Annotated in this window: 197 protein-coding genes, 1 pseudogene and 1 other annotated feature (1 of these 199 cut by a window edge); of the genes and pseudogenes, 61 read left to right on the top strand and 137 right to left on the bottom strand. The window is 47.1% G+C overall.

What is annotated here, in order from left to right; translation table 11 throughout:
- Window positions 1-75, top strand: the end of a protein-coding gene (locus PAHA3_RS00970; protein ID WP_062833071.1) for an ABC-F family ATP-binding cassette domain-containing protein. Its footprint begins 1,884 nt before the window's first position; the window shows 75 of its 1,959 coding nt (coding positions 1,885-1,959); the start codon falls outside the window, past its left edge; its stop codon occupies window positions 73-75.
- 651 nt (window positions 76-726) lie between these two features.
- On the opposite strand, the gene PAHA3_RS00965 is transcribed toward PAHA3_RS00970, so the two are convergent.
- The 7 genes and pseudogenes from PAHA3_RS00965 to PAHA3_RS30710 all read right to left on the bottom strand — a co-directional run bounded on the left by PAHA3_RS00965 (window position 727) and on the right by PAHA3_RS30710 (window position 7,299).
- Window positions 727-2,286 carry a 2-isopropylmalate synthase gene (locus tag PAHA3_RS00965; protein ID WP_062833070.1) on the bottom strand — a complete coding sequence of 520 codons (1,560 nt, stop codon included), beginning with the start codon at window positions 2,284-2,286 and terminating at the stop codon, window positions 727-729.
- 325 nt (window positions 2,287-2,611) lie between these two features.
- Window positions 2,612-2,953, bottom strand: a binding site (T-box leader).
- 708 nt (window positions 2,954-3,661) lie between these two features.
- Complete coding sequence (gene tsaD, locus PAHA3_RS00960; protein ID WP_062833069.1) at window positions 3,662-4,717, bottom strand: tRNA (adenosine(37)-N6)-threonylcarbamoyltransferase complex transferase subunit TsaD; 1,056 nt, start codon at window positions 4,715-4,717, stop codon at window positions 3,662-3,664.
- Window positions 4,714-5,235: a ribosomal protein S18-alanine N-acetyltransferase gene (rimI, locus tag PAHA3_RS00955; RefSeq protein ID WP_062833068.1), complete on the bottom strand. Its 522-nt coding sequence runs from the start codon at window positions 5,233-5,235 to the stop codon at window positions 4,714-4,716. The genes tsaD and rimI overlap by 4 nt, the downstream gene beginning before the upstream one ends.
- A gap of 17 nt (window positions 5,236-5,252) precedes the next feature.
- A pseudogene (gene tsaB, locus PAHA3_RS00950) lies at window positions 5,253-6,069 on the bottom strand (tRNA (adenosine(37)-N6)-threonylcarbamoyltransferase complex dimerization subunit type 1 TsaB).
- 2 nt (window positions 6,070-6,071) lie between these two features.
- Window positions 6,072-6,554 (bottom strand): tRNA (adenosine(37)-N6)-threonylcarbamoyltransferase complex ATPase subunit type 1 TsaE, encoded by a 483-nt coding sequence (gene tsaE / locus PAHA3_RS00945; RefSeq protein WP_062833067.1) that lies wholly within the window; start codon window positions 6,552-6,554, stop codon window positions 6,072-6,074.
- Window positions 6,555-6,821: 267 nt separating this feature from the next.
- On the bottom strand, window positions 6,822-6,998 hold the full coding sequence (locus PAHA3_RS00940) for an H-type small acid-soluble spore protein (protein ID WP_026081228.1): 177 nt from the start codon (window positions 6,996-6,998) through the stop codon (window positions 6,822-6,824).
- A 4-nt stretch (window positions 6,999-7,002) separates the two neighbouring features.
- Window positions 7,003-7,299, bottom strand: a complete 297-nt coding sequence (locus PAHA3_RS30710) for a hypothetical protein (RefSeq protein ID WP_201028100.1) — start codon at window positions 7,297-7,299, stop codon at window positions 7,003-7,005.
- Between the two features lie 158 nt (window positions 7,300-7,457).
- On the opposite strand from PAHA3_RS30710, the gene ku reads away from it, so the two are divergent.
- The 5 genes from ku to ligD all read left to right on the top strand — a co-directional run bounded on the left by ku (window position 7,458) and on the right by ligD (window position 12,815).
- Window positions 7,458-8,369 (top strand): non-homologous end joining protein Ku, encoded by a 912-nt coding sequence (gene ku, locus PAHA3_RS00930; protein WP_062833066.1) that lies wholly within the window; start codon window positions 7,458-7,460, stop codon window positions 8,367-8,369.
- 329 nt (window positions 8,370-8,698) lie between these two features.
- Window positions 8,699-9,568 carry a VOC family protein gene (locus PAHA3_RS00925; RefSeq protein WP_062833065.1) on the top strand — a complete coding sequence of 290 codons (870 nt, stop codon included), beginning with the start codon at window positions 8,699-8,701 and terminating at the stop codon, window positions 9,566-9,568.
- A gap of 185 nt (window positions 9,569-9,753) precedes the next feature.
- Window positions 9,754-10,866 (top strand): GerAB/ArcD/ProY family transporter, encoded by a 1,113-nt coding sequence (locus PAHA3_RS00920; protein WP_062833064.1) that lies wholly within the window; start codon window positions 9,754-9,756, stop codon window positions 10,864-10,866.
- A gap of 37 nt (window positions 10,867-10,903) precedes the next feature.
- Window positions 10,904-11,854 (top strand): ATP-dependent DNA ligase, encoded by a 951-nt coding sequence (locus PAHA3_RS00915; RefSeq protein ID WP_062833063.1) that lies wholly within the window; start codon window positions 10,904-10,906, stop codon window positions 11,852-11,854.
- A gap of 70 nt (window positions 11,855-11,924) precedes the next feature.
- On the top strand, window positions 11,925-12,815 hold the full coding sequence (ligD, locus tag PAHA3_RS00910; RefSeq protein ID WP_062833062.1) for a non-homologous end-joining DNA ligase: 891 nt from the start codon (window positions 11,925-11,927) through the stop codon (window positions 12,813-12,815).
- A 55-nt stretch (window positions 12,816-12,870) separates the two neighbouring features.
- Here ligD and PAHA3_RS00905 read toward each other — a convergent pair whose 3' ends face one another.
- Window positions 12,871-13,779 (bottom strand): YitT family protein, encoded by a 909-nt coding sequence (locus tag PAHA3_RS00905; RefSeq protein ID WP_062833061.1) that lies wholly within the window; start codon window positions 13,777-13,779, stop codon window positions 12,871-12,873.
- A gap of 358 nt (window positions 13,780-14,137) precedes the next feature.
- A complete protein-coding gene (cls, locus tag PAHA3_RS00900) occupies window positions 14,138-15,577 on the bottom strand; it encodes a cardiolipin synthase (RefSeq protein ID WP_062833060.1) in 1,440 nt (479 codons plus the stop codon).
- A 375-nt stretch (window positions 15,578-15,952) separates the two neighbouring features.
- On the opposite strand from cls, the gene PAHA3_RS00895 reads away from it, so the two are divergent.
- On the top strand, window positions 15,953-17,314 hold the full coding sequence (locus tag PAHA3_RS00895; RefSeq protein ID WP_062833059.1) for a hemolysin family protein: 1,362 nt from the start codon (window positions 15,953-15,955) through the stop codon (window positions 17,312-17,314).
- Between the two features lie 92 nt (window positions 17,315-17,406).
- Here the strand turns inward: PAHA3_RS00895 and PAHA3_RS00890 are convergent, their stop codons facing one another.
- The 28 genes from PAHA3_RS00890 to PAHA3_RS00755 form a co-directional block, all read right to left on the bottom strand.
- The gene (locus tag PAHA3_RS00890) at window positions 17,407-18,999 is read right to left on the bottom strand and encodes an alpha/beta hydrolase family protein (protein WP_235599345.1); all 1,593 of its coding nucleotides are present in this window, start codon (window positions 18,997-18,999) and stop codon (window positions 17,407-17,409) included.
- A 48-nt stretch (window positions 19,000-19,047) separates the two neighbouring features.
- Window positions 19,048-19,830: a DUF1648 domain-containing protein gene (locus PAHA3_RS00885; RefSeq protein ID WP_167350835.1), complete on the bottom strand. Its 783-nt coding sequence runs from the start codon at window positions 19,828-19,830 to the stop codon at window positions 19,048-19,050.
- Between the two features lie 334 nt (window positions 19,831-20,164).
- Complete coding sequence (locus PAHA3_RS00880) at window positions 20,165-20,560, bottom strand: GntR family transcriptional regulator (RefSeq protein WP_062833057.1); 396 nt, start codon at window positions 20,558-20,560, stop codon at window positions 20,165-20,167.
- Between the two features lie 218 nt (window positions 20,561-20,778).
- Window positions 20,779-21,852, bottom strand: coding sequence for an AI-2E family transporter (locus PAHA3_RS00875; protein ID WP_082762678.1), 1,074 nt, complete (start codon window positions 21,850-21,852; stop codon window positions 20,779-20,781).
- 175 nt (window positions 21,853-22,027) lie between these two features.
- Window positions 22,028-22,819, bottom strand: coding sequence for an ABC transporter permease (locus tag PAHA3_RS00870; protein ID WP_082762677.1), 792 nt, complete (start codon window positions 22,817-22,819; stop codon window positions 22,028-22,030).
- Window positions 22,812-23,720 carry an ABC transporter ATP-binding protein gene (locus PAHA3_RS00865; protein WP_062833055.1) on the bottom strand — a complete coding sequence of 303 codons (909 nt, stop codon included), beginning with the start codon at window positions 23,718-23,720 and terminating at the stop codon, window positions 22,812-22,814. Before PAHA3_RS00865 ends, PAHA3_RS00870 begins: the two co-directional genes overlap by 8 nt.
- A gap of 32 nt (window positions 23,721-23,752) precedes the next feature.
- Window positions 23,753-24,004, bottom strand: coding sequence for a hypothetical protein (locus tag PAHA3_RS00860; RefSeq protein ID WP_139331896.1), 252 nt, complete (start codon window positions 24,002-24,004; stop codon window positions 23,753-23,755).
- A gap of 282 nt (window positions 24,005-24,286) precedes the next feature.
- A complete protein-coding gene (locus PAHA3_RS00855) occupies window positions 24,287-24,808 on the bottom strand; it encodes a hypothetical protein (protein WP_062833053.1) in 522 nt (173 codons plus the stop codon).
- A gap of 85 nt (window positions 24,809-24,893) precedes the next feature.
- The gene (locus PAHA3_RS00850; RefSeq protein ID WP_167350834.1) at window positions 24,894-25,457 is read right to left on the bottom strand and encodes a VanZ family protein; all 564 of its coding nucleotides are present in this window, start codon (window positions 25,455-25,457) and stop codon (window positions 24,894-24,896) included.
- Window positions 25,458-25,488: 31 nt separating this feature from the next.
- Complete coding sequence (locus PAHA3_RS00845; RefSeq protein ID WP_167350833.1) at window positions 25,489-27,657, bottom strand: WD40/YVTN/BNR-like repeat-containing protein; 2,169 nt, start codon at window positions 27,655-27,657, stop codon at window positions 25,489-25,491.
- Window positions 27,658-27,669: 12 nt separating this feature from the next.
- Window positions 27,670-28,590 carry an LCP family glycopolymer transferase gene (locus PAHA3_RS00840; protein ID WP_062833050.1) on the bottom strand — a complete coding sequence of 307 codons (921 nt, stop codon included), beginning with the start codon at window positions 28,588-28,590 and terminating at the stop codon, window positions 27,670-27,672.
- Between the two features lie 13 nt (window positions 28,591-28,603).
- A complete protein-coding gene (locus PAHA3_RS00835; RefSeq protein WP_062833049.1) occupies window positions 28,604-29,935 on the bottom strand; it encodes a UDP-glucose dehydrogenase family protein in 1,332 nt (443 codons plus the stop codon).
- Window positions 29,936-29,967: 32 nt separating this feature from the next.
- Entirely contained in the window at window positions 29,968-31,350 is a 1,383-nt protein-coding gene (locus tag PAHA3_RS00830; RefSeq protein ID WP_062833048.1) for a sugar phosphate nucleotidyltransferase, read from the bottom strand.
- A complete protein-coding gene (locus PAHA3_RS00825) occupies window positions 31,347-32,375 on the bottom strand; it encodes a polysaccharide pyruvyl transferase family protein (RefSeq protein ID WP_062833047.1) in 1,029 nt (342 codons plus the stop codon). Before PAHA3_RS00825 ends, PAHA3_RS00830 begins: the two co-directional genes overlap by 4 nt.
- A complete protein-coding gene (locus PAHA3_RS00820; RefSeq protein WP_062833046.1) occupies window positions 32,362-33,738 on the bottom strand; it encodes a lipopolysaccharide biosynthesis protein in 1,377 nt (458 codons plus the stop codon). Before PAHA3_RS00820 ends, PAHA3_RS00825 begins: the two co-directional genes overlap by 14 nt.
- Before the next feature lie 8 nt (window positions 33,739-33,746).
- The gene (locus PAHA3_RS00815) at window positions 33,747-34,649 is read right to left on the bottom strand and encodes a glycosyltransferase (RefSeq protein ID WP_062833045.1); all 903 of its coding nucleotides are present in this window, start codon (window positions 34,647-34,649) and stop codon (window positions 33,747-33,749) included.
- Window positions 34,650-34,695: 46 nt separating this feature from the next.
- Window positions 34,696-35,718: a glycosyltransferase gene (locus PAHA3_RS00810; RefSeq protein ID WP_062833044.1), complete on the bottom strand. Its 1,023-nt coding sequence runs from the start codon at window positions 35,716-35,718 to the stop codon at window positions 34,696-34,698.
- Between the two features lie 11 nt (window positions 35,719-35,729).
- Window positions 35,730-36,674 carry a glycosyltransferase family 2 protein gene (locus PAHA3_RS00805; protein ID WP_062833043.1) on the bottom strand — a complete coding sequence of 315 codons (945 nt, stop codon included), beginning with the start codon at window positions 36,672-36,674 and terminating at the stop codon, window positions 35,730-35,732.
- Window positions 36,675-36,695: 21 nt separating this feature from the next.
- A complete protein-coding gene (locus PAHA3_RS00800) occupies window positions 36,696-37,763 on the bottom strand; it encodes a glycosyltransferase family 4 protein (protein WP_062833042.1) in 1,068 nt (355 codons plus the stop codon).
- Window positions 37,764-37,800: 37 nt separating this feature from the next.
- Window positions 37,801-38,280 carry a PssE/Cps14G family polysaccharide biosynthesis glycosyltransferase gene (gene pssE, locus PAHA3_RS00795; protein ID WP_062833041.1) on the bottom strand — a complete coding sequence of 160 codons (480 nt, stop codon included), beginning with the start codon at window positions 38,278-38,280 and terminating at the stop codon, window positions 37,801-37,803.
- Window positions 38,277-38,735, bottom strand: a complete 459-nt coding sequence (pssD, locus tag PAHA3_RS00790) for a PssD/Cps14F family polysaccharide biosynthesis glycosyltransferase (RefSeq protein ID WP_036611329.1) — start codon at window positions 38,733-38,735, stop codon at window positions 38,277-38,279. The genes pssE and pssD overlap by 4 nt, the downstream gene beginning before the upstream one ends.
- Window positions 38,732-40,108 carry an O-antigen ligase family protein gene (locus PAHA3_RS00785; protein ID WP_062833040.1) on the bottom strand — a complete coding sequence of 459 codons (1,377 nt, stop codon included), beginning with the start codon at window positions 40,106-40,108 and terminating at the stop codon, window positions 38,732-38,734. The genes pssD and PAHA3_RS00785 overlap by 4 nt, the downstream gene beginning before the upstream one ends.
- A gap of 34 nt (window positions 40,109-40,142) precedes the next feature.
- The gene (locus PAHA3_RS00780) at window positions 40,143-40,841 is read right to left on the bottom strand and encodes a sugar transferase (RefSeq protein WP_062833039.1); all 699 of its coding nucleotides are present in this window, start codon (window positions 40,839-40,841) and stop codon (window positions 40,143-40,145) included.
- Window positions 40,838-41,740: a UTP--glucose-1-phosphate uridylyltransferase GalU gene (gene galU / locus PAHA3_RS00775; RefSeq protein WP_062835918.1), complete on the bottom strand. Its 903-nt coding sequence runs from the start codon at window positions 41,738-41,740 to the stop codon at window positions 40,838-40,840. The genes PAHA3_RS00780 and galU overlap by 4 nt, the downstream gene beginning before the upstream one ends.
- A 186-nt stretch (window positions 41,741-41,926) precedes the next feature.
- Window positions 41,927-42,604, bottom strand: a complete 678-nt coding sequence (locus PAHA3_RS00770) for a CpsD/CapB family tyrosine-protein kinase (RefSeq protein ID WP_062833038.1) — start codon at window positions 42,602-42,604, stop codon at window positions 41,927-41,929.
- Window positions 42,585-43,340 (bottom strand): YveK family protein, encoded by a 756-nt coding sequence (locus tag PAHA3_RS00765; protein WP_211175593.1) that lies wholly within the window; start codon window positions 43,338-43,340, stop codon window positions 42,585-42,587. The genes PAHA3_RS00770 and PAHA3_RS00765 overlap by 20 nt, the downstream gene beginning before the upstream one ends.
- A gap of 32 nt (window positions 43,341-43,372) precedes the next feature.
- Window positions 43,373-44,131 (bottom strand): tyrosine-protein phosphatase, encoded by a 759-nt coding sequence (locus PAHA3_RS00760; protein WP_062833036.1) that lies wholly within the window; start codon window positions 44,129-44,131, stop codon window positions 43,373-43,375.
- A 155-nt stretch (window positions 44,132-44,286) separates the two neighbouring features.
- The gene (locus PAHA3_RS00755; protein WP_062833035.1) at window positions 44,287-44,721 is read right to left on the bottom strand and encodes a hypothetical protein; all 435 of its coding nucleotides are present in this window, start codon (window positions 44,719-44,721) and stop codon (window positions 44,287-44,289) included.
- Between the two features lie 347 nt (window positions 44,722-45,068).
- Here PAHA3_RS00755 and PAHA3_RS00745 point away from each other — a divergent pair, with 347 nt between their 5' ends.
- Window positions 45,069-45,437, top strand: coding sequence for a helix-turn-helix domain-containing protein (locus tag PAHA3_RS00745; RefSeq protein ID WP_047841965.1), 369 nt, complete (start codon window positions 45,069-45,071; stop codon window positions 45,435-45,437).
- A 97-nt stretch (window positions 45,438-45,534) separates the two neighbouring features.
- Here PAHA3_RS00745 and PAHA3_RS30320 read toward each other — a convergent pair whose 3' ends face one another.
- From PAHA3_RS30320 to PAHA3_RS00730, 4 genes are all read right to left on the bottom strand, one after another.
- Window positions 45,535-45,690: a hypothetical protein gene (locus PAHA3_RS30320; protein WP_167350832.1), complete on the bottom strand. Its 156-nt coding sequence runs from the start codon at window positions 45,688-45,690 to the stop codon at window positions 45,535-45,537.
- Between the two features lie 227 nt (window positions 45,691-45,917).
- A complete protein-coding gene (gltB, locus tag PAHA3_RS00740; protein ID WP_062833033.1) occupies window positions 45,918-50,516 on the bottom strand; it encodes a glutamate synthase large subunit in 4,599 nt (1,532 codons plus the stop codon).
- Between the two features lie 671 nt (window positions 50,517-51,187).
- Complete coding sequence (locus tag PAHA3_RS00735; RefSeq protein ID WP_062833032.1) at window positions 51,188-53,470, bottom strand: YhgE/Pip domain-containing protein; 2,283 nt, start codon at window positions 53,468-53,470, stop codon at window positions 51,188-51,190.
- Between the two features lie 205 nt (window positions 53,471-53,675).
- On the bottom strand, window positions 53,676-54,257 hold the full coding sequence (locus tag PAHA3_RS00730) for a TetR/AcrR family transcriptional regulator (protein ID WP_062833031.1): 582 nt from the start codon (window positions 54,255-54,257) through the stop codon (window positions 53,676-53,678).
- Window positions 54,258-54,637: 380 nt separating this feature from the next.
- Here PAHA3_RS00730 and PAHA3_RS00725 point away from each other — a divergent pair, with 380 nt between their 5' ends.
- Window positions 54,638-55,852 (top strand): MGDG synthase family glycosyltransferase, encoded by a 1,215-nt coding sequence (locus tag PAHA3_RS00725; RefSeq protein ID WP_062835917.1) that lies wholly within the window; start codon window positions 54,638-54,640, stop codon window positions 55,850-55,852.
- Between the two features lie 275 nt (window positions 55,853-56,127).
- On the opposite strand, the gene PAHA3_RS00720 is transcribed toward PAHA3_RS00725, so the two are convergent.
- Window positions 56,128-56,985, bottom strand: a complete 858-nt coding sequence (locus PAHA3_RS00720; protein ID WP_062833030.1) for a cell wall hydrolase — start codon at window positions 56,983-56,985, stop codon at window positions 56,128-56,130.
- A 130-nt stretch (window positions 56,986-57,115) separates the two neighbouring features.
- Complete coding sequence (thpR, locus tag PAHA3_RS00715; RefSeq protein WP_062833029.1) at window positions 57,116-57,718, bottom strand: RNA 2',3'-cyclic phosphodiesterase; 603 nt, start codon at window positions 57,716-57,718, stop codon at window positions 57,116-57,118.
- A 207-nt stretch (window positions 57,719-57,925) separates the two neighbouring features.
- On the opposite strand from thpR, the gene PAHA3_RS00710 reads away from it, so the two are divergent.
- On the top strand, window positions 57,926-58,882 hold the full coding sequence (locus PAHA3_RS00710; protein WP_062833028.1) for a D-2-hydroxyacid dehydrogenase: 957 nt from the start codon (window positions 57,926-57,928) through the stop codon (window positions 58,880-58,882).
- A gap of 337 nt (window positions 58,883-59,219) precedes the next feature.
- Here PAHA3_RS00710 and PAHA3_RS00705 read toward each other — a convergent pair whose 3' ends face one another.
- From PAHA3_RS00705 to PAHA3_RS00665, 9 genes are all read right to left on the bottom strand, one after another.
- Window positions 59,220-60,110 carry a TRM11 family SAM-dependent methyltransferase gene (locus tag PAHA3_RS00705; protein ID WP_371327922.1) on the bottom strand — a complete coding sequence of 297 codons (891 nt, stop codon included), beginning with the start codon at window positions 60,108-60,110 and terminating at the stop codon, window positions 59,220-59,222.
- Between the two features lie 424 nt (window positions 60,111-60,534).
- Complete coding sequence (locus PAHA3_RS00700; RefSeq protein ID WP_062833026.1) at window positions 60,535-62,247, bottom strand: methyl-accepting chemotaxis protein; 1,713 nt, start codon at window positions 62,245-62,247, stop codon at window positions 60,535-60,537.
- Between the two features lie 252 nt (window positions 62,248-62,499).
- On the bottom strand, window positions 62,500-63,507 hold the full coding sequence (locus tag PAHA3_RS00695) for an MsnO8 family LLM class oxidoreductase (protein WP_371327890.1): 1,008 nt from the start codon (window positions 63,505-63,507) through the stop codon (window positions 62,500-62,502).
- Between the two features lie 21 nt (window positions 63,508-63,528).
- The gene (locus PAHA3_RS00690; protein WP_062833025.1) at window positions 63,529-64,944 is read right to left on the bottom strand and encodes a deoxyguanosinetriphosphate triphosphohydrolase family protein; all 1,416 of its coding nucleotides are present in this window, start codon (window positions 64,942-64,944) and stop codon (window positions 63,529-63,531) included.
- A gap of 644 nt (window positions 64,945-65,588) precedes the next feature.
- The gene (gene htpG / locus PAHA3_RS00685; protein WP_062833024.1) at window positions 65,589-67,469 is read right to left on the bottom strand and encodes a molecular chaperone HtpG; all 1,881 of its coding nucleotides are present in this window, start codon (window positions 67,467-67,469) and stop codon (window positions 65,589-65,591) included.
- Between the two features lie 741 nt (window positions 67,470-68,210).
- Window positions 68,211-69,110: a nickel transporter permease gene (gene nikC / locus PAHA3_RS00680; RefSeq protein ID WP_062833023.1), complete on the bottom strand. Its 900-nt coding sequence runs from the start codon at window positions 69,108-69,110 to the stop codon at window positions 68,211-68,213.
- 41 nt (window positions 69,111-69,151) lie between these two features.
- Window positions 69,152-70,156, bottom strand: a complete 1,005-nt coding sequence (locus tag PAHA3_RS00675) for an ABC transporter permease (RefSeq protein WP_017690144.1) — start codon at window positions 70,154-70,156, stop codon at window positions 69,152-69,154.
- Between the two features lie 199 nt (window positions 70,157-70,355).
- Complete coding sequence (locus tag PAHA3_RS00670; RefSeq protein ID WP_062835915.1) at window positions 70,356-72,002, bottom strand: ABC transporter substrate-binding protein; 1,647 nt, start codon at window positions 72,000-72,002, stop codon at window positions 70,356-70,358.
- 804 nt (window positions 72,003-72,806) lie between these two features.
- Window positions 72,807-73,745, bottom strand: coding sequence for a glycoside hydrolase family 25 protein (locus tag PAHA3_RS00665; protein ID WP_062833022.1), 939 nt, complete (start codon window positions 73,743-73,745; stop codon window positions 72,807-72,809).
- Between the two features lie 329 nt (window positions 73,746-74,074).
- Here PAHA3_RS00665 and PAHA3_RS00660 point away from each other — a divergent pair, with 329 nt between their 5' ends.
- Window positions 74,075-74,374, top strand: coding sequence for a hypothetical protein (locus tag PAHA3_RS00660; protein WP_062833021.1), 300 nt, complete (start codon window positions 74,075-74,077; stop codon window positions 74,372-74,374).
- 135 nt (window positions 74,375-74,509) lie between these two features.
- Here the strand turns inward: PAHA3_RS00660 and PAHA3_RS00655 are convergent, their stop codons facing one another.
- The 16 genes from PAHA3_RS00655 to PAHA3_RS00585 form a co-directional block, all read right to left on the bottom strand.
- Window positions 74,510-75,043 (bottom strand): phage holin family protein, encoded by a 534-nt coding sequence (locus PAHA3_RS00655; protein ID WP_235599344.1) that lies wholly within the window; start codon window positions 75,041-75,043, stop codon window positions 74,510-74,512.
- 9 nt (window positions 75,044-75,052) lie between these two features.
- On the bottom strand, window positions 75,053-75,187 hold the full coding sequence (locus PAHA3_RS30095; RefSeq protein WP_153028158.1) for an XkdX family protein: 135 nt from the start codon (window positions 75,185-75,187) through the stop codon (window positions 75,053-75,055).
- A gap of 60 nt (window positions 75,188-75,247) precedes the next feature.
- Window positions 75,248-75,640, bottom strand: coding sequence for a hypothetical protein (locus tag PAHA3_RS00650; protein ID WP_062833020.1), 393 nt, complete (start codon window positions 75,638-75,640; stop codon window positions 75,248-75,250).
- A complete protein-coding gene (locus PAHA3_RS31055; RefSeq protein ID WP_062833019.1) occupies window positions 75,637-78,075 on the bottom strand; it encodes a tail fiber protein in 2,439 nt (812 codons plus the stop codon). Before PAHA3_RS31055 ends, PAHA3_RS00650 begins: the two co-directional genes overlap by 4 nt.
- Complete coding sequence (locus tag PAHA3_RS00640; protein WP_062833018.1) at window positions 78,075-78,665, bottom strand: YmfQ family protein; 591 nt, start codon at window positions 78,663-78,665, stop codon at window positions 78,075-78,077. The genes PAHA3_RS31055 and PAHA3_RS00640 overlap by 1 nt, the downstream gene beginning before the upstream one ends.
- A gap of 137 nt (window positions 78,666-78,802) precedes the next feature.
- The gene (locus tag PAHA3_RS00635) at window positions 78,803-79,942 is read right to left on the bottom strand and encodes a baseplate J/gp47 family protein (RefSeq protein ID WP_062833017.1); all 1,140 of its coding nucleotides are present in this window, start codon (window positions 79,940-79,942) and stop codon (window positions 78,803-78,805) included.
- Between the two features lie 4 nt (window positions 79,943-79,946).
- Window positions 79,947-80,402: a DUF2634 domain-containing protein gene (locus PAHA3_RS00630; RefSeq protein ID WP_062833016.1), complete on the bottom strand. Its 456-nt coding sequence runs from the start codon at window positions 80,400-80,402 to the stop codon at window positions 79,947-79,949.
- Complete coding sequence (locus PAHA3_RS00625; RefSeq protein WP_062833015.1) at window positions 80,395-80,805, bottom strand: hypothetical protein; 411 nt, start codon at window positions 80,803-80,805, stop codon at window positions 80,395-80,397. Before PAHA3_RS00625 ends, PAHA3_RS00630 begins: the two co-directional genes overlap by 8 nt.
- Window positions 80,798-81,784, bottom strand: coding sequence for an XkdQ/YqbQ family protein (locus tag PAHA3_RS00620; protein WP_062833014.1), 987 nt, complete (start codon window positions 81,782-81,784; stop codon window positions 80,798-80,800). Before PAHA3_RS00620 ends, PAHA3_RS00625 begins: the two co-directional genes overlap by 8 nt.
- Window positions 81,781-82,410: a LysM peptidoglycan-binding domain-containing protein gene (locus PAHA3_RS00615; protein ID WP_062835914.1), complete on the bottom strand. Its 630-nt coding sequence runs from the start codon at window positions 82,408-82,410 to the stop codon at window positions 81,781-81,783. Before PAHA3_RS00615 ends, PAHA3_RS00620 begins: the two co-directional genes overlap by 4 nt.
- A gap of 54 nt (window positions 82,411-82,464) precedes the next feature.
- Window positions 82,465-84,312 (bottom strand): hypothetical protein, encoded by a 1,848-nt coding sequence (locus PAHA3_RS00610; protein ID WP_167350831.1) that lies wholly within the window; start codon window positions 84,310-84,312, stop codon window positions 82,465-82,467.
- 155 nt (window positions 84,313-84,467) lie between these two features.
- Window positions 84,468-84,902: a phage tail assembly chaperone gene (locus PAHA3_RS00605; protein ID WP_017690174.1), complete on the bottom strand. Its 435-nt coding sequence runs from the start codon at window positions 84,900-84,902 to the stop codon at window positions 84,468-84,470.
- A gap of 176 nt (window positions 84,903-85,078) precedes the next feature.
- On the bottom strand, window positions 85,079-85,486 hold the full coding sequence (locus tag PAHA3_RS00600; protein WP_036611426.1) for a phage tail tube protein: 408 nt from the start codon (window positions 85,484-85,486) through the stop codon (window positions 85,079-85,081).
- Between the two features lie 51 nt (window positions 85,487-85,537).
- Window positions 85,538-87,001, bottom strand: coding sequence for a phage tail sheath subtilisin-like domain-containing protein (locus PAHA3_RS00595; protein ID WP_062833012.1), 1,464 nt, complete (start codon window positions 86,999-87,001; stop codon window positions 85,538-85,540).
- Window positions 87,001-87,201 carry a hypothetical protein gene (locus PAHA3_RS00590; protein ID WP_082762675.1) on the bottom strand — a complete coding sequence of 67 codons (201 nt, stop codon included), beginning with the start codon at window positions 87,199-87,201 and terminating at the stop codon, window positions 87,001-87,003. Before PAHA3_RS00590 ends, PAHA3_RS00595 begins: the two co-directional genes overlap by 1 nt.
- A 182-nt stretch (window positions 87,202-87,383) precedes the next feature.
- Window positions 87,384-88,301: a hypothetical protein gene (locus PAHA3_RS00585; RefSeq protein ID WP_153028157.1), complete on the bottom strand. Its 918-nt coding sequence runs from the start codon at window positions 88,299-88,301 to the stop codon at window positions 87,384-87,386.
- Window positions 88,302-88,745: 444 nt separating this feature from the next.
- Between PAHA3_RS00585 and PAHA3_RS00580 the strand changes: the two genes are divergently transcribed.
- On the top strand, window positions 88,746-89,090 hold the full coding sequence (locus PAHA3_RS00580; protein ID WP_062833009.1) for a DUF3139 domain-containing protein: 345 nt from the start codon (window positions 88,746-88,748) through the stop codon (window positions 89,088-89,090).
- Window positions 89,091-89,094: 4 nt separating this feature from the next.
- Here the strand turns inward: PAHA3_RS00580 and PAHA3_RS00575 are convergent, their stop codons facing one another.
- From PAHA3_RS00575 to PAHA3_RS00540, 8 genes are all read right to left on the bottom strand, one after another.
- Window positions 89,095-90,945: a DUF4127 family protein gene (locus tag PAHA3_RS00575; RefSeq protein WP_062833008.1), complete on the bottom strand. Its 1,851-nt coding sequence runs from the start codon at window positions 90,943-90,945 to the stop codon at window positions 89,095-89,097.
- 561 nt (window positions 90,946-91,506) lie between these two features.
- Window positions 91,507-92,466: a hypothetical protein gene (locus tag PAHA3_RS00570; protein WP_082762674.1), complete on the bottom strand. Its 960-nt coding sequence runs from the start codon at window positions 92,464-92,466 to the stop codon at window positions 91,507-91,509.
- A gap of 291 nt (window positions 92,467-92,757) precedes the next feature.
- A complete protein-coding gene (locus PAHA3_RS00565) occupies window positions 92,758-93,393 on the bottom strand; it encodes a VOC family protein (protein ID WP_062833006.1) in 636 nt (211 codons plus the stop codon).
- The gene (locus tag PAHA3_RS00560; protein WP_062833005.1) at window positions 93,390-93,848 is read right to left on the bottom strand and encodes a VOC family protein; all 459 of its coding nucleotides are present in this window, start codon (window positions 93,846-93,848) and stop codon (window positions 93,390-93,392) included. The genes PAHA3_RS00565 and PAHA3_RS00560 overlap by 4 nt, the downstream gene beginning before the upstream one ends.
- 42 nt (window positions 93,849-93,890) lie before the next feature.
- Window positions 93,891-94,466, bottom strand: coding sequence for an NADPH-dependent FMN reductase (locus tag PAHA3_RS00555; protein WP_062833004.1), 576 nt, complete (start codon window positions 94,464-94,466; stop codon window positions 93,891-93,893).
- A 193-nt stretch (window positions 94,467-94,659) separates the two neighbouring features.
- Window positions 94,660-95,394: a response regulator gene (locus PAHA3_RS00550; protein ID WP_062833003.1), complete on the bottom strand. Its 735-nt coding sequence runs from the start codon at window positions 95,392-95,394 to the stop codon at window positions 94,660-94,662.
- Between the two features lie 18 nt (window positions 95,395-95,412).
- Window positions 95,413-97,080 carry a GAF domain-containing sensor histidine kinase gene (locus PAHA3_RS00545; RefSeq protein WP_062833002.1) on the bottom strand — a complete coding sequence of 556 codons (1,668 nt, stop codon included), beginning with the start codon at window positions 97,078-97,080 and terminating at the stop codon, window positions 95,413-95,415.
- A 100-nt stretch (window positions 97,081-97,180) separates the two neighbouring features.
- A complete protein-coding gene (locus PAHA3_RS00540; protein WP_017690187.1) occupies window positions 97,181-97,663 on the bottom strand; it encodes an ArpU family phage packaging/lysis transcriptional regulator in 483 nt (160 codons plus the stop codon).
- A gap of 837 nt (window positions 97,664-98,500) precedes the next feature.
- Here PAHA3_RS00540 and PAHA3_RS00535 point away from each other — a divergent pair.
- The 3 genes from PAHA3_RS00535 to PAHA3_RS00525 all read left to right on the top strand — a co-directional run bounded on the left by PAHA3_RS00535 (window position 98,501) and on the right by PAHA3_RS00525 (window position 101,383).
- A complete protein-coding gene (locus PAHA3_RS00535; RefSeq protein WP_082762673.1) occupies window positions 98,501-98,944 on the top strand; it encodes a helix-turn-helix domain-containing protein in 444 nt (147 codons plus the stop codon).
- 42 nt (window positions 98,945-98,986) lie between these two features.
- On the top strand, window positions 98,987-99,403 hold the full coding sequence (locus tag PAHA3_RS00530; RefSeq protein WP_062833000.1) for an ImmA/IrrE family metallo-endopeptidase: 417 nt from the start codon (window positions 98,987-98,989) through the stop codon (window positions 99,401-99,403).
- Between the two features lie 180 nt (window positions 99,404-99,583).
- A complete protein-coding gene (locus tag PAHA3_RS00525) occupies window positions 99,584-101,383 on the top strand; it encodes a 5'-nucleotidase C-terminal domain-containing protein (protein ID WP_062832999.1) in 1,800 nt (599 codons plus the stop codon).
- Window positions 101,384-101,984: 601 nt separating this feature from the next.
- Here PAHA3_RS00525 and PAHA3_RS00520 read toward each other — a convergent pair.
- The gene (locus PAHA3_RS00520; RefSeq protein WP_062832998.1) at window positions 101,985-103,769 is read right to left on the bottom strand and encodes a proline--tRNA ligase; all 1,785 of its coding nucleotides are present in this window, start codon (window positions 103,767-103,769) and stop codon (window positions 101,985-101,987) included.
- Window positions 103,770-104,259: 490 nt separating this feature from the next.
- Here PAHA3_RS00520 and PAHA3_RS00515 point away from each other — a divergent pair, with 490 nt between their 5' ends.
- Window positions 104,260-104,931 carry a 3'-5' exonuclease gene (locus PAHA3_RS00515; RefSeq protein WP_062832997.1) on the top strand — a complete coding sequence of 224 codons (672 nt, stop codon included), beginning with the start codon at window positions 104,260-104,262 and terminating at the stop codon, window positions 104,929-104,931.
- A gap of 67 nt (window positions 104,932-104,998) precedes the next feature.
- Here the strand turns inward: PAHA3_RS00515 and PAHA3_RS00510 are convergent, their stop codons facing one another.
- From PAHA3_RS00510 to PAHA3_RS30315, 3 genes are all read right to left on the bottom strand, one after another.
- The gene (locus PAHA3_RS00510; protein WP_062835913.1) at window positions 104,999-105,970 is read right to left on the bottom strand and encodes a helix-turn-helix transcriptional regulator; all 972 of its coding nucleotides are present in this window, start codon (window positions 105,968-105,970) and stop codon (window positions 104,999-105,001) included.
- A 158-nt stretch (window positions 105,971-106,128) separates the two neighbouring features.
- Entirely contained in the window at window positions 106,129-106,833 is a 705-nt protein-coding gene (locus PAHA3_RS00505; protein ID WP_062832996.1) for a hypothetical protein, read from the bottom strand.
- Window positions 106,834-107,040: 207 nt separating this feature from the next.
- The gene (locus PAHA3_RS30315; RefSeq protein WP_167350830.1) at window positions 107,041-107,208 is read right to left on the bottom strand and encodes a hypothetical protein; all 168 of its coding nucleotides are present in this window, start codon (window positions 107,206-107,208) and stop codon (window positions 107,041-107,043) included.
- 330 nt (window positions 107,209-107,538) lie between these two features.
- Between PAHA3_RS30315 and PAHA3_RS00500 the strand changes: the two genes are divergently transcribed.
- The 6 genes from PAHA3_RS00500 (at window position 107,539) to queF (ending at window position 111,671) form a co-directional block, all read left to right on the top strand.
- Window positions 107,539-107,994 (top strand): hypothetical protein, encoded by a 456-nt coding sequence (locus tag PAHA3_RS00500; protein ID WP_062832995.1) that lies wholly within the window; start codon window positions 107,539-107,541, stop codon window positions 107,992-107,994.
- 18 nt (window positions 107,995-108,012) lie between these two features.
- A complete protein-coding gene (locus PAHA3_RS00495; protein ID WP_036668803.1) occupies window positions 108,013-108,717 on the top strand; it encodes an AIM24 family protein in 705 nt (234 codons plus the stop codon).
- 379 nt (window positions 108,718-109,096) lie between these two features.
- On the top strand, window positions 109,097-109,777 hold the full coding sequence (gene queC / locus PAHA3_RS00490; RefSeq protein ID WP_062835912.1) for a 7-cyano-7-deazaguanine synthase QueC: 681 nt from the start codon (window positions 109,097-109,099) through the stop codon (window positions 109,775-109,777).
- On the top strand, window positions 109,774-110,265 hold the full coding sequence (queD, locus tag PAHA3_RS00485; RefSeq protein WP_062832994.1) for a 6-carboxytetrahydropterin synthase QueD: 492 nt from the start codon (window positions 109,774-109,776) through the stop codon (window positions 110,263-110,265). The genes queC and queD overlap by 4 nt, the downstream gene beginning before the upstream one ends.
- Window positions 110,258-111,031, top strand: coding sequence for a 7-carboxy-7-deazaguanine synthase QueE (gene queE / locus PAHA3_RS00480; RefSeq protein ID WP_062832993.1), 774 nt, complete (start codon window positions 110,258-110,260; stop codon window positions 111,029-111,031). Before queD ends, queE begins: the two co-directional genes overlap by 8 nt.
- Before the next feature lie 148 nt (window positions 111,032-111,179).
- Window positions 111,180-111,671, top strand: a complete 492-nt coding sequence (queF, locus tag PAHA3_RS00475) for a preQ(1) synthase (protein WP_062832992.1) — start codon at window positions 111,180-111,182, stop codon at window positions 111,669-111,671.
- Window positions 111,672-111,823: 152 nt separating this feature from the next.
- Here the strand turns inward: queF and PAHA3_RS00470 are convergent, their stop codons facing one another.
- Complete coding sequence (locus PAHA3_RS00470; RefSeq protein ID WP_062832991.1) at window positions 111,824-112,036, bottom strand: hypothetical protein; 213 nt, start codon at window positions 112,034-112,036, stop codon at window positions 111,824-111,826.
- A 253-nt stretch (window positions 112,037-112,289) separates the two neighbouring features.
- Between PAHA3_RS00470 and PAHA3_RS00465 the strand changes: the two genes are divergently transcribed.
- Window positions 112,290-113,564 (top strand): MFS transporter, encoded by a 1,275-nt coding sequence (locus PAHA3_RS00465; protein WP_036611474.1) that lies wholly within the window; start codon window positions 112,290-112,292, stop codon window positions 113,562-113,564.
- Between the two features lie 121 nt (window positions 113,565-113,685).
- Here PAHA3_RS00465 and PAHA3_RS00460 read toward each other — a convergent pair whose 3' ends face one another.
- The 8 genes from PAHA3_RS00460 to PAHA3_RS00425 all read right to left on the bottom strand — a co-directional run bounded on the left by PAHA3_RS00460 (window position 113,686) and on the right by PAHA3_RS00425 (window position 122,965).
- Complete coding sequence (locus PAHA3_RS00460; protein ID WP_062832990.1) at window positions 113,686-114,174, bottom strand: YbaK/EbsC family protein; 489 nt, start codon at window positions 114,172-114,174, stop codon at window positions 113,686-113,688.
- A 58-nt stretch (window positions 114,175-114,232) separates the two neighbouring features.
- Window positions 114,233-115,078, bottom strand: coding sequence for an EcsC family protein (locus PAHA3_RS00455; protein WP_082762672.1), 846 nt, complete (start codon window positions 115,076-115,078; stop codon window positions 114,233-114,235).
- Window positions 115,079-115,273: 195 nt separating this feature from the next.
- Window positions 115,274-116,254, bottom strand: coding sequence for a glycoside hydrolase family 43 protein (locus PAHA3_RS00450; RefSeq protein ID WP_062832988.1), 981 nt, complete (start codon window positions 116,252-116,254; stop codon window positions 115,274-115,276).
- Window positions 116,255-117,175: 921 nt separating this feature from the next.
- Window positions 117,176-118,597, bottom strand: a complete 1,422-nt coding sequence (locus PAHA3_RS00445; protein WP_062835911.1) for an arabinan endo-1,5-alpha-L-arabinosidase — start codon at window positions 118,595-118,597, stop codon at window positions 117,176-117,178.
- Between the two features lie 56 nt (window positions 118,598-118,653).
- Window positions 118,654-119,496, bottom strand: coding sequence for a carbohydrate ABC transporter permease (locus PAHA3_RS00440; protein WP_036611483.1), 843 nt, complete (start codon window positions 119,494-119,496; stop codon window positions 118,654-118,656).
- A 26-nt stretch (window positions 119,497-119,522) separates the two neighbouring features.
- Window positions 119,523-120,413: a carbohydrate ABC transporter permease gene (locus PAHA3_RS00435; protein WP_062835910.1), complete on the bottom strand. Its 891-nt coding sequence runs from the start codon at window positions 120,411-120,413 to the stop codon at window positions 119,523-119,525.
- A 164-nt stretch (window positions 120,414-120,577) separates the two neighbouring features.
- A complete protein-coding gene (locus PAHA3_RS00430) occupies window positions 120,578-121,921 on the bottom strand; it encodes an ABC transporter substrate-binding protein (RefSeq protein ID WP_062832987.1) in 1,344 nt (447 codons plus the stop codon).
- 132 nt (window positions 121,922-122,053) lie between these two features.
- The gene (locus PAHA3_RS00425; RefSeq protein ID WP_062835909.1) at window positions 122,054-122,965 is read right to left on the bottom strand and encodes a glycoside hydrolase family 43 protein; all 912 of its coding nucleotides are present in this window, start codon (window positions 122,963-122,965) and stop codon (window positions 122,054-122,056) included.
- Window positions 122,966-123,365: 400 nt separating this feature from the next.
- On the opposite strand from PAHA3_RS00425, the gene PAHA3_RS00420 reads away from it, so the two are divergent.
- The 4 genes from PAHA3_RS00420 (at window position 123,366) to PAHA3_RS00405 (ending at window position 126,650) form a co-directional block, all read left to right on the top strand.
- Window positions 123,366-124,283: an ArsR/SmtB family transcription factor gene (locus PAHA3_RS00420; protein WP_062832986.1), complete on the top strand. Its 918-nt coding sequence runs from the start codon at window positions 123,366-123,368 to the stop codon at window positions 124,281-124,283.
- Between the two features lie 275 nt (window positions 124,284-124,558).
- On the top strand, window positions 124,559-125,476 hold the full coding sequence (locus PAHA3_RS00415; protein WP_062832985.1) for a helix-turn-helix transcriptional regulator: 918 nt from the start codon (window positions 124,559-124,561) through the stop codon (window positions 125,474-125,476).
- Window positions 125,477-125,559: 83 nt separating this feature from the next.
- A complete protein-coding gene (locus PAHA3_RS00410; protein ID WP_062832984.1) occupies window positions 125,560-126,069 on the top strand; it encodes a DinB family protein in 510 nt (169 codons plus the stop codon).
- An 11-nt stretch (window positions 126,070-126,080) separates the two neighbouring features.
- Window positions 126,081-126,650, top strand: coding sequence for a YdeI/OmpD-associated family protein (locus PAHA3_RS00405; protein ID WP_062832983.1), 570 nt, complete (start codon window positions 126,081-126,083; stop codon window positions 126,648-126,650).
- 65 nt (window positions 126,651-126,715) lie between these two features.
- Here PAHA3_RS00405 and PAHA3_RS00400 read toward each other — a convergent pair whose 3' ends face one another.
- A complete protein-coding gene (locus tag PAHA3_RS00400; protein WP_371327889.1) occupies window positions 126,716-127,588 on the bottom strand; it encodes a helix-turn-helix domain-containing protein in 873 nt (290 codons plus the stop codon).
- Between the two features lie 166 nt (window positions 127,589-127,754).
- Here PAHA3_RS00400 and PAHA3_RS00395 point away from each other — a divergent pair, with 166 nt between their 5' ends.
- Both PAHA3_RS00395 and PAHA3_RS00390 read left to right on the top strand, forming a co-directional pair.
- Entirely contained in the window at window positions 127,755-129,278 is a 1,524-nt protein-coding gene (locus tag PAHA3_RS00395) for a glycoside hydrolase family 43 protein (RefSeq protein ID WP_062832981.1), read from the top strand.
- A 307-nt stretch (window positions 129,279-129,585) separates the two neighbouring features.
- Window positions 129,586-131,886 (top strand): helix-turn-helix domain-containing protein, encoded by a 2,301-nt coding sequence (locus PAHA3_RS00390; RefSeq protein WP_062832980.1) that lies wholly within the window; start codon window positions 129,586-129,588, stop codon window positions 131,884-131,886.
- Window positions 131,887-132,086: 200 nt separating this feature from the next.
- Here PAHA3_RS00390 and PAHA3_RS00385 read toward each other — a convergent pair whose 3' ends face one another.
- The 8 genes from PAHA3_RS00385 to PAHA3_RS00350 form a co-directional block, all read right to left on the bottom strand.
- The gene (locus PAHA3_RS00385) at window positions 132,087-133,139 is read right to left on the bottom strand and encodes a glycoside hydrolase family 18 protein (RefSeq protein WP_062832979.1); all 1,053 of its coding nucleotides are present in this window, start codon (window positions 133,137-133,139) and stop codon (window positions 132,087-132,089) included.
- Window positions 133,140-133,144: 5 nt separating this feature from the next.
- On the bottom strand, window positions 133,145-135,775 hold the full coding sequence (locus PAHA3_RS00380; RefSeq protein WP_062832978.1) for a transglutaminase domain-containing protein: 2,631 nt from the start codon (window positions 135,773-135,775) through the stop codon (window positions 133,145-133,147).
- A 7-nt stretch (window positions 135,776-135,782) separates the two neighbouring features.
- Window positions 135,783-136,805 carry a carbohydrate-binding family 9-like protein gene (locus PAHA3_RS00375; protein ID WP_062832977.1) on the bottom strand — a complete coding sequence of 341 codons (1,023 nt, stop codon included), beginning with the start codon at window positions 136,803-136,805 and terminating at the stop codon, window positions 135,783-135,785.
- A 63-nt stretch (window positions 136,806-136,868) separates the two neighbouring features.
- The gene (locus PAHA3_RS00370) at window positions 136,869-138,155 is read right to left on the bottom strand and encodes an alpha-L-fucosidase (RefSeq protein WP_062832976.1); all 1,287 of its coding nucleotides are present in this window, start codon (window positions 138,153-138,155) and stop codon (window positions 136,869-136,871) included.
- Between the two features lie 95 nt (window positions 138,156-138,250).
- On the bottom strand, window positions 138,251-139,846 hold the full coding sequence (locus PAHA3_RS00365; RefSeq protein WP_062832975.1) for an extracellular solute-binding protein: 1,596 nt from the start codon (window positions 139,844-139,846) through the stop codon (window positions 138,251-138,253).
- A gap of 41 nt (window positions 139,847-139,887) precedes the next feature.
- Window positions 139,888-140,796 carry a carbohydrate ABC transporter permease gene (locus tag PAHA3_RS00360; protein WP_062832974.1) on the bottom strand — a complete coding sequence of 303 codons (909 nt, stop codon included), beginning with the start codon at window positions 140,794-140,796 and terminating at the stop codon, window positions 139,888-139,890.
- Between the two features lie 16 nt (window positions 140,797-140,812).
- Entirely contained in the window at window positions 140,813-141,784 is a 972-nt protein-coding gene (locus PAHA3_RS00355; protein ID WP_062832973.1) for an ABC transporter permease, read from the bottom strand.
- Window positions 141,785-142,738: 954 nt separating this feature from the next.
- Window positions 142,739-143,662: an S-layer homology domain-containing protein gene (locus tag PAHA3_RS00350; protein ID WP_062832972.1), complete on the bottom strand. Its 924-nt coding sequence runs from the start codon at window positions 143,660-143,662 to the stop codon at window positions 142,739-142,741.
- 361 nt (window positions 143,663-144,023) lie between these two features.
- Between PAHA3_RS00350 and PAHA3_RS00345 the strand changes: the two genes are divergently transcribed.
- From PAHA3_RS00345 to PAHA3_RS00335, 3 genes are all read left to right on the top strand, one after another.
- Window positions 144,024-145,766, top strand: a complete 1,743-nt coding sequence (locus tag PAHA3_RS00345) for an ABC transporter ATP-binding protein (RefSeq protein WP_062832971.1) — start codon at window positions 144,024-144,026, stop codon at window positions 145,764-145,766.
- Window positions 145,759-147,576, top strand: a complete 1,818-nt coding sequence (locus PAHA3_RS00340; RefSeq protein ID WP_062832970.1) for an ABC transporter ATP-binding protein — start codon at window positions 145,759-145,761, stop codon at window positions 147,574-147,576. Before PAHA3_RS00345 ends, PAHA3_RS00340 begins: the two co-directional genes overlap by 8 nt.
- A 105-nt stretch (window positions 147,577-147,681) precedes the next feature.
- A complete protein-coding gene (locus PAHA3_RS00335; protein WP_062832969.1) occupies window positions 147,682-148,182 on the top strand; it encodes a hypothetical protein in 501 nt (166 codons plus the stop codon).
- A gap of 41 nt (window positions 148,183-148,223) precedes the next feature.
- Here the strand turns inward: PAHA3_RS00335 and PAHA3_RS00330 are convergent, their stop codons facing one another.
- Window positions 148,224-148,655, bottom strand: coding sequence for an Lrp/AsnC family transcriptional regulator (locus PAHA3_RS00330; RefSeq protein ID WP_062832968.1), 432 nt, complete (start codon window positions 148,653-148,655; stop codon window positions 148,224-148,226).
- Window positions 148,656-148,786: 131 nt separating this feature from the next.
- On the opposite strand from PAHA3_RS00330, the gene PAHA3_RS00325 reads away from it, so the two are divergent.
- Window positions 148,787-149,539, top strand: a complete 753-nt coding sequence (locus PAHA3_RS00325) for an MBL fold metallo-hydrolase (protein ID WP_062832967.1) — start codon at window positions 148,787-148,789, stop codon at window positions 149,537-149,539.
- 329 nt (window positions 149,540-149,868) lie between these two features.
- Here the strand turns inward: PAHA3_RS00325 and arfA are convergent, their stop codons facing one another.
- Window positions 149,869-151,374 carry an arabinosylfuranosidase ArfA gene (gene arfA / locus PAHA3_RS00320; RefSeq protein ID WP_062832966.1) on the bottom strand — a complete coding sequence of 502 codons (1,506 nt, stop codon included), beginning with the start codon at window positions 151,372-151,374 and terminating at the stop codon, window positions 149,869-149,871.
- Between the two features lie 178 nt (window positions 151,375-151,552).
- Between arfA and PAHA3_RS00315 the strand changes: the two genes are divergently transcribed.
- On the top strand, window positions 151,553-152,461 hold the full coding sequence (locus PAHA3_RS00315) for an ArsR/SmtB family transcription factor (RefSeq protein ID WP_082762671.1): 909 nt from the start codon (window positions 151,553-151,555) through the stop codon (window positions 152,459-152,461).
- A 120-nt stretch (window positions 152,462-152,581) separates the two neighbouring features.
- Here PAHA3_RS00315 and PAHA3_RS00310 read toward each other — a convergent pair whose 3' ends face one another.
- From PAHA3_RS00310 to PAHA3_RS00285, 6 genes are all read right to left on the bottom strand, one after another.
- Window positions 152,582-153,376, bottom strand: coding sequence for a C40 family peptidase (locus PAHA3_RS00310; RefSeq protein WP_062832965.1), 795 nt, complete (start codon window positions 153,374-153,376; stop codon window positions 152,582-152,584).
- 336 nt (window positions 153,377-153,712) lie between these two features.
- The gene (locus PAHA3_RS00305) at window positions 153,713-154,912 is read right to left on the bottom strand and encodes a right-handed parallel beta-helix repeat-containing protein (protein WP_062832964.1); all 1,200 of its coding nucleotides are present in this window, start codon (window positions 154,910-154,912) and stop codon (window positions 153,713-153,715) included.
- A gap of 176 nt (window positions 154,913-155,088) precedes the next feature.
- Window positions 155,089-158,364, bottom strand: coding sequence for a glycoside hydrolase family 48 protein (locus PAHA3_RS00300; protein ID WP_062832963.1), 3,276 nt, complete (start codon window positions 158,362-158,364; stop codon window positions 155,089-155,091).
- A 94-nt stretch (window positions 158,365-158,458) separates the two neighbouring features.
- Window positions 158,459-161,452, bottom strand: coding sequence for a glycoside hydrolase family 9 protein (locus PAHA3_RS00295; protein WP_062835907.1), 2,994 nt, complete (start codon window positions 161,450-161,452; stop codon window positions 158,459-158,461).
- A gap of 343 nt (window positions 161,453-161,795) precedes the next feature.
- Window positions 161,796-163,514, bottom strand: coding sequence for a methyl-accepting chemotaxis protein (locus PAHA3_RS00290; RefSeq protein WP_062832962.1), 1,719 nt, complete (start codon window positions 163,512-163,514; stop codon window positions 161,796-161,798).
- Between the two features lie 206 nt (window positions 163,515-163,720).
- On the bottom strand, window positions 163,721-164,272 hold the full coding sequence (locus PAHA3_RS00285) for an undecaprenyl-diphosphatase (RefSeq protein ID WP_062832961.1): 552 nt from the start codon (window positions 164,270-164,272) through the stop codon (window positions 163,721-163,723).
- A 184-nt stretch (window positions 164,273-164,456) separates the two neighbouring features.
- Between PAHA3_RS00285 and PAHA3_RS00280 the strand changes: the two genes are divergently transcribed.
- Both PAHA3_RS00280 and PAHA3_RS00275 read left to right on the top strand, forming a co-directional pair.
- Window positions 164,457-165,452, top strand: a complete 996-nt coding sequence (locus PAHA3_RS00280; RefSeq protein ID WP_062832960.1) for an LCP family protein — start codon at window positions 164,457-164,459, stop codon at window positions 165,450-165,452.
- A 138-nt stretch (window positions 165,453-165,590) separates the two neighbouring features.
- Window positions 165,591-166,844, top strand: a complete 1,254-nt coding sequence (locus PAHA3_RS00275) for an acyltransferase (RefSeq protein ID WP_062832959.1) — start codon at window positions 165,591-165,593, stop codon at window positions 166,842-166,844.
- Window positions 166,845-166,882: 38 nt separating this feature from the next.
- On the opposite strand, the gene PAHA3_RS00270 is transcribed toward PAHA3_RS00275, so the two are convergent.
- Window positions 166,883-167,620: a hypothetical protein gene (locus PAHA3_RS00270; protein ID WP_062832958.1), complete on the bottom strand. Its 738-nt coding sequence runs from the start codon at window positions 167,618-167,620 to the stop codon at window positions 166,883-166,885.
- Between the two features lie 409 nt (window positions 167,621-168,029).
- Here PAHA3_RS00270 and PAHA3_RS00265 point away from each other — a divergent pair, with 409 nt between their 5' ends.
- Both PAHA3_RS00265 and PAHA3_RS00260 read left to right on the top strand, forming a co-directional pair.
- Window positions 168,030-168,977: a hypothetical protein gene (locus tag PAHA3_RS00265; RefSeq protein ID WP_062832957.1), complete on the top strand. Its 948-nt coding sequence runs from the start codon at window positions 168,030-168,032 to the stop codon at window positions 168,975-168,977.
- A gap of 36 nt (window positions 168,978-169,013) precedes the next feature.
- Window positions 169,014-169,274 (top strand): NHLP leader peptide family RiPP precursor, encoded by a 261-nt coding sequence (locus PAHA3_RS00260; protein ID WP_235599343.1) that lies wholly within the window; start codon window positions 169,014-169,016, stop codon window positions 169,272-169,274.
- Window positions 169,275-169,348: 74 nt separating this feature from the next.
- On the opposite strand, the gene PAHA3_RS00255 is transcribed toward PAHA3_RS00260, so the two are convergent.
- Window positions 169,349-171,247: a sensor histidine kinase gene (locus tag PAHA3_RS00255; protein ID WP_062832956.1), complete on the bottom strand. Its 1,899-nt coding sequence runs from the start codon at window positions 171,245-171,247 to the stop codon at window positions 169,349-169,351.
- 152 nt (window positions 171,248-171,399) lie between these two features.
- Window positions 171,400-171,681: a hypothetical protein gene (locus PAHA3_RS00250; protein ID WP_062832955.1), complete on the bottom strand. Its 282-nt coding sequence runs from the start codon at window positions 171,679-171,681 to the stop codon at window positions 171,400-171,402.
- Between the two features lie 145 nt (window positions 171,682-171,826).
- On the opposite strand from PAHA3_RS00250, the gene PAHA3_RS30310 reads away from it, so the two are divergent.
- The 3 genes from PAHA3_RS30310 (at window position 171,827) to PAHA3_RS00240 (ending at window position 172,721) form a co-directional block, all read left to right on the top strand.
- Window positions 171,827-171,988 (top strand): hypothetical protein, encoded by a 162-nt coding sequence (locus PAHA3_RS30310; protein WP_017690239.1) that lies wholly within the window; start codon window positions 171,827-171,829, stop codon window positions 171,986-171,988.
- A gap of 121 nt (window positions 171,989-172,109) precedes the next feature.
- Window positions 172,110-172,481, top strand: a complete 372-nt coding sequence (locus PAHA3_RS00245; protein ID WP_062832954.1) for a hypothetical protein — start codon at window positions 172,110-172,112, stop codon at window positions 172,479-172,481.
- A 39-nt stretch (window positions 172,482-172,520) separates the two neighbouring features.
- Window positions 172,521-172,721, top strand: a complete 201-nt coding sequence (locus PAHA3_RS00240) for a hypothetical protein (RefSeq protein WP_062832953.1) — start codon at window positions 172,521-172,523, stop codon at window positions 172,719-172,721.
- A 90-nt stretch (window positions 172,722-172,811) separates the two neighbouring features.
- Here PAHA3_RS00240 and PAHA3_RS00235 read toward each other — a convergent pair whose 3' ends face one another.
- Complete coding sequence (locus PAHA3_RS00235; RefSeq protein ID WP_062832952.1) at window positions 172,812-174,026, bottom strand: MFS transporter; 1,215 nt, start codon at window positions 174,024-174,026, stop codon at window positions 172,812-172,814.
- Window positions 174,027-174,281: 255 nt separating this feature from the next.
- On the opposite strand from PAHA3_RS00235, the gene PAHA3_RS00230 reads away from it, so the two are divergent.
- The 3 genes from PAHA3_RS00230 to PAHA3_RS00220 all read left to right on the top strand — a co-directional run bounded on the left by PAHA3_RS00230 (window position 174,282) and on the right by PAHA3_RS00220 (window position 176,683).
- On the top strand, window positions 174,282-174,929 hold the full coding sequence (locus tag PAHA3_RS00230; RefSeq protein WP_062832951.1) for a peptidylprolyl isomerase: 648 nt from the start codon (window positions 174,282-174,284) through the stop codon (window positions 174,927-174,929).
- 485 nt (window positions 174,930-175,414) lie between these two features.
- The gene (locus PAHA3_RS00225) at window positions 175,415-175,678 is read left to right on the top strand and encodes a YqkE family protein (RefSeq protein WP_036612099.1); all 264 of its coding nucleotides are present in this window, start codon (window positions 175,415-175,417) and stop codon (window positions 175,676-175,678) included.
- Between the two features lie 210 nt (window positions 175,679-175,888).
- Window positions 175,889-176,683, top strand: coding sequence for an SDR family oxidoreductase (locus tag PAHA3_RS00220; RefSeq protein ID WP_036612094.1), 795 nt, complete (start codon window positions 175,889-175,891; stop codon window positions 176,681-176,683).
- A 139-nt stretch (window positions 176,684-176,822) separates the two neighbouring features.
- Here the strand turns inward: PAHA3_RS00220 and PAHA3_RS00215 are convergent, their stop codons facing one another.
- Complete coding sequence (locus tag PAHA3_RS00215) at window positions 176,823-177,584, bottom strand: YwaF family protein (RefSeq protein WP_062832950.1); 762 nt, start codon at window positions 177,582-177,584, stop codon at window positions 176,823-176,825.
- Between the two features lie 417 nt (window positions 177,585-178,001).
- Here PAHA3_RS00215 and PAHA3_RS00210 point away from each other — a divergent pair, with 417 nt between their 5' ends.
- On the top strand, window positions 178,002-178,976 hold the full coding sequence (locus PAHA3_RS00210; RefSeq protein WP_062832949.1) for a ring-cleaving dioxygenase: 975 nt from the start codon (window positions 178,002-178,004) through the stop codon (window positions 178,974-178,976).
- Between the two features lie 118 nt (window positions 178,977-179,094).
- On the opposite strand, the gene PAHA3_RS00205 is transcribed toward PAHA3_RS00210, so the two are convergent.
- From PAHA3_RS00205 to PAHA3_RS00195, 3 genes are all read right to left on the bottom strand, one after another.
- Window positions 179,095-179,802, bottom strand: coding sequence for a stalk domain-containing protein (locus PAHA3_RS00205; protein WP_062832948.1), 708 nt, complete (start codon window positions 179,800-179,802; stop codon window positions 179,095-179,097).
- Window positions 179,803-180,016: 214 nt separating this feature from the next.
- Window positions 180,017-180,862, bottom strand: coding sequence for a hypothetical protein (locus tag PAHA3_RS00200; RefSeq protein ID WP_062832947.1), 846 nt, complete (start codon window positions 180,860-180,862; stop codon window positions 180,017-180,019).
- Between the two features lie 197 nt (window positions 180,863-181,059).
- The gene (locus PAHA3_RS00195; protein ID WP_062832946.1) at window positions 181,060-182,337 is read right to left on the bottom strand and encodes a methyl-accepting chemotaxis protein; all 1,278 of its coding nucleotides are present in this window, start codon (window positions 182,335-182,337) and stop codon (window positions 181,060-181,062) included.
- A gap of 325 nt (window positions 182,338-182,662) precedes the next feature.
- Here PAHA3_RS00195 and PAHA3_RS00190 point away from each other — a divergent pair, with 325 nt between their 5' ends.
- Window positions 182,663-184,096: an aspartate ammonia-lyase gene (locus tag PAHA3_RS00190; protein ID WP_062832945.1), complete on the top strand. Its 1,434-nt coding sequence runs from the start codon at window positions 182,663-182,665 to the stop codon at window positions 184,094-184,096.
- 88 nt (window positions 184,097-184,184) lie between these two features.
- On the opposite strand, the gene rpoN is transcribed toward PAHA3_RS00190, so the two are convergent.
- Entirely contained in the window at window positions 184,185-185,489 is a 1,305-nt protein-coding gene (gene rpoN / locus PAHA3_RS00185; protein WP_062832944.1) for an RNA polymerase factor sigma-54, read from the bottom strand.
- An 87-nt stretch (window positions 185,490-185,576) separates the two neighbouring features.
- Window positions 185,577-187,124 carry an L-glutamate gamma-semialdehyde dehydrogenase gene (gene pruA, locus PAHA3_RS00180; protein WP_062832943.1) on the bottom strand — a complete coding sequence of 516 codons (1,548 nt, stop codon included), beginning with the start codon at window positions 187,122-187,124 and terminating at the stop codon, window positions 185,577-185,579.
- 245 nt (window positions 187,125-187,369) lie between these two features.
- Between pruA and PAHA3_RS00175 the strand changes: the two genes are divergently transcribed.
- Window positions 187,370-188,293, top strand: coding sequence for a proline dehydrogenase family protein (locus tag PAHA3_RS00175; protein ID WP_062832942.1), 924 nt, complete (start codon window positions 187,370-187,372; stop codon window positions 188,291-188,293).
- Between the two features lie 227 nt (window positions 188,294-188,520).
- Here the strand turns inward: PAHA3_RS00175 and PAHA3_RS30770 are convergent, their stop codons facing one another.
- On the bottom strand, window positions 188,521-189,309 hold the full coding sequence (locus tag PAHA3_RS30770; RefSeq protein ID WP_062832941.1) for a hypothetical protein: 789 nt from the start codon (window positions 189,307-189,309) through the stop codon (window positions 188,521-188,523).
- Between the two features lie 427 nt (window positions 189,310-189,736).
- Between PAHA3_RS30770 and PAHA3_RS00165 the strand changes: the two genes are divergently transcribed.
- Window positions 189,737-191,434 carry a sigma-54 interaction domain-containing protein gene (locus PAHA3_RS00165; RefSeq protein ID WP_062832940.1) on the top strand — a complete coding sequence of 566 codons (1,698 nt, stop codon included), beginning with the start codon at window positions 189,737-189,739 and terminating at the stop codon, window positions 191,432-191,434.
- A 91-nt stretch (window positions 191,435-191,525) separates the two neighbouring features.
- Entirely contained in the window at window positions 191,526-193,478 is a 1,953-nt protein-coding gene (locus PAHA3_RS00160; protein ID WP_235599342.1) for an AraC family transcriptional regulator, read from the top strand.
- A 183-nt stretch (window positions 193,479-193,661) separates the two neighbouring features.
- Here PAHA3_RS00160 and PAHA3_RS00155 read toward each other — a convergent pair whose 3' ends face one another.
- The gene (locus PAHA3_RS00155; RefSeq protein ID WP_062832938.1) at window positions 193,662-195,731 is read right to left on the bottom strand and encodes an nSTAND1 domain-containing NTPase; all 2,070 of its coding nucleotides are present in this window, start codon (window positions 195,729-195,731) and stop codon (window positions 193,662-193,664) included.
- A gap of 317 nt (window positions 195,732-196,048) precedes the next feature.
- Between PAHA3_RS00155 and PAHA3_RS30090 the strand changes: the two genes are divergently transcribed.
- On the top strand, window positions 196,049-196,339 hold the full coding sequence (locus PAHA3_RS30090) for a hypothetical protein (protein WP_153028155.1): 291 nt from the start codon (window positions 196,049-196,051) through the stop codon (window positions 196,337-196,339).
- Window positions 196,340-196,398: 59 nt separating this feature from the next.
- On the opposite strand, the gene PAHA3_RS00150 is transcribed toward PAHA3_RS30090, so the two are convergent.
- Window positions 196,399-198,069, bottom strand: a complete 1,671-nt coding sequence (locus PAHA3_RS00150; RefSeq protein ID WP_062832937.1) for a PucR family transcriptional regulator — start codon at window positions 198,067-198,069, stop codon at window positions 196,399-196,401.
- Between the two features lie 189 nt (window positions 198,070-198,258).
- On the opposite strand from PAHA3_RS00150, the gene ald reads away from it, so the two are divergent.
- On the top strand, window positions 198,259-199,392 hold the full coding sequence (ald, locus tag PAHA3_RS00145; RefSeq protein ID WP_062832936.1) for an alanine dehydrogenase: 1,134 nt from the start codon (window positions 198,259-198,261) through the stop codon (window positions 199,390-199,392).
- Window positions 199,393-199,559: 167 nt separating this feature from the next.
- Here ald and PAHA3_RS00140 read toward each other — a convergent pair whose 3' ends face one another.
- A complete protein-coding gene (locus PAHA3_RS00140) occupies window positions 199,560-200,477 on the bottom strand; it encodes a PD-(D/E)XK nuclease family protein (RefSeq protein ID WP_062835905.1) in 918 nt (305 codons plus the stop codon).
- A 368-nt stretch (window positions 200,478-200,845) separates the two neighbouring features.
- Between PAHA3_RS00140 and PAHA3_RS00135 the strand changes: the two genes are divergently transcribed.
- On the top strand, window positions 200,846-201,529 hold the full coding sequence (locus PAHA3_RS00135; protein ID WP_062832935.1) for a hypothetical protein: 684 nt from the start codon (window positions 200,846-200,848) through the stop codon (window positions 201,527-201,529).
- Between the two features lie 135 nt (window positions 201,530-201,664).
- On the opposite strand, the gene PAHA3_RS00130 is transcribed toward PAHA3_RS00135, so the two are convergent.
- Window positions 201,665-202,576, bottom strand: coding sequence for an AraC family transcriptional regulator (locus PAHA3_RS00130; RefSeq protein ID WP_062832934.1), 912 nt, complete (start codon window positions 202,574-202,576; stop codon window positions 201,665-201,667).
- 127 nt (window positions 202,577-202,703) lie between these two features.
- Between PAHA3_RS00130 and PAHA3_RS00125 the strand changes: the two genes are divergently transcribed.
- Both PAHA3_RS00125 and PAHA3_RS00120 read left to right on the top strand, forming a co-directional pair.
- Complete coding sequence (locus PAHA3_RS00125; RefSeq protein ID WP_062832933.1) at window positions 202,704-203,591, top strand: sugar phosphate isomerase/epimerase family protein; 888 nt, start codon at window positions 202,704-202,706, stop codon at window positions 203,589-203,591.
- A gap of 78 nt (window positions 203,592-203,669) precedes the next feature.
- Window positions 203,670-204,725 (top strand): Gfo/Idh/MocA family protein, encoded by a 1,056-nt coding sequence (locus tag PAHA3_RS00120; protein WP_062832932.1) that lies wholly within the window; start codon window positions 203,670-203,672, stop codon window positions 204,723-204,725.
- A 351-nt stretch (window positions 204,726-205,076) separates the two neighbouring features.
- On the opposite strand, the gene PAHA3_RS00115 is transcribed toward PAHA3_RS00120, so the two are convergent.
- Entirely contained in the window at window positions 205,077-206,396 is a 1,320-nt protein-coding gene (locus tag PAHA3_RS00115) for a glycoside hydrolase family 125 protein (protein WP_062832931.1), read from the bottom strand.
- Window positions 206,397-206,510: 114 nt separating this feature from the next.
- Here PAHA3_RS00115 and PAHA3_RS00110 point away from each other — a divergent pair, with 114 nt between their 5' ends.
- Window positions 206,511-207,572 carry a LacI family DNA-binding transcriptional regulator gene (locus tag PAHA3_RS00110; protein ID WP_062832930.1) on the top strand — a complete coding sequence of 354 codons (1,062 nt, stop codon included), beginning with the start codon at window positions 206,511-206,513 and terminating at the stop codon, window positions 207,570-207,572.
- Between the two features lie 228 nt (window positions 207,573-207,800).
- On the opposite strand, the gene PAHA3_RS00105 is transcribed toward PAHA3_RS00110, so the two are convergent.
- The 3 genes from PAHA3_RS00105 to PAHA3_RS00095 form a co-directional block, all read right to left on the bottom strand.
- Window positions 207,801-209,420 (bottom strand): hypothetical protein, encoded by a 1,620-nt coding sequence (locus PAHA3_RS00105; RefSeq protein WP_062832929.1) that lies wholly within the window; start codon window positions 209,418-209,420, stop codon window positions 207,801-207,803.
- Window positions 209,398-209,973: an RNA polymerase sigma factor gene (locus PAHA3_RS00100; protein ID WP_062832928.1), complete on the bottom strand. Its 576-nt coding sequence runs from the start codon at window positions 209,971-209,973 to the stop codon at window positions 209,398-209,400. The genes PAHA3_RS00105 and PAHA3_RS00100 overlap by 23 nt, the downstream gene beginning before the upstream one ends.
- Before the next feature lie 256 nt (window positions 209,974-210,229).
- On the bottom strand, window positions 210,230-210,748 hold the full coding sequence (locus tag PAHA3_RS00095) for a mismatch-specific DNA-glycosylase (RefSeq protein ID WP_062832927.1): 519 nt from the start codon (window positions 210,746-210,748) through the stop codon (window positions 210,230-210,232).
- A gap of 122 nt (window positions 210,749-210,870) precedes the next feature.
- Here PAHA3_RS00095 and PAHA3_RS00090 point away from each other — a divergent pair, with 122 nt between their 5' ends.
- Complete coding sequence (locus PAHA3_RS00090; RefSeq protein ID WP_062832926.1) at window positions 210,871-211,791, top strand: AEC family transporter; 921 nt, start codon at window positions 210,871-210,873, stop codon at window positions 211,789-211,791.
- A 62-nt stretch (window positions 211,792-211,853) separates the two neighbouring features.
- Here the strand turns inward: PAHA3_RS00090 and PAHA3_RS00085 are convergent, their stop codons facing one another.
- The gene (locus PAHA3_RS00085; RefSeq protein WP_062832925.1) at window positions 211,854-212,105 is read right to left on the bottom strand and encodes a hypothetical protein; all 252 of its coding nucleotides are present in this window, start codon (window positions 212,103-212,105) and stop codon (window positions 211,854-211,856) included.
- Window positions 212,106-212,386: 281 nt separating this feature from the next.
- Here PAHA3_RS00085 and PAHA3_RS00080 point away from each other — a divergent pair, with 281 nt between their 5' ends.
- Window positions 212,387-212,779: a RidA family protein gene (locus PAHA3_RS00080; RefSeq protein WP_062832924.1), complete on the top strand. Its 393-nt coding sequence runs from the start codon at window positions 212,387-212,389 to the stop codon at window positions 212,777-212,779.
- 144 nt (window positions 212,780-212,923) lie between these two features.
- Here PAHA3_RS00080 and PAHA3_RS00075 read toward each other — a convergent pair whose 3' ends face one another.
- From PAHA3_RS00075 to PAHA3_RS00060, 4 genes are read right to left on the bottom strand one after another with little or no spacing between them, the layout of a single operon-like run.
- Complete coding sequence (locus PAHA3_RS00075) at window positions 212,924-215,602, bottom strand: polynucleotide kinase-phosphatase (RefSeq protein ID WP_082762670.1); 2,679 nt, start codon at window positions 215,600-215,602, stop codon at window positions 212,924-212,926.
- Entirely contained in the window at window positions 215,599-217,077 is a 1,479-nt protein-coding gene (locus PAHA3_RS00070; RefSeq protein WP_062832923.1) for a 3' terminal RNA ribose 2'-O-methyltransferase Hen1, read from the bottom strand. Before PAHA3_RS00070 ends, PAHA3_RS00075 begins: the two co-directional genes overlap by 4 nt.
- Window positions 217,078-217,096: 19 nt before the next feature.
- Window positions 217,097-217,891, bottom strand: coding sequence for a nucleotidyltransferase domain-containing protein (locus PAHA3_RS00065; protein WP_062832922.1), 795 nt, complete (start codon window positions 217,889-217,891; stop codon window positions 217,097-217,099).
- Between the two features lie 26 nt (window positions 217,892-217,917).
- Window positions 217,918-219,411, bottom strand: a complete 1,494-nt coding sequence (locus tag PAHA3_RS00060) for a TROVE domain-containing protein (protein WP_062832921.1) — start codon at window positions 219,409-219,411, stop codon at window positions 217,918-217,920.
- A 370-nt stretch (window positions 219,412-219,781) separates the two neighbouring features.
- Here PAHA3_RS00060 and PAHA3_RS00055 point away from each other — a divergent pair, with 370 nt between their 5' ends.
- Both PAHA3_RS00055 and PAHA3_RS00050 read left to right on the top strand, forming a co-directional pair.
- The gene (locus tag PAHA3_RS00055) at window positions 219,782-221,137 is read left to right on the top strand and encodes a helix-turn-helix transcriptional regulator (protein ID WP_062832920.1); all 1,356 of its coding nucleotides are present in this window, start codon (window positions 219,782-219,784) and stop codon (window positions 221,135-221,137) included.
- Window positions 221,085-221,969, top strand: a complete 885-nt coding sequence (locus tag PAHA3_RS00050; protein WP_062832919.1) for a WYL domain-containing protein — start codon at window positions 221,085-221,087, stop codon at window positions 221,967-221,969. The genes PAHA3_RS00055 and PAHA3_RS00050 overlap by 53 nt, the downstream gene beginning before the upstream one ends.
- 113 nt (window positions 221,970-222,082) lie before the next feature.
- On the opposite strand, the gene PAHA3_RS00045 is transcribed toward PAHA3_RS00050, so the two are convergent.
- The 6 genes from PAHA3_RS00045 to PAHA3_RS00020 form a co-directional block, all read right to left on the bottom strand.
- Window positions 222,083-222,586, bottom strand: a complete 504-nt coding sequence (locus tag PAHA3_RS00045; RefSeq protein WP_062832918.1) for a hypothetical protein — start codon at window positions 222,584-222,586, stop codon at window positions 222,083-222,085.
- Window positions 222,587-222,765: 179 nt separating this feature from the next.
- A complete protein-coding gene (locus PAHA3_RS00040; protein ID WP_062832917.1) occupies window positions 222,766-223,506 on the bottom strand; it encodes a hypothetical protein in 741 nt (246 codons plus the stop codon).
- Complete coding sequence (locus PAHA3_RS00035) at window positions 223,503-224,201, bottom strand: ABC transporter ATP-binding protein (RefSeq protein ID WP_062832916.1); 699 nt, start codon at window positions 224,199-224,201, stop codon at window positions 223,503-223,505. The genes PAHA3_RS00040 and PAHA3_RS00035 overlap by 4 nt, the downstream gene beginning before the upstream one ends.
- The gene (locus PAHA3_RS00030) at window positions 224,194-224,580 is read right to left on the bottom strand and encodes a GntR family transcriptional regulator (protein ID WP_062832915.1); all 387 of its coding nucleotides are present in this window, start codon (window positions 224,578-224,580) and stop codon (window positions 224,194-224,196) included. The genes PAHA3_RS00035 and PAHA3_RS00030 overlap by 8 nt, the downstream gene beginning before the upstream one ends.
- Window positions 224,581-224,761: 181 nt before the next feature.
- A complete protein-coding gene (locus PAHA3_RS00025; protein ID WP_062835903.1) occupies window positions 224,762-225,625 on the bottom strand; it encodes an aldo/keto reductase in 864 nt (287 codons plus the stop codon).
- Between the two features lie 47 nt (window positions 225,626-225,672).
- A complete protein-coding gene (locus PAHA3_RS00020) occupies window positions 225,673-226,230 on the bottom strand; it encodes an STM3941 family protein (RefSeq protein ID WP_062832914.1) in 558 nt (185 codons plus the stop codon).
- A 524-nt stretch (window positions 226,231-226,754) separates the two neighbouring features.
- Here PAHA3_RS00020 and PAHA3_RS00015 point away from each other — a divergent pair.
- Complete coding sequence (locus PAHA3_RS00015; RefSeq protein WP_062832913.1) at window positions 226,755-228,770, top strand: S9 family peptidase; 2,016 nt, start codon at window positions 226,755-226,757, stop codon at window positions 228,768-228,770.
- A gap of 148 nt (window positions 228,771-228,918) precedes the next feature.
- Here the strand turns inward: PAHA3_RS00015 and PAHA3_RS00010 are convergent, their stop codons facing one another.
- Complete coding sequence (locus PAHA3_RS00010) at window positions 228,919-229,608, bottom strand: stalk domain-containing protein (RefSeq protein ID WP_062832912.1); 690 nt, start codon at window positions 229,606-229,608, stop codon at window positions 228,919-228,921.
- A gap of 412 nt (window positions 229,609-230,020) precedes the next feature.
- Here PAHA3_RS00010 and PAHA3_RS00005 point away from each other — a divergent pair.
- The coding region (locus PAHA3_RS00005) for a MalY/PatB family protein (protein ID WP_153028154.1) at window positions 230,021-230,686 on the top strand (666 nt) is incomplete at its 3' end.

The following is a 230,686-nucleotide window of genomic DNA, read 5'->3' as shown; positions in this document are numbered from 1 at the left end:
CAGCAACAGTCGGAGGAACACAAGGCACAACTCACCAAAGCGTACGAAGAATGGGAAGAACTAGCCATGGAATAGTACGAATAGTAGAGACTCAGACCATGACTTGATCGCGTCCATACAAATATAGTTGTACCATCGGCTGATTCCTTATTGGGATCAGCTTTTTGTGTGTTGAGGATGAGTATTGAAGCTCGGCACCTTATGTTCTTTATGTTCCTTGAGATTGAACTCTGACATACGGAAGTTAGGGGAGCTGTTTTGACTTTTGTCAAATTTACTCGAATGAAGAGAAATATTTTTATCCCCCTTTTCCTCACACTTATCCACAAGAAAGCAAGATAGCAAGCACATTAATAAGCTTAATTATACAGCGGTAGAATAGCCTTTTACACACAAAAACCATATTTATCCACTAAGTTATCCACTTTATCCACATCTTTGTGGATAGCAAGGAGTCATTCTATCCCCTAAACCCTTTTCGTTTCGAAAACTATACTGGTTTGACTTTGCGTTAGTTACCCACAAATTGCACTGGATATGTGGATAACTATAGTCACACCTTGACAAGTGCATTCTCCCGCTAATCATTGTTCCTCCATAATAAGACAAAAGCAGACCTTTGACGTTCAAGGCCTGCCCGATGTTTATTTCCTATATGCCATGCCTATTTACATCGAATTGCAATTGCTACTATAGCCGCTGTAGATGCGATCTGGCAAAGATGTTTTACGCATGCGCTTCTTGTTCATGATGTTCGGAAGACTCGGCCTTCAGCCCAGCAGCATTACACGCCGCTACATAAGCAAGACCGGCAGCCATGACGATATCATTATGTGTTGCCGTTCCCCGGAACTCACGTCCTGCACGCTCCACGGTAACTACAGCTTCGGCACTTGCACCCTCTCCCCCACTCAAGGCATGCATCTCCATATCAACAAATGCAATATCATCGGAAATGCTCTGACCAATCGCACGGATGGTTGCATCCACGGGTCCGCCGCCAACGGCAGAGTAGGACTGTTCTCCAGCGCTTGTGCGAATACGAACGGCGGCCATTCGATCCGTCATGCTGCCCGCTGTCACCTGCAATTCAACCAGCTCATAATCCTGTGCAGGAATATTCATGGTCTGGCTAACCATCTGCAATAACTGGTCATCACTGACCACTTTTTGCTGGTCTGCGGTTTCTTTGAACACCTCATACAATTGTTCCATCTGTTGCTCATCCGGCTCAAAACCGTATTTGCGAACCCGATCCTTCAGGGCATGACGACCGGAGTGTTTGCCCAGAATAATCATGCTACGCGGGATACCCAGCGCTTCCGGATCCATAATCTCATAGGTGCTCCGGTTCTTGAGCAGACCATCCTGATGGATGCCGGACTCATGCTGAAATGCATTACGTCCCACCACCGGCTTGTTGTATGCAATCGGGAAGTGCATCGCACGACTAATCTGACGAGAGGTCTCATACAGTTGGTTCAGCTTGATGTTGGATGTCGCCCCAATCACATCTCCCCGAGTCTCCAGCGCCATAATCAGCTCTTCCAGTGCACAGTTGCCCGTCCGCTCTCCGATCCCATTGATGGTCACTTCAATCTGGGTAGCACCATTGGCAATCGCAGCCAAACTATTGGCTACAGCCAGGCCCAGATCATTATGACAGTGAGCACTATAGCGAACCTGATCGCCGCCTCTTGCACCCTCACGTACCCGGCGGAACATCTCGCCATACTCATGTGGCAGAGCATAACCCACAGTATCCGGAAGGTTGATAATGCTGGCCCCTGCTTCAATCGCTACTTCGACCATCTCGATCAGATCATCCATCTTCGTCCGAGCCGCATCCATCGCGGTGAACTCTACAATGTCCGTGAACTGGCGTGCATATGATACCATCTCACGAGCGGTAGCCACCACTTCGCTACGCGGGCGGCGCAGTTGATGCTCAATATGAATATCCGAAGAAGAGATAAACAGGTGAATTCGACGTCGTGCAGCATCCGCTGTTGCTTGAACAGCTGCATCGATATCGCCTCTGACTGCACGCGCGAATCCACAGATCTCCACATTCTGCAATTGTCTCGAAATCGCCTGAACCGCCGCGAACTCACCTGGACTGGAGATCGGGAATCCAGGCTCAATGACGTCGATACCCAGAGAAGCCAGTTGGTGTGCCAGTTCAATCTTTTGCTCGGGTTGCAGACTCGCTCCCGGTGCCTGTTCTCCATCGCGCAGCGTTGTATCAAAAATTTCAATCATACGTTTGTTATTAGTCGTTGTCATATTCATCAACCTCCATCAAATTTTATAATCCTTTTTGTTACGATCCACGAGGATTAGAACACCTGTTGATCTCCGTCTCTGTGGTTATATATTTTGTTTATAAAAACATATGTCGTTTGTAGTTTGGTCCTTGTGAGCATTAAAGCCTGTTGAATGTTTAGTGCCTATACTTGATGTTACATGTTCATTGCTCGTTCGTTGCTTACCCTCATGACAGAGTGTACGTCGACTTACACCCTGACCTTCTGACTTTTCAATCTCCATATGGTTCATTCCCTTGCCCACCCTGCTGCCGGCAGCAAACACAAATAACCCGCCATCTCATATAAGAGACGGCGGGTCATTATCCCCTCCGCGGTACCACTCTCGCTTGATGTGCCAGACTTGCGCCGGACTCCATCCACCTCGTCGTCTCCGAGATCCGCTGGATTGTGCATATGCACGCACGACACCACTGGAATTCGGAGATACACCCTATAACGGAGGTTAACCGTTGCTGTGTAACACATGTCGTTGTCCGTCAGGACAACTGGGCGATTGATATCGTCCCCACGCTTCCACAGCTCCGTTCCCGGGCGAGATTCGAATGATTCCAGCCACTGCGTCGCACCACCCCGCAGCTCTCTGAGCGCCTTATCCTTCTACTGCTCCCGTTCATCACATTTATCATATGACCTAACTTCATTCATCCTTATTTTGAAAATCAAAAAAGCCTGCCACCTCATGCAATAATGCAAGAGACGACAGGCTGTTCACCTTCGCGGTACCACTCTTGTTGACTTCCATCCTGTTCATTCAAGACAACCCTTGAATGCTTTCGCATATCCGGATCACTTGAAGCAGCCTGAAAGCCCCCTCAGTTATCATCAGTTGATCCTTATAATAACGGTCCTACCGACAACGGCCCATTCACGGAGGCAACCCGTAACCATGTACTTTGGGCCATGATCGGCCTTCGGATTCTCCCAGGGAGTCACCGTGTTCCATCGTTCCGCTTCCAGGTGAGTTTCAGGTTTCCTTCGACTGCGTTGCACCATACCGCAGCTCTCTAAGACCGGGAATGACCTTACTATTCCTGTTCATCGCGTTTATCAGTTCAGGAAGATAAATTCCTGTTTAAATTTGTAACTAATATACATTCTTCACATCCAGGCTGTCAACTCTTAATCTCAAACGGCCTGTCTATATGGACTATAAGTGCGTGTTCAAAAAGATCGGTTTTCAGCACCGAGAAGATGGGATGAAGCTAGAAATGGAGTAGCGGAGCGTAGTTAAAACTACGTGAGCAACGGACATTTCGGCTGAATTCCATATTCGATGCTGATGATGCCGCTAGGCATCATTCGTAATCAAAAGCGGGCTTTTTGAACAACCTCTATAAGGACTGAACGGACCATTGCTCCAGAGAAAGTCCAGGGTCTGCTTTGGCATCAAACTCAGAGATTTCTCCCCGTTGCCATTTCAGATACGCAGCCGCTCCAATCATGGCCGCATTATCCGTACAATATTGCATCGGCGGTATTAATAGTTCAAGCCCTTCCTTCGCACAACGCTCTTGTAACGCCGAGCGCAACCCCCGGTTAGCTGCAACACCACCGCATAACAGTAATTGCCGTGAACCGTACTCACGAACTGCTCTTACGGCTTTCTCCACCAACACTTCTACGACAGCTTCCTGGAAACCACGGGCAACCGCAGATGGCTCCAACGTTTCGCCGCGCATTTTGGCCTGATTGAGCGCATTCAGTACAGCAGACTTCAGACCACTGAGACTGAAATCATACGAACCTGCTTCCAGCCACACCCGTGGCAATGGGACCACATTCTCCGCTTCAGACGCCATCCGGTCCACATGCGGACCTCCCGGATAAGGACAGCCCAATGCACGTGCTACTTTGTCATACGCCTCACCTACAGCATCATCACGCGTACGGCCAATCAGTTTGAACTTGCCCTCGGATTCCATATGCACGAGTTCTGTATGTCCACCGGATACGACCAGTGCCATTGCAGGATATTGCAGTTCATGAGTAAGTCGGTTGGCATAGATATGCCCAGCAATATGATGTGTGCCAATGAGCGGTTTGCCCAGTGCCATCGCCAGCGTTTTGGCTGCAACGATTCCTACCAGCAATGCCCCGACCAGTCCCGGACCTTGCGTCACAGCAATCGCACTCAGATCACGCGGACGAATGCCGGACTGTTCTATGGCCTGTTCCAGCATCAACGTAATCACTTCGACATGTTTGCGTGAAGCCACTTCAGGTACAACGCCGCCGAATGCCTTATGGGTCTCGATCTGACTTGAGATCAGATTGGACAGCACTTCCCGTCCATCCTTGACTACAGCTACCGATGTTTCATCACAGCTTGTCTCCACCGCCAAAATATAGGAGGGTGCATCATTTATTTTTTCATTGAGTTCGTTCATGAATCCAGTACGCTTCCTTCCTCTTCGCCGCTCCGGCCTGCAGACGGCAAGTTCGCCCACATAATCATCGCATCTTCCCCATTATCGGAGTAATACCCTTTACGAAGACCCGCCGATTCAAACCCTTTTTTCTGATATAAACGCTGGGCAATGCTGTTCGACACTCTGACCTCCAGCGTCATTCGTTCCATCCCGAGATAAGCTGCCGTACTCATTAATTCGTCCAGCAACTTTTCACCAAGCTTGCGTCCACGATACGCGCCTCTAACTGCAATATTGGTAATATGGGCTTCATCCATGATTGTCCACATACCTGCATAGCCAATGGCTTTTCCTTCTAATTCCATCACCATATATTTAGCAAAATGATTGTGTGTCAATTCATTTTGAAATGCTTCTTCCGTCCAGGGCAGGGTAAAGGCCTCATGTTCAATCTCCATCACATCGGGAATATCCGCGAGTGTCATGAACCTGAACTGAAGCGCTGCTTCCTGCTTATTATTCGCCACGTTGTCCATCTGCTTCCCCTCCCCCTTTAGCCTTTGCGCAGCAGATTGGCTTCCGCTTCAGACAGCTGGGTGTAGTTCGGCACCAGCGCATGCACGTCATCACGCTGACCTGCAAGCAGCGCGGCGGCGCCTAGGCGCCCAACCCAGCGGCCTTCCAGCTCATAAGGTACGAGCTGGAGCGCCGTTCCTGCGGGGCAGCGAAGCTCCGCCGCTGCCGCAGCATGAGGGCCCGTCTCGCCGACGAACCAGACGGCTACGGGCGGCGAGGGCTTCCAGCCATCCGTCCATCTTGCGGATGGCATCAGGCGCCAGACGCCGGGGCGCATCGCTCCCGGCGGAGGCAAACAGCGCGGTGCACGCTTGACCGCGCCGTGCATCCACAAGCGGAACGATCCAGTGGACAGGGGCAGCACCTGTGCTGCCCTGGTCCGCGGATGACGTTCCGCCAGCCCCTGCTGCGGCATCCTCTGCCGCAGCTTCTGCCTTGGCGGCAAGGCCGCTGTGCCATCCGCCCCAGGCGAGGGCCTGAAGGCTGGACACCCCGGCTACGGGGATGTCCCACGCCCAGGCCAGTGTCTTCGCCGCGGTCACCGCAATGCGGATGCCCGTGTACGAGCCTGGGCCAACGCCAACGGCAATGCCGTCCAGCTGGCCAGGCTGTGTGCTGCTGGCGGCCAGCAGCTGCTCCATCACCGGTACAACGTGTACCGAATGGTTGCGCTCGGCCCGTTCATTGCGTTCTTCCAAAAGCGCATGATCCTCCATCATCGCAGCTGCCATCACTGCGGTGGATGTATCCAACGCCAAAAACCGCTGACGCGGCTCTTTTTGTAAATCTTCCATCATCATTTGACTCCATTCTGTCTGAACTGTCGGCACATGGCTGCATAAGTCTCGCCGTACCCATCCAGTGTAATCGTTCGATCCTCCAGGCCCGTTGTTTCAATCTGCACATGCAAGTGCTCTTGCGGCAGCAATTCGGGGATGATACTTGACCACTCCACCAGACTGACTCCGGCTCCATAGAAATATTCATCAAGTCCAAGCTCATCCGCTTCTTCCAGCGAAATGCGATATACATCCATGTGATACAAGGGCAGGCGCCCTTCATATTCCTTGATTAGCGTAAATGTGGGACTGCTCACCACATCACGTACACCCAAATGCCAGGCAAATTTCTGTGAAAATGCCGTTTTTCCCGCGCCCAGATCACCATCCAGCGCAATCACCATGCCGGCGTTTGCCTGTCTGGCGAGTGCGGACGCAAGCGCTTCTGTATCTGCAATGCCATGGGATTCATACACCCACTGCTCGTGCGTTTGATTCAATATACGCCCCACCTTTGGCGGTCCAGCCGCCTGAGTTCACTTTGAACCTTATTATATCGGTCCCTTTCTTCGCCCGCAACATCGAAGGAAACAAGCGGAAATATAAACGTGCATTATTAGGCCATGTCTGCAAACTCGCTTCCTTCGGAGTTTGCAGACATCCTCTAAAAAAAACAAAAAACCGGCACCTCCCGGTACCGGCCATCTTACGTACATATTCCAGCTTTTTTTCACAACAATTCCTCAAGCACTACGCTCTATCTGTATCTACTCCTCCAACCGATCCACACGTACCGTTTGGGTATTTCCCGGCCTGCTGCCAACCTGAACGGTCGCCATGCCATTGGCTTCATCCACATTCTCAATCCACACCGGATCCCCTTCCAATGTTACAGCAATGGTATCCTTGGAATCATAGATCGCTTTGGCGCGCTTTGCATCCATCATCTTATTCATACTCCCCTTCCGGATCATCATGTGATTCACGAACCATGCTATCTGTTGTACTTTCACCAATATGACCGTTATCTTCCGTAACCTGTCCTCCACCTAACCCTTCATTCACCATCCGGTCAATGTCGAGCATGAACGACTCCCGGTCAAGGGGTAATTCTTCCGAAGTGACTGCTTCCCAATTCACAGCTGTTGCTGGTGTATAAAATTCTTCAGCGCTTTCGGCATCAGCAAGAGGATACGGACTAAAAGCATGCTTATGCGCTTCCTCTTCATCCCGTCTGTTACTCATTTCGGCACCTCCCGGCTTAATCATTGCGAAATCACTTCTGTTATCATCCCCGAGTCTCGCCGAACCATACGAATTCATTCATCCATAAGACGATTATCCATTGCACCAGATGCCCATACTATTGAATAAAAGTGTACCCTTTCGAAAGGAGCCGACCTATGCATACCGTCTGGAAAGGCGCAATCAGTTTTGGCCTTGTACATGTCCCTGTCAAAATGTTCTCGGCTACCGAAGACAAAGACATCTCCATGCGTTACATCCATAAAGTCTGCGGCAGCCCGCTCGCTTATGTTCGTCAATGTCCATCGTGTGAAGTGGACGTAAAGTGGGAAGAGATCACCAAAGGCTATGAATATGAAAAGGGAAAATTCGTACTCTTCGAGAAAGATGAATTGGAAGCGTTAAATGATTCCACCAGCAAAACCATTACGATACTGGATTTTGTTGACTTAACTGAGATTGATCCCATCTATTTTCAGAAAACATATTACCTATCGCCCGATCAGGCTGGGGGTAACGCCTACCAGCTGTTGATGAATGCGATGCGGGATACCGGCAAAATTGGCATCGCCAAAATCTCCATCCGCTCGAAAAGCAGTCTCGCTGCCATACGTGTGCTGGAAGATTGCCTGTCGATGGAGACGATTTTCTATCCGGACGAGATTCGTCCTGTCTCCCAGGTGCCCAACCTGCCAGAAGTGCAGAACGTGAATGAGAAGGAACTCACGATGGCAAAGCTGCTAATTGACCAATTGTCCACGCCTTTTGAACCCGGTAAATACAACGATGACTATCGCAGCAAACTGCTGGATCTGATCCAGCACAAAGTGGCAGGCGAAGAAATCAAGATTGCTCCAGCCAAACCTGAAGCCAATGTGATGGATTTGATGGCTGCTTTACAAGCAAGCATCGAGGCCGTGAAGCCCATTCCGGCTGACCCTGGGACAACAACGGCCAAGCCCAAGAAACGTGCACCTCGAAAAACGTCTGCTCAAGCTGTTGCCGGTGGAGAATCGGACGCACCTGCTCCAGCCAAAAGAAAAAAGGCCACGCCCAAACCAAAGGTTTGATTGTCGCCCAAGCAAGAACGATTTCGTTATAAGCTTTGCCTCATGTAATGAATCCAACTCAGGTCCGGCTTTACAGTCGGATTTTTTTATTTTTACAGAACTATCAAACAATTCATGCCAATAAAACTCCAGCTATAATCGTAAAATACGATTGACGAAAGGTGATTTATATTTTATATTAACTTATGAAAAGTAACTTATTTATGAATATACAGTTAACCTGCACTTCTGCTTCAACCGAGTGCAATCCAATAATTCGATTCAACGCATACAAACAACCAAACGCTAAGCCCTATTATCTATAATCAAATAATCAGGAGGATATAATTATGAATACAACGTATCAAATTCCTGCCACAACCCATCTGGGTGAAGTGAGCCTACGGATTAAAAATCTCGACCGTTCAATCCAGTTCTATACTAATGTGGTCGGACTGAAATTGCTGGAGCGGAGTGGCAAAGTGGCTACGTTAACAGCAGACGGAAAACAATCTCTGTTGCGATTGGAAGAACTGACGGATGGAATTACTCTGCCTGAACGCTCACATGCTGGCTTGTATCATTTTGCCATCCTGCTGCCTGACCGTAAGTCCCTGGGTCTTGCTCTGCGTAATCTGGCTGCATCCGGTATCGAGATCGGCCAAGGAGATCATCTGGTCAGTGAAGCCTTCTATATCTCCGATCCCGATCTGAACGGGATTGAAATCTATGCTGACCGTGCACGTGACACCTGGAAACGGGATAGCGACAATAATTACGTGATGGCAAGTGATCCTGTTGATGTGGAAAGCCTCTTTGCCATATCGGAGAATGAACCTTGGCAGGGTCTGCCTGCTGGCACAGTCATTGGTCACGTGCATTTCCACGTTCGTAGCCTGGAAGAAGCCCGCAATTTCTATACTGGCATACTCGGTTTTGATATCGTAGGTAACTTCGCCAATATGTCTGCTCTATTTGTTTCTGCCGGCGGCTATCATCACCATCTGGGACTTAATATCTGGGCAGGATTGAACGCGCCTGTTAATCCGGATAACGCTACAGGAATTGACTACTTCACCATTGTTTACGCCACGAAGGAAGAAGTGCAACAGGCACTCGAACAATTGCGTCAATCCGGCGCAGCCGTTACACAAGTGGAGGATACCTGGTTTACGGTAGATCCACAGAATATCCGTATCCGTCTGACCACTGCAAACTGATTTTTTATTTTGCGTAATTCGATTTCAATCGCTCATAAGTCACATAAGCAAGCCCGGGTAACTGAGTTCTCTTCATCACAGAGAGAGATCAGCTATCCGGGCTTTTTGGTTGCCTATTTATAAAACTGGAACAATTGGCGCATCCTATCCATATACACAGACAAGATACGTTAAGGAGATACCCTATGATTGAAAAGGAGCGCTTGACTGTTAGGCAGCTCGCTTCACTAATGTTCCTGTGCACGATTGGGGAGCAAATTTTGGTCTTTCCTTCCATGATTACATCCTACGCACAACAGGATGCCTGGTTATCCGCCTTATTGGGAGTCGCAGGCGGCTTCGGCATACTTTTCATTATGCTTGTTACCTACAAACTGCATCCCCGTTTGAACCTGATTCAGAACGCCCTTCGCACACTGGGACCTTGGATTGGGGCCTTGTTTAGCTCTTTTTACCTTTTTTATTTCCTGATCAGTACCTCAACGTTCATCAGAGAGATTGGCGATTTTATGGCTACTCAGATCTTACCTGAATCTCCATTATTGGTTCTGCATTTGGCTTTTATGTGTGCGCTTGTCTGGGGGCTTCTATCGGGTCTGGAGAGCATCGGTAAGAGTGCCGAGGTCTTTCTTCCTCTGGTCGTGTTGTTTCTGCTTATTCTGACGGTGTGTCTAATCCCCCATGTACATTTGGCCAATATCCAACCGGTACTTGCACAAGGATTTCTTAATCCACTCAAAGGTTTTGTCGCTGTACTCACATATCCCTACTGCGAGCTGTGCATCTTCATGATGCTCTTCCCCTACACGAAAAAGGAACCCCATCTGGAGAAGGACATCCTGTTAGCGGGCACGATTGGTGGATTGTTACTTACACTGACGCTGAGTATGTGTCTGCTCGTCATGGGACCATGGATGACACAGCATCACTGGTTCGCCTCATTCAACCTTTCACAGAAGATCAATATCGGAAACTTCATGCAACGGATTGAAGCCTTCATGGCATCAGTCTGGCTTATTGCCGTTTTTTTCAAAGCCGCCCTGTTCTTCTACAGTTTTGTCCTTGGCATCGCTCACTTGTTTCGTTTGTCCAGTTATCGTTCACTGATTCTGCCGGGTTCCATCCTGATTCTAGCCATGTCCATTCTGATCTCTCCGAACGAAAACTTTTATCTCAAGGTCATCATTCCCTATTGGATTGACTGGGATTTGACCTGCGGCATAGCGCTTCCGTTATTGCTCATTCTGGTGCATCACATGAAGTCCCATTTTCAAAAATATAACAAACTTCCGAATTAATCTGTGCCAACAAGTTGGTACGAGAAAGGAGTTCTCCATGTTCAAGCCGTTGATTCCGTTCGAACCCATATCTCGGGATACCTTGCCTACAGGCCCCCAATGGATTGCCCAGATCAAATGGGATGGAGTTCGCATGCTTGCTTATGAGGACGGGCAGGAGCTGCGTCTAGTAAATCGCAGATTACATGAACGAACCACACAATATCCTGAACTAGTAACACCACGTAATCTGTGCTCCGGTTCCTCCTATATTTTGGATGGAGAAGTGATTGCGCTGGACCCGGACACCGGAAAACCTTCGTTTTATCACGTTCTACGGCGGGATCGTATGAGTAGACCCGAAGGCATTGCCCAGGCCATACATCAGATTCCAATAACATATATGGTATTTGATATCCTGTACTATGAGGGAAAATGGGTGACAGATCAGCCATTGGCAGACCGACAGCGCCTGCTGCACGAGGTTCTTAACACCGCTCCCCATGTTCAGGAGGTCACCAATACGCTTGATGCTGCTTCCCTGCTTACGGTCATGAGAGAACACCAGATGGAAGGCATCGTCTGCAAGGATCTCACCAGCAGCTACGGCATTCAGGGCAAGGACCAGCGCTGGCAGAAGGTCAAAATCATGCATGATGTATATGCCATGATCGGGGGAGTCACGTACCGAAGTGGTATTGTGAATGCCGTGGCGATTGGTGTATATGATGGGCCTAACTTTGTCTATATTGGTCATGTCGGGACGGGCAAGCTGAACTCCAATACCTGGCGGGAGCTCACACATCAAGTGGAGTCTCTGATTAGGCAGGATAGACCGTTCCACAATGTACCCGAGCGCAGTGCAGAGACCACATGGGTGGAACCACGAATAGGAGTCAAAGTGCAGTATATGGAACTGACTCATCATCGCACCCTACGCCATCCCAGTATTCAAACCTTCGCGGATGTAACACGCGAGGATTGCCTGGCGAACCAGCTTCTTCAATGATGAAAAGATCGCTGCATGCGTTTTAACCCCTGATTTCAACGATTGATTAGACATATAGGAGGTGTTCCGTATGGCCCCCAAGATCCAAGGAACCATCATAATAGAAGGCACCGAGCTAACGGTCACGAACCCGGACAAGCTGTTATGGCCGGATGCGGGTGTTACCAAAGCCATCTATCTGCAAAAGCTGGCCGCTCTGGCTCCCTATCTGCTCACATATACAAGTAATCGATTGCTCACCACCATCAGGTACCCCCACGGTGCTGGAGGAACATTTTTCTATCAAAAAAACGCCCCTGAACCTGTCCCTGATTATGTTCGGACAGAAGTACACGACGGCATCCGCTATGTGGTCATGAATGGACTCCCCGAATTGTTATGGCTTGGCAATCTGGCTGCACTTGAATTCCACCCTTCTCTGCATACCGTGGGAAGCCATCTGCCCTGTGAATGGATGATTGATCTGGACCCCTCTCAGGAGCATGAACCCCGGATCATGCAAGCTGCACTCATCGTTGGCGAAACCCTGACTTCCCTTGGTCTGAGGTCCATCCCCAAAACTTCAGGCGCAACAGGGGTTCAGATCATCGTTCCGATTATTCAAGGGATAACCTTTGATGAATTACGAGATATCGGCTATTTTGTTGGTAAATATGTCACTCAGAAGCACCCGGATCTGTTCACACTGGAACGACTCAAAAAGGACCGTGGAGACCGCATTTATTTTGATTACCTTCAGCATTACGGCGGCAAAACCCTTGCAGCTCCTTATACACCACGTGCCAAATCAGGCGCCACCGTCTCTACTCCACTGACCTGGGATGAGGTTCGAAACAACGTCTCCATCCAGGATTACCATCTGATGAACATTGTTGAACGCCTGAATGATACCGGTGATCTGATCGCAGCCGTTGAACCCCAACCGATGGAGCTTATTCTCAAGCACTTGAAGAAAAAATAGCCGACTCCCTCATTACAAGGGTGTCGGCTATTATCATTCATGCGTATATACATCGCTAATGGATACCTTTTTTCTTGAAACGTCCGCCCTTCACATCATGGATGTTACCAATAGCCACAAAGGCTTGCGGGTCCCAATCTTCAACGATGGTCTTCAGCTTCGCTTCTTCCAGACGGGTGATTACGACAAAGATGATCTTCTTCTCATCCCCGCTGAATCCGCCCTCTCCATCCAGGAAAGTCACACCCCGACCGAGACGGTCTGTCAGAGCTGAACCAATATCACGATATTTCTCACTGATGATCCATACCGATTTGGATTGATCAAGTCCTTCATTCACAATATCAATCATCTTCATCGCAATATAATATGCAATCATGGAATACAGGGCATTCGGCCAGCCGAACACAAATCCTGCACCCGCGAAAATAAATACGTTAATGAACAATACGATCTGTCCTACAGACAACGGTGATTTCTCACTAAGCAGGATGGCCACAATCTCTGTACCGTCCAGTGAACCACCAGACCGGATAACAAGTCCAACCCCCACACCCAGGATCAATCCGCCGAATACAGCTCCGAGCAATGGCTCCCCTGGTGTCAATGCAGGAACATGGTGCAATAATGAAGTCCCGATGGACATGACCACGATCCCCAGCAGCGTGGATAACGCAAACGTTTTACCAATCTGCTTGTAACCCAGAATCAGGAAAGGCAAGTTGAGCAAGGTCAGGAATATTCCCAGTGGCAGATGTGTAAGCTCCGACACCATAATTGAAATACCTGTAATCCCACCATCAATAACACCATTTGGCACGAGAAACACTTCAAGCGATACAGCCATCAGTGCAGCACCGATCAGAATCATCACAATACGTTGCAGCAGCTTTAATGTAAACACCGAGCTTTTGACGCCCCGGTCAGGCTTGGATGTCAGTTCTTTAACCGTTACATTGGACATGGTATCCCCCCCGTTGGATCAGTATGTGAATCCATTTCATAAATCATTTAAATACTCCACGGGGGAACCTACATATAGAAGTGCGTGTTCACAAAGATCGATTCTATACGTACCCTGTCAGTACGAGCACAAGCATCTAAAGGCTATATGAAATGGATTCAAGATTGTCTTAATTCCGGTTTACACTTTCAAAAGAGAGCAAAAGGGAGCCTGTTTTCCCGCAGACTCCCCTCCTTCGCCAAGACATGATTTATATATCTATTATATCATAAAAGATCAAATTTGAGCAAAATACTTAGCAAAAAGAAGATAAATTCACAAAAAGTGAACTTATCTTCAGAAATCTGCCCTAAATCGGCTAAAGAAGCGGAGAAAGCATCCGAGAAAGCATTTCTGCGCCTTTTTGTCCTCTTGAACGCCCCTGAAAAACCTTTAGGTCGATCTTGCTGCATTCCTTGAGATCACGTTCAAAATCAGCAACCAAACGATGAATCGGGGAGGTCTCGAACAATACGGCCGTCATTTCGAAATTACAGAAAAAACTACGCATGTCCATATTGGCCGTGCCTACCGTTGCAAGCAACTCATCCACAATCATCACTTTGGCATGTACAAAACCTTTGCGATATTGGAAGAACTGCACACCTGCTCGCAACAGCTCCTCCACGTATGAAAGTGACGCCAGATGAACAAGCTTGGAATCGGATTGATAAGGAATGATAATTTTTACATCGACCCCACTGACAGCAGCTGTTTTGAGTGCCTCGTACAGTGCAGGATCAGGGATAAAATAAGGTGTAGTAATGTAAATCCGGTCACAAGCTACCGAAATGGCGCCAAAACACATTTCCTGAATGGCATCCCAGTCCTGATCCGGCCCACTGGCCAGAATCTGAATTCGTTCTTCCCCGCTACAGATATGAGGTGGAAACAACTCCGCAAGCTGGGGTTCAGTAATTCGCTCACCCGAAGCCAATTTCCAGTCGTTCAGGAACGTACTTTGCAGGAAATACACGGCATCTCCCTCGATCTGTACATGTGTATCCCGCCAGAAACCGATCTCCGGATATTTCCCAAGGTAATCATCACCTACATTAATGCCACCCACGAAGCCAACCTGTCCATCCACAACGACAATTTTGCGGTGATTTCGGTAGTTAACTCTTCGGTCAATCGTTGCAATTAGTGGGGGCAGAAAATAGTGAAACTCCACACCTGCATCCTGCAGTTTGCGGATAAAACTCCAGCTCATCTTGTGACTGCCGAGACCGTCACAGATAAACCGAACCTTCACGCCCTCCTGTGCCTTGCGAATCATGACATCCTGAAACTTCGTACTGATCACATCGTCTCGGAAGATGTAAAACTCCACATGCAGATGATGCTCCGCTTTTTCCATCTCCTTCAACATTGCAGTGAATGCCTCTTCCCCGTTCGTGAGCACCGTACTGTGATTACAACCTGTGATGGGGCTCTCCGACAGATGGGACAACAGGTTAAACAAACGATGCTGGTGGTTGTAACGATTGCCAGGCATCTGTTCAACATCTCCAATGATGCGGGCTTGTTCCCAGATCGTTTCCCTCATTTCCCGGAAGATCCGTGATCCACCTTTGCGAAGTTTTTTGCGTTTGTTATAGTCCTGGGCCACGAAATAGTACACCACAAAACCGACCAGTGGCACACAGAACAAAATAAACAGCCAAGCCACAGCTTTGGCCGGATTCCGAAATTCCAGCAACAGAATCGTGGCTGCCTGAAAAATAAATACGACTAATATAATGACCAGCCAGAACATTCGGCTTCCTCCTCAGATGGCAAGCTTCATGACCTTGCCGTTCTCTCACTTACACAGCTTTGACGATTAAGCCTACAGCTAATCATAGATACCCAATGTAGCCCCTGTTCGTAACGTTTGCTTAGATAAAACTTTACATAAGCACATGGAATACTTTATTCTGGGAATCCGAATTTCTGCGCATTGGTTGTATATTCTGACTGTGTTACCTTCTACATATCAGATTTATCATGAAGCAGAACCGCATTGTGACGCCAATCTGCTCCGTTTCCCTTCCAGACTCTTCCTCTTTTCTTCATGATAAGGTGGTCTTCTTACGTAAAATTAGATATAATACTCGTTAAAAACTTATTACCTAAAGGAGAAGAGCAGTGAATGGAAAGTGAGAGGTATGCGTTAAATTTAGTATTGGTTGCGTTGTTGATAGGACTTTCGGCGTTTTTTGTTGCAGTGGAGTTCGCGCTGGTACGGGTTCGTCCGAGCCGGATCGATCAAATGATTGCAGAAGGAAACAAGCGTGCGCTGGCTGTTAAACAGGCCGTTGCCAATCTGGACGGATATTTGTCCGCCTGCCAGCTTGGAATCACGATCACATCTCTGGGACTGGGCTGGCTGGGTGAACCAACGGTAGAGAAGATTCTCCACCCTGTGTTCGAAAGCATGCAAATTCCTGAGGCGGTTTCTTCATTCTTATCATTTGTTATCGCGTTTGCTTCCATCACGTATCTGCATGTTGTGGTTGGTGAACTCGCTCCAAAAACGATTGCAATCCGGAAAGCCGAGACTGTCGCACTGCTGACGTCTACACCTATCATCTGGTTTAACCGAATTATGTATCCTTTTATCTGGCTGTTAAACGGCTCAGCGAACCAACTGGTGAAACTGTTCGGAATCAAACCTGCTTCTGAACATGAAGATGCACACTCCGAAGAAGAGTTGCAGATCATTATTAATGAAAGCTTTGAAAGTGGTAAAATCAACCAAGCCGAGTTCGGTTATGTAAGCCGGATCTTTGCTTTTGATGAGATGTTAGCCAAAGAAATCATGGTACCCCGGACCGATATGGTCTGCCTTTATGTGAATAGAACGAACGAGGAAAACCTGGAGATCATTCGTGAAGAACAATATACCCGTTTTCCAGTAGTCAATGAGAGTAAAGACGATATCATCGGAATCATTAATACAAAGCAATTCTTCCTGGAGCTTTACGGAAACGATGAACCTGTCGATCTGTCCTCCCTAATTCAGCCTGTATCGGCTGTTCACGAAACAACTCCTGTGAAGGACTTGCTCAAGAAAATGCAGAAGGATGGCGTACATATCGCCGTACTTGTCGACGAATATGGCGGAACTTCCGGAATTGTAACCATTGAGGATGTGCTTGAGCAGATTGTTGGTGAGATCCGCGACGAGTTCGACGCAGACGAAGTGGAAGATATCCAAGTCATCAATGAGAACTATGTCATTATGGATGGTAAGGTTTCCTTATCGAAGGTGAACGACATGTTTATGTCCAGCCTGGATGCAGATGAATGGGACACCATTGGTGGATGGCTCTACAGCCATCGTCCCGAGATGAACGAACAGGAAGAATATGAGTTCGAGAATCTAATCTTTGTTTTGCTGGAAAAAGATAAGAATCGCTTCTACAAAGTGGCCGTTGTTCCCAAGGAACCACTGACCATGTCTGATTACACCGATGAAGACGAAAAAGAGTCTCCTAATTTAGCAAAATAAAGCAACTTTATATACAATAAGAAGAGCACTTGCCTATATTGGTAAGTGCTCTTCTTATTATTTCTCGCTCAATATGTCACTTCTACATGTCATCACTCAACTTTTAATACCCACTTCGCGATATCATCGATAATGACTTTGGAGACATTAGATGGCTCAGCGTACTCTTGACCAATCGAAAGTCCATCATAGCTGGATAACAGATGATTTACCTTTGGATAGCTGTTGTACGTTACATTGGAATGACCTTGAAGAGCCGATTTCCAGTTTTCGAATTGATTCATAGACACTTGCACATCATTTTCACCCTGTATAATAAGCATGGGGATATTTTGTGTTTTAGCCAGTTCCGCAGGTACATAATCTTTCTGCTCAAACCACCAATAAGCAGGTTGAAGTGGAAACGCTTCAGGAAGATGATCTTTAGAATATTTAGGATCTTTAACGATCGCAGCAGCATTTTTATAAAAATCAGCCTGCCCTTGAATGATCTCCGTGTCTAAACCAAGCTGCTTCATCCGATCGACCAATTCGTCCTGCTGCTCGGTAAGCACATCCACAAAGCTACTACTTGGTGCAGCAAGTAGAATACTTCCTGCAATATCATGTTGTTTATCCTCAGCAAGGATTAACGGTAATGCAAACCCGCCTTGACTATGTCCAGCTACAAAAATCGCTGTAGAATCAATATGTGTATTCTTTTTAAGCAATTCCACTGCATCGGTTACCTGATCTACGCTCTCTTGTTTTAATGTAAATTTGGGCTGAGAAGCGACCTTATAGGTATGCTCATATGTGACCTTATCGTATCTTAATACAGCAACTCCTTGTGAAGCTAAACCTACCGCAAGATCGCGAAATGGCTTTGCACCACCAATGGCAGCATCTTGATTGCTAGGCCCAGATCCGTGTACCAGAATGACAACCGGGAAAGGCCCCTCTCCCTTGGGCAAAGTTAATGTCCCTGGCAAAGCCAAATCACCCTGACCAACGGTAATATCTTGCTCTGTATAAGCAGATGGATCGTCATAGCTTGGTTTTTGATAAACATCTGGTGTAGCGGCAGCAATATACAAGTCATCCACAAGTTCGTTATCATTCATTCTGACTGTAATATTTAAACGAGTAAGCGCTGTCTTAAAAGTGTAAGTGACATTGCGATGCACTGTGTTATTTTCTACGTGTTTAGCTATGGCTTTACTTGTAATTTTGCCATTTTGTCCTTCTAAAGCTCCCCATAGCTGACTCAACAACGTAGGTGACAACACGCCACTCACTGAGGTATGAACATACTTGGCAGCCTCCATGCCATCACCCTCACTTATAAGTGAAATGAATATGTCCTCAGGTGCTGCCTTCAGCGTCTCCGTAAGAAATTCCCCATCCATAAAGGTAACTCCTTTCGTTAACTGAACAGGATTGTTTAAGGCTATGACTTGCCCGTTCACAATCGCCTTTTTCTCTCCTATCTTAACTACAATCGTAAGCTCATTTTTTCGTATTGTAATTTCACCTGATTTTTTCTGCCACGATACCTCTGCCCCATTCTTTTCTGCAATCTCACGAATAGGAACTAGATTTTCACTACCAGCGGGTTTCTCAGCAGCTGCCGAGATGGCTGTCACCGGCAGGATGAGACATACGAAACTAAGAGAAAGTAATAGCTTTTTCCAATGGTTCATCATAATAAATCCTCCTAATTCTTTTTATGATATGCATAGATCTATGAGCATTTATTGGCTCAGGATTATACTTATAACAACAATAGCAATGATGAATAACAACAGGACCCAAGACAGCGGACGAGCGAAGTTGATGGTCCAGCCTATTCCATAACGTTTTTCTACCGTAAAAGAAGGATCATTGGCATTGAAGTAAATGAAACCAAATTTCCAATAATCATCGTCATTCACAGGCTGCTCCTTGGAACGTTCGCGATCTTCCTGATGATTCCGAATCTTCCCACCGCCTTGTCTGCCTGTAAGAGACAGTAATACAGCGCCTAACACGATCAATATAGGAATGATAAGGCTAATAGCAGTTAACAAGACCAGATTAGGGACGAACATATTGATCTGAATGAAGGCAAATAAAATGGTAAGAAGTAACCCCGTTATGATCGTAAATAGGGACCATTTACGGCGGAATTGAATATTATCAGCAGCAAATTTGGCCGGATTAGACGTAGTAAGCTGTTGTTTGCTTGTTTTGATACTCCAGTTCACCAGCATCATAAGTGCAATGATGCCTAGCTGCACCAGATTAATAGCCAGTACCGAGAGGTAGGTTTTAGGCACACTGGAAGTGACATTGCCCTGAAAATCATATTTCATTGGAATGACGTTAGGTAATGCCTTATAATTCAGGATCGAAATGATCCCAATGGCTACAATAATAGCAATATGAATGAGAAACCAATAGTTGGAATAGGTGAGCTTATTTTGGCGGAAGGCGGTATCGATTTTAACGCGTTGAGGTGCGTCTACAGTTGTAAGTGTTCCTTTTATCTTCTTCATCTTGAAATGAAATAAGATGTGTAGTGCTGACCAGTACACAATGAATATCATTGTGCAGATACCGGTGATCATTGCGGTTGACTCTTCATTAGCAGATCGAAGTAAATACAGACAGACAAGGATAACCATCCCGTTTCCGATCAGACTTACTGTAGCAAACGTACTGCGTAGCTTACGTAAGATGGGTGTGTGGTAATTATATTCACTTACCGTAACCCCAAAGCTAATGGTTTCCCTTGTCAAATAAGGTGTAAAGGATAGAAGTAAGGCTAATGGAGCAAAGATTAAGATGATAGGTAATATACTAAATAGTTGCATACATAACACACTCCCTTTATTCTCTGTTGTGACCCATCTTTACATCATCATACATTTGGTCTAATACCGCAGTTAGCTCCTCTTTGGTCATTCCACGACATATCGCTTCGGCAATAATCGGTCTTAATTCGCTTTGCTGCTTTTTCAAAAAATCATCCGTTAATTCAGGCATTCCATCAGGGTTTACCACAACTCCCCTTTGTCTATGTACAAGAATGTATCCATCTTGCTTGAGTAGTGTATACGCCTTGTTGACCGTGTGAAGGTTAACACCAATATCTGCTGCCAAATTCCGAACCGAAGGTAGCGCCTCACCTAGCTGTAACTCACCACTAGCAATGCCTTCGATAATTTGATATACAAGTTGCGAATAGATGGGAAGTTCGGATTGCATATCCAGTTGAATAATCAAGGGTTCACCTTCTTTTTGTTATCTGTTATATATCAAGTATAACAGGTATAACATAAGTGAGCAATAAGGTTGAAAATAAAAAAAAAACGCATATCCATCGCGAGGGCAGTTACCTGACCCTTCACCATGAATATGCGGCTTATCCTGTTTAGCTTATCGATGTGATTCAAGAGCAAACATTAGTAGTGGCACATGATAGCGTTATATTTCAATTTCATTTAAGTTTCAGTCTTATCTTCAACAATCCGGTAATGGATTCTGCGAACTATAATTTTCAGGATCATATATAGCGGAATAACGATGATCATACCCAGAATATTTCCCAGATCGGCACCTACGAGCAAAAGAATAACGGTAGTCAGTGGATGAATATCAAGCTGCTTGCCGTAGACGTAAGGTGAGATCAGGTTATCCTGAATTTGCTGTGCGATCACAATAATAACCAGTGACCAGATCGCCATCGAAGGTGATTCGATAAACGCGACAATGACGACCGGGATAGCCGCCAGCAAAGCCCCCACATAAGGGATAAAATTCAGAATAATCGATACCACAGTTAGTAGCAACGCATAAGGTAAACCTAAGATGAGAAAACCGATGTACATCAGAATCCCCAATGCTACATTAACGATAACCCGACCAACAATATAATTGCTTAGTGCTTCATCGATCTCATGGACGGTTTCTTCCCCATCCTTCCGATAATGTCTCGGCAACAACAGGGTGAGATTCGTTCCAAATTTACTGCCTTCCTTAAGCATGTAATACAACATAATCGGGAACGTTGCCAGAATAATAACCAGATTGGATACCACAGAGAATAACCCGGAGACATAATCGGTTACCTGAGTGATCCCTTGGCTCAGAATATCGGAAAGTCGCGAGAATAGATTGGAATCATCAGGCAGATATCTGGAAACAAAATTACTCTTTTCAAGTGCATTCAACTGATCGCTGAGCGAAGTAACCAACGCTGGAGCATTCTCCACAAAATTCATCAGTTGCTCTCTCAATGAAGGCCAGACCAGCACACTGAAACCAGCAAGTATTAATGCAGTCACGACATAAATAATCAGAACTGACAATGCACGCTTGATCTTATGTCTTTCCATATAATCGACGAGCGGGCGCAACAGATAATAGAAAAAACCAGCAATCAGCAGCGGAATGATGATGATGTGAATCAGTGAGGTCAGGGGGCTGAAAATAAAGTTCACTTTATCCCCCAGATACACGATGAGCAGCAGCAGAATAATCGCTGTGCAGATGCGGTAGAACTTGTTGTTTATCAAGAAACGTGATCCCTCCATGCGCTGCGTTGCCAAAGTGACTGCGGCGTTGATATGTATATCTAGTCATTTACTCATGATACTAAGTACCCTTAAATGACAGTCATGCCACAGCCGATGCTGAATATACACTTTTTTTCTCCCAAAACAGCATTAGGGCAAAAAAAAGAAGCAGGCGTTAGCCTGCCACATCTCTTTTGCTGAATACAACCCAGGAAATCACCATGAAAATAACATAATACACTGCCAGGACTGCAATGGAGAAACCCAGTGTCATTCCAGCACTCGGACCACCCATAAGCGCAAACTCCGCCCCGGAAGTCATGTATTTGCTAAGATCCATGTTGTTAAATAAAACATACTTGGCCCACTCATAACGGTCCGGATTGAATATGAGTGAGAAGATACTTTGTGAGAACATAATGAACAGGGATAATCCAATCGCAAGTGCGCCTGATCTAAATACGGAGGACACCATGAAGGCAATCGCAAGCGTAATGAACAGATCGACGTACAGATATCCCCATAGCGTCAGCGCATTCGTAGCCGGACTACTGCTTCCTCCCGGAGCATCATGCGAGAAAAGGATATACGACATTAGCATGGCCATCGCGATGACCAGCAATGTACTGACAATACTGAAACCAATGACGGTCAGGTATTTGGAAGCGAGAACTTTGCTTCGTGACCATGGACGGATCAGCAATAGCTTAATGGTTCCCCAAGTAAATTCACCTGCGACCGATTCCGCTGCAATCACAACACAGAAGATCGTGTTCAAGAAAAACGTAATCTGGATGGTCGTCACAGCCGCTTCCCAGTACAAAACTTCATTGGACCCCATGCCTTCTCGCAGTAACACTGGCATTAACAGCGAGATCAGCGCCAGAATCGATAACATGATCCAGGTACGGGGACGACGGAATATTTTCATATTTTCATTCAATATCAGATTACCGAAACTACCCAATGCCTCCACCCCCAGTAACTTGCAAGAATTGTTCTTCCAGGGTATGAGTCACGTTACGAATACCATATACCTGAAACCCTTCGCTAACCAGCTTGGCATTGATATCCGGAATCTGCTCGCGAGACACCCGTGCCACCAAGACATTGCCCTGTACAGTAGCACCCTGAATCAGATCCGCAGCGCGGTCTGCATCATTCAGCTCAAAAGCAACTTCAATTAATGCATCCGAACCTGCTTCAGCCCGAAGGTTTCTTACATCAATCAACTTGCCATTCTGGATGATGGCTACGGTATCACACATCAGTTCCATCTCCGACAGCAAATGGCTGGATACGAAGACCGTGATGCCTTCCTCCTGGGTGAGCTGACGCAAATAATCTCTCAGTTCACGTATGCCCTGTGGGTCCAGACCATTGGTCGGCTCATCCAGTACAAGCAGCTTCGGTTTATGTAATATCGCTTGCGCGACACCCAGACGCTGGCGCATACCCAGTGAGTAGGTCTTGACTTTATCGTGGATACGGGCTGTAAGCCCCACACGCTCAATCGTTTCTGCAATACGTTCTTTCGTAACTCCTGGCGACATGCGGGCAAAGTGAACGAGATTCTGGTATCCAGTCAGAAACTTGTACATCTCCGGATTTTCCACAATGGCTCCGACCTGCGCTACCGCCTGCTCAAACTCATTCTTCACACTGTGTCCCGAGATGAAAATATCACCTTTACTGATGGACATCAGTCCAACCATCATTCGAATCGTCGTTGTTTTTCCCGCGCCATTAGGTCCTAAAAAACCAAAAACCTGCCCCGGAGAAATATCCAGAGTCAGGTCGCTGACCAATGATCGGGAGGATATGATCTTGCTGACGCCCTGAATCCGGACGACCGGCTCCTGCTGCATTCAATCCCCTCCTTCATGGACGAGCACATAGCTCATGCCCGTTTCTCATATGCACATAGTGTATCATAATCTTTAGTATATTGTCCCGCAAACTGGGATTTCCCCTGACGTTTCACTTCAACTACACACGCTTCACAGCATCCAAGCGGCATTTCACTCCGGTAAAATCCGGTGCGAAATACGTGATTGCCTCCATAGCCCTCTTCCTTCATTTCGACAGAGCTTCTAGCGACCGACACAATCATCCCACAACTGACACAGTAAAAGCGGCCCGTTTCGATCAATGATATTCCTTCCCCTCACAAGGAGCTTAGAAGTCCCTGTTATTTGTCGTTAGACGCTGAAAATTGATACATTTTGTATCTATCTCGTAATTTACTTGACACCGGGACTAATGTCAAGGCTTTACAGCCATAAAAACAGGTAAAATACAAAAAAAGCTCCATAAATGCGACAAAAGTCTCGCATTTATGGAGCTTCGTGTTAGGTAAATGATACAATTCGGTGCAACGTATGGGTGAATATCATTATGACTTAATTTCAGTCTTTTTGACAATGATGCTTAATTATTCACTGTTGTTATCCTGCGAGGCCCCCTCATTCTTCTCATTCGGATAATACCAGAGTAAGGTCCACTCATCTCCATCCTCTACCAGATAACAGGTCTGCACAATATCGAATTGTCCAAAGGTACCTGAGTACTTCTGAGTAACTCTGATTTTGTAGGCTTCTGAGAATGGCTTCACACCATCCACCACTGTTACATCGAACTCGCGCTCCGGCTTCTCCATCTCCAGCTCAAAGGTATCCACACCAAAATGCTGCATGAATATATGTGCTCTATTCTGTACGTAAGCACTCTTTGGAAACCGCTCTTTCATCAAGGGATGAAACAGTTCCCACGAACTGCCGAAGTCACCCGTCTGCTCATATTTGTAGAACTCTTCGGCAACAGCCGCAGCTTCATCCGGTGTATCTGCCCGAAACAAATACGGAATGGTTCTACCGATCAACCATAGCAATATCAGTATGATCGCTATGAACCCGATCTTCTTGAGCAAAGCATTCCTGTTCCTTCTTCGCAGCATGTCCAGTCCTCCTTGTCCTCCATCCATATTTATGATGGATGGTAGACAAGTAGAAGCTGAACGATGCATCTAATTTCCTGGGAAATCACTCGCTTTGAATGGGAGTATGCTTTCTCTTTCTGATCCTGCGGATCAGAAACTGAAGCCCGGCATATATAGCAATCCCACAGCAGCCACCGAGCAAGTCCACTCCAACATCACGTATCGAGCTTGTCCGGTCTGGGCTGAACTGCTGAATATACTCATCAATGGAGGCGATGATACACACTACAGCCAGAGCAGACACGATACAGGTTATGATGGATGTCCTCCTGTATCGCAGCCCGCCGTACACAAGCACGGCGAGCACAGCGTATACAAATAAGTGCGCACTCTTGCGAAAGATGAACTCTGCAAAATCGTACGGCCTCTGTTTCAGCGAATACTCATACTCCCCGTAGGTGAATTGCACATCTGGTAGCGTAAAACCGATTTGCAATTTTTGGGACCATTTATGCAGCCAAGGCTGAATGTCCTGCTGCTGAGAGGATTGCGTGGACATGGACCAGATGACCAGAATCCAGAGCACAATCAGCAGCAGAGCAATGAGAAATCCATACGTTCTTCGAACATGCTTTTGTCTCGTGCGCCCTGAACCCTCCTCCATCATATGATTCATCACCACTTTCATATCTCTTTCTTTATTCTAATGAACCAACATACATGCCTCTGCCATTCGTACCTACATATACCCGACCATAGATTTGCCGGTCTGCCGCCATAATTTGCGGTTCATTGCCCAGCCCAATTCCAGCACCTAAAGGACCTATATTGTTCCAGGTTGCCCCCATATCATCGGAACGAAAGAATCCATTCACGTTATTTACGGTGCCATATACATAGACAGCTGGAACTAATTTACCTGGCTTCGCTTTACCAAAGGCAAATAATTTGGAATTCTGCACACCCTGGATCTGGGAAAATGTATTTCCCGAGTTCGTCGATGCATATAATCCATCAGTTCCCAGACTCACCCATACATTATTCGCCACCCCAGGTGCAGCCTCAACTTTAATGAAGCTTGTATTAATATCCGTATTAATAGGAAGGCGAACCGTATTCGCTTTGGACCAGTTGGCTCCTGCATCCGTAGACCGATACAGATAACCGGCAGCATACATATAAAATTTATATCCATTGATGCGATCGGCAGCCAGTGGATGATTATAGGCGAAGACCATATTCCCCCCAATAGCCTGAAAAGGGGCACCATTCATATTTTGCCATGTTGCGCCACGGTTCGTGCTTCTGACCGGATTACCGGTCTGGGGGTAATAAACAATTACATTTGGATTGATGGCTGAATAGGCCACCCGCCCCAGTGTAGAGCCTGCCGGAACGTTTACCGGGGTTACTGTAACTCCGTTATTGGAAGAGACAAATAAGCGTGTGGTCGTACCATACCAGTCACTGCTTCCCAGAAATATCATGTAATTCGGATTTGCCTCATGATAGTCAATACTCACAATTTCTCGCATACCTGCGAGCGGGATTTTATTAAGAGGAACATCGTCTACATTGTTATGTCTAAATCCGACCTGATCCGTTAAACCACTAAAAAATGAAACACCCTGAGGTGGTGTGGATGCCGTGAGTGCGACCACTTCTTCATGACCATCGGTAATGGCTTCCCAAGTACTCGCAGTATTGCCAGTCAATCCATTGGTACCATTGATATTTTCCGTCTTGTACACGCCAAACCAGTCTGTAGCGTATACGGTACCCGGGTTATGTGGATCGAACTTGATACTGGATGTCGCTGAGAAAAACATGTTGGGTGTCCACCAGGATGGTTTGGATACCAGCGTTTTGCTTACTGTTGTCCAACTCAGTCCGCCATTGACCGAACGATACAGTGGCAGATTATCTCCGCCTGTTCGAACGGCTGCCAAGATATGATTATCGTTTTGAGGATCGATCGTGATCCCATAATAAGACGAGTAGCTGGAACTTGGCGTGATATTCGTCCACTGCACACCATTGAACTTGTAGACGCCCTGATTATCAGTGGTAACATACAACGTTCCGTTCTTTGCCACAGTCATACGCGCAGGATATTCGGGACTTCTCCCTGTAAGTTGCCAGGTGGTCTGCCCATTGCTTCTTGGTGCTTTGCTATACACACCAATGCCGCGAACCCCTGCATACACAACCTGGCCTTGTTTCGTTACGGGATTTAATCCATAGGCTACACTCCGTATACCCTCACCGGACAGCCCGCTCGGTACATCCCACACCTTGCTCCACGTTGCTGCACCGTCACTGGAGGTGTACAATCCATCATATCGCGTACCGACATGCAAGTAATTGGAGTTCGTTGGATTAACAGCGATGCTCTCACCCATGGCTCGATGGATATTTCCATTTGATTCATTCCGAAGATTCAGTCCGGTTCGAATCCAGGTTTCTCCTCGGTCTGTAGATTTCAGAATATCGCTTGGTCCCACATTGCCGTACTTCCCAGCCGCGATATACACGACATTGGGGTTTTGCTGATCCAGCGCAATGCCATCCACGCCGTACAGATTGCTATCCTCATCTCCGAAATGATCAAGTAGTGGAATCCAATCTCCTGAAGCTGCATCCAACCGGTAGGCTCCTCCAACGTCAGTTCGAGCGTAAACCAGATCAGGCTCAGTCGGATGAATGACCACTCCCGTAACGTACCCCCCACCACCAATAGGTATATTTTTCCATTGATAGCTTTGAGCTGATTGAACAACGTTTGTACTTGCAGGTATCATGAGCATATACATTAGTAGCACAATCAGGGATAATTTCAATAGCCTGGAGATACGCATCTGGTTCACCGCCCTATCTGATCATTTTAAATGTTGTTCAATCATCTGATGTATCCTGTCTCGTTCCGATTGTTCCACGATATAGTAATACACTCCGTCTATTTTCTTGCCCGTGCCTTGAATCTCAACAGATTCGATATGATCCAGCACCGGCCGGTAATTGGAGAACATCTGCTTCATTTCATCAAAGGTAACGTCGGTTCTCACATGAGCACTGACTTCGTCCAGCAACGTCTCCAGTTGCAACACGTTGGATACCTGAACTGTATTTTTCAACACCTGTTTGATAATCTCACGCTGACGGTCATTGCGTCCGAGATCTCCCTTCGGATCATCATAACGCATTCGCGAAAATCCCAATGCTGCTGCGCCATCCAAATGGATATTCCCCTGCTCGAACCGATAGCCCTCATAGTCAAAAGCAAACGGGTTATTTACATCCACACCACCCACCATGTCGATGACCTGTGCAAAACCCTCCATATTCACTTTCATGTAGTAGTGTATGGGAACATCGAGCAATTGTTCCACTGTTTGCACAGACATGTTAACGCCACCAAAGGCATAGGCATGGTTGATCTTATCTTCCGTGCCATGTCCCACAATACTTGTTCTGGTATCCCGGGGGATGTTGAACATAAGTACGGATTGTTTCGCAGGGTTAACACTCAATACAATCATGGTGTCGGAGCGCCCCCGATCATTGGAGCGTTCATCTACACCCAGGATCAAAGCATTGAAAGGTTCTTCATTCTCCATATCCACGGGGAAATCGCCCCCGCCCCTCTGGTCTACAATGGATACCTGCTTGATGGGTTCCCGGGGTTCATACATTTGATCCGCCGCTGATTTGACATGCAGATACAGATACACCGAATATCCAATCATGACAACTGCAACAAGGGAAATGGCACCTAATGTTATTTTGATCCCGCGTCTCATGTTATGGCCTCCGTCAGATGACTGCCGTTTTTCTTCCATCGATATTGGTTAGACCCGGACGACCGACGGAGTAGTATTGAAAGGATGTGTCTTTGATCTGTTCTTCTCCGTAGATGTTTCTTCCATCAATGAGAATGGGTTGATTCATATGCGCTGCCAAATCAGTTAGATTAACCTCCATGAACTCTTTCCACTCGGTCAGGACACAAAGCGCATCAGCGCCTTCCGCCGCGTTCATGGCACGATCTTCCCACGTAATGGATGGGGAATCCACCTCTTTGCGGAAGTTCTCGGTCGCGATAGGATCATACGCCCGAATCACTGCTCCTTGCTCAAGCAAACGCTGTATAATCTCAATCGCCGGAGCATCACGAACATCATCGGTATCCGGCTTGAAGGCGAGTCCCCAGATCGCAATCTCCTTCCCTTCGAGTGAACCAAGTGCGTCTTCCAGTTTGCGAATGACGTTGAAGCGTTGATCCTTGTTCACTTCCACCACGGACTTCAGCAGTTTGAAGTCATAATCCACATTACCTGCAATTTGAATTAGAGCTTGTGTATCCTTAGGGAAACAGGAACCTCCGTAACCAATGCCTGCCTTGAGAAAGGAAGCACCGATTCGTCTGTCATAGCCCATGCCTTCGGCAACGCGGCTGACATCTGCTCCTACTTTTTCACAGATGTTAGAGATTTCGTTGATAAACGAGATCTTGGTTGCCAGGAAAGCGTTGGATGCATATTTAATCATTTCGGCCGAGCGAATATCCGTAACAATAATCTGATCGGTTAATGGCTGATGCAGCTCTTTCAACGTGGCAACTGCCCGATCGCTATGTGTCCCAATGACTATCCGGTCAGGATACAGTGTGTCCTGCACAGCAGTGCCTTCCCGCAGGAACTCAGGTACCGATGCCATGTCGAACGGGTGACTCGTCAAACTACTGATCCATTCCTGAATGCGGTCATTCGTTCCGACAGGAACAGTGCTTTTAGTCATTATTATTTTATAATTATCCATATAAGAACCTATTTCTCGCGCGACAAGCTCAATAAAACTCAGATTCGCTTCGCCATTCGGCAGGGACGGCGTTCCGACCGCGATGATAATAATATCCGAACGACTGATGGCATCCTGAATGTTGGTGGTGAAGGACAGCCTTCCCGCTTTCATATTGGCATTCATGATGTCCTTGAGACCCGGTTCATAGATAGGTACGTGACCATCCGTCAACATATTCACTTTTTCAACATTGTTGTCGACACAGATCACGTTATTTCCCAGTTCCGAAAAACATACGCCCGATACCAAACCCACATAGCCTGTGCCAATCACCGTAATATTCATTCCATAATCTCCCCCATGTCCTAATGTGTTGGTTACGCGTGCTTCACATATGTCTGAACAATATCCTGCCATTCGGTAGATACTCTAACGATATCTTCCTCAATCAGTTGGCTGCCGATCTGCACTTCGATGATCTCCAGTTCCGTAACGGCTCTGACCGAATGAAGCATACTCCGATCAATGACCACCGTGTCTCCTTGCCCGATCATTCGGCTCTGCCCATCCAGAATTAATTCCCCTGTTCCCGATACAACCGTCCATACCTCATTGCGAAGCAAATGATATTGATAACTCAGGTTTTTCCCGGCACTAATGCAGATTCGTTTGGTGAGAACTTCGCCGCCAGATTCGTTTCTTGTATAATCCAGCACCCGGTAGCAGCCCCATCTGCGCTCCTCGTACATGGGACGTTGATCCTCATTCTTCAAGATTTCCTTGATGCGTGGGCTAGCCTCTTTGTCACTGACCAGAATGCCATCCGGACTCACAGCTACCACCACATCTGACAAGCCCAATATCGCAACCGGGATGTTCAATTCATTGACCAGGTGAGTATTCAGGGAATCTCCCGTGATCCATCCTTTTCCTACCACCGAGGTTCCCATCTCTTCCGTGAGTGTGTTCCACGTGCCTAGATCTTTCCAGAAGCCGTTATAAGGAATGGCGATAATCTGATTGGCTCGCTCGACCACTTGGTAATCAAAACTGATCTTGTTCAATCTTCCGTATTGCTTCAGCATTTCGTCATATTGGATCGGCAGTTCCATCTCAATTAGCAGATTGATCAAATAACCCAGCTTAAAAGCAAAAACCCCGCAATTCCATAATGCGGCCTGCTCCATCATAAGGGCCGCATCGGATTCGCAGGGTTTCTCCTGGAACTTCGCTACATTCACGTATTCATTGTTATTTTCACTGGAAGACAGGGATTGCGGAATGATGTATCCGTACTTCTCTGACGGGTACGTCGGCACAACCCCCATTAAGGCCAGATCAGCACCAGACTTATCCAGCATCTCCGGCAAGGTTGCCATAACCTCAAAGAATTCTTTTTCTACAAAAGGATCGACTGGCAAGACTGCAATGGTCTCATTCAGACTCACACTCTCTACGGAATACAGATAAGAGGCTGCGAGCGCAATCGCAGGAAACGTATCTCTGCGCTCAGGCTCCACGACCAGTCTCACATCGTCTCCCAGCTGAGAAGTCAGAATCTCGACCTGTGGCAAACTGGTTGCGATCAGTGCCTCTGATGCAAGTCCGGCATGATTCAACTGTCGCCATACTCGCTGTACCATAGATTCCGGACTTCCCTCAGGCCCGTGAAGCACTTTAAGAAATTGCTTGGATCTAGAATCGTTGGATAACGGCCAGAGACGCTTGCCAGAACCGCCGGATAACAGAATACTTCTCATAGGGCTGCACCATCCGAGAGAACAACCGTACTTGCTCCCTTGCCGGTCTCGGTTTGCTTGTTATATGTGCTGGTCTGATTGGATTCGAGTCTTCCTGCTGGATTGCTCTTCGTCCAGGCTGCATAATAATTCGAGTTCTTGCCATATGAATTATCCAGCAGAATGTTCGGTTGATCGAGGAGACAAGCCAGAATATGTCCATGCAGACGGGATGTGGTGATGGTTTGGTATTTATTGAATTCCTTAATGGCCGTATGTACCATCCGATCAGAGTATTTGTACCACAACCAGCGAGCGAAAGAGCTACCTTTCCCTGACTTCAACCGGGATGTAATCATGCGAATGATCTTCCGGTCGACCCGGTTGTACAATGTTTCCCAGTCTTTAAACGTGGCCTTGGGTCCACTGACGGATTCGTAATGCACCTGATTCTGAGTCTTCTCAATGTCTTTACGGAAGAAATACAGCATCTCTGCAGTAGGCTGGCTCTTGGACTTCAAAGGCCACAATTGATGTGCCATATCCGGTGATAGATACACATTGGTTTGTTGAAATTCTTTACTGGCTATCTCATAAGATAATGTATCTCTGACAAAAAAGTGCACATCCTTATGACGATTGAATACTTGGGCTGTCTTTTTCAATTCAATATCACTCTTGTAAAACATCGTCTGTGGCAGAATGACGATCCGGTGATTCGGATGCTGGGCAATCATTCGTTCTCTCAATTTCTGATGGGCAGGGTATAGATCACCAAAGTTACCTCCCCCGTGCAACACAATCGTAATGCCTTCCGGAACCTTGAGAGACAAAGGGCAATCCAGAATGCTGTATCTGGCACGTACTTGAATATCATTGTCCCGGAAGAAAGCCTCAGTACCTTTCATAATCAACAAGTCGCCACCATTGCTATGCACCGGGTAATCCAGATAATAGATTTCGGTACGCGGTGGGATGACCTTCAAAATCTGACGTAAATGTCCCTTCAACTCTTCCATTGGATGAATATTGTTAGTGCCCAGCATCTCCATCTCCTCCTTGGGTGACTCTTCTTCTTTTTTTGTTTAACCGTTCATAGAGAAACGGCAGATCTTCCTTGTCATAGAACATGGCGGCAAACTTCACCTTAAATACAATCTTCATCGCGGCTACAGTAACTACCATTCGTACAATGGACCCGATCAGCAAAGCAATTGCAATGCCGTTAAGCCCCCATAGCGGGGTGAACACGAAGAACAAGGCCACCGTCACCGAGAGTGCAATGAGCTGTCTGATCATCACAAGCCCTGGTCGACCCAGTGCATTGAATGCGGAAGCCAGAATCCAGGAGCCACCACCAATGATGCATTCCACAGCCAAAATATAAAATGCGACGCTCGCTTCCAGAAATTCGGAGCCAAATAGGAGACCCATCAGGTAGTTCCCCACAAACATGGTGGGTATCACAATGATCATCATGACCATGAGCGAGATACGGAAGGCTCTGCCAACCGTTCGAATAATCTGCTCTTGAGGCAATCCAGTCACTTTCGGAAAAACAACATTGCTGATCGCCGTTTGAACGGCATTGTAGATTCTCGATAACGCGAATACGACGGAATACAGTCCAAAATCACGCGGGGTGAGCAAAGCCAAAATAATGATTTTATCAAACTGGGTATACAATGTTCCTAACAATTCAACGCCATACACCTTGCTTCCATAACCGAAAAGCTTCTTGGCCGAACTCTGATCCACACGATCCTTGAACCATCTCAGTCTCAACTCATTACGGTTGGCATAGATAGCCCACGCCACCACGGAGAAGCTTGTTACAAAATAGATCGCAGCCGCGAGCTGAATGCTCAGCATGCCCAGGCCCCATAACACAAAAAGCCCGCCTACATTAAACAGGGGGATCATTAACCGAATGCCATTATATACAGCGAATTTCTCCCGACTCTGCGAGAGGGCTGATATGAGATTGATGACAATGAGTACAGGAACGGTAGCAATCGTATACCATCTGGATATCTGCACTACCTCTGGCGGAAAGCTGGAAAGCCAGAAGGGTAATCCAAACCAGGCAACTATACCGATGATGATGCATACCGGAACCTGAAAGAGAAAGCTTAACCGAACATACTGCGCACTCTTCTCAGTTGCGCTCTGTTTGATGTTATAAATGATGGATGTCGGTAGTCCGAACCCGACCAATCCGGTTAATAGTGCAGGCCAGAATAGAATGGCCGAGAATGCGCCCTTTCCCTCTACGCCGAACATGCGTGACGTCAAAATGGAAGACAGCATCGTTAGTGTCATGACTAGCAGATTGGTTCCACTTGTCTGGAATATGGCACTCATTAAGCCGTTTCCTCTGAATACTTTGCGAAGTGCAACTTGCGCCATAGCGATCCTCATCCCTTACTGTTTTGACGAAGCGACCCAACGATCATGCCGTTTCTGTAACATACTTTGGCAAGCTGACGTGTGAACCGATCTGTATTATAGATGTAGATCAGTGCCGTTGTAATCCCTTGCGCAAGCTTAATGCCATGTTTGGCCGTACGCACAACACCACGATCCTGATCCCGAATGGCATCACTCACACCCTGCCAATAGATTCGGCGCAGGAACCAGTTCTTCGTCGTTCGCTCTTTCGCTACTTTATGTTGTACAGCACCATACGGCGTGTAATATACCTTGAACTTCGTGCGTATTCTTGCAATTAACTCACTCTCTTCACTGGAGAGAAGATTGTTCCCCACTCTGCCAAGGTCCTCACGAAAGGGAGCCAGTTGATCGAAGACCGATAACCGAAAAGCTACATTCGCACCAAATGGAATATAGGGGCTTTTCATCTCAGTGACTTCATCTGCAAAATCCAGAATGGTGAACAGTGACCTGTTCTCGGGTGGAATCCACATCGGTTCTGGCACTTCCCAGATCGGATCAATCTTGCCACCGACACACCCAATGCTCTCACTCATCTCAAATACGCTGACGATCTGGCGAATCCAGTCCCTGCAAGCAAAGGCATCATCGTCAAGAAACAGGATATATTCGCCGCGAGCCTCGTGAATGGCCCGGTTACGGGCTACCGACAAGCCTTGCTTTTCTTCCAACACATACCGGATTGAATGGTTATCATGCTGCAAAATCGTTTGAAGCACGATTTCCCGCGTGTTGTCTTTCGAATTGTTATCAATAAGTATGATCTCGTAGTCGCTGCTTGCGTAATTCTGTTGTATTGCACTTCGTATGGCCTCTACCGCATCATATGCACGGTTATACGTACAGATTGCGACGGTTACCTTCATCATTTCATCCCCATATTTTTGAATTAGGTCCACTCTCTCATCTGTACTAGCTGGAGTACAGGGTGAGTGTCCTTTGGGCAATCACTGGCCAGTCCAGCCGCTCCAGCGCTTTGACAAAACCACTGCCTTCCTGGAACTCCGATTGCTTTAACCGGATCATATTCATCGCCTTGAGCAATCCATCCGGATCGGAAGGTTCGTAGAGCACTGCACAATCTTCCGGCAGATATTCTTCCAGCAGACCAATCCTTGGCGCTACAACCGGTTTGCCAAAGGTCAGTGCCAGAATCGCGCTGCCTGAAGTCGCAATCTGTTTATAGGGAAGGATGATGGAATCCACTGCTTCAAAATAGTCCGAATATTCATCATCTTCAATAAAATGAAAATGGGTATGAATATGTCCGCTCTCGAGAAATTCTTCACCGAGATCGTAGTCCTTCACCTTTTTACCGGCAATCAACAGATGGGCTTGATCGGAGTTCAGATCCTTGAATGCCTCCAGCAAATCATCCACGCCCTTGTACGGCGAGACCTGACCGAAGAACGCATATACATAACTATCCTCCGGGATGCCAAACCGGGAACGGATATTCACGCCTTTCCCCTGATACACTCCCTTGTAATGTCCATGCGGAATAACCTCGATTCGACTGGAATCAATCCCGAACGTCGAACAGATTTCGGAGATCAGGGGTTTGCCCATGACAATCAGCTTGGAGCAATTTCGGACCAGAATTTTTCTCATCCAATAATCGAACCGCGTCTTGCCGGTGTTGTGAGGCCAGATGTTATGCACCGTCCAGAACAATTTGGCCCCGCGCAAGCGTGCAAAACAGATCATCAATACATACAAAATGGATTTGATCACTGTTGCCAGCACGGATGAACCTCTGTAATAGAAGCTGGGCCAATGAAAATGCAGCACATCATTTTTTTTCAGTTTAATTAGATCTTTTTTGGTGAACTGCTTCACTTCCCATCCCTTGTTCTCGATGGAATCGGATAACAGCTCGTTGAATTTATTGTTCTCAATCATCTTCGGCAGCATATACACCGTCGGATTCTCCATCCAGGCACCTCTTACTTTAGTTTCATTCGCACAGGTTCCTCTGTATACGTTCCAACTGCGCGTCTTGCATGGAATCTCATCAAAAATCCTTGCATCATGATCTTGGTATTACGCTTGAGCAGCACCCAATCCTTCCACCAGGGATACAGCGACAGTGCTTTTCTCAAATAAACGTTATTGCGAAGCGTATTTCTCGACCATTCGAGCATTCGATAATGGTGTAACTGACGGCGCTTCTGTTCCTTGGACATATCGTTGTAGTATTTCAAAATAATCTTGCGTTGGCCCTTGTACTTGGCCGTTGTAGAGGTTGAAATTCGTGGTCCACTATGGATGTTGATATCCACCAGCGGTTCTTTCACATTCACGGCGATATAGCCTCGCTTCAATATGCGCAGATAAAAGTCGTAATCCTGAGCGGATGTCAGATTCTCATCGAATCGAACTTCACGCGCCAGTGAGGTAAGTACCATGATTTTAGACGTTTCCCCGATCCAGTTGAATGTAAGCAGATCCTCATACCGAACAACATCGCGAGGTTCCACCGACAATTTCCGTTTGACCACCTGCTGCTGCTCGTTCGTGTATGCAAGATACTTGCTGCAAAAGGTGAATGATTCCTGTGTGCGCTCCAGCACTTCCGCCTGGGTTTTAATTTTGTCAGCCATCCATTCATCATCATCATCCAGAAATGCAATGTACTTGCCATTGGCATGGGATATCCCCACATTCCGTGCATGATTGGCTCCTTTGGGAAACGGAACCCGGATGTACCGAATCCGTGAATCTTCCCGGGTCCAAGCCTGACAGATATCCGGCGTCTGATCTTCTGAACCATCATCCACAATGAAAATCTCCAGATACGGATGTGTTTGCTCAAGCACACTTCTTAACGCATTTTTCAATAACTCGGCCCGGTTATGGGTCGTAATGATGCAAGATACCAAGGGGTTCATTTCATCACCTTTTCCTGTTCACTAGGATACCTTCACTTGAAGTGCATCATATATTCCTGACAATCTGCCTACGAGAAGATTCATATCGAATTTATCCGATATAATCGCTCTGTTATGTGAACCCATTCTTGCTCTAACCTCTTCATCCGTGATGAGATATTCCAGTGCTGATGTTAGCCCGTGCACATCTCCCGGCTCGATTAACAGCCCATTATGACCCGTTGTAATCACTTCGGGGATGCCTCCGACGGTGGTCGATATAATGGGCAAGCCACAATTCATTGCTTCAAGTATGGCCATAGGTAATCCCTCATGATAAGAAGGCAGGACCAGTAGATCCGCTTCCCGCATCAGCTTTTCCTTTTGCTCTCCGTTAATCCAGCCGAGTACGTTGACACTGTCCTCTATTCCATACTGCTGTACAAGCGCTTTGACTTCTTCGACTTCGCCATCCCCCGCCAGATTGAAGGTAGCTGTAACGCCCAGCGCCTTCAATTGCTGTATGGACTGAAGCAGATCGTAGACTCCTTTTCGCTCACCCAGTCTGCCCATGAAGAGCGCATTAACGGCTGCCTGTTGTTCTCTGGCAAACGGTTCTTTGACAAAGACACCGTTATACAGAACCTCAATGGCTGTCTCCGGCACAATCGTAGCAAAGTATTCTTTCCACGTCTGGGATAAGACAATCAACTTGTCTGCCTGATTCAGAATGTAGTGACAATACTTGCGCTGCAGAGCGAACTGATTGTAGAAATCATCAAAGCTGGCCGCATGAATATGCAGAATGACTGACTTACGAAACAACTTTCTAGCCGTTAGCAGAAATAGAGACTTCCGATAAAAGCTCCCGTTGTTTGCCATATGAATATGAACAATATCCGGCTTGAACGTGTACAGCTTCATCCAGAATTGAATGAATCCCCGTATAAAAATAAGCAGCCGTGAGAACACGCTGCCCGTGATGTACGTTTCGACCCGCTGCATGGCATACATTTCAGAGATCGAAGAATCCTCAATGTTTTTGATGACACTCACAATTCCGCCCATATCCTTCAAGGATGATCCAACAACCAATACTTTTGGTTTCATGATAGACTCCTTTTTTCTTGGTTAATCTTTAGAGCACTTACAGACTATTGACGTAATTTTTAATGGATGAGATCAGATCAGACTGTTTTCTCACATATGGCTGAAACGTCTGCTGCTCTATGCAAGGAATCAGCTTTTGCAATTCAGCCTGACTCTCCGCGACGGCCACATAGCCGTTTTCCTGAAAAACCTTGGAGATCTCAAGCTGATGGTCATCCACATGCTCGCCCCATTCTTTCCGGCGTGGAATGACGATAACCGGCTTGCCACGTTCGAGTGAATTCGTGATGGAGCCGACACCTGCATGAGAAATAATGCATCTGCTTCTCTCCACATATTCATTCATCTCTTCCTGCGTGAGGAAAGGAATCACAGTGAAATTTCGCGGCTGATACTCGGTATATCCGGATTGGGCGACAACCTCTTCTACAATAATGCCCGCGTCAATCGCTTCGTCAATAAGCTCGAACATCCGATTGAAGGGAAAGCGCTGCGTTCCAACGATAGCAAATATCAAAATAAAGCCCCCCTGTACTTCGCATTGGGATAGCTATCCTGCAATGTTTCCCACTGGATGAAGAACTCATCCGAGATTTTGTACATCAATCTCCCGGTTGCGCTGGAGGAATAGATTTTGGCATAACTTTCGATGTAGATCAGCTTGGCACCGAAGATTTTACCGATGAGGCAAAAAGGATATGTGGCTCCCGCCCCTGTTGTAATGATCACCTTTGGGCGCTCACGCAGATATAGAAAGAACGACTTGATAATATTAGCCACAAAAATTAGTAAAAACATCGCATTCTTACGCTCTTGCTGCATTAAGAAGTATACTTTGCCCTGTGCCGAATCTACTTTTCTGCTTTTGTTCTTTTCCGTAATCAGAAAATAATCATGTTCTTCAACTGCAGGAATAATTTTGGTTAGTTCATCAAAATGACCGCCTGTAGAACTGATCAAACAGACCTTCATGTTCTAATCTCCTTTGAAAAGGATACGTCCTTCGCTCGCTGTACCTGTACATCGACTTTTGCTTCGATCCCTGACTTGGTAAGGACTCCATTTCCCGTAGCATATAACGCATTCAGGAAGATACAGAATGGAGCAATCAGATGAACGGTAGACAGGGTATTGTCAAAAAAGGAATACGTCAGGAAACCGATAATCATGCCGGCAAAATACAACCGGATCATGCCGCCCAATCGGAGGTATACGGCCCGGAACACCAGAAGCAGTGAAAGAAACAACAGGATGGCTCCAACTAACCCGCCATCGTAATAAAAACGAATGTATTCATTATGCGGAACGACGAAGCCAGAAAAGATACTTCCATCATTGGCTACGAGAGTCGAGCCCAGCCCACGTCCAAATATCGGATACTCATTCGCTTTGCCAATAAAATAATTCCAGGCTACATCTCTTCCCGACAAGCCCTTGCTCTCTGACCTCATCTCATAATTGTCCCACTGCGCAATGACCATATAGGCCACAGCGACAACGAACAGAATGAGAGGAATGATGGCACTAACTCTGCCTTTAATGAAGGCTTTCAGTTGATCAAAAAGATAGACCAGAATAATCGGAATCAGCGCAATAAGCGGCCCCCGTGTTCCCGTTTGGACCAGAATGACCAGATGTGTCAAGGTAAGCATGTAATACAGAACAACCTGATGGCCTTGCTTGATCTGAATCAGACAGACGCAGATCGAGATAAAACACAACATCGCCAGATGCGCTGCGATGTTCGCTCCCTGTAATCGGGTTACGCCCGACATCTCCAGGTTAGTAATGGACAATATGCCGGCCAGTTGCAGAATATAACCACCAGCAAGACTGAACAGCGGCAACCAGGCAAGTACACGTATGATTCGTTGGCTGATCTCTCGAGAAAAATGGGGCATCAGCAACAAAAATGGAACAATAACGCCCAGAAAGGCCTTGAATGGATCTATTGGACTAACCTTACTCGGCAGGTCCGATAGAAAATAACTCTCCACAAATAAAAAACCGATCGCCAGTGCAGGATAGATCATCTCTTTGCGAATACCAAAGCGTAAAAAAAGAGAGACGACGAAGCCCAGGATCGCCAGCTTGTAGAAGGACAGCGAATCCAGTCCTGCAAGGTGAATACTAAATATTTTATCAATAGACAATGAAAAACTTACGATGAGAATCATAAAGATCCAGCTGGGCTGTTTAATATAAACGCCCAGCAGAATCACAGATATGAGTGCAACAACCGAGATTAGCGGAAGATAGATTGCTGCGAAGATAACTACCAGCGAAAAAAGAATGATATTAAACGACTTCATATTCAATGCAGCAAGTATACCGGTCTTTTGCATATCTGCTATGCCACCTCAAAGCCAGAATCGTGTTTCAAAATGCATCCTTCGAACCAACCAGCACCCTGAACGTTCTGAAGATAATTTTGATATCCACCATCATATTGCGCTCACGGGCATACGTCAGATCCAGCTCTACCATTTCATCAAAACCGACACTATTTCGACCGCTAACTTGCCATAATCCCGTACATCCCGGAATCATCTGCAGGCGCTGTCTGTCATACGAAGTGTAATTCTGCACTTCTCTGGGCAGAGCCGGTCTGGGTCCAACGAGACTCATCTCTCCTCGGAACACGTTCCACAACTGTGGCAGCTCATCCAGGCTGGTTTTTCGAATAAACTTGCCAATCCGTGTAATGCGGGGATCATTTTTCATTTTGAACATGTTCCCATTCACTTCATTCTGGTCAATCAGCTGTTCCAGTAGATCTTCTGCATTCGCAACCATCGACCTGAATTTGTACATATGAAACTCTTTCCCATTCTGTCCGACCCGTACCTGACGAAAAAAAACAGACCCCTGCGGGGCCTCGATTTTGATCAGTATTCCGATGACCGCAAACAAGGGGCACAAAATGATCAAACCTATGAAAGAACCCAGCAAATCGAGCATTCTTTTCATAAATAGATACACTTTATCTGCATTTTGTCCTGCCATCGTTGATGCATTGTACCCCAGACTTGGGTCCATAACGATCTCCGCTTCCTTCGTTTGGGGAGATGGACTCATTCAAACTCCCCCCCGGCTACATGTTCTACCGACTCTTTTTCCAGAATCTGTTGCAGAGCTTGCAGCATTGGAATTCTAAGTTCCTGTTTTTGCAGAGCGAAGTCGATGGTCGTCAAAATGAATCCCAGTTTCTCGCCCACGTCATAACGTACTCCCTCGAAATCGTAAGCATACACTCCTTGTGTCTCATTTAAACGCTGAATCGCGTCCGTTAATTGAATCTCTCCCCCTTGACCAATCTCCTGTTGCTCCAGATGTTCGAAAATCTCTGGACTCAGTACGTATCTCCCCATAATCGCCAGGTTGGAAGGCGCTGTGCCTTGGGCAGGTTTCTCTACGAATCTGAGAACCTCTGTCAAACGGCCATCCGATTGTAACGGGTCCACAATGCCGTATCTGTCTGTTTGTTCAGCAAGTACGGTCTGTACGCCAACAATGGATTGTTGAACCTGATCATATTGATCAATCAGTTGTTTGGTGCATGGCACTTCCGATACGACGATATCATCTCCGAGCAACACGGCAAAAGGTTCGTCACCGATAAAGTTACGTGCACACCAGACAGCATGACCAAGTCCTTTGGCCTCTTTTTGTCTTATGTAGTGGATATCCACATTAGAAGATTTGCGGACCTCTTCAAGCAGGCCCAGTTTGCCTTTTTCCAACAAGTTGTGTTCCAGTTCAAAAGCGTTGTCGAAATGATCTTCAATCGCCCGCTTCCCTTTACCGGTTACGATGATGATGTCTTCAATTCCAGAGGCAATGGCTTCCTCAACGATATACTGTATAGTTGGTTTGTCCACAATAGGGAGCATTTCTTTGGGCATCGCTTTCGTGGCTGGCAAAAAACGAGTACCCAGTCCAGCTGCAGGAATGATTGCTTTTCTCACTTTTTTCATAAATACCACCCTATCCTCTTTTTTTTAGTTTGATAAAAGTTGAACCAGGGCATCTAACCCGTCCTCACGTCATACCTTTGACGATTAACGTCTAAGGTTCATTGAACCCACAGCATGACCGAGTGCCTACAGTGATAAAGGTGCAGTAGACATTACCTGTTTCTTCGGGAACATCAGATGGAAGTTTTACTTCTCTCCGTAGCCCACCGGAACTGCAGCGTTTTTGATATTATTCAAGATCGCGCCCAGAATTCGTGCATTCACATGTTCCAGAGCAGCCTTGGTCTTCTTGACCAATTCCTTCTTGACCTTGCCCGAGTTCACGACCAGCAGCACACCATCACACAACGAACTCACAATGAGTGCATCTGTTACTGCGAGCACCGGCGGTGTATCAAACATGATGACATCATATTGATCCTCTAACTCCTCAATCAGCTTGATCATCCGTTTGGAACCGATCATCTCGGATGGGTTCGGCGGAATTGGGCCAGACGTAAACAACTGAAGATTGTCGATATAACTTTCTCTGAGCACCTCATCCACACTGTACTGATTGGACAGCACGCTGCTGAGACCGACATGATTCGGTACGGAGAACACCTGATGCAAAGAAGGATTACGCAGATCCGCATCGATCAGTAGAACTTTCTTGCCTTCCTGAGCATAGGTCACCGCTAGGTTGCTGATGGTTGTGGTCTTTCCTTCGCCGGCTTCGGCCGAAGCCACCATAATTTTTTTGATATGACTGTCGATCGAAGAAAACTGGATGTTAGTCCGTAATTTACGGTATCCCTCCGAGATTTGAGATTTGGAGTTAAAATAGGTCACCAGACTGTTATTTTCATTGGTTAGCCGCGACATATTTGCCATCCCCCACTTTCTGTTGAGATACGTAATTTTTCGTATTTTTCAGATCATCTTTTTTCATTTTGGATATCACTGTAAGCACAGGAAGCCCCAGCTCTTTTTCCAGTTCGGTTTCGGATTTGAATGTATCGTCCAGATAGTCCAGCAGAAATACGAGCGCAATCGCAAGTACAAGACCAGCGAACAGGCTGACAATGATGCTTAATGTGGTTTTCATATTGATTGGAGGTACGTTACTATCCACTTTTGCTTCACTGAGGATAGCCACATTATCGATTTTCATGATCAGGGGGATTTGAGATTGGAACACGTTGGAGATGGCATTGACCGTTTTCGCGGCTTTTTCGTAGGTAGTCCCTTGTACAGTTATGCTCATCACTTGGGATTCGCTGGCTGTAGAGACGGAGGTGCTATTCATGAGCTGAGCAGAGGTTAAGCCCAAGTCCGGATACGTGGTAGCGACTTTATCCATAATGGCGGAAGATTTAATAATTTCTCTATACGAGTTAATGAGTTTGATGTTGGTTTGAATCATACTGAAATCCATCATCGCCTGACCTTGAACGGTGGAAGTCTGGTTCACAATCAGTTTGGAACTTGCCTCATAGATGGGCTGAGTGAAAAAAATGCTTTTGACCCCTGCACCCACACCGGCTATTAAAGCTATTGCAACAATCAACCACAGTTTCTTTTGTAAGAGTCGAAAATATCCTTTAAGTTCCACTTTCATTCCTCCTATACGTTGTGATCAAACCTATGTAACTACCAGATGGACAGCAGCCATTTGCGAGGTTTCCAGCGTTCTGTGACCAGGCTCGAATTCGATAGTATGTGAGATGCATTCTCTGCCAGCTTTTTGACGGCTTCGGCTCCGAATCGACGCTCGATGACTCGCTCTCCTTCACTTATGGCAAACGTCCTTTTGCACGTATCATGCGCATCTGATGAAATGAAATGAAACCCGTTTTCTTTGCAAAAATGAAAACACCACTGCCGAACTTTTCGACCGAAAAGCCCTGTGAAAGATTGAGCCGTGAGCTGACATAACCCACCTTGACTCAAATAATCAGCCAACAGCTTTGGCTTCTTCAAAATGACACGATTGCGTTCCGGATGAGCAATAATAGGGGTAATTCCCGCTATTCGTAATTCATGCAGTATCCTGGGGAACTGTGAGGGAATATGACCAAAGGGCAGTTCCAGCAACATGTAACGACTTCCGGCGAGTGTGCAGCACTTCCCTGCATATAAGTCTCCAATCAGGTTGTCATGCACCCTGATCTCCTGTCCGGGACGGATCTCCAGGCGAATATTACGTTTGCGAAGTTCTGCGTGAAGCAGGTTCACGGCCTGATTGACCACCATCGGTTCATTGTTGTATTGCCCGTTCAGGTGATGCGGAGTAGCAATAATGGAGGTAATTCCTGAGGCTGCCGCCTTCTCAGCCATCGCAACGGACTGCTCCATTCGAACAGGACCATCATCCAGACCGGATAATATGTGGCAGTGCATTTCAACCATATCCAAACTTCCTGAAATAGTATGATCCCCCTCGCCCTTTTATTCATTGCGCAAATGCTTTTGGTGTTAAAGAACTAATGCATAACGCTATGAAATATAGTAAAATGGCGTTAAGTGCATGTTTTATTCAGAAAATGTTAAGATTCGACCTGGAATTATATGGTGAAATCAATGTAATGATAGGGTTTTTGCAGGGCCCTTTGCTCTGTCGCCTTTTCATACTGAAAACGGGAAACCGCCTTAAACTGAACCTCAGTAAGCATTGCGTTTAACTGTCCAGTTATATATAGTTTCTGTTCGTGCTGAATATGCAAGTTTGAATGATACATTGTGAGCTCTCCGAAGGGCTGTTTCCATTGCAACCTTGCGTGAAGTCTTACACATACATGATGATCTTCAACATCCAAACCAATGAGCACTTCTGGTGATACTGGTAAGTTCAGGTCGCTCAGAAAGGTAATCGCTTGCGTGTCCATTCCAAGTAACAGAACGGGGCGTCTTTTGCGGTCTACCATTTTCCCATGAAACTCCTGAATGTACATATGGACATTTAATTTCATATCAGCCCATTCCTGAATTATTGAATTCATGGTTTCATTCCTTTAGAATGGATTAGCCTACATGGACTGCCTCTACTTCCTTCTCACAGGTATATGGTGGAGGCAACTAGGAGATACTTAAAATATTCCAAATGATACATTTTGTAACTCCATACGTCCAATTTACGATACAATACGTATCATGTCAAGCGGTATTTGGACATGGTTCTTTTGATTTACGACAATTTGAGATGTCCTTAGACAGACCTATTTACAAATGGAAATGGTTGAAGGAAACGCATGAGGAGTTACTCTTTTGCAGGAAAGCTGCCCTGATCAAAAACTTGGCTCAGGATTGTTTCAATATATATTTGATGTCGTTCAGGGGGAAATAGCTTATGAGTTACGGAAATCGCATTGCTGAATTAAGGGAACAGCGGGGACTTACTCAAGAAGAACTTGCGAGCTCCATTCATATTACAAGAGCTGCTCTCTCCCACTACGAGAAGAACCGACGTAAACCGGATTTCGAAGTGTTAACGAGACTTGCCGACATCTTCGACGTGTCCATTGATTATCTCATTGGACGTACGAAGCAAAGTGATGTCGTGATGGATGAAGACGTACGTGAATTCGTTGACACCCTGGAGTTATCGGACAAGGAAGTGCTGGAGCGCTTCGATCTGATGATTGATGGTAAGTCCTTAACGGAAGAAGAGGCACGTCGTTTTATTGCTTTTGTCCGAATGGAACGCAGCATGGACTAAACCCGAAAAGAGGACCCAGTTCCCGAGAGATGTACTCTCCGGCTGCTGGGCTTTTTTGGTGTCTTGAATTCCCTCCATTCCATGGTTGTCTATTGTGTCAAGGACGCTTGTTGTTGACGGAGGATACGAATTGGTTCCAACGCTCCGGGTCGATTCCGCATTGCAGTAAAACCTTCATGATGTCCATCTGGGTTGCTTCGACTTGTTTACCTGTCGGCTTACGATCGCCCCTGTTTGGATGCTTCATATTCATTCCGCTAACCTCTCTTATCTTTATACTTTCCCTGCACTCCAAAACTAGCCTTATTATACTTGAGAAACTTCCTCAATGTTGTCGTCTCATGGCGATAACGTTTTTTGAACGGGTTCTAATTTTGTCGAAAGCCAAATAGGAGCAATATGGTGCCATAATGGCAACCATATTGCTCCTATTATTCTTAATACAACCTGTTCATGCACTTACACTTGAAAAGGAAGTTATTAGCCTCCAGCACGTGCAAGTTCACGCATGTTCGCTTCAAATGCTGCGAGCAATGCCGCTTCTCCAGTCAAACCAGTCGCCTGAATCCGTTCAATCTGCTCTGTCATGCGTTTGAAGTCTTTCGGAATAACCCGAACGAACTGATTCACCGCATCTTGCCAGTTATCCAGAATGCGCTGACCAGCGGCACTTCCTGTGTTGGCAACATGACGTTGAATCATGCCTCGAAGATCTGCACTTTCAGCCACATCTTCGATACGCTCCAAAAGAACCATTTCCAGATTACAACGTTTCAGGAATGTGCCTTCCGGATCATATACGTAGGCAATACCTCCGGACATCCCTGCTGCAAAGTTACGACCTGTACCGCCGAGTACAACGACACGTCCACCCGTCATATACTCACAACCATGGTCGCCGACACCTTCAACGACGACTTTGGCGCCCGAGTTACGTACAGCGAATCGCTCACCCGCAATACCACGGATATATGCTTCACCACTTGTTGCTCCGTAAAGAGCCGTGTTCCCGATAATGATGTTGTCTTCCGCCTCGAACGTTGCTTTCGGAGAAGGCATCACGATCAGTTTACCTCCGGACAATCCTTTACCCACGTAGTCATTGGAGTCGCCTTCAACGGTTAAGGTCATGCCTTTAGGTACAAAGGCCCCAAAGCTTTGTCCGGCAGAGCCGACAAATTTGAATTTAACCGTGTCTTCCGGCAATCCTGCGAGTCCATATTTGCGTGTGATCTCACTACCCAAAATAGTACCTACAGCACGGTTAACGTTCGTAATTGGAAGTACCGCTTCAACCGGTTGACCGGATTCAATAGCAGACTGTGCCAGTGGCAGCAATTGCTGCATATCCAGCGTTTCTTCCAATTGGTGATTCTGATGCTGTGTACGGTAACGTGCAGAGCCTTCCGGCATTTCAGGCACGTGCAGCAATACAGACAGATCCACACCTTTTTTCTTCCAGTGATCTACGGCTTCTACCGTTTCGAGGCAATCTGTACGTCCGACCATTTCCTGAATGGTACGGAAACCAAGATCAGCCATGATCTCACGCACATCTTCAGCAACAAATCGCATGAAGTTAACCACGTGAGCCGGATCACCCATATAGTTTTTACGCAATTCCGGATTCTGTGTCGCTACACCAACTGGACAGGTATCCATCTGACAGACACGCATCATGATACAGCCAAGTGCAACGAGCGGTGCTGTAGAGAAACCATACTCTTCTGCTCCAAGCAAAGCTGCAATCGCCAGGTCACGTCCGTTCAGCATTTTGCCGTCTGTTTCGAGGACAACACGGTCACGCAGATTGTTCAGCATCAACGTTTGATGTGTCTCTGCAAGACCCAGTTCCCAAGGCATACCTGCGTGGCGAATCGAACCTTGCGGTGATGCACCTGTACCACCGTCATAACCGCTGACGAGGATAATATCGGCACGGCCTTTGGCTACACCAGCTGCGATGGTACCCACGCCTACTTCCGATACGAGCTTCACGTTGATCTCAGCACGCGGATTGGCATTTTTCAAGTCATAGATCAGCTCCGCCAGATCCTCAATCGAGTAGATATCGTGATGTGGTGGTGGTGAGATCAGACCTACGCCCGGTGTTGATCCACGAACTTCAGCAACCCAAGGATACACTTTACGTCCTGGCAGCTGTCCGCCTTCACCCGGTTTTGCTCCCTGTGCCATTTTGATCTGAATTTCGTCGGCGTTAACCAGGTAGTTGGATGTTACACCGAAACGTCCAGATGCAACCTGTTTGATCGCACTGCGACGGGAATCCCCGTTGCTATCTTTAATGAAGCGAGCCGGATCTTCTCCGCCTTCACCGGTATTGGATTTACCACCAACACGGTTCATAGCAATGGCAAGATCTTCATGCGCTTCTTTACTGATTGAACCGAAGGACATCGCACCCGTTTTGAAACGACGCATGATATCTTCAACAGATTCAACTTCTTCGAGTGGAATGGAAGCTCCAACCGGTTTCAGCTTCAGCATGGAGCGAATAGTCAACAGTTGATCATTCTCACCTTGTACAAGTTTGGAATATTTTTTATACAGCTTGTAATCCCCAGTACGTACTGCGTGTTGCAGGGTATGAATGGTTTGCGGATTGAACAGATGCTCTTCTCCGTCGTTACGCCATTGATAGTCCCCACCGGAATCCAATACTTTATCGTTACCGTCTTTTTCCGTAAAGGCACGGTTATGATGTGTCAACGCTTCGGCTGCCACTTCTTCCAACCCAATTCCGCCGATGCGGGAAGGTGTCCAGGTAAAGTAACGGTCAACGAAGTCCGATTTCAGACCCACTGCTTCGAAGATTTGAGCTCCGCGATACGATTGAATCGTAGAAATCCCCATTTTGGACAACACTTTCGTAACGCCTTTGGTAGCTGCTTTAATGTAGTTTTTCACTGCTTTCTCATGCGAGATACCCCGCAGCAACCCTTGCTGAATCATGTCATCCAACGTTTCAAAGGCCAGATAAGGGTTCACCGCACTTACACCGTAACCCAGCAGCAATGCGTAGTGGTGAATATCACGCGGCTCTGCGGATTCGAGCATAATGCTGACTTTTGTTCTGGTTCCCTGACGAATCAGATGGTGATGCAGACCTGCTACAGCAAGCAATGCAGGAATGGCCGCATTCTCTGCGTCTACACCGCGGTCAGACAGGATCAGGATGTTATGACCTTTGTCGATGACACGGTCTGCAGCTTCGAAGAGCAGTTCCATCGCTTTGCGAAGTCCTTCTGCTCCTTCTGCAGCGGTGAAGAAGATCGGAATTGTCATGGAGCGGAAGCCTGGGCGACGCACATGGCGAATCTTCGCAAAGTCTTCGTTGGACAATACCGGTGTATCCAGACGAATCTGGCGACAGCTCTCCGGTTCAGGGTTGAGCAAGTTACGCTCAGGACCAATCGTTGTTGCCGTAGACGTTACAATCTCTTCACGGATTGCATCGATTGGCGGGTTGGTTACCTGCGCAAACATCTGTTTAAAGTAGTTGTACAGACGCTGTGGACGATCCGACAGGACAGCTAGCGGTGCATCATAGCCCATCGAACCGGTAGCTTCCATACCTGTTGTTGCCATAGGCTCCAGGATTTTACGAAGCTCTTCAAATGTATAACCATATGCCAGCTGAAGCTGGGTCACGTTATCATGTTTTGGATCAGGCAGTTCCGGTGCTTCCGGCAACTCGCTCAGATCCATCAGATGCTCATCAAGCCAATCCTGATACGGATTCTCGGCTGCAATGATTGCTTTTACTTCCTCATCCGCAATGATGCGGCCTTGTTGTGTATCCACGAGCAACATCCGACCTGGACGCAGACGATCTTTGTACAGGATCTCTTCCGGCGCGATATCAAGTACCCCAACTTCAGAAGACAGGATAATGCGGTCATCCTTGGTTACATAATAACGAGCTGGACGCAAACCATTACGGTCGAGTGTTGCACCAATTTGCAAACCGTCTGTAAAGGCCATTGCTGCTGGCCCATCCCAAGGCTCCATCATCGTGCTGTGATACTCATAAAATGCCTTTTTGGCAGGGTCCATGCCCTCATCTGTGCTCCAAGGTTCAGGAACCATCATCATCGCCACGTTTGGCAAAGAACGTCCACTCAGATACAGGAACTCCAGCGTGTTATCGAACATGGCTGTATCTGAACCGTCCGGATTGATGACCGGTTTCACTTTGGCGATGTCGTTACCGAACAGCTCGCTCTCGAACAAGGACTGCCGTGCATGCATCCAGTTCACGTTACCACGCATCGTGTTGATCTCACCGTTGTGGATCATGAAGCGATACGGGTGGGCACGTTCCCAGCTTGGGAATGTGTTCGTACTGAAACGGGAATGCACGAGTGCAATAGCCGATTCAACAAGATCTTGCTGCAGATCCAGATAGAACTCTCCCACCTGTTCTGTTGTCAGCATGCCTTTATATACAATTTTGCGACAAGACAAGCTTGGCAGGTAGAACGAACCGCCTTCTGCTTCATCTGCCGAATAACGAATAGCCAGCTCAGCGCGTCTGCGAATGACATACAACTTACGCTCGAATCCAAGCTCATCCTTCACATCTGCAGATCTTCCAATGAACACCTGACGTACATAAGGTTTCGCTGCAAGTGCAGAACGGCCCAGCATTTCATCAAAAGTAGGAACATCCCGGAAACCCAGGAACGTCTGACCTTCTTCTTCAATAATCTTCTTAAGGCTCTCTTCATGTGCACTGCGAATGGCAGGGTCCTGTGAAAGGAACAACATCCCTACGCCATAGAATCCCTGTTCTGGCAATGCAAAACCAAGGCGTTCCGCTTCCTGTGCAAAATAGCGATGTGGAATCTGAATCAGGATACCTGCTCCGTCACCGGAATTCGGTTCACTTCCCTGTCCTCCACGATGCTCCATGTTACTAAGCATAGTCAGTGCCTGACTAACGATATCGTGTGAAGGTACTCCTTTGATGTTGGCAACAAAACCCATTCCGCATGCGTCTTTTTCGAACTGCGGGTCATACAGACCCTGTTTTGGAGGTAATCCGATGTGTCTCATGGAACGCAACCTTTCTATAATGAAGTATTTCGGAAAGATCAAGAACATAGGCAACAGGCAACAATGAAACGGGAGGAGCTGGCCTTTCGCTTGCGATAGAGCCTGCTAGATAGAAGAGGTGACAGCATGAGACTGTCAAAAACATATGCCTGCTATAGGGCAGAAGCCATTAAATGAGATGAGCTGATTCGGACGATCCGACAAACAGCATATATAAATCAACACGCAGCCGCTGGCACGGCTACTGATATGGAGCGACGTTTTTTGATATAGTTCTATTATTTTAACACCGACCTAACATCAGCGCAATTTAAACTTTTTAATACCTCTGATAAGAAATGTTTTGCAGTACAGCTTTACTGTAATGACGTTTAAATTCATCTCTTTTTCGAATAATTATACACTTTTTAAGCCAGAGTACAACTGAATTAAATTGCTGACAGAAGAAAATCGTTCCATATGTGGCCTGCGTTTAAGCATAATTCCACCAAATTGTCACCGCTTGATCCAGCGAATCTTTGCTTCTCTATGCATTTGTATACAAAATAGCCTGCAACCCCATTTTAGGGTCACAGGCTATTTGCACTATTTGACTACTATATTGCATAATTTCGCTACATGAAAATAAAGTTTTTTTTCGTAAATCTCTCCTGCTGAAGATCAGATTGGACTTATGCTGTCACAACTTGACTGGAATCAGCCCGTTCGACTTCCTTTTTCGGACGTCTGCCGTTCCAGAGGAAGTAGGCCAGCGTCAACACGATGGACACACCAGCATAGATGCTAAGAATTCCTGCCTGATGCCACATCACATCCAGATTGCCACTCGATACAACCGCCTTGAAGCCCATAATGCTGTGCGTCATTGGCAACCAAGGGCTAAATGCTTGAAGCCATGATGGAATCAGTTCTACAGGGAACGTACCTGCGCTAGCCGCAAGCTGGAAGACCAGCAGCAGAATGACAACATAACGTCCAGGCAGATCCAGCCAAGTTACAAGTGCCTGAACAATAAACATAAAGGTCAGGCCCGTAATAATGGTGAACAGATAGAACAGCCCTACGCTATGTGTCTCCAGTCCAAGACCGTATAACATGAAGCTTGCCACGATAACCGATTGAAAAATGCTTACGGAGCCAAATACCAGTGTCCGGCTAACAAAACGATTCCAGCCTGTTGCACCAGGTACGGACGTTTCCCGCATTTTCAATACAATCGTCGAAATCAGCGATCCCACGAACAAACCGATAGACAGGAAGAACGGTGTCAATCCTGTACCATAATTGCTCACGTTCTCAGCTGTGTTCTCCGAAGAGTTCACAGGTTCAGCGAACATGTTCACCACATCATCCGTTTTCTTAACTTCGGATGTTTTCTGTGCGGCATCATTCAACTTGGTTGCCAGTTCACTTGAGCCATCTTTCAACTCAGTAAGACCGTCAGCCAGTTTGCCTGCACCATCACCCAGTTGCTTGGAACCATCCGTTAGTGAACTAACGCCACCACTGAGTTTACCTACACCCGTTTGCAAAGCTGTCGTACCTGTACCCAGCTGCTTGGCACCATCTGCAAGCAATGTACCGCCACTTGCAGCATCGCCCAGTTTGCCACTGAACTGCTTCAGACCATCGGAGAGTTTCGCTCCTCCTTGACTAAGCTGTCCCGCACCAGCCAGCAATTGCTTTTGACCATCCACCAGCTGGTTCGCACCAGCCAGAAGTTGCTCCTGACCTCCATGAAGCTCGGCTGCACCCGCAGCCAGCTGCTGGTTACCCTGATGCAACTGATCTGCACCCTGTGCCAGCTTCTGCTCGCTCTCATGCAATTGTGCACTGCCATCAGCAACAGCTTCACTTGCTGCAAGCAGTTTCTGTACATCCGCATTTTCAGCCAGTTCTGGATTCGATGCAGCAAGCTGTTTCAATCCGGCGGCTACACCCTGTGCGCCATCAGCAACCTTGGAGCTGCCATCTACAGCCGATTGCAGGCCTGTTGCCAGTGTACCGCTGCCCTGAACAGCTGTTTGCAGACCATCAGACAGCTTCGCACTGCCCTGTTCGGACGATTGCAAGCCAGCCTGCAACTTGTTTGTGCCATCCAGTGAAGACTGGAGTCCAGTTTCCAACTTGGCGCTGCCATCCTTCAACTGATCGGCTCCGCTCTGAAGCTGACTTGATGCTGCTGCCTGAAGCTGTTGCAGACCGGAGACAAGATTCGATGTTCCAGATTCAAGCTTCGTCGCGCCCGTATGCAAAGCGTTGACGCCATCACTTAATGGAGAAAGTCCTTCCTGAAGTTCAAGCGTACCGGATGCGAGCTTAGCCAAGTTATCTTTGAGCTTCACGGCACCATCATCCAGTTTACCTGCACCCGTATTCAGTTCCCCTGCTCCGTCGCCTGCCTCCGCTAAACCATCGGATACCTCGGAGAACTTATCGAGCAATGTCTCTGCATAGGATTCCGTAACTTTGGCCGAGACCTTCGCTTTCAGATCCTTAATAGCAGTCTTACCGATCTGTGCACCGACAAAGCTGTAATTGCCATTGGGTTCATAGATCAGATCAGCCGGCTCGGGCTTGTCATCGAGCAACGTTGTTGCCTGAGATGAGAAGTTCTCCGGAATTGTAATTTGCATATAATATTTGTCATTACTCATGCCTTCTTTGGCTTGACTGGCACTGACAAAATCCCATTTGAAATCTGCATTTTTCTTCAGCTCATCTACCAGATCACTACCTACATGGAGGGATTTGCCCTCCAGCTCAGCACCTTTATCCAGATTGACAACGGCAACCGGCATCTCATCTACATGACCATACGGGTCCCAATAGGCCGCCAGATAAATGCCACTATACAGGATCGGTATAAACATAATTGCAATAACAGGGATCAACACCTTCGGGTTTCTCACGGCCGATCCCACATCCTTGAAAAACACGGATAAAGATTTCATGTCATTTTCTCCCCTTAATCTCTCTGCTCTGTGAGCAGGAATAACCATAATGAAATACAATGTCGCATTCCAGAAAATATACTGAAACACGCAATGACCACTTTCCTCAAACGGTCACTTTAGAGCAAAAAAACAACCTGTCTTCCGACAAGTCTCACTGCTTGATACGCGTAAAATCCTTATATTATAGTAGATTAAATTCGGATTACGTTACAGCAGCAATTCCTTCCATTAAGAAAAGGCGAAAGTAAGTCTTAATTTCCTCTTTGCTCAGCGGTTGATGTTGTTTGCTCCAGTCTGAGGTGAGCGCAATGTACAGGCGAATCATCATAAAAGCGACAACTTGTGGGTCACAATCCCGAATCTCTCCATTTTCTTTCGCTTTCTCAAGCTCCCGAGCCAAAAAATCGGAGATCACTTTCTCCACTTTGTCCAAACCTTCCTTGGCCTGAAGTGTACCAAAGTCCTTCAGTTCCTGAGATAACTTAACAAGCAGATCGTGATCACGACGAAACTCTAACAATGCATCCAGTACACGAAACAGATTATCGAAAAATGCACTTTCCTGATGTACTTCACGATGCGCAATGTTCTTCATTTCCTGAATCACTTCTACCAGGATCTGATCAAACAATTGTTCCTTATTCGTGAAAAACGTATAGATCGTTCCTTTGCCAACATTCGCAATCTTGGCAACCTGATCCATCGTCGTTGCTTTGTATCCAAACATGGCAAACGACTGGGCTGCTGCATGTATCACCTGCTGTCTCCTGTCAATCGGAGCCATCTAATCCCTCCTTTATTCTGATTCATTGTTCAAACGTTCCATATAAATGACCAAAAATACAATTCAGTCATTCGGTCAAAAACTACAATACCACCTTCGAAAACAGATTGCAACCCTAACATTTAAAAAATTGTGTTAATATTTTTTAACCTAAATGCAGTGGAAACTCCTTCTGTCGTCGTCTATAGTGTAAGATGACTCAAACAATACGCACATAAATGAAGTTAGGCTGTCTCAGAGTAAGATATATAGTGTAAATATTCATAGAAGAAACATGATTTTGCGTTTCAATGTATATTCATGTAGTAACGCAATCCCTAGCTAGAATAAACGATGAATATTTTAATCTTGAATTTAAACTTATGAATAAAGGTGAACTCATGCGAAAACCAAGAGTGCTCTTATTATCGGAAGGATTCGGTACCGGTCACACTCAGGCCGCTCATGCGCTGGCACATGGCATCAAAAAAGTCAGTCCACATGTTCACAGTCGTGTCATTGAACTAGGCAAATTTTTAAACCCAACGGTGGCTCCGCTAATCTTTTCTGCATATCGAAAGACATTGTCGGTTCAACCCAAACTGGTCAGCCTGTTGTACCGCACCCAGTACAACAAATCATTAAACGGCTTTACCAAACTGGCGTTACACCGAATTTTCTATACACAGACGGCGCAGGTTGTATCCCAGCTGAAACCGGATGCGGTGATCTGTACCCATCCTTTTCCAAATGCAGTGATCTCCCGGCTCAAGCGCCAGGGTCTCAATATTCCACTCTATACCGTCGTGACGGATTATGATGTGCATGGAACATGGATTAATCCGGAAGTGAACAAATATCTGGTCTCTACCCCTCAGGTCAAAGCATTGCTTGAGATCCGGGGTGTCGATCCCTCTCACATTCAAATCACAGGAATTCCTGTGCATCCGGACTTCTGGGAAGCAGGCGACAAGGTGAAGCTGCGAGAAGAGATGGGGCTTCAGAACATGCCTACCGCGCTTCTCATGGGTGGAGGCTGGGGACTTTCTTTTGATGAGGATCATATGAAAGCTCTCACGTCCTGGGCAGATCGTGTGCAAATGGTCTTCTGTCTTGGAAGCAACGAGAAAATGATCGCGAAAATGAAGGAAATGCCTTGCTTTCAACACCCTAATATTCGCATCCTGGGATACACGCGGGAAGTAAGCAAACTGATGGATGTATCCGATGTGCTGATCACGAAGCCAGGTGGCATGACATGCACTGAAGCGCTAGCCAAGGGTCTACCGATGCTGTTCATCCCTCCGCTGGCAGGTCAAGAGGAAGAGAACTGTGAATACTTTGTACAAGCCGGATACGGTCAGGTCATTCACTCTGCCGACGTAATCACCAATCGTTTTAGACAATTATGCGAGCAGGCATCCTCTCAAGCTGAAAGCCCGATGAACGTAGCCCTTAATTCAGGTAATCGTTCAGCCTATGATCCAACGTGTTGTGCACAAGCTGTCCATGACTTATTATTCCCGACAACATCCGAAGTCACAACAACGCCCGTGGAGCGCTTCACAGCCGGAATTGCTGCCACGTCCTTGTCAGGTACCAGAATGCCATTCTGATGCCTCTATGGACCTATAGAACAGCTCTCACGAGGTGTTATAGGGGACAAGACAAATACTCCTTATATACAAAGAAGGTTCCCTTCCGTCATTTTGGAAGGGAACCTTCTTTTATTTTCGCTAAATCCACCGTATGATTTGGCAGAAAAAAGGGTAATTTAGAGTATAACGATATTTAAGAATAACGAAATAAAACTACGATTCAGGCTTTTTGAAGGGCCGTGTGACGCACACACAGTTAACTACCCTGCCTGTTTGCAGAATTTACGGGTCGATTACTTGTAAAAAGTATGATGACCGATCGTTTTTACTTTTTTCTTCGAGCGGGCAACTGTCAGATCGTCAGCAAGCGTCAATGACAAGAAATAATACGTATCATCGGCAACTTCCTTCTTCCCATTCAGTGCAGCATTGACTGCTTTGATACTGTCCTCATTGGGAACCACACGTTTCAAACGTCCGTTCGCTACAGGACTGAACTGGGATTTCTGATGGATGACCTTGTAAATGGTATCGGGAAAATTGGCTGACCGCAGCCGGTTTAAGACAACATTGGCAACTGCCACCTTGCCTTCGTACGGTTCACCTTCTGCTTCTGCCATGACGATTTTTTGCAGCAGATGCAGTTCTTTATCGGACACACTGTATGACCAGGTTGCAAGTTTCGAGTCTTCCTGGTTCAAAAGTTCGGTCCGCGTAAAGTATAGTTTTTGGGGGGGAGTTGTTACAGCAGCTACCGCTTTGGCACGTTCCACTTTGGCCAATTTCAGTGCAGCTTCTTTTTTGGCTTTGGCCGCAGCTACAGCTCTAGCTTTGTTCTTGGCCTTGGCTTCTTGCAATTCCTGCTCTTCTTGAGTAGTCGTAAGCCAGTTCTTCGCTGGCAGAGTTTCAGTCCACGCTACGGTTTGGGCAGACAGATTAGAGGACAGACTTGTCCCATCTTCCATCATACGCCTCTCTTCTTGCGTAGATGATTGGTTATTTTGCACAGAAGCCGCAAGTTCGGTCATCTGTTTACTATCACTAGCTTCATTCCACTTCCCCGTCGCCTGAACGACATTTACCCCCACTATACATACAAGCAGCACTGATAACATCGGTGCTACCCAACGATTCTTGCTTATAATGTTCATTCGAAGATTCCTCCTGTCGAAACAATTCCCTAATCTAAGTAACCCAAAAAAAAGAATTTGAATAACGATGGCTAATATTACATAGGGATAAACGTAATGTCAATGTGATTTTATGGCATAAAAATGATTTTCAGGAAAAAGAGAACGTATCCACGACCTCATACATTGGCGATTGCCCAAGCCTTGTTACATAAAGTACAACGTCCTCTACCATCCATGAATTAGCACCTGTGGAATGTTCCGGAAGCACTCCGGATACCCCTTTATTCTCATTACCTGGAAGCTGCCCCAGAAACTTTCTGGCGATTGTAATGTGCGGAGCAAATGGTCTTAATTCAGCTTCATACCCAAGGGTTGAAGTAGCCTTCACGATCTCTTTTTGTAATGTAAGCAATGGATTCACCTCTCCGCTAACACCTTTCCAGAGCACTTTAGGGGCTTCTTCAAGCCCAAATGTGCCCCAGCCCGATAGCTGAAGTTCGAAAGCCTGGAATCCGGCTGCTGCTGAGCGTAATGCTTTTCGCAGATGTCCAATGTCACTAACGAAGGTGTCCCCCAGAAATTGCAAGGTTATATGAAAATCTCTATGATCTGTCCATTTACGAAAATCAAGCTTGTTCTGTACAAGCCTCGCATCCATCTGAAGAGACTGCTGAACAGCTACAGGAAGACGAATCGCTACAAACAATCTTTCCCGCCGGGATGCATGATCCTGATATGATTGGTTATTCATTGCATACACCTCTCTAAAGTTCGCTCTATTATTTCATAACTATACATATTGTTTCAAGTTGGGTAAGTATAGAGTGACACAAAGATCAGATTTTGCAAATAAGGCTAGATTCCTGCATTTTCCACCGTAATGCACATCCAACATCAAATCTGATACACTTCAATTATCAAACTCATCAAACTATATATCTCAGGAGGACCACACATTATGGGTAAAATTGTATGTTTTCCATCTCTATCCGAAGAACAGCAACAACGCATTCAGAATGCTGCGCCGGGATACACCCTGAAATTTGGAAAAGCCAAGGAATTGGACCCCGCTGAGTTGAAAGAGGCTGAGATTATTTTCGGCTGGTCACCACTCGTCACTGAACATGCTCTGAAACAGGACAGCCTGCTGAAGTGGGTCCAGGTCTGGTCCGCAGGTGTGGACAGTCTCCCCTTCGCCGATTTGCAACAAAAGAATGTTCAGGTCACCAGTGCAAATGGAGTCCATGCGATTCCAATCACCGAAATCATTCTGGGCATGATGTTATCCCACAGTCGCTGGCTGAGACAAGCCATGTTGCATCAACAACAGTCCGAATGGAAAGCTCCTGCCAAGCCTTTGCCGGAACTGCATGGCAAAACAGCGGTCATCGTTGGTGTGGGTGAGATCGGAACCGAAACAGCCCGCGTCCTCAAAGCACTCGGCATGCGCACAATCGGAGTTCGCCGCTCAGGTAAGGATGTCCCCAATGTGGATCAAATGTACGACATGACCGGTTTACATGAAGCCTTGAGCCAGGGCGATTATGTAATTAACATTTTACCGCTAACTGATGAAACCAAACATATATATGATCAAACTGCATTTGAGCAGTTCCGATCCGGTGCCTGCTTCGTCAATGTGGGCCGTGGCCCCAGTGTGAAAACAGAAGCCTTGCTGAATGCACTCCAAAACGGCAAGGTTGCCTTCGCCGCACTGGACGTGTTCGAAGAAGAACCCCTTCCGGCAGACCACCCGCTGTGGGGCATGAATAACGTGTTAATTACGCCTCATATCGCAGGAAGTACAGAGCAATACGCAGATCGGGCAGTCGATATTTTCGTCAAAAATTTGGAAGCTTATGTCGCTGGCGACACCCTGCCGGTGAACCTTGTGGATTATAGTCATAAATATTAACACAAACACCCGTTCCCATGCAATATTGTGCAAATCAGATCAACGATATACATTGAACTAAAAAGATTTAGACTTACAACTCCGATGACAGAACAACCTTCCGATCACTGTTATTCCCAGATTTTTTGATTCACTTTTATAAAAGTGAAAATCTGTGAATAAAGGCGAAGAGTATGCTTCCGATGCAGCTTCCTTACAGAAATTTTTAGCTCTGCTTCTTCAGTTTTTTCTGTCCTCTCGTTCTCGTCTAAACAGTTAGTTCAATGGATATTGTAAGCAATAAAAAAACTCTACCTCTGGAAATTTCCTCAGAGGTAGAGTTTTTGTTTTTTTGTGCTTACATACACAGCCAAATATGACGTATAAACGTGCCTTTGTTTACTGTTCGATACTCTTTTACCGTCCAACCCGCTTCCAACAAGTGCTCTTCTACCCACTCTGTGGAAACAATCACTGCCCGTTTTGCCAATCTGCGCAAGCTCTCCAACATGGCTCGTTGCTCAGCATCCGGAAGTACAGAGCAGAGATTATAGGGCATGTCCAGAATTGCTGCATCATACAAACCTTCCAGTTCATTCATGTCTCCCAGTGTGATTCGATCCGAATCATATCCATAATGCGGCAGATTGATACGTGCACCTCGGACAGCCAGAGGATTCAGATCGTTACCTTTAGCATCAATTCCCATGGATAAAGCTTCAATTACAACTGTTCCCATGCCACAGCAGGGATCAAGCAACCGGTGATTTTCCACCTTCGGAATAGCAATATTAACCAGCGCTCTGGCAAGCGTGATGCCAAATCCAGTGGAGTAGTTTTGCGGCTTCTGTCTATGAATTTGCCAAGATCGATCCGCTTCTGTCCACTGGCCCAAGATCCATTTTTCTCCTGTTCGGATTAGGCCGAAAGTCACCTTAGGTTGCTTCATCTGCGCTTTGCCTTTAATGCACATGCCGACTTCTTTTTCCAGTTGACGGGACTGTGCATAATCAGGTGCATGATCGCCTTCTTTCAGACAAACTACCTTAAATGTATCTCCTGGCAACAACTGGATATTTTTAGCAAGAGGTAGCAGATCCGTCACAGTGTTCCCTTCACCGATCACGTCCAGTCTGCCATGGATAAAGGGGCTACGTCCAGGTGGAATACATCGTTCAGACCGCACATACAAGCCCCCATCTAAGCGGATATCCGAACTCGGTTCGAGCAATGTGTTCAGCTCCAGCATGCACAATTCGCGCTCGTTCTCATGACAAGCAAAGGTATAGAGGTATTTCCCAGAAACAGGGTGAACACCATGTGATTCATCAGGCAAAGTTATCCTCTCCTTCCTTCAAAACTCATGTTTTCTTCTATATAAATACTAGCCTATTAAAGACATAGCGAATATCGGCTGTTACGTTAGCTTCAGGTAGTCATTGTATACAATGTCAGGCTCCTAGACAACTATCATTTCCTTGCACGTATCTAATAGTTAGAAAAAAATAAGGCATTCCCATTATTCGGGAACACCTTATTTTATTTGAGATTAGAACTATAGAAATGGATTCGTTTTTGTCAGCTTACGTTACAGGAAACAGGCTCAAAATCGTGCTGAATTTCCACCAATCGTCGCCTGTATGAGTCCAGTTTCTTCTATTAAAAGAAGAAGGTTATATTTTTAATTTTTCAATGGATGTAAGCAGATCTTCAGACAATTCTTTCAGACTTTGAATATTGCCGCTAATCGTTTCCATGGAACTAACCTGCTCTTCTGCCGATGCCGAAACTTCCTCCACACTGGCTGCCGATTGTTCCGAAACAGCGGAAATCTGCTGACTGAAATCATTCATGCGTCCGCTTGCTTCCTGCATGCCTGCGAGACCATCCGTCATGGTGCCGATAACACCAACCATTCCTTCCACCGATTCATTAATTGTACGGAACAGTTGACCCGAAGCAAGTACATGTTCCTGACCCAGTTCGGTCTCCTGAACGCCCGTGCGCAATTCTGCAACTACCCCTTGTGAATCCTGTTGAATATCCTCGGTAATCGCCGTAATCTCTTCCACTGAAGTCTGCACAGCCTCAGATAACTTCCGTACTTCTGATGCCACTACGGCGAATCCGCGTCCACTCTCTCCCGCACGCGCTGCCTCAATGGAGGCATTCAATGCCAGCAGGTTGGTTTGGCGTGCAATGTCGTGAATGACCTGAACCAGCTTGGAAATATCTTCATTTTTACGATTTAACCGTTCCATCTTGCTCATGGAAGCCGAGACCGAACCGGAAATCTGTTGCATCTGCTGCACCGACTGTTCCATCGCCTTGCGACCATTCAGCCCTTGCTCCAGTACACGATCGGACATGGCGCGCAGCTGGCTGCCTTGTTCCGTATGCTTCTGGATGTGATCATTCAAAGCTTCAACCGTACGTGCGGATTCCACGGCCGTCTCTGCCTGGCTTTCCGCCGCCTTGGCTGACTCTTCCATTGTCACAGCAATTTGCTGACTACCAATCTTAACCTCTTCCGAAGAGATTGCCAGTTCACCGCTCTGTCGATTGACAGCTTCCGCAATTCGTCTGACGCTCAGCACCATGGAAGTCAGGTTACCTTTCATGTCATTCACCGCTTTGGCCAGAACACCGACTTCATCCTCATGTTTGGTATGTATATCCTGAACATTCAATTGGCCTTCTGCAATCAGTTTCACCGCACTAATGACACGTAGCAGCGGTTTTACGACCTGTGAACGAATAATCGGAATACTGATCGCTGTAATAACAATCATGATGAGAACTCCAAAAATGATGAACAATCTGCCATCCTGCACAGATCTGATCGTTTGAGCGGCAGCAAGATTGGACTGTTCCTGATTGTATTCCACAAGATAATCCAGATCGACTTGCATCGCGTCAAAGGAATCAGCACCTTTTTCCGATACTTCCTTCGCCAGCTGTGTCTGCCCCTCATCACTCAGCTTGATCGATTGCGTATTAATCTTGAGATATGCTTCCCATTTATTCTTAAACGCAGTCCAGTGTTCGAGTTCATCCGGAGACTTCTCCTGCTGATCATAGATTTTAATCGCCTGCGTCGTTTCACGAATATACTTGGTACGCTCTTCTGACAAGAATGCCTTGTCCGATTCATCCGCGTCAAAGTGACGATAACTTAGTGACAGGACATGCTCTGTGGTATAGTTTAACCGGTTAATTTGCTGGATTGATGGCATCCAATTGTTCGTAATTTCGTTGGTGTTGGATTCAATAGAATTCATCCGGGTGACAATCGTGACACTCAAAACAATTAAACAGAGGATTAACAAGTAGAACGCGATGCTGATACGCAGACCGATACTCTTGATCTTGAATCTGCTGAACATATGATTTCCCCCTTGACCTCTTCGGCCATCCCGAATTCAGGTGTTTTGTCATTGTTTTTCCCTTCTTTTGACCTCTTGTCAAAAGCACTTATCTATATTATATCGATAGGAAAATAGACGTAAAGTATTATAACATTATTTTGTTAGAGAGATGCTTTATTTTGTAAAAGATTGTTGAATTTTAACAACGTCCAAAAAAAAGCTGCAGCATACGGCAATTTCCCGATCTGCAGCTCTTCAGTTTGTTCGGATTCATGCTTCAGCCAACAATCGGTAAGAATCCAATCTTCGCTCGTAATCGGGCCCAGCCGTAACCAGCAGCATACGCTCCGTATCCAGTCTACGGCTCACTTGTTGTAATTGACTCCATACCTGCTCAGGTGTACCTGCGTAGTGTCGAACCGCTTCGTTATGGTCATCAACGCCTGTATCATTCGTGTTCGAGGCCGAGACCGTATCGGAATTCTGCTCAGGTGAACGTTCTTTTCCATCCGCCCTGCGTCTCTCCGCCATGTCACGACTCCAAGCCAAAGCATCCGTCTCTGACTCGGCACACAATACACTAACAGCCACCATAACCTCCGGCTCCTTCATGGCTGCACTGGGTATGAACCCTTCACGGTACCGCTTTACAGCCTCTGTACCATCGGTATCACTCATGAATTGACCAAAGACATATCCCATGCCAAACTGTGCAGCAAACTCTGCGCTCTTCACATTTGTCCCCAGCATCCAGAGCGATAAAGGAACCTTTGGAATCGGACGAGCTGTCACGGGATGATCCTCGTACATGTAGCGGTCTTCAAGCAGTTCCGTCAGTGCTGTGAGCGATTCAGGCAGCTTGGACACATGTTGCAAGTAATTGCCACTGAGTGCCATCGTCGCATGAGGTCCACCGCCAGGAGCACGTCCGAGCCCCAGCTCAACACGCCCCGGGTAGAGCGCAGCAAGCAGACGGAACGACTCCGCCACCTTGAGCGGGCTGTAATGCGGCAACAGGACCGCACCGGAGCCAAGTTGAATCGTTGTTGTCCTTGCTCCGATGTGGGACAGAAGCACTTCGGGAGAAGCTGATGCGAGTTCAGCCATATCGTGATGCTCTGACGTCCAGTATCGGGCGTATCCCCACGCCTCAGCATGTTGCGCAAGTGTCACCGATTGTTGAAGCGCCTGTTCCGCTGTGGCATCATTTAACCTTGGAACAAGGTCAAGTACGCCCAGACTGAACGTCTCACTCATTCTCGTAGCCAAGCGTCTCATCTCCCTTTATCTTGGTTAACTCTAATCCAGATCGTAGATGGAACCCACCTTCAGACCGTAGAGTTCATTGTATATTTTCTCGGCAAATGCATCCGTCATTCCTGCAATATAATCGATCACCATGTGTTCCCAAGTCCAGATCGGCTGGGCTTTGGCTTGATCCTTCTCATACCGTTGCAGCCAGTCAGATGGAATAATGGATTTGGACGTTTCCGGATCAAGGAATGCATCCCATAACCGCTTAATCATCCATTCACTACGCTTCTGCAACCGCTGGACACGCAGATCACGAATCATGGTCACCCAGGCAAAGCTCTTGAGCACACTCACCGTACGCAGCATGTCGAGGTCTTCAGCCCCTTCACGGACAAAGGTTACCTTCTTCCAGTCACCGTCGTCAATAACGCCCAGACTGCCTACAAAAAAGCTCACCCAGTAGGCTTTCACCTCACGGCGGGTACGTGAGTAATCATGCTCGCAGAACGGCATCTTCTCATTCCAGATGCGCAGGAACGAAGCGAGGACATCTTCTACCTTTTGCCCAATGGCTTCTCGAGTCCACCCGTTCCAGAACAGATCCTCCAGCGTCGTAATCTTATCCACAATCAATCGATTCACATGCGGATCTTGCAGGAAATGCTCATGTACTTCAATTTTGCCTGCTTTGATGCCATCCTCCAGGTCATGCGAGGAGTACGCGATATCGTCGCAAAGGTCCATCAGCTGTGCTTCCAACGTCTTCTTGCCTGCCGGCACGTTCCAGCGATCACGGATCTCACGAATATATTGCCACTCATGATGATACATGCCTTTCTTGCTCTCCGTGCCAGGGTACGGATATTTGTTAATTCCCAGCAATACTGCATCAGACAGGTTCAGCCCGTCGATATCTTCACGTTTCTCCAAGTGCATAATGAGACGGAAGTTGTGCGCATTGCCTTCAAAATGCTCGTATTTTCGCTTAAGCTCTGCACGCACCTCGGACTCCACCTTGGGAACTTTGGCGCCGCGGCTTTTCTTCATAATTTTCTTAGCCTCGGTATTGATCAGGTCATCGAGAATGCCGTCCAATACTTCTTCACCTTTATGTCCAAAAGGCGGATGACCGAAGTCATGTGCGATTGCAGCGCACTCCACCACTTCTGAATCAATAATAAGGCCGGGGTTGTCCGCGCGGTCCCAGTCCACCTCGGGAAAACGGCGAATTAGACTTCGGGCAGCCTCTCGCGCAATCTGTGCCACCTCCAGGGAATGGGTCAAGCGAGTACGATAATAATCACCCGTTCCTGCGCCAAACACCTGCGATTTTCCCTGTAACCGACGGAAGGTCGGTGAATGAATGAGTCTGGAATAGTCCCGTTCGTACGCCGCACGAGATCCATCTAATTTGGTTAATTCGGGATATTGTCTATGTTCTCTCAGATCGTTCCATTGCATGGGGATCACTCCTAGCCGACTGTCTCTATTTTGAGTGATTATACACAACATCTGTGGTTTCGAAAAGTAAAACCTGTCTGTGATTGTCATCTCTTCTTACATCATCTTGTGATGAACAGTCATCTTCTCTTATTATACCCTGCCAGACTATCATCCGTGCATCTAAATGATAATGATTCATATTGAACTCACACTATCGTGACTTATGACAAAAAAAGTGCCTTATACAGCTTACGTGGCCGTTCCGGTTACGGATCGTTCTTATGATCGCTGTTATTCCCAAATTTCTTTGATTCCCTTTAAATAGGGAGAAATTCGGGAATAAAGGCGAACGCTTCGCTTCTTCAGAATCGATTCCGTCCCCTTCACTACTTTGCTGTTTGATTCACTCCCAATTTAGATGACATCATATTCCCTATAAAGGAGGAATTCTTCAAAACTTTGAAAGAATAAAAATCCCATTACAATGTTCATCCACCACTACAATGATAGTCTGCCTCCCCCGCTCCCACCCCGTTGTGGGTAAAAACAAAAAAACCGACAGGACGGAAACGCCCTGTCGGGATGGAGATGGTGAATTCAATGGAACATTCCATTACTTTTGATTAAGCGCACCGTTATTACATCACTGCGATTGCGTAAGTTTACACCATAACCTTGCAGATATCGTTGGTGAACTCTACTGGATCTTGAATTGGCAGTCCCTCGATCAGCAATGCTTGATGATACAGCAGGCTTGTGTAGAGGTTCAGTTTTTCCTGATCCTGCGCGAAAGCATCTTGCAGTGATTTGAAGACATCGTGATTCACGTTGATTTCCAGCACTTTGTCAGCCTGTACGTTTTCACTGTTCGGCATAGCTTTCAGGATTTTCTCCATTTCAATCGTCAGCTCACCTTCGGTGGACAAACATACCGGGTGGCTTCTGAGACGCTTGGAAGCTTTAACCGCTTTGACTTTACCGGCCAATTGAGCTTGCATCGCTTCAAACAACTCTTTGTTGTCATTGTCCTGAGCGTCCGTTTCTTCTTTGTCCGCGCTATCTTCGATACCCAGGTCACCACTGGAGATGGATTTGAATTCTTTCTCCTTGTAGTTCGTGATCATCTTGATTGCGAACTCGTCGATGTCATCGGTAAAGTACAATACTTCGTACCCTTTTTCAAGAACACCTTCGATCTGTGGCAGCTTCTCAATACGGCTAATGGACTCACCGGATGCATAGTAGATGTACTTCTGATCTTCCGGCATTCTGGAGACGTATTCGTCCAGGCTCACGAGTTTGCTCTCTTTGGAAGACGTGAACAACAGCAGATCCTGCAAGGTATCCTTGTTCACACCATAGTCGCTGTATACGCCATATTTCAATTGACGGCCAAACGCTTGGTAGAACTTCTCGTAGTTCTCACGCTCATCCTTCAGCAGGCTTTGCAGTTGACTCTTGATTTTGTTCTTAATGTTCTTCGCGATCAGGCTAAGCTGACGGTCATGTTGCAACATCTCACGGGAGATGTTCAGGGAAAGATCTTCGGAATCCACCATACCTTTGACAAATCCGAAGTAGTCTGGCAACAGATCTCCGCATTTATCCATGATCAATACACCGTTGGAGTAGAGTTCAAGGCCTTTTTCATACTCTTTGGTATAGTAGTCAAACGGCGTGTTCTCTGGGATGAACAGGATCGCATTGTATACTACTGCGCCATCTGCGCTGATGTGCAGGTGTTTGAGCGGTTTGTCAAAACCGTAGCGTTTTTCCATATAGAAGTTCGTATAGTCTTCTTCGGTCAGTTCGCTTTTATTTTTACGCCAGATCGGCACCATGCTGTTCACGGTTTGTTCTTCTTGGTATTCCTCAAACTCATTCTCCGTGCCCTCTTTTGGACGTTGACCCGTTACATCCATCTTGATCGGGTAGCGAATGAAGTCGGAGTATTTCTTGATGATGGATCTCAGGCGGTACTCTTCCAAAAATTCGTCATACGAATCTTCTTCGGTATTTTCTTTGATCGTCAGGACGATCTCTGTACCTACAGAATCCTTCTCAGCTGGTGTAATGGTGTAACCATCCGCGCCTTCGGACTCCCATTTCCAAGCCTCGTCGCTGCCCAGCGTTTTACTTGTTACTGTCAGCTTGTCCGCCACCATGAATGCCGAGTAGAAACCAACCCCGAATTGTCCGATGATGTTATGGCCGTCTTTAGCTTCATTTTCCTTCTTGAACGCCAGGGAACCACTCTTCGCGATAACCCCCAGATTGTTCTCCAATTCTTCCTGCGTCATCCCGATTCCGGTATCCGTCAGTGTGAGCGTGCGGTTTTCTTTGTCGATCGTGAGCTTGATGAAGTAGTCCTCTTTGTTGAAAACGAGCGCATCGTCCGTAAGTGCTCTGTAATAAATTTTATCAATGGCGTCACTGGAGTTGGAGATCAATTCTCTCAAAAAGATTTCTCTTTGGGTGTAAATGGAGTTGATCATCATATCCAGCAAACGTTTGGATTCTGCCTGGAATTCTTTTTTAGCCATGAGTGGTTGGACTCCTTTCAAATTGGATATCGAATGATTGGATTGAAAATAGAAAGTAAATCCTGAGTTTTTCATGCAAAACGCTACAATGCTAGAAAACATTCAAATCGCTTGTTCCGCTAATTATGGGATTCCCTTCTCAAACTCAGCACTTCAGTTATTGTCGTTCTCTAATGGCCGTTCCGGTTACGGATCGTTCTTTTGATCGCTGTTATTCCCAAATTTCTTTGATTCCCTAGAAAATAGGTAGAAATTCGGGAATAAGGGCGAACGCTTCGCTTCTACAGAATCGATTCCGTCCCCTTCACTACCGAGGTGTTCCGACAAATAACTTAATGATGCTGAGACATTTTTAAATGGGAAACTCCATGAGCAGAAGATACATTTCGATTTCAGAAAAACTTTTCTAGCCACTTCACGCGCATGTCATATCCCAAGGTGAACTTTATCTATTATCAAAAACAGAATCATTCCATATGTAGTCGTGTAGTAAAAACATCATCTGTTAGCACTCTAATGATCGGAGTGCTAAACCCTTCCTTTTATATAACATATGGGAAAATTGGGTGTCAATACGAAGGCGGTTATTTTAACAAAAAGATCGAATAACCTTTTCGTTTTGGAACATGTCTCCATATTTAACGTAATCACGCTAGTAAAACAAAAGCCGACTCGAACCAAAGTTCGAACCGGCATGGGAAAGACATTTACGGTTAGAGTTAGAGTTAGCGTTAGAAACTACTACTTTTTCGCCATTTTCGGATCAAGGGTATCGCGCAGGCCATCGCCCATTAGGTTGAAGCCGAGAACGGTCAACATGATGGAAACGCCGGGGAAGATTAGTGTCCACGGTGCTTTTTGTATAAACTGACGGGAGTCCGACAGCATTTTACCCCATTCCGGGTCGGGTGGTTGCGCGCCCATGCCCAGAAATCCAAGTGCAGCGGCCTCGATGATCGCCGTCCCAATTCCGAGTGTACCCTGCACAATCAGCGGAGTGAGGCTGTTGGGCAAGATATGACGAAACAAGATTCGCCCGTTACCAACTCCTAGTGTCCGTGCCGACGTAATGAATTCCTCCTGTCTCAAGCTGAGTACCCGAGAACGCACCAATCTTCCGTAGGTCGGGATGTTCACGATGGCGATGGCGAGCAGTGCATTTTGCAACGACGGGCCCAATATCGCTACAATCGCGATGGCCAGCAATATCCCCGGAAAGGCAAGCAAGATATCAAATAAACGCGAGATGAGCATGTCCGCCCATTTTCCATAAAATCCGGCAATCAGACCAAGCAACGTACCCGCAATAATGGAACCAATGACGGAGAAGAAGCCCACCCACAGTGAAATACGCGCTCCATGCAGCACTCGGGAAAATACATCACGCCCCAGATCATCGGTACCAAACCAATGCTCTGCCGAAGGGGCCTGAAGCCGATCCACCAGCACCTGTTCCTTATAATCGTAAGGTGCAATGTATGGCGCGAGGAAGGCCAACAGGATAAAAAATACGATAATGATCAAGCCTGCAAGCGCAAGCCGATTTTTCCGGAACGTTCTCCACGCTTCCCGCCACGGACCGGCTGTGCTCGCTGTTGCAGCATCAATGGATGGTCCGGTATTGGTCGATAATTTGGCCATACGGCGTCTCCTTTCCTGGATATGATTGAATGATGAATTCCCTATTTATAACTAATTCGAGGATCAAACACGGCATAGAGTAAGTCCACAATTAGATTGATCACCACGAAAAAGAACGCTACGATCAGAATGCCACTCTGGATCACCGGATAGTCCCGCGAACTAATCGCTTCATATATATAGCGTCCCACGCCCGGCCAGGCAAAGATCGTTTCGGTCAACACCGCACCCCCGAGCAACGATCCGGTCTGGATACCGATAACCGTAAGCACGGGAATAAACGCATTTTTGAGCGCATGTCCATATACGACAAAAAACGGACCCAGTCCCTTCGCCTTCGCTGTACGAATGTAATCGGAACTCATCACTTCCAGCATGCTGGAGCGGGTCATCCGGGCAATAACGGCCATCGGAATCGTACCCAGTGCAACACTTGGCAGAATCAAATGTTTCGTTACGGTCCACAACTGATTCCATTGTCCGGCAATCATCGTATCCAGCACATACAAGCCCGTAATGGCTTCCACCGGATCACGTGCGTTCATGCGCCCAATGGATGGTAGCCACTGCAACTTGTTCGCGAACAACCATTGTTCCATCAAACCGAGCCAAAAGATTGGCATGGATACCCCCACCAAAGCAATGACCATACAGCAATAATCAAACCAAGAGTTATGCTTCCATGCACTGACAATACCGGCATTCACCCCAATAATGACAGCAAACAACATACTGGCCATCGTTAATTCAAGGGTTGCTGTCAGATAAGGCACAATTTCCTGGGCAATAGGCACCTTGGTGCGGATTGATGTTCCCAGATCACCTTTGAGCAAATCACCCAAGTAGGCGAAATATTGCTGGAACCAGGGTTTATCCAGTCCGAGCTGGTCACGAAGGGCCTGCTTGGATTGTTCGGTTGCCTTTTGCCCAAGTATGGTCTCAGCCGGGTCACCCGGAATGGCGTGGATGATGGAAAAGACGATCAAAGTCATGCCCAGCAGCACGGGCAGCAACACAAGCACACGTTTGACAATATAGCTATTCAATCCTGTTCACCTGCCTTCGACATATCGTGCAAAAATAAAAAGCGCCGGCAGACGCGCATGCTTTGGATAGTTACGTCCGGATGTGGGTTCTGCCAAGCATTGCGTCTCACCAGCGCTTTGTAAGAAAGAATAATTAATGCGTTAGGTTCATATTCAGATACAGATAGGGATAGAGATAGAAATTCAGTTTACCTCTGCATTATTCAAAGTAAGCACCTGCATAAGATTCGCTGCCCAGCGGGGATGGTACGAAACCTTTCAGGTTCGATTTACCCGCCAAAATTGGCGTAGTGTGCACGAGCGGAATCCACGGTGCGTCTTCCTTAATAATCACCTGCGCTTGTTTATACAGTTCGGCACGTTTCTCCTGATCTGTTTCTTTCTGCGCATCCGTCAGCAGCACATGCAACTCTTCGTTGACATAGAAGCTACGGTTGTTGCCAGGAATGGCGTCTTTGTCCAGCAACGTATAGAGGAAATTATCCGGGTCCCCGTTGTCACCCGTCCAGCCGAGCATGTAGATATCGTCTTTTTCCCCGGCTTTGGCATCATCCAGATACGTCGCCCATTCTGGGGATTCAATGTTCGTGGTCACACCAATTTTTTCAAAATCAGCTTGGATTGCTTCCGCCACCTTCTTGCCATCAGGCATGTACGGACGGGATACCGGCATCGCATAGAAAGTTACCGGTTCAGGCAATCCATCAGGGAAGCCAGCCTCGGCCAGTAAAGCTTTTGCTTTTTCCAGATCATATGGGTAATCCTCAATGGTATCGTTGTACCCCCACAGCGTTGGCGGCATCGGGTTAACAGCAGGCTCAGCTTGTCCCGCAAAGAACGCATCGATAAGGGCCTGCTTGTTCACCGCATGATTGAGGGCTTGTCTGACTTTGACATTATCAAAAGGTTTCTTCTTGAAGTTAAAGCCGATATACGCCACATTGAACGGTGGACGCTCGATCTTCTGCAACTCGCTGTTGCCTTCAAGGATGGACAGATCGTCCGGGTTCAGGTCTTCCATGACATCAATCTCGCCGTTTTGCAGGGCATTGAAGCGAGCCGTGTTATCCGGAATCGAACGCACGATCACTTTGTTCAGCTTCGGCAGTCCTTCTTTCCAATAATCCGCGTTTTTCTCCAGGGTAATGGAGTCGTTACGCTTCCACTCTTTGAATACAAATGGGCCGGTGCCCACAGGCTCGCTCTTAAAGTTTTCTTTTTTCTCCTGAATCGCGGTTGGGCTGGCAATGCCAAATGGTGTCATCGCAATATTTTGCAGGAAAGGCGCTTGTGGCTGGTTCAATGTGAACTCCACCGTAGTCTCGTCCGTCGCTGTCACTTCCTTGATCACACGTCCGTCCTCTGGACCAAACATGGAATCGTAATAGTCGAAGGAATCTCCTTCGAATTTATATTCACTCGCCGGATCGCCCCAGCGGTTGAAGTTGAACACAACAGCCTCAGCGTTGAAGTCAGTTCCATCATGGAATTTCACTCCGGACTTCAGCTTAAATACATACTTGAGCCCATCCGCCGAAATCTCCCAGCTCTCTGCTAGTCCAGGAACGACCTCTGTTCCGCCTTCCTTATAGTCCAGCAACGAATCAAACACCTGATGCCCAATCTTGAGTGACTCCCCATCTGTTACAATCGCCGGGTCGAGTGCAACGGAATCCCCACCACGTCCCATAATCATCGTATCCTGCGCTACCGTTTCAGTTGGAGGGTCAGTTCCTTCCGCCGGAGCAGGCGTAGCCTCTCCACTCTCGTTACTGGAGCAACCGGACAACACCAATACGGTACTCAAGGCCATCGTTAGAACACCGGACATCCATTTTTTTCTCATTCGCATACGTACAACACCCTTCCCTGTCTCATAATGTGTGTGATGCTGGCATGAAAGATCTCCAATGTTGGCAATCGGTTTGGTGCTATGTATCATATAAAAGGCATTAGGTGCCTGCGATACCTGAATTAAAGTTCTGGGAAAAGTAAGGCATGTATATGAAATGTAAAAAACAGCATGGGATGCGTATGGAATACAGGTAAATATCATATCGTGCACATAGATTGAGGACGTTGTTTGATTACTTTTATAGAAAAAGGAACCGTTCAACTATGTATCTTCTGAGATGGATCTATGGAGGTGTTGCGTTTTATTTAAACTTAGGTCAATAAGCAACAGCGAGTGGGTACGGACTGGAAAGAGCAAATTTAAGTTGGTAGATGGAAATTACGGATGACAGAAACTCAACATAGGCTAGGTTGTTTGATGAATCGTGTAAGTTGTTTAATACGGTGGCTTACTCTTGCAGATTGGATGTGTAAAACGTATGAGCGAGTCATCTTGAGATGTTGGATTGTACAACGGGAGACATTACAATAACTTCGTATGTTATGGTTTTGTCATGATGAGGAGGATTATGTAAATAAACCGTAGTGAAAAACAATTTCGTGTAACTTACTTTACATCACATTAATCAATTAGACAAGAGATTTACAGACATAAGTCTTCAACTTTATTATATGCGTTAATATTACTTACACAAAACACAAAAAAGGAACACGGTTCGACAAAAAGCGTCTCGTGTCCCTTCTTCATTCCATCCACATTGAGATAAGATCATCTTGTCATTTGCTAAGAATCAGCTCACTTTTTAAACAATCCTCTGCGATGCATCACGGTAATAAAACGGTAAAAATCATAACTCGCCCCATTATCGATGCTGAACAATGGATTTTTGGTGTCATAGGCAAGTGCTGCATCCACAGCTGCTTTCGCCCATACTGGAACTTCCATTTGCTGACGCGCCTGCATTTTATCAACCTGGGATTTGAGCGCATCAAACGCTGCTTTCTCTTCGGCTGTCATCGGTTCGCCCCCTTTCGGTGGTACGGTTGGTGGATTCGGATTGGTCGGTTCCGTTGGCTCCGGTGGTTTCGGAGTGGCAGCTGCGTATCTTGCTCTGAGCTGTGCCGCTGTGCCCTCGAATTCATTCATATCCACGTTGCCGCTAATGCCATTCACCTTGCCTGAATCCGTATACTGCCAGAACGTCCAACGCTTCCATGCCGGCTGGTCATCCGGTACACGGGTGTTGCTGTAACGCGCGATCCACAGATCGTATGAACTGAGTGATGTGTCAAAATTCCCGGCAAATGAATTGCCCGTGTATATGATCGGTTTTACACCTGTGAGGCGTTGTAGTTCGGTTAAAAAAGCTTTGGCAACTGTATTCATCTGCGCTTTGCTCAGGTTGCCAGGGTTGTTTTCGTAGTCCATGACGGGTGGCAGTTGTAGCGCTTTGGCGCCTCCCACTTTGTTAAGTGTATTGGCATAATGAGCCGCTTCTGCCTTGGCACCATCGGTCGATGTCGCACGGAAGAAATGGTACGTACCCACCAGCATGCCTGCCGCCAGTGCGCCTGTTACATTTTTCTGATAATTCGGATCGGTATATGTCTGTCCCTCGGTCGCCTTGATGAATACAAATGTCATGCCACTCGCCTTCACCTTCGCCCAGTCAATATTGCCCTGGTATCGGGAGATGTCAATGCCCTGTGTGTTGCCCGAACTTCTCGTTTGCATATTTTTCACACCCTTTATGCGGCAAATTGCCGTTTGTATCAGCATTTTACATCATTTCGATTCAAGCGTTCCCGGGTACAAGTATAGACAGACTAAAGCATTCTGATCTATACATTGCTGGTTGGATGTCACTCTCTGGATTGATGCAAAATGCTCCTATAGTTAATGCGTTTGGATCAAGGGTTGCTTGTGTGCGTGTCCCTGATGTGTTGGAGATTACCAATTCATTGAATAGTAAAATAACTATGTATCTGTTAGACTACTTCTGTTAGATGATAAAGATTGTCTAATATCAGATTGTAAAAACTATTCATTGGAGGAAAGTGTCATTGAAAAAGCTATTAACTGCCGTACTTAGTATAACCGTTTTACTATCTGCGACTTCAGCTGTTGTCATTCAGCCAAGCGTTGAGGCTGCCACCACAAAGAAAGAAAGTACATACCAAGAGAAAATGGCCTATTACAAAAAACAGATCAAAAAAATCAAAGGGCAAATTGAAACGTTGCGGGATAAAAGGGAGTATCTCGAAACTTCTTCAGCAGCCTATAGAGCTAGTCTAATGAAGGAAGACTCTTATCTGGAGCAGTTGATTTATTACAATAAACTTATTGTTAAACTAAATAAATAGTTAGTAAGAAGATTATACAGACTACGAGTATCGGAAAATATTAAAGCACCCGGATCGGGTGCTTTTCTCATTCCAACTTTACTTCTATCCATCTATCTTTATCTACATTACTAGAGTGATACCTTACTAAACAGATTAATCATTTTTCTCAGCAGTTGAACTGCCATGCTCCGTTTTTTCTACTGGCTTCGTATCTCCATGAGGGCCATCAATCTCCTTCTCGCTGTCTTCTGGCGGGGGACTAAAAGGTAAATGATTTGAAATGGCACCCTCTCCCGCCTTCCCCTTGAGCACTTCAATTGCCTGTCGGATCACTGGCGGGATTGGAGCGCCCAACTTGCCCCCGTTTTCGATAATGGACAACAACTCATTAGCGATATAAAAAAAGGCGACCGCATCCCTGAACAAGTGTCCGTCTCCCAGAACACCGTCCACCAGATGAGCCACCGATACCATTGCAAATATAAATACTTTTCGCGCGATGCCGAACATGCCGATGTTGCTTTCTAACTTGCCAGTCATCCCCGCCGCCGCGATGCCGGTTAGGTAATCGAGGATGACGAATACGAGTAGTACGCCGAGCACGCCTGACCAGCCACCGAAGAAGTAGGTTGCTGAGCTGCTCATGAGCGCAATCCCCCATTTCCATAGGGTGTCCCATCGTTCCATGATTTCACCTCATTCATAGGGATATCCAGTTATATCAATAAACTCCTCTTTAGTAAGGATTCCATACTTGACAGCATCATTCATTTCAAACTCATCTATCCAACTATTCTTCCAAGCCATTTCAAACAATTGAAAATTAGACATACCACCACACCTCACCCATTGATAATTTATAGAGATTTTAATATTATTTCTAGCTTAGAATCATTCCAATCGTTTTTTCTCAGTAATCATCAAAGTAATTAGCTTTTTTACAATAGGTTCTGTTGCTTCTAAAATATGCTGTCTTAGTATAAAATCAAGTCGTTTAGTCTCCATGTTATGCAAATTGTTTTCTTCTTCCTCTTGCATTTTAGCTAATTCTAATTCTATTCTTAAAGAAGATAGTTCAACATCCTCTCCTAAAAGACGCTCGCCTTGTAAATCCTCACGTAAAAAAATTACAGCTGGTAATCCGCTAATAGGATAAATATCTTTTACCTCATCGTATTCTTCACACTGTATTAGTTCCATCGTAGAACCTAATTTTTCTTTTGTGTGTTCTATCATTTCGAGTGATCTTGGGTTATGTTTAGAGTAAATATATATCATTCTCATGATTCAAACTCCCCTCCTAATTTCTTAACAACAATGGTTCCCGCCAAGCCATTACCTCCTGCTTGAGTAACATAGTTACTTCCTGCAGTAGCAACCCCTGCACCACCAATTCCACCATTTACCAATAACGATCCAGTCAACTTATAATTTTTATTATAAAAGAAGGTAAGTACTCCTCCCCCTGCACCTCCGCCACCAGTTCCTCCAGATGATGCATATACTCCTTCTCCATTACCTGCTCCTGCAACTCCACCGTTTCCTCCACTGGCATTAATTTGTGATGTAATTGTCAGATCTCCTGCACAGACTATCCCGAAGTAGCCACCTGCATAGCCACCATCTCCACCACTATAACCTTCCCTTGTATCTGAGGCTCCGCCTCCTCCTCCACCTCCGCCTCCGTAACAGTTTCCACCTTTTCCACCACGATATGTTGAGTATTTTTCCCAGGAAGTAAAGCCTATAGATTGACCACCACCACCTGCTCCTCCCCAAGCATAACTCTCTATGTTTCCATCTGAATAACCACCCAAGCCACCACCAGCGTCAGGACTAATCATTTTAACATTCCTTTGTAAAGCACTTCTAAAAGGAGGCCAAGAGCCATTTGATCCGGCGTATCCACTTCCCCCAACGCCTCCTTCTCCAAAACCTCCACCAAACAGTCTTCCACCTGGAGAACCTACCAATAACCTCCCACCTCCGGCTCCTCCGGCTCCACCACGAAGCATGGTGTCACCGTAGTTAGTCATGAGTGGCCAAATCACTGGAACTCCAGACTCAAAACCTTTAATAATGCTCATGTTCCCTCGTATAACAACGTCACCTTTTGAGAAAATGACCAACCCTCTAATTGGTCTATATCGTATTGTTGCACCAGTTTCGAGAGTAAATGATGTACATTCAATAGCTTCAAATCCCCCAGAAGCATAGAAACTACTACCATTTTCATAGGTAATCTGAATTTCCTGAATTTCTCCTGTTACTACACTTCCATTACTTGAGCCTTGATAAACGAATGCTTTAATGTATCTTGCACCGGCTGGAAGATTAGACAAGCTCAAGGAATTTATAGTCCAATTCGTATTATTTGACGATAAGCTTGTTAACCCACTCCAGGTATAATTATCATCTGACCACAACAATTGAATAACGAAGCTGCTATTTGAGGTAGTTGCACTCACAAATCTATAAGTAAAAGAGATGTTTGTAACTCTTCTTAAAATTGGAAAACCACCACCAAGGTCGATCGTAAATGCATGTTTTTTGTTACTATCATCTTGATAAGTTGTAGAAGGAATGTTCTCAAATCTTGTAGATGTTGAAGTTAATCCATCTATCATATAGCTATGGTTATTTCCAACTTCTCCGGGTATTATAGCTGGCCCTTTATTGGGCCACGTGGAATTTAATACTAGTTCTCCATGCTTCCCATCACCAAATTTACCAGCCTCAACTGTAGGTATAGAAGAAATCCCCCGGTTCAACTCAGCATATGTCGGTACTCCAGACAGTTTCAAAACTGTACCGCCCTTGTCAGTAATGGCTGTTTCCAAAACTGCCTTACCATCACTGACAGATTGAAAAAGCACATCATAGTCTGTTTGTGTAGACATTCTAACCAAGGTTGGTGTAAATTCTGTATCCTTTACTGTAGGGATTGGTCCGGTTTCAAAGGTATACACGCCAACCTGACCTAATCTAAAAATGATACCTCTAGCACCCAAGTTAGAGTGAGTTTGTTTGTAGTAGTACTTATTGTTTGTTGGGTGGATATAACAGTTATGTCCCATCAGGAAAAAGCCTGATGTACCAGCCGAGATACTTCCCCACGAATTAACTGTAAGTGGACCTGAAATATCACCGCCCGTACGCGGAAGACTCGCATTTTTCGCATTTGTTTCAGCTGCTGTAGCTGCATCCCTAACCGCCTTCTCCGTAGCAGCCAAGTCTTCACGGGTGCCATCAACTGCGTTGGACAGTTGGACGATACCCTTATCTGTTAAGGATGCATCATTAATAATGATTTCTCCGAGTTTCTGATCGGTGTATACTTTTACCTCTTCGATATCATCCCTTGTAGGTACTTTTTTCCATGGACCCCATCCGACATAGTAGTTCCTTTGAAAAACTTGCAGGTTACTCGGTTCAAAGGTTGTTAAAGTCTGGACCACACCAGCATGTTTTTCTATCGTCAAATGAAAGGCTACTCCTACTGGGGAATTAGCTAAAGTTCCTACTGTCGCATTCGTTGGGCAATAATATTCCCCTTCTGTAATATAGCTATTAAGATCAGATTCCGCAGGTATAAGGATGGATTCACGTGTCGCCACTCCTGCATCAATCTTTTCAAAAATCCCGTTAATACTCTCCCGGGTCACATTCTCGTTCCCCAAGGGAAGAGGCAATTTCAGTCGATCTGTTTCTTTTGGCATTACGCCCACACCTCCAGTTCATTCCACGTCAAGGACGCGGCATCGAGTTCGTCCCATGTCATCTGTTTGTCGTCCAGATCATCCCAGACCAGATAACGATATCTATATTCCACGGCCATGTGGGCCGGTTTCAATTCTTCAATCGCACGTTTGAGATCATCGATATTGGGCGGGATGCCCATCGTATCCACAAAGCTCACCGTAAAACTCCACGCTTCCGGCTGAAATGTTACATCCACCTTGCCCCCGGCATACGCCTCAGCCACATTCGCAACCTGTCTCCCCGAAAACTTCCCGGCACCACGCAGCTTCGATTCCACGACCGCACGCCGCTGCTCTACGGGTTTGAGACGATCCGTCTCAATGCCAAGCTCCTGCTCCCAGAAATCCAGCCCCCACGTCGCTGTACGGACAAAAAACTGCTCCAACGTCTCATCCAACGCCTGAAACAGCAGATCCATTTCACTGCCTTTGGCCTGCATATCGGCCTGCATCACTCTTGAAGTCTCATAATACCTTGGCAAATACGAGAACAGCTCCCGCCCTTTCTCACTCGTCAGTCCAACATCTACAATAGAAGGAGCACTCATGCCCTGTCCCCTCCCTTCCTTTCACATCAACAGGGAGCGTTTCGCTCACCATATCCAACCCAGATCGGCGTATTTCTCCCAATCTTCCTTGGTCTCCGCACTCCAAAACTACTTCCTCGTCCACCATCTGCCCAATGTTACTCATGAACATCCACCGTCCCCAACACGGCCACCTGGTTCGCGGTCATCTCAATATTCTGGTCGCTTACACCATTCACGGTAAGCTCCGAATAGTCGATAATCGGCGGAATGTCCAGTAGAATCGCGGCGATGCGAGTGTAACGAACGAGTGGATCGGCAAAAGCCAACTGTTTCAGATACGCGGTCACCCCGCGTTCGATTAATGCCCGTACATCGGCCAATGTCGCATCACTAGCAAGAGTCAGCTTCACCTGAATATTCATCGACACTTCCACGGCTGGCATCACGGACACCACTGGCCCCGCCGGTGCAACGCCTTCACCCTGTCCATCCTGCGTGGGGTCAACGTACTTCTGTACCGCCGCCACCAGATCGATGCCCGCAGCGCGTTTGTCCGTGTCCAGCAGATACAATCCCACCGTGCCCGGACCCTGCCATAACGGAATGACACGCGTTGCACCAACACCTGGTACTTCACTGGCCCATTGCACATATTGCGATTTGTTGCCGCTGGTTCCTTGGTTGCGGACTTTGGCATAAAAGCGTTCCAACAATGCCGTGTCTGCCTCAATATCTGCCCCGCCTTTGATCACCTCAACGTTCGTGACAGAAGTCACGCCACTTACAGGTGTAGACAGCACAGTTACCGTGCCCACAGGCACATTGCTATCTTTTCCGGCAACAAGCGCTCGCACGCCTACCATCCCGGAACCATCCGCATCCAGTTCCAAACGTCCCACCGTCTCATATTCGAGCGAAGCTTCAGCAGACACTTCATCCGCGAGCGTAGCCACGACCGTTCCCGCAGGCACCACTTTCCCCGGCATACCCATGAACCTCACTGCACCTTGTGCCGCCACTGCAGCTCGCCGTGTGATGCCGTGCTCTCCTGCCCGTAGATCCAGCTCTTCCGAACGAAAATTCGGATCACTGCTCGCAGCCGTACTTGCAAACCCCCGCCGCAATAATTCCTGCGCCCACAAAGCTGCCTCAGACAGCATAAACGCAACCGGAGCCTCCGCATCCCACAAGAACGAACCCTCCGACTTATCCAGATCCGCGGGCAGACGATCCAGCATACGCTGCATAATCTGTTCCTCCGTCTGGTCCTCCAAATAACGCGGAATCTCAGCCATCCCGTCAGATCACCTCACTTTCCAGAATAAACATCTCTTCCTGCACACTCGCCACCCGACACGAGAACATACACTGCTCCCGATTCCAATCAAACGTGAACTGGTCTACCGAATCCGTCCGTGGATCAGCCAGCAACGTCTCCGTCACCATCCGTGTAATCTCACTTTCCATCACACCCCGGCTATCACCCTGCCCTACCAGATCCTCCAGCTCCGAACCGTAGTTTCGGGAATAGATCACATGTCTGTATCTTGGTGTTTTCACGGCCTTAATGCACCACTGTACCCAGGCTTCATGCCCACTCGCCGCAGCTACTTTGCCACTCGGAGTCAGTACAAAATCCCCTGCATCGTAATCGAATCGCCAGCTCCGTCCAAAGCGTACCTCTTCCGAAGCCGCCCCCGACAGATCCTCCTCATCTCCCCAGACCACACCCGTTTCCGGAAACAAACTAGGCATGCGCACTCACCACCTTACACAGCACCACAATGTCGTTACCGCCATTCACCCGCATCGCCAGCACACGATCTCCCGCTTTCAGACCTTTGCCAAGAGACAACACCGCTTCCTCCACTTCCTCTTCTTGCAAAAGAAACCGTCCCGTGCCCGTCGTTCCGCCGTTTGCCACGTCAGATATACCGGAAATCGCGCCAGCAGCCTCGCGCTCCGGCAGTCCAAGCGTGCCCGGCAACTCGGCCACGAGATAATCCTGCACTTCGTGCTTGAAATCATCCAGCTTTACGCCGGACGAGGTCATCGTACCTAGTACTGCTCCCAGACCGCTCACGGCCTGACGGGAATGTGTACTCATCGCACCCCGCATGACGTCGGCAAAATGCCCATACGGATCATCTTTATTCAAGGTAATACCTCCTTTTCACCAGCTCAGCCGTCCCCAGCTCCAACGTCATCGTTCCAGGTCCGGCAGACAGATCACGGCTGACCGACATGACGATTAGCTTCAGCCCTTTTAACAACACCGCGTCCCCGGCGCGAATCGTATTCACATCCGGTGCTGATATCGTAAAGGTCTCCTGAATACCCGTCAGATGACTTTTCGCCAGTTTTTTCGCCGCGGTTGTCGATTTCACCTGATCGTCTTCAATCAGCTTTTGCAATGTGCCCAGTTCTTCCACACCATCCTGCTCAATTGCGAGCACTTTGGAAGGAACTTCTTTGCCACTCGGTGACTCCGACGCTGCCATCACTTTAACTTTGGTAACCGCCCCTTCGAGCGTACGCATCTGGGTCAGATCAATTAGTCGATCAAGCTCATACACCTTTGCATTACTTCCGACCTGAAAGAGCTGTAACCCGCCGGGTGTCATCCGTGGATGATACATCTCCCCGCCGGACTTCGCCGTTTCCTTCAGATCGGCAAACATCATCGAGAAGATCGTCTGTGACCGATACACGGCTTTTCCCAGCTTTGTCTTGGTTTCCGGCAATGTAGCGTATGGAATCTTCCACTCTTTGGCGTAGGTTTTTAGTCGCTGCGTAGCGGTCTGATCCTTCGGCAGGAGGAACTCATCCTCCGACTTTTCCAGATAAATCATCCGGTCGTACACCGTGAGAGACAGCCGCTTGGTGCCGCTATTGGAACTCTCCACCTCCCAGATGACCGCAGGATGCAGCAAGTGAACCATGGATTTTTCACCAAAAGGAACCCCGCTAATCCGCACCGCCATACCCGGTGATATCGAAGGCAGACCAGAAGACGCAGACACCGCCAGCCGGATGTTGGCCTGATACGCAATCTGGTCCAGCGAGTCCTTCAGCGTAATCGTCTCCACCAGCTTGGTGATGTCATATTTGTCGTCGACAATGACCTTGTAGGTCATGGCATCACCAGCTTTTGTCCGGGCTTGATCCGGTTTGGATCACTGCCGATGATCTTTGCGTTGAGCTTGTAGATCTCGTTCCATTTGGAACTGCTACCCAGCTCAAGCTTTGCTATTTTGGACAGGGAGTCGCCAGATTTGATAGTGTAGGTCTTGCTAGACTTTTTCAAATCCGTACGAGAACCTGACTTGCTCCCAGATGCGGCAGAACCCACCTTCTCCACCTTGGAATCCCGCCATGTGCGCAGGGTCAGGTCGAAGTAAATATCTCCTGTCTCGCCGCCCCGGAATGTCGTATTGTGCGAGATCAGATATACCGGCACGTTCACCCCCGTATTGGTGATGATGAAGCGCAGCGGCTTTTTCGATATCAGAAAAGTATTCAGCATATTCATCGCTACCCGCGGATCAGGCAAATCTTCGTACATACAATAGGACGCATCATATTCTTTGGGAAAAAAAGAAGAGAAGGTGATCTCCTTCACCTTCTCCCCCTGCGCAAAATCAAACTCGCCATGCTCCAGCATATTAATCGTTTCATACCCTTTTGAACGTGAGATCGTAAGCTCTTCTGGCTTCACAGGGAACTGGAACTTCGTTTTCCCATCGATCAGCGTAAATTCCATTCGTATCCCTTCCACGTTATCTTCAAATACAGACATACACGGCCTCCTTTCTGCTTAGGCCATAATCGTTTTTCGGTTTTCCATAGCTTTTCTTAATTCTTTCACAAAATGAGCACTTATCTGTGCAACCATACCATTATAATCCACCTTGTTACTGCCATTTGAAATTTGGATTGCTCCTGTGGGTAAAGTAACATTAATGCGCTGCGAAGGAGACGTTTTATTAATAGAGCCTACCAAGTTTTGTGTTTTTCCTTTATTCAGGTTTAAATTTTTAGTTGGATTAATCTTGGAAGTTTTTTCTTTCTTATAGGGCCACCAAGTTTTAGGCCAAACCTTAGTTAGACCTTGTCCTGCCAACCCACCTATGATTTTCCCGCCCCATTCACCTCCTAAGGAACCAAGATAGGCAAAAGCTGGAACCGTTGCTGGTTGTGCTGGTAGCAACGATCCAAAAAATGTCCCCGCAGCAGCACCACCAATTGAGCCTAATTTACCTAACAAAGCCTTACTAAACGCAATAATTTTTTCATCTGGTGTTGGAGCCTGTACAACATCGTTTATAGAAGATCCAATATCAAGGAAAGGAAATGCTCGTTTTCCAAACATCCTAATTTTTTTTACAAAGGGACTTGACCACATATTTTCTATCTTGGGATGTATGCCCCATCCTTTCTTTTTACCGAACTCAATAGATTTTTCACCAAAATCTTTGATGTAATTTAAGATACTTGTGACTTTAAAAAAGTTATTAAACTTTTTTTTAAAATCGATATCTTTGTACCACTCTGTTAACTGATTCCATGCCGATTCGGACTTATCCCATAAGAAATTTGCCTTATCTCCTGTCCACCCAATAGCACCTTTTACTCCTGATACAGACTTATTCCATAAGAAATTTGCCTTATCTTTTGTCCAGCCAGTCGCACTTTTTACTCCTGATGCAGACTTATTCCATAAGAAATTTGCCTTATCTTTTGTCCAGCCAGTCGCACCTTTTACTCCTGATACAGACTTATTCCATAAGAAATTTGCCTTATCTCCTGTCCACCCAATAGCACTTTTTACTCCTGATACAGACTTATTCCATAAGAAATTTGCCTTATCTCCTGTCCAGCCAGTCGCACTTTTTACTCCTGATGCAGACTTATTCCATAAGAAATTTGCCTTATCTTTTGTCCAGCCAGTCGCACCTTTTACTCCTGATACAGACTTATTCCATAAGAAATTCGCCTTATCTCCTGTCCACCCAATAGCATTTTTTACTCCTGATACAGACTTATTCCATAAGAAATTTGCCTTATCTCCTGTCCACCCAATAGCACTTTTTACTCCTGATACGGACTTATTCCATAAGAAATTCGCCTTATCTCCTGTCCACCCAATAGCACTTTTTACTCCCGATGCAGACTTATTCCATAAGAAATTCGCCTTATCTCCTGTCCACCCAATAGCATTTTTTACTCCTGATACAGACTTATTCCATAAGAAATTTGCCTTATCTTTTGTCCAGCCAGTCGCACTTTTTACTCCCGATGCAGACTTATTCCATAAGAAATTTAGTTTGTCCCCTACAGATGCATCTTTCTTTTTTTCAACTGAATTAAAATGAGGTCCCGTATGATAACTTTTTTGATTTGCCACTGCTTTTATTAGCGATCCTGTTCCTTTAAGCAGTTTATTAAAATTTTTATTCTTCTTTAAAAACTTTGAATTTTTATTTTCACTAAAATTAATTTTAGGTTTAAACATCGCATTTCTAGAAACAATCTTATGAATTGTACTTATAGCAGGCGAATTAAAAGATTTTTTTTTGTTAGTTTTCCCCATATAATTCCTCAACCTGCTAAATGATTTAATACCATCACTAACTATATTCTCAAACATTTCTATCACCTCCATTAGCCTTTATTCTTCTAGGCCACCTTCTATTTCCTCTTCCGAGAACGCAATTAACAGCGAGCGCTCCCCGCGTGGCAAAGACCAGAACTCTCCGGGCCGGAGATGATGACGCACCCACATGTGATACAGGAACGTGGTCACCCCGCCGGAGTGAATCAGTTTTTTAGGTCTTCAATCTCCACACCGAAGCCGGACAGCTCCAGCACTTTATCACCTACGGCATCCAATTCTCCTGCAAGCAGCATGCGGCGTACCGCCTGTTCTCCACCAGACAGCTTCATGCGGCCGGTAATGCGGGTATCTCCCCAGCCGGAGAGTTCCAGGCTGCGGACTTTCAATTTCACCGTTGCTTCAGAAATGAGCAGCGCGTTAAATGTTTCGGTATCCACCTTTTCCTCGGTGCGGCCTTTGGTCGTTTTACGAATCGTACAACGTTCGCGAATGTGGTCCACTTTGGAAGACGTCAGTCCACGCAAGGTCAACAGCAGATCCAGACGCTGAATGCGTACATTCTCCTCTGGCAAACGTTCTGCTGCTTCAAACAACTGATCCAAAATCTGTTCTTCGGACATATTTTCATTCATACTCATCGGGCGTTATCTCCTTCTTATTTCACAAATGGGTTCATCGATGCCATCTTCCAAGCCTGTAGAGACAACAAAGAGACCGAGATCATCTCGGCCTGCAATGGTGCCCTAATTATTAATGAAGTAACTATACAATCACGCTTGAGCAAACCAGCTCAATAACGTGCCTATTCCAAAGCTTAGTTCGCCACAATCGGATTCAGCAATTCAAATCCTTCAAACGTAAAACCTGTTTCCTCCGGTACTTCCTCACCCGCTGTCCAGTTGGCAAGCTGAATTTTGTCCACCATGCAACCTCTCAGCAATACACTCTCATGTCCATACGATTCAGGGTCGTTTAGCTTGGAAATAATCTCGAATTTGGTGAAGCCGCGCTGGATCATATCGGAAGTGACTTTGTAGCCCGTCATCGTGCCTGTTCCTTTTTTTGCGCCGTTTTTGTGCACTTTCCAGTCGTTACCGACCAGGTTCAGCTCACGCTTTTCAATCTCCACACTCGCTTCCAGCTTGTTAATGTTTGTCTGCCACACACCATCGATATGCAACTGACCATGGGTACCGAGAATTACTCTTGATGCATCCAACATATATTTTCCTCCTAGAAATTATAAAATATTGTTCTTTCCTTCCACACAACCTTATTGCACGTAAAATGTACCAAACAACTGCTCCATCACATCCGTCAGCTTCACATTCCATTGCAGGAATACTTGATCTGCTTCCGGTTTGAGAACTGGTGCCGCACCGTAGTAAGCTGGGTCAAGAATGACATCATAACCGTCAGCTTCAATAACATTACTCTGTGCGAGCAGCGCCAAATAGGCCTTCATGGCACTAATCAGCGCCTGACGACCCTCTTCGGTATTGTTTACCTTACCGATATACGTATCTTCCGCAGAGCGCTGCAAATCCGTGTTGATGGCATCCAACACACGAATGGAACGGATTTTTTTCCACGCATTATTCTGTCCAGCGGCTGGCGTTACCAGTGTGTTTACACCGCGAAGTGCTTTCACCTGACGTCCATCATGGAAGAAAATAAATACGCCATTCTGTACCGCCTGCTCCTGTTCTGCACGCGTCCAACGACGTGTCACGTCATCGAACGGAGTAGCTGCATAGGTTGTGGATTGGTTCAGACGTTGTCCGGCGATCAGACCTGCAACATAGGCGGACGTTTCCGCGGAGCTGTAGAATGCATCTCCAAGGCGCACGCCTGTACCGACATTAATCAGACCTTCATGGTTCAGCGCAAGCGAACGTGCTGCCGCTTTTTGTGCTGCTGTAGCAGAGGTGTCGTCCGCTGCGGAACCGCCAAATACAGCCACCACCGGTTTACCTTCACTACGCACACGTTTCACCCATGCCGCAAAGCTCGCAAGCAGAGGCGCATCAGCCGCCTGATCCAAAGCCAAGACGTCGAATTGCTCCCCTTCCAGGGCACCCTGTACAGCAATGTATTCCGCATTGGTCAGGTCATCGTTTCCACTTACGCCGCCTTTGAATGCCGCACCCGCAACAGTTGCAACCACGCCAGTACCATCGCCAATCGCCTGCGCCGTTACCCAGACATTTTGTTCATCCGCGTTAATCTCTTTTGCCAGAGACGCTGCTGTAATATCCGCTGTCAGGAGCGCATACAACATCCGGTTGCCTTCAAAAAGACGCACTTCATGCTTCGTATTATCAATCACACCCGGCTGGATGGTGACGTAGAATCCGTTCGCACGATCCCCCGGATACTTCGCATCCAATTGCAGCACATTGGCATCACTGCTGTCCTTCAAAGTAAGCGTAGCTGCTTTGGCCGCAGCACTTGCTACCCGATAAGCGAGCAGCTTCTTCGGTCCACCCAACAGGGCGAGTTTCAAGGATGTATAGGCCGTACCGTTATCCAGCACATTCGCCGCATAAATACGTTCAATCGCCGCTTCGCTCCCTACTTCAACAAAAGTCCCCACCGGACCCCAGTTGGCCTTGATTGGCACAACGACCGTTCCCCGCGTACCCACTTGAATGGCCGAGGATGCTGCCGCCTGAAAATTCATATATAAGCCCGGAAGGACCGGACGATTCGTTTGCTCCCAAGTTCCACCTGCCATTATCCCTTCACCTTCGCTTTCATAAATTGGTTAATTCGTTCTTGCGTTTCTTCAATGGAAAACGTCTCTTGCACTGCTTCGTACAGTGCACCATACAGCACCTCTGCCTTAACGGCAAAGAGGGCTTCTGCATGATTCATTAGTTCTGCCCGTGTATACTGCGGGGCTGTCTGTTTGCTTTTTTTCACTGAACTTGCCATTGCCATCTCACCTCATTGTTGGACTACTGATTTCGTGAATCGTTGATCTTTAAGGTTGACCTATGAATTTTCGATCCTATGAATTTTCGATCCTATGAACCTATGAATTTGAAGCTAAACCAATCTACTCAAAGCTATAATCTGGAACCACCCTTATATAGAAGGTTCCTCTCGACTAACGTTTACTTCATGCCTTTGCTATGGTGAATCTCACGAATGAACGGTACATTCGTACCCGGACGACGAATCCGCTGTTGCAACGTCAGGCGAATCTGACCATTCAGATATGCATCCGTCTGCAGATCTGCCGTGACCTCATCCACCGTCACATACCTTGTGTTACCTTCGTGCTCTTCGCCACCCGTTTCAGTGATGGCAAGACGAGATTGCACTGCAAGTTGCTGGACCAACCGAGTAACGGTCTGGCGTGTTAGCACTGGATGATCGGTGAGCACATGCCCAATCCACTGTTGTCGAACCTCCAATGCCGATGTGCCTGCCACAGACGTGCTGCATCCGGCCAATCGCCATAGCACAGACGGCTTCTCGTACCCACCAGGCCAGACATCCCCATACACCGACCAGTTCGAGCCAAGTTCCAGCTGTGTCCAGCCTTGAAGCGCGGCTAACCACGCATCCTCTGATTCAACGAGAGCAGCTCCCGAGTCTTCGGGAACATACACCCCAAACCGTAGACTGCGCGTAACCATGCCGGACCCTGCATCCACCCGGTCACTATCTGAAGAACCCAGATAGATACAGGTGAAGGCCTCGCCTGCTTCATCCACCAGTCTTACCTGGTGCAACCCATCAATTAGAAGGGCTGACCAAGCTTCCACTTGTTCAGTGCCACCATCTTCTGGACGAGCGTATGGTGAGATTTTAATAATCCTTCGATATCCCGCCCAAGCAGACTTCGGCACTTCTTCGGCAAACGCAACGATTGCACAAGGCCCGGCTAACACTTCGCCTGACGCAGGTACATCTAGCACACGACCGTCCCAATCTGGAACAAGTACCGCGAGCTTCTGATTCAGCGTTTTTTTAATGAACGTACTCAATCCACTGGTGCTTATGGCAGTGCTAGTCTCATTATTCATAGACACATTCATTTCGCCCCTTTGGCTGCAAGTTTGAGATCTGCCCACACCGTGCAGCGACAATGCAGCAGCAGTAGACTCCCCCTTTTAAATCAGAGTCGTATTCCGACCGAACCAGTACCGGGACTACATTCACCGCATCAAAAAGACCGGCCACCTGGCCGGTCTGTACATTAGCGTATGTGCTTTCGGTGCGTCCCTTGCTATTGATCCGATAATACAATCTTACACCCTTTCAACCCTAGCACGGATGGTGTTCCGTACGACTTCGGTGCGATTAAGGGAGTCGTTCGGGTGGAAAAAAGACGATTCTGGAAGCATCATTTTAAAGGATATCTAAGTAAGCATTAAGATCAAGATCAATGAATTGATAAATATATCCAAATATATTAATATTTCATTATTAAATTCATTGTCGCTTACGTGAAAGAAGGAGAAATACCTATGAGTAAAACATTCAAGGCCACTTCAGTTGTCATCTTAGCAGTTATACTCGGGTTATCCTGCTGGGTCTACTTCGGACTGCTTGGTAATCCGCTGAAGAAAAATGAAGCTGAACAACAGGTAACCACTTACCTGATGGAACAGAAGGGTTATTCACACGAACAGCTTATCGAAATAAAAGGTACGTACTCTTCAAAAAGCTCTGAAGCACCTTACGGTGCTTCCGTAACATTCGCGGATGAACCCGAAGCCAAGTACCAATACATCATTTTTAACAACGGCGAGATTAAGCAGTACAGTCATACCAGTGATCATCCCAAACACGAGGAGCCCATGGTGAGATAGCAGTTTAGTTCAGTGTAACCTGCGGGTTCAACGTAATCTCAAACGCACGGCCCCAGATAAAATCAGGGTTCGCATATTCAAGCAGTGCACTGCCATACGTCGCGTAAGACAATTCACCATCACAGATCTCTTTGATCGCCACATTGCCTGTCTGGAAGGCAGTTTTATTCGCAAGCGCCGTAGTATAAGTCTGCATTAAATCACGGAGCAATGTTTGCAAATGGGCATAGTCTTCCTCTGAGTTGAACAGCAGCATATTCTGATCCGACAGAGTAGCCACGTTGGTATACAGCGCATGGGCTCGGGAATATGTGCGGATGTCCGCAATCGCTACCGCTTTGTAGTAATAATCCTTCAGGAAACGCTTAAACAACAGCGAGCCATGCGCATTCATCGCATCTCGCAATTTATGCTCATGCTTCTCTGTTGTAATCAACGCGTACCTCGACTGTCCCATGCCTACAGCAATACCGATCTTGTTACCTGGTGTATTCCAAGCACTATATCCCAGCACTCGTCCGGTATATGGGCTGTTTAGCAACGCTTCAGCAACATCGACATTGGCTGGTCCTTTACCCACAAAATCAATCAATACCGAAGGCAGACCTTGCTCACTATTTAGCGTCAATTGCTCCAACGCAGCCTGCACCTGATCCAGAGCGGTAATCGCAATAATCTCAATGTCGATGCTTGTGTTCTCCCCGGAATTACCCGGGTGACCCTTGGTCATACGATCCAACTCGGAAGCCATGTCAAATGGGACAACCTGATCGGCTGCTACAGCCACTAGCTGTTCATTTTCCAAGCCAGCACCCGCATTCGTCACCACCTCCGGTTCAGGATATGCCGAGTCGGCCACAAGCACACCTCCAACAATATCCACATGACGAACCACATTCTCATGTACATCCATGTATTCATATGTGTTAATGATGGTATTGCCGTGAGGACCAAAATATTTCACTGCGTAACGTGTCTTCGCTCCGCCTCGGAACAACTGGTTCGCCATGCGAGCGACCAAAGCGTGCCCCAGACCATCTGCATCCGGCAGGATGATAGCACGATCTGGATTTTGTCCATTGGTTCCACCCAGCCATTCATTGATCCGTGCTTCTACATATTTGATTTCATTGATCTGAACACCCTGCGTATTGGCATCGTCGACGCCAACTGCGAGGAAATCGATATAACCTGTGCGGGCCAGCTGATCCAGAATGTATAGATTCGTTTTGAATTTATGCTGTCTTGTGTTGTAATATTGTTCTTTATCAAAATAGGTCGTTGTCCCATACTCCACCCCATCCTGGGATTGGTTATAACCTTGAATAATATCTTCAAACTCGGTGTACGTCTGGCGTGGCTGCTGCATCAACGCACGGGATTCATTATATGCATCGAGCGCCAAGCCATCTGCAAACGAGGTTGTAGCTAGACGCATAATGGTATCCATTACGAATACGGGTTTGCGTGGATATTTCTGCTTGATCACCCGGATCACATCCAGCAAACGAGTGGTTTCCTCATCGTACTCCGGATAGGTACCTCCCCCATCTTCGCGGAGCTGACGACTGCCAATCAGACCGCCATAAGCGAGCATATCGGATGAGATAATGAATCCGTCGACCTTGGCAGCATGTTTCAGAATAAAGTCATGAATCTTGGACGGTTTGCCATAAACCGGCGTGGAGGTGCCGAGCAGCGTTGTGCCATCTACGGTTTTCTCCGAGTCCAGACGATTCTTAAGATCACTCAGGTTCGGTGTAACGATATGGATACCGGCTGCTTTCCCTTGCACAATCACATCATCCAGATTCGCTGGACGATCATCCAGTGGAACATACAATACTGTTTTCATATCACGTAGCCTCCTGTTATCTATATAAGTTGAACTACAGTTTATTTACACTTGCCACTTCGATGACAGAACAACCTTCCGATCGCTGTTATCCCCGGATTTTCTTGATCCACTTATATAAAGGTAGAAATCCGTGGATAAAGGCGCAGTGTATGCTTCCGAAGTAGCTTTCTTGGAGAAAGCTTTTAGCTCCGCTTCTTCAGGTTATTTCTGTCCTCTTCGTTCTCGTGTAAATCGTTAGTTCAACTTATATATCTAGTCTTTAATACCCGATCAGGGCAAGGAGGCAATCACCGAATTAAAAAACCGGCCCCATGGCCGGTCTGTACTTTAGCGTATGAGCTGTCGGTGTGTCCTCCTTGCTACTGATCCGATAATACCATCTTACCGCCTTTGCCCACTCGTGCTGATGGTAATCGGGATGAAATACGCATGAATGTAGTTGTCTCTGTGGCGGTTAATCGTCGGTTTTAATCTGAATAAAACTATAACATCCATAAAACAAGCACCTGCCAGTTTTGGCAAGTGCTCTTCATTTTGTTCCAACTCGTTGGTTCCGTCTCACGCGATGATATAACGAAAGTTCTCCCATGTTTCCGGTACAGGTTCCCCGTTCTTGGCATGATGATAGAAGCTGAACGGGAATTTGAACACATGACCTCCATACCAGTCACGGGAACGTCTATCGGTGAGCCAGTACTCCAGTTCATGGGGCAGTGCTACGGAACGTTCCGCCCGCGATAGTGGCAGCAAGTCTACAGGTGATTGCAGTGTCGGCATCTCCTGTTCGCTGTTCACATCTCGGCTTAAACGTAGCGCCTTCACCATAGTAAGGAAAGGTGGAATGCCTTTATGGAATAATGCAGGATAACCCAATTCATATAATATGTTAAGCGCATGTCCGTAGGTCAGCATATGGCCGATCAGGTCATGATGTGCTTCCGCGTGATAGATAGTCTGGAACGCACCAAGCTCATCCAGAATCAGGCGTGACAACTGCGTTGGATCTTCAATCTCAGGGAAACCATCGCTCTTTTCCGGCTTCAGACTACGAATTTCTTTCACGGTCGTATTCATCCAGGATCTTCCTGGGATAGTTCGATCGAATGAATCGATCAGTTCAACCAGCCGACCAATATCCTCCGCAGTACCCCATCCATCCAGTTCGCGAATGGCCTTCAGACTGATTGCCCCGTAGATGGCCTGGTGTCCAACCCAGTGCAACTCTCCAATCGTTCGATCCAATGCGTCCGTAATACGCGCTTCGGCATCTTCCCTGGGCATCATTTCACCAATCGGAGAGGTCTGACCAGGGCTGACTCCATGCTGGCGAAGCATGGCTTTTGCTTCGGCGGTAACACTGCCGGCGGCAAGGGCAGTGAGACGATTTTCCCGTACCCAAAAATATGCCGCAATCGCACCCGCCCCATAATGGGCATGCCACAGATCTCCTGTACGCTCCCGACTGGAAACGATAATCGCTAGTCCTTCTTCCAACAAACGTCGATCCAAGCTTGCCACCACCCTTCATCATCTGTAAGCCTGACAGAACTACCTTCAAATCTCTGTTATCCCCATTTTTTTTCGATTCCCTTTCCTAAGGGAACATCCGGCGATAAATGTGAGATTATGCTTACAAAGTAGCTTTCTTTCAGAAAGCTTTTACCTTCGCTTTTTCAGGTTTTTTCTGTCCTCTCCGTTATCGTGTAAATTTAATTCAATTTATATATCCTAATTAATAAATAAAGCGTTTACTTCTATAACATGATGGAATGGCTCCACATATGCCCGTTTTGCTCTGGAATATAAAGTTTAGCCGATTCGAAGCCTGCCCACGTCACGAATGGACACTTCCAGCGGATAGATCTGTGCTTTTTGCGTAGAGAAAAACCACGTCCGATGTTTCTTCACCACGATAAACAGACCATGCACATCTCCTACAGGAGCAAAGGTTTCACTCACCTCACCCCAGCGCGTGAGTCCAATCTGCTGAAGCTCATTCACCGTAGACAGAACATCATCCGTCACCAGTCCAACCTCACACACCTGTAATATATCTTTAGTCGAGAAGTCGTGATCACTCTCGTTCTGAATACGATGATGAGCAATTAGCTCGATAATATTGCCTGCCGGATCTTCGAAATAAAGAGAATGAGAGTTCCAGTTAGTAGAATACGTCTCATCCCGATCTTCTTCCCTGCTTAAAACAACACGTAATGCAGTCCATTGCTTCGCTTCCTTGAACCGATTCGTCGGAAGCAACCATGCCACATGGTAGAAGGGCTCACGATCTGTTTCACTCTGCTTGAAAATCATCTTTGTCCTTCCAACCTGTAGGTTGAAGGCCTGATCCGTGACACTGAACACCTCCATTCCCAACGTATCACGATAAAAGTGCTTGAGGTCCTCCAGCCGTGCTGTATATAACTGTAATTCTTCGATCATCATACGATCTTCTCCTGCATCTCCTCCCACTGACTCCATGGCACCATGCCTAGCTCAGGCTTTGCTTCATCCTGGAGCATGGCGATGAATTCAAGCGAATGACCATCTGGATCGGTAAAATATACAGATACCGCGGGCATCCAGCCGAAGACGTACAGTTCACCAATATCATCATCCAGGAAGTTCTGTGTCTTAATCCCTTTGTTCTCCAAGTGAGCCACCGCATGTTTCATATCCTCCAGAGATACATGAAAAGCAAAGTGCTGACGTTTCACCTCGGAAGGTTTCTTTTGCCACAATCCTAGCATGGCATTGCCTTTTCCACCGATCCAGTAGAAGGAGTTCCCACGTTCTTTCTGCATATAAGCATGGGGTAAACCCAGCACTGTTTCATAGAAATGATGGGATCTCTCCAGATCCGTTACGTTTAGATGTGTTTCAAAAATGCCTGTAATCATGATGCTCAACCTCTTTTCCATTTCCCATTTTCGTCTTCGTTCTCAACTCATGGATGAATTCCGCGCATTCGTTAACGTCTCGGCCAGATTTAAAAATGATCCAATGACCCGCTGCACCCGGTCCTCTATATCCTGACTGCCTTCGTACTCCTCGTATCCGTCAAATGTCGCTTCGAATCGTCTGCGCTGCGCACCACCAATGGAAATCCACTCCTGGGCATTGATGCCATGCAGATTGCGAACAATCGCTTGCAGCTGTAAAAGCGAACTTACCCCCACAGCTCCACCAGAGGAGCTGATGGACAGGACGGGCTTGCCACTGAAATGAGCCTGGCTCAGGTGATCCAGTGCATTTTTGAGCACACCGCTAATACTGCCATGATACTCTGGCGTAGACAGGATGATGGCGTCTGCCTCAAGCATACGCGTGTTCAGGTCTGCCAGATGTTCATGATCCGCTTGTTTCTCATCTGGCGCGTAGAATGGAAGGGGCGTCTGATACAGATCAAACAAGCTGGCCTGATGCCCCTGAGCCCGAATAATCTCCACTGCGTATTCTCCCAAACGTGTACTGGTTGCATTGTTCCGATTGCTACCTGCCAATATAACGATATTCATCCATGTCACTCTCCTTGGTTTTTTTATTGTTTTTGAATTTAACGTTCCTTCAACCGATCCATCTTTGGCTATCTTTATCTTACCTTTCTTCCGCAGCCAATTCGTCAGCAGATAGACTTAACTTGAAATACCAAAAAACTCAACCTTTAGGTTGAGTTTATACGACTTAAGTATGAAGATATGTCGGAATTGGTCAGACGACCCAGCCATTTCTTACGGCATGAAGAGCCGCTTGCGTCCGATCCGCCAGCCCGAGTTTGTCCAGCAGATGACTGACATGGGTTTTGACCGTTTTTTCTGTGATGACTAATTGAACTGCAATTTCCTTGTTGCTCAGTCCTTGCGCAATCAGCCCCAAGACTTCTTGTTCACGGCGAGTGAGCATATCCGGACCACCAAGGGATGTTTCATTTGATTTTCCAGCCTGCTTTGGCTCCTGATGTTGATTGTCTGCTGACCGATCTGTCGGTATATGCTGTGGTTGTTGTTCATTTATAGACCAATCGGATGAAGCCATCACATGCATCAATTGACCTGCTGCGGCGGGATGCAATTCTACCTGACCTGCATGCACATTACGAATGGCTACGGCCAAATCCTCCGGTTCTATATCCTTGAGCAGATATCCTTTCACCCCTGCGCGAACAGCGGGAACGACATGATCCTGATCGGAAAACGATGTGAGCACAATGATTCGTGTTGCTGGCATTAACGTACGCAACCGTCTGGCTGTTTCAATTCCGTCCATAACCGGCATATGCAGATCCATTAATACCACGTCGGGTTTTAATGCTTCCGCCTGCTCCAATGCTTCCTGCCCGTTCGATGCTTCGCCAACAACCTTCATATCTTGTTGCGTGGTCAAAAAAACATGTAGCCCTCTTCTCACCATCGCATGATCATCTGCGAGCAATATTGTAATCGGCATCTCTTCTTCCCCCTGACTTTATACAGCTTCGAACGGAAGTGGAATGACTGCCGTTACTGTCGTTCCCTTACGGGAAGAACTAACTATTTCTAACCTGCCCCCAAGTGATTCAGCACGTTCCTTCATAATGGACAGACCAAGTGAACTTCCAGACGACGATTTTGGCTTGTTCGCTCCGCCTTTTCCCTTGTCTGTGACGGTGAGCATCGCTTCATAATCACTTAGCTTGAGGGTGACCTCAGCAGAACGAACACCCGCGTGTTTCCGTACATTATTCAGTGCTTCCTGCCCGATTCGCCACAATGCTTCTTCTATATTACGTGGTAAAGACCGCATTCCCGTCCGATTCACCACCACTTGTAGACCCTGGCTGGTGCCATATTCCTGTAGGGCTTGGAGCAGTCCTTCTTCCAGTCCTGCGGGACGAAGCTGCATAATCAATGCACGCATTTCCTTAAGAGCCTCCTGAGACAAAGACCTAATATCCTTCATCGCTTCCACTGCCGGGTGCAACTGTTCGGAGCCGGATAACATACTTTCCACACCTTTAGCCGTTAACGATAGGGAGAACAGAATCTGATTGACCGAATCATGCAGATCCCGAGCCAATCGGTTTCTCTCCTCCAGCCGTGCCAGTTCGCGGCGATTCTCCGCCAGCTTCAGACTCTCCCATGAGGCTGTAATATGCTCGGCCAGTGCCTCCAGTACTTCAAAGTCCGCCCGTGTGGGACCCGATGTTCCAAGTCTAATCATTAGAATTCTCGTTTCACCTGGTGTATGGTAGGGAAGGGGAGCAGCAATCCCCGAGACAAGGGAATCCATCGTTTTGTCAGGCTCGCCCCTCGTGAAAATCTCATTCATTTCTATCGCAGACAGGGACACAGCTCTGTGACTATTGATCACACGGTTCATGTGGTTTGCTGCTTCTATAGATAATGACGCACTTGATAACGTTTGAACGATGCCACCTGTATAGGCTGCCTGTACCGTATATACATCGTTTTTCTGTTGAATCATTGCGGTCAAAGGCCAGTCATAATGCTGCCCAAGCAGCTTCACAACTTTTACAGACAATGCGTCAGAATTGCTGCATTCGTTCACTGCGAGACCCAAATCCGTACTGAACTCCCCCAGCTTGGCATACAGATCAGCTCGTCGCTGCTCCGCACGATATAATCTCATCCGCTCCATCGCGCTACCAATCTGGTACGCCACGCCCTGTAACAGTGCCAGTTCACTGTCGCTGAAATGGTCCTTAGCTGGCGCAGCCACGTTGAGCAGGCCCAACATCTTATCACCTGACCTTAGCGGTACGGTCGCATGATGGGTAATATTATGGGTATCTCCCCATTTGAATTCCACGGCATTCTCCAGCCGCTTACAGTTAATGATGTTGACCGCATGATTCAATCGACCATCCTTGAAGCGGTTCACACACCAGCAGGTACCCGTTCGCATGGGTTCTTTATCTTCACGCAGTAATGCCGGGGGCAAATTGTAATCTGAAACACAGGTATAGTCTCCGCGTTCATTAATGAGGAACACCCAGCCGGCAGTTAATCCGGTCAACTCCAGCAATTTGCTCACCACCGTATCCAGCATTAAGCTCAGATCATTGGACGTATTGAGCGTTTCCGCGATTGTCTTCAGCGTGACCATTTCCTGCATTCCGAGCTCTTCCGACATGACAGACTTCTCTCCTTTGACTGATGCCAACTGTGGTTTGTTCAACTATTGTAACCAATCCACCTTGGATATTAAAGGATCAACTTCTTACTCGGTTCGCTTAGCCCAGCTTCTGCCGCTCTTTCCGAGACACGGACAAAGGCTCCATATTAATCAGTCCGCGGTCCGACAGAGCTAGCGCCATTTTGTAGAAAGCACGTGTACGAATCTTCGTATACGTATCCTTGCTGACAGGCGGATCAAATACATGGTTATACACTTTATAGTCGAACACATCATCGTCTTTCAGATATCGTTCACAGACGAGTACACGTTCCTTCTCACTCAGCCGGGACACCACAAAATCAATCGTATCGCAGTATGCCTGACGCGCGCGCTGCACGTCCACATTATAAATCGCCGTTCTCGCCGTGGAATCCCCCGTCACATTGGTTGCACCATGGAATCGCTCGGCATAACTTGCCGTCACCATAACCTCTCGTTCTTCAAATGCAATCGTTTTATAAATGCGGTATTTTTCCAGCGCAGCCTCAACAGCTGTTTGCGTTTTACGTCGGTCCAATTCGGGCAGCATCAATTCCATATTTATCTTCCTCCTTTAACATTAGCTATAGAATGAAAGTCTATTAGCTTCGCATACTCACTCTGATGACAGAACAACCTTCCGATCGCTGTTATCCCCGGATTTCTTTGATTATATTTTCAAAAGTGGAAATCCAGTGATAAAGGCGAACACTTCGCTTCTCCAGCTTTTTTCTGCCCTCTTCGTTCTTGCGTACCTTAAAATTCATTCTATAAAAGTTAAACCCTCATGCTCTCATCTTTTATTAGAGTTATCCAGATCTCTGAAATAATAACGACATTTTTTCAATTTTCCCCTGTTGCCTTTTGGAATCACTCCAAACCGCTATAATCCGGGGAATTCCACTTTTCAGAAGGTGATTAAAAAACACACGCTTCGCTATAACGTTACATTTCGTTCGTATAGTGTTCGTATTTCTATTTGAGGATACCACTTTCTGGAGATCGGAGTAAACCTTCATTTTGGTTCATTTTGACGATAAAATAAAACCTTCGCTCTCATTTCCTATGCCTTTTGGCATAATTGTTTCATATCTCTTTACCTAATGGTATATATACGTTATAGTACTGTTTAATTAATGAACTTCCGTATAAGTCATTTGATTTTTATAAGTTAAGATTTGGATTAGATATGCACGTTAACGGAGAGGACAGAAAGAATCTGAAGAAGCGAAGCGTTCGTCTTTATCACCGAAATTCTACCTATGAAGATATACATTCAGGAAATTCGGGGATAACAGCGATCGGAAGGTTGTTCTGTCATCGGAGTGATCTGTGCAGCACGAGCTCTCTTAATTTATAACTCAAGCACTTGTACGAATCAAAGGAGTTGGCATGAATTGTGGAGCACGCTTTTGGTCCTTATATGAAACAACTGCGCGAGCAACATGGATACAGCATTAATCAGCTCGCCGAAGCAGCCGGAATAAGCAACTCACAGATTTCACGCATTGAGAACGGGGTACGGGGTGTGCCCAAACCGGCAACCATTCGCAAGATTGCAGATGCACTCTCGGTTCCCTATACAGAGATGATGAAGCAGGCCGGCTATATTGAACCAGGGAGTTCCACTGAACTTCAGGACGTACCGGAATGGGCTACATACAAAGACCGTCGTGATTTCAAAAAGATGCTGGAGGACGATGATGATCTGATGTTTGACGGCATTCCACTCGATGAAGAGGACAAGAAACGCATCAAGGATGTGCTGACAGGTCTGTTCTGGGAAGCCAAACAGATGAACAAACGCAAAAAGACAGACGAATCGGACAATCGCCCATGAAGCATGACGAACTGAATTTAATGAGGCAGCAGGTGAGATCATATGGATGACATCGTAACAAAGCTGATTCGAAAACACCGGACCAACTGCCCGTTCAGCATTGCCCGCGCGGTTGGAATACAGATTCGTTTCACCAATTTGGGGAAATCCACCAAAGGACTGTACTTTCGCAAGCTCCGGCGCAGGTTTATCGTCATACACAATGATTTGCCGCCGGAATGGCAGCGGTTCGTGTGCGCCCATGAGCTTGGCCATGACCGGCTTCATAAAGGGATCAATCGTTTCTTTCTGGAGGAGCATTCCTATTTTGCACCAGGCAAACTGGAAAGACAGGCCAATCGTTTTGCCATTCAGTTGTTAACGTCTGGAGTGATGCCTGAAGCCGATGAATCTTTAGAGAAATTCTGTTTACGTACCGGACTGCCGCGTGAAGCGCAGCATTTTTTTTACACCATTTAAGAACATATGTTCTTTCATAGGATTATTTTTTCTCTATTTTCCATTAGCAGAATCACATGTCACTTTCAGGTTACTTATTTTTACGTAAATCGCGAGATTTCCACATAATAGTCTGTTAAAATACTATTTGAGCTGTGTAAACGCTCAATTAGATATTATTTTGGGAGGTTTCGGATTCATATGAAAATCTGGAAGAATTACGTTTCACTTCTGCTAACGGTCTGTTTGCTGTTTGGCAGTGTAGGTATTGCCGCGGCTGCAACGGACACCACTCCGGGTACAGGCAAACACATTACCATTCTACATACGAATGATACGCATGCCCGCGCAGTTGAATCTTCACCTGCTATGGGTTTTGCCAAAGTAGCTGGAATCGCTGACAAATATCGTAGCGAAAACCCGAACACGCTCTTGCTCGATGCTGGAGATGCTGTGCATGGTACAACATTTGCCACTCTCGTTAATGGTGAGAGCATCGTGAAAGTCATGAATGAAATGGGATACCAAGCCATCGTACCGGGTAACCACGAATTCAACTATGGTTCAGATCGTCTGATCGAACTGGCGGACATGATGAACTTCCCCATGCTGAGTGCCAACGTGAAGAAAAAAGACGGAACACGTCTCTTCGATCCTTACCTCATTAAAGAGGTGGATGGCGTTAAGATTGGTATCATCGCCTTGACTACACCGGAAACGTTGTACAAAACGAACCCTAAAAACGTAGAAGGTCTTGATATTACAGATCCATCTGCGGAAGCTAAAGTTCTGGTCAACGAAATCCGCAGCAAAGTAGATGTTGTTGTTGTTCTGGGACACCTTGGACAAGATGCATCCAGCACGGATACTAGCTTTAAAGTCGTTAAAGAAGTTCCTGGCATCGACGTATTCATCGATGGTCACAGTCACACAGTACTGCAAGATGGCCTTGTATCCGATAACGGAACATTGATCGCAAGTGCAGGAGAATACACCAACTATGTAGGTGTCATCGATCTGTGGGTAGATGGTGGTAAAGTAACGAAGAAACAAGCAACATTGATTGATGAAACTGAAGCAAAAGACATCAAACCGAATGAGAAAGTCGCGACTCTCGTGAACTCCATTCAAAAAGAACAAGAACCTATCCTGAAAGAAGAAGTAGCCAATACAGCTATTCTGCTGGATGGTAAGCGTGAACAAGTACGTGCAGGAGAAACCAATCTGGGTGACCTGCTTGCAGATGCAATTCGTGATGTCAGCAACGCTGATATCGCATTGACTAACGGTGGTGGTATCCGTGCTTCCATCGAAAAAGGGATCGTAACCAAAGGTGATATCATCACAGTGCTTCCTTTTGGTAATCAAGTGGTAACGCTTGAAGTAAAAGGCTCCGATATTCTGGCAGCCCTTGAAGTCGGTGTAGCTTCCTATCCCGAACCAAGCGGTGGATTCCCGCAAGTATCCGGAATCAAGTTCAAAATCGACACTTCCGCTGCAGAAGGTAGCCGTGTACATTCCGTAACCGTTGGCGATAAAGTCCTTGATCCGGAAGCAACGTACACACTGGCAACCAATGATTTCACAGCTGTTGGTGGTGACGAATACACCATGTTCGCCAAATATTCAACTACAGGAATGTATGGCGCGCTGGACGAAGCATTGATCAACTACATGCAAAAGCTTGGTGCTGTAGACATCAAAACAGATGGTCGGATCAGTGAAGCGAAGAAACCAGCAGTAGAGCCGGAAACTCCGGCAACCGAAACACCAGCTCCAACTACGCCAAAACCAGAAACACCAAAACCGGAAAAACCAGTTAAACCAACACCAAGCAAACCAGCTCCAGCCAAACTGCATGTTGTGAAATCCGGAGATTCCTTGTACTCCATCTCCAAACAATACGGCACAACTTGGCAGGCATTGCAGAAGCTGAACAATATCAAAAATCCACACTGGATTTATCCAGGTCAACAATTGAAATTGCCTGCAGCTTCTTAAGCTCAGCAAAGCAAAGTGCATATAGGCATGATTGCTTGTAAGGTGCAACAACATTACGAATCAATCTTGTCATAACCAAAAGGGTGTCCCCCAAACCAGATTACTGGTTAAGGGGACACCCTTTTGTATCTCAGTTCTTAAACATCCATCCACATCAGATACTTGAACATTTCCTGTGGACATATCCTGCTGATCTTGACAATCATCTGAGGCAAAAATAAATCCCAGCTAGGCCTTTATGGACCAACTTCATCATATGCCTTCGTCACCGAACTATATAAAAACTCTCTGGAATTACTGTGTTTATGCGGTTATTCTACATTTAATTTCGACATCGCTGTCTTCTCAAAATTGCATATTTGCACATAAATCTACCCAAGTATGATCATCTGCAATTCCTTAATCATAAAATCATTTGTATACTGAATACAATTATCCCAATTTAGTTATTTCGTATGATATTCCTTATAAAATCCTACCCATTTGTATGCCTATAGCCCTCTTTTCCATGCTTTCATTAGAGTTTCAGCAATCAAAATCAGCTACCGCATCATATTCGGTACTATTATATGAACTCATATAATGAACGAATCCCCTGAATCTAGGAAGTGAGTTGTTCCTTCACATAAAGCACAGCCTCCTGTGCAGTCAAGCCGATTCGTTTCAATTCACCTGATGCTGCAAGGGCGTGTGATCCCAATTCAACCTGTCCTTCTGCTGCCCCTCTGCCAATGACGATCTGCACAGGCAATCCGATCAGCTCGGCATCCTTGAATTTCACACCTGGACGTTCATCCCGGTCATCGACCAGTACAGAGTAACCGCCATCAATCAATTGTTGTTCCAGTTCGAGAGTAAGCTGACGTTGTTGCTCATCCTTCCAACTTACTGCAATCAGATGCACATCATATGGCGCCACAGCGGCCGGCCAACGAATCCCCTCATCTCCTGCATACTGCTCAGCTATAGCTGCCATCAGGCGGGATACGCCAATTCCATAACATCCCATGACAGGCGCGCACTGGCGACCATTGCGATCCAGGAATGAAGCGCCCATGGCATCACTGTATTTCGTTCCCAATTTGAAAATATGTCCAACCTCAATGCCTTTGGTAAATACAAGCGGCGATCCACATGTTGGGCAAGCGTCCCCTTCGGCAGCAAAGCGAATTCGTTCCACTCGCTCCAATGCAAAATCAATGCCTGGACGTACGCCGGAAACATGCACATCCACTTCATTGGCTCCTGTAATTGCGCTCTTCATCACTGCCACGTCAGCGTCCACCACCATCGGCAGATTTAGTCCAATTGGACCCAGAAAACCTACCTTCAGGTTCGGATGTGCCGCAATGGCTACATCGTCTGCTAGATTCAGTTCCTCTGCACCCAACACCTGCTTCAATGCGATGTCATTCAGTTCATGATCTCCACGTACAAGGGCAGCGACGAGCTGACCATCCGCCACATAAAGCAACGTTTTGATCATATGTTCAGCACCTTCGCCCACAAAGGAAGTTAACTCTGCGATCGTACGAACGCCAGGTGTCGGAATTCGTACTGTGGCTTCCACTCCTGTGCGATCATCCGTTTGAACTGCGGAGTCTGCATTCGAAGAGACAGCTTTATCTTCTGAGCTTGCTTCTTTTTCCCCAATATCTACGGAAGTCTGATAATCAGCTTTCTCCAGATTAGCAGCATATCCACAATGTTTGCAGGTTACAATCGTGTCCTCACCCACATCAGCAAGAGCCATGAACTCGTGCGTTTCCCCTTGACCGCCAATCGTTCCCGCGTCCGCCTCAACACGGATATAGTCCAGACCACAACGTTCCAGAATGCGACTATACGCTGTGTTCATCGCCTGATAAGTACGATCAAGCTCTTCCCAGTCCGAAGCAAAAGAGTAGGCATCCTTCATGATGAACTCACGTCCACGTAGCAATCCAAATCGAGGACGGCGTTCATCCCGGAACTTGGTTCCGATCTGGTACAGGGTGAATGGCAGCTTGCGATACGAACTGACCTCGTCCCGCGCTAAAGCGGTTACGACTTCCTCATGTGTTGGTCCAAGAGCAAATTCCCGTGCATGACGATCCTTCAGACGCATCAATTCGGGACCATACTGTGTGTATCTTCCGGATTCTTCCCACAGCTCAGCAGGCTGCATAATCGGCAGCAACACTTCCTGACATCCAGCACGATCCATCTCTTCACGAACGATCCGTTCAACGTTCAACAATATACGCCGTCCGAGGGGCAGGTAACTGTAGATCCCCGCTGCCAGTTGGCGAATCATGCCGGAACGCAGTAACCAACGATGTCCCGCCGCATCTGCCTCCGCTGGCGCTTCACGTAATGTTGGAACAAGCATTTCACTTTGACGCATCTGCACACACTCCTAATCTTCCTCATTGTTATTAGATATCTTGAGTTATAAACAGCAAAAAGACACATCCGTCAAGGGACGAATGTGTCGTGGTACCACCCTTGTTTAACTGCAACTTATTCCATCCGCAACCTGTGCGATTTGTAGTATGCAGTCCTACGGGGCATAACGGGCCCTTCCGGCGGAGGTTGCAACCCTGGGATGGGCATTCTCTTCCGCAGCTCGCGAGGTAGGAATTACGAAGCAGCCACAGGAACCTTGCACCACACTGTTCCCTCTCTGTTGAAGCTGACCAACACAATCATGTCCTCGTTATAACGCTTTTATCATTTTTGATCACATTAGTTCATTTACAAGAAATTGTCAACCATACCGAGTTAACATAAAGTACAATGAATTCCGTAACGATGGCTGACATGACAGCTTGTTCCCTGTAATATAGAGAAATAGAAATATACCCTTGGTATTAATCGATAAAGGAGCTTGTCCTATGCCATATATCATATATGATCTTGAATTCACAGTAAGCCGTAATACTCGCTATTCTTCTGAAATTATCGATATCGGTGCCGTCAAAGTTACGGAAACAGCGGATGGATTGACTGTTACAGATACGTTCCATACGTATGTTCGTCCTTCCAACAAGTCCGTTCTGTCTACCGACACGATTCAGTTTACAGGTATTACGCAAAAAGATATTGATGCAGCGCCTCTTTTTCCGGCAGCACTGAATCAATTCATCGCCTGGATGGGAAGCGAATCCTATTACATGTGTTCCTGGGGACCCGACGACCGCAGCAAACTGATCTCTCATTGTCGTACCCATCAGCTCGATGTGGCCTGGATCACCAATCATAACGATCTCCAGCAACAATGGTCCCGTGTCGTTCGTAAAGAAGGCAAGTTCCGTCAACTCGGTCTCGCTCAGGCTCTTGAAATCTGCGGAATCGAATTCGATGGTACCCAGCATCGCGCATTGGATGATGCCATCAATACAGCCAAAGTGTTCATGCATCAGTTTGACCGATTCACGCTGGAAAACAACTGCGCAGCGGATGATGAGGGCATTGCATCCAAGGTCGTCTATTCCAGCTCCACAGAAGATGAAGAGAAAGAATCGCCTTTTGGCAATCTGGCAAGCCTTTTCAAAACCAAAGAGTAGGCGTCCACAGCACGAAATGTATTGGTGTTTTGGCATCTTGGTTCTTGCTTCAGATTGCATGCTAATCTCAACTTCTATTGTACATTTGTTGCCAGCTGTTCAGGCGTTCTTTCATCTTGATGCGGCAGATCTCGGGTTCAAGGATTTCCGCATCAGGTCCATATTTAGAAATCCATACGAGAAATTCCTCAACATCACTTAATATGGCTTCAAATAACAGGCTACCTTCCGGTTCAATGGTTAAGATGGGGCGTATAAAAAATTGCTCCTGCATCACACGCTCCACAGCATGGGGTGCAAATCGAATTTTGAACGCAGTCCACTCCGTACTTCCCTCATATGCCCAAGGAATGCGGAAGTGCGACTGGATCAGATAATCCTCTTTGCGGAACGTTCGTGGCAATATCCGTATCTTTTGCAGCCGGCTCACCTGAAATATTCGAAGTTTCTCCGACAGGTGACAATACCCTAACAGCTCAAATCTGTATTCACGAGGGATAAGACAGTAAGGATCTATGCGTACGACCCCTTTTTTACCTTGAGACAGATACTCCCCTTCAATGGTGTTCTGTGAAATGCCAGCCTGAAGCAGGGTAATCAGGGATTGATTCTGTGGATCGTTGCTCTCATTTTGCCATGCGGGCAACCCCATTTTAAACAACCCACTAATCTGCTCAGACCATTCCACTCGTTCTGTTTTGTTTTTCTGACTCGAAGCAACCACTTTCTCATAAGCGCTCTCAAAAGCAGGTTTCAGCAAAGGACGAATATTCTCCATAACTTCAGCAAGATGCATGAAAGCTTGGGCTTCTTCATCAGACCAATTAAGCGGATACATGGCAAAATGGCTGATAAACATGTACCCTTGCCCGTGTCCCATATTGGCGATCGGGATATGCATTGCACTGAGGGCCTCCATGTCGCGGTATATCGTCCTTTCCGTCGTCTCGCATCGCTGGGCAAGCTCACGTGCCAGAATGCCTGGCTTGGCCTGCACTAACGTTATAATGCGCATTAATCGGATTAGTCGGTCTGTCATTTTGCCGGACCCTCCACGATGTTGTTTCAATAAATTTGATACAACTCCATCCATTGTTTAATATGATATTGATACATACATTCGACCTTCTCCTAAACTTCACCTTCAAAATATATGTAGACTCGTTCTCTCTATACCGTTGCCATCTGAAATCAACCCTATTCGCCTAATATCTTTTTTTCACGGTCATGATATCCGGTTGTAAACGTGATCCCGTAGTGATAACGCAACTGTTCAATGATCTCCGCTTCCGTGTAATAATCCAGATCCTGCTTGCGCGCAGCTTCAATTAACAACCCATCTGCATGACGACGCAACATATTACTGCCCTCTTGAACCCGGCCTCTTTCGTAGGCGCGCAAGGCTTGTTTGATCAGCGGCACGGTTTCACTTAACTTGATGGTCTTTTCCACCTTGGGATCTTCCGGCTGTCGCAGCATGCCCAGATGACTGGTGTACTGAATATACAGCTGTTCTCTTCGTAACAATACGCGCTGACTTTGCTTCAACTTCCTTGTGCTCCAGTACGCTGAACATACGGCTGCTTTTCCAGACACACGGGGTCCCATGACGAATTCGAGCAAAATTTGCTTGCTCTCCCCCTTGTACATATCACCAAGCCTTAGTAGCCAGCCAATATCCGTTTCTTTGGAACGACATCCATAGATCCCTTTCAGTTGTACGCCAAATTCCGGTTTGAGCAAAAGTTCCAAATCTCTTGATACAATTTTGGGTGCTATTTTCCTAAGTCTTTTGGCAGGGGCACCGTTACGCCACTCTACCATCATATATACGGGGTCGGCTCCCCCTGTCGGTATGGCCTCTTTATTCCACGAATAAGATACTTCAAAGACTGAGTTCACTGGTAGTCTCTCCCCCGATTTATATGTATTATCTTCTAAGTTATCAGGGTGAATGGACACTATATTGTCACGGAACATATGTTCTCATTAAATTTTTCCAATATATTAATTTTATATCCCTAAATCCGTCTGAATACGACAATAAACGACGAAAAAGCCTGGCGCTATGCCAAGCTTTTCAATGACTTCTCTATGACAAGTCCCAAATTAAACCGTAGTATGATCGATTCCCATTTTGTGTAAATATTGTGTGCCATCTGCTTTGGTAACCGGAGCATAGGTGACACTGTCAATGACCAGCTTACGTCCTACTGGCTCTCCGTTAACAGTAATCATAATGGTTTTGGTTGATGTGTTCTGATCTGCTGTATACATATGTTTCTACTCCTTCATGTTCACGATCTTATATTCAATCGGATATATTGGTATCGTTCATTAAATTGCGTATTTGTGAATAGCATGCACCCGGAACTGAAGTAAAAGATCTGTAAGAACGGTCCGGTGTGCTTGCCTATCGTACTATTACCCCACAGATTTATAAGCTAAACAGCTCTGTTCATAAATATTATTAAATATTTCGGGTAATAAAACGATATCATCTTGAACCCATCGTCCCGGTTTTGACGTATAATGTAAGAGCGTATTTCAACAATAGACGACGAATTCGGCGATCTATATTATCTACCGAAGAAAGAGGTGTTAACGATGCCAAAATCCATTCAGGGTTATTTCATTCGGGTGTTATTCACCACATGTATTCTATTTACCGTTTCAATCGCTTCCACAGTAAATGCAGCCAGTGCCAATATATTTACGGATATATACAGCGGATGGGAGCGAGTCTCCGAACTGCCCGGAGAAGTGAACGCTCTGCAGGAAAGCTATAAGCAAACGATGGAGCAACTAAATCAAACGTCCGCCCAGTTGGGACAAGCCCAGGCGAATGTCGAAGCATTTAAGACCCAGAACGAACAGTTGCTGGCTCAGAACCAAAAACTTACTGAGATGGTAAGCAAGTTGCAGGATGACCAGAATGCCAAAGCAGCTACCACCAAACGAATTCAGACGATGATCATCACTGTCGTTTCTCTCATATTAGGTTACTTTATTCTGATTCGTGTGATGCGTTGGGGAATGCGTCGCCGTTCGGGCCGAGTATAAAAGAACAGGAGCAACTGCATGAACATACACCTGAACAATGCTGAAGCAGGCGGAGCTGGACAAGTTGTCACATTTTCACTGATTAAAGATGACCGCCTCCATATTTTGCATCCGCAGCAAATTGTGGCCTTCCGCGGTCCAAGTGGGAGTCGCAATGATAAATTCATGAATATCACGGGCATATATCGCAAAAAAAAGCTGATTAAATCCGAAATTACCGGACCTTGCCAATTTGTGGCTGCCCTGCCTCCCGGATTCACGATGAAGGAAGTGGAGCTCACGGAGGACAGTGATCTGCTCTATGACTTCCGCCACCTGTTCTTCTACTCTGATGGTGTAACCATGCATACCAAAATTCAGAAAATCAAAAACATGCTGATCACCCGTGATGCAGTGAAAATGAAATTTTCCGGCAAAGGCAAAATCGGATTGCTCACTCAAGGCCAGGTCTGCCAACAGGAGCTTCACCCGACAGCGCCGCTCTATGTGGATGCTGGCAGCATTATTGCCTATCCCGAAAATGCACATCTGGAACTCACCGTATATGGTAACAACCTTGCCAGTCAGCATATGAATTATCATTGGAAGATGACAGGACATGGATCTGTACTCTTTCAGGCTGGACGTGAGAATCACCGCTTGGAACAGGATCTTAACGATGAGGGACTGTTCAAACGAATTCTGAAAGAAGTGATCCCTTTCGGCAATGTATTGATAAAATAAACTGATCAAATAAGCTGTTAGTTGATGAAACAGACCGATTAGCTGCCACTATGCTCCAGTGGGGTGGTCACCACACCGTTTCATGTTATAATGGTTCAGACAATTGAAGAAGAAAATCCATGCCTGTGGCATGGGAGAGGTTCGCGAACTCCCTCTATAAGACTTGACCATGTGATGGTCAGTATAAGTCTTGCGTACACGTTACTTAACGGAATGTACGTAAAAAACTAAGGACACTGACTCTTACCTGCTTTTTTGAAGCGGTTATCGAGAAGGTGTGTTTTTTGATGGATGCCAGTTCATGAACTTCTCTGTTCTTCCGACACTCTATGCCTATGTGCATGGTTTGATCTCAAGAAGATAGAGAGGTTTTTTTATGTTGAACGAAGAAAAAGCAGTCGTTGTATTCAGCGGTGGTCAGGATAGTACCACGTGTCTGTTCTGGGCCAAACAACAGTTTGCCGAAGTCGAGGTTGTTACATTTGATTACGGTCAGCGCCACAAGTTGGAGATTGAATGTGCAGCCGAGATTGCTCGTGATCTGGGTGTACAGCAAACGGTGCTCGATATGAGCCTGTTAAATCAGCTTGCCCCCAATGCGCTCACTCGCACGGATGTCGAGATTACCCATGAAGAAGGCGAACTGCCGAGTACATTTGTGGATGGACGGAATCTGCTGTTCCTCAGTTTTGCGGCCATTATGGCAAAGCAAAAAGGAGCACGTCACCTGGTTACAGGTGTATGCGAGACGGATTTCAGCGGATACCCGGATTGCCGGGATTCATTTGTGAAATCGATGAATGTGACGCTTAACCTGTCGATGGACTATCCATTTGTCATTCATACCCCGCTCATGTGGCTGGACAAAGCCCAAACGTGGAAGATGGCGGATGATCTCGGTGCTTTTGATTATGTACGCGAGCGTACTCTAACCTGCTATAACGGCGTGATCGGCGACGGATGTGGAGAATGCCCTGCCTGCAAACTGCGCAAAGCCGGACTGGATCGCTATGTGCAGCAGCGGACTGCTGCTGAATCTGCGGGAGTGGATGTACGATGAGAGAGCCGGGAACATTCCGTATTGTAGAGCATCTGCAACGCATCGGAGAAGATATTCTACCTACCCAGCTACGCTATCACCGCAAACGTGTGCTTGTAAGCAAAGAATTCACCTTTGACGCAGCACATCATCTGCATTGTTATGAAGGCAAGTGCAAGAACTTGCACGGTCATACGTATAAAGTTATTTTTGGCATCAGCGGTTATCCAGGTGAAACCGGGCTGACGGTTGATTTTGGACATATCAAGGATATATGGAAAACTCAGATTGAGGGATATCTGGATCATCAGTACCTCAACGAGACGCTTCCTTTAATGAATACAACGGCTGAAAATATGGTCGTGTGGCTGTTCGAACAGATGGAACATGCGCTCCAGACGGAGCCCTATGCCGGGCTGACCGAGGGTGGGCGGACGGAGTTTGTCCGACTCTTTGAGACACCAACCAGTTACGCGGAAGCGAGACGGGAGTGGATGATTGATGAGTAGTGTGACACAGCAGGTGAATGAGACGGGAACTCGCAAAGAGGCTCGTATTCCCGTGATGGAGATTTTTGGACCGACAGTTCAAGGCGAAGGCATGGTGATCGGGCAAAAAACGATGTTTGTTCGTACCGCGGGCTGCGATTATCGCTGCTCCTGGTGCGACTCGGCCTTTACCTGGAACGGCAGTGGCAAGGACCAGATTCGCATGATTACGCCAGAGGATGTATGGGAAGAATTGCGCCGCGTTGGCGGCACGCGCTTCTCCCATGTCACCATCTCCGGCGGTAATCCCGCCCTGCTCGCTTCGCTGGGCGGGCTGGTTGCCCTGCTGCGGGAGAACGGCATCCGCACCGCGGTGGAGACGCAGGGCTCCCGCTGGCAGTCTTGGCTAGCAGACATTGACGAAGTCACCGTCTCGCCTAAGCCACCCAGCTCCGGCATGGACACCGATTGGGCCGTGCTGGACGATCTGATCAAACGGTTGGCCGCTGGCCCGGTAGAACGAAGTCATAGTCTGAAGATCGTGATCTTCGATGAGACAGACCTGGACTATGCCCGTCGTGTGCATGCACGGTATCCGGGCACGGATTTATTTTTACAAACCGGGAACCCGGATGTCACTTCCGCCGATACGCCAGATCTGGCGTCCTCACTGCTTGCTCGTTATGAGTGGCTGATTGACCAAGTTAGTGCATCCGATGACCTGAACAATGTTCGTGTGCTTCCACAGCTTCATACGCTGGTATGGGGCAACAAACGCGGCGTGTGATGGGCAGTATGGGTGGAATGAGCGGCATGATGTAAGGATGAAGACGAAATGTCCTTAGAAAACAAGAGAATTCAACAGGCAAAACACGCCTATTCATATATACCGCGAGGCTTCGGCTTTGACGGAAACAAGGAGCGTTTAATAACCGATGAGACAACCTGAAGAGATGCAAGATGTGACGTTGCTGGGCAACCAGAATGTTAAATATACGTTTGAATATGATCCGGGAATCTTGGAGAGCTTTGATAATAAGCATCCGTACCGCGATTATTTTGTAAAATTCAACTGCCCGGAGTTCACTAGCCTGTGCCCGATTACGGGTCAGCCTGACTTTGCAACGATCTATATCAGCTATATTCCTGATATCAAAATGGTCGAGAGTAAATCACTCAAGCTGTACCTGTTCAGCTTCCGCAACCATGGTGATTTCCACGAGGATTGTGTGAATATTATCATGAACGACCTGATCAAGCTGATGGACCCGCGCTACATCGAAGTATGGGGCAAATTCACACCGCGCGGCGGCATTTCCATAGACCCGTATACGAACTACGGTAAGCCAGGAACCAAATACGAGCAAATGGCCGACCATCGTATGATGAATCATGATATGTACCCTGAGACGATTGATAATCGTTAAACTGGCGGGTAAATAAGCTCTGCTATAACTAAATAAATTATAGGACACAGAAAAGCCGACCTCTTCAAAACCTGAAGAGGTCCGGCTTTTTCTTTGGTTAGCATACACCTGTATGAGACTAAGTGTCTCAACGCAATTGGATCGCAGCGCATTCAAGTAGACTGATCGTCCTTTAGTTCTTTAACTTTTTTGACGTAATGTCTCAGCATCAACACACCAATCGATTGAAAAACGATAAATATGACGATGGCAGCAGTTAGAGATTTCGGTGCTACATAGATAGCCTGAAACGTTATTACAGCCATATATATAATGGTCATCACCAACTCACGTTTGGCGGATTCATAAGGTGATAAGGATTTCATATCCATCCCTCCTCTATCCTTCTTACACATAAATATGGATCTTCTTACAGTAGATGCTAAAGTAATATGTTTCTTTTGTAAATGTAATGCTATAAATAAACACCTCAGAAATAGAGTTGAATTCATCAACGTTTTCCCTTGTTCCCCTTGTCGGTCCAATCAATCTATCCTATTATGTAACAATATGCTTACACGCATAGATTACAACATCAGGCGCTGATCCCTCGTGACCGCGACCAAAGGAGAATTGTACATGTCTACACAATCCACATTAACCAAGGACGCCGCCGCGCGTTCGAAAGCCCCACCCGGATCGGATGCCCAAAGCACCGTTTACCGGATACTCATTGCCATCAGTCTGGTTCATTTGTTCAACGATTCGATCCAGTCGGTTATTCCAGCCATTTTTCCGATTCTAAAAGATTCCATGCACCTCACGTATACTCAGATCGGATGGATCTCATTTGCTATCAACTTTACCGCTTCCATTATGCAGCCTGTCGTAGGCTGGTTTGCAGATAAAAAACCTACACCATCCATCCTGCCCATTGGCATGGGTTTTACATTTACCGGCATGTTGCTGTTGGCCTTTGCTGACAGTTATATGGCTGTCCTCATTTCCGTTATCTTTGTCGGACTGGGTTCCGCCGCTTTCCATCCAGAGGGTTCACGGGTATCACACATGGCTGCTGGTCAGCGCCGTGGGCTGGCACAATCCATCTTCCAAGTCGGTGGTAACGCTGGGCAATCCCTTGCCCCATTGCTTACACGTTGGATCTTTATCCCGTTTGGACTGTTTGGTGCCATTGGATTCACAGGTATTGCTGCCATGGGGATTGCAGTTCAGATCTACATCGCCCGTTGGTATGGACGCATGCTGCAATCGGGAGGATACCTGCGTAGACAGGCTGCTGCCCGTCGTGCACCCAATCCTGCCTTACGTAAAAAGATTACTGCCGCCATCACGCTTTTGATCTTGCTCGTCTTTGTTCGTTCCTGGTATATCGCTTCCATCGGCAGCTTCTATGCGTTTAATCTGAAAGATACTTTTGGATTGTCCACAGAGGACGCGCAGATCTATATCTTCTTGTTCCTGGCTGCCGGAGCACTGGGAACGTTCTTTGGAGGCCCCTTGGCGGATCGATTCGGCAAACGTAACCTGATCTTCCTGTCCATGGCCGGAGCTGCTCCACTTGCTCTGTTGTTGCCTTATGCGAATCTGTTCTGGACAGGCGTGTTGCTAACCATTATTGGTTTTATCATGTTATCCAGCTTCTCGGTTACGGTTGTATACGCGCAAATGCTGATTCCAGGCAAAATCGGAACGGTCTCGGGCCTGATCACAGGTCTGGCATTTGGTATGGGAGGCTTGGGTGCACTTGTTCTGGGCAACTGGATTGATGTCTTCGGTGTATCACCGGTGATGCAGATGTGCAGCTTTCTGCCCCTGCTCGGAATCTTCACGTTCCTGCTTCCATCCGATAAATTACTGAATATCTGGGCCAAAGAAAACGGTAGTGAAGAGTAACCTACATTTGTAGTAAATAAAAAGTCTAACCACAACAAAAGGGTTCCCTCCAACTCTGTATTTACAGAGCGGCAGGAACCCTTTTGATATATTTGTTTTTCTCGAATTTAGCTTCAACCGTTTATTCCACGTCACACATGACAACGCTGCTGCCATGAGCAGTAATCAATTCCTTCACATCTTCAAATTCAAGGAATACCGTCGCCGTATTTTCCATGGGATGAATTCCTATTTTTTGACCGACTAGATCCTTGTCAAAGACGACGGTTACGTTCTTCTGAACATTATTAAGAACCCCCATAGGGTTAACATGCCCTTTTTCCAATCCGAGTAACTCCAACAAATCCTTTTCACTCGCAAAACTGAGTTTGCGGCTAGGTATCTTTTCGCCTAAACTTCTCAAATCAACTGACTTCGTTCCAGCAATCGTTACTAGATAATAGTTGCGCTTCTTGTCATCACGCAGAAACAGATTTTTAACGATATGTTCTGTATGTGGAATCTGATAAGAGAATATTTCCTCCATCGTATATACTGCGGGATGTTCAATACTCTCGTAAACGATATTGTTGCGATCTAAAAGATCATAGAAACCTTGTTTGTTTAACATATCAGATTCATCTCTTTCAATATAAATATTCTTCTATAAGACTACTTCTTCTGTAACCTTATTTCAAACGCTGAAGGATCAGCCGTTTTTTGTACAGCATTTTACCTGCTTCAGCTACATCACGGATCGTATTTTTGTTGCTCACTGAACCAAAGACCATGCCGGCAATCGGCACAAGTTGAAACAATTTCTTCCAACCAAAGGATTCACTGTAGGAGTTAAAAACTTCCCGCCAACCCTGCATTTGCGATACCACTTCAATAGGCTTGTCTGGATCATCGTAAGCTGCCAGTTCTTCAATGATAGCTTTCTTACCTACGATATCGGCGGAAGAGAATTGCAGACATTTGACGATAAAGATACGCTCCAGCGGTTCATCGGGATCATAGCCATAACATAGTGCCATCTCCTGCAGTACCTTCAGAGAAAGCCCCATCACCATCGGAATATCTGCTGCAATGGTTACAATGCCACCGAACCCTGTAGCTGCTCCCTGAGCCGCGGCAAACTTCGTTCGACTCTCGGTAATGTTATCGGCTACCTGGTCCAGCACCTGAAGTGGCAGATTTTCTACACTATGAATCTTCGCTGTCCCCTCAGCTTCAGCATCCTGTTCCAGACGATCAGTCGTGTCCGTCATGGAATAACCGGATTTCTCGGCTTCCTCTTGCAACAGCTTGGCTACTTTTTTCTTCTGTACGAGGAACTTGCCCCCATTCTGTACATATTGACCGACGTCATTCAGGGAATCTCCGATTTTCTGTTTCAGCGCTTTAGGCATCACTTTATCCAACATCGCAAACGGCAGACGCCCGATTTTATCCCATATAAACAAGTCTTTCTGTTGTTTTTCCCATTTCAAAATCTGTTCAAGTTCGTGGTCCAATGTTTCGCGTGAATCCATATGTGATCCTCCTAATAGGTTGTGTATCGTAATCCGTATCTTTCTCATACGCAAAAATCATCGTTGTGGTTGCTTTGTTTTATATCCAAGACATCGATACTTAGGCCGTTCTATCTTATCGTTCACATACAGAAGAGCCCTTAATCAGCATCACTCGCTAACTAAGGGCTCTCGTATTTAAGGTTTCACTATCTCTTATTTCGCTTCTGCTACTGCTTTGCCATCTGGAGCCGGAACACCGAAATCAGGTGTGCCATCTTCACGCCAATGAATCACTTGAGCACGAGCGTGACGGTTCGGATCATACAAGGGATCACCCTCGATGTCTTTGTAATTACGCGCATGATAAATCATAATATCGGTCTTGCCATCCGGTGATACCGTAAAGCTGTTATGGCCCGGACCGTATTGGCCGTTCGCTTCACAAGTCTGGAATACCGGCTCGGGTGATTTTACCCAGCTTGCCGGATCAAGCAGGTCGGCATTTTCATCTGCAGTGAGCAGACCCATACAATAATTGTAATCAGTCGCGCTGGCTGAGTAGCCGATAAACACTCTTCCATTTCGGTGCATCACGGCTGCTCCTTCATTGACCTTAAAGCCGATGATCTCCCAATCGTACTCTGGCGTAGAGATCATGACCTGTTCACCGCGTAGCGTCCACGGGTTTTCCATCTCGGAAATGTACAAGTTCGAGTTGCCCACAATATCAGGATCTTTCTGCGCCCACACCAGATAGCGGATTCCCTTATGTTGAAAGGTCGTTGCATCCAGCGCGAATGATTCCCACCGGGTGTAAATCTGCCCTTTTTCTACCCACTCTCCTTCAAGTGGATTCGCAGAATCGTTCTCCAGAACATACATCCGATGATCGAACAGGCCTTCGTTGGTCTCACTGGTGTGAGCCGCAGCGTAATGTATGTACCATTTGCCATCGATAAAATGAATTTCCGGTGCCCAGATGTTGGCACTCATTGGCCCTGTGTCACGCTTGGTCCAAGCCGTTACAGGCTCGGCATCTCTTAATCCTTCCAATGTCTCTGCTCGCCGAATCTCAATCCGGTCAAAGGCTGGTACGGATGCGGAAAAGTAATAGTAACCGTCCGTATGACGGTACACCCACGGATCAGCACGCTGCTCCAGGATAGGATTAGTAAATGTAATGGAATCAGTCATGGGAATGCTCCCCTTTCAAATGTGTGTGGCGGCTCGGAGTTGGGAATGTGTGTGCGATGCAGAAAAGAGAAGAGCTATTTGAGTGCACAGCGGACGTTCGGGGGTGGCATGGCCTTGGTGCTCTCTTGTCCTCCGATTTCTTTTTTCCACCGCTTCTGGCGGTTGAAATCGAATGCCAAACTCGCTCCTGCGGCTCCTTCCTCCCCCTCACTGCTTGTGCACCTTTGGTTCAGTAGCTCGCTCTTTTCGCGCTCGCTGGGTTACAACCTCACTCCGAGCCTTATTTTTGGCTCGGTTTTATGGGGTCGACCGCTTCGCTTGGTCGACTCTCCCCATGTAATGCTGTGCTGGCCGCCGAGCTATAGGCCAGCTTTGTGGTCATGCTCAGCGGACGTTCGGGGGTGGCAGGGCCTTGGGGCTCTCTTGTCCTCCGATTTCTCTTTCCACCGCTCTAGGCGGTTGAAATCGGATGCCAAACTCGCTCCTGCGGCTCCTTCCTCCCCCTCACTGCTTGTGCACCCTTAGAGCAGTAGCTCGCTCTTTCCGCGCTCGCTGGGTTACAGCCTCACTCCAAGCCTTATTTTTGGCTCGGTTTTATGGGGTCGACCGCTTCGCACGGTCGACTCTCCCCATATTTAGTGCAAATTGGCCTCAGACATAGGCCAGCACAGATGCATCTTAAATGTCTAAAGGCTGTAATACCTTGGCGTTAGCACACCTTAACAGGCCAGCTTTGTGGTGCACAGCGGACGTTCGGGGGTGGTAGGGCCTTGGGGCTCTCTTGTCCTCCGATTTCTTTTTCCACCCGCTTCTGGCGGTTGAAATCGAATGCCAAACTCGCTCCTTCGGCTCCTTCCTCCCCCTCACTGCTTGTGCACCTTCGGAGCAGAAGCTCGCTTTTCGCGCTCGCTGGGCGTCCCCTTACTCCTCAGCTGCGCTGATCTGCTTGCCCCAGACCGCCACGCCGTGGTCATCGAGGCCTGTCACTACGAGTGCCGGCTGGCTTCGCTCCCAGTCCCAGGACGGCAGCAGTTGCAGCTCTTCCGTGGAAGCTCCGCCCCATGGGCTTTCTTTCCACTTTAGTGTCAATGTTTGTTTACCATCAAACGTCCAGGTTCCTGAACCGTCTTTGCTTTGAATTTTACCGTTGCCCGTTAGGGTATATGGCACGGCCTGAATTTGCCCGTCTACGGACGGGTCAAGCGCCATGCCTTCCCACTCCCCGGCAATCATGGACTTCGGAATGTCCTGTGCTTTCTCACCGGCGTAACGTTCGGGTGAAACCACAGGCCATCCGTCCTTGGTCCATAACATTTTGCGTACATGCAGATATGGCCAGTTTTTATCCGTCTCACCCCGTGCATGATGCACGATGTAATAATCTTCTCCGTCCTTCAGAACGGAGTTATGTCCGGGGGCAACCCAGCCCTCACCTTCGGTGAAGCGATACCCGCCCAGAATTTTGGTGCCGATCTCATATTGCGGCAGATGCTCGGTATCCAGCATGTTCATGCCGTTTATGTCCGTATACGGTCCTGTGATTGAATCAGCACGCGCAACCCGCACGTTATAGTCCTCGAATAAGGAATCATAGGAGACGAACAGATAATATTTTTTGAACTCCGGGTTATACACAATGTAAGGACCTTCGACTGCACCTTCTTCGGTAGCACGATCCCGAGCGGCAATGCGTGTACCATAACCCTCGTCCTTGAATTTCCCGGTGTCTGGATCAAGTGGCGAAATGTAGATTCCGTCAAAGAATGAACCATATACCATCCACGAATTGCCCTCGGCATCTACGATGGGATTAGCATCAATAGCATTTAATTTGTCCTGTTCATTCGCAGAAGTTTTCACAACCAGTCCTTCATCAGTCCATGGACCTTCGGGAGATGAGGATGTCTGAAGACCAATGGCCGACTGGGTACTGCCAAAAGAAGAAGCCGAATAGTACATCCGATAGGTATCGCCAGCCTGGATCACATCCGGTGCCCACAGATTGACTGCACCTGTCCAATCCAGCGCTTCTTGCGGAATACCGGACAGAGCCTGACCTACCCATGTCCAGTTAATCAGATCATCTGATTTTCGTACCATGACACCGGGTTTCGCTTCTCCTGCTACACGAACGTCTGTGGAATAGACGTAGTAGCCCTGATCGGTTTTGATAATAGCTGGATCATGCGCATTGTTCACCGTCCAGCGTGATTCATCGTCCAAAATGGAAGTGTCATACAACTGAGTATCTTGAGGAGCTTCAGGAAAGACGGGACGGGACACCGTTTCTCCTGCTCCTTCTCCAGAACAACCCGTAGCTCCAACAATCAGCATCAGCAACATGGAAGCAACAACCCCTCTCTTCGAAAATGTCCACCCTCGGAATCTCTTCCGCTGATTCATCCCTTCACTCCCGAAATGGCAACCGATTCAATAATCTGCTTCTGGAAGATCAGGAAGATGATTAATACCGGCAACAGGGCTACAATGGACGCCGCCATAATAAGTGGGTAATCGGTTTGAATCGCATACGTCGCGTTGAAGTTCGCGATAACCAGCTGTAACGTCTGCTTCTCTGGTGAATTCAGATAGATAATCGGTGCCAGATAATCGTTCCAGATGCCCATGAACCAGAGAATCAACTGTGCAGCAATCGCAGGTTTGATGAGCGGGAACGTAATACTGGAGTACAAGCGGAAGTAGGAACTTCCATCAATCTTGGCCGCCTCAATAATCGCATCAGGTACACTAAGCAGGTATTGACGAAGGAAGAAGATCATGATTACGTTACCGAACAGACCTGGAACGATCAGTGGCAACAGCGTATCCACCCAGCCCAGCTTCGCGAACATGATGAATTGCGGGATCATGACTGTCGGATAAGGAATCATCATGGATGCTAACAACGCGAGAAACAGCTTGTTTTTGTGCGGGAATCTTAATTTGGCAAAGGCAAAGGCAGCGATACTGGACGTAAACGTACCCACCACCGTTACACTCACCGCAACAATAAGGCTGTTTTTGATCCCGCTGAGCAGCGGACCAGCTTCCCAGATTTCTTTATACTTACCAAATTGGAATACTTCAGGTATCCACACAGGCGGAAGCGCGAACACATCTTGCTTCTCCTTCAATGAAGTGGACAGCATCCAGATCAGTGGTGCAATCATCGCAATCGCACCGATCGCGAGTACGATAAAGATGATCGAGTTCGTTAATTTCCTCTTTTGACTGTAAGACATCTCTGGTTCACTCCTTTCCTTGACAATCAATCCCCATCATAGGCTGATTTTTCGTTCATTTTGAATTGCACCAAGGTAATGACAAAAATGAAAATACCCAGAATCATGGCCATCGCTGAGGCATAACCCATCTGCAAGTTACTGAAGGCTTTCTGCCAAATGTAGAAGACGATTGATGCGGAAGAATATTCAGGACCACCCGTAGGCGTCATAATGTTCATCTCAGTGAAGATCTGGGAACCACCAATGATATTTGTAACAATGAGGAAAAAGGTAACTGGCTTCACCATAGGCCAAGTGATGTTGCGGAAGATTTGGAATCCATTGGCTCCATCCAGCTCAGCCGCTTCGTAGTATGTACGTGATACACTTTGCAGTGCCGCCAAGTACAATAACATCGTGTATCCGAGACCTTTCCATATCGTCATAATAATTAGAGCGGGTTTGACCGTGTCTTTATTCGCGAGCCAGTTTGGACCCTTGATACCAAACAGGTCAAGGAACTGATTAACCAGACCGTAATCCCCGTTATATGCCCAGTTCCACATGATGGACACCGCAGCGAGGGAAGAAATAACCGGAATGTAATAGATCACACGGAATGTCGTTGTGCCGGGAATTTTACGATTCAGACCCATTGCCAGCAACAGCGCGAGCAACAGACCAATCGGAATACCGAGCATCAGGAAGAATGTATTAAACATCGCTTTGTAGAAGAGGTCATCCGTGAGCAGATCCTTGAAGTTGGCCAAACCGATAAAATTCATCTGTCCCAGTCCATCCCAATCGGTAAAGGAACCATAGAGGGAATAGAGGAACGGGAACATGACAAAGATTAGCAACCCAAGAATCGGAGGTAAAATAAACAGATATCCGTAGAGCATCTCTTTTCGATACAAACTCGATTTCGTAATCACGGTGTTCACCCCTGTTTCTAGTATCAGCATGTGGCATCCGTCGATTGAGCCTTGTCGATCAACGAATGCCACATGCCCGTATGGAATCCAATAAGCTCCAATAAGCTCCAATAAGAACGATGCCAGCAGCATGATTGCTGACCGCCGGCATCGCCTTTTCCTATCTACTTATTCTGAGATTTCTTTTCCTGTTCAACCGCTTTGTCGAGCAGCTTCTGCATTTTCGGCTGCTGCTGCTTCACATAATCTGCGGCTGTAATCTTGCCATCCAATACCGGCTGAATGTCCGTGAAGAACAGGTCATACCATTCCGCATTGTACGTGTAGTTACCTGGCAGAGCCCGGCCGTAATCCTCTACGATGTCAATGAATTCTTGCTTGTTGGCTAGTTTCGTGGATGTATCTTTGGCCCACTCGTCTGCCATATCAAGCAAGTTCGGGATTTGTACCTTGGCATCTACCAGTTGCTGCATGCCTTCCTTCGAAGCCGTAAGGTAGTTCACCAATGCTGCGGCTTCTTCCGGATATTTCGTTTTCGCCGATACCCCAATGCCCAGAGAGCCGATCCACGTTGCCGATTTGCCAGTCGATCCCGCAGGGAAAGGCAACAAATCATAATCGAAAGGCAGTTTTTCAAATGTACTCATATCCCATGGACCTACAGGGAAGAAAGCCATTTCACCTTTCATCCAGCGTTGGTACGTATCCAATGTTTGCGCTTCCTCAATAGAAGGTGTGATTTTGTATACGTTTTGCATATCCGCGAAGAACTGCAGTGCTTCAGCGAATTTCGGGTCGTCAATCGTTACCTTTGTTTTGGTTTCATCCAACCAGTCGCCACCGTTGCTCCATACAAAGGATTGCAGTGCCCACTGTACGTTGAATCCAGTACCGTATACATCCGGTTTACCGTCTCCATTGGTATCCTTGGTCGCTTGCTGGTTCACCTTGATGAACTCTTCCCATGTATATGGTTTATCCGTGTCAGGGAATGGAATGCCCTCTTTTTCAAACAAAGTCTTGTTGTAGCCCAGTGCAAATGGCCCCAAATCTTTCGGCATACCGTAGATATCACCTTGGCCTGCCATTTGTCCGTCATAACGATACAGATCCACGCCGTATTTCCAGATATTATCAAGATCAACATCCGGATTATTTTCAATATACGATGTGAGGTTCATCAGCACATTGCTGTTCACATACGCTTTCACATCGCCCGGATTGATGTAGAATACGTCAGGCAAGCTGTTGCCTGTAATTGCCGCTCTCAGCTTGGTTGCATATTGATCCGCAGCCGTTACAATAATTTTGACTTTCACACCCGGATGATCTTCTTCGAATTTCTTGACCACCGCCTGGTATGCTTTCTGCTCGTCTGTACCGCCGCGGAACATAAATGTTAACTCCTTGTCCCCACTTGCACCGCTGCCTCCTCCGCAGCCCGCAAGTACCAGCGCACTTACCAGCATAAGAAGCATAAATGTGACCCAATTCTTTTTCTTTACCATCTGAACCCCTCCTGATCTGGATTTGTAACCGTATTCAATTGGATGAAATAGGATTTCTGTTGTTAAATTTATCAAATCCAGATCACTTTAGTCAACACTTTTATAAAACATTTTATATTTATCTAAAATAAATCAATACATCGGCCAGCCATTCGCGTCCCACAGCAAGTCATTAATCAGCAATTTCGGATTGCCATTATCCTCTGCATCATAGGCGTGTCGTGCAATGACATTGCCGTTGTACACGTCCTGACCACCTGGACCTTTCCATTTCACGTTGCCTGTATCCAATATCGTTCCGCCGCCATTCAGCATATTCACTCCGTTTTTATCCACATAAGGGCCTGTAATACTCGTCGAACGCCCATAGACCATTTTGTAGGTACTGTTTACCCCTTGGCAGCAAGAATCGATTGAAGCAAACAGGTAATAGTATCCGCCACGATATACAACACTTGGTCCTTCAATAGCCCCCCCGTTATTCGGACGCGCAGCAATGGAAGTTATGCTTCCTGTCGGTTTCATCGTGTTTTTGTCCAGCTTGACAATCTTCAGACCGCTCCAGAAAGAACCGAAGGCCAGCCATGGGTTGCCTGAAGCATCAATGACCAGATTCGGATCAATCGCATTATAATTATTGGCGGTCGTAGTCTGAAGCACCAATCCTTCGTCCTTCCACTGCCCTGCTCCAATGCTGTTGGCAGACGCAAGACCAATCGCAGACCGATTGGAGCCAAAGGTGGAGATGGAATAATAGAGCCATACTTTTCCGTTATACTGCTCTACGTCTGGTGCCCATACATCCAATCCACTTTGTCCCGGAACAGCAGAAGCCCACCAGGATGGTTTACTTAAAAAGATTTGTGGAACACGATACCAGGACGATCCATTATCCGATTTCAATACCTGAATACCTGGGCCGGTTGAAAAGGTGTACCACGAGCTTCCCTCTTTGATAATCGACGGATCATGAACGGCGGTATCTCCGGTCAGATTCCAGAACGCCGCCAACGCTTTTGACTGACCTGCCAGTAGTAATACCATCACAAGTAATGCCGGTAAAGCCAACCGTTTCCACTTAAACCTCTTCACATTGCTCAACTTTTCCAAACCGAACTCCACCTTTCCTGATCAAATGGTTAATTAGGTTCATGAAGTAATGAATCAATTTAGGTATAATAGGATTATAAAAGCGGTTTCATTACATTTCAATGGTATATTTCAAACATATGTAAACTGATTAACACTTATTTTAACCGGAATAGTGAACAAAATATAGTTTATATTTTCATATTTGCGCTATGTACAGGGGTTTTGGCTTCCACTTCTCAGCCCTTCCCTTCCATGAAGGAATGATTTATAATTATCTGAAATAAAACATATAAATGTGCAAATGTCTGCAATGAAAAGAGACTTTGTTCAGAACGGGGAAAGGAATCCACCTATGATTTATATTAAAGATCTGATGTCGGGTGTGAATATCTTCAAAGCGCTCAGTTCGGAAATCCGGATTCAGATCATCGAGCTGCTGGCCAAGAACCAAAGTCTTAATCTCAATGATCTCGCAACTAAGCTGGGTCTCAGTAATGGCGCTATCACAATGCATATCAAAAAGCTCGAAGAGAGCGGATTGATTGAGATCAACACCGCTGTTGGTAAACATGGCATTCAGAAGATATGTTATCTCAATGAGGAAAAATTAATGGTTGATCTGCGTTCACAGGAGATTAACAATCGTTACGAGGTGGAAATTCAGGTCGGTCATTACAGCGATTATCAGGCTGCGCCTACATGTGGTCTCGCTACCCGGGACAGCATTGTTGGAGAGTTCGATGATCCGCGTTACTTTGCTGATCCACTGCGAATTGATGCGGAGATGATCTGGCTGGCTGAAGGTTATCTGGAGTATCGGATTCCCAACTATCTCAAGCCGAATCAGTCGTTTAGCGAAATTCAGTTGTCGATGGAACTGGGTTCAGAGGCACCTGGCTTTTGCGACAATTATCCTTCGGATATTTATTTCTACATTAACGGTATTGAGATTGGCTGCTGGACGAGTCCAGGCGATTTTGGCAATACACGCGGTACCTTCAATCCGGAATGGTGGCCTCCCCATCTGAATCAGTACGGCATGCTGAAGCTGATCCGGATCACACAGGAAGGCAGCTATATCGACGGATGCCGCATCTCGGACGTAACACTGGACCAAATTGGTTTGGATTACAAAAGCGATATTCACTTCCGCATTGCAGTTACCGATGGCCCTTTGAACAAACGGGGCTTGACGATCTTCGGCAAAAACTTTGGCAACTATGGACAGAATCTGCTTGCTCGCGTTCTCTATAACGTGCAAGAGGAATAGTTTCCATTCTGACTAAAATCTCAAAATAAAAAAAGTTCGACCGATCTGCTAACGTAACTGTTCAACACAACAACAATTATGTGTCTTAGAAAGGGTGCTATCCAGCACTCTTTTTTTGTTTCATCTCACCGAAGAACTTGTCCAATCAAGTTGGAACAACACATACTGGATGATATGACTTCTATAGCCCCTCTGTAATCCTCCATGTTGTTTACCCTGGCGTGATATAATAATGGCCTGGAATGACAAAATGGAATAACGGGCGGGGATAGCTTTTGAAATTGGAGCGATTAATCTCAATCATATATAAACTGTTGAACCACGAAGTGTTGTCTGCCTCCACTTTGGCGGAAGAGTTTCAGGTATCTCCAAGAACAATCTATCGGGATATTGATGTAATCTGCGCAGCCGGCTTTCCAGTCGTCTCACACCAGGGACTTAAAGGCGGATATGGCATGATGGATGGATACAAGATGGATAAAAGCTTGCTCGGTTCTTATGATGTCGATGCCCTGATTACGATCCTTAGTAGTCTCTCCACTGTCTTCGAAGACGCGCGTGCACAGGGAACGATTGAACGTCTGCAAACAATTGGACCGGAGCATCAGACCTCAAGTCTATCCGTGGATTTGGAGACTCGCCGAACGGAACCTGATGCCCTTCCTCATCTCCGTACAGGTATTATGAAGCATCAGGTTGTGCGTTTTGACTACATTAATACGAAGAATGAACATGCACCCCGTCATCTGGAACCGGTAAGACTCCATTTTAAATATCGTAATTGGTATGTGTATGGATTTTGCCAGACAAGGCAGGATTATCGGGAATTCCGACTGTCCCGGATGATGAATGTGCACCTGACATCGGAACACTTTCAACCACATCTTGAGCTTCCTCAAGAGAATTTCGTGTCAGATCCATCATGGCAAGATCAGATCAGTGATGTTGTTTTTCGGGTGAAACCGGAATCGCTATCGGAAGCCATGGATCATTTTCAACAGGCGGAAAAGCAATTTCACGAAGATGGAAGTATGACGATGCGCATCCAGGTCCATCAGCCGTTACAAGCCAAGTGGTTATGGTCGTTTCTACTCAGTTTGGGCAGTGGCGCCGAGGTGCTTGAACCGATTGAATTACGAAGCATTCTGAAAGAACAACTTCGAAACGCACTTAACCTCTATGAAGAAGTATGACACGCTGTTGTCATACTTCTTTTTTTATAATTATCTCAGTAAGTTAACCCAATCCACCCCCAAATTAAAGGAGACGATCATCAATGAATCATCCGGTACAAATGTATAATTATCACGCATGGGCCAACCAAACCATCCTGAGCAGAATCAAGGAACTGCCCTCTTCCGTACTGAGTCAGGAAGTGAATAGTTCGTTTCCAACCATCGCTCATGCACTCAGCCATATCTATGCAGTGGATAAGATGTGGTACCTGGTGTTAACTGGCACAGGTATGCCCGAGGCACTGCAAGCATGCATACCTCTCAATAGTGAAATTCACGGTTCTGTGGGTGAGTACATTCAATGTTTTACCGACCTGTCAGCACAATACAGTGAGTGGTTACGGGGCCAAGCTGATCTGGAACAAACCGTTCTGCTCGATAATCCATTTGCCGGAGTTCGCGAAACCAGTTTATCGGAAATGGTATTCCATCTGGTAAATCACGGGACCTACCACCGGGGCAATGTATCTACTATGCTGCGTCAATTGGGGTACGCCTCCATCATGAACGACTATTCTCTATTCTGGTATCAAGAACCGGCTCAAGTATAGACAACAATTCGATGGAAAATGTACATTGTATCCCCGTGACATCGAGGGATGAATTGAGAAATTGGTTGCAAGAGCACGGAAAAGTCCAGAAATCCTGCTGGGTCATCGTAAGCATGAAACCAACTCCGGGTACCCTGCTGTACTTGGACGTGGTTGAAGAGTCGCTGTGCTTTGGATGGATCGATGGAATCAAAAAGAAAATATCCGAGACTCAATTAGCACAGAGATTGTCTCCTCGAAGCCAACGAAGCTCTTGGACTGAATTGAACAAGGAACGTGTCCGCCGTCTTGAAAAGTTGGGCTTCATGCATGACGAAGGTAGAAAGGTTCTTCCTGTTATGGACCCGAATGCTTTCATTATCGATGGTGTAATCGAACAAAGGCTGAAAGAGGATCAGCAGGTTTATGCGAATTTCATCGCCTTCCCTGCTCTGTATCAAAAGATTCGGATCGATACGATCCAAAGTGTGAAACAGCAGCCCGCATTATTCCAGAGTCGATTGGACAAATTCATAACCAATACGAAGGAAAATAAAATGTACGGTCAGTGGCATGATAACGGACGGCTTTGGGACGATTAACGTGTCTCTGAAAAACATTAAACAGGACTTCCCTATGCGGAGGCCCTGTTTTGTTGTTTCCCATATTAATGAGTTTGCCTGTATGTTTTGGGAGACTTGCCATAGGCTTTCTTGAATTGACGGGTGAAATAGTTACTGTCGTTGAACCCGCATTCATACGAAATTTCTGTAATGGACAGGTTCCCGTTTTTCAACAAATGACATGCCTTTTCCAGACGCAACTTCTGCAGGTAAGAGATCGGAGTCATCTGATAATAGGATCGAAAAATCCGATTCAGATGCCTTATCGAGATGTTCGACTTCCCCGCAATGTCCTCCAGCGACAATGGCTCCAGATAATGATCTTCAATATATGAAATGGCATTTGCCAGATGCATCAGATTGTTGCCCTCAATGCCCTTTTCCTGCGTATCATATTGCCTCGACAAATATACAACCATCTCCGTTAGACGTGAGATCAACATCGTCTGATAGCCTTGCTGTTTACTGTGATACTCCTCAATCATGAACGATATCAACGATTCGACATACTCCAGACTGGAAATGGATAACGCCAGTTTACTCGGAAATGAGTGGGTATTGCGATAAAACGGTTCCAAAACAAACAGTGCCTGAAAGCCGTTGGATTTCCTGAGATCAGGCCCAGCCGAAGAAAGCATCTCTGGACTGAACATCACGTTACAGATCCTAAAATCATGAGGGTCTTTATACGCATGATGGGTGTCACCATTGATGACAAACGCGTTTCCTTTTTTAATAAAAAATTCCTCGGTGTTCACCACATGAGTTGCATGACCATTCAGAACAATCACAAGTTCCGTAAAATCCATATGATTATGAAGCTCCATGTCCTCAACGTGTCCACCATACTGAATGAAAAACGGAAATTGTTGATGATCTGAAGTAAACCATCTCAAGTAGGCATTACTCAAAAGCATTCCCCTCCACAAACATTGTTGGGCTGAATGTCTATATCATGCTATTCCAGGACCGAAAAATCAAGGTTCAATATCCTTAAAACCGTTATAATTCGCCTTGTAGCAAGGATTCTCTAATATGTCCAGATTCGTACTAAACTCTCACAATGAATAGGAGCATAACATGATGAAATATACCAATCCGGTCATTCCGGGTTTTTATCCCGATCCAAGCATCTGTCGTGTAGACGAAGACTACTATCTGGTGACCAGTACCTTTGAATATTTCCCGGGTGTGCCTATTTTTCATAGTAAAGACCTTGTGAACTGGCGACAGATCGGCCATGTCCTTACTACCACAGAACAACTCCCTCTAGCGAACGCGGGCAGCTCTGGCGGCATTTATGCTCCAACACTCCGGTATCATGATGGCTGGTTCTATATGACAACAACCAATGTTAGCGGCGGCGGAAATTTTTATGTACGTAGTGCCCAGCCCGAGGGACCATGGTCTGCTCCGATTTTTGTTGATCAGGACGGCATAGATCCCTCTTTCCTCTTTGATGATGATGGACGTGTATACTTTCAAACGGCTTGTAATGGCAATGAAGGCGAAGGCATCTATCAGTGCGAAATAAACATCACGACCGGAGCCAGACTGACCAATAGTCGATTGATATGGAGAGGAACCGGAGGCGCAGCCCCCGAAGCTCCCCACTTGTACAAAATAAACGACCTCTACTATCTCATGATCGCCGAAGGTGGAACCGAGTATGGTCATATGGAGACCATTGCTCGAAGTGCAAATCCATACGGACCATTTGATCCGTGTCCTCATAATCCGATTCTGTCCAATCGCAGCATGAAATCCAGTATCCATGCAACCGGGCATGCAGACCTTGTCCAGATTCAGGATGGAAGCTGGTGGGCCGTATGTCTGGGCCTTCGTCCAGCAGGTTACCCCATGCGACACCATCTGGGACGCGAAACGTTCCTGGCACCTGTCACGTGGACAGATGACGGTTGGCCGATGATCGGTGTGGACGGACATATTGAGCCGGAGATGACTGGACCTTCGTTGCCTGAGCACCCCTGGTCGCATCAGGCTATCCGGGATCATTTTGACGAACCAACATTGAACATGAACTGGATCTTCCTTCGGAACCCGGCTCTGGATAGTTGGACGCTTACAGAAAATCCCGGGCAACTCATCCTGCGGGGTCATCCGGTTTCGCTCGATGATGGGAGAAATCCATCCTTTGTCGGGCGTCGATTGAGCCATTTCTTATGTAACATGGCGACCGAAATGCATTATGAGCCAAGTACAAGCGGCGGTGAAGCAGGTTTGACCGTATTTATGAATAATAAATATCATTATGACTTGGCTGTAACACGGATCGACGGCCAGAAGAAAATCATACTACGGCGAACTGTCGGTTCTCTACGAACGGTACAGATGCTTGACTGTGAGAAGGGTCCGGTTGTTTTACAGATCAAGGCCGACCGTAATCACTTTACGTTCCTCTACCAGCAAGGCTCATCCAATGCCATTGAAGTAGGTTCAGGTGAAACCCATCTGTTATCTACCGAAGTAGCAAGTGGTTTCACAGGTGTTATTGTAGCCATGTATGCCTACGATCCATCGGGGGAACGCACCCCTGCAGGTTTCGATTGGTTCGACTATGAACCTCTGGAAGAATTATCATTTTAACTCCTATATTCAATAATAGAAAATATAATATATGATCAGCTAAAATTTATCCCCTTAAAGTAGACACTCTCTGAAAAGCCTTATGTGGTAGCATAAGGAAATGAGTGAACTTCGAGGGGATTTTGCTATCGTTATATCTTTCTTTATAATTGCTCTGAAATTTATAAAAGAACCATTGCTTTATTAGAGAAGTTCTCCTAGTATTTTTAGAAGGAACACCCCAGCAGCTCCCATCTTGGCAATACCTTCACTGTCCATATGAGAGCGCTATCGCTGCAGCACGAAAGATAAACGGGAGGTTGCAGATATGAAATGGAATCACTTCAAGTCCAAGCTTCTGCTTAAGTACACACTATCCTATATCTCCATTTTCCTTATCCCTCTTGTTATTTTAACCATCATTATTTATCACAACGCTGTGGACACGCTCCGTTCAGAGATTGAACAGACCAATGTCAACCAGCTCACTCAAGCCAAAACTGTCATTGATGATCGCATGAAGGAACTGCAAGACATCGCGTTTCGCATCGCCTACGATGAGCAGTTAACGCGGTATTGGACCCACCATCCGTACTATAGCCGAGAATCGATTGGCGCATTGGTCAAATATAAAGCCACCAGTTCCATTATTGATGAGCTGTTCCTATTCTTCCGAGGAGATGATAACATCTACTCTTCTCAAGGCTCTGAAAATCTGAATGTATTTACTGGCCGCTACAAATTTAATACATGGAATGAAGCGGACATGATCCAGGATTTGAATAACGTGCAGTCTCCCACGATACGACCGGCGGAGCAGGTCGTTCAAGGAACCAAAATACCCAACTCCATGCTGGCCTACCTTGTACCGATTGCGCCTAACAATACGCCCGCCCATGGAACCGTCATGTACCTGATTCACGAGTCTAATCTGACCGGATTGATTGATTCCATTCTCAGCGACTACCATGGGATGACTTATATTTTCGATAATTATGGACAGGTGCTGGCCGCCAATTATAAGGGGGAGACCATTACCGAACAGGAAGTCAAATCTCTGTTTGCACTTGAGCCGGGAACGCACAGCCTCTCCTTGAATCAAGAACCGCATTCAGTTGTATCCGTCAAATCAGATGCTGGCTGGACTTATGTAACCGCTATGCCCAGCAACCAATTTTTCAGCCGAATTGTTCATATTCGCACCTTTGTTGTTCTTGTTTTCTCCTTCATGGTGGTGATGGGTACATTCCTCGCTATTATGTTGGCCCGAAGACAATACCATCCGATTTCAGACTTAATGGAGTTCATTCGGTTGAAAAATGATCCTGATCCATCCTCAACCACCAATGAGCTGGAATGGATCAAGAAAACACTACACGATTATAGTCAGCGCGTGGATCTTCAGGAGCCCTACGCTCGCAATCATATTTTGCTTATGCTGCTGAAGCACGGCCATACCGGAGATTTCCCCTCTGAGTTTACGGACAAGTTCGGCATACACTTTAACCGATCCCATTACTTTGTCATGATCATGGGCTGGGAAATGCATGCTTTTCCTATGGGTGATAACCCTGAACAACGAACTGTCATGCAACTGATGAACGATGTGGAACTGCCGGAGATCTCTGCTAATGCATACGGTGTGGAGCTTCCTCAAGCAGACCAATTGGCCCTCATCGTCGGATTTAATACCGAAATCGGACATGAATCCAGCTTGAATGCTCGTATGGAGTCTATTGTTGAATCACTACAATCGATGGTTGCAGATCACGTCGGAGTCGCTCCCGCGATTGGGATTGGCAACAGCTACAGTTCTCCATTACAGCTGAACCAATCCTACATCGAGGCATCAACCGCGCTGGAAGCGTCCATGCTGCACGGACAAGGCAGCAACACCTTTTTCAACGCCCTTTCCGGCTCTAGTGAACAGGATTCTTCCTTCTGGGTCCCTAAAGATGTACTGCTGAAGCTGGTCCAGAGCTTAAAACAGGGTAGCTATGATGTGGCGGTTCAGATGGTGTCGACCGCATTAAACAACCTGAAAGCCGAAATGCCGTCGGTACCACTGCTGCGTTGCATCTGCTTTGATATTCTGAATACTATGCTAAAAACCGCCTCAGAGCTTGGGATGCATCATGTGGTTAATCAGCTCCCAAGAATCACATCCTATGACTCACTGGAGGATTTGGAGAAAAAACTGACAGGTCTTGCCGCCGAAATCTGCGCCCATGTCGAGGCGAAGAGCGAAACAGAAGAAAGCTCCCTGATGGATGAAATTGTTGCTTATATCGATGCCAATTTCTCTGATTATGACCTCAGTCTGGGTACGATCTCATCGAAATTTACGATCTCTTCATCGTATTTCAGCCGTTCATTCAAAGAAAAGATCGGTATGAATTTTACCCAATACATTTGGCAGAAAAGGATGGATGAAGTCATCCGATTACTGCTGCATACAACCGATCCGTTAAAAGATATCATCACGCGTGTCGGTTACCTGGATACACCAAACTTCATCCGCAAATTCAAGAAAGAGACGGGTTACACACCCGGACAGTACCGTAAAATGCACCGTCCCAACGGCTCCGCCGATTCCCCGGATGATGATGACGAGGAATGTATTGGCTAAATGGAGCATCGTCTCTGTGATGGTTACATCTCAGAACAGTAAACAGTGTATATGAGAGCGAATGACATGTGCCAGATTCAATAGACCAAAATAACGCAAACAAGGGGCCGTCCTATAAGTCATGAGCATGACTATAGGACGGCCCCTTCGTATGTTTTTAGTCCATATACATCATCTGACCCGTCGGCTCCCTGAGGTGTTTATCCTATTTTCCCAGCCGGAAGATCCTGCAGCCCTTGATGCACCGCACTCAGTAGACGGTGGGTCGGATCACAGCCGTACTCCCAGAACATGATTCCGGCCAGACCTTGATCCTTTACGTAATCACATTTGCATTGGATCGACTCTTCATCATCATAAGATATTAGGCTGGACCCATTAAACAGAAACGGTGCACAGGCTTCTTCATCCCAATAACGAGTGTACCCATTCTTGTTAATGTACTTCGCTTCCAGCTCTGCATACGACGGACCATAGCCGCCTGTGCTGCTAGCCATTTGATGAAGCCCGTGGTTTCGATCCGGAACTTCAGTCCAGATTCGGGAATAGAACGCAGCACCGATCACAATTTTCTCCTTCGGAACGCCAGCGCGAACAAACAGGTTCACAGAAGCATCCGTACTGATTCGAAACAAATCTCCTGTTGGCGTGTACAGATTCGTGTGATGTCCGGTCAGAATCTGAAAACCGCCGCGCATATCATAGGTCATCAACTGGACGTAATCGAGGTACTGCTGCACTTTAGCCATCTCTGTACCGTCCACGTAGTATTGGTCAGCCCCTGCCGCAATGGTGAGCAGATAATGACGACCATCCTCGACTCCCTTGGCATCCAGTGACTCCCGCATCGTCTTGAGTAACAAGGTAAAATTCCGTTTATCATCAGGACTGGATGTGATACCAGCTTCACCATAACAAGGATACTCCCAGTCCAGATCGATCCCGTCAAAAGGGTATTCCTCCAGCACCCTTACCGCTGATGCAGCCATGCTGTCCCTCCCCGGCTGGGTTGAGGCGGCCTCTGAGAAACCTCCAGCGCTCCATCCGCCAACAGACAGCAGTATCGTAAGATTTGGATGCTCCCGCTTCATGTTTTGGATAACATGACCGTTCTTTAAATGCTCAGTGGTGATTTCATCATTCTTAACATGTCCGAAGGCTACGTTCAGATGTGTTAACTTCAACAGATCCTCATGTGTCATGTTGGGAAGAACTGAATCCACGGCATAACCTACAGCAATATATTTCGTCATTCTCTTCACTCCAATCCGTTCGATGATTGAGATATCGCAGCAGCAATCTGCAGGGCTTCCTTCCCGGTACCAATCTTGTACCCGGATGCCGAATACCGAATTTGATGCTGTGTATCCAGCACGAACAGATGCGGATAACCCGCTTCGTGGGCCGCAGGCTTTGAAATGAAATCCGACAAGGAAGCATAACTGGAATCTCGTACAAAAACCGTGCGTACAGGCAGCTTTGGATAACCAGCAGGGTCAAAGGCAGCGTTCCATTCCACATCTCCGATGATGAGTACGATGGGTATACCCAGCTTATCCAGTGGCCCTGCCAGCTCGCAAAGTTCACGAAGCAGATGTTTGGTAGGTTCACGCTCCGGTTCAATCCAGGCAGCAATGGCACCCTCCGATCCCAGAAGTTCCTCCAGCTCTACTTCTGAACCATTCAGACGGGTCAGTATACTTCCTGGTGCAAGTTTACCCAGTACAGGAATATCAACCTCAGTCTCGCGATAAGTCAATACAACCTCCGTTGTATCTCCGGTGTTCACGGTAAAGTAAACGAAGCGCACTTTTACCGTTCCATCTTTCAGGCGAATGCCTGTCGTTAAGCGATAAGCGCCTGGTTCAACCTCATATGGCTCGCTATAGACATCCGTACTGCCATAAGGATAAATCAACGTCTTGTAGATGCCACCTTCCAGACGGGCAAACGAGAAATTTTCGAAATAAGATGCTTCAGGTGTATCCTGCGGAGCCTTTATATCCTTACGAAGTTGGAGCATTCCCCAGCTTGTGCTCTCCTGAGTTTGAGTTGATGTGAGACTAAACGCATCCTCCCAGCCTCTGTCACTTAGGTACTGTGGTTTCTGTGCACTCGGATGTAATCGTGCCGGAATACCCAAACTGCGGCATACGGCCACAAACAAAATATCCAGCGACTGAGCGTCCCCCTTCATCAGACTAAACGTCCCGATCGGATTCCCCTTGCCTTTTAGATTAGGAAGATCTTCATAGTATTCGTATTCCTGTTCCAGCATTTGGAGAAGCATCGCAGGATTTTCCCTAAACGCTGCTGCTTTGTCAGCCGAAAAGGCATTCTGGAATACGCCTCGATAAGGAACCAGCATCTCATAGGAAATCCGCGGACATAGGATGTATCTCACGAAAGTATCTTCAGACCATGATCCTTGCTGTGAGAGTGCACCGACTAGATGATCATCCAGCGTCTGGCGAAAGGTATCAATTAAATCTTTTTCATTCATCGACTCCAGCAACCGGAGCGGCCATTCACCGTATGAATTGGACCGTTCCTCTAGGAATGCTGCAATTTCACGACTATTCCCCCTTGCTTTCTCGAGAATAGCCCATACACGTACTGAGGGCAGTCCAACCACTTTAGCCAGCGAGACCGCTTCCTCCTCACTCAGGAATGTCTTCTCATACTCGCTCCGGGTCTTCGCCCCTTCCTCCAGACGACGATTGTGAATCCGGATCTTCTCTTCCGGTAATGCAATTACAACCTCCCCCTCCCCTTCCGGAGGAGGAACCATATCAAAATCTGTGATCCCTGTGAGCTGCTCTGACGAGTCCAATACAAGCTCTACAAGCTCGCTTTCCTGAGCCTTGAATAGGATTTCACTCCACTTGCCGCCACTGACCGCACGAATCAAAAGGTCACCATAACCTGTCTTAAAAGCAGCTTCCCCTTGTGCGTCCGTGCTAATTTCGGCAATCGGATAGAATTCAGCCGAATTGTACAACTCAAAGCGGACACTCGCTCCGGGTACAGGCTCTCCCTGCTCATTTTTCACCTTCACACCAATGACCCGCGTCGGCGCATAATTCTCAAGCAAATTGATTTCAGTAAATCCCTTCTCGGAGAGCGTAATATCCTCTGGTCCGGGATAGTCGGCATAGATCCTCGTATTAATCAGCATGGCCCTGCGGGCTGGTGGGCTGAACCACCCTTGATTCAGACGGGCTTCCGGCTCGCATGCCCCGATGTAATACCATTGACCATCTGCCCAGGCTTCCACCCAAGCATGATTGCTGTCACCGTGAGCCCAGCGCGGCGTATAGACCTGACGGGCAGGTATGCCGATGCTGCGAAGAGCGGCCACTGCCAGCGTGGATTCTTCGCCGCATCGTCCGCGAGCATTACGGATCATCGTCAGCGGCGATATCGTGCGCAGATCGCTGCCGATATAGGTCGCTTTTTCATGACACCAGTAATTGGTTTCCAAAATGGCATCGGTCATGGATAACTTCTCTGTCCGCTCGGCTAATTCGTCATACATCAAGCCGCGAAAATCTTCAATATTTTCTGTATTTATCCGATAGGGTAACACAAAATGAAGGAACAGATGATCGGGAACGCGATCTCCCCAAGGCACACGTTTGCGGGTGTCCAAAGCCCGGCGCACATGACTCAAGAACAGGTCCCCGTTATAATCAGCCATGTCGTTTACCGGCATGTAGGCATACACATACTTCAATGCCCAGGTCTCTTCTTCGGTTAGGTTCTGTTGAAAAATATCAAACAACTCCGATTTGCGGGCCTCTGCAAAACGCACCTTCTCCTGGAACTTCTGCTCGATCCTCTCCAATGACTGTGCATCAAGGGAAAATACCAAGGTTTGGCTGGTCATTGTCCTCTCACTCCTTCCACAGCTTTCCGTCTTCCCGAATACAGATTAAGGTAGCGCCGTCCGAGGAAGGCGTACTAATCTGGAATAGGCTACGGGTTGTTTCAATTACAGGCTGGCAAATCAATGACTCCTCACCCATAAGCAGCTTCAAATTCTGTGTAAATTCACCATGGGTTTCATAATAATTGCGTTCTCGGTAATAGAGCCTGCGAAGCTCCCATTTAATTCGCTCGTCTTCCGGCATCTCAAATGACTGATTGGTTCCGTCATCCGAGAATACGACATAGCCCCACAACTCCGGGTAATGCATGTTGATAATGCCCATAGGTGACCACACCCAGTTGTCTTCCGGATAAGGTTTGCCCGTATCTGGATTCAGCACCTTGCGGTACTCGTCGCCCTGCACCTCGGTCTGCCACTCCACGCGTGAGAAGTTGACGCGCCAGAACTCACCCGGCGCAGGCGGACGTTTTCCTTCGGCGCACTCCTGTAGACTGGTCCAGGGAATTGCGACCTCGATGCTCCATTTTCGGTTATCGGCTCCAGGTGTGTTCAGCTCCCCATCGATATGTACAGCTGTCTTAAGACCGCTGATATCCCACCCATTGACCGGAGGTCCGCCATCCCGATACGGCTTCACCAATAGCAGGTCCCATACCGTATTGAGTGCATTGATCTCGAACTCATAATATTGATGGGAATCCCCATCGGGATCGATAAAAATCTCAAAGTCATTGTCATAGAAAATAACGGAATCACGCTCGGTCAACGTAGCCCATATCTGATCTTCAATCAGCTCGGCAGCAAAGTAGAAATAGTCGTCATCCCACAGCATTTTGACCCGTGTCTGTTTCCCTGGCTTCGGACGAAGATCCCCTTCGATATCAACGAAATCATCCGTCCAAGGGGCCGCATCCCAAAATGCCTTATCCACACGGCCGTCTAAGACCAGCGGTTCCTGCGCACGATTGCATATATAATGTTTGGGAGCATACTCAATCCTGGGTTCCGGCACTCCACTTCTGTTCATGTCGCTCTCTCCAATTCGTAAGGGAGGGCATGCATCTATCAGCACACACCCTCCCCGTAATGGTTAGTTATGGGTGACAACGGCTCCAGCGCCGCCGTACATTTCCAGCTCCTCATCGAATTCGAGCTTAAGAACGGTCACCTGTTCATGCGTATCCTCCGGGGTCATCTTGATCCACGTTGTACCTGGGATATTGAACCAAGGCACGCCCCCATGAATCTCATGATGAAGCTCTTTGCCCGAATGCAGCACGGTAATTTTCTTGATCGGATTGCAGAGACCTTTGATGCACACATTCTCTTTTGGCTTGTCATACACAAATAGGTACAATGACTTTCTGTCCTCTGATACGGTGCTTCCCCCCAAATAATAGCGAGGCATAATCCCTTCTCCCGTCCCGAAAACAGCCTCCTCATGGATCCGAATCCATGCTCCCAGCCCAAGCAGGATGTCCTCCTGCCTCTGATCGATGGTCCCGTCTTCACGCGGGCCGATATCCAGTAACATATTTCCGCCCATCGAAATACAATCACAGAACATTCGAATGATCTGATTAAGTGATTTATATTTATGATCTGTTGGCACATAACCCCAAGATGTGTTGATCGTGGTACAGAATTCCCAGGGTCCCTCTGGTCTTGTAATCGGAATGCCCTGCTCAGGCGTCTTGTAATCTCCATAACCCTGCAGACGGGAGTTGATGATGATATCCGGGTTGAAGGATTGCAGGTAATGCTTGAAGTCCGGCAGATTCCACTGCTGGGCACTTCGTTCCCAGTCCCCATCGAACCACAGCAGATCCACTTTTCCGTAATTGGTCAAAATCTCTTCCAGTTGATGGTTATTGAATTGCAGGAACTTTTGCCATTTCTCCTGATCCTGAACGCCGTCCACAGGACTTGAATGCCGGTTGACACTGCTGAGGTCCTCCGGTACTTTTCCAGCTTCATATACGCTGGGATAATCCGGGTGTGACCAATCGATCAGCGAAAAGTACATCCCCAGATGAATGCCCTTCTCCCGAATCGCTTCTGCATATTCCCTCACGATATCCCGATTCGCGGGTGTCTGTTTGACGACATTGAGGTCACTATACTGCGTATCCCATAGAGCAACACCATCATGATGCTTCGTTGTCAGCACGGCATAGCGGGCTCCAGACTTTTCAATCAAATCCGCCCACTTCTCCGCATTGAATGCCGATGCCGTAAACCCATCCAACTGCTTCATATATTCATCATAGGAGACCCTTCCATTATAGAAAGACCAGGATTCCGCAACCCCGTCTACAGCATAGATGCCATAGTGAATGAATATCCCCAGTTTAGCTTCTTCAAACCATTTCTGCATATCTGCCCACACCCTCCCCTGAGAATTCATATATGAGAAAAATCATTGAACCTAATCATTGTCCTTCTTCATGGGATATATATTGATAGACTTTTTTATTGGCCGGTATTCCAGCGGTCATATGCCCCCTGATACAGTTCGATGATACGGTCGCTGCCCATTTTCTTCAGCTGTGCAATGTACTTATCCCAGTTCTCAAGCGGTTCCTGGCCGGTCACGAACTTCGCTTCCATCTGCTTAACGTACGTATCCAGATCAGACAGTAAGGCCGTCGCTTCGCTTTGCTCTTCATTCGTCAGATACACGTTAGGAAATGGAGCTTTTCCGATAGGCACCAACTTCTCTTGATTCTGCTGGTCAATCCACTCATCAAATTCGGTACGAAGCCCTTTCGCTACCTCCGGATCATTAATGCCCGGTGTCAAGATACCAAAGTTCGGCGTGATTTTACCCCGGTATTCCTCACGATCACCGCCGCCAGGAACAGGGAGCCACTCTTTGACATGATTTTCCTTGTCTTTGAATTGCCACAGCACGCCTTCAGGACCTTGATTGAACAGGGTCGCTCCTTCGTAACTGTATATATAGTCGATCCAGCGCATCGTCGCCTCAGGGGACGGGTTGCTGCTCGTAATAGCAAAGGTACCGCGAGCCGACATCCCCGGATGCTTGCCATATACAGGAGAGTCTGCAACCTCGCTCTTCACGGGCGTCATCAGCGGATGTTCCGTGCTAGGTTCACCTCCGAGCGTGAAGTACGGATGGTAATCGTTGAACAGCGCAAGTTTGTTACTTTCACCTTTTGCTTTCTTCTGATCGCCTGTTTGTGAGAAGGTCTCATGATCCAGCAAATCTTCCTTCCACAAGCGGTTCATGAATGTCAGATAACCCTTATAGCCTTCTTCTTGATAAGGATAGTGAACTTTTCCGTCTTTATCGGAATAGATCCCTTCGTTGTACATTCCCCAGAAGCCGAAGAAAAACATGCGAAGATCATCCAGTTTTACAGAAGTAAGCGGAATTTCATCTTGCTGGCCATTGCCATTAGGGTCTTCTTCTTTGACACGCTTAAGATACGTATACAATTCTTCCGTAGTCTTGGGCTCATCTACATTAAGCGCCTTTAGGAATTCCCCGTTGTACCACATCGGGCCTCTGTACCACACAGCTGCCGTGTCAATGAATGGTAGTGCATACATATGCCCATCAGGCGTTGTAAATGATTTACGGACATCCGGGTTCTCATCGAGGATCTTTTTGATATTGGGTGCATAACCTTCGTCAATGTATTTTTCCAATGGGATCAGAATCCCCTGGCTGCCATAAGTTACTTGCTCCGCTGGTTTGAGATCTGCAGCATAGAACATATCCGGCAAGTCCCCGCTCGCGAAAACCAGATTTTTCTTCGTTTCAAAGCTGTCGATCGGTGAAAGCTGGTATTCCAGCTTGATGCCCGACAGTTTCTCCATTTCTTGCAGCACAGGCATCGTGCTCCAGTCGGCTACACCCGCATCCTGGGACATAACCTTCAACGTTAGCGTTTCGTCTACAATGGGGAAGCCTTCTTTTTTGACCCCCTCAACCTTGGAGGTTGAGCTTCCGTCTTCATTGGTTGAACCACAAGCTGCAAGCAATGTTGCGAATAAGGTGAGACAGAGTGTAATGGATGAAGCCTTGTGAAGCTTTTTCATGACAACAACTCCCCTTGTTTAATGTGGTATATGGATTAAGATCATCCCTTAACGGAACCGATCATAACACCCTGGACAAAGTAACGTTGGAGAAATGGATATACCGCAATGACCGGTAGTGTGGCAACAATAATGACGGCATATTTAACCAACGCAGCAATCTCCGCTTTGGTATTCATCGCCGTTGCTGATGAGGTATCAATCGCGCCTCCCCCTTGAGCCGCCATTTCCTGAAGCACCAGAATCTGGCGCAGAAAGAGCTGCAACGGATACTTGGAGGAATCGTTCAGATAGATCATGGCACTGAAATAGCTGTTCCAGTGTCCCACTCCGTAGAAAAGCGCCATCACTGCAATGATTGGCATGGAAAGCGGGAGCACGATTTTGATGAACAACCGGGTGTTGGTACACCCATCAATATGTGCCGCTTCCTGCAGTTCCTTGGGAATGGTCGATTGGAAGAACGTACGGCATACGATAATATTCCAGATGGATGCAGCTCCTGGCAGAATAAGTGCCCACATGCTGTTGACCATGCCAAGATCCTTAACCAGCAAGTAACTCGGGACAAGCCCTCCGCTGAAGAACATCGTTACCATAAACATTGCCATGAAGAAACCTCGTCCCACAAAATCCGAGCGACTAAGCGCATAGGCTGCTGGTAGCGTGACAATCAGGTTGACGATCGTACCTACGACGGTGTAGATGACTGTATTTTTGTACCCGATCCAGATGTTGGTGTTCTCAAACACCCGGGCATAGCCTTCAAACGTTATTCCTTTTGGAAGCAGCCACATTTCACCGGAGCTTACGTATTTGGGATCACTGATTGAAGCACTGATGATGTATAGCAGCGGATACAACACAATGACGAGCGCTATCGTCAGATAGATGTAATTGCACAATAAGAATACTTTATCGCTTCTGCTTTCTTTCACTGCGGTTGACATGTGTTTTCCCCTCCTTTTACCACAGGCTGTTTTCACTGGTGCGGCGTGCAATCTGATTCACGGTAATAAGCAGAATCGCATTAACTACGGAGTTGAACAATCCCACCGCCGTAGAGAAACTGTACTGCGCATCGACCAGACCGGACCGATAGACAAATGTTGAGATGACGTCTGACGAGCCCATGTTCAGCGGATTTTGCAGCAGCAGGATTTTCTCGAATCCGACGCCCAGAATACTGCCCATATTCAGAATTAACAAGATGGTGATCGTAGGGATGATCGCTGGAATGTTAATATGTAAAATCCGTTTAAACCGGCTCGCACCATCCACCACAGCCGCTTCATGGAGTTGGGGGTCCACACCCGATAGAGCGGCAAGGTATATAATGGTTCCCCAGCCTGCACTTTGCCAGACTCCTGACAGCACATACACTGTCTTGAACCACGCAGGGTCCGTCAGAAATTGAGGTGCCTGAAATCCAAGGGCCTCCACCAAATTAACAATCATGCCTGACGAGGGTGACAAAAAGGTAATGATCATCCCCGACATCACGACGACCGAAATGAAATGTGGTGCATACGTGACGGTCTGCACGGTACGCTTGAAGAAGGAATCCTTTACTTCATTGAAAGCTAACGCAAGAATGATCGGCAGCGGAAATCCTATAGCCAGCTCATACAAGCTGATGCTAAGGGTATTCCATAGTAGATCCCAAAAATAATAGGAATTGAAGAAACGGATGAAATGATCGAATCCGACCCATGGGCTTCCCGTGACACCAAGTGTAGGGATAAAGTTTTTGAAAGCGATTTGTATGCCATACATCGGACCATAATGGAATATCAGAAAGTATAGAAAGGCTGGTGCGATAAACAGATACAACTCCCAGTTCCGAATCATCCTTCTCCATAATTTATTTTTCTTGCTGTTCGGAATCGTGTTTACCGCTAAGTTTTGCGACAAGGCGGGCTTCCCATTTGGCTGCATCAGTTGTTTCCTCCTTTTCTAATGAAAATCCGGCCTTCCCACTCATTTGGTAACGCTTACATACCGAGTTTATGGTTCATTTGCGAATCCGTAAATATGCCATTTTCAATCTTCACTTCTAAAATCACGGAAAATACTGTTAAAACGGGGGTTTAGACGTTTGTTTCCAGCTTGTCATTGTCATTTGGGGGATGTAAAACATGTAGAATTTGACTCATTCCCTCCTACAGATGTCATTTGGAGTTTCATCATATGGACTTGGAAAGATGTAAAATCTAAACGGAGGATAAAAAACAGGCCTTAAGTAAAAACCCACATATACTTATCGAACATGGTATTCATGTCTTAAAGCATCATAATCCAGGGTAAGACGATGAAACGCCAAACTAAAATGTAATATTATCTACCATATACATATCGCATATTACAAGCCCGTAATTGCTTGCCTTTATTCTATAATTCTCCTCTCTCTTTCGTATATATGTTGTTTTTATCTTTGCCTACAGGATGCATAAATGCTTGTAAACATTGGATATACGGAGCCGAATATGTAGTTTTTGCGCAAGGCATAGCAGCCAATATTCTTAAGATTTTTGGGAAAAGCCTATAAAAAAAACCACTCGGGTAACTCGAATTGGCTTTATAACCTAAACAAATATTGCTTTCACTCTTCGAATACGAGAGTTTTTTTTGTTAGTTAACATGACACAATATAACTTATTACACTTCATATGATGTAACTTAATATATCACACTAAAGAATAGTAGTTATCTTGCAACTTGACCGAGATGAATTCGCTCCACCCTTCTTCCCGTCTCAATCACCAGGAGCCGTCCGCATTCTTAGCCGTTGAAAGCCTAGGCACAGCTTTTCACCTCAACTAAAAAACCCACCCTCCATGCACGCATGAAGGGTGGGTTTAAGTTAAGCTATATTCTGTTCAGAAGAATTGATTACTTCCCAGAAGGCTGAGCTTCTGCCGTATAGCCTGTTGGGATATCCGCTTCTGCAGTCACATTTGTAATGACCATTGGATACATCATGTCCGGATCAGGTTGAATAATGGAATAGAGTACGATGGCACGTCCATCCTTCTCCAATTTTACATCATCAATCTTCAATCCATAACCAGGGTGAGGCATTTCAGCACTGAGTTTAACTTTGGTTGTTTTGTCATCAACCTTCGTCGTTGTCACTTCAGGTACAATCGCTTGCTGGCCTTCACCTGGATTGGTTGGAGCTGGCTCTGCTGAGCCGCCGTTGCCGTGTTTATCCACAAATTCAAGTGCATTGAAGATCATGCTTGCAGCCTCCATACGGGTAAGCGACTGATCTGGACGGAAGTTACCGTCCTTATCCAGTTCAATGATGTTCATGTTCAGCAAGTTCTGGACTGCAGATATGGCGTCCTTACCGATTTTATTTTCGTCCTTAACAAGATTATACTTCATGATGACCGGATAAGTCCCAGTTGTGTTAATACCTTCATGAAGCAAAATAACAAATTGCTCGCGTGTCATCTTGCCTTGGGGATTCAATTCTACCGGAATGGACAATCCGTTTTGCGTAGCCGCTTGAACAGCATCAGCATACCACGTGTCTGGACTAATTTTATCCTGAGCGGAAGATGCAGCGTATGCATTTTTCAGACCAAATGCATTCACAATCAGTTGAACACCCTGAGGCTCGGACAATGCAAGATCTGGACGGAACAGATCCGCCGTTACTCCGTTAACAATACCTTTTGATTTCAAAGAATCCACAACCGACTTCTGTCCTTCATCCTTCACATCTGAAAAAGCGAGTACCGATGCACCTCCTGCTGTCAAAGAAACGCAGAGCGCAAGTGTTGCAGCCAATCCTTTTTTATGTTTCATTTCCTGGCACCTCCATATGATTAGTAAAGCCTATTTTTTACCTCTTCATTCCTACAGACGGGATACCCTTGGAAAATGTTTCAGTAATTTCGACAAATGGTGAATACAGCACAGGAACACGGCATACATCTCTTCTCCGAAGCCGATAATGTAACCCACTTGCTTTCTGCTAAGTGGCTTCGTTGACATTGATTCGGATTAGCGCAAAAATAAGAATAGAGAAATCCATCGGATGACGGATAAACTGCAAACCGGATCGCATACAGTAAGAGGGCACGACGCGCTAATAACAGGTGTCGGCCCTTTTCTTGACTCCACCTGCTGAACTGACTTCACCTATACCAAAAGGAGAACAACGCTTATGTCCAAGAAAGGATTACTTCGCGGTTATGTTGTGTCCAACTGGCCTGTCTATCTGGTTGCTGTTCTTCTAATTATTGCCTCCAATATCGGGCAGGCATCCTTGCCCCGCATACTGGGCAGTTTCACGGACCAGTTGATGCAGAATACGCTTCAGATGCAGACCGTCGTAAGGTACAGCCTGTCCCTTCTGGCTATTGCCATCGGGTATAATCTGCTGTTTGGTACCGGGCAGTTCATGATTATGAAGCTCGGTCGACGCTTTGAATTCATGACGCGTGAGCGTATATTCAGTAAGTTTTCCGAACTTAGTGAGCATTATTTCTCCAAACAGGGAAACGGAAAACTGCTCAGTTATGTCATGAATGACGTGACTTCCGTCCGTGAAGCCATATCCAACGGTGTGACACTCATGACCAATGCCACCTTCCTGCTACTGTCCTGCATAGTCATGATGCTGCTTAGCGGGATTCCATTGACGCTCATTTTGATCAGTGTTGTACCCTTACTGGCGATTCCATTTCTGGTCGTGTTTTTCGGTCCACGGATTCGCAAACGCTCTCGTGACGTACAGGAAGCTCTTGCAACCATGACGGAATCCGCAGAAGAACAGTTGGGTGGCATTCGCGTAACCAAGACGTTTGCTATTGAAGACAGTGCCCGCGCACGCTTTGGAACCACCGTCGATGCGATCAAGAGCAAACAGCTTCGGCTCGTTCGTCTGTCTTCCTTGTTTCAAGCATTGCTCCCGCTGCTGGGAGCCATCTCATTGGTCGTTTCTCTGCTTGTCGGAGGTATTATGACCATGCAGAATTCCATCACACTCGGAAGTTTTGTCGCCTTAACCTTATATCTGCGCATCATCATGGGACCACTTCAACAGATCGGTAATGTCATTAATACCGTTCAGCGCTCGGGCGCATCCCTGGAGCGAGTGAATGACCTGCTGAGCGAAATAGCAGATGTGCGTGAGCTTCCTGAAGCTACAGCACTCCAAACCGTACAAGAGATCACCATGGAGAATCTAACCTTCTCCTATCCTGGCAATTCATCTCCTGCTCTCAAAAACATTCAACTGAATATCCGTGCCGGGCGAACGGTTGGTATTGTAGGCAAGACCGGCTCAGGGAAAAGCACCCTCGTTAAGCTATTGCTGCGTACATATGAAGCACCTGAAGGAACAATCCGCATCAATGGTTCAGACATTCGGCAATTGTCCCTTGAAAGCCTGAGATCACGCATCGCCTACGTCCCTCAGGATGGATTCCTGTTTAGCACCACCATCCGGGATAACATCGCATTTAGCGACCGGGAAGCATCGCTGGAGACAGTCGAGCATAGTGCGCGCCAAGCTATGATCTATGACAATATTGTCCGTTTTCCCGACCGCTTCAATACCCTACTTGGCGAACGAGGACTTACGCTATCTGGAGGACAACGGCAACGTACAAGTCTGGCGAGGGGATTGATCAAACAGGCGCAGCTTCTCATCCTCGATGACAGCATGAGCGCGGTTGATGCCGTCACAGAAAGTGGGATTCTGCGCAGCCTGCGTGAGATCGGCAAAGGCAAGACCACATTAATCATTTCTCACCGCATCAGCGCGGTCCGTCATGCGGACCATATTATCGTTCTAGATGAAGGGCGAGTCGCTGAACAGGGAACACATGCTCAGCTTATGGCTGCCAAGGGGTTATATGCAGCAACCTACCGTTTGCAGGAGGAGGGATTACATCATGTCTAACGCTAACGCTGAACTTCGCCCAGATGAAGAGGCCGATCAGAGTAAACGAACTTCGTTTAAGGCCATGATGGCATACGCCAAACCGCATAAATGGGCTTTTGCCGGTATCTTCTTCTGCTCACTGCTTGGCATATCGGCAGATCTGCTGCAACCCTATCTGGTGAAGATCGCCATCGATGATCATCTGGCCGTAGGCCAGACCAGTGTCGGCTTTCTCGTTCAACTCGCAGCCATCTTTCTCGGGCTGGCTGTCATCAGTTTTATTTTTACCTATATCCAGAATAATCTGTTGCAGCACGTGGGACAGAACATTGTATCCCGGATCCGAAAGGACCTGTTCAAGCATATCTCCAAAATGTCCATGTCCTTCTTTGACCGTTTTCATATCGGAAGTCTGGTCACGAACGTATCCAGTGATACGGAGACCATCAGTAGCTTCTTCACTCAGGTGCTACTCAGTCTGATTCGGGATGGCATGATGCTGGTGCTCATTATCGTCTTTATGTTCCAGCTTGATCCGGTTCTGGCGAGTTACTCTCTAATCGTTCTGCCTGTCATTGCGGTTGTTGCGGTATTATTCCGTAGTCGACTGCGAAAAGCATATCAAAATGCGCGGACGCGTCTTTCCCGCTTGATTGCTTTTACGGCGGAAAACCTGTCCGGTATGTTCTTAATTCAAGCTTTTCACCAGGAAGAAGAACAGAAGAAACGTTTCTCGGAACAGAATGCGCTCCATCTGAAAGCCAACATCGCTCAAGCCCGCTCCAATGTCATCTTCAACCGGACGTTTGATATCCTTGGCAATGCGGCACTGGTCATGATGGTTTGGCTTGGAGGTCGCGCCGTACTGGGTGAGTCCCTGCAAGTTGGGGTACTGTACGCGTTTATCAGCTATATTCGCCAATTCTTTCAACCGATTAACCAGATTACGATGCAGTGGAATACATTCCAGTCTACTACCGTTTCGATGGATCGCATCTGGAACATTCTGAATACGCGACCGGAAGTTGCCGATCCCACACCCAAACTCGCATCGTCACTGGAACCTCAGAGTGTAATGGGCCAGATTGATTTTAATGATGTGTCGTTTGGTTATCGGGTAGACCGGCCCTTGATCCAACAGATGAACCTGCACCTCTATCCGGGTGAAATGGTAGGTATCGTGGGCACAACAGGCGCTGGCAAAAGTACACTGATCTCCCTGCTCAACCGCTTCTATGATGTAGACAAGGGCAGTATTGAGATTGATGGTACCGATATCCGGCATCTGCCGCAGGCTAAGCTTCATCGGATCGTGGGTCTGATTCAACAGGAACCCTTTCTCTTCTCCGGCTCCATCATTGATAATGTGAGAATGTTTCGTGAGGATATTACGCGAGAGCAGGCGATTGAGGCCTGCCGGTTTGTCGGAGCACATACGATGATTTCACGTTTGCCGCAAGGGTATGATACGCATCTATCCGAACGAGGAAGCGGTCTTTCTGCCGGGGAGCGGCAGTTGATCTCATTTGCCCGAATCGTGGTGTTCCAACCTCGAGTGCTCATTCTGGATGAAGCAACGGCCAATCTGGACTCACACACCGAACAACTTGTGCAGCAGGCGCTGGAATCAGTATCCCAGGGACGCACAACCATCGTCATTGCCCATCGCCTGTCTACGGTGATGCATGCTGATCGAATTCTGGTGATGGAGAATGGTGAGATTGTGGAGGAAGGCCCACACCAGGAACTGATCGCAGCCAAAGGCGTGTATGCCGACTTGTACACCCATGCACGTGATGCAGGTAAAAATTCAGCTATATCAGGGTAATGAAACCTGAGTTATATTAAATGTAGAACGTTGAACATGCCGCTCTGCTTATGCAGGCGGCACGTTTGGCATAGCGAGCAGCAATGTTAATTAGGAGGAGGATCTATGCAACAACCTGAAACACCCAAGCGTAACCATCAGCAAATTCCTTACCGACGCAGCACGGCTCTATGGAAAGGGAGCCTTTGCTTCCTGTTCCTTCTCTTATGTGTAAGCCTGCTCTGGATTATCGTAGATGGACAAGCCGAACGACTGGAGACCATATACTATTCCATCGCAGCTGTACTGGGTATGTGGTTGATCGGTCCGTTGTTCTTCATGTTCCTGTCTCGACTAACCAGAACCCCCGCTGTTTTGTTGTCTTGGGATGATGAGTCTATAAGTACTGGCAAACGGAGGATTCCATGGAGCCGGATTCGCAAAATCGAACACGCCTCACCTGCCCGCAGCAAGTGGCTCCTGTCCGCTTCTCCCATGATCGTTCTGTTCCTAAAGGACGGCACACGGTCTCATATTCAGACGGATCATCTGTTCAACAAAAAAGAGCTGAACCAAGCAGTGACTTTGCTTCAGGAGACTTTGCAGGAACAGCAGCAAAATGGTTGAGTATCGGGATGGATGAGGACAAGCTTCAAGCTTCCCACACATCATTGTGATTTCTCTACACCTATGGACAGGCTAACTTTGTAATTTCCGTAAGGCAGCAATGCTTCCAGCAGTTGACCAAGCTGCTCTGTGGTGCCAGTTTGCACCCGCATCAGATAGCAGCCTTCTCCGCTGACCCGGTGGACTTCAACGATGTCCTTACGTTCAGCGATAAATGTACGAAAAGCGGCATGTCTGTCGCCGGAGTTCAAGAAAACCGTGACAAAGGCCTGAAGGCCGAGCCCCAGGCGTTCCGGATTCCATTTTACCGTATAGCTCTGAATTACACCCAGATCTTGCAGCTTGCGCACTCTTGCACCAACGGCCTGTCCTGTGAGGTGAACCTCTTCACCGATCTCTTTGTGAGAACGTTTGGCATCCTGAATCAGGATCTGTAAAATGCGTATATCTGTATCATCTATCATTTCATTCATCTTGAATCAGCAATCCTTTCACGGTGAAATTAGTGTGGCCTAATTCCATTCATCATGTTATGTACGACATTAAACGGGTTGTATACCATATAGGGTAATACTATTCAACAACCCGAAGGAGTGCAAATATAATGAAAATTCAATTGATTCGCCATGCTACACTCTGGCTTGAATACGGAGGGCTGAACATCCTCGTTGATCCCATGTTGATGGACGCTGATGTCATGCCTGCATTTCCAAACACACCGAATGAGTTACGTAATCCAAGCATCGGTCTGCCTGAAACCGAAACGGATTATCTGCATCCGGATCTGTTAATTGTCACACATACCCATCTGGACCATTGGGATGAAGCAGCTGCGAAACAACTTGGCAAGGACATTCCTCTAATCTGCCAGCCTGGGGACGAGAACGTATTTCTGGCAGCCGGATTCACGGATGTAACGCCTGTAAATGAGAAGCATGAGCATCACTCTGTCCGATTTGCCCGTACATCGGGACAGCACGGCACAGGTGAAATCGGCAAACGTATGGGCAACGTATCCGGTTTCGTACTTGAAGCAGATGCAGAACCTGTCACCTATATTGCTGGGGATACCGTCTGGTGTGAAGAACCTGCTGAGGCCATCCGCCAATATTCGCCTGAAGTCATTGTCGTGAATGCCGGCGGTGCACGCTTCGTGGAAGGTGATCCCATTACGATGGACGGGCCTGACGTTGTCGCCGTGAAGCGCCATGCGCCGTCTGCTCATGTCATCGCTGTGCACATGGATGTGATTAACCATTGTGTGGTGTCTCGCACGGATCTTGCTACTTATCTGGCATCCGAGCAGTTGGATGGTCAGGTGCTCATTCCGCGCGACGGCGAAAGTTTTGAGTTTTGAAGCGGAAGCTAAGCGGAAGATAAATAACCTTTCACACAGGTGGGTGGATTGTAACGAACTCAGCACACGTTATTTCCTCACTGGGCACGCTTTTCCGGAGATTCATCCGTCTTTTTGCCAGGATAACGTGTCTCCGAATCGTTAAATTTCGAATATAACGATAATCGGCACGATAAGGTGTCCTAGATTCGTTACGAAAAAAAGCTGGATGCGATGAACTCGCACCCAGCTTTTTTGATTGAAGGAACACGCTGAGCCGCTGGCTTCCCTCTCAGGCATCATGCCTGCCATTGCGCTCCCACGTATCCCATCCCTTTTTTCTTAATCCATTACTGCACTTTCAATCGGATTACGTTCCATGATGCTTTCGCCAAGCTCGCCGTAATCAGGGTATCAGATACAACTGCACCCCCACGATTATGAGGAGCGACGCGGTTCGGTTGTGCGGCGGTATTCGTTGCTTTGAGATCATCACTTTCCAGCACGATATGTTCGATCACGGTACACTTCCCGAAGCTGCGCAGGTCCACTTCGAGCGGAAGGGATTCTTCCAGATGGCGGTTGACTGCAAATACGGTCACTTCACCTTGCTCTTCGTTATGAACCGCAATAGCTTCCAGATAAGGAACATCTGTGATTTGTTTGGTATCGTATTTTGGAGACTGGATCAATGGCACCAATGCTGTTCCACGTCCGAAGAGGGACGTATGCATGAATGGATAGAAGATCGTCTGTCTCCACGAGCCACCGCCCGTATCTGTCATGATTGGTGCAATTACGTTAACCAGTTGTGCCAAACATGCCATTTTAACCCGATCCGCATGTTTCAGCATGCTGATAAGCATACAGCCGACAAGCAGTGCATCCTCGTGGTTGTAGATATCCTCCAGCTGTGGTGGAGCAATCTGCCACGGGTCCATCTTCGAATCATTTTCATTGGAGTGATACCATACATTCCACTCGTCAAAGGAAAGATACATCGTCTTCTTACTGCGCTTCTTCGCTTTGATGTAATCACAGGTCGCCTTCACGGTGTCGATAAAACGATCCATTTCAAGCGAGCGTGCCAGGAAGGTTGGCGTATCTTGCTCCTGGTTGCCGTAGTACTGATGCAGAGACAGATACTCCACGTGATCATACGTATGATCCAGCACCGTTGCTTCCCATTCCGGGAACGACGGCATATTCAGGTTCGAACTTCCGCAGGCTACCAGCTCAATCGTCGGGTCCGTCCACTTCATGACTTTTGCCGCTTCAACAGCTAACCGTCCATACTCATCTGCCGTTTTGTGACCAATCTGCCACGGACCATCCATCTCGTTACCCAGACACCATGTTTTGATGGCATGAGGCTGCTTGTATCCATGCTTGATGCGAAGATCACTATAGTACGAACCTTCCGGATGGTTGCTGTATTCCACAATGTTACGTGCTGCATCCGTACCGCGTGTTCCCAGATTGACCGCCATCATCACTTCGGAATTGGCTTGTTTCGCCCAATCCACGAATTCGTTGAAGCCAAATTCATTGGTCTCAATCGTTCTCCAGGCGAGTTCCAACCTGCGTTTGCGTTCAGACACCGGTCCAACCGAATCTTCCCAATTGTAACCGGATACAAAGTTACCCCCAGGATAACGTACAATCGGTACTTGCAGCTCCTTCACCATCTCCAGCACATCCGTGCGAAAACCCTGTTCGTTCGCAGATGGGTGTCCAGGCTCATATATTCCACCGTACACGGCACGTCCGAGATGCTCAATGAATGAACCGTATAAACGCTTATCAACTACTCCAATTGTAAAATCTTTGTCTACCGTCATTTTTGCTTTTTCCATAATGAATTTCAACTCCTTAAGATTAATATAAAAATTAATTGATATTCTATGGATCAACGTTCATATTTATATTAAAATCGATTATAGCGTTAATTTCAACAGGAATTTTGCTAAATGTTATTCTTTTCACTGAATTTATGTTTAACTTAATTCTATACACGAAAATGGAGGAACACTTGTGATTAGAGCAAATACCGATGCCGAATGGCTACCCCTATATGAAGCACTTGCCAGTGAAGTCCGTCTACAGATCATCCGCCTCGTTGCAGAGACTCCGATGAATGTGAAAGACCTCGCTGCTTCACTCGGTTTGAGTAGTGCTATCGTAACCATGCATGTCCGTAAACTTCAGGATGTTGGCATTATTCAGTCCAAAATGATACGCAAAGACGGCGGCACACATAAAATGAACAGCCTTGCTGTAGACTGGATTGGCATCTCCATGCCTCAGGAAACCGGCACATCCCGCAAGCTCCATGAGGTTTCTGTACCAGTGGGGCACTACACTCATTTTGATGTCTATCCCACATGTGGTCTGGCTACATCTACTCAGGTCATTGGACAATACGACGACCCTCGTTATTTCCTCGACCCCGAGCGCATGCACGCCCATATTCTATGGTTTGGCCGTGGATTCGTGGAGTACAAAATTCCAAACTATATCTTATCCGGACAACAGATCAATGCCATTGAATTATCACTCGAAATAGGGTCAGAAGCCCCTTCGGTTAATCCGAATTGGCCCTCGGATATTACATTCATGCTTAATGGCATCCGATTGGGGGAGTGGACAAGCCCCGGAGATTCAGGCAACGGACGCGGCATGTTCACCCCGGAATGGTGGAGTGACAGTGTCAATCAATACGGCATGCTCAAGGTGCTGCGAATTACGAATGAAGGTACGTTTATTGATGGACAGCACTTGTCCGAGATCACACTCGCGGATATTCCGGTGGAACGAAACCAGTGGACCTTGCGTCTCTCCGTGGAAGAAGATGCCCAGCATGTAGGCGGTCTTACCTTGTATGGTGAGGGATTCGGTAACTACAACCAGGATATCCTGTTCCGACTGTATTATCAGGATTGAGTTTATCGGAATAATAAATATCACAAAAACACCTTCCACTTGCCTGTCAAAGGCAGAATGGAAGGTGTTTTGTATAAATATGAACATTTGCAGAATATCGTAGAGGGTACTTGTACTAACCTACAGTGCACTACCCCCGAACAGGAAGCGATACTCCCAATGTTTGCCTGAGATATCACTAGTCGTTACACCACCGCCAGCGTTGGAATATGTGTGTAATACTTTGCCGTCGCCCAGGTAAATCCCTGTGTGCGTAATGGTTGCAGTGGATTTATTCACGCCCGAATACGATGATGCAGAACTGCCCTTATAAGACATGAAATACATCAGATCGCCGCGTTTCAGGTTTTTCCAGTTGGTCTGAACCGCACCCTTTTCTTTTACATAGGCTCCCTGTTTGCGGGAATCCGCTGGAAACTTGATGCCAAGTGCATCGATAAAGGCCTGACGTACAAAGCTGGAACAGTCAAAAGTAGCTGTGCTGCTACGACTAGCTCCGAATTCATACGGTGTCCCCCAATATTTCATCCCCGCCGCAATCACTTTTTCCACAGCCGCATTGCCAGTAACCGATGTACCACTATCTGAACCTGAGCCGCTTGTGCTGCCACTAACAGCTTGTGTGTATTTGGATGAAGAAGATATGTAGCCTGTCCGGTTAGCAGAATCCTTAATCTTGTACCAATCCGAACCGGATTTCTGAAGTACCGTTACCGTTTCCCCTTTAGCGACCATGCGAACAACCTTCGCAGAAGAAGTAGGTGATGTGCGTAGGTTTACGCCCCAGATTACTTTTACTTGTGAATTGTCAACAGCAGCTGCCGATACCTGTGCCGTTAGTGCTCCTGTCGTCAGACTTCCCATCAGCATCGTTGCTGTGACACTTGCCGTAATAATGGTTTTCTTCCAGTTCATGATGTCGAGTTCCCCCTGATGTTACAGAATTTTAACCTGGCTTGGTTCTCCCGGGCTTGCCCCATTGTAAACGGGCTATCCATAACGTTCATCAGTCGAAAGTCCTGTATTGATATAGGCACACTTGAGCACTAAGTATCAGGGTCTATCCTTCATCTGCTGGTAAAAAACACTGCCGATTCCTTCTTTTTCAAAGGTTAAATTATTGTAACTATTTGATGTACTTCATTTTTCTGCGGTATAAGAGCTAGGTAAATTCTCATCCAGGACATGCGTCATAAGAACTAGGTTTTAATGTTTAAAATCGCAAATATGGTAAACATTACTATGGTTCATTTACCGATTACGGTTCCCCGTGTTCACATTTTTGCTTCCACCCTCGATACTGATTGATTTGCCAGCAGTGTCGGTCACATTATTTCGAATCTCATTGTTGCTCGACGCAGTGGTACGGATGCCAATCCCGGAAAACCCAGCGTTCGTCGTCATCTCGTTACCAATGAGCTTGTTGTTGTTGGCATTAGCCAGTCGAATGATTGCATCGGGTTTCAGTGCTGCGTTTCGTTGGAAAATGGTATTGCTGGTGAATGTATTGTTGTTCGATTCAACCAGAATAGCCTGCAAGGATGCATTAATAATCGTGTTTTCGTATACCTGGTTGCCTGTCGCACCCGTTAGTACAAAGATTCCACGCGGATAATTCTCAATCACATTGTTATTAATCGTGTTGTTGGCGCCTTCATTGGGAATGCGAATACCTGCGTATCCATCCGTTTGATGAGTTTTATTAATAATCTGATTCCCGGATACTGTTGTGAAGGTTGCACGTGACAGATTGATGCCACTGCCCCCGCCTGAGTTGGTAATTTGGTTATTCATAATTTTGACATTCGTGAACTCACCTGCCGGATAACTCTCGTGTCCTGTCGCAATGGCATGTCCATTATTCCGGTCAAAACGGCTATTGATAATCTCCGAATCCTTCGTTCTGCGAAGCAGTGCACCAATCGTTGTATCCCGAATCTCCATGCGGTCCAATGTGAGGTGAGATACAGCCATATCCATAATGATGCCGCCTACCTGACTCTCACCACGGGCCTCGCGATTCGTACGATCTGCATCAATCGTGATATCCGATAATTTGATGTTGAGGCGTGGATCATTGTTGCGCAGAATCGGGTTACCAATCACATATTGGCCTGCCGAACCGGTTTTCTTAAATATCGTTTGGCCTATTCCGTCACCGGACAGACTTACTCCTGCATATAGACGAATGGATTCGTCTACCAGATAGGTTCCTTTTGGAAAATGAATCGTTCCCTCTACGCCCCGGTCATAGAAATACTTCAATGCATTTTGAATTTCCTTCGTTTGTGAAGATTTGGAGTTGACCTTCACACCTAAGTCCGTGGCCTTAATGACGCTACCCGCTGCTTCAGCGACGTGGATCCCTCCTGTAAAATCCTGAAGTACAAACGTAATAACCATGGCAAGTAACAAGCTGATTCGAATCTTTTTTCCAAAAACATTAAACATACTCAACCTTCCTCTCATTTAAAATAGTTGAATTAATTACATAATTACCCTTTATATTCTTCGGTCAAGATCGTTCAAATTTTAAGTATTTTCATAAAAAAAGAAAAAGCCAGGGATTTCTCCCCGGCTTAACCTGTATCGTTCATATCATTCCTACGACTGGTCGAACAGCTCGCTTAAGGTTCAATTCCCCATACTTTGGCGCCATCCTGGTAAGCTGTCACTTTCGTCCAGGCACTGAAGGCCGTTTTGGTGGAATCAAAGGAATAATCATTGGTTTGATCAAAATTCGTCCAGTTGTTTTTCGAAAAACGTCCCTGGATAACTCCGGTCTCGGCACCCGCAGCCAAGCTGCCAGCACCCGGTTTAAAACTAATCTCCAGATACGTATCTGCCGTGCCCTTGGCCGGATCTACGGAAACAAAATGCCCTTCCACGTTACCGCTACCAATCTGTGCATAATCACACCAGAAACTCAGATCAGCGGCACTGTCCTTCGTGAAATAATACCGGACCTTCACTTTGCTCAAGTCCACAGCAGTTGTACCCGTGTTCTTCACATTGAACTGTGGAGTAATCGCATTGCCCGAAGTTCCTGAACTACCATTACGGTATTGTACTTCAAGCGTTCCCGTTGTGACTGGAGGTGCTAATGGTGTCAACACCAATACATTCGAATTCGTCTGACCACTCGTATTGATAGCAACGACTCTGTAATTGTAAGCTGTACCATTCACCGCTGTAGCATCGGTATACGTCAGTGCGGTCAACCCTGTCGCCAGATCCGCATATGCTCCGCTGCCTACCGAACGTTGTACCTTATAACTTGCTGCTCCAGTCGATGCTGTCCATGTCAGTACCGCCTGGGCATTACCAGCCGTTCCAGTAAGGTTGAATACGCCTGGCACAACAACACCTGCCAGCGGTGTTGCAGATGCCTGTGTTGACGGTGTGGACTCACCTACAGCATTCACCGCAGTAATCACATAATAATATGTTGTGCCATTGGTCAAGCCTGTGTCCGTGAATGTTGATCCTGTGACCCCTGTCGCTACAGGCGTATAAGGACCACCGTTCACTTCTGCACGTTTCACGGTATACGAGGCTGCACCAGCAGCTGCATTCCAATTCAGAACCACTTGCTCGCTTCCTCCAGTTGCTGTTACGCCAGCAGGAGCAGCGGGTATTTCCACTTCCGGACTATCAGCATCGCCGAGGAGACGATCATACTCGCCGTATGCTGTAGCCATATCCACCTGTGACCAGAAACGGTGATACGTAAAGGTTGGTGCGCCATTTTCCCATGTTTTCGTTGTCGGATTATACGACGTTTTGTACAGATTATCCAGGTAAGCCCATGCTGGATCTTGCTTGATTGCTGGACGCAGATCGGAGTATCCAATGTATACGCCATTGCCGCCTTTTGCCGGATCGGAAGGTACACCTGCTGTACCAGGAATCGTATTGCCCTGACCGAACGTTCCTGACCAGTTCGCAGGAATGTAGATCTCTTTTGCGAAGAAGCGGAAGTAGTCTTTACGCACTTCTTCCGTTACAATCCCCACGCCATCATTGTAATCCCACGCCGTATCCAGCAGTGTCTCAGCCAGATCCTTCGCTTCCTGACCTTTGGCACTGAGCGTTCCATTCTCTGCCTGGGTTCCTGCGGCAAAGAAGGTCAGCGCCTTAATGTAACTTCCCAGTACCCCTGTGTCCTGTGCAGGATCTTTGGTGACCACACGGAAGTTCGGATTTTCCGTGAAGGAACTGAAGCCATTCCATTTATCCGGTTGACCTTGCCACTCCTGACTGCCTGGAATCCAGAACTCTCCTGGGGCTGGTGTTGTCGCTACCTGTGCATTCAGACCACCAAGAATCCGCCCGCCTGCTGCGTTCAGATAGTACCCTTGGGCATCCGTCACTGGACGCTCATCCACAAATACATAATCCTTGGACCAGTCGATCCACTTGGTAATGACTTTTTTGGCCATCTGGAAGTTCTCGGAACTCAGATCCCCGCTCTCGGCAAGAATATAATACATCTCGGCTACACGTTCCAGCGACCATGCTTGGAATCCAAACCATGTGTTCGAATCAGGATCACGATATACAGGAGCCTCCTGATATGCCATGTCATAGAATGTGCTCACCCCAGCCGGATAGGCTTTGTATGAACCGTCCAGACTGTTCGTTGCGCCCCCGCCGATCGCTCCTTCATGGGATTGTAACCATGTGTAGAACTCCAGCTGGCGCTTCAAGGATGCATTCCAGTCTGCCTTGGCTGTAGCTGATTTCGGAATCAAGCCACCTGCCGGATCAGACAAGGCGTATGCCGCGACCGGATTCTGATAGGCCTGATGCGTATGGCTCGCACCAATCCGCCAAGCCCAATCCCCACCTTGACCCAAGCCACCGCCCCATGACGTATACCAGGCCATGAGATACATGTTGGAATCCTTACCTGTACCCGGGGTTGGTGTACCATTCTTCGCACTGCCGATCTTCTGGAAGTACTTGTCGTGCATACCATATCGCAGATAGTCACCCATCTTCTTGGCCTTATCCAGATACGCCGTATTGGTGTATCCCATCTCCTTCGCCCAGTACAACACCTGTACTGCACGTGCATCGGCATCGGTTGCATTTGTATAACGCCACTGCGCTGATGGTGCTTGCGTTTCTTTCGTGAACAGGCTCATGAAGCCCTCGTTCGGCTTACCAAATGTTTTATTATCCTGAGACGGATGCGGAATGGCTTCCCACACCGACTCCTGCTCTCCACGCTGGAACGTATTCACATAGGCAGCCGTATGAGATGGATTCAACAGGTTTCCATATCCGTACCAATTATCCACGTCCAGCAACCAGTGCATCAGATAGGTCTGATTGTTCCCGTAAGCTGCTTTGAATTCCGCATCCAGCGGGTCCTTTCCTGCTGCATATTGTCCATTAATCGCCGATGGATATTGATCCGGGAATGGTTTTTCCGCTGCATAAGTGGCAGGGCTATTCGGATTGTAAGAACTCATGGTAGGCTGCTCTTCCTTGCCATCGCCTTCATTGACCGGAATAATGTATTTTTCCATGCTATCCCATGCCGCTTCCAGTTTGGACCAATCCCCCGTATAGTGACCGTACATCGTCTCTAGCCATAGCCAGTAACTGTACGCCTCTGATGTCGTCATGTGCCCATAATCCGGTGCCTCGCTGAGCAGCGTTTCAATGGAGTGATACGGAATGCCCTCTGGAGAAAAATATCCGTTCGCCGGATCTTTTAACTGATCATACAATTGCAAAAACCGGGCTTCATTAATGCTGTCTGACTGAATCTCGATGGCCTGATCTGCGGCATGTGCCGTTTGCGGCCCTGCCCAGAGTCCGGTGTATCCGGTCAACATGACGGTTCCCGCCAGCATGGCTGTTAAACTTTTTTTCGCAGCTGATTTCAACATGAATATATACCTCCCTGGAATAGTGGAAATTAAATATAAACGCTGTTGCTGTTGGTCTGCCCATGCTGTTCTTCGGCTTCTGATTGTGCGCCAGTTACGGCTCCAAGCCCCATACTTTGGTGCTTCCCTGATACCCAGTTACCTTGTTCCAGACAGTAAAGGCCGTCTTGGTGGCGTCAAAGGAATAGTCATTACTTTGATCGAAATTGCTCCAGTTATTTTTGGAAAAGCGTGCCTGAATCACGCCGGTCTCTGCTCCAGCGGCCAAACTGCCCGCTCCGGACTTGAAGCTGATCTCCAGATACGTGTCTGCTGTACCCTTTGCAGGATTCACTGCGACAAATGTCCCTTCGATATTGGCTGTGCCCATCTGGGCATAGTCACACCAGAAGGTCATATTCTCCGTACCATCCTTGGTGAAATAATATCGGATCTTCACGGTACTGAGATCAATCGCCTGTGTTCCGGTATTTTTCACATTGAACTGCGGGGTTACTGCATTGCTCGAATTCCCGGACCCTCCGCTGCGGTACTGCACTTCGAGTGTACCGGTCGTCACCGGAGGTGCAGAAGGCGTCAGTGCCAGGACATTGGACAGCGTCTGTCCGTTCGCATTCACTGCTGCAATCCGGTAATTGTACGTGGTGCCATTCACGGCTGTCGTATCGGTGTAAGTCAGCACGGACAATCCGGTTGCCACATCCGCATATGCCCCGCCTGCTACCGAACGTTGCACCTTATAACTAGTAGCGCCCGAGGCTGCTGTCCAGGTCAGGATCGACTGCGCATTGCCAGCTGTCCCACTTAAAGTCAGCGCTCCCGGCAAAGTCGTTGCTGCTTGCGGTGTAGCCGACACCTGTATAGAATTCGAAGATTCACCTGCTGTATTCGCAGCGGTTACCACATAATAATAAGCCTTCCCATTCGTCAGTCCCGTGTTCGTATAGGTCAATCCATTAACACCCGTCACGACAGATGTATACGGTCCTCCACTCACCTCGGAACGCTTCACCGTGTATGATTCGGCCCCAGGTGCAGCGGCCCAGGTCAAGCTAACCTGATTGCTGCCCCCCACAGCCTGCACGCCAGCAGGTGCGCCTGGAACCGTGATTGGTGTAATGCCTGGCTCCTGTCCATACACCTTCACCCCTGCATCGTAGACAGGAAGGTATACGCTCTTCACAGGATTGCCTGTAGTCAGCGTCTGGAACGAATGATCATTGCTTGCATTCCATGCGCCCTGTGGGCCTGTAATGCGGAACTGAACTTCTTTACGATAATTTCCTTCCCCGCCGGGATAGATCTTCGTATTACCGAAGTTCGCTGTAATGGCATAGATATGCTGGGCTGTATTGACTACAACCGGTTGGGATACAGTCGCCCCCTCCGTGTAGGAGGTCGTCACTTGCACGTCCGATACAGTACGTCCCGCAGCATACACTTCGCTCAGATCAAGGAAATACTTAAAGGACAGTTGATCTCCCATGCGGGCAGGCCAAGCAGACCGATTATTAAGCTGTGCCCTGATTTCCGTATAATTGGAACCGGATGATTTGACAGCAGCCTCTACAAAGAACTCATCACCCTTCGTCTCAGGTGCAGGGAAGTTTGCAAGGGGCTGATGATTCTGACCAAACAGCAGATTCATTTTGGCCAGCGCACCAGTGAACCCCGCGTTATAATCCGTTGCCACCTCATTGCTCACATAATCCCCGATATCATCGGTATACCCATCCGATGCATCCGGGCCACCGACCATGGCACCATACAGAATATGGCGGTGATTCGCCGGGACATCCTCATTGTTCAACCAAGAACCGTGAGCGGTCCGGTGATGCGGATGCTGGGGTGCATTTTGTCCGTACCCGACCACATAACTGCTCTGACGTGGATTATCTCCCAAAATGTAGTTCATTTGTGAAACGGCGAAATCCTGATATCTGGATTTCTTCACAGGATCACTGACCCAGTCGGAATAGACAAACGAGATAAAGGATGCATTCGCTGCATACCGGAGCGAGCCCCACTGATCCAGCCACGCCAGACCTCCCGGTGTGTATCTGACTCTCTGTCCATTGGTCCCGACAGACCAATAATCCAGGTTACGCTCAGTAGATTGAATAAACCTTGCGGCCTCCGGCATGTTCAGACTGGACGTAATACGAGCCAGCAAAATCTGAGCACCGTAGTTTTTATTGTCCCAGCCTTGTGTCCAGGTATATGGCCAATTGGCAGCACCTCCACTGGAAGACCACTGATTGGTTGCCGCAATCGCTTTGGACAAGTAAGCGCTATCATTAGTGGCTAAATAAAGCCATGCTCCACCCCATGCCAGCTCATCATAATATCCGGACCATGAGTTATAGAACGATTGTGCATCGGTAATACAATCGGAGTATTTCCCCCGGTAAGTATCTGCAAAGTGATACAGCTCCTTCGCATGTTGAAGCAGCTTCGCAGCATACACAGGATCATCATCGGCAAATACAATTGATGCAGCTGCCAGTGATGCCGCTGTTTCTCCCGCCAGGTCACTGCCCGGACAGGAAGCATCAATCTTAAAGACAGGCCGGTTCATCTGCATCACTTCAGCAGGGCCCCACCAGGCGTGATCCGTATTCCCGGCTCCGACTTGTCCCCATAATTCATTTGGTTTCGTATGCGCTTTCATAAAATAGTCTGTGGCCCACTTGATATTATCCTTAACCTCCTCCAGTTGCCCTGCCTGCTCATATCCTTCGCGGTATTCCACGACGGACCAGGCCAGCATGGTAGCAGAATACGCCATCGGTAATCCGAATTTCACATGATCTCCGGCATCATACCATCCTCCGGTCAGATCAACGCCTACATCAGCCCCATCCTGCATGCCCGAATTGCCACGCCATTCGACCCGATTATTCGCTGGTAATGGACCTGAACGCTGTGCTTCATAGAAATAGATGGCCTTTTGCAATGCTTCAGCATAATTCTGGTTTCCGGCGGCCGCATCCGCCTTACGAAGTCCTGTACCCATCGATAAACTTCCTGCCAGTAGTCCTGCCGATAACGCAATCATGGCGACTCGTCTCCACCAGCTCCCCTTCATGTTCAACTATTCATCTCCTCTTCATGAATGTTCCGTATGCATTACTCTGGACTGCGAATGGTATCCGCTCCTCCCCATGGTGTAACTCCGTGTAACTTCCACCATTAATTACCATTATAGTCTTTTGTTTAACTTGCAATATAAGCGTTGGTGACTTCTAAAATAACATTGTTGTGACCTGCTCGGCATCATGCGACAAAAAAAGCTGCTTCTCTGACGCATATGCACGTCAGAGAAGCAACTTCTTATCGTTGTTCTAACCAGCACTACAAACCAAATGGCATTTCTGACCATCCAATCTGTGCATTCCCACACATCACCATGTGTCAGAATAACTCAGTGGTTATACTTTGAATTTGTTAATTTGCTCCTGCAGTTCTTCAGCCATCTTGGATAATGAACCTGCGGATGATGCAATCTCTTCCATCGAAGCCAGTTGCTGCTGAGTTGCCGCAGATACATTATGCACCCCGCCTGCTGCTTCTCCGGCAATATTAGAGATCTGACTCACATATCCTACAACCTCAGTCGTACTCGCCGACATTTCTTCTGAACCTGCAGATACTTCCTGAATCTCGCCCGCTACTTTGTTGACCGCATCCGAGATCTGCTCGAACGCTTGTCCTGCCGCAGTAACCATCTCGATTCCCGCTTCCGTCTCACTGCTGTTCACTTTGACAGCCTGAACAGCATGGTCCGTATCTTTCTGAATCAATTGAACCAGATCCGTAATTCTTTGTGCAGATGTGGAAGATTCCTCAGCCAGCTTCCGCACTTCTCCCGCGACTACAGCGAAACCACGTCCATGCTCTCCTGCTCGTGCGGCTTCAATGGCTGCATTCAGTGCAAGCAGATTGGTCTGCCGGGCAATATTGTTGATTACCTCGGTAATGGTTCCAATCTCTGCTGAACGTTCCCCCAGACCTGTTACCAGCTCTGTCAGTGAAGCAATGGAGTTACGAACAGAACCCATCTGTTCAACCGCTTGTTGAATGATCATATTACCTTCGGAAGATTGGTTTGCCGCATCCACAGCAGATACCGATACACTTTGAGCAAGCTCGGCAATCTGTTCCGATCCAAGAGCCATCTCATTCATTGCTTGTGAAGAACGCTTCACGATATCAACCTGGTCAGACGTACCTACAGCCAATTCCTCGACCGTTTCGGAGATCTGTTCCGAAGCCTGGGTATTCTGCTCTGCACTTGCAAGAAGCTCTTCTGATGAAGCAGCTACCTGTTCAGAAGTGAGGGATACCGATTCAATCATCGCGCGCAGATTGCCACTCATGGTATTGAAGGAAGCTGCCAGTGTCCCCAGTTCATCCTTGTTCTTCAGTACAATCGTCTCACCCGTCAGATCACCATTGGCGATCGCCATGGCTGCTGTGTTCATCTTTTTAATTGGACGTGAGATGATACTTGCAATGAAGAATGCAATAAATACTGCAATTAAGAATGCAAAAATAGTCACTGCCAAAATCACGTTAAATGCATTCTCTGCCAACACAACCGATTCATTCGTTGCCGCTTCCGATCCTTCATTGCTCAAGTTAATTAACTGGGCAAGTGTGTCGTTAGCTGTGTACCACATTGGATAGGCCTCGGTATGAAGTCTGCTTGCTCCCTCATAATCATTGTCCACGCCCAATTCGATGAATGCAGGCATTTTTGCCAGATAGGCATCATAGTTGTTACTGAAACTCTCATTATATAGCTTAAGTGCTGCTTCATTGCCTCCAATGTATGTAAGCAACTGTTTGCGCTCATCCTCGATCTTGGTGAGAAGAAGCTGCAACGCTTCATTCATCTTGGTTAATTCGTCTTCGTCCTGTTCAACGATAATTGCCAACGCCAACCGCTCTACATCGGAGACATCACCATTCATCATCCCAAGTAGGCTTACACTCGGCATCCAGGTTTGATCCACTTCATTCGCTTTACCAGACATATTATGGATCTGGACTAACGCATAGACGCTTACAAAAACCAGCATAGCTACAACTATCAGAAAACCAGTCAGTAACTTGCCTCGAATCGTTAACTTTAATTTCCCCAACATGTTCCCCACTCCTCAAAATAATACATATTAATAGTATATCGTCACCTATCGTCATGAATTGTAGATGTTAGAATTCGATTTCTATAAATTTCATGTAACTTCGAACATAACGCAAAAGAAGTCTCCCATCTTTGGCAGAACCAGAGATAAGAGACTTCTTTATTGAACAAAACCATCCCGACTTCGCAGTACACTACGGTCAGACGCTAACGAAAAACACGTCGGTGTATGTTAATGAAAAAGTCGGGAATCGACTTGGTATAATTGCGGGTCGTAATCAGAATCACACTGATCAGACTGCCCAGAAGGAAACCACCCAGAATATCTCCTGGATAATGCACACCTACATATACACGAGACACCCCTGTCAACACAGCAAGTAACAGCATCCATAATCCGAAGCGACGTCCAATGAAGAATGAAGCAGCCGCAAGGGCAAATACAAAGGATGCATGTTTACTTGGAAAAGAAGGGTCAGGTACATGGGCTACCAGCTGATGCACTGGCCCTTCCACAAAAGGCCTTGGATGGCCCACTGCGGGTGATATCCCCCATTTCGCCAGAACTAGCGCCACAATGGACGCTACACAGGCATAGAAGTCAACTCGCTGCTTCGAAGGATTGCCGAGAAACCATACGATAACGAGCAGTGCGATCATAACCCAGACCGCATACTCGGATGATGTAATCATAAACCAGTCCAGAAACGGAATTCGGTCTGCAAACTGATTAATCCAGTTAAATACGGATTGATTCATAACTAGCTTTTAACACCTCCATTACACAAAACAAGATTATTTTTTACATAATAAATATACACTAACTATTTGTCAAACAATCCCCATCTTGACCGAAGTTACGAAATCAAAGAGGACATTTTGCTTTCTTTTTGTTAAACTAGTTTGGGTTACATATCAGTTCAATCATAGAAAGGTGAAGATTATGCTCAAAAAATGGTTATGGGGTACAGCCCTGACCCTGGCACTTGCTGTCACAGGTGTCATTGTATATTACGGATATTCGATTGTTCATTTTGCCAATAGCATCTCAACTGCTTCCGGGACTTCATCCGATTCTTCCTCTTCGGGCACAAACAGCGATTCAGACACTCCAACTACAACGATTCCCAGATGGGAGGGCCAAGAACGGGTAAACATTCTGCTACTTGGTGGGGACTCCAGAGGCGATGATGCAGGGCGTTCAGACTCGGTCATGGTCGCTTCCATTGATCCGGTCACCAAAAAAGCCCACCTGTTCTCCGTACTGCGAGATACCTATGTCGCCATTCCCGGGCATGGCAAGAGCAGGCTCAATGCAGCCTTTTCCTACGGAGGTGCGGAGCTGACCAAACAAACCGTCAGTGATCTGCTCGGTATTCCCATTCAGCATTATGTCTACACGGACTTCACAGGTTTCATGGCACTCGTTGATGCGGTAGGCGGTATTGAGATTGATGTGGAGAAAGACATGTATTACACCAGTAAAGCGGATAAACATATGTACGACATTGATTTGAAAAAAGGATTGCAGCATATGGACGGTAAGACCGCCCTTCAATATGTTCGATTCCGTCATGATGCCACCTCGGATTTCACGCGAACCGAACGGCAGCGGATCTTCATGACCGAGCTGGCCAAGAAGATGCAAAGCACCACGTCGCTCTTCAAAATCCCGGATATCCTGGAAGCGATCGCTCCCTATATTGAGACAGACCTTAGTCCAACCCAGATGTTAAAACTCGCATCACTCGGCTTCGATATCCATGTGAACGATATCGATCAGCAGCAGATTCCACCGAACAAGCTGCTCACCAATGAACTGGTCGGCTCAGCTCAGGTACTCGGTGTCGATGTAACCAAACTCCAGTCTTATATTCAGAAACTCTTTGAAGAAGATGCCGCGTCCTCGGAGACTACATCATCAGAGGAGCAGAACTAAAACAAGCATGAATTATATCAACAGAAAAGACGGCCGCAGCCGTCTTTTTTTGTACCTATTTTCTCCATTTAATGCAGCCTTAATGTTTAACAGGTACCCTTATATGATGAACTCCGGTTCCTGGAGGGAGGATTACATGTGAAAAAACCGAGAATAGCGGAATGGACCGAGCTGCGGGGCATTGCCTTTCTGGCGATCGTCATGCAGCATAATATCGCTGAGTATATCTATCGCGCCGATATTGAGCAACCGGATTCCATTATGCTGACCATGATTTATCATCTGACCCGATTTGGTACGCCAACGTTTGTATTTCTATCGGGTGTCATGCTGTTTTACCATCATCGTAATACCAAACCGGAATATCCTCGCTTCATTCGAAAGCGATTTGGCGATATCTATATGCCGTTTGTCGTATGGACACTTATCTATTGGCTTGCTGTCCGTATCTTCACCCCCGAGTTCTGGCTTGCAGGCATACCGGACTTCCGCAGTCTTGTTCGAGAACTGTTTGTCCCTCAGACGGGATATCATCTCTGGTTTGTCATTATGGTGTTTCAGTTCTATATTCTGTTTCCCTTGTTTCTGGCGGGAGCGAAAGCCATTCAGAGACGTATCCGGAACACCAAGCGTTTCACGCCCTTGCAAGTCAGTATGGGGCTAATTCTCTTTGCAGCCGCATTCTACGCTCTGCTAATGAAATGGTCCTACTATAATATGGGTAGCTGGACAGAAACACTGTCTGAGCCTTGGTCCACGTTGCTGCAATATCGATCCTATTCATGGATCATGTACTGGTTCTACTTTTTGCTGGGAGCCGTATGTGCATGGTCAGTGGATAGCTGGAGGAATTGGAGCACGAAGATACTGCCATGGACGATCTGTCTGTTTATAGGGATGTACATTTGGCTTGGATACGATGTGCTGCGTGGGTCGGGGGATGTTGTGAATTTGAATATCTCTACTTATTTGAAACCAACCACATTCCTCATCATTATGGCGCAGATGCTCATGTTGTATGGTTTTCTTGTACTGATGCGGGGCAAAGACACACGGTTTCAGCGCCTGTTATCCTGGATTGGCCGCTATTCATTTGGTGGTTATCTGGTTCATGCACTGGTGATCTACGCGATCGCTTACGTTACCAGACCGCTTCAGCTCAGTGGATGGCATCTGCCTGTAACGTTACTCTCGTTCCTTGTGACGGCTGTTGTAGCCCTTGCGATCAGTTGTACATTATCCAAACTTCCTGGCTCCCGCTTCACGGTAGGGTTAATGCGTAAACCACGTTTAAGTACTCATCCATCTGCTGCTGCGGACAAAAGAGATTCACCTGACCGAACTCCGTCACCCGGCCACACTCGTAGTCCGGGAACGAGTGAGACATTATGAACCAAGAAGAGCGTCCCCGTTGGTGGAGACGCTCTTCTTTATTTTACTTCGGTTGAAGTTGATCGTCCGGGAACAGGCTCTTGGTGACCTGGGGCTGGATGCCCATTGCCCTTCTGATTCACAAACCTCTTCAGATCACCCGTCAATTGTTCCTTCAGCTTGTCCACCAGCTGCGTTTCGCTAATACCTTTTGCCTGAGCAATCTCAGCCAGGGATTTCCCTCCCTGAAGCTGCTCGTGCAGTTGAGCCGGTGTGACTCCAATAAAACGGGCGATTTCGCCCTTATCTACCATGGAACGTTTGCCATGGTGGGCAAACTCACGCCGCAAATCACGAAGCGGGGTATTGATGACCTTTTTCAACTTGGTATCCATGTCCGCCTTCGTGGCTGCTGCTTGTTCCTTGGTGAGACAACCTTCTTCTACAGCTTGATCCACACGCTGCGCCAATGTAGGCTTCAACTTCTGCAATAACTGTTCCTCACTAAGACCCTTGCGCTCTTTGGCAATCTGGGACAACGTCTTGCCCAGCTCCATCTGTGCTTTCAGATCCCGCAGGCCGATACCAAGCAAGTCTGCCGTTTCACCGATCATAAATAAACCGTGTCCTGCCTGCATGCATGGCTTCGTTTGTTTGCCGGAGGAAGAAGGTCTAGATGCATCGTTATGTTCCTCAACCCGTAGTGCTGGATCAGCAAATGCCACATGCCCAGTTCCTGCTGTTATGACTATGGCTGCCAATCCGGCTGCCATCCATGTTTTCCATTTCATGTTCATTTTTCTTCCGCCTTTCCGATGTCGAAATCCTGTGCCTCCCTAGTTTGAGCCTAAAATCCACTTTTTTATGCCATAAAATACAAAAAGTCATCATTTTTCTCACAATTGATCACAAAAAATCCTATTTTTTTCAGTTTATTTCCGCTATACTGAGTGTAACTTCATGATCTATATCAGTTGAACTACATATTATTTACACTGACACTACGCTGACAGAACAAGCTTCCAATCGCTGTTATCCCCAGATTTTTTTGATTATTTCCCTAAAGGGAAAATCCGGTGATAAAGGCGAACGCTTCGCTTTTTCAGGTTTCTTCTGTCCTCTCCGTTATACGTGTAAATGATTATTTCAACTAATATAGTTGAACAGTCCTGAATCACCTTATCGCAGGAAGGACGATATGTAATAATGCGGAGAGAATGGTTAGATCCGTTTAGATCCGATCTGGAGGTCGTGTTTGCTTCAGCGGAACAACTCGTACGGAAATATCCCGAACCCTTGTCAGGATATGCATTAGAACAACTTCATTCAGTTAATCCCCTGTTACGAGATTCGGGACATAGTTACATCGGATACATCATTCCACTTTGGATGCAACACTCAGACAAACTACCCCAAGAGAAAGCACTCCAATTAAGCACAGCCTGCCTCATTCACATGTTATATTTTCTGAATCAGGACGACGTGATGGATGAACAACCTGAGGATGCCACACGGAAATTATCCGTGGGTAATCTATATTACATGGATGCAATTCAATCTTACTCGGAATTATTCGATCCTTCCTCCGCGTTCTGGATCTATTTCAGACAATATGTAGTGGATTGGGCCGTGAGTGTTACGGGTGAGCAATCCATTGATTATTTTCAAAAGAGTCCCTTGTTGATTGCGCAAAAGGCTGCCCCTCTGCTCATTGGAGCTACAGGTGCAATGCTTATGCTGAAAGAGTCCGACCGGATCATCCCGGTGTGTTCTGGCATCAACATCACACTCATGACACTCCAGATGACCGATGACTTCACAGACACGCAACAAGATGCTGTGCATGGAAACTACAACAGCTACCTCTCCCACATATCCGCAGCACTGAATCACAACTATCCCGCTCATCCTCTTAGCGAACGTATACATGACAATGTATATAATACACAACTCATGAACTCTTACGTAGACATTGCTTATCAATATCATCGTACATTAACATCGTCTAACTTAGGAATGTCGCATCTTGAGGCGTTTAATTCTTACTTATGCAGCACATTGGTACAAGCTGTTCAGGACATTATACAACGGAAGAAACGGCTCCTCCAAGGCGGGTTTCATCACTGGATCAGCGAGCAACAGTTGCAATCCTGAACATAAGGATGAAGCTGATTCAGTTTAATTTTAAATATGAAGGGAATGTTGACGATGATGGTATCAGAGAAAACGTTGCATGAGGATATTATTGAAAAGGCTTGGAGTGATGAGCACTTCAGACAACAATTGCACTCCAATCCGAAGCAGGCGCTTCGTGAAGCTTTCGGTATCATAATCCCGGAGCACATTCAGGTACGTACCGTTGAGGAGCAGCAGAATGACTATGTTCTTGTCATACCTCCCAACCCTTCCAAAGTAAATTATGATGTGAATTGCGGACCTTGGAGAAGTTAAGTCGGGCGAGCTAATCTTGTAGTGTAAGAAATCAGGGGTAGGAACAAAAAAGCCGCTGTATCCTTCTGAGTTCGTCATTCGACGAACTCGGTGAAAGATACAACCGCTTCTGTTCCTACCCCTTTGGTGCTTGTAAAGCTAATCTGTCCTTGCATCGCTTCAACAATGCGGAAAGTCACCATCATGCCCAGGCCTGTGCCTTTGATTTTATTGGAGAAATAAGGCTCGCCCAACCGGGAGAGTGCTTCCTCGTCCATTCCTTCTCCGTTATCCCTGACATGCACCTTAATCATGCCATCCTGCTTATATGCCCAGATATCAATCTGGCCTTGTCCCTGCAAAGCTTCAATACTGTTCTTGATAATATTGATAAAAGCCTGCTTGAACTTCGAGGAATTGCCCCGAATATATAGATCTGGCGGGATGTCGGTGGTGATTTTGCCACCTTCGAGATTAGCCATCGGTACAAGAATACCTTCGATATGATTGAATTCATCCGAGATATTGAGCGAGATAATATGGTCAAACTCAGGTTTGGCAAAGGTAAGAAAGTCCGTAATGATGCCGGAAGCCCGATCAAGTTCCTCCAATGCAATTCGAACATACCCCTTATTTTTGTTGTCTTCCTGTTCTGTCATGAGTTGCAGGAACCCTCTTGTCACCTGAAGCGGATTACGTACCTCATGAGCAACGGATGCAGCCAGTTCGCTAATAATCTCCATCTTTTCAGATCGCTGCAACTCATTGTTGAACAACTCCAGTTCTTTGGAGTACTCTAACACTTTGGTATGTTTTTCAGCAAAACGACTACCGAGAATGGCAATCAACGAGATCACAAATGCAACCATTGACCATTTCCACCATAACAGATGATACGAACCACTCCGCTGATAGTACCACAACAATTCAGCCACACTGATCAAGGCAAATGTACCGAATCCTGTCGCAAGCAGCATTGCTTCCCGGTTTCGTTGCAGCGCTTTGGCGATGGTACCCACCAAGAGGATTGTAAGCAGGATGACCAGCACCATGCCAACTACACGCTGTACGAGCAGATTGTAGAGGAACTCCCATTGCCCGCCTGATGTAACATAGATAAATAGAGAGAATACCGCGATAACTGAATATATGAATTGTATTTTTCGTAGTTTGGTGAAGATTCCATGCAGTCCTGGCCCGATAATCTGCTCAAAGAAATAACAGAGCGCTGGCATACCCAGCAGCATCGCCAGATCAAATATTACCGAATACAGGTCACCATATACTTGATAGAATGTATACAAAAATTGCGAGTACGTGATGATCATCGTGCCGATGGAACCCATCACGATGCATAGCGAGATCCATAATCCCTTGTGGAATTTGCCCAGGAAAAACGTACAACTCAGCATCGTAATCGCTGTGAAGACAAACGTTGCGCCCAAGATTACATCAATAAGCCCGTTATGAATATATTTCTCCTGTAAAGCGGCATACGGTCCAACCTGAACGGTACCTTGTATGCCCAGACGGCCTTTCTCATTTTGTGACCATACATAGAGCGTGTCACCTGAATTCTCACTGGATAAGGGCAGCAAGACAGCATTATTATCATAATTGTAATGGTAGTTCTCGTAGACCTTGCGGTCCTCCAGATAGATCACAATATGATTGCCTTTAATGTTCTCAAATCGAATGGCTGAACTTTCCTCAGTCAATTCAGGGATGGTCAGGCGAGTCCATAAGGAACTCGATCGATCTGTATTGCTATACTCTAACTTATCGACACCCTGTCTTTCCCATATCTCATCTGCTCCCTTAACTTCACTGATGAACCCCTGATCGTCAACGTTCCCCCATTTTACTTCCCATCCTGCAATGGATACAGGCTGCTGAACCTCTCCTGTAGTTGCAAAGACTATCCCGTGCGGCATACCTAGAATAATCAATACACTCATCCATAAGATGACGATAGCTTTGGGCACATTTTTCATTCACAGCACCTCAAAGTTCTAATTTTCCCTATCTTAGATTCTCTCATCTATCATTCGCCACCGTTTGTCACGTCACCTTCTTGAGACAAAATGAAATTCACATTTAAGTCGATTTATAGTTTTATTTCCATTTTATTGTTAAAGTCATCCGATCAATCACGCAGATCTTCGAACTGATTTTCTATCATTTCACGTTCCTTCTGTTCAACTTGACTGCGGAATTCAAGCCACTGCTCTGTTTCTTCATCATCATAGATGGTCCATATATCGGAAAAAAGGAAATCCCGCAGCTGGACAACTTGCCCGGACCATATCCCGCCTACCCAAAACAACCCATCCGGACGACGGATGACGGTGCGGGAGAACCCAGGTGTGGACGCCTTTTGCCCGATACGGATGCGTGTGATCATATTGCCCAGTGTGAACCAGTCCACTTGAAATCCCTCCCTTACATATTCAAGCTTCATCATAACATAGGGAAAACAGGAAAAGCTGTAAAAACGGTGACTGCGATTCAATCCGTTGCTTCGGGTGTAATGGTTTCTCAAAGCAAACACACACCCTAAGGAGATGATTCCAATGAATGAGCCACATCGTACGGTTGAGGTGGAACATAAGGATGTTCAGCATAAATCGGATTCAAGTATGGTCGCCTCCACATTTATTAAATATGCCGCGTATATCATTATCTTTTTTGGATTCTTATACTTCTTGGTCAAGTATGTATTCCCCAAATTTTAAGGCATTCATATCGTAGCAAACACCCGGGGATAATAACCTGTGCAAGATTACAACGTTAGCGCTTTGGGTAACTACGGGGTAAGAAGCTTTTGAGAAACCGAGATGAAAGGAAGTGCTACTCATGTCTGACAAACCGATCAGTAACGAAGAGAGCGACCGCTATTATGACCGTTATCAGAGGTCCCGCGATATTCCACCAGAGACGGAAGTTCCGGAAGGCGATATGGATACCTTTGACGAAGTTTCCGGCAGACGGATTGTAACGGAAGATTCGGATCTTGCACCCGTAGCCGCAACCGCTGTAGACGAGCCGGAATTGGATTCACGTTTGGCTGAGACACCGCTCGAATCCGTACCGGATGCAGATCTTCTGCAACCCAACAGTCCGGTTGATCCTGCTGCACCCGATCCGGATGCATTGCATGGTACCGATCTGCTCAATGGTGCTGGTGCGGGTGCCAAGCCGGAGAACGACATTCCACCGCGACGCTAACGGCCGTGATGTCATCCTGAATGAGGAGGTGCATATACGATGAAGGAAGATCACCAAAAGCATGTGCATGAACCAGATAATCTCGTGACGGAACGGGATATTGACCCGGACTTCGGACTGTTCACTGAGGACTCCTTCCCCGAAGCGCTTGAGGATGAGGATCAACGTGATGCGGTGGAGCATGCCATTCCTAAAGAGAAGGCTTCTCGCAAGCACTCTTTGGATGATCAACTTAAATAGATCCGTAGTAGACTTAAAAAAGATGACGTCTGTAACAACAGCGTCATCTTTTTCGTTCTTTTTAGTTCACTTTCTACTCGCAATCCAGCTTCACCGCTTAGCGGAAACCTTACTTGCCACGGGCAACTTGTGATCCAAGCCCGACCACTTGGCTACAATCGCAGTGATTAACAGCGCAACTCCGTTAATGATAAAAATCCAGCGAATCGGCAGCCAGCCACCAAGAACACCACCAATGATTGGCCCCGCCATCGTCCCGATCTGGGCAGCGGACTGATTCAAACTAAAGGCTCTTCCTCTAAAACTAGATGCAGTAGCCTGTACAATCATGGCGTTAATCGCCGGAAATACAGCCGCAAAGAATAAACCATATACAAATCGCAATATGCCAAATCCGATATAACCTGTTGTAAAGAACTGTAGAAGATTGCCTACAGCCCCACCAACCAGTCCAATGATCAACACTTTACCGTATCCAATCCTTGAACCAATCTTGCCCCAACGCGGTGCCATAATAACTGTTGCTACACCCACCGCCGAGAAAATAATACCCGAGCTAAGTGAGGCGCGATCAGGCTGAACGCCCATTTCCATCACATAGACCGTCAATAGTGGCTCCAGAATCATGACAGAGAACGTACATATTCCCATCATGCCAAGCACCGTCATAAACAAACGATTCGCTCTCGCTTCACGAATGTCATCCATGACATGAGAACGCGCTTTGTTCCGGTTGAAGTTCTCTTCTTTTACCCAGAAGGTTGCGATGATCGCGGAGACTAGCACTACAATAGCCGAAAACAAAAATGCATTCCGGTTCCCATAATAATGGCTCACCACACCACCGATTAACGGCCCGATAATCCCACCTGTGGCTCCCGCAGTAGACATAATGCCCAGTGCATATCCTGTCTTCTCTTCAGGTGTATTCGTACCCACAAGAGCAATCGCTGCTGGAACGAATCCTGCAAGCAAGCCTTGGAACAATCGAACAACAATCAGCGAATAAGGGTCCTGCACGAAATAATTGATTAAATACAAGACGGCAAGGCTGTATCCTGACCGGATGAGCATGGGCTTGCGCCCGTATTTGTCAGCCAGCGAGCCCCAGAACGGTGATACAAGCGCACTCGCAAGAAACGTAATACCAAAAGCCAGTCCTGACCATAACTCCAGATGATCACGAACCCCCAGATCAGCACTTAGGAACAGGGGCAGAAATGGAATGGAGATCGAATATGCGGTGCTGCAAAAAAATACACCAATCCACAATATCACTAAATTACGCTTCCACGAGAAGTTCATATACCCGCACGCCCTTTCCGTTACTGACGCCGGGACTGCCGTGTATTAGAGCGGACGGAACAGACCCGTACGTCCCTATGCGGAAGCATTTTCCTTATTTTACACCCATGATTCCACGAAGGCCATCCCTTGTTCACCACAAACACATGTATTGCATTGCCATCCTGTCCATAAAAACGGTATGATAGTTGGGTAAATATCCAAATAAGATTTGGAGAAAATATATAATGCAGAGATGCAAGGAGGAACATTTTCATGTCTTTACGGTGGAAAAAAAACACTGTGGTTTCGCTGGTTCTCGCGATGCTGCTTATCGTCATTAGTGGTTGTGGACGCCCTTCCAGTGGTGCTACGGAAACACCAGCTCCAGTTGAACCAACAGGCCCTAATCCGGTAGCTACCATTGAGATGGCAGATGGACAGAAAATCGTCATTGAGCTCTATCCTGAAATTGCACCCAATACGGTGAACAATTTTATTTCACTGGCCAATCAAGGTTTCTATGACGGCCTGATCTTTCACCGGGTCATTCCTGGTTTCATGATTCAGGGTGGTGATCCGGATGGCAACGGTTCAGGAGGCCCTGGATACACCATTAAGGGTGAATTTACATCCAATGGTCACAAAAACCACCTGAATCATACGCGTGGGGTTATCTCCATGGCGCGTACAAATGATTTGGATTCTGCTGGCTCCCAATTCTTCATCATGCTAGCTGACGCAGATTACCTGGATAATGCATATGCCACCTTCGGCAAGGTAACAGAAGGTATGGAAGTTGTTGATGGTATTGCAGCTCAGGAAATAGGTGAAGCTGACAAACCGGTTACCGATCAAGTTATGAAAAAAGTTACGGTAGATACCCATGGTCTGGAGTATCCAGAACCGGTAAAAATGCCTTAATCAGTGGCTATGCCAAACAGATAATAATTTATAGTCATGGTTCGTTAATGAACTGCTAAACAAACAAAAGCTCTGTCCTATGCGAAATTCGCAAGGCAGAGCTTTATTTATTGAATTTAATGATAACGGTTACATAACTGACTTTATAAAAAAGGACCTCTTCCGGCATCATCCTCAATACATCCATCCCATCAAACGTAACCAGCCGATAATCGCAATCCATAACGGGCAGCTAAAGGCAACGCCCCATGCAAGCCCTTTCAGTAAACCACGGTTTACTTCCACGAACAACGACTCCTTTCTCCAGGGAATAGTCGCAGTATCGGTAATAGTATATGATTTTATACCCGTTTTCATTCGTCACGCATGCCCCGTTTTCCTGCTTTTGTTCCGCAGATTCATGGAATGAATTCCGGGAACCTGATATACTATGACTACTGTATGATAAATGGAACCTGATTCATGTTTGGAAAGGAGATTTTCCTATGGCAAAATCCAAAAAACGCACTCCTGCTCCCAAAGCAGCAGTAGCACAGGATAAACCCACAACACTGAAAGATCTGCTTAGCAGTGATGTGCTGGAGAAGCTGAAAGCTCAGGCAGATGAGGCAAAGGCTGCCGAGGCGGCACTTAAAGAGCAGGAACGTCAGCAAGCAGAAGAAGCTCGCCAAGCGGAGCAAAAGCGCCGGGATAACGACTTCGAATATTTGCTCAATAACAGCGCAATGGACTGGAAGAAACATAAGTAAGTTTCGGGCATGACCTGAGGGAATCTCTGACCATCCACATGCCAAAATAATATTACAGCAGACAGATCCTGAAGATGATCTGCTCCCAGAACAGGGCCGCGTTGCGGTCCTGTTTTTTTGATATAGACACATATGATTCACCAGTCTTGAGCCGGGTATGTAGAAGTAGAGCGTACAACGATAATCTATAACCATACGGAGGGATCAGAGATGACTGAACAACGTTTGGAAGGTAAAGTGGCGATTGTAACTGGAGGTGGATCGGGTATTGGTCAGGCTACTGCTATTCGTTTCGCCGAGCATGGTGCCAAAGTATACATGCTGGATCGCACACCCGAAAATGCAGAGGAAACCAAGCAAACGATTGAAAAGGCTGGCGGAGAAGCGTATGTGATCGAATGTGATATCTCCAAACCGGATAATGTGCAGAAGGCGATTAATCAGGCCGCGGCTGAAGCCGGTAAACTGGATATCATATTTGCGAATGCTGGCATCAACGGAACGATGGCTCCCATTGAAACGATGGAAATCGAGGACTGGGATCAGACGATGGAGATCAATATGCGCGGAACCTTCGCAACCGTCAAATATGCCATCCCCCATCTGAAAGAACATGGCGGCAGCATCATTATCACTAGTTCCATCAACGGTAACCGGGTCTTCTCAGGTATTGGGTTCTCTGCATACGCTTCCAGCAAAGCGGGACAAACCGCGTTTACCAAGATGGCTGCACTGGAGCTGGCTCGTTACAAGATCCGTGTTAACGCCGTCTGCCCAGGAGCCATCGATACCAACATTGATGATAACACCTACCCGTCGGATGATCTGAAAGAAGTACAGATCCCTGTTGAATTCCCTGAGGGTCATGAACATCCGCTCAAGGGTGAACCTGGAACGTCGAAGCAAGTGGCTAACCTCGTTCTATTCCTCGCTTCCGATGAAGCCTCTCATGTTACAGGTACACGAATCTACGTGGATGGTGCGGAATCTCTGCTCCGTGGATAAACTTATAATATAAGTTGGCCCCAGTTCAGGGACAACGCCCAAACATCCCGCAAGCGATCTGATCCGGTCAGATTACTGCGGGATGTTTTATTTATAAAAAGCTTATGATACAACGCAGGCGCAAGTACAAGGATTATCACTATACCGTGGAGCTTTTACCTTTTTTCACACGATGGTTCAACCAGTCTGGAATGGCAAAGAGCAAAACGTACATCAGCGAAAACAAGACTAGCGCCAGTATCTCTTCCCCAAGGATGTACATGGGATAAGGACCTAGCATATCCAGCACTGAGGGTGTACTCGGTTTGTATCTCAAGAACATGTAATTCGCATCAAGCATGACATCTACAACGTATACAATTAGTGCCGCTACATTCACAAATATCATCGAACCTGCTACAGATCTCCAGCTAGGTCGCAGCTGCTCCACCCAGGTCATGTAGAGCAAAGCCAGTATGATACAGGCATGAGCGACGAAAAATTGAATGAATCGAAAATGAGCATAACCATAGCCCAGATTAGGCGTCAGAATCGCCATAAGGGCTCCTGCGATGCCTGCGAATAACAGTGCAGAATGTAAAAGTCGACTGCGTGTCAATAATAACAACGCCGATAATAGTAGAGACAGGCTACACAGTTCAAGTGGCAGTGATGTCTGCAGGCTCCATATCCCGCCATACACATACCAGAGTTGCAACACGATTTCACAAGCGAACATGATACAGGCTAGAACAATCCGCAGTGTGCGGCGTGCCCTCTCTGACCATGATTGAAGATGGTGTCGAAGCAAAAACATCAGGAGAATCATTGCTGTAATTAAGCAAATGGAAACGATATGTGAAGTGGAGAACAGGATAAACGGCTCTGCATCATAAGGGTCCAGCCATGGTGGATACGCCATACCTCTCTTCTCTCCTTTGCGATCATCTCACCAACATTATCTCTCTTTAATGTTAACTTTTTCATTTTGCCATTGAATGAAAGAGCTGTCCAGTTGGAATTCTAAATAAGCATTGTAATTTAAATATCTTTATGTTAAGATAATTTCAGAACCAAAACAAACTAAAAGTTAGTAACTTTCTTAATAAGGAATAAATTAAAATAAACTCAAAAAATGTTCAACTGAACTTTTACACGATAACGGAGAGGACAGAAATAACCTGAAGAAGCAGAGCGTTCGCCTTTATCCCCGAATTTCCCCTTTAAAAAAGGAATCAAAAAATCTGGGGATAACAGCGATCGGAAGGTTGTTCTGTCATCGAAGTGCCAGTGTAAATAATCCTTTGTTGAACGTATAACCTAACTAGGAGGAATTATTATGCAAATCAAAGGACTTCACCACGTATCTGCCCTGACAGCCCATGCCGATCAGAACTATCGTTTCTACACCAATATCATGGGTCTGCGCTTGATTAAGAAAACAGTCAACCAGGATGACGTATCCGTCTACCATCTTTTCTATGGCGATGAGAAAGGCAATCCGGGTACCGAGCTTACCTTCTTCGAAATTCCGATGGCAGGACAGACTCGTGAAGGCGTGAACAGCATCTCAGCAACGTCACTGCGTGTGCCAAGTGATGCGGCACTTACGTACTGGCAGCAGCGTTTTGACGAATTCGAAGTTGATCATGGAGAGATTGTTGAACGGGGCGGTCGCGCCACGCTCTCATTCACGGACTTTGAAGGACAACGTCTGATTCTGGTTTCGGATGAAAACAATACAGGTGTCGCTGGTGGTAAACCATGGGATCAGAGCCCTGTACCTGCCGAGTATGGCATTGTAGGTCTCGGCCCCATCCATCTTACGGTAAAAGACGCCTCTCTTACTGCTCCAGTTCTTACCCAACTGCTTGGTTTCAGAGCAAAAGGAAGCTACCCTGCCTTTACTCCAGGTCAACCTGATGTACTGGTCTTTGAGTCAGGCGAAGGTGGTAGCGGCTCCGAGGTGCATGTTGAAGAGCGAAATGATCTTGCCCAAGAACGTCCTGGACGTGGCAGCGTGCACCATGTTGCGTTCCGTGTGGATAATGAAGAAGAGCTGAGACAATGGGTGGAACGGGTTCATAATTTCCAATTCCCAAATTCCGGTTTTGTAGACCGCTTCTACTTCCGCTCCCTGTATTTCCGTGAAGCGAACGGTATTCTGTTCGAGCTGGCAACCGATGGTCCGGGATTTGATACAGACGAAGAATTGGCACATCTGGGAGAATCCCTTGCCTTGCCGCCATTCCTCGAAGGTCGCCGTGCCGAGATTGAAGCCAATCTTAAACCGCTGGACACCGTCATCCGCTAATTTCGCATGATCAACGTGGTATGCACTGAATAAACATAAAAACGATTATCACAATGTGTGTAATGGATTTGATCCAGTGACACCATCGTTGATAATCGTTTTTTTGATTACATCTATTTTAATTAACCAAATACGATGTTGTAAGCGGTACAAACAGCGATGAACCTGGATCTTCTGAAACAATCTCCACAAAAACAGCTTCAGTGCCTGATACATCCACGTCCAGGCTTACCAAGCCGCTTCCTGGCGAAATACTCAGCTTTTTGAGAACCGTATTGTCCTGGTTGATTACCTGTATCTCCTGATTACCTTGAAGAGCGGCCAGTTCCAGATGCAGGGAAGAGTACGTTTTACCCGTCATGATCTGGAAGTCATCTCCTTGCTTCACGGAATCCGTATGCAGATATACATCTTTGTAATCCTTGCCTTTATAAGTGGTCTCCGCAGGATCTTTGGTATGCCATGCGGATGTCCCCAGTACGGATGTTCCGAGTGAACTGAGTGTCAGTTTATTCGTTTCAGATGGTGCTGATCCGTTAGTACCGCCGATCAACACCGAAGAGGTTGCACTGTCATAAGTAATCTCTGTCCCGAGTAATGAACCCACGGCACGCACAGGCAAATAAGTTGTTCCATCGTACGTAATGGGCAACACCGTTTTACCATTTGCATCTTTGGCTGTCACCGTAGCACCATTCATTTTCAGCGTAATCTTGCTGTTCAAATAAGCTTTAATTGGTTCTAGCCCTGTTGCTGCGAGTGCACCTGTTCCGATCCCAAGCGTTAATGTGCCTACCATTAAACCCAGTACAACCTTCTTCTTCATCAAAATCCCTCCTGAACGTTAAATGAGTTATCCTTTATACAATTAAACGACTAAAGTGATCATGTCAATTGTTTCCTGCATTTTTAGTACACATTTCCTATCTTTGGGCAGCACAAAACGAGGCTGTATGTCACGATTTTTTTCAGCCTCGCCCTTTTCCCCACTGTCCGTAAAGGCAGAAAGGGAGATATTTTGTTCAACTGTTCACTAAATATCAATCAAAGGATTCGTAATATTCTTCTTCATATATTTCCATGCTGTACTTCAAATCCGTAGCCTTCCACTCGCCATCCACATATTCATAAGCAAATGTCAGATCACCAGCGTATAGGCCCAAACCGTAAGCTCCTGCTGCTGATACGACAAGTTGACCATCCTCCACACTGTAATACGTCACTCCGCCGAATCCCAATTCTTCGTTATATACGCCACCACTCGTGTCTTCCTCGATCTGTGAAGGCTCTGCTTGAACGCCATCAACGGCAACGGCAACATCCACACGGTCTGATCTAACCGTAACCTTCGACTGCACATGCTGCTTCACGATCTCATCCAAAGATTGCATCTTCATCTCTTCCAGCGTCACCGGATCAATAATACGGGCTTGTCCCAAATAAATACCTGTTCCATGTCCTTCCGTGTACAAAACAACAATCTCTTTCTGGCCGTCTCCATTTAGATCCAGCTCGTGCACTTCGGGCTTGTAAGACCCGCCTTCTCCCTGCCAATCACTAAATTCTTGCGTCTTGCCGTCCACTTCCAAAATCATTCCATTATATATATATCCTGAACCCTCGACTTTCATAGGGTATAATCTGATGTTTTCATTCTCTGGTGCAACCGAAACGTACTGCTCTTTAACGGGAATCGATTCTTGCATTGTATTCGCTGTGTCATGCATTTTATCTATATTGGAAGCCTCAACCGCTTCGGTCTGGCTGGATTGATCATCTATGTTAAGCTGTTTTTGCGATTCATTCATGGTTCTGGCAGCTGAAGTTGTACTAATCGTAGCTACCGCCAAAATAATCATCAGCAGGATACCTGTCCAAGTTTTCAATATACTGGGCTCCTTCTTCTGTTGTGATAATCCTATTATATCTTCATTTATCGCCTGCAAGTTGCGAATTTGTTAATCTTTCAAAAAAATTCTTTACATATTTCTCTTTTCACGAAAGAACGTTCGGCTTTAACCAGAATAAGCAAATTTCCAAGGGCAAATTATTCTCAAATAGCAAAAAAAAATCCGAACACAGCTCAAGGCTGCATCCGGAATGCTTTGGTTTTGTCCATTAATCGATCCGTTAACTGTCTCAGTTCTTCAGCCGAGGAGGAAATCTCCTCCATAATGGCTGTCTCTTCGTGTGCGGCATCCATGATTCGTCTTGCCTCATCAGAGAACGATCCGGCTTTCCCCTGGATCTTCTTCACATGACCGTGCGTTTGCTCCACGCGGCCTGTCTGTTCTGCAATCTTGGAACCGATATCATGTGCACCCTTCATAAATACTTCCACCGTACCTGTCAGTTCATGCAACGTCTGATCCACAGAGATGGTCCGTTCGGATTCATTAACCACCAGACCATGCTGCTCATGAGACAGCTGTGCCGTCTCCCTTATCCGCTGCTGCACGCGACTGATCAGCTCATTAATACGATGAACCGATTCCTTACTCTCGTCTGCCAGCTTGCGGATCTGCTGTGCCACGACAGCAAAACCAGAACCTTCTTCGCCAGCTCGTGCTGCCTCAATGGAAGCATTCAGGGCAAGCAGCCCTGTTTCCTCAGCAATATTTTTGACAGACTGGGTAATTACCTCGATATCGGAGGCTTCCTTCTCCAGCAACAGCATAATGTCACGAGAACGATTGTGAGACTCGGCCAGCTCGTCCATTCCTTTCATCAGGGATGAGAAGGTCTGTTTCGTATGATCCACCGATCGTTCCATCTGACCAGACATCTCTGTCATGCCCATCGACTGGCTATGCATACGCTGGAAGTCGTTCAACATCTCATCCGCAGTAATCAGAGACTGATGAGAAGTAACTTTCTGCTCTTCTACTCCCACCGCAATATGATCCACCGCTTCCGACATCATCTCGATCTGCTCCGCGGCTTGGGTAATCGCTTCACTAAGCGACTGGGCGTTCTGTGATGTGGTACGTGTACTGTCTGCGATATCGTTTACAATACTTCTGAGATTAGAAACCATTACACGAAAAGCATCATATAATACAGTAAGTTCATCCTGCGCACGTCGCTGTGGAATCTCCGTTGTCAGATCCCCGGATGAAACTTGTTGTGCCGCACGAGAAAGCTGAACAATGGGACGAGTCAGCCAGCGAGAGGCGAACCATCCGAGAATTCCGTTCCAACACACCCCCATAACAAGGATGATGGAGATATACAACCAGCTTGGCATGTTAAATGAGAGCCAGTCCTGGAGGAAAAATATAAAAAAGCCGCTAGTTCCGTACGTAATAATAGAAATCAGTACCAAACCCGCGACTGTCTTTGCGCCTAAAGTCCATTTCATATTCACACCCCGTAGTCCTTTTTTCCTATTTTACCAATCATGTACTAAATATCATGTGATATACATCACTGAAAACGTTCTGTCCACTCCCTGTTTATGGTTCATGCATGACTTCTCTATCATGTAGTGCATAATGAATAAGACAAGCTTTTCAGCCCCCTTTAATGATTAACTACGTATAAAACAAATCCCTAATTTAAATTATTATCGGCAAATCAGGCGAAATGATTTAGCTTGGCATCCATTTTGCTTAAATGATATACTGAGTGCGCTTCGGCAATGCCGGAGCTGACCTATTTATTGGATGCCACTGGAGGCGAACGAAATGTCTACTATGTCCACAAGGACGGAGAAAGATTTTATCGGTGAAAAAGAAATACCTGCTTATGCCTATTACGGCATTCAGACGGTGCGGGCCGTGGAGAACTTCCCGATTACCGGCGTTCCGGTACACCGGGAGCTGATCACAGCTCTGGCTGCGGTGAAAAAAGCTGCGGCAATTACGAATATGGAACTGAAAATGCTACCAAGCAAAATTGGCGATGTCATCGTCATGGCTGCTGAAGAAATGATGAAAGGCCATCATCTGGATCATTTTATTGTGGACTCCATTCAGGGCGGTGCAGGCACCTCCATGAATATGAATATGAACGAAATTCTCGCCAATCGCGGACTTGAACTGTTATTGCAGAGCAAGGGAGATTACTTCCACTGCAATCCCAATAATCATGTGAACATGTCCCAATCCACCAATGACGTGGTGCCTACAGCACTGCGTATTGCCGCGTATCGACTGTCCGAGACGTTACTGGCTACGATGAAAAGGCTACAGGATGCGTTCCGTAAAAAAGAAGAGGAATTCAACGATGTGGTCAAAGTAGGCCGTACCCATCTTCAGGATGCCGTGCCTATTCGCCTTGGACAAGAATTCGGAGCATATGCCCGCGTCATCGGACGGGATATCGAGCGTCTTGAATTCGCCAATCGTCGCCTGCTTACGATTAACATGGGTGCAACTGCGGTAGGTACAGGGCTCAATGCGAAACCCGAATATATCGTCAAGGTTACGGAACACCTGTCTGATGTTACTGGACTACCACTACAGACAGCAGAAGATCTTGTGGATGCGACGCAGAACACGGATGCCTATCTGGAACTTTCAGCGGCGCTCAAGGTATGTGCAGTCAGCCTGTCCAAAATCTGTAATGATATTCGCATGATGGCTTCAGGTCCGCGTGCTGGATTCAATGAATTACGCTTGCCACCGCGTCAGCCAGGTTCCTCTATCATGCCAGGTAAAGTAAACCCCGTTATGGCCGAAGTCATTAACCAGGTATCCTTCCAGGTGATGGGGAACGACCATACGATCTGTATGGCGTGTGAAGCCGGTCAATTCGAGCTGAATGTTATGGGCCCAGTTATTGCGTTCAACTTGCTGCAATCGCTGAAAATCATGAATAACGGTATTGATGTCTTCACGCGTTATGCGGTGGAAGAGATGGAAGCCAACCGTGAGCGCTGTGAATTAATCATGAAGCAAAGTTTCAGTGTGGTAACGGCGTTGAACCCGCACTTAGGTTATAATGTGGCAGCTTCCATCGTGAAGGAAGCGCTCAAGACTGGACTTACCTTGCAGGAGATTATTCTGGAACGCGGACTGCTGACACCGGAAGAACTGGAAGAGATTCTTCATCCGGAGCAGATGACCACGCCAGGTATTGCCGGAGAACACTTCCTGCGTAATATGGAACGTTTGTAGGACTGAGATCACAAAGAACCCCCGCAGACCGTTCATCCGGTTCGCGGGGGTTCTTCTATTCGGAGATGATAATATGCCTGATACTCCGTTAAGCCCACCGTTTACGCTCAAGGGAAGGCAAAATGTGAAGCTCCTCCCGGTACTTGGCGACCGTTCTCCGGGAGATGATAATTCCGTCCTCGGCGAGCAGTGTCGCCAATTGACTGTCCGAGTGTGGCCGATGGCTCTGTTCCGCGCGAACGATTTCTTTTAATCTCTGTTTCACTGCTGACGCTGATGTTTTATCCCCTGACGTTGTACCGATTCCCGAGGCAAAAAAAGCTCTGAGTTCATATACACCATGCGGGGTTTCTATATATTTACCGTTCACGGCACGACTTATGGTTGATTCATGCATGCCAATTTTCTCTGCAATAATAGCGAGATTAAGCGGTTTTAGCGCGGATGGTCCTTTAACCAAAAAGGGCTCCTGCTCTTCCATCACGGCCGTCAACACACGCATTAACGTTCTGCGTCGCAGGTGCAGACTGCGAATGATAGCCCTCGCCTCTGCCGCTCGGTTAGACCAGATTTCGTCCGGAGCCTCATCCCTGATCCAGCGGAAACATGCTTCATTCATGGATACACGAGGGTTACCTGCCGCATGCAGACTGAAATGGGCCTCGCCGTTATGCAACCCGACAATGGCATCGGGGATAATGTAATGCGGTCGTTCCGTACATCCGATGGATCGGCAAGGCTTGGGGTCCAGGCGTGTAATATAGTCATAGGCAGTCTGAGCTTCCCGCGAAGTCATACCTAATCGACTCCCTGTTCTTCCTGGATGAAAAGGAACCAGTGCTTCCAATCCCGCTTCCACCATGCGTTCAGCGTACAAAACAGCCGATGGATCGCGTCTGATCTGGAGCAACAGACATTCCTGCAGATTCCGAGCACCTACACCAGCGGGGTCCAGAGACTGGAGAAGTTCCAGTCCTGTTGCAATCTCATTCATGGACACCTTTAGCACTGCTTGCACCTCTGCCAGTTCAACCGTCAGATATCCATCATCATTAACACACCCTGCCAAATATACAGCCATATTTTCCAATTTGTCTGGAAGTATCATCACTCGAATTTGCGCAATCAGCAATTGTTCCAATGTAGGTTCGGCACCTTTTGCCTGAAGCAGCGGATCATAGGAAGCATAACTGCGCTGATCCACTCGCCGTGGAATCCGGGCGAGGGGCGCAGTTTCTTCTTCTAGCTCAAGCACGGGATTTTCCTCCGCTACATCTTGCAAGTAACGAGTCAGATCCTGACCAGACATGGTTAGCAAATGAAAGGATTGTTTCATCTCCGGCGTGATGGACAGCCGAATACGTTGTTCCTGTACCAACTGAACACCTAACATCCGTTTCCCTCCTTATGCGTTGCAGGGATAATAGCATACTATTCAAACGATTGTAAGCAGACTTTAGTCGGATCATGGATAATCTGTTTAGTATTTCTCGGATACCAGCTTCGCCTGGGTAAACAGCAGCAGATAGTCTCTTCCACCTGCCTTGGAATCCGTACCTGACATGTTAAACCCGCCAAATGGATGCGTGCCTACCAATGCCCCGGTACATTTCCGGTTGAAGTACAGATTACCCGCGAAGTACTCGCGTCTTGCCTGTTCCAGATGTTCACGATTACGTGAGATCACTGCTCCAGTCAGACCATAGTCGGTATTGTTGGCGATATCCAATGCGTCCTGGAAGGATTCTGCTTTGATAAACGCAAGCACGGGTCCAAAAATCTCATCCTGAGCAATCCGGGCTTTTGGGTCCACATCCGCAATAATGGTTGGTTCAATGAAATAACCCTCGACATTCCCGGTACCCCCACCATGCACAAGACGTCCCTCAGTCTTGCCAATTTCAATATATTCCGTAATCTTCTCATAAGCCTTGTCATCAATAACCGGCCCAATCTGACTTCCCACTTCAAGCGGACTGCCCATCGTCAGTTTCTGTGTCCGTTCAATCACTTTTTGTAATACTTCATCATATACATCCTTATGAATAATGGCACGGGAACACGCCGAACATTTCTGTCCTGAGAAACCAAATGCCGAAGCGGTAATGGACTCTGCCGCCAGTTCCAAATCACTGTCACTATCTACAACGATGGAATCCTTGCCACCCATCTCTGCAATAACCCGCTTGATCCACTTCTGACCCGGAGCAGTACGGGCTGCACGTTCATTAATCCGCAGTCCTACATCTCTGGAACCGGTGAAGCTGATAAAACGGGTAAGCGCATGATCCACGAGATAATCGCCCACTTCACTGCCTGGTCCTGGTAAAAAGTTCACGACGCCATCTGGCAAGCCAACTTCTGCGAGCAGCTCCATGAATTTAGCCGCAATCACCGGCGTTGTGCTGGCAGGCTTCAAGACCACTGTGTTGCCTGATACCAGTGCAGCCGAAGTCATGCCAGCCATAATCGCCAGCGGGAAATTCCAAGGTGGAATGACAATGCCAACGCCCAGTGGAATATAACTCAGTTCATTATCTTCCCCTGCAATCCGTACGAGAGGCTGTGGTTCACTCAGTCGCTGCATATCTCGTGCATAGAATTCCATAAAATCAATAGCTTCCGCTGTATCCGCATCGGCTTCAGGCCAAGTCTTGCCAGCTTCATACACCATCCATGCGGAGAACTCATGCTTGCGACGGCGCATAATGGCCGCTGCTTTGTACAGATAACGGGCCCGTTCATTCGGGTCAGTATGTTTCCAGGTGTGGAATGTCTCCGCTGCTGTCTGAATGGCCTTTTCGGCCAATTCCTGATCTGCCTGATGAATCGTTCCGACAACCTGATTTTTGGCTGCGGGGTTCACGGAAGTTAACGTGCGGTTACTTGTTATTTTTTGACCACCAATAATAATCGGGTATTCCCGCCCCAGTTCAGCTTCTACCTGACGAAGTGCGTCTTCAAATGCTTCCTGGTTCGCCGGGACCGTAAAGGGTGTGAATGGTTCGTTAACAAAAGGGATATTCATAAATGATTCCTCCTTCAGGATGTGGGATTCACTGGCTGCTCGCCTGAATTGATTTGCATGGTACTCATCACCCAATATATGTAGCAAAATCCGTGCCAACTCCGGTTGGAAATGAAATATTTTCTTCGGAAAATAAAATCGGAGTCTTCGCTATTCTGGCACACTTCTTGCTTCTAAAAGGGATAAAAAGCACGATTCAACTGAGTTGGATCGAATGATATGCAATGCTGAAGGAGGAAACGAAAATGAGTGTGGGAACGGAAATATATCGTAAAACCTTATTAACCGTGGCAGGCAACAAAGCTGTAGAGAACCTGTCCATTAGATATGGTAAGAAGCTGGCAGGCAAATTTATTGCAGGAAACACCTTGGAAGAAGCTCTCAAAGAGATCCGCATCCTCAACAACAAAGGCATCATGGCTACGCTCGATCATCTGGGCGAAGGTATCACCCGCCTGAGCGAAGCGGCATTATACAGAGATGAGTATGTACGACTGGTAGAAGGCATTGCACGTGAGAAGGCAGACTCCAACGTCTCGCTGAAACCAACCCAGATGGGCCTTGCACTCGACCCGGAAGAGGGTTATCGAAATATCCGTACCGTTGCTGCACAAGCCAAGCTGCATGATTTGTTTGTCCGAATTGATATGGAGGATAGTCCATTTACACAAGCTACGCTGGACATTGTGAGAAGACTGCACTCGGAAGGACTGCACAATACAGGTACAGTATTGCAGGCCTATCTGCATCGCACCGAGGAAGATACGCGCGATATGATTCGGGAAGGTATCCGGCTTCGTCTGGTCAAAGGAGCTTACAAAGAACCCGGATCTGTTGCCTATCAGAATGCTTCTGAAGTCATTCATCAATTCAAAACAATGATTCGCAATCATCTCGATCAGGGAGTATACACAGCGGTTGCCTCGCATGACGATCACATTATTAACTGGACCAAACAATACGCCAAAGACCGTGGAATCTCGCCGGATGCCTTTGAATTTCAGATGTTATATGGTCTGCGCATGAGCGAACAGGAACGTCTCGCTAAAGAAGGCTATCGGATTCGCTGTTACGTGCCATATGGCACCATGTGGTATCCGTACTATACCCGCCGTTTGGCCGAAAAACCGGCTAATCTCTGGATGGTCGTTAAGAATATGTTCCGCTAGTTACCTCAGCTGAATCAATATATAAATGAACAAAGACAAAATAAAAACCATGCTGCCACTTTCTTTCAGGGCACATGGTTTTTTCTGGACGAACACCATATCAGAGCATCCTATTTTTCTTCGCTCCGATTCATCTCTTAATGTCTAAAAAATTAGCATCCTCAATTTTAAATATCTATTTTTCTGGACACATCCATTTATTAATTACAATTACAAGCACGAAAAGTTTAACCACTTAATTGTTGAATTAGTATAGAGGCATTGGCATTGATCTGTGTTCCGCCTGCCAGGGTTTGCAGATCAACTTCTGATGCACTGGAATGATTCCGTAATGTCAGTACATCACTTGATGCAGCAGTGATAATGACCATTCCCGGATTGGGTTGGGTACCAGCACCGCTACCATAGACACTGCCCCCTACAGGGGCTCCGTTTTGATAAAGGGTGAATTGGTTCGCCTGTACACCTGCAACGATGAAAAATACCGCGTAGTCCCCGGCATTGCCAATAATAATCTCAGCGGTATTAGGTGTATGAATAATATTCGTAAGATTTTGGTTACTGTCAAAGGTTATGTCTGCTTCGGTAGCAACAGTCTGAGCTGATGTATTAAAAATATATGCATATGAGGATAAACCTTTTCCCGTTGTACTCTGTGTCTCTCCCAACAACTCCTGAGACACCAATCGGTGAGCTGCGACTAACTCGTCATCAGTACCTTTGCCCCATACGGATATTTGGGCTTCCTCAGTAGCCGTGTCTGAGGTTGAAAATACAAACTCGAAAGCGTCAAAATTCCCATCATAATCTTTGGTTATGACCTGATTAGGTGATACATTGAGCAGTTCTTCTACATATAATGTTCTGACTCCATTAAGGTAATAGCCCCGAAGAAGCACCGTGAACATTTCTGTCTCATTCCGGTTATCAATTTTGACCGTGACGGATTGAGTAGGTCGGATACCCGTTATCCCTGAAATATTATTCTCTATGGGGCCAGTTGATAGAATAGCCATTTCATCACCCTCCTTTGATTCATTCAGTCCTTCTTATAGTATTATTCAGAAGATTCTTAATGGTGTGGACAAATTGAAGGGCAGTACATAGAATCACTTAACCTTTAAAAATAACCGTTCATTTAAAATAAATGTCATATTTAATGACTCGTACCTAACTCTAAATTCCATTTTATTATTATTTTTCAGCAACCAAACTCAAATAATAGAATTGAAAGCGCATTATAAATATACACAGCAAACTCAACTACTATTTTCGATCGCATTATGTATGCTTCATGTCAAAAAATCTATACACAGTTCATTTTGAAAGCTATAATATGAATAAATATCTCCACTCAAATTTTTCCATTTACTCAAATCGCAAGAATTCCTTGCTTGTAACAGGTATAGTTCTGAACGTTATACCCCAACTGAGGTGATACCGATGAAACATTTACTTCCTGATTTAATGTCTTTATTGCGTACGGATACGGGTACTCTGGATACAGGTCTCTCCAAGCCCACCATTCCATCAACAACATCTCTGGTAGATACCATCTCCTTATTCGACACATCTTCTTATTTGTTCATTCAGGATGATGGGCCCATATTGGGTTATATCGCCGTATCCGATGTCCTGTATGCGATGATGCATGCACATCGGCTGATGGAGGCCTACTTTGAGACCACATTGGAAACAGCCGGTTCTGCCTTGACATTAATCAATGAAGAAGCTAAGGTGGCCTACTGGACATCTGGTGCGGAGCATGTATTTTCAATTAGCAAAAATGACATTATCGGAAAGCCTGCCGCAGACTTTTTTCCGCCTGATCGCCTCCAGTCCCTCAAGACGTTATATACCGGCGAAACCGTCTATCGCAAACAGCATCAGCCGAGACCAGATCTGTTCGCTCTGATTAACGCCCGTCCGGTTCAGCTGGATGGACGCATTGTGGGCGCAGTAGCTGCGGAAGTAGATATCACAACCGAAATTCGATTACATCAGGAACTATTACATATGACATCCAAAGTCCAACATCTGGAGAAAGCCGTCGCCAGACTGCGTCCCGACACGGATCCATTTGCTCGTATCAAAGGTAGCAGCCCGGTCATTCGCCAGTGTCTGGATACCATCCGCAAGATCAGCACCACCTCAGCAACCGTGCTCATCCTCGGAGAGAGTGGCACAGGTAAGGAGTTATTCGCCAAAGCCATTCATGATCTTCGTGAATTGCAGACTGCACCATTTATCGCCATTAACTGTGGGGCAATCCCCGCTTCCTTGTTCGAAAGTGAGTTATTCGGCTATGAGAAGGGTGCATTCTCCGGAGCTGACCCCAAAGGCAAAAAAGGCAAGATCGAGCTTGCCGAGGGGGGTACTCTTTTTCTGGATGAGATCGGTGAGATGCCATTGGAACTGCAAGTGAAGCTGCTTCGGGTATTGCAGGAGAAGAGTTACTTTCCTGTGGGGGGAACGCGTATGAAACAGGCCGATTGCCGGATTATCGCAGCAACCAACCAGAATCTGCTCAGCATGATTGCCCGCAATGAATTCCGGGAAGATCTGTATTATCGACTTAACGTCATTAACCTTGTCATCCCTCCCCTGCGCATGCGCAAGGAAGATATATATGAATTAACCCAGACGTTCCTGCAAGAGTTCTCCTTGCTCTACAACCGTCATATTGAGCTGGTTCCGCCTGAAGTGTTTAAGTTGCTTTTCCAGTATGATTGGCCAGGCAATATTCGTGAATTAAGAAATGTGATAGAACGTTTGACCATTCTGACGACAGATGGTGAGGTCAAGCCGGAATACCTGCCCGATACCCTTATCTCCCTGACCGCACAAGATCAGTCCGAAATGCAGCTGACATCGGGAATTCATCCACATATCAACAGTGAACACGGGCAACCTCAGCATTTGGCGAGGGAACAAGAAGCTCGAACTTCTGCGAATGTGGATCATTCCGATGATTCCAAGCTCGTCTCCAATGACACCTATCAGCAAAAATTGGACACCTATGAGGCTGAACTTCTACTTCAATATCTGGAAGCGGCAGGCGGCAACAAACGAACACTCGCGAAGCAGCTCGGTATCTCCAGGGCAACGCTCTATAATCGCATGAAGAGGCTTGGTCTATGACCAGCCTCTTCTTGTCGTTATAATGGATAAAATGAAATATCGTTAGCTTCAATAAGAAGGTGAGTTGCAAAGGATGGATATCCCGAATCACATGTTGTTATGGAATCACGCTTATTGCAAAATATTTGATGTTCGCCGCGTGATACTGAGAGCAGAGCACTCCCCACGCTCTTACGTTGTGCCTGCCAGCCTCCTGATCCTGTCGGTCCGCGGAAGTGCACAAATCATGCTAAATGGGACGGCGCACAGCACCCGAAGATTCCAGGTATTCCATACCGGCAAAGGCAGCAACCTTACGATAGAGCCGGAAGCCGAAGGCTACGAATATTACGCCGTTTACTATAAAGCAACACTGTCACCTGGTACAAGTCAGACACTCAAGGATGTTGCCAGTCAGCTGCGCCCTTTTGACACCACATATAGCCTGCTTCCTTCCGATCCTGTCATGATGTATCGCCTGTTCACCGACATGTACGAGGAATGGGAGAAAGCAGATCCAGTTGCACCATTGCGTGCCAAAAGCCTGTTACTGCAATTGATCAGTGAGTTATTGAATCAGATGCAGACACAAGGTACACGTTCACACAAGCGTGATTTGGCGGCACAGATCATTACGATCATTCAAACACGATATGCAGATGCGATAACGCTGGAATCCCTCTCCGAGAGTCTGAACTACAGTGTCGCACATCTGTCTTCCTATTTCAAAAGCCGGACAGGCCTTAGTCCCATTGATTATCTCATTAAAGTCAGGATCGACAAGGCCGCAGCGTTACTGCTGGAGACAGATGCCACGTTAAAAGAAATTGCATCCAGTATCGGGTATCAGGATCCCTTTTATTTGGGCAGGTTATTCAAAAAATATAAAGGTGTCTCTCCCTCTCATTATCGGGCACAACAGGCGAAGCGCCCCGGACTGGAAGATTGTCCTTCTACAACCATGAGATTATCCATTGGCCCTCCCAAACCGCTCCGTTATACTGGTATAGATGATAATGATTATCAACCAGATCGTGATGGAGAGGACGAAATCAACATGTATAGCGGGTCAAGGCCATCAACAGCCATCGTATTATTATTCAGTCTCATGTTACTACTCAGTGCTTGCGGAACGGGGAATGTAGCAAACAATACCTCTGCTGCAAACGAAAACGGAACTGCATCGACGGGCACCAATCAAGAACAAGCTGCCGGTACGTCAACATCTGAACAGCCACAGACCAAAACCGTATCCACCGTTACCGGAGACGTCAAAGTTCCTGTATATCCGAAACGAATTGTAGCCGGTGAATATCTGGGCAGCTTGATCGCTTTGGGGGTAACCCCTGTCGGTACATCCAGTCACCATATTATTAATCCTTACTTGAACGATGTGCTGAAAGATGTTGAAGATTTGGGGGATGGAAACGGCAATCTGGAGAAAATTGCTTCCATGGAGTCGGATCTCATCATTATGGATGACACCTATGCCGAGATGAATGAGCAACTCGTTAAGATTGCTCCCACCGTCATCGTACCGTATGCTTCGTTCAAAAGTGTGCATGAGGAGATTACTTACTTCGGAGAACTGCTAGGAAAAGAAACGGAAGCTGCATCCTGGCTTGCCGAATACGACCGTCGTACAGCTGCTGCCAAAGAAAAAGTACTGAACGTCATTCCTGCTGACAGCACATTCTCCATATTGGAGTATATGGGTAAAGATATCTCCACCGTTGGTTCCAACTATGGCAAAGGCGGTCAACCGATATATAACGTGCTCGGCTTCAAACCTCCCGCTGCAGTCATGGCCGAGTTACAAGATCCAGGCTGGGCAAGTCTCTCGGCTGAGGTGCTACCAAAATATGCCGGAGATTATATCATCTTGACTACGGATAATCAGACGATGGACACCCTGAAAGCAGACCCGATCTGGGGTGGTCTGGACGCTGTCAAAAATGATCATGTATACATCTGGGGAGCAGATCGTTCCTGGTATTGGGACCCCATCGCCATTCTCATACAAACCGAAGAACTTGCAGACTGGCTAGTGCAAACCAAGCAATAGTTGTTGGTCTGCATCATCAAGTTAGTAGAAATAAGATTCCCTGATAAACCGGACACCAAAAACACGCATTAGCGGGCCGAACCACTCGCGACTGCGTGTTTTTGGTTGCAACATTCTTGAGCTATAGGTTGTAACATCTGCCTGTTCCAGCAAGTTTATTCGTCCTGTAATGTGCCGTTCTGGCTACAAAATTCGCGCCAAGCGAGTCAGCGCTGTTCGAAGATGGCGATAGAATGTTGCCCGACTCATGGAACACTTCTGGGCTGCGGCAGTTGGATTGCCAGCATGCGTCCAGTAGGCCGCGTGTAACAGCATCTGATCCTGTGGAGATAGACCATGTACTCTGCCCTCCAACAGATCCATAACATACAGCTGTAACTGGATCCCATCCTTTACTCCTCTAACCCTGTCAGCATATTCATGCAATTCTCCCGGGGAACGAAGATCCCCCAACATCTTGCGAACATCATGTTCAGTCCAGATTACTCCATCCACTTCCGTTGTTTCCGGCTGTATACGATCCTCTATTGATTTTGGATCAAGCAGAGACATGACCCACTCTCCGAATTGCCCACTACGCAAATCCAAATCAAGTACGTCCGCCTGATCCTCAAATCTGTCGCAGACACGAGTGTGGGTTCTTCGCATCTGGAATCCAATGCTTTGCAAAAATAGTTTCAGGTGAGGATTCGTTGCAACGAGCATCGCACGCGCACCATCACCCAACAGAGACAGCCGGTCCAGTGCCATGTATCCTACCAGTTCTTCTCGTGTATAACCAGGCACATCATCTCTTGCCGCAGCCAGCAAAGCAAAGTGCGTGTCACTCTGATCCGGGTCATTCGCCAGCTCTTGTGGTGTGAAGCATTCATGCATTTCATTTGGAAAATATTTCAGAAGCAGCTGGCTACTATCCCTATGTACAAGTACGGTAATGAACATCGCGATCGTCTCCCCAAGCCTGTCACGCATCAATACGATCCCTTCAGGATAACGTTGTGCCAATTCATCCAGGAAGCATCCATAGGATACAGCCTGCCATGGTTCCACACTGTACTCACACCATTGCTGTAACAAGATGTGCAGAGCAGGCAGATCCTCTCTTCTCATCGTTTCGAGAGGCGAGAACAAGGAATCACGAGATACGTCCGCGTACTTGCGGTGTTGAAGCATGGATTCCTGACAGAGCAGCAGCATCTTTCGGGCGATCTGGCGACGCTCATGAGACCCCGCCTGTTCATGCAGCGGTTTCAGCAACTTCGCGATTTTGATCCGCATCGTCTGCAACCGATGTGGCTCCCGTTGGCGAAAATCTCGCAGCAGGTGCACCCTGGCTATATCATGCAGGGCAAGACCATCCGGGCCGGAACGGATAAAAGACATCTGTCTCAGCATATGAAACTCTTCTGTCGTCACGGTCATATCCAGTACAGATGATAACAACTCCTGATTTGCTGTCTCAAGCAGTGTTAGTACCTCCACCATGGGATGTAATCGGGGAAATGTAAGTTCCAATAGTAATCGGGCACTAATCATATGCGACAGCTCAGCCCATTCGGCATGCGGAAGATTACGTCTCTGATCCGCAGCTTCCACAGCAAGGGCCAGACCCAGCGGATGCCCGTCGGTCATCCTCGTAATGGTACCTGCCACACCCTTATCCAGAGAGCCTGCGACCGTGATATACTCTGTAATCTCATCGACTGTAAAATGTTGAAGCCGCATCTGTACAAAGCGCCTATGCAATCGCGGATGTGTTCGCCAAGCAGATGCCATTTCCGGGCGTGATGCAAGAATCACAAGTATCCCTCTTAACGGAAGTTTGGATATGAAGACTTCCATGAACCAACTTTCCAGCAGTGCGAGTTCTTCATAATTATCCACTGCCAGGACCAATCGTTTATCGACCGAAGTGTCTTTCAGCAAGCTCAGTGGTCGCGGGTACCCTTCACTATCCAGTGTTTCCAATCCCAATGTCGACGATAAATAATCCATAAATACGGAAGGGGTCGCTCCGCATGATCGCCCGTCCATCCATATTGCCGTTGCACCTTGATCCCGAGATATGGATAGCATTTCTGAAAGCAAGGATGATTTACCGATGCCTCCCATGCCCGTAATTGAAAATATGGTTAATGGGGCTTCCGGATGTTCGAACCACTGCTCCAGTGTCGTCAGTTCCTTGGCTCGACCAACGAAACGTTTGCCATCCTTAACATATTTGTCGTATTGAGCCTCACTACTATTTCCCATATATGTCCTCCGTACTAGATACTGGTACTTTTAATATACTTTATTTTCTCACAAAATTGAGACTATATTGAGACGCGCAATTGCATGTGAAGTGATAGAATCTTGTTAAAAGCCAATTTATTGGAAATATTCAAACCAGCGGACATGGAAACGTTTTACACGATATACATAGACGACTCCGCGCTACTTCTTAACATAATGAATCATTCCGCCGATCAAGCACAGCCAACATGTACATGAGCATTTACCGATCTCGAATTCATGCTTCCCTTTCAAACCCTACTACCAGCCCGATATTCCAGGAAAGGCGGATTTGTGTGAGAATAAACCTCGATATCTGTAATCTGAGCGGACAACTCGGAATCAATCCCAAGCGACTTAATGAATGGCTGCACCAAAGCGGTATTTCAATGGCAGCCCATGAGGCAGAACCGGAAGAACGTCCCGACCGGTCATCACCCCCGTATCGGCTGGCTGCTCCTACCTCTTTATCTTTGGCACCATCCTCCGGTGAAACGAAACTTTATCGGGGGCGCCGCTCCACTCCCACCTTTCAACACCTGACTGCTTCATTACAACATATTCGGCGAATCAGTAAAAACTGTTAGACTGTGCAGGAGGTCGTGTAAGACAGATGCACAGTCTGTCTCGTATCGCCTTCACCTCATCAAGAGGATTTCCACTGTCCATTCTCAATCATTGCGTGCGCGAGCAGCGCCATCTCCAGACAGATTCTTCTCCCTTGGTTCATGTAATCAGGCCCCATCAGTTCTTCCAGCTTCTCCAGTCTGTTGTACAACGTTTGCCGATGAACAAACAACTGTGCCGCTGCATCCCGTTTGGAACCAAAGTTCTGCAGGTAAGCATCCAGCGTCTCTACCAATCGCAGATGATGCGTTTGGTCATGTTCAATCAGCACACCCAGGTGATCCTGGACAAAAGGTTGCAGGAAGGATTGGGGTAAAGCTTTTAACATTTGATATATACCCATACGTTCGTAAAAATGAACATGTTCCATCTGATCTACCGATCTGGACACTTCGATCACCTGATAGGCCTCCTGAAGGCTGTCTGGCAGGCTGGTCAAACGGCTGCGTAACTTGCCAAATCCGGCATGAATGGCGACCTGCTTCAAGTTACGGCTCGCAAACCGCTTCACGTCCAGAGCGATTCCTTCCAGCAATCGGAGCAGCTGATGACGCGTAGCAGCCGAGACTGCTTCCTTCGCACAGCACAGATACACCTGATTGTTCTTCAGCATGATTAGGCTGGGCAGATTGTTCTTCTTGAGCAGGGATCGAAGCAGGACAAGAATATCCTGATGATTCGCTTCCATCCGCTCCCGGCCTGTACCCTTCAATCGATGCTCAATCTCTATAACCCCTCCCGCAAACCAGTACTGTCCCTTCACCAGCAAACGAAGTCCCATTCGGGTCTGGGCTTGTTCCTCCTGAAGAATGTTGCCATTCATTAAATCCTGGATCAGCTCGTTCTGATTGCGGACCATCTTCTCTTCAAGAAACTGGGAACGAAGCGTGAGCGCTGCCGCCGCCTTAGCCGTATAGTCGAGTAACAGCTTGAGATACTCTACTGGAGCGGACGGATGTACAATCATGCCCACAGCAGAGAATACTTGACCGAAACAGACGACCGGATGGCAGAGCAGAACCTTCTCTTCGTCCATATGGAACCATAATTCGGTATCCGAATCATTCAGGTCCAGGTGCTCTACCTCCTGTTCATACCAGGTATAGATGGCCTGTTCCATCTCTGGAGCAAGTTCGGGGACAAAACTGCCCGGCTCCATGGACGAGATGTACACCACCGGTTTTGCAGCGTACTCATGCAGCAGGTTCAGCACAGCGGACATATCCGTACTCTGCAATGTTCGTTGCTGAAGCTGACGGGAGTAAGCTTCCAGACTTTTCAGCAGCTGGTGCTGATGATTAATGAGCAGAGAGTGAATATCCTGCGTGATCTCGACAAAACGAACTGGTTGTTCAAATACGATCAGCGGGAACTGGTGTCTATCGGCCAGTTCAATCAGTTCTTCCGGGATTCCATATATGCTGGTACCAAACTCCACACACAGCCCCGCTGCCTCACTGCCAATCAGCTGAAGCAGATACTCTTCGCGCCCTTCTTCCGATTGAAGCCACAGTCCGGTGGATAAAATAAGATCATGGGGGCTTACAAATGGAGACACATTCGTAATCTCCAATACATGAACCCAGCCAACCTGACGGTTCACCCCATCCTTCCCTGCCGCAAGTCTTGCTCGGCCAAATATCGGACGTGCAAGGATATCTTTGATCGTAAACACGCGGTCATTTTGCAATGGCGATCCCTCTTCGTGTTATTATTTCTTACATTATAATCCATGGACAAATGTCCTGAACAGTCTTTTTCGACAATATGTTGAGTTGGTCCTCTAAAAATTAGACATGAGGTAAGGTGCAAAACGATTATGCAAGTCATAAACTTGTAGTATAAGCTAACAACCAATAAATGGACGAGGTGCATGGTGATGAGAATCGGAATTCCCAAAGAAATCAAAAACAATGAGAATCGTGTAGCAATGACTCCGGCCGGGGCTGCTGATTTCATCAGAGCCGGTCACCAGGTGATAATTGAACAAGGCGCGGGGAACGGCAGCGGGTTCACGGATCATGAATATCAAGTTGCGGGCGCTGACATTCGGAATGATGCCAAGTCAGTTTGGACAGAGGCCGAAATGATCATCAAGGTGAAAGAACCGCTTGCCAGTGAATATGGATATTTTCGTCCGGGACTGATTCTGTTCACCTACCTGCACCTCGCAGCGGAACCTGAGCTTGCTAAAGCGCTTATTGCAAGTCGGGTAACGGCCATCGCGTATGAGACGCTGGAGGTCAACAATACCCTCCCGCTGCTCACACCCATGAGTGAAGTCGCAGGACGCATGGCATCTCAGATTGGAGCACAGTTACTGGAGAAGACCGAAGGTGGCAAGGGTATTCTGTTGTCTGGTGTGCCAGGCGTTAGTCGGGGGAAAGTAGCCATTATTGGTGGCGGTACGGTCGGAACAAATGCAGCCAAAATTGCCATTGGTCTCGGAGCAGATGTAACCATTCTTGACCTGAATCTCAATCGTCTGCGCCAATTGGATGATATCTTCGGCAATCAGATCCACACATTGGTATCCAGCCCATCCAACATTGCAGCAGCTGTTGCGGCGGCAGATTTGTTGATCTGTGCGGTGCTGATTCCGGGCGCCAAGGCGCCAACGCTTGTCAGCGAGCAAGTGGTGAAGACGATGGCACCGGGTTCGGTCATTGTGGATGTGGCGATTGATCAAGGTGGGATCGTTGAGACCATTGATCATATCACAACCCACGATGAACCGACCTATGTGAAACATGGTGTCGTGCACTACGCGGTGGCGAACATGCCGGGCGCCGTGCCGCGTACGTCCACGGTGGCGCTGACCAACGCCACCATGCCTTATGCGCTGCAGCTGGCCAACCACGGTGCAGCCGCCGCGATTCGCGGCAGTTCGTCCATTCGCAGCGCGGTTAACGTGCTGAATGGACACATCACGTATGAGGCGGTTGCCCGGGACCTCGGGCACGCCTATGTTCCTGCAGGACAGGCGCTGGAGAACATCGCCGCTGTCCAGTGATCTTGATATGATCGTTCCACCCGGCGCCTTGTCGCCAGGCCTGTAGAACGCAATAGAAGCGCGAGTCGGGCAGATGAATGTTCCCGGCTTGCGCTTCTTGATTTTTTTCGCATAAGAAATAGCTCGTTAGTTGGTATAAGGCCTTATGCTCCTCAGGTTTTGGCGTTCTAGACCGCCCGTTCGCTGCACACTTCGCGGAAGTTGCAATCCCGACAGGACCGGTGCGATGGCATCGCCGTGAAGTAATTGACGTCCTTGGGACGGTTGTAATACTCATCCTCCACGCAGGATCGCATCTCCTCGATGTAACGACCCACGTTCTCCTCCACCTTCCGGATATCCTCTTCCGTTGCGTTAAACTCTCGATGCTTCCCGGTTAACAGGTACTCCACTCGCAGCTCAATCTGCTCCAAGGGAACCCGGTAATGCTCTCTCACATAGGATGCGTACAGCATTAACTGATCCGAGAAGTCATCTTCCTTGCCCGTCTTCCAGTCCACAATGACAATATTGCCGTTACTGCGCCGATACAATAAGTCCATCTTCACATACACGCGTGTATCGTGCAGCATCATGGTATCCCATTTCTCGATCTCCAGAATGTCCGTACTTGCCCGGGACAAGTCCTCCCACGTAAGCGTCTGATACAGGTTATTGACACAGGCCGAAGCCCGCTCCCTAATCGTGGCGATCCGGTCATTCAACGTATCGTCCCCGTAATAAATCTCGGACAGCATCGTGCGATTCTTGGGGTTCAACCGCCACTGATCCGCGTCCATCGATTCCACATACGCCTGATTCAGCAGCTTGCGTATCGTCTGTTCCAGAAAAGATTCACGCGGTTTATCTTTGCCCTCTTCCCTGCTGCGTACCGCTGACTCACACATCCGATGCGCGAGATCCCCGAAGACAAGGTACAGATTGCTTAGCTGCTTCAGACGATACAGACGAACCTGCATCTCATCGGCAGAGTCTGTCTTCCAGCCGTTATGGGCACCGTAATAATGATAATAATATTTGCGCAGGCACTCATCGAACATACTCGCCCGCGACTGCGAATAAGACCATTGCGGGTATTGTGCCATAAGAACTTCTGCCTTTCTGTATGCCGGATCTGCATGAGATCCCTTAATGCTCACAGTATAAAGCCCGGGTAACATTGCCGCAAGCGCGCTTCCGTTATTTTCTTCTGACGCAACCGTTTCCGATTCGATCCGTATCGTTTATATAGTAACATCACCAAAAGATGAAATGGCGGAGCAGAACGCATAATATACTCTATAGAGGGCACGAATTCGGGACCTCGATGCTAGTACGGGTCTAGCCCGGGGCCAGTGCGGGCCGGCGCTAACGAATCTCACACACGAACGTGAAATAAGACTTACTCGGTTCGTTAGAAAATGTTTATATGTAAAAAAATCGTACAGGCATATCCTAAAAGGAGGCACCACCCATGAATCGACCGGATTGGTTCCAGGCGGAAGAAGCATTACAACAGATCCAAGTCATCGGAAGCGACCGGAATGAGCTCGTGAACATCATCGGCGATGTAGAAGGATTGAATTGCATTGGCACAGGTACGGATGCGGCGGTATTTACGTATGATGGCTTGCCGCAGTATGCCTTCAAGATGTACTCGGATCATGCCTTGGACAAACTAGAAAACGAAAAACAGGTATACGAGCAACTCAAAGGCCTGCCATATTTCCCTACCTATTACGGCAGCGGCCGGAATGTTCTTGTGATTAGTTTTGAACCTGGGGATACCCTGCTGGAATGTTTGGAAAAAGGGATTCCCGTCCCCGAGCAGGTGATGCTCGATGTGGATGCAGCGCGAGAAGCCGTTCGCAGCCGTGGGCTGAACCCCCGCGACATTCACCTGAAAAATGTACTTCTTCAGAACGGACGCGGCAAAGTGATCGACGTATCCGAGTACATTCAGGACGGCAATGACAATCGCTGGGAGCATCTTGTCTGGGCCTATCACAACATCTACCCGCGGATCAAAGGTACGCCCATCTCTCCACGCATGCTACAAACGATCAAATGGGGATACAATCAGCTCGATCATGCCAATGTCAAAATGGACGACCTCTCCAAGAAAGCCAATCGTCTGTTCTCCAGATTTATGAAATGAGCACGTTGTACACATAGATGATTGTCTTGTTTTATTGAATCCAAACCACCCGGATGAACGCCTTGAATTGGCCTTTATCCGGGTTATTCTCCGTAGACATAGCCTTCGTTATGGACATTTTAGTCGTAACTACGGCTATACTTGCTGTGCTCCACCTTCTTTCCTCCCCCGCCCCTGCGAGGGGGTCATGCCCTTATACTGTTTGTATAACTTCGTAAAATAGTTCGCATTGTCGCAGCCTACTCTGGCGGCGATCTCCGTAATGGTCAGACTGCTACCTTGCAGGAGTTGTTCTGCCTCACTCATTCTGCATCCGTTCACGTATTCCACGAAGGTACGTCCGGTCAGCTTTTTGAACATTTTGCAGAAGTGATACGCATTCAGTCCCACATGGCTTGCCGCTTCGGTAACAGACATCTTTCCTGTGGGGTTCGCTTCAATCTGTGCAATCAACTGTTTGAAGCGTTCGCGGTTGGGAAAATACGATCCGACTGATTTATCCGGTAGCTGATGTGGCATAAAGGTACGCGCAAGCAAGGTGAACAAAGCATGCAGTTTGGACTTCACCACGAGCTGATAAGCCGGGGGCTGTAAAGCCATTTCCTCTACGGCTTCATTTAGCAAAGAATAATAGCCTGAACAGGCTGCATTTTCCTCTGCCGGTTTGACCGGAAACCTCACCCTGCCTTCCAGATACGGCGCGACATATTGCTCATGCACGGGATCATGAGTGAAATCATGAAACAGTGCACGGTTAACCACGACGGAATCATAATCCACATCCCCATCATCCAGAGCATACCCGACATGCAACGTGCCTCCGGGAATGATGATGACCTCACCCGCTTGAACCACATAAGGTTTGCTATCGATATGGAACAGCGCACTTCCTTTACGCATAACAATCAGTTCAAAATGTTCATGCCAATGCAAATACAGAATACATTCTTCCTTTTTCATATCCAAACACCGATTTCGGAACAACTGAAATGGATGTGATTTATGATCAATTCGGGTGTTTTCGTGAAGCGCTTTCAGATCCAGCACGACTTCTTCCCCCTCTTCACAAGATCCGACTAATATTACACAAGATTGTTTAGAGCCATCCCGTTAATCCACGTCTATAATGAGTGTCACGAAGTACTATAAGCCAATATTGGAGTGAATTACAACCATGAATAAATCATTACGCATCGGTACCCTTGTAGGCGGGCAGGACGCCGTCCGCGTTATCCCGCAGATCATGCAACACGGTTTCGAATCTTTTAACCTGACCTTCTGGCAAACGACAGGCGATCTGGATTTGGCTGAGACAGCCAAACGTGTCCGTGAAATCGTGGACGAACAGGGTATTGTCATCTCCGCGGTGAGTGTATTTGGTAACCCTCTCACGGGAGCCGGAGACAACGCTGATACGCTGGCAAGCTGGGAGCGAGTAATCGATCACGCACAACTCTTCGGTGCAGATATCGTCTCCGGGTTCACCGGACGTCTGACCGATCAACCCATTAACGAGTCTATCCCCCGGTTCAAGGAAGTATTTGGTGAACTGGCACGCCGGGCAGCAGACCGGGGTATACGCATTGCTTTTGAAAACTGTGATATGGGTGGAACCTGGCAGACAGGCGACTGGAACATCGCCCATAACCCGACGGCCTGGGAGATGATGTTCGACGCTGTTCCGGATGAAAATGTAGGCCTGGAATGGGAGCCTTGCCATCAAATGTCCAGCCTGATTGATCCTATTCCACAGCTGCGCAAATGGGCTCACAAAGTATTTCACGTGCATGGCAAAGATGCCACGATTGCCTGGGATATTGTCAAGGAATATGGCGTGCATGGACCACGTGAATTTGTATGGCACCGCACCCCGGGCTTCGGAGATAGCAACTGGGCAGACATCATCACCATTTTGCGTCAGAACGGTTATAAGGGCACGATTGATATTGAAGGCTGGCATGATCCGGTGTACAAAGATGAACTCGAAATGACCGGACAGGTGCATGCATTACGATATTTGAAACAATGCCGCGGTGGCGACTTCGTACCCAATCCGGTATAGATAACCTCATTATTTGAAGACTCCTAGGAAGAAACCATTTGAGCTGTATAACAGAATCCATGCGAAGGAGATGAGAATATGAGTCATCCTTATCGGGTAATTATCGCTGGCTGCGGTGCCATGGCGAACACATGGGCCGATTACGCCTTGCAAAGGCCGGATACAGAAATCGTCGGGCTAGTTGATCTGTATGAACAGACTGCCAGTGCTTTTGCTACAAGACATGGCCTCAACTGCCCCACGTTCACCGATATCCGTGAGGCCATTCAAGCGACTGGTGCGAATGTTGTATTCGATGTCACGATTCCGGCGAGTCATTACGGCATTGCCATGACAGCGCTGAAGGAAGGGTGTCATGTATTTGGTGAAAAACCACTGGCTGAGTCCTTCTCCGATTGCACAGATATTGTGCAAACCGCTCGCAGCACAGGACATATTCAAGCCGTCATGCAGAATCGTCGTTTCGATCCGCGTATCCGCGCCTACCAGCACCTCATTTCCGGTGGAGCTATAGGGCAGGTAGGTTACGCAGGGGCCGACTTCTTCCTCGGGCCACACTTCGGCGGATTCCGGGATCTGATGGATAGTCCACTGCTGCTCGATATGGCAATACATACGTTCGATCAGGCACGGTACATTCTCGGAGCCAACCCGATCTCAGTGTACTGCCATGAATTCAACCCTCCGGGGTCCTGGTATCAGGGCAATGCGATGGCGTTATGTATATTTGAGATGTCTGACGGTTCCGTATTCAACTATCGCGGATCCTGGTGCGCTGAAGGTGTACCCACATCATGGGAAGCAAGCTGGCGCGTAACGGGTGAAAAGGGTACTGCCATCTGGGATGGTCATGACGACATCTATGCCGAGGTGGTTACTACACAAAATCTGGATGCCGACGGCAAACCATCCTTTTTCCAGCCAAGTGAGCGGATTGAAGCGGAACTGCCGATCATGGACAAAACAGGACACCATGGCTGTCTAGAAGACATGTTCGCTGCACTGGAATCCGGACGATTGCCTGAGACCGATTGCAGTGATAACCAGTTCAGCATGGCCATGGTCCTCGCTTCCCTGGAAAGCGCACGCACAGGACAGAAAGTGTTCATCGCCGATCTACTGAAAAACACATAGCAAAGCGCCTGTGTATCTCATCATTAACAAAGCCCAAACTGCAAAGTTCAGCAGTTTGGGCTTTCTTGTTTTTTTACCTACTCCCCTATTCTAAAAAATGATGTCGTTCAAAAAACAGTCATGCCAAATAGCAGAAGTAGTGCAGGGAACGAAATCGATTCTGAAGAAACGAAGCGGTCGCCTAAAAGCTTTCTGAAAGAAAGCTGCATCGGAAGCATACGCTTATCCCCGGATTTCGACTTTACAAAAGTCGATCAAGAAATCCGGGGATAACAGCGATCAAAAGAACGATTCGTAACCGGAACGGCCACTTTGCAGGCAGTGAGCAATTATTTTTTTGAATTACATCACTTATAGAATTCCTTTCTTCATTGCCTTATACACCAACTGCGAGAACAGGCTGTTGGACCAAGCAAACCATGGTCTGGTGAACGTGTTTGGATCATCAGCGTGGAAGCCCTCATGCATATATCCGGTACCCGCATCCGTGTTCTCCAGCAATTCAATCATTGCCAGCATCTCCTCGTCATTATCTGCGGTGAGCCCCTGCATGGATAGCGCCATGTGCCAGATGTATCCCGGAGGGGTGTGGGGGCTACCTATTCCTTTGGCTACCTTCCCCTCATAGTAGAACGGATTTTCCTTACTCAAAATGAATCGACGTGTGTTCTGATACACCATGTCTTCAATCGAAGCATATTCCATATACGGAATGGACATCAGCCCAGGTGTGCCTGCATCATCCATCAGACAAAAGTTGCCGTAACCGTCCGTCTCATAAGCATAAATCTGCCCATACTCTGGATGACGGTAAGTACCATACAGAGCAATACCGTGTCGTATGTCTTCTTCCAAACGAGCCATTCGACTCACCAGCTGTTCATCCCGGAACACCCACTTCGCGATCTCCCCCATCTGGCGCAAGGTTACCGCTGCGAACATATTCGCCGGAATATTATAATGAAAATCACATGCATCATCGCTCGGACGGAATCCAGACCAGATCATGCCCGTATAATTCACTGGCATACCCAATCCTTCATTACGCAGGGTATCATGAACTGGACAATTACGCCGCATGAACCGGTAAGGTGATTGCTCTGCGTGATGCTGTTCTGTCTCCCATAGTTGTACGATATTCTCCATCACTTTCTTGAAGCGCTCATCGAATATATCCGTCAGTTCCGTCTCCCGCCAATATGTATAAGCCAGCTTCATGGAGAAACAGAGGGAATCCAGTTCAAACTTCCGTTCCCACACCCACGGTGACATCTCCGTCTCATCATTGGCATCCCAATGCCATCCATTCGCCGTTTCATTGAATGCATTAGCATAGATATCCTTATCAGCATAGAATGTATGCCTTTTGATCAGTCCTCCGATGATACGCTGCAACTTCTCGTCATCCTTCGCAAGCGGAACATAATGCATGACCTGCTCTACCGAATCTCTTAACCACATCGCGGGAATATCCCCTGTAATTACAAAGGTTGTCCCATCCTCCAATAGCTTCGTAGTCGTTTCTAGTGTATTTAGAAAACAATTGCGAAACTGAGCCAGCAATCTCGGCCGATGTTGCAAACGCTCGTCCGCCTCAGTCAGAATATCCTGCACAGCTTGCGGCAATTCCAGTTGTGGCATAGGGATTTTCGGTAATCTGAACTGTTCCATGGATGTCGTCTCCTTATAACTCTATTGTTATTTTTGTTATGATAAATTATAATAACATTATTATCTGTAAGTGTACTGTGTCAGAAGATGATCGTCAAATGAAGGAGTAATGATATGTCACGCAAAGTATCCATTCAGACGCTGGCTGACCAGCTCGGATTATCCAAATATGCCGTCTCCCGCGCACTCAGTGGCAAGACGGGCGTTAGTGAAGCAACACGAGCACGGGTACTGGAACTCGCTCGGGCTTTGGGATATCGCCAAAGTACTCCGGGGGCTAGTAATAGTCCTGCTGCTGCAAACCATGCAGATCCGTCCGATCCACCGTTTGCTCTCATATGCATGAATCAGCTCAACCGCGGTGAACCCCACTACTGGCAACGTGTCCTGTCCGGCATGATATCCGCCTGTAATGAGCGTGGTTGGCATCATGCCATTGTATCTCCCTCACTCGGAGTGACAGACGAGAACACCTCTCCCGAAAAAGCCATTGCCCCTCACTTGGATTGGGAACGTTGTGCCGGAATTATTGTCATGGGAGCTTTTCCTCATACGGTTCTGCAACGGCTCTCTCAGACCGGTCGTCCTATTATTCTGGTAGATCATCAGGAGCCCCTGCTGAATTGTGATACGATCAGCCATGATAATCTGGAAGCTGGCATCACCGTGGCTAGATATCTAATGTCTATGAATTGCCGAAGAATCGGCCTCATCACAGATGATGGTCGTGCTGCGAGCTTCGCCCAGCGGAGGATCGGGATTGAGTTGGCTCTGAACCATTTCCATGTGGAAACCAGTCATACAACCAGCTTCAGAGAATGGAATATTCCGTATGAAAATGGGGAATGGGTTAACCAGTTGGCTGCAACAATTCAAAACATGCCAGAGGACGAACGTCCCGATGCCTGGATTGGTGTTAATGATGATATTGCCTTGCAGTGGATGTACAAATTACAGGAGATGGGCATCTCCACGCCTAAAGATTGCCTTGTGATCGGTATCGACAATGTACACTCTGCGGTTACGTCCTCCCCGCCCCTGACCACGGTTAATCTGTGCAAAGAGGAGCTTGGACAGCGCGCCGTCGAGGCGTTACAACGCCGGATCGAACGACCGGGAACACCGAAAGAGACGGTTATGTTATCGACTACGTTGATTCCAAGGGAATCGGCGTAACTCGGAAAGGGTAACCTCTCTTTTCTGAAGGATGATTTCTTAGATACTTGCTGTCCCTGTGAGTCTGGTGCATACGAAAGAGGCCCCGCATAACATTATGCAGGGCCTTTTCGTATATTAAGCTTATATACTTATATATCTATACATCCACACTTAAATCTCTTGATCCATACTTATGCCATCCATTCGAAGCTTCATTTACTTCATGGCTGAGAATTGTACTAGTGATTATTTCAGCCAAGGCAGACTACTGTACGATGGAAGGTCCACTTCCCAATTCACATCACGATACTCACGGTTAACTGCGGTTCGTTTCAAAATGAATTTCGTTCCATTTTCTTTTTTATAACCTTGGATAATCAACCTGAGATCACTTACGATGTATTCTTCGTTTTTATTTGGCTGATTCGTAGTTCCCATCACTTCAACGGGATACTCCTTTCCTTCATGATCTATAGCCACCCATTGATCTCCATTAATATCATTTTGGAAAGTCCCTACTCCCTCCAAAACAAGAGAAGAGTTCCCTTCAAAGTTTCCTTCTGGTAACTTTAATGATTGCTGCACTGGCCAATAATTATATTTGGAAAATAAAATTTTATCTCCAAATTGTTCAAGCTGTAGTACGTAGGTGTAAAATTCAGCATCCTTACGCATCTTTTCTAAATCCACTTCCACGGACTTCTCCTCCCGCACCGGGATGGTATAGCCATCCAGGACAAAGCGAATCTTCTTCGCATCCACCGTAACATAAGCAGGATCCCATGTCTCAGAAAGCCTCATCTGACCATCATTATCCTCACTCAGTCTACTCATATCTCGGAACCGAAATTTGGCTTGACGGGCATTGGGTCTGTTCTCATTAAAGATTCGATACTCATTCGTTTCCGGAATTTCGATATGATACATTAAGTCCATATCATCCGCCCAATTCTCTCCGACTTTGGCACGAAGTTGATCATCCAGACTGATGTTCATGTCAAGGCGGGTCCCGTTTGGCGTACGTACAAGCTGTGTCATATCCAGTTTCAAGCCCTCAGGAGTGGTGTAGGTGTTGTTCATGGGAGCCTCAATAGCCATTAATTTGGCTTTGGTCATATCGATGTTGAATTGGAAACTCCAATCCACCGTTGTATTACTTGCTGTAATTTCCCCAGTAGCAGCATTATAATAATCAGGGATTTTTAAATAACTTAATTCCCCCCGTACAAATACGTGATCTGGAATATCATCTTTCAGTTGGAATACAAACCTTTGATACTTCCCACTGCTAAGTCTCGTATCTACAGCCATGGAAGCAACACTGTTCCCTTTTTCATCTGTAACATGAATTCTTCCCGCATCCAGATAAATAGCCGGTATCACGCTGCCTTTAGGGTCGCTTTGTTCTGTTATAATAATAATTTGTGAACGATCCACTAGGACATCGCTAATCTTGAGCGTATACCCCTGATCTACAATTTGAATATTCGGATTAATTACAAGATCAAGTGGTTTCAGACGTTTAAAATCGTCCGTCAGATAAGCAGATCTTATCTCTTCTGGTACGGGTATGTCGGGAAGCCGCTGATCCACAGCATTTACAACGGGTTGTGCTGGCTCTGCTGTTCGGTCAAAAACAAACCAAGCCCCTCCGGCAAGGATCACAACAGCCGCTGCAGCGATTCCAGTCCGGCGCATCCAATGCGCTCTCATGGATTTTTTCACGAATGAATGCTCTTCTTCGCCACTTTCAATAGACACGCCATCCAGCTTCTGCATGACCTTAAGCGTGAAATCCGCATCTGGTTCCTCTCGATACAAATGATCCTCCCACAACCGATCCTCATCCTTTGAAATAGGCTTCATACGTAGCTAAACCTCCTTTGCGTTCCATTTGCTTCCTCAGCGTTTTTTTCCCGCGGTAAAGGGCGTTGCGCACTTTGGTTGAACTCATGCCTGTAATGTCTGCAATCTCTTCATAGCTCAACTCGTTTGTATACTTCAGTAATAACACCAGGCGATACGATTCAGGTAACTGTTCGAGTTGGCGATATATTTCACGCTGCATCTCTTTATGCAGCACACGTTTTTCCGGTGTTTCATTACTGACAGGTTCGATCCCTTGATCGACCGGAGACATGACAGGTTTCTTTTCCCGTATAAAATCCCGCATCCGATTCACCGCAATGGTGTATACCCACGACGAGAAACTGCTTCCCTCCCGCCGCGACGGAAGATAACGATAGATACGAATGAACGTATCCTGAGCGAGATCCTGTGCATCCGGATGACTCGCGCCCATTCCGCGCATGATGCCGTAGACTTTATTTTTATATCGATCCACAAGCACGGAGAACAACTGCTTATCCCCTGCAACAATGCGCTGAATAAGCTCCTCCTCCGGTATCTGTTGAGTCATGTAATCCCCCTTCTCTACAGCTTCCATGCATGGTTCTGTACTATATAGACGGAAGCCGTTCCCGAAACCTCTCACTTTATCCAAAAAAAAAGAATTCGCCCTATCGACAAAGCCGACTGGGTGAACTCTGCATACACATATATTATTACCGCAGCACATTCTCTACAGGTTTCGTAGTGAATCTTTTTGGCAATCCGATCACACATTCGGTCATAACCCTCTTCCTGCTACCTCTTATCCCTCCTGTCTTTCTTACCTAATCATTTTCCCCGTTCTTCTCCGCAACAAAATCAGCAAGCTGCGAATAGATCGCCACAATCTCATCCATCGACATACGCACGAGTCCACTGGACGATGGAGCGACGAACTCCTGAATTTCCTTGACGACCGGGTCGTCCTGGAATCCCCATTGCACTTTGGCGCGCTTGCTGTACTGGGTGTATACGCCTTTTCCAACAAAACAGGCGATGTCTGGTCGGTAATCCTCCAGCTTTTTCCGTAAAATCTGGCGCCCTTCTGCATACTCTTCCTTCGAAATATCTTCCACGCCTCTGGTGGGCCGGGCCACAATATTCGTGAATCCATACCCCAGCTTTAGCAACTCTCCATCCTCCTGTGCATCGTATAAACGCGGGGTTAATCCCGACCGTTCAAGAATGCGCCAGAACCGGTTTCCTTTGTAAGCATAATGATGACCTGTCTCTCCAGACGTAATACTCGGATTAAATCCGATAAACAATATCGATAAACCAACATCCAGATGATCTGGAATCATAATGGGAAGCCCCCTTATCTTTTTTAGCCAATTCACACTTTCAACTGTGTATAAAATGATATAATAAGCAAAGCATTTTCGAAATCGGATTGAAATTTTCATGAAAAAGGAAGCTGAAACTGATGATTGCAGACATCATGCTTGAAGTCGTCCTGCCCGTCTTTCTCCTTATCGCCGTCGGGTCCTGGATGCAAAAGGTGTTCAAGCTGGACTTGTACACGCTCGCCAAAATCAATTTCTATTGTATTACCCCCGCAGCCGTCTTTATGAGCATGTATCACTCGGATATGTCGGGCGAACTGCTCGGGACCGTGACACTCTTTTACGCAATATATGTATTAATTCTCTATATTGTAGGTTCTGTATTTGCGCGCTCACTTAAGATGAATAAAGGCATGAAAGCTGCCTTCAACAACAGCATTATGCTGGATAACGCAGGCAACTATGGACTGCCCATCAATGCACTGGTATTTCGCGGCGACCCACTCGCCTCTTCCATCCAGGCGCTGGTTATGTCTTTACAGGCATTGCTGACATTCACCTATGGTGTGTTGTCCATTCAGGGCGCGAAGCTCAAAGGTAATTACCGTGCGGTGATTATTGGATTTCTTAAAATGCCCGTTCCGTATGCACTCTTACTGGGGATTCTGTTCCACATGTGGAAGGTTCCCTTGCCTACGTTCCTATCCATGCCGCTGACCTATGCGCAACAAAGTATGGTTGCCGTGGCACTGTTGACTCTCGGAGCACAGATTGTAAAATATCCAATCCGACTGTACCGTCTTGATGTGTATATTAGCACATTTTTGCGTCTCCTGATTGGCCCCGCCATCGGGATTTCAATTGTGCTACTGCTTGGACTGGAAGGCATCGCTGCACAGGCACTCATTATCGCTTCGGGTATGCCTACTGGTGTTAATGCATCCATCCTGGCGGAAGAATACGATAACGAACCCGATTTTGCAGCCCAGACGGTGCTGATCTCAACGTTGCTTAATATCATTACGATTACGGCACTGATCTCTTATGCCAAAACGTTCTAAAATAAAAAAACAAGTCCATGACCCATGAGCAGGGTTGTGGGCTTGTTTTTTGAGTGTTAAAGCTATGATTCAAACGTCGTTCGTTCCGGGAACTTGCCGCCTTCCCTGAATAAACATCGTACCAGTCGCTGCGCGGCTCGGTTAAAGAAAAAACTCGGGCTTACCCCATCCACCTGGACAGGTTCCAGCTCCTTCACACTTTCCTTGATCTTATTCATCTCAATGAGCCCCATCTTACGCTCATTCGGTCCGAATCGATAAATAACCTTCTCATCGTCCTCCGTCTGTTTCACCAGCAGAATCATAGATGCCATACAGGTTACCCCCTATCGTTACGTGATGAGATTCCATTAATCACTTGCCTACTATAATTATTACCCAGATTCTAGTGGAAGGATATAGGACTTAAGTTAGTTATACCTAAATTAAATATCCTAATGTAAAGATTCTCTTCAATGAGTCGTTAGGCTCACAAACACCTTATTGACGCTATCCTTCTGGATAGTCACTGTCATGAAAGTGCGTACTGCCCAAATCGTTTTTCTCCGTTTATGCTTACCCTAACCTTATTTTGAATTCCAAAGGAGAGAAACATATGACTGCAGCTCAAATCTATAGCCACGGTGTACCGTGGGAAGAAGCATTTAGCGTCGCACAGGGATACAGCGTTAACGGTATGATCTACATTGCAGGACAATTTTCGCATGATATGCAGGGGACGTTTATTGGTGTGGATGATATTGAAGCACAGGTTCGCCAGACACTGGATAACTTGGATCGTGTGCTCGCAGGATTCGATGTGACCAAGTCGAACATTGCTGAACTGGAGATTTTTCTGGTTCACCCGCAGGAGCATCTTGAGGCGTGTGTCGCCGTGTACAAAGGGTATATTGGTACACATCGTCCGGCTGTCACGATGGTCGGGACGTCAGGACTCGCCTTCCCTCATCAACTGATTGAGATTCGTGCGGTTGCACATACGAACTGATCCAGATCATGTCAAACGTTGCAGTACAAAGCACACAGGCCTGATAAGAAACTTGCTTTAACGAATTTTATATGCCAAATAAGCCGGTTCGGATTAACTCCGAACCAGCTTCATATTCATTTCTTATTCTTTTACTTTACCAATCTACAAACGCGGGTCCACTCTCTCCGACTCCAGCGATAGCGTTGCCAGCACGCATTCATGAATTCGTTCCACTGGCTCTCTACGTATAAAGCGCTCAATCCCCTCCATCCCCAATGCACTCTCCATTAAGGCGTGGCGTTCTTTTTTGGATGTTTTGCGTTTACGAAGTCGGGACAGATTCTCGGGTGCCAGGTAATCCATCCCATAGATGATGTGCAAATATGCACGCCCTCGTACTTTAATCGCAGGCTGAATGATTTTGTTGTTATTCCAGGCGCGGAACGTTTCCGGTTTGATCACAATCCCCTCATGCCCTTCCACCGTAATTTCATCCCACCAACGAATGACATCTGCTTCATCTGCCTCACTTGCGATCACACGATATTCCGTCTCCATCATCAGGGTCGACATGCGAGCGAACTCACGGTTCTGCTCCATATGCCATTCATGTGTTTGCTGCCAAAATGCTCCCGTGCTATGTGCAAGTGTGTGGAACGGTGCAATCCGAATGTCCCCGATATCCTCCACATCCCAGCAGTATTTCTGGAATACATCGCGGAACGTCTCGGCATTGGCAAGTTTACCTGCTGTCTCCTGCAACCACTCATCTACATTCCGACCTGCCGCTTCAGCTTCACGAAGTTTGTCCAGCACCGTAGAGCGATCCAAGAGCGAGGCTTCGGCCACGTGTGCATATTGTGAAGCAATCAGCTCACGCGCCTTCAGATTCCAAGGTACAATCTCCGCATCGAGCAGTACGAACTCCGTCCGATGACGATCAAAATAACCATCTGCGGTCAAGTCCGCATGTAACCTTAAGAGCACATCCTGCTCTGTCGAAGGGTCAAAAAAGGATCGGCCCGTCCGGGTCACAATGTTCCCCAGCATCGGTCGGCCCACTCGCTGCACCGCAGCTTGCTCATTGCGGAAAAGAAGCAAAATGGCCCGGCTGCCCATGTGTTTCTTCTCGGCAACCATACGGGTAGCGCCCTGTGAGCGATAATACTGGAATGCATCCTGTGGATGCTCCAGGTATCCCTCTATAGAACATACACCAGGCGGAGGACTCATCGTAGGCGGGATGTAGATCAGTTCTTCCAGCGGAACAGTATAATGGGAAAACGTATCAATCGCCGTCTTCGCCACCTCACCATGCACAGTCACATCAAGTTTGGATGCTGTCTGAACCGTGAAACCCTCCTTGAACTTACGTATGTTGGGTGGAGCAAAACGCCGCTGTTCCCAGCGCTTTAAAGGACTATCCGGATCTGCCGCATAATCTTGCTTGGCCGGAACACTGACTGCCTCACGTTCTGGCATTCGCCAAGCAGTAAGCATACCACCAAAAACGACACCTTGATCAATGTTGACCGTATCATTCACAATCGTAGGATATGGACGGGGATCATGCCCCCAAACGATGCATTCACCTGAAATGTGATCCACGTACCAATCCTTGCGTACAGGCCGACCTTGCTCATCCGTGCCTTCCACATCGCCATACCGGCAGTAATCCTGAATGCGTTTGGACTGTTTTCCGATAAAATGATCTCGAATCCCTGCGTGTGCAACAACCACTTGTCTTACCCCATTGCGAGAAAAGACCAAATGAGATGGTGCATCAAGCAGAAAGGTCTTAAGCTCCGCACGTACTCGCTTTGCTGTCTCCTGACCTTGCTCCTGCTCAAGCTGTAGCAGTTCCATCTCCACCCGTTCGTCACCATGACTCAGCGTAACGTCACGACCATCCAGATAACGTGCGATCTTCCAGCCGTGATTACTGTCAATCATGTAGGCGAGCTCGGCGGCACAATGACGTTGCCAGAACAACAGACATTGTAACGACTCTGGACCACGGCTCGTTACGTCACCAACGGAGACCAATTTACGTCCTTCAGGGTGACGGTACAGGCCACTTCCGTCCTCGTCCACATATCCGAGGCGCACGATTAATTCCATCATTTCATCATAACAACCGTGAATATCTCCGATGATATCAATACCTGTACCCATGTCGGTCACTAGCGGATTGGATGTGCGGACAAACGTAATCTCATCCGGCTGCTTCAGCACATAACTGGCATCAAAGCCATCCTCACGGATCGAGCGTAATGTACGCTTGAACTGCTGCACCTGTTGCTTCACCCGTTGACGTCCACGCGGATACTCCCGCTGGGCATCACGTTCCAGCAGTTCTTTTTCCGGGATATCCAGCACCACAGCAATTACAGGCACATGAGCTTTCCTTGCCACCTGAATCAGACGCTCGCGATCCTCGGGATACAGATGTGTCGCATCCACCCAGGTCAGCTTGTTCAGACGGCAGCGGGTTGCCAGCATCGCCTCCATCGCTTCAAATGCTTTGGCCGATACTTGCTGATACTCTGCATAGATCACATCCGCTTCGCTACGGGGACGTTGTTTCCAATCCACATACTCATCATCTCCAACCAGCATGCGGAATTGATCGGATGAGACGGCTTCCGTGCGGCGAATGACGCTCTCTGCGACGAGACGATCCAACAACGTACTTTTACCACTGTTGGACGGGCCGACGAGAACGATGATACCTGCATGGGGCAGACGAATCTCCCGCTGTCTTCCCTCCGAACCACTTTCCCGATTCTGCCGGCCTTTACCTGCACCCGCTACTTCGTTAGATTCCGTTTCTTTCCTCATGATAGACTCTCCTTTCTCCGCTCAAAAATGACCAGTTGGGTAGGCTGTCCATAGCCTTCTACATGCTCACCGATACCCTTAATTTCATAGCCATAGTTCCCGTGCTGCGTCCATTCCTCACACCGGGAAGCAAGCTCTGCACGAGTCCACTCAAAGCGATGATCATGGTGACGGAAACTTTCCTGCTCCATTGCATACACATCGTTATATTCCTTGTTCGGTGTAGTGACCAGCAGCACTTCTGGCTGATAATCGTTCATGATTGTATCCATAATTCCGTTCAGACGATATTCCTCGATATGCTCAATGACTTCGCACAGGATCATGACGTCCTGGTTTTGCATCTGCTCGTCAAAATAAAAAAGTGAACCAATGATCGGCTCCGGCATAGCCACCACTCCAGAACGACCCTCCAGCTTCGCGAAGCGCTCCATGGCCCGAAGTCTTGACTGGCTTGAAGGTTCGACTGCCAGAATCGACTCCACACCGGGAATGTAGGATAAGCGAGCGGACAGCTTGCCTTCACCCGCTCCCATATCCACAATGCGCCGTTTGACTGGCAACGCTGCAACCACATCCGTAATCGCACGATAACGCAACTCGTTTAACCGTACAGGGGGTTCAGATTGTCCGCTATCGGACTCGACCCCAGGATGCTCTTGTTCTCCTTCTTCCTGATGTTCCACGTTATTCTCCTGAATAACCGTATCCAAGACTTGAGCTATTCCGCTCTCCTGTCCAAGAGACGCAGACAAAGCACCTTCTTGACGCTCATACTGCCGGATCAATTCGGCAAAACGCAGCGTGCGCTTCACAATGAGTTCTTTCAGTGGGTGAGCATCCAGCCACCCTTCACCATATCGTTTGATTTTATCGATCTCATCTTCACTGATGAAATAATGTTTGTAATTATCCAGTACTGGAATCAGCAGAAAGAGCTGGCGCAGTGCATGTTGTACTGTGTTACGTCCACGCAGGATGATATGGCGAACCGTGCTTCTATTTTTCAGATCAAATGAATACGATAGCTCTCCACGTTCCACCGAAACGGCGTAACCTAATGGCGAGAATAATTCCTCTACAACCCGATCCGGCAGATCGGACGCCACCGGGCCAAAGGTCAGTTCCAACTCGAAAGCGTGTCCTACCCATTGCACATAGTCTTCCTTCGGCTTACCATTCAGGGCCGTCCCGAGCGCCGCACGTATGTAGGAGCAGAACAGGCTGCTGGTCACGAACTCACGATCATTGATATATTGCGTAATGTCATACCCGTCGGGTGTGCCTCTGACCAGATCCACAGGATCAGGATCAGCATGAATCAGCACTTCTGTTTCGTTCTCTGTAGCCGTAGTGTACACCATTCTTACACGTACGCCTTTGTCTACCCGGTCATATATATTCAGCGGATTTTTCGCTAACAAATGGGATACAGCCCCCGCGTCAGCGCCGCTTGCTTTTAAGATCAGATGCATCGGTTCTCCTCCTTTTGATTCAGTTCCATACCTCTTGCAATGCAAAACGGAAAATCCGGTCCAATTCTTCAAATTCAATAATCTGCTCATTCTTCATCTGTCCGGCCAGTCTGTCAAAATGCTCGATTCTCTCCGCCAAAAAAGCCTGTATTGCCAGCAACTGCGGCTCCAGATCCAGTTCCTCGCCCGCCTTTTTCCGGCGTAGCAACTCATGAATCTCCGTATACAGCGGTGTAGTCGCAGGTACAAGTTCTTGCACCAGCTCTTCGAATGCCATCGGTGGCATTGCATCATAACGTTCGATCCAACCACAAGCGAGTAAGGGGCGAAGCACATAGAAATACTTTTTAATCTTGACCCTCTCACCTTGTAAATAATCCCGAAAATTGCCCTTTGCCATATTCAGATAATGATACATGCAGGACTTGGGCGAGAAGGTCAAAGGCGACAGTGCACGGATATGCTGTGCCACGCTATATTGTTCATCATACTGAATGGGGGATTGTAGCCACTCCAACAGTGGTGGATTGGATTTGCGAAACAGCTTCAACGCCTTGCGTAGATCCCAACCATTAATGTCGAGCTGATCACTGATCGGGCGTTCAATAACATCCCTTTTATCCTCAATCGACAAGTACCACTCCAGCGATCTTACATATAAGAAACGCACATCATAATCGCTATCCTGGGAAGGAAACCCCCACGCCCGGCTGCCGGATTCACAGGCATAGATGATCCGTACCTGCTCCTCCTGTTCAATCTGCTTCAGCTGTTGTCTGATCGTATCTCTCATTTCTTCATGAACATAGGTCATGGTCAGTTGCCTCCGAATTCCCCAAATTAAATATCTATCGCTCTCACCCGGTCTGCGAGTGTATCATATCCTGCCACAGTCTCAGCAATATACGTCAGTACCGTTTCACTCCAACCGTAGATGTAAAAGGTTTTGCCATCCCGTGGCGGTACCATGGCCTGCCGATAAGGTGCTATATCCACAATAAATGCCTTCAACTCCGGATTCATCATCCGACGATATCGCTCAAGCTCGACATATAACGGGCTGCCTTCATTCTGCTGTTCATCGGTGATCATAATGATCTGATCCACTTTCTCTCCGTTATCCCGAAGTTCCCGCACTGGTCGACCTGTGTCTGTTCCACCTTGTGCGCGAATACGGTGAGCTTGGGAAAGAATGCTTTCATTCATCTTCGGGCGAGCATCCTCAACCATATGGTCGAATAACCAGAACAGGGCATTACCTCTCGTTTGTTTATAAAGCGCCAGTGCCAGCACCGAACCAATCCGTAAATAATCCCCTTGCATGGAACCCGACCGATCCAGGAAAATAGCCGTTCTTCCAGGTAGCGTTGGCAGGTTGCCAATGGATAACTCCACTGCTTGCCGCAAAGCATCCCGCAACTCTTCTCTCGCAATCATTTCATACGCACTGGCGAATCGGAAAGGTAAGATGCGCGACTTGCGCAGGGCTTCTGCATCCGTTAGACGGCCCGTTACGTAATCGATATTTTTCGATTTTTCAAAAACACCCGCCCGATCCATTGCATTCAGATGGCGTAACAACGCAAAAGTCGGCATCTGAAACATTAACGCCTCCCAAACCGTACGTGTCGGTTGCATGATCGATGTGACCACTGAATATGGGAGTTTGCCTTTCTCGATCAGATGCATCCGGCTTGCCGGGTTGCGGGTAGTTTTCAGCTTTTCCAGCGCCTGCAACTGCGGCAGTTCCGCAAGATCCGTCTCATGCCCGCGCAAATAACGAAACAAGGCTTGCTGCTTCATATTTATCGGCTTAGGGTGTGCTGTAGCGATCATATCGCCCAGACTATATCCACGTCCACGTCCGTTGTATTTGATAGCCCAGTATTCGCTGATTCCGTTCAAAAAGAGACTCACCTGGCGCTTCACCGCTCGGCCGCCCTGCCCACGTCCCAATCCTCTTAGGATGGTCAGAAAATCAGCCAAATCAGCCGGTGTCTGTACGACTTGAGAGAACACCTTTGCAAACTGATCGGGGTCCACTTTGGACAACAGTGCCAGCCCGTATAGAGGTTGTAACCGCATCAAACCTTCATTACGAGCATAAACCAGCGCCCGCGCCATAAACCCTGCATCGACCTCAGCCATCTCCTGATGACTGACTATCGCATCGTCCATCAGTTGCTGTGTATCTGCATAGAACGTATTGTTCAATGTATTGGTCATCAACATCTGTATATATTGTTCCTCCACCAATCGCTCATAGGCTCGGTACCCCCCATGATTACGTGTCGTTGGCTGAGGTTGATTAAATAATTGTTTCGCTCTGCTCATCACTCATGACCTCCCGGTGTGAGTCTATTTGCTGCTCTTTTATAATAAAATGTTCCGAGGAAAAAGGTGGGAAGGTTTATACCCGCTCTACCGCTGAGCTACACCGCCATGAACGGCGGCGATTGGATTCGAACCAACGACCTGGTCGATTAACAGTCGAAGTAACCCTCCCTGGCGCCTCGGAACCTTGATCCACAGTGCTTGTTGCCGCCCCGCTTCACAACCTCATTATGCCTCACACATCTGCACACGAACATGGTAGAAGTATGACGACAACTCCATTTCTGAAATGGAGTCAATCTTCATAAGTTTAAAATGAAACCTGCCACTCATCCTGCTACAATGAAGGGATAACAAGGAGTGAGTGTTCATGGCAAGAGAGAGCTTCGACAAAGAAATTCAGTTCTTACGCATGTTATCCCTAACAAGCGGTGCATATAACCGTAAACAGTATGCCGAGCGGCTTGGCATATCCGTACATACCTTTGATAAAACCAATCGCAGACTAAAAGAAATCATGCAGACCGTCACTGACCAGCGTTCAGGTGCCGAAGCAAGCCGGGAAATGGCCGATCTCGTCCGCTTCCAGTACGGAGAATCTGCTGAGCCCTTGCTGCTCTTCCTCTTCCGCGCCAAGTCGATGAAAGAGACTGAAGTTCAGCGTCTTTCTGTCCTTTTGCATACCTTACAACATAAAGCACTGACCGCGATGGAACTGCTGGACGCCTGCTGCGCTGATCTTCCGGAAGAACTCGCGTTACCTGACGAGAAAACTATCCGTTCCGATCTGAAGTATCTGGAAGAGGTTGGGGTTATCCGGAAAGAGCCCGGTGGCAGACCCTATCGATATGCTTTGCAACAGGATATCCTTACCGAATTAACGGTGGAGGAACAGCTGGAGTTATATGATTTTGTGGATATGATGGCAAACACTCAGGTTCCTTCCGTACAGGGGTACTTATTGCGGGACAGTTTGAAAAAAGCCATTACGGCAAGTTTTCCGCAAGAAGAAGCTACCGAGCCCTACATTTATAAGTACCACTATTATTCTCGTATCCTGGACGAAGCTCATCTCTACACGCTGCTTAGTGCGATTCGTCAGCGCAAACGTGTGCAGTTCCTATACTATTCACCGAAAAAACCATCCAGCTACAGTTCACAGAATACGAATCCACGCTTTGAACGGGAAGCAGGCGGACGATCCAACCGGATCGTGCCCCTTGAAGTGATCTATGACCATCAGTATGGTCGTTGGTATGTGATTGGATATCAGGGCCGGCGCGGCTTTGTGAAATTTCGGATGGAAGGCATAACACAGTTGGAGGAACAGGATTCAGTAGAAGAGCAATACATGCTCAAGCTAAAGCAGCAGTGGACCGACATTAGTCGCTACAGTTGGCTCGTGGATACGGGGAATACCGTGACGGTTCAAGCTCGTTTTTTCCACCCGGAGCGTGGTCAGCGTAACTTCATTCTGGATCGGGTTCGTCTGCAAGGTCAATGGGGCAAGATTACACCCGAAACGGATCACACTTTTCTCTATGAAATCCAGGTCAACGGTACCACTGAGATCAAACCGTGGTTACGGAGTTTTGGCTCAAGCTGCGAAGTAATCGCACCTCAGCGATTACGCCTAGAGATGATCAAGGAATGGAAGGAGATTGCGGAATACTATGAGCCTGTTCGAGAAGATGTTCAATTACCAGATGATGACCCGACTGAATGAAACTGGACTGTTCACCTGGACCTCACAGGAACGGGCCTGGCTTCGCATGATGCTGAATCACCCTGCTGCGAGAGAAGCACTTAGCCCTGTAACGTTGGACAAAATGCAAAACATGCTGAATGGTGAGCAGGACCTGAACCTTCAGGATTACCTGACTGAAAAAGCCAAAAGCGAAGAAAATAGCGTATCTCACCCACTGCTTAGACAATTACGGCTAATCATTTTGCATCACGAAGGATTTCGCATGACGGGTCGCGTCCGCAATGGACGAACGAGCCATGATGAATTTGGCTTCCCGTACAAACTGGAGTATTCCATGGTCAAAAAAGAATGGTACGTGCTATGGTATGCTCCTCGCTTCGACAAGCTCATGTCCACCAAATTGCACAGCATCGTTACCGTGGAAGCCCAACCGGTTGATCCGGATACCGCTTCGGGCTACACTGCCCGAATTGCTGCGATAACGGAGAAACGTAAGACGACCATCACCATCGAAGTACTGCCCGAGTTCAATCAGGAGCTGTCCCGAATCCTCTATGCCTTCTCCTGCTTCGAGAAACAGGTCGAGTACATGGAAGCCCAGCAGACATATCGGATCGAGCTGACCGTTCCACGGAATGAGATGGATTATGTCTTATCCAAAATGCGTTTTCTGGGCAAACGGGTTCAAATTGCTGACCACACGGTGCTGCGGGAGCGGATGTCTGAGACAGCTGCCAAGGCATTGGCCCGTTATGCGGAAAAAGATCCTGATATGCTTTCCCAACGCTCCAATAAAGTTCAGCACCATCAACGCGAAGAGGGACCTTTCCCGAAAGCCGATGGTCACTGATCATGTAAGAGTGGGTTAAAACCATATCCCATTGCTCCAGAAGCAAACTCATATACAAAAAAAGGTCTGGATAATCTCATCCAAACCTTTTTTTGTAAACATGCGCTCTTCTACTACGTTGCTCCACCACTGCTAGCTGCCGAGTTCCGTCTTTTGTTTATCGCATGCACACCCATGACCACTGCAATTAATTCATACGTGTCCAGTTGTTCCGACTGGTTGTCTAATACAAATGCGCCTGAACTAAACCATCCACTGGTACGACGGAAACTGGCTACGATGCGTCCACCACTGCCACTTATATCATATTCCTGCGAAAATGCTGGAGCAGACACATCATACGTTCCTCGTGATCCTGCGTCATATTCATACTTTTTGCTAAAGAAACTGAACCTCGCCCGTAATACACCCAGGTGTCTCCCATCTGCTGCCGTGATATCCCAACGATTCGTTAACATGCGAAATTTGCCGCTGCAGACCAATCCTGAGTTATCCGATACATCGAGCGAAGAGCCAAAGATACTTTTCAGATCCAGATGCCCGGCCTGTTCCTGGTTCGGATTCATAATCTCGGTGTAACCTGCGTTAAAAAAGTTATCCCTGAAATATAATTCCATAACGATTTCCCCTTTCCCTCAAGTGCCCTTTCGTTCTCTTAACCTCATCTCACACCCAGTGCACACTATATCTTTATTTACGTATAATTAATGGAATTGGATTCAAAAAGTGGAACATTTCCGGATATAAAAAACGAGCAACCCTGGTTGCTCGCGTTATTGTTCAAGTTATCCTGTCATCAGACTTCAACTTTTTTGTTGTTCAGATAAATGGTAGCCCACACCAAGATGACCGCCACAATGACTTCAAATACAATGCTTCCCCACATGCCGTCCGACCATAATACACCATTGGCTGTGATTGCAATACCTGTACTTTCTTCCGTATACCGGAACATCTCATTTGGACTGAAGCGTCCAGTCGTAATAATATTCTCCAACCAGCCAATCAGATTAACGAGGACAAAGAATGTAACGATTCCGATCCATGGTCCCGTTCTCCAGCGGAAGCTGCCTGCAATCGAGATTGAAAGGAAGATAATGACGGTCATGAATACCATAACCCATGCGCCAAACAGCAACAAACTAATATAATCCGAAACATGCAGACCCGAAAGATCAATATTGCTAGCCATGTTCATTCTGAGCTTCATTGAAATATAGATGTAGGCATGAGTCGTAAAAATAATCACTAACCCCAACCCACAAAGTAGTCCAAAGATCAAAGGAGACAACACATGTGACAGGCCCGTTACGGGTAACAGACGGCGATTATAAGAGCGGATATTGGACGTATATGTTTTGATCATTTTCACATAAATAGCCACACCAACTCCAACATACCCCATCATGCCAAGTACAATCCCTGTGACCTCAGACACGAAAAGGGAAAGCCCCACTTGAGCGATAATCAAAATAACTAGCCCAGCCAGCAGTGTATTCCAGTTCCTTCTAAAGTCATACTTCAATAATGTCATCATTCCGCATAGACCTCCTTGAACATCTCATCCACACTTTTTCCATATTTCAGCCGGAGCGTTTCCACTTCTTCCCGCATCACCAGTTCGCCCTCGCGAATAAAGACAACTTCATCAAAAATCCGTTCGATATCATTCACCAGATGCGTGGAGATGATCAGACTGCTCTCTTCATCATAGAATTTGACGATCGCATCCAGAATCTTGCCTCGCGCAACCGGGTCTACTCCGCCAATCGGTTCATCCAGCAAATACAGACGAGCCTTACGAGAGAGCGCCAGTGTTAGTTGTAGTCGTTCATTCATCCCTTTCGACAGATGCCGTACCCGGTCACTCTCGACAAGGTTCATGAAGTCCAGCATCTCCCGCGCCTTCTCCTCATCAAAATCAGCATAGAAATCGCGATAGTACGCAATCGCATCCCGCACTCTCATCCACTTCTCGGTCAATGGGCGATCCGGCATGAATGAAACCAATGACTTCGTCTCCAGACCAACAGGCTTGCCTGTGACTTGAATCGTTCCACTGGTAGGATGCAGCAAACCTGCAACCAGCTTCATGAGCGTACTCTTGCCACTGCCGTTGCTACCCAGCAGACCTACGATTCGGCCAGGAGCAATATCCAATGTGATATTACTGAGCGCTTTCTTATTGCCATATGTCTTGTTAATCTGGTTCAGTTCAAGGATGTTACTCATGCGTTGATCCTCCCTTTCCTTCCGCAACGGCATCGGCTACGATGGATAAGATATCCTGCTCTTCAATCCCCAGTTCCTGCATTCCGGTCAGAAAACGTTCCAGCAATTCACTGGCCATTTCTTTTTTGATCGTCATTATCTTCCGCTCCTCACTGGTCACGTATCTGCCCAAACCACGTTTGGTTTCGACCACTTCTTCCCGCTCAAGCTCCTGAAATGTCCGTTGTACTGTATTTGGATTGATCTGTAATTCAGCCGCGAGTTCACGAACCGAAGGAATTTTGTCACCTGCCTGAAGTGTCCCGGTTACAATCTGTCTCTTGATGTACTGCATGATCTGCAGGTAGATCGGTAAGTTGTTATCAAATTCCATAGTCACAAAGCTCTCGCTCCTCTCTGTACTGGTGTGTTAGTTACATAGTACACTAGTGATATAGTGTTGTAAAGCCCAATTGTTAAAATTTAGATTCACTCAATGGTTGGGCAAGCTTCGGCTATTGATGCACAAAAAAAAGAGCAGATCGTGAAGATCTGCTCTGCATAACTTAATTAGTTTTATTTCACACGATATCTAAAGGTACCTTGCCATTAGGCGCAGGGAATGCCTCATTCAACCGGGTCAGTTCCTCTTTTGTCAAAACGATGTTCACTGCTGCCGCATTGTCTGCCACATGATTCAGTTGTACCGCCTTGGGAATCGCCATTACGTCTCCGTCTCTGATTACCCAGGCTAATGCGATCTGCGAAGTCGTGACTCCTCGACCCTGTGCAATCTCTCGAATGACCGGATGCTCCAACAATTCACTTCGAAGTCTGCCACCTTGGGCCAGTGGACAATACGCCATGACCGGAACACGTCGTTCCCGCATCCAGGGAAGCAGCTCATGTTCGATACCACGCGAGGCTGTATGGTACAACACCTGATTCACCATACATTGAGCACCCTCCGGCAGGCCCCATAACTCCTGCATATCCCTTGTATCCAGGTTCGATACACCCCAACGCAGAATTTTACCGGATTGCTTCAATTGTTCCAAAGCCTGAACCGTCTCTTCAAGTGGCACTCCTCCGCGCCAATGGAGCAGATACAGATCCAGGCGATCTGTTCCTAAGCGCTTGAGACTTCGCTCACATGCTGTAATCATCTGCTTGCGATCCGCGTGATGGGGATACACTTTGGATACGAGAAAGACTTCGTCACGATAGCCCGATATAGCCTTTCCCGTAACAACTTCTGCCCCGCCTTCTGCATACATCTCCGCTGTATCAATCACGGTCAGTCCCTGTTCAATACCGGAACGCAGTGCCCGTACTTCTTCTTCCCGGCTGGATTGCTTCTCTCCCATGTTCCATGTGCCTTGTCCTATCGCAGGCAGGGCAGTTCCATCTGGAAGTAGAATCGTGCGAGTTGCATTACCATGCATCATCTATATTCCTCCATTCTGAAGACTCTATGGACAGTGTGATCTCTCTAATGACGACTATACGAATCATGAATCATGCTATCATTTACATGTCTCCAATGGCTCATCATCATGATATACAATTGATCAAGTGGCAATGTGAGGCTACTTTGGGCAACGCTGATAGTCGCATCGACCATATTGCTGTTGACCGTCATCAACTTGCGTTTCATCCCATTCTGGCGATCCAAATAGGCTTTCTCATCTCGCAGTTTGACCCCGATCATTTTCTGACCCATTAATTCATACATAAAAATATTTTCAACGTCTCTCCAGGCCACGGCTCCTCCTGCGGTATAAGAAGATGCATCCACGAACCCATCCTCATCGATCACAAAAGAAGGTTCCTTCTTGATCATCTTTACCAGACTGTAGCAGAAACATAGACCGAAAAACAAAATGGAAAGAACACCAATCACACCCGAAAGGATGGAATCATTCGTAACTGAGGAACCATCAAAAATCAAAAAAAATCCGGCTGCCACAAAAAGTGCTGCCCCTGCCGTAAGCCACGCCATTCGTTTTCGGTTTGGATATTCCACATGCTGCTCATAGGATGTGCTCAACGTGACGTTCCTCCTCCATTGCGACTGAATCATAAGTGTTATATATAAACGAATTGCTATGAATCGAATACCTGAATATAGAACAGGAATTGCATTGTCCATTAAACCAAATTCACCCATGTTAAACATTTAGATTAAGACCATTTTTCATCATTTCTGCGCTTATTCAACATTAGGATTCGTCATCCTTCGAGCAAATCCTTTTAACACACCTGTATGAATTGAACAAAGAATATTTACACTTGCCACTCCGATGACAGAACAACCTTCCGCTCGCTGTTATCCCCAGATTTTTCGATTCCACTTTTTCAAAGTGAAAATCCGGGGATAAAGGCGAACGCTCCGCTTCTTCAGGTTATTTCTGTCCTCTACGTTACGTGCAAATATTTAATTCAATTAATATACATTGTTAAATGTCTTGCCCCTCCTTCATTACCCTTATTGTCCTGTCCCTAGCTTTCCGTTAATATAAATGGAAAGGTTAGGAAATTAACCAATTCTAATTCATGGTGGGAGGACAAACAATGATGAGTCAGCGCGGCATAACATCGGAAGATCTTTATCAGATTACATGGGTTAACGATCCAACTCCGTCTCCTCAAGGCGGACAACTGGTATATGTAAGCCGGAAAACGAATGAAGCACGTGACGGTTATTGTTCTCACCTAAGACTGCTGCATCTGGGGAGTCAAAAGGACAGGCCTTTTACTTATGGAGAGAAGGATCTTTCCCCTGCCTGGTCGCCAGATGGGACTCAGCTTGCTTTTATACGAGAGGTTGATGGTAGATCCCAAGTGTGGATTATCGCATCAGATGGCGGAGAAGCACAGCAAATCAGTCACCTGAAACATGGCGTCAGTTCCCTGCTATGGTCACCGGATGGTCATACCTTACTTGTGAAATCATCCGTGGATATGAGCGGACAAGAAGACTTAGAAACTACAGATCCTAAAGACGATGAACATAAACTACCGCAAGAACATGTTGTAGACCGGATTCGCATGAAATCAGATGCCGGCGGATTATGGAACGGAAGACGTGCACATCTGTTCACCATTCCATCGATCGACTCGGACGCGGAAGCAACCCCGGTAACTACAGGTCATTATGACGTTGGAGACTATGCCTGGTCACCGGACGGAACATCCATCGCATGGATCGCACAGATGCCCGAAGAAGGCGAGGAGCATAACGATTACACCCTGACCAATCATATTTACCTTGCCAAGGCAGACGGATCAGATGTGCAGCAGATAACTCCGGAAGGATATACGTTCAGCCGACTGACTTTCGCACCGGATGGAAAATCCTTGGCACTGCTCGCCAGTGACCGTTCCTATGGAAATGCCACACTTGTGAAGCTGTACACCCTTCAGATATCAGGTGGTGAACTCGTATGTCTGATTACCGATTGGGATGTACAGTTGAATCACAGCATTGTCGGAGACATGCGTTCACATCTGACAACCACGGGGCCTGTATTCAGTCAGGATGGTTCGTCCATCCTCTGTCTAGCGACGATCCATGGTAGTGTACGCATCGCCAAATTCGCACGAGACGGCAGCAGTGCCGACTATATATGGCCTGACGAACGGGAGATTTATCAATTTGCCGAGTTGAAAAACGGGCAGATCGTTGCCGCTGTTGCGGATACACGAAGTCCTGGTGATCTCTATGTATATGAGCAACCGGAAAATTCCGAAGTAGAACCTATTCAGCTCACCCGGAGCAATCCGCAACTTGAGGATGAGATCCACCTTAGTACACCGGAAACCTTCTGGTTTAATTCCTCGGATGGCCTACGGCTGCAAGGATGGATCATGAAACCTCATGGCATGGTCGACGGGGTCAAAATCCCGACCATTCTGGAGATTCATGGCGGCCCGCACATGATGTATGGTTTTACATTTATGCACGAGTTCCAGATTCTCACCGCACAAGGCTACGCTGTTGTATACATCAATCCACGCGGTGGCCTCGGATACGGGCAGCAGTTTGTAGATGCCTGTCGCGGAGATTACGGTGGTGGCGATTATCGCGATCTCATGGAGAGCGTGGATTACGTCCTATCCCAATATGAGTTTATCGATGAGTCCAGACTAGGTGTAACCGGCGGTAGTTATGGAGGCTTCATGACTAACTGGATTGTTGGACACACGGACCGCTTTAAGGCCGCTGTTACCCAGCGTTCCATCTCTAACTGGCTATCGTTCTACGGCGTAAGTGACATTGGATATTTCTTCACGGAAGACCAGATTGGCGGTAACGCATGGGATGACACGGAAAAGCTGTGGAAACATTCTCCGCTCGCTTATGTCGGCAACGTAAGCACTCCGCTGCTCATTTTACATGGCGAACAGGATCTGCGGTGTCCGATTGAACAGGCCGAGCAGTTATACATTGCGTTGAAACGACGCAAACAGATCACCCGTCTTGTTCGTTTCCCAGGTGCCAACCATGAGTTGTCTCGGGGAGGTCATCCTCACCTGAGGGTACGCCGTCTGGAGCATATTGCCGGATGGTTTAACGAGTACCTGTAAGGACTAATATTTAGACTAATAATTCAGTGTATAGAACCAGATAGGGATTTGACCAAAAAAGCCGTCCAATGAAATCTGTTACGATTTCAACGGGCGGCTTTCGCTGTTCGTCTTTTCTTTCGCTGTTCGTCTTTTATAGAAGGGAAGATTACTCTTCGCCCCACACCACGGTGATTTCATTCAGATCCTTGTTGGTTGCAGACACAGAACCCGTGATGGTTACGGCATATTTACCATCTTCACGACCCACGATGCTGAAGCCGTCTGCCTGGATATCCTGAGTGTTCTGACTCAGATTTTTGGTCTGGTAGTAGTCTTTGTAGGATGTTCCAACGGTTAGTAATGTTTCTTTGGTTGTGTAAGTGAGCACTACTTTTTTGTTACCATCCATTATGTTCTCAATGAGGCTGGTTGACTTCGCATCCTTCGGTAACGGGAAATCTGCTGGCAGATACTTGGACTTCACGCCTGCCGCCTGTGTGTTCGTACCTGTGGATGGCGATGTCGATCCACTGTTGCCTGTGGATGTTGACCCACCAGAAGAGCTTGAAGAGCCGATGCTTACTTTATTGTTTTGAGCATCATACTTCACTTCGGTCTTCAACGCATCTGCAATGGAACGAACGGGAAGATATGTACTGCCTTGATACGTAATTGGCGCAAGCTTTTTGCCCTGATCACCTGTCGGCGTGAATTTCTGTCCGTTCACTTCGATGGCGAGCCCATGATTCAGATAAGCTTTGATCGTCTCCAGTTGTGTACCTGCATATACTCCTGCCGATCCCGTCAACACCATGCCAAACACACCCGCAGCAATTAACCACTTCTTGTTTTTCATCCCAATACGCCTCCTGAATTCAAATGTCAGCCTTTTGCATACATCTTACGATTCATGATGATCACTCGATGTAAGCAAAAGGCTCATGTAGTTATGCTCATCATGTATGGGTACGAGCTTATTCGGATAACAGCCCGTTGTTCCATCAAATGTTAGCAATATAATAGCATCTGGTAAGAGGATGTAAACGATTAATGGCTAAAACAGGACCTGGGGCGTACAAAAATAGTCTTTGTTGTATGCCTGCTGTTCCCTGGCTCGTTAATTTGTTCTTATATGAATAAAGTCCCGAATTTCGGACCATATATATGAAGCTCTCATACACGCATAATAGTTGCGAAAATAACCAATGTATTAGATAATTGTTTGTCGATTGTGGTCGAAGGAACGGAATTCAAGGGGGATTTATGCAATGAACAATAACAGTACATTTGACCAATCTATTAACCGGATTTCTACAGGATCAGAGAAATGGGATGCGCTTGAGGATATCTTCGGCGCTGCTGATGCGCTTCCGATGTGGGTGGCCGATATGGATTTCGCTGCTCCACCATCCGTTATTCAGGCCCTGAAAACACGGATGGAGCACGGAATTTTTGGTTATACAGTACGGACTGAGGCGTATCATGCAGCTGTTGCAGGGTGGATGGAACGGCGTCACAACTGGAAAATTAACGATGACTGGATCGTATTCACTCCAGGTATCGTGCCTGCACTCAGCATTGCTGTGCAACGATTCACGGGGCCGGGAGATGCAGTGGTCATCCAGACTCCGGTGTATGCTCCCTTTTATGAAGTCGTACGTGGTCAAGGCCGTGAACTGATCACCAATCCTTTGGTAGAGAATAACGGTCATTACTCGATGGATCTGGAACAACTGGAATCCAGCTTGCAGACGGGTCGGGTCAAAATGCTTATTCTGTGCAGCCCTCACAACCCGGTTGGACGGGTATGGACTCGTGAGGAGCTTGAAGGACTTACGTCACTGTGTCTGCAATACAACGTACTAATCGTCTCGGATGAAATTCATGCTGATCTTGTTCATCACCGCGGAGCTCATACACCGCTGACCCTGATC

It is taken from the genome of Paenibacillus amylolyticus, assembly GCF_001570725.1.
GTDB lineage: Bacteria > Bacillota > Bacilli > Paenibacillales > Paenibacillaceae > Paenibacillus > Paenibacillus amylolyticus_A.
Note: the sequence above shows the minus strand (reverse complement) of the source record. Positions and strands in the feature narration are given on the sequence as shown.

Excerpts from the sequence above, each read along its gene's own strand:
- PAHA3_RS00965 (WP_062833070.1), bottom strand. The coding sequence starts at position 2,286 with ATGACAACGACTAATAACAAACGTATGATTGAAATTTTTGATACAACG.
- tsaD (WP_062833069.1), bottom strand. The coding sequence starts at position 4,717 with ATGAACGAACTCAATGAAAAAATAAATGATGCACCCTCCTATATTTTG.
- rimI (WP_062833068.1), bottom strand. The coding sequence starts at position 5,235 with ATGGACAACGTGGCGAATAATAAGCAGGAAGCAGCGCTTCAGTTCAGG.
- PAHA3_RS00940 (WP_026081228.1), bottom strand. The coding sequence starts at position 6,998 with ATGGATGCAAAGCGCGCCAAAGCGATCTATGATTCCAAGGATACCATT.
- PAHA3_RS30710 (WP_201028100.1), bottom strand. The coding sequence starts at position 7,299 with ATGAGTAACAGACGGGATGAAGAGGAAGCGCATAAGCATGCTTTTAGT.
- ku (WP_062833066.1), top strand. The coding sequence starts at position 7,458 with ATGCATACCGTCTGGAAAGGCGCAATCAGTTTTGGCCTTGTACATGTC.
- PAHA3_RS00925 (WP_062833065.1), top strand. The coding sequence starts at position 8,699 with ATGAATACAACGTATCAAATTCCTGCCACAACCCATCTGGGTGAAGTG.
- PAHA3_RS00920 (WP_062833064.1), top strand. The coding sequence starts at position 9,754 with ATGATTGAAAAGGAGCGCTTGACTGTTAGGCAGCTCGCTTCACTAATG.
- PAHA3_RS00915 (WP_062833063.1), top strand. The coding sequence starts at position 10,904 with ATGTTCAAGCCGTTGATTCCGTTCGAACCCATATCTCGGGATACCTTG.
- ligD (WP_062833062.1), top strand. The coding sequence starts at position 11,925 with ATGGCCCCCAAGATCCAAGGAACCATCATAATAGAAGGCACCGAGCTA.
- PAHA3_RS00905 (WP_062833061.1), bottom strand. The coding sequence starts at position 13,779 with ATGTCCAATGTAACGGTTAAAGAACTGACATCCAAGCCTGACCGGGGC.
- cls (WP_062833060.1), bottom strand. The coding sequence starts at position 15,577 with ATGTTCTGGCTGGTCATTATATTAGTCGTATTTATTTTTCAGGCAGCC.
- PAHA3_RS00895 (WP_062833059.1), top strand. The coding sequence starts at position 15,953 with ATGGAAAGTGAGAGGTATGCGTTAAATTTAGTATTGGTTGCGTTGTTG.
- PAHA3_RS00890 (WP_235599345.1), bottom strand. The coding sequence starts at position 18,999 with ATGATGAACCATTGGAAAAAGCTATTACTTTCTCTTAGTTTCGTATGT.
- PAHA3_RS00885 (WP_167350835.1), bottom strand. The coding sequence starts at position 19,830 with ATGAAGAAGATAAAAGGAACACTTACAACTGTAGACGCACCTCAACGC.
- PAHA3_RS00865 (WP_062833055.1), bottom strand. The coding sequence starts at position 23,720 with ATGCAGCAGGAGCCGGTCGTCCGGATTCAGGGCGTCAGCAAGATCATA.
- PAHA3_RS00855 (WP_062833053.1), bottom strand. The coding sequence starts at position 24,808 with ATGCTGCGAAGAAGGAACAGGAATGCTTTGCTCAAGAAGATCGGGTTC.
- PAHA3_RS00850 (WP_167350834.1), bottom strand. The coding sequence starts at position 25,457 with ATGATGGAGGAGGGTTCAGGGCGCACGAGACAAAAGCATGTTCGAAGA.
- PAHA3_RS00840 (WP_062833050.1), bottom strand. The coding sequence starts at position 28,590 with ATGAGACGCGGGATCAAAATAACATTAGGTGCCATTTCCCTTGTTGCA.
- PAHA3_RS00835 (WP_062833049.1), bottom strand. The coding sequence starts at position 29,935 with ATGAATATTACGGTGATTGGCACAGGCTATGTGGGTTTGGTATCGGGC.
- PAHA3_RS00830 (WP_062833048.1), bottom strand. The coding sequence starts at position 31,350 with ATGAGAAGTATTCTGTTATCCGGCGGTTCTGGCAAGCGTCTCTGGCCG.
- PAHA3_RS00825 (WP_062833047.1), bottom strand. The coding sequence starts at position 32,375 with ATGCTGGGCACTAACAATATTCATCCAATGGAAGAGTTGAAGGGACAT.
- PAHA3_RS00820 (WP_062833046.1), bottom strand. The coding sequence starts at position 33,738 with ATGGCGCAAGTTGCACTTCGCAAAGTATTCAGAGGAAACGGCTTAATG.
- PAHA3_RS00815 (WP_062833045.1), bottom strand. The coding sequence starts at position 34,649 with ATGAAGGTAACCGTCGCAATCTGTACGTATAACCGTGCATATGATGCG.
- PAHA3_RS00810 (WP_062833044.1), bottom strand. The coding sequence starts at position 35,718 with ATGGAGAATCCGACGGTGTATATGCTGCCGAAGATGATTGAGAACAAT.
- PAHA3_RS00805 (WP_062833043.1), bottom strand. The coding sequence starts at position 36,674 with ATGAACCCCTTGGTATCTTGCATCATTACGACCCATAACCGGGCCGAG.
- PAHA3_RS00800 (WP_062833042.1), bottom strand. The coding sequence starts at position 37,763 with ATGAAACCAAAAGTATTGGTTGTTGGATCATCCTTGAAGGATATGGGC.
- pssD (WP_036611329.1), bottom strand. The coding sequence starts at position 38,735 with ATGAAGGTCTGTTTGATCAGTTCTACAGGCGGTCATTTTGATGAACTA.
- PAHA3_RS00785 (WP_062833040.1), bottom strand. The coding sequence starts at position 40,108 with ATGCAAAAGACCGGTATACTTGCTGCATTGAATATGAAGTCGTTTAAT.
- PAHA3_RS00780 (WP_062833039.1), bottom strand. The coding sequence starts at position 40,841 with ATGAGTCCATCTCCCCAAACGAAGGAAGCGGAGATCGTTATGGACCCA.
- galU (WP_062835918.1), bottom strand. The coding sequence starts at position 41,740 with ATGAAAAAAGTGAGAAAAGCAATCATTCCTGCAGCTGGACTGGGTACT.
- PAHA3_RS00770 (WP_062833038.1), bottom strand. The coding sequence starts at position 42,604 with ATGTCGCGGCTAACCAATGAAAATAACAGTCTGGTGACCTATTTTAAC.
- PAHA3_RS00765 (WP_211175593.1), bottom strand. The coding sequence starts at position 43,340 with ATGAAAGTGGAACTTAAAGGATATTTTCGACTCTTACAAAAGAAACTG.
- PAHA3_RS00760 (WP_062833036.1), bottom strand. The coding sequence starts at position 44,131 with ATGGTTGAAATGCACTGCCACATATTATCCGGTCTGGATGATGGTCCT.
- PAHA3_RS00755 (WP_062833035.1), bottom strand. The coding sequence starts at position 44,721 with ATGAATTCAATAATTCAGGAATGGGCTGATATGAAATTAAATGTCCAT.
- PAHA3_RS00745 (WP_047841965.1), top strand. The coding sequence starts at position 45,069 with ATGAGTTACGGAAATCGCATTGCTGAATTAAGGGAACAGCGGGGACTT.
- PAHA3_RS30320 (WP_167350832.1), bottom strand. The coding sequence starts at position 45,690 with ATGAATATGAAGCATCCAAACAGGGGCGATCGTAAGCCGACAGGTAAA.
- gltB (WP_062833033.1), bottom strand. The coding sequence starts at position 50,516 with ATGAGACACATCGGATTACCTCCAAAACAGGGTCTGTATGACCCGCAG.
- PAHA3_RS00735 (WP_062833032.1), bottom strand. The coding sequence starts at position 53,470 with ATGAAATCTTTATCCGTGTTTTTCAAGGATGTGGGATCGGCCGTGAGA.
- PAHA3_RS00730 (WP_062833031.1), bottom strand. The coding sequence starts at position 54,257 with ATGGCTCCGATTGACAGGAGACAGCAGGTGATACATGCAGCAGCCCAG.
- PAHA3_RS00725 (WP_062835917.1), top strand. The coding sequence starts at position 54,638 with ATGCGAAAACCAAGAGTGCTCTTATTATCGGAAGGATTCGGTACCGGT.
- PAHA3_RS00720 (WP_062833030.1), bottom strand. The coding sequence starts at position 56,985 with ATGAACATTATAAGCAAGAATCGTTGGGTAGCACCGATGTTATCAGTG.
- thpR (WP_062833029.1), bottom strand. The coding sequence starts at position 57,718 with ATGAATAACCAATCATATCAGGATCATGCATCCCGGCGGGAAAGATTG.
- PAHA3_RS00710 (WP_062833028.1), top strand. The coding sequence starts at position 57,926 with ATGGGTAAAATTGTATGTTTTCCATCTCTATCCGAAGAACAGCAACAA.
- PAHA3_RS00705 (WP_371327922.1), bottom strand. The coding sequence starts at position 60,110 with ATGCTGGAGCTGAACACATTGCTCGAACCGAGTTCGGATATCCGCTTA.
- PAHA3_RS00700 (WP_062833026.1), bottom strand. The coding sequence starts at position 62,247 with ATGTTCAGCAGATTCAAGATCAAGAGTATCGGTCTGCGTATCAGCATC.
- PAHA3_RS00695 (WP_371327890.1), bottom strand. The coding sequence starts at position 63,507 with ATGAGACGCTTGGCTACGAGAATGAGTGAGACGTTCAGTCTGGGCGTA.
- PAHA3_RS00690 (WP_062833025.1), bottom strand. The coding sequence starts at position 64,944 with ATGCAATGGAACGATCTGAGAGAACATAGACAATATCCCGAATTAACC.
- htpG (WP_062833024.1), bottom strand. The coding sequence starts at position 67,469 with ATGGCTAAAAAAGAATTCCAGGCAGAATCCAAACGTTTGCTGGATATG.
- nikC (WP_062833023.1), bottom strand. The coding sequence starts at position 69,110 with ATGGCCAAATTATCGACCAATACCGGACCATCCATTGATGCTGCAACA.
- PAHA3_RS00670 (WP_062835915.1), bottom strand. The coding sequence starts at position 72,002 with ATGAGAAAAAAATGGATGTCCGGTGTTCTAACGATGGCCTTGAGTACC.
- PAHA3_RS00665 (WP_062833022.1), bottom strand. The coding sequence starts at position 73,745 with ATGCAAACGAGAAGTTCGGGCAACACACAGGGCATTGACATCTCCCGA.
- PAHA3_RS00655 (WP_235599344.1), bottom strand. The coding sequence starts at position 75,043 with ATGGAACGATGGGACACCCTATGGAAATGGGGGATTGCGCTCATGAGC.
- PAHA3_RS30095 (WP_153028158.1), bottom strand. The coding sequence starts at position 75,187 with ATGTCTAATTTTCAATTGTTTGAAATGGCTTGGAAGAATAGTTGGATA.
- PAHA3_RS00650 (WP_062833020.1), bottom strand. The coding sequence starts at position 75,640 with ATGAGAATGATATATATTTACTCTAAACATAACCCAAGATCACTCGAA.
- PAHA3_RS31055 (WP_062833019.1), bottom strand. The coding sequence starts at position 78,075 with ATGCCAAAAGAAACAGATCGACTGAAATTGCCTCTTCCCTTGGGGAAC.
- PAHA3_RS00640 (WP_062833018.1), bottom strand. The coding sequence starts at position 78,665 with ATGAGTGCTCCTTCTATTGTAGATGTTGGACTGACGAGTGAGAAAGGG.
- PAHA3_RS00635 (WP_062833017.1), bottom strand. The coding sequence starts at position 79,942 with ATGGCTGAGATTCCGCGTTATTTGGAGGACCAGACGGAGGAACAGATT.
- PAHA3_RS00630 (WP_062833016.1), bottom strand. The coding sequence starts at position 80,402 with ATGCCTAGTTTGTTTCCGGAAACGGGTGTGGTCTGGGGAGATGAGGAG.
- PAHA3_RS00620 (WP_062833014.1), bottom strand. The coding sequence starts at position 81,784 with ATGACCTACAAGGTCATTGTCGACGACAAATATGACATCACCAAGCTG.
- PAHA3_RS00615 (WP_062835914.1), bottom strand. The coding sequence starts at position 82,410 with ATGGAATTTACGCTGATCGATGGGAAAACGAAGTTCCAGTTCCCTGTG.
- PAHA3_RS00610 (WP_167350831.1), bottom strand. The coding sequence starts at position 84,312 with ATGGAGGTGATAGAAATGTTTGAGAATATAGTTAGTGATGGTATTAAA.
- PAHA3_RS00605 (WP_017690174.1), bottom strand. The coding sequence starts at position 84,902 with ATGAGTATGAATGAAAATATGTCCGAAGAACAGATTTTGGATCAGTTG.
- PAHA3_RS00600 (WP_036611426.1), bottom strand. The coding sequence starts at position 85,486 with ATGTTGGATGCATCAAGAGTAATTCTCGGTACCCATGGTCAGTTGCAT.
- PAHA3_RS00595 (WP_062833012.1), bottom strand. The coding sequence starts at position 87,001 with ATGGCAGGTGGAACTTGGGAGCAAACGAATCGTCCGGTCCTTCCGGGC.
- PAHA3_RS00590 (WP_082762675.1), bottom strand. The coding sequence starts at position 87,201 with ATGGCAAGTTCAGTGAAAAAAAGCAAACAGACAGCCCCGCAGTATACA.
- PAHA3_RS00585 (WP_153028157.1), bottom strand. The coding sequence starts at position 88,301 with ATGAATAATGAGACTAGCACTGCCATAAGCACCAGTGGATTGAGTACG.
- PAHA3_RS00580 (WP_062833009.1), top strand. The coding sequence starts at position 88,746 with ATGAGTAAAACATTCAAGGCCACTTCAGTTGTCATCTTAGCAGTTATA.
- PAHA3_RS00575 (WP_062833008.1), bottom strand. The coding sequence starts at position 90,945 with ATGAAAACAGTATTGTATGTTCCACTGGATGATCGTCCAGCGAATCTG.
- PAHA3_RS00565 (WP_062833006.1), bottom strand. The coding sequence starts at position 93,393 with ATGATGATCGAAGAATTACAGTTATATACAGCACGGCTGGAGGACCTC.
- PAHA3_RS00560 (WP_062833005.1), bottom strand. The coding sequence starts at position 93,848 with ATGATTACAGGCATTTTTGAAACACATCTAAACGTAACGGATCTGGAG.
- PAHA3_RS00555 (WP_062833004.1), bottom strand. The coding sequence starts at position 94,466 with ATGAATATCGTTATATTGGCAGGTAGCAATCGGAACAATGCAACCAGT.
- PAHA3_RS00550 (WP_062833003.1), bottom strand. The coding sequence starts at position 95,394 with ATGCCGATTACAATATTGCTCGCAGATGATCATGCGATGGTGAGAAGA.
- PAHA3_RS00545 (WP_062833002.1), bottom strand. The coding sequence starts at position 97,080 with ATGTCGGAAGAGCTCGGAATGCAGGAAATGGTCACGCTGAAGACAATC.
- PAHA3_RS00540 (WP_017690187.1), bottom strand. The coding sequence starts at position 97,663 with ATGGAATTGATGCTGCCCGAATTGGACCGACGTAAAACGCAAACAGCT.
- PAHA3_RS00530 (WP_062833000.1), top strand. The coding sequence starts at position 98,987 with ATGGATGACATCGTAACAAAGCTGATTCGAAAACACCGGACCAACTGC.
- PAHA3_RS00525 (WP_062832999.1), top strand. The coding sequence starts at position 99,584 with ATGAAAATCTGGAAGAATTACGTTTCACTTCTGCTAACGGTCTGTTTG.
- PAHA3_RS00520 (WP_062832998.1), bottom strand. The coding sequence starts at position 103,769 with ATGCGTCAAAGTGAAATGCTTGTTCCAACATTACGTGAAGCGCCAGCG.
- PAHA3_RS00515 (WP_062832997.1), top strand. The coding sequence starts at position 104,260 with ATGCCATATATCATATATGATCTTGAATTCACAGTAAGCCGTAATACT.
- PAHA3_RS00510 (WP_062835913.1), bottom strand. The coding sequence starts at position 105,970 with ATGACAGACCGACTAATCCGATTAATGCGCATTATAACGTTAGTGCAG.
- PAHA3_RS30315 (WP_167350830.1), bottom strand. The coding sequence starts at position 107,208 with ATGTATACAGCAGATCAGAACACATCAACCAAAACCATTATGATTACT.
- PAHA3_RS00500 (WP_062832995.1), top strand. The coding sequence starts at position 107,539 with ATGCCAAAATCCATTCAGGGTTATTTCATTCGGGTGTTATTCACCACA.
- PAHA3_RS00495 (WP_036668803.1), top strand. The coding sequence starts at position 108,013 with ATGAACATACACCTGAACAATGCTGAAGCAGGCGGAGCTGGACAAGTT.
- queD (WP_062832994.1), top strand. The coding sequence starts at position 109,774 with ATGAGAGAGCCGGGAACATTCCGTATTGTAGAGCATCTGCAACGCATC.
- queE (WP_062832993.1), top strand. The coding sequence starts at position 110,258 with ATGAGTAGTGTGACACAGCAGGTGAATGAGACGGGAACTCGCAAAGAG.
- queF (WP_062832992.1), top strand. The coding sequence starts at position 111,180 with ATGAGACAACCTGAAGAGATGCAAGATGTGACGTTGCTGGGCAACCAG.
- PAHA3_RS00470 (WP_062832991.1), bottom strand. The coding sequence starts at position 112,036 with ATGAAATCCTTATCACCTTATGAATCCGCCAAACGTGAGTTGGTGATG.
- PAHA3_RS00465 (WP_036611474.1), top strand. The coding sequence starts at position 112,290 with ATGTCTACACAATCCACATTAACCAAGGACGCCGCCGCGCGTTCGAAA.
- PAHA3_RS00460 (WP_062832990.1), bottom strand. The coding sequence starts at position 114,174 with ATGTTAAACAAACAAGGTTTCTATGATCTTTTAGATCGCAACAATATC.
- PAHA3_RS00455 (WP_082762672.1), bottom strand. The coding sequence starts at position 115,078 with ATGGATTCACGCGAAACATTGGACCACGAACTTGAACAGATTTTGAAA.
- PAHA3_RS00450 (WP_062832988.1), bottom strand. The coding sequence starts at position 116,254 with ATGACTGATTCCATTACATTTACTAATCCTATCCTGGAGCAGCGTGCT.
- PAHA3_RS00445 (WP_062835911.1), bottom strand. The coding sequence starts at position 118,597 with ATGTTGCTGATGCTGATTGTTGGAGCTACGGGTTGTTCTGGAGAAGGA.
- PAHA3_RS00440 (WP_036611483.1), bottom strand. The coding sequence starts at position 119,496 with ATGTCTTACAGTCAAAAGAGGAAATTAACGAACTCGATCATCTTTATC.
- PAHA3_RS00430 (WP_062832987.1), bottom strand. The coding sequence starts at position 121,921 with ATGGTAAAGAAAAAGAATTGGGTCACATTTATGCTTCTTATGCTGGTA.
- PAHA3_RS00425 (WP_062835909.1), bottom strand. The coding sequence starts at position 122,965 with ATGGTATTACTACTGGCAGGTCAGTCAAAAGCGTTGGCGGCGTTCTGG.
- PAHA3_RS00420 (WP_062832986.1), top strand. The coding sequence starts at position 123,366 with ATGATTTATATTAAAGATCTGATGTCGGGTGTGAATATCTTCAAAGCG.
- PAHA3_RS00410 (WP_062832984.1), top strand. The coding sequence starts at position 125,560 with ATGAATCATCCGGTACAAATGTATAATTATCACGCATGGGCCAACCAA.
- PAHA3_RS00405 (WP_062832983.1), top strand. The coding sequence starts at position 126,081 with ATGGAAAATGTACATTGTATCCCCGTGACATCGAGGGATGAATTGAGA.
- PAHA3_RS00400 (WP_371327889.1), bottom strand. The coding sequence starts at position 127,588 with ATGCTTTTGAGTAATGCCTACTTGAGATGGTTTACTTCAGATCATCAA.
- PAHA3_RS00395 (WP_062832981.1), top strand. The coding sequence starts at position 127,755 with ATGAAATATACCAATCCGGTCATTCCGGGTTTTTATCCCGATCCAAGC.
- PAHA3_RS00390 (WP_062832980.1), top strand. The coding sequence starts at position 129,586 with ATGAAATGGAATCACTTCAAGTCCAAGCTTCTGCTTAAGTACACACTA.
- PAHA3_RS00385 (WP_062832979.1), bottom strand. The coding sequence starts at position 133,139 with ATGACGAAATATATTGCTGTAGGTTATGCCGTGGATTCAGTTCTTCCC.
- PAHA3_RS00380 (WP_062832978.1), bottom strand. The coding sequence starts at position 135,775 with ATGACCAGCCAAACCTTGGTATTTTCCCTTGATGCACAGTCATTGGAG.
- PAHA3_RS00375 (WP_062832977.1), bottom strand. The coding sequence starts at position 136,805 with ATGAACAGAAGTGGAGTGCCGGAACCCAGGATTGAGTATGCTCCCAAA.
- PAHA3_RS00370 (WP_062832976.1), bottom strand. The coding sequence starts at position 138,155 with ATGCAGAAATGGTTTGAAGAAGCTAAACTGGGGATATTCATTCACTAT.
- PAHA3_RS00365 (WP_062832975.1), bottom strand. The coding sequence starts at position 139,846 with ATGAAAAAGCTTCACAAGGCTTCATCCATTACACTCTGTCTCACCTTA.
- PAHA3_RS00360 (WP_062832974.1), bottom strand. The coding sequence starts at position 140,796 with ATGTCAACCGCAGTGAAAGAAAGCAGAAGCGATAAAGTATTCTTATTG.
- PAHA3_RS00355 (WP_062832973.1), bottom strand. The coding sequence starts at position 141,784 with ATGCAGCCAAATGGGAAGCCCGCCTTGTCGCAAAACTTAGCGGTAAAC.
- PAHA3_RS00350 (WP_062832972.1), bottom strand. The coding sequence starts at position 143,662 with ATGAAACATAAAAAAGGATTGGCTGCAACACTTGCGCTCTGCGTTTCT.
- PAHA3_RS00345 (WP_062832971.1), top strand. The coding sequence starts at position 144,024 with ATGTCCAAGAAAGGATTACTTCGCGGTTATGTTGTGTCCAACTGGCCT.
- PAHA3_RS00340 (WP_062832970.1), top strand. The coding sequence starts at position 145,759 with ATGTCTAACGCTAACGCTGAACTTCGCCCAGATGAAGAGGCCGATCAG.
- PAHA3_RS00335 (WP_062832969.1), top strand. The coding sequence starts at position 147,682 with ATGCAACAACCTGAAACACCCAAGCGTAACCATCAGCAAATTCCTTAC.
- PAHA3_RS00330 (WP_062832968.1), bottom strand. The coding sequence starts at position 148,655 with ATGAATGAAATGATAGATGATACAGATATACGCATTTTACAGATCCTG.
- PAHA3_RS00325 (WP_062832967.1), top strand. The coding sequence starts at position 148,787 with ATGAAAATTCAATTGATTCGCCATGCTACACTCTGGCTTGAATACGGA.
- arfA (WP_062832966.1), bottom strand. The coding sequence starts at position 151,374 with ATGGAAAAAGCAAAAATGACGGTAGACAAAGATTTTACAATTGGAGTA.
- PAHA3_RS00310 (WP_062832965.1), bottom strand. The coding sequence starts at position 153,376 with ATGAACTGGAAGAAAACCATTATTACGGCAAGTGTCACAGCAACGATG.
- PAHA3_RS00305 (WP_062832964.1), bottom strand. The coding sequence starts at position 154,912 with ATGTTTAATGTTTTTGGAAAAAAGATTCGAATCAGCTTGTTACTTGCC.
- PAHA3_RS00300 (WP_062832963.1), bottom strand. The coding sequence starts at position 158,364 with ATGTTGAAATCAGCTGCGAAAAAAAGTTTAACAGCCATGCTGGCGGGA.
- PAHA3_RS00295 (WP_062835907.1), bottom strand. The coding sequence starts at position 161,452 with ATGAAGGGGAGCTGGTGGAGACGAGTCGCCATGATTGCGTTATCGGCA.
- PAHA3_RS00290 (WP_062832962.1), bottom strand. The coding sequence starts at position 163,514 with ATGTTGGGGAAATTAAAGTTAACGATTCGAGGCAAGTTACTGACTGGT.
- PAHA3_RS00285 (WP_062832961.1), bottom strand. The coding sequence starts at position 164,272 with ATGAATCAATCCGTATTTAACTGGATTAATCAGTTTGCAGACCGAATT.
- PAHA3_RS00280 (WP_062832960.1), top strand. The coding sequence starts at position 164,457 with ATGCTCAAAAAATGGTTATGGGGTACAGCCCTGACCCTGGCACTTGCT.
- PAHA3_RS00270 (WP_062832958.1), bottom strand. The coding sequence starts at position 167,620 with ATGAACATGAAATGGAAAACATGGATGGCAGCCGGATTGGCAGCCATA.
- PAHA3_RS00265 (WP_062832957.1), top strand. The coding sequence starts at position 168,030 with ATGCGGAGAGAATGGTTAGATCCGTTTAGATCCGATCTGGAGGTCGTG.
- PAHA3_RS00260 (WP_235599343.1), top strand. The coding sequence starts at position 169,014 with ATGAAGGGAATGTTGACGATGATGGTATCAGAGAAAACGTTGCATGAG.
- PAHA3_RS00255 (WP_062832956.1), bottom strand. The coding sequence starts at position 171,247 with ATGAAAAATGTGCCCAAAGCTATCGTCATCTTATGGATGAGTGTATTG.
- PAHA3_RS30310 (WP_017690239.1), top strand. The coding sequence starts at position 171,827 with ATGAATGAGCCACATCGTACGGTTGAGGTGGAACATAAGGATGTTCAG.
- PAHA3_RS00245 (WP_062832954.1), top strand. The coding sequence starts at position 172,110 with ATGTCTGACAAACCGATCAGTAACGAAGAGAGCGACCGCTATTATGAC.
- PAHA3_RS00240 (WP_062832953.1), top strand. The coding sequence starts at position 172,521 with ATGAAGGAAGATCACCAAAAGCATGTGCATGAACCAGATAATCTCGTG.
- PAHA3_RS00235 (WP_062832952.1), bottom strand. The coding sequence starts at position 174,026 with ATGAACTTCTCGTGGAAGCGTAATTTAGTGATATTGTGGATTGGTGTA.
- PAHA3_RS00230 (WP_062832951.1), top strand. The coding sequence starts at position 174,282 with ATGTCTTTACGGTGGAAAAAAAACACTGTGGTTTCGCTGGTTCTCGCG.
- PAHA3_RS00225 (WP_036612099.1), top strand. The coding sequence starts at position 175,415 with ATGGCAAAATCCAAAAAACGCACTCCTGCTCCCAAAGCAGCAGTAGCA.
- PAHA3_RS00220 (WP_036612094.1), top strand. The coding sequence starts at position 175,889 with ATGACTGAACAACGTTTGGAAGGTAAAGTGGCGATTGTAACTGGAGGT.
- PAHA3_RS00215 (WP_062832950.1), bottom strand. The coding sequence starts at position 177,584 with ATGGCGTATCCACCATGGCTGGACCCTTATGATGCAGAGCCGTTTATC.
- PAHA3_RS00210 (WP_062832949.1), top strand. The coding sequence starts at position 178,002 with ATGCAAATCAAAGGACTTCACCACGTATCTGCCCTGACAGCCCATGCC.
- PAHA3_RS00205 (WP_062832948.1), bottom strand. The coding sequence starts at position 179,802 with ATGAAGAAGAAGGTTGTACTGGGTTTAATGGTAGGCACATTAACGCTT.
- PAHA3_RS00195 (WP_062832946.1), bottom strand. The coding sequence starts at position 182,337 with ATGAAATGGACTTTAGGCGCAAAGACAGTCGCGGGTTTGGTACTGATT.
- PAHA3_RS00190 (WP_062832945.1), top strand. The coding sequence starts at position 182,663 with ATGTCTACTATGTCCACAAGGACGGAGAAAGATTTTATCGGTGAAAAA.
- rpoN (WP_062832944.1), bottom strand. The coding sequence starts at position 185,489 with ATGTTAGGTGTTCAGTTGGTACAGGAACAACGTATTCGGCTGTCCATC.
- pruA (WP_062832943.1), bottom strand. The coding sequence starts at position 187,124 with ATGAATATCCCTTTTGTTAACGAACCATTCACACCCTTTACGGTCCCG.
- PAHA3_RS00175 (WP_062832942.1), top strand. The coding sequence starts at position 187,370 with ATGAGTGTGGGAACGGAAATATATCGTAAAACCTTATTAACCGTGGCA.
- PAHA3_RS30770 (WP_062832941.1), bottom strand. The coding sequence starts at position 189,309 with ATGGCTATTCTATCAACTGGCCCCATAGAGAATAATATTTCAGGGATA.
- PAHA3_RS00165 (WP_062832940.1), top strand. The coding sequence starts at position 189,737 with ATGAAACATTTACTTCCTGATTTAATGTCTTTATTGCGTACGGATACG.
- PAHA3_RS00160 (WP_235599342.1), top strand. The coding sequence starts at position 191,526 with ATGTTGTTATGGAATCACGCTTATTGCAAAATATTTGATGTTCGCCGC.
- PAHA3_RS00155 (WP_062832938.1), bottom strand. The coding sequence starts at position 195,731 with ATGGGAAATAGTAGTGAGGCTCAATACGACAAATATGTTAAGGATGGC.
- ald (WP_062832936.1), top strand. The coding sequence starts at position 198,259 with ATGAGAATCGGAATTCCCAAAGAAATCAAAAACAATGAGAATCGTGTA.
- PAHA3_RS00140 (WP_062835905.1), bottom strand. The coding sequence starts at position 200,477 with ATGGCACAATACCCGCAATGGTCTTATTCGCAGTCGCGGGCGAGTATG.
- PAHA3_RS00135 (WP_062832935.1), top strand. The coding sequence starts at position 200,846 with ATGAATCGACCGGATTGGTTCCAGGCGGAAGAAGCATTACAACAGATC.
- PAHA3_RS00125 (WP_062832933.1), top strand. The coding sequence starts at position 202,704 with ATGAATAAATCATTACGCATCGGTACCCTTGTAGGCGGGCAGGACGCC.
- PAHA3_RS00120 (WP_062832932.1), top strand. The coding sequence starts at position 203,670 with ATGAGTCATCCTTATCGGGTAATTATCGCTGGCTGCGGTGCCATGGCG.
- PAHA3_RS00115 (WP_062832931.1), bottom strand. The coding sequence starts at position 206,396 with ATGGAACAGTTCAGATTACCGAAAATCCCTATGCCACAACTGGAATTG.
- PAHA3_RS00110 (WP_062832930.1), top strand. The coding sequence starts at position 206,511 with ATGTCACGCAAAGTATCCATTCAGACGCTGGCTGACCAGCTCGGATTA.
- PAHA3_RS00105 (WP_062832929.1), bottom strand. The coding sequence starts at position 209,420 with ATGAAGCCTATTTCAAAGGATGAGGATCGGTTGTGGGAGGATCATTTG.
- PAHA3_RS00100 (WP_062832928.1), bottom strand. The coding sequence starts at position 209,973 with ATGACTCAACAGATACCGGAGGAGGAGCTTATTCAGCGCATTGTTGCA.
- PAHA3_RS00095 (WP_062832927.1), bottom strand. The coding sequence starts at position 210,748 with ATGATTCCAGATCATCTGGATGTTGGTTTATCGATATTGTTTATCGGA.
- PAHA3_RS00090 (WP_062832926.1), top strand. The coding sequence starts at position 210,871 with ATGATTGCAGACATCATGCTTGAAGTCGTCCTGCCCGTCTTTCTCCTT.
- PAHA3_RS00085 (WP_062832925.1), bottom strand. The coding sequence starts at position 212,105 with ATGGCATCTATGATTCTGCTGGTGAAACAGACGGAGGACGATGAGAAG.
- PAHA3_RS00080 (WP_062832924.1), top strand. The coding sequence starts at position 212,387 with ATGACTGCAGCTCAAATCTATAGCCACGGTGTACCGTGGGAAGAAGCA.
- PAHA3_RS00075 (WP_082762670.1), bottom strand. The coding sequence starts at position 215,602 with ATGAGGAAAGAAACGGAATCTAACGAAGTAGCGGGTGCAGGTAAAGGC.
- PAHA3_RS00070 (WP_062832923.1), bottom strand. The coding sequence starts at position 217,077 with ATGCATCTGATCTTAAAAGCAAGCGGCGCTGACGCGGGGGCTGTATCC.
- PAHA3_RS00065 (WP_062832922.1), bottom strand. The coding sequence starts at position 217,891 with ATGACCTATGTTCATGAAGAAATGAGAGATACGATCAGACAACAGCTG.
- PAHA3_RS00060 (WP_062832921.1), bottom strand. The coding sequence starts at position 219,411 with ATGAGCAGAGCGAAACAATTATTTAATCAACCTCAGCCAACGACACGT.
- PAHA3_RS00055 (WP_062832920.1), top strand. The coding sequence starts at position 219,782 with ATGGCAAGAGAGAGCTTCGACAAAGAAATTCAGTTCTTACGCATGTTA.
- PAHA3_RS00050 (WP_062832919.1), top strand. The coding sequence starts at position 221,085 with ATGAGCCTGTTCGAGAAGATGTTCAATTACCAGATGATGACCCGACTG.
- PAHA3_RS00045 (WP_062832918.1), bottom strand. The coding sequence starts at position 222,586 with ATGGAATTATATTTCAGGGATAACTTTTTTAACGCAGGTTACACCGAG.
- PAHA3_RS00040 (WP_062832917.1), bottom strand. The coding sequence starts at position 223,506 with ATGATGACATTATTGAAGTATGACTTTAGAAGGAACTGGAATACACTG.
- PAHA3_RS00035 (WP_062832916.1), bottom strand. The coding sequence starts at position 224,201 with ATGAGTAACATCCTTGAACTGAACCAGATTAACAAGACATATGGCAAT.
- PAHA3_RS00025 (WP_062835903.1), bottom strand. The coding sequence starts at position 225,625 with ATGCATGGTAATGCAACTCGCACGATTCTACTTCCAGATGGAACTGCC.
- PAHA3_RS00015 (WP_062832913.1), top strand. The coding sequence starts at position 226,755 with ATGATGAGTCAGCGCGGCATAACATCGGAAGATCTTTATCAGATTACA.
- PAHA3_RS00010 (WP_062832912.1), bottom strand. The coding sequence starts at position 229,608 with ATGAAAAACAAGAAGTGGTTAATTGCTGCGGGTGTGTTTGGCATGGTG.